The organism is Metabacillus sp. SLBN-84 (genome assembly GCF_053629595.1).
Window position 1 is genome coordinate 3444423 of record NZ_JBRJIP010000001.1, and the last position, 230686, is coordinate 3675108.

197 protein-coding genes, 17 tRNA genes, 3 rRNA genes, 5 pseudogenes and 2 riboswitches (2 of these 224 only partly in view) are annotated in these 230686 nt (G+C 44.5%); of the genes and pseudogenes, 66 read left to right on the forward strand and 156 right to left on the reverse strand.

Going from position 1 to position 230686, the window contains the following annotated elements:
• Nucleotides 1-105, reverse strand: the 5' end (the start) of a protein-coding gene (locus RKD52_RS17475; RefSeq protein WP_454100709.1) for a Type 1 glutamine amidotransferase-like domain-containing protein. It extends 558 nt beyond the left edge of the window; only the first 105 of its 663 coding nucleotides appear in the window; the start codon lies at nt 103-105; its stop codon lies off the left edge, out of view.
• 379 nt (nt 106-484) lie between these two features.
• Here RKD52_RS17475 and RKD52_RS17480 point away from each other — a divergent pair, with 379 nt between their 5' ends.
• A complete protein-coding gene (locus tag RKD52_RS17480; RefSeq protein WP_454100710.1) occupies nt 485-1681 on the forward strand; it encodes an IS110 family transposase in 1197 nt (398 codons plus the stop codon).
• A 299-nt stretch (nt 1682-1980) separates the two neighbouring features.
• Here the strand turns inward: RKD52_RS17480 and RKD52_RS17485 are convergent, their stop codons facing one another.
• The 9 genes and pseudogenes from RKD52_RS17485 to RKD52_RS17525 all read right to left on the reverse strand — a co-directional run bounded on the left by RKD52_RS17485 (nt 1981) and on the right by RKD52_RS17525 (nt 11598).
• The gene (locus tag RKD52_RS17485) at nt 1981-2469 is read right to left on the reverse strand and encodes a hypothetical protein (protein WP_454100711.1); all 489 of its coding nucleotides are present in this window, start codon (nt 2467-2469) and stop codon (nt 1981-1983) included.
• 320 nt (nt 2470-2789) lie between these two features.
• The gene (locus RKD52_RS17490) at nt 2790-4286 is read right to left on the reverse strand and encodes a coproporphyrinogen III oxidase (RefSeq protein ID WP_454100712.1); all 1497 of its coding nucleotides are present in this window, start codon (nt 4284-4286) and stop codon (nt 2790-2792) included.
• Nucleotides 4287-4440: 154 nt separating this feature from the next.
• Nucleotides 4441-5170, reverse strand: a pseudogene (locus tag RKD52_RS17495) (Cof-type HAD-IIB family hydrolase).
• Nucleotides 5171-5244: 74 nt separating this feature from the next.
• Nucleotides 5245-5724 (reverse strand): hypothetical protein, encoded by a 480-nt coding sequence (locus RKD52_RS17500; RefSeq protein WP_454100713.1) that lies wholly within the window; start codon nt 5722-5724, stop codon nt 5245-5247.
• 157 nt (nt 5725-5881) lie between these two features.
• Nucleotides 5882-6805, reverse strand: a complete 924-nt coding sequence (locus RKD52_RS17505; protein ID WP_454100714.1) for an FkbM family methyltransferase — start codon at nt 6803-6805, stop codon at nt 5882-5884.
• 136 nt (nt 6806-6941) lie between these two features.
• Nucleotides 6942-7484, reverse strand: coding sequence for a CPBP family intramembrane glutamic endopeptidase (locus RKD52_RS17510; RefSeq protein WP_454100715.1), 543 nt, complete (start codon nt 7482-7484; stop codon nt 6942-6944).
• Between the two features lie 600 nt (nt 7485-8084).
• Nucleotides 8085-8951 carry a Cof-type HAD-IIB family hydrolase gene (locus tag RKD52_RS17515; RefSeq protein ID WP_454100716.1) on the reverse strand — a complete coding sequence of 289 codons (867 nt, stop codon included), beginning with the start codon at nt 8949-8951 and terminating at the stop codon, nt 8085-8087.
• Between the two features lie 1067 nt (nt 8952-10018).
• Entirely contained in the window at nt 10019-10372 is a 354-nt protein-coding gene (locus RKD52_RS17520) for a YlbF family regulator (RefSeq protein ID WP_029283627.1), read from the reverse strand.
• A gap of 89 nt (nt 10373-10461) precedes the next feature.
• On the reverse strand, nt 10462-11598 hold the full coding sequence (locus tag RKD52_RS17525; RefSeq protein WP_454100717.1) for a DUF445 domain-containing protein: 1137 nt from the start codon (nt 11596-11598) through the stop codon (nt 10462-10464).
• Between the two features lie 119 nt (nt 11599-11717).
• Between RKD52_RS17525 and RKD52_RS17530 the strand changes: the two genes are divergently transcribed.
• The 7 genes from RKD52_RS17530 (at nt 11718) to RKD52_RS17560 (ending at nt 18154) form a co-directional block, all read left to right on the forward strand.
• Entirely contained in the window at nt 11718-13103 is a 1386-nt protein-coding gene (locus RKD52_RS17530; protein ID WP_454100718.1) for a YheC/YheD family endospore coat-associated protein, read from the forward strand.
• Nucleotides 13100-14455 (forward strand): YheC/YheD family endospore coat-associated protein, encoded by a 1356-nt coding sequence (locus RKD52_RS17535; protein WP_454100719.1) that lies wholly within the window; start codon nt 13100-13102, stop codon nt 14453-14455. Before RKD52_RS17530 ends, RKD52_RS17535 begins: the two co-directional genes overlap by 4 nt.
• Complete coding sequence (locus tag RKD52_RS17540) at nt 14452-15501, forward strand: YheC/YheD family protein (RefSeq protein ID WP_454100720.1); 1050 nt, start codon at nt 14452-14454, stop codon at nt 15499-15501. The genes RKD52_RS17535 and RKD52_RS17540 overlap by 4 nt, the downstream gene beginning before the upstream one ends.
• 22 nt (nt 15502-15523) lie before the next feature.
• Nucleotides 15524-15736, forward strand: a complete 213-nt coding sequence (locus tag RKD52_RS17545) for a YheE family protein (protein ID WP_029283618.1) — start codon at nt 15524-15526, stop codon at nt 15734-15736.
• A gap of 44 nt (nt 15737-15780) precedes the next feature.
• Nucleotides 15781-15960 carry a hypothetical protein gene (locus tag RKD52_RS17550; protein WP_454100721.1) on the forward strand — a complete coding sequence of 60 codons (180 nt, stop codon included), beginning with the start codon at nt 15781-15783 and terminating at the stop codon, nt 15958-15960.
• Between the two features lie 72 nt (nt 15961-16032).
• Nucleotides 16033-16917 carry a PucR family transcriptional regulator gene (locus RKD52_RS17555; RefSeq protein WP_454100722.1) on the forward strand — a complete coding sequence of 295 codons (885 nt, stop codon included), beginning with the start codon at nt 16033-16035 and terminating at the stop codon, nt 16915-16917.
• Nucleotides 16918-17041: 124 nt separating this feature from the next.
• Entirely contained in the window at nt 17042-18154 is a 1113-nt protein-coding gene (locus RKD52_RS17560; RefSeq protein ID WP_454100723.1) for an ABC transporter ATP-binding protein, read from the forward strand.
• 210 nt (nt 18155-18364) lie between these two features.
• Here the strand turns inward: RKD52_RS17560 and RKD52_RS17565 are convergent, their stop codons facing one another.
• Nucleotides 18365-18613, reverse strand: a complete 249-nt coding sequence (locus RKD52_RS17565) for a hypothetical protein (protein WP_454100724.1) — start codon at nt 18611-18613, stop codon at nt 18365-18367.
• 257 nt (nt 18614-18870) lie between these two features.
• Here RKD52_RS17565 and RKD52_RS17570 point away from each other — a divergent pair, with 257 nt between their 5' ends.
• Complete coding sequence (locus tag RKD52_RS17570; RefSeq protein WP_029283608.1) at nt 18871-19077, forward strand: alpha/beta-type small acid-soluble spore protein; 207 nt, start codon at nt 18871-18873, stop codon at nt 19075-19077.
• Nucleotides 19078-19431: 354 nt separating this feature from the next.
• Nucleotides 19432-19569 (forward strand): hypothetical protein, encoded by a 138-nt coding sequence (locus RKD52_RS17575; protein WP_369735389.1) that lies wholly within the window; start codon nt 19432-19434, stop codon nt 19567-19569.
• 18 nt (nt 19570-19587) lie between these two features.
• Here the strand turns inward: RKD52_RS17575 and RKD52_RS17580 are convergent, their stop codons facing one another.
• From RKD52_RS17580 to RKD52_RS17590, 3 genes are read right to left on the reverse strand one after another with little or no spacing between them, the layout of a single operon-like run.
• The gene (locus RKD52_RS17580; RefSeq protein ID WP_454100725.1) at nt 19588-20325 is read right to left on the reverse strand and encodes an amino acid ABC transporter ATP-binding protein; all 738 of its coding nucleotides are present in this window, start codon (nt 20323-20325) and stop codon (nt 19588-19590) included.
• A 15-nt stretch (nt 20326-20340) separates the two neighbouring features.
• The gene (locus tag RKD52_RS17585) at nt 20341-21042 is read right to left on the reverse strand and encodes an amino acid ABC transporter permease (protein ID WP_454101259.1); all 702 of its coding nucleotides are present in this window, start codon (nt 21040-21042) and stop codon (nt 20341-20343) included.
• Complete coding sequence (locus RKD52_RS17590) at nt 21029-21841, reverse strand: transporter substrate-binding domain-containing protein (RefSeq protein WP_454100726.1); 813 nt, start codon at nt 21839-21841, stop codon at nt 21029-21031. The genes RKD52_RS17585 and RKD52_RS17590 overlap by 14 nt, the downstream gene beginning before the upstream one ends.
• A gap of 183 nt (nt 21842-22024) precedes the next feature.
• Here RKD52_RS17590 and RKD52_RS17595 point away from each other — a divergent pair, with 183 nt between their 5' ends.
• A complete protein-coding gene (locus RKD52_RS17595; protein ID WP_454100727.1) occupies nt 22025-22636 on the forward strand; it encodes an NAD(P)-dependent oxidoreductase in 612 nt (203 codons plus the stop codon).
• A gap of 48 nt (nt 22637-22684) precedes the next feature.
• Here the strand turns inward: RKD52_RS17595 and RKD52_RS17600 are convergent, their stop codons facing one another.
• Together RKD52_RS17600 and RKD52_RS17605 are read right to left on the reverse strand one after the other, a co-directional pair.
• Nucleotides 22685-24703, reverse strand: a complete 2019-nt coding sequence (locus RKD52_RS17600; protein WP_454100728.1) for an ABC transporter ATP-binding protein — start codon at nt 24701-24703, stop codon at nt 22685-22687.
• Nucleotides 24700-26457 carry an ABC transporter ATP-binding protein gene (locus RKD52_RS17605; protein ID WP_454100729.1) on the reverse strand — a complete coding sequence of 586 codons (1758 nt, stop codon included), beginning with the start codon at nt 26455-26457 and terminating at the stop codon, nt 24700-24702. The genes RKD52_RS17600 and RKD52_RS17605 overlap by 4 nt, the downstream gene beginning before the upstream one ends.
• A 507-nt stretch (nt 26458-26964) precedes the next feature.
• On the opposite strand from RKD52_RS17605, the gene RKD52_RS17610 reads away from it, so the two are divergent.
• Together RKD52_RS17610 and RKD52_RS17615 are read left to right on the forward strand one after the other, a co-directional pair.
• Nucleotides 26965-27279 carry a hypothetical protein gene (locus RKD52_RS17610; protein ID WP_454100730.1) on the forward strand — a complete coding sequence of 105 codons (315 nt, stop codon included), beginning with the start codon at nt 26965-26967 and terminating at the stop codon, nt 27277-27279.
• A 171-nt stretch (nt 27280-27450) separates the two neighbouring features.
• On the forward strand, nt 27451-27606 hold the full coding sequence (locus tag RKD52_RS17615; RefSeq protein WP_168713779.1) for a hypothetical protein: 156 nt from the start codon (nt 27451-27453) through the stop codon (nt 27604-27606).
• A gap of 423 nt (nt 27607-28029) precedes the next feature.
• Here the strand turns inward: RKD52_RS17615 and RKD52_RS17620 are convergent, their stop codons facing one another.
• A complete protein-coding gene (locus RKD52_RS17620) occupies nt 28030-30354 on the reverse strand; it encodes a PBP1A family penicillin-binding protein (protein ID WP_454100731.1) in 2325 nt (774 codons plus the stop codon).
• Nucleotides 30355-30542: 188 nt separating this feature from the next.
• Between RKD52_RS17620 and RKD52_RS17625 the strand changes: the two genes are divergently transcribed.
• Both RKD52_RS17625 and nhaC read left to right on the forward strand, forming a co-directional pair.
• The gene (locus RKD52_RS17625) at nt 30543-31058 is read left to right on the forward strand and encodes a universal stress protein (RefSeq protein ID WP_454100732.1); all 516 of its coding nucleotides are present in this window, start codon (nt 30543-30545) and stop codon (nt 31056-31058) included.
• Nucleotides 31059-31273: 215 nt separating this feature from the next.
• Nucleotides 31274-32650, forward strand: coding sequence for a Na+/H+ antiporter NhaC (gene nhaC / locus RKD52_RS17630; RefSeq protein ID WP_454100733.1), 1377 nt, complete (start codon nt 31274-31276; stop codon nt 32648-32650).
• 34 nt (nt 32651-32684) lie between these two features.
• Here the strand turns inward: nhaC and dat are convergent.
• Nucleotides 32685-33543 (reverse strand): annotated as a pseudogene (gene dat, locus RKD52_RS17635) (D-amino-acid transaminase).
• 567 nt (nt 33544-34110) lie between these two features.
• A riboswitch (cobalamin riboswitch) is annotated at nt 34111-34293 on the forward strand.
• Between the two features lie 191 nt (nt 34294-34484).
• Between dat and RKD52_RS17640 the strand changes: the two are divergent.
• The 5 genes from RKD52_RS17640 (at nt 34485) to RKD52_RS17660 (ending at nt 45576) form a co-directional block, all read left to right on the forward strand.
• Complete coding sequence (locus tag RKD52_RS17640; RefSeq protein ID WP_454100734.1) at nt 34485-36755, forward strand: ribonucleoside-diphosphate reductase subunit alpha; 2271 nt, start codon at nt 34485-34487, stop codon at nt 36753-36755.
• A gap of 17 nt (nt 36756-36772) precedes the next feature.
• Entirely contained in the window at nt 36773-37816 is a 1044-nt protein-coding gene (locus tag RKD52_RS17645) for a ribonucleotide-diphosphate reductase subunit beta (RefSeq protein ID WP_454100735.1), read from the forward strand.
• Between the two features lie 181 nt (nt 37817-37997).
• Entirely contained in the window at nt 37998-38561 is a 564-nt protein-coding gene (locus RKD52_RS17650; RefSeq protein ID WP_454100736.1) for an RNA polymerase sigma factor, read from the forward strand.
• A complete protein-coding gene (locus RKD52_RS17655; RefSeq protein ID WP_454100737.1) occupies nt 38554-39315 on the forward strand; it encodes an anti-sigma factor in 762 nt (253 codons plus the stop codon). Before RKD52_RS17650 ends, RKD52_RS17655 begins: the two co-directional genes overlap by 8 nt.
• A 210-nt stretch (nt 39316-39525) precedes the next feature.
• The gene (locus RKD52_RS17660) at nt 39526-45576 is read left to right on the forward strand and encodes a lamin tail domain-containing protein (RefSeq protein ID WP_454100738.1); all 6051 of its coding nucleotides are present in this window, start codon (nt 39526-39528) and stop codon (nt 45574-45576) included.
• Between the two features lie 69 nt (nt 45577-45645).
• Here the strand turns inward: RKD52_RS17660 and RKD52_RS17665 are convergent, their stop codons facing one another.
• The 5 genes from RKD52_RS17665 to RKD52_RS17685 form a co-directional block, all read right to left on the reverse strand.
• Nucleotides 45646-45831 (reverse strand): hypothetical protein, encoded by a 186-nt coding sequence (locus tag RKD52_RS17665; RefSeq protein WP_029567283.1) that lies wholly within the window; start codon nt 45829-45831, stop codon nt 45646-45648.
• Nucleotides 45832-45933: 102 nt separating this feature from the next.
• Nucleotides 45934-46044, reverse strand: a complete 111-nt coding sequence (locus RKD52_RS17670; protein WP_087946378.1) for a YhdX family protein — start codon at nt 46042-46044, stop codon at nt 45934-45936.
• 264 nt (nt 46045-46308) lie between these two features.
• The gene (locus RKD52_RS17675; RefSeq protein WP_454100739.1) at nt 46309-47196 is read right to left on the reverse strand and encodes a YitT family protein; all 888 of its coding nucleotides are present in this window, start codon (nt 47194-47196) and stop codon (nt 46309-46311) included.
• 337 nt (nt 47197-47533) lie between these two features.
• Nucleotides 47534-48343: a pyrroline-5-carboxylate reductase gene (gene proC, locus RKD52_RS17680; protein WP_454100740.1), complete on the reverse strand. Its 810-nt coding sequence runs from the start codon at nt 48341-48343 to the stop codon at nt 47534-47536.
• Between the two features lie 66 nt (nt 48344-48409).
• Nucleotides 48410-49498 carry a mechanosensitive ion channel family protein gene (locus RKD52_RS17685; RefSeq protein ID WP_454100741.1) on the reverse strand — a complete coding sequence of 363 codons (1089 nt, stop codon included), beginning with the start codon at nt 49496-49498 and terminating at the stop codon, nt 48410-48412.
• A gap of 222 nt (nt 49499-49720) precedes the next feature.
• Here RKD52_RS17685 and RKD52_RS17690 point away from each other — a divergent pair, with 222 nt between their 5' ends.
• On the forward strand, nt 49721-50290 hold the full coding sequence (locus RKD52_RS17690) for a thioredoxin family protein (protein ID WP_454100742.1): 570 nt from the start codon (nt 49721-49723) through the stop codon (nt 50288-50290).
• A 28-nt stretch (nt 50291-50318) separates the two neighbouring features.
• Here the strand turns inward: RKD52_RS17690 and RKD52_RS17695 are convergent, their stop codons facing one another.
• From RKD52_RS17695 to RKD52_RS17715, 5 genes are all read right to left on the reverse strand, one after another.
• The gene (locus RKD52_RS17695) at nt 50319-50774 is read right to left on the reverse strand and encodes an OsmC family protein (RefSeq protein WP_454100743.1); all 456 of its coding nucleotides are present in this window, start codon (nt 50772-50774) and stop codon (nt 50319-50321) included.
• A gap of 80 nt (nt 50775-50854) precedes the next feature.
• The gene (locus RKD52_RS17700) at nt 50855-51928 is read right to left on the reverse strand and encodes a copper resistance D family protein (RefSeq protein ID WP_454100744.1); all 1074 of its coding nucleotides are present in this window, start codon (nt 51926-51928) and stop codon (nt 50855-50857) included.
• A gap of 6 nt (nt 51929-51934) precedes the next feature.
• Nucleotides 51935-52486 carry a copper resistance CopC family protein gene (locus tag RKD52_RS17705; protein ID WP_454100745.1) on the reverse strand — a complete coding sequence of 184 codons (552 nt, stop codon included), beginning with the start codon at nt 52484-52486 and terminating at the stop codon, nt 51935-51937.
• A 347-nt stretch (nt 52487-52833) separates the two neighbouring features.
• A complete protein-coding gene (locus RKD52_RS17710; RefSeq protein ID WP_369735419.1) occupies nt 52834-53451 on the reverse strand; it encodes a DedA family protein in 618 nt (205 codons plus the stop codon).
• Nucleotides 53452-53520: 69 nt separating this feature from the next.
• Nucleotides 53521-54990 (reverse strand): potassium/proton antiporter, encoded by a 1470-nt coding sequence (locus RKD52_RS17715; RefSeq protein ID WP_454100746.1) that lies wholly within the window; start codon nt 54988-54990, stop codon nt 53521-53523.
• A gap of 299 nt (nt 54991-55289) precedes the next feature.
• On the opposite strand from RKD52_RS17715, the gene RKD52_RS17720 reads away from it, so the two are divergent.
• The 6 genes from RKD52_RS17720 to RKD52_RS17745 all read left to right on the forward strand — a co-directional run bounded on the left by RKD52_RS17720 (nt 55290) and on the right by RKD52_RS17745 (nt 60505).
• Nucleotides 55290-55931: a cobalamin B12-binding domain-containing protein gene (locus tag RKD52_RS17720; protein ID WP_454100747.1), complete on the forward strand. Its 642-nt coding sequence runs from the start codon at nt 55290-55292 to the stop codon at nt 55929-55931.
• Nucleotides 55924-56667 (forward strand): STAS domain-containing protein, encoded by a 744-nt coding sequence (locus RKD52_RS17725; protein ID WP_454100748.1) that lies wholly within the window; start codon nt 55924-55926, stop codon nt 56665-56667. Before RKD52_RS17720 ends, RKD52_RS17725 begins: the two co-directional genes overlap by 8 nt.
• Before the next feature lie 87 nt (nt 56668-56754).
• On the forward strand, nt 56755-57126 hold the full coding sequence (locus tag RKD52_RS17730; protein ID WP_454100749.1) for a DnaJ family domain-containing protein: 372 nt from the start codon (nt 56755-56757) through the stop codon (nt 57124-57126).
• 99 nt (nt 57127-57225) lie between these two features.
• Nucleotides 57226-58350 (forward strand): AI-2E family transporter, encoded by a 1125-nt coding sequence (locus RKD52_RS17735; RefSeq protein WP_369735427.1) that lies wholly within the window; start codon nt 57226-57228, stop codon nt 58348-58350.
• Nucleotides 58351-58411: 61 nt separating this feature from the next.
• Complete coding sequence (locus RKD52_RS17740; RefSeq protein ID WP_454100750.1) at nt 58412-59377, forward strand: cation diffusion facilitator family transporter; 966 nt, start codon at nt 58412-58414, stop codon at nt 59375-59377.
• Nucleotides 59378-59641: 264 nt separating this feature from the next.
• Nucleotides 59642-60505: a DUF6612 family protein gene (locus RKD52_RS17745; RefSeq protein WP_454100751.1), complete on the forward strand. Its 864-nt coding sequence runs from the start codon at nt 59642-59644 to the stop codon at nt 60503-60505.
• 100 nt (nt 60506-60605) lie between these two features.
• Here the strand turns inward: RKD52_RS17745 and chrA are convergent, their stop codons facing one another.
• The 5 genes from chrA to RKD52_RS17770 form a co-directional block, all read right to left on the reverse strand.
• Nucleotides 60606-61778 (reverse strand): chromate efflux transporter, encoded by a 1173-nt coding sequence (chrA, locus tag RKD52_RS17750; RefSeq protein WP_454100752.1) that lies wholly within the window; start codon nt 61776-61778, stop codon nt 60606-60608.
• Nucleotides 61778-62080 (reverse strand): PadR family transcriptional regulator, encoded by a 303-nt coding sequence (locus RKD52_RS17755; RefSeq protein WP_454100753.1) that lies wholly within the window; start codon nt 62078-62080, stop codon nt 61778-61780. Before RKD52_RS17755 ends, chrA begins: the two co-directional genes overlap by 1 nt.
• A 125-nt stretch (nt 62081-62205) precedes the next feature.
• Nucleotides 62206-62646, reverse strand: a complete 441-nt coding sequence (locus tag RKD52_RS17760) for a FixH family protein (RefSeq protein ID WP_454100754.1) — start codon at nt 62644-62646, stop codon at nt 62206-62208.
• Nucleotides 62647-62727: 81 nt separating this feature from the next.
• Nucleotides 62728-63945, reverse strand: coding sequence for an amidohydrolase (locus tag RKD52_RS17765; RefSeq protein ID WP_454100755.1), 1218 nt, complete (start codon nt 63943-63945; stop codon nt 62728-62730).
• Between the two features lie 2 nt (nt 63946-63947).
• Nucleotides 63948-64841 (reverse strand): LysR family transcriptional regulator, encoded by an 894-nt coding sequence (locus RKD52_RS17770; RefSeq protein ID WP_454100756.1) that lies wholly within the window; start codon nt 64839-64841, stop codon nt 63948-63950.
• Nucleotides 64842-65039: 198 nt separating this feature from the next.
• On the opposite strand from RKD52_RS17770, the gene RKD52_RS17775 reads away from it, so the two are divergent.
• Complete coding sequence (locus tag RKD52_RS17775) at nt 65040-66311, forward strand: uracil/xanthine transporter (protein ID WP_454100757.1); 1272 nt, start codon at nt 65040-65042, stop codon at nt 66309-66311.
• 19 nt (nt 66312-66330) lie between these two features.
• Here RKD52_RS17775 and RKD52_RS17780 read toward each other — a convergent pair whose 3' ends face one another.
• Both RKD52_RS17780 and RKD52_RS17785 read right to left on the reverse strand, forming a co-directional pair.
• Nucleotides 66331-66690, reverse strand: coding sequence for a hypothetical protein (locus RKD52_RS17780; RefSeq protein ID WP_454100758.1), 360 nt, complete (start codon nt 66688-66690; stop codon nt 66331-66333).
• Nucleotides 66691-67196: 506 nt separating this feature from the next.
• Entirely contained in the window at nt 67197-68009 is an 813-nt protein-coding gene (locus RKD52_RS17785) for a YihY/virulence factor BrkB family protein (RefSeq protein WP_369735439.1), read from the reverse strand.
• Between the two features lie 117 nt (nt 68010-68126).
• Between RKD52_RS17785 and RKD52_RS17790 the strand changes: the two genes are divergently transcribed.
• On the forward strand, nt 68127-68777 hold the full coding sequence (locus RKD52_RS17790) for a phosphatase PAP2 family protein (protein ID WP_369735441.1): 651 nt from the start codon (nt 68127-68129) through the stop codon (nt 68775-68777).
• Between the two features lie 49 nt (nt 68778-68826).
• Here the strand turns inward: RKD52_RS17790 and RKD52_RS17795 are convergent, their stop codons facing one another.
• From RKD52_RS17795 to RKD52_RS17805, 3 genes are all read right to left on the reverse strand, one after another.
• Nucleotides 68827-69420, reverse strand: a complete 594-nt coding sequence (locus RKD52_RS17795) for a GNAT family N-acetyltransferase (RefSeq protein WP_454100759.1) — start codon at nt 69418-69420, stop codon at nt 68827-68829.
• Nucleotides 69421-69526: 106 nt separating this feature from the next.
• Complete coding sequence (locus RKD52_RS17800; protein ID WP_411334554.1) at nt 69527-70807, reverse strand: Glu/Leu/Phe/Val family dehydrogenase; 1281 nt, start codon at nt 70805-70807, stop codon at nt 69527-69529.
• A 31-nt stretch (nt 70808-70838) separates the two neighbouring features.
• Complete coding sequence (locus tag RKD52_RS17805) at nt 70839-72041, reverse strand: ornithine--oxo-acid transaminase (protein WP_454100760.1); 1203 nt, start codon at nt 72039-72041, stop codon at nt 70839-70841.
• 348 nt (nt 72042-72389) lie between these two features.
• On the opposite strand from RKD52_RS17805, the gene RKD52_RS17810 reads away from it, so the two are divergent.
• Entirely contained in the window at nt 72390-73787 is a 1398-nt protein-coding gene (locus RKD52_RS17810; protein WP_454100761.1) for a sigma-54 interaction domain-containing protein, read from the forward strand.
• Between the two features lie 325 nt (nt 73788-74112).
• Here the strand turns inward: RKD52_RS17810 and blaI are convergent, their stop codons facing one another.
• Together blaI and RKD52_RS17820 are read right to left on the reverse strand one after the other, a co-directional pair.
• Nucleotides 74113-74496: a penicillinase repressor BlaI gene (gene blaI / locus RKD52_RS17815; protein WP_454100762.1), complete on the reverse strand. Its 384-nt coding sequence runs from the start codon at nt 74494-74496 to the stop codon at nt 74113-74115.
• A complete protein-coding gene (locus RKD52_RS17820; RefSeq protein WP_454100763.1) occupies nt 74477-76282 on the reverse strand; it encodes a BlaR1 family beta-lactam sensor/signal transducer in 1806 nt (601 codons plus the stop codon). The genes blaI and RKD52_RS17820 overlap by 20 nt, the downstream gene beginning before the upstream one ends.
• A 311-nt stretch (nt 76283-76593) precedes the next feature.
• Between RKD52_RS17820 and bla the strand changes: the two genes are divergently transcribed.
• Nucleotides 76594-77526, forward strand: a complete 933-nt coding sequence (gene bla / locus RKD52_RS17825) for a class A beta-lactamase (RefSeq protein WP_454100764.1) — start codon at nt 76594-76596, stop codon at nt 77524-77526.
• Nucleotides 77527-77597: 71 nt separating this feature from the next.
• Here bla and RKD52_RS17830 read toward each other — a convergent pair whose 3' ends face one another.
• From RKD52_RS17830 to RKD52_RS17865, 8 genes are all read right to left on the reverse strand, one after another.
• Complete coding sequence (locus RKD52_RS17830) at nt 77598-78632, reverse strand: PTS sugar transporter subunit IIC (protein WP_369735452.1); 1035 nt, start codon at nt 78630-78632, stop codon at nt 77598-77600.
• 189 nt (nt 78633-78821) lie between these two features.
• Nucleotides 78822-78925: riboswitch (purine riboswitch) on the reverse strand.
• Nucleotides 78926-78986: 61 nt separating this feature from the next.
• On the reverse strand, nt 78987-79844 hold the full coding sequence (locus tag RKD52_RS17835) for a LysR family transcriptional regulator (RefSeq protein ID WP_454100765.1): 858 nt from the start codon (nt 79842-79844) through the stop codon (nt 78987-78989).
• Between the two features lie 120 nt (nt 79845-79964).
• Nucleotides 79965-80252 (reverse strand): putative quinol monooxygenase, encoded by a 288-nt coding sequence (locus RKD52_RS17840; RefSeq protein WP_029567261.1) that lies wholly within the window; start codon nt 80250-80252, stop codon nt 79965-79967.
• A gap of 21 nt (nt 80253-80273) precedes the next feature.
• Complete coding sequence (locus tag RKD52_RS17845; RefSeq protein WP_454101260.1) at nt 80274-81254, reverse strand: zinc-binding dehydrogenase; 981 nt, start codon at nt 81252-81254, stop codon at nt 80274-80276.
• Nucleotides 81255-81396: 142 nt separating this feature from the next.
• Complete coding sequence (locus tag RKD52_RS17850; protein ID WP_454100766.1) at nt 81397-82062, reverse strand: type 1 glutamine amidotransferase domain-containing protein; 666 nt, start codon at nt 82060-82062, stop codon at nt 81397-81399.
• A 487-nt stretch (nt 82063-82549) separates the two neighbouring features.
• On the reverse strand, nt 82550-85075 hold the full coding sequence (locus tag RKD52_RS17855; RefSeq protein ID WP_454100767.1) for a cyanophycinase: 2526 nt from the start codon (nt 85073-85075) through the stop codon (nt 82550-82552).
• 56 nt (nt 85076-85131) lie between these two features.
• Complete coding sequence (gene iadA / locus RKD52_RS17860; RefSeq protein WP_454100768.1) at nt 85132-86307, reverse strand: beta-aspartyl-peptidase; 1176 nt, start codon at nt 86305-86307, stop codon at nt 85132-85134.
• Nucleotides 86308-86342: 35 nt separating this feature from the next.
• On the reverse strand, nt 86343-87770 hold the full coding sequence (locus tag RKD52_RS17865) for a YfcC family protein (RefSeq protein ID WP_454100769.1): 1428 nt from the start codon (nt 87768-87770) through the stop codon (nt 86343-86345).
• 277 nt (nt 87771-88047) lie between these two features.
• Between RKD52_RS17865 and RKD52_RS17870 the strand changes: the two genes are divergently transcribed.
• Nucleotides 88048-90054 (forward strand): sigma 54-interacting transcriptional regulator, encoded by a 2007-nt coding sequence (locus RKD52_RS17870; protein WP_454100770.1) that lies wholly within the window; start codon nt 88048-88050, stop codon nt 90052-90054.
• A 48-nt stretch (nt 90055-90102) separates the two neighbouring features.
• Here RKD52_RS17870 and RKD52_RS17875 read toward each other — a convergent pair whose 3' ends face one another.
• Nucleotides 90103-90783 (reverse strand): zinc metallopeptidase, encoded by a 681-nt coding sequence (locus RKD52_RS17875; RefSeq protein ID WP_454100771.1) that lies wholly within the window; start codon nt 90781-90783, stop codon nt 90103-90105.
• Nucleotides 90784-90915: 132 nt separating this feature from the next.
• Between RKD52_RS17875 and RKD52_RS17880 the strand changes: the two genes are divergently transcribed.
• Nucleotides 90916-91323: a YkvA family protein gene (locus RKD52_RS17880; RefSeq protein WP_454100772.1), complete on the forward strand. Its 408-nt coding sequence runs from the start codon at nt 90916-90918 to the stop codon at nt 91321-91323.
• A 245-nt stretch (nt 91324-91568) separates the two neighbouring features.
• Here RKD52_RS17880 and RKD52_RS17885 read toward each other — a convergent pair whose 3' ends face one another.
• From RKD52_RS17885 to RKD52_RS17905, 5 genes are all read right to left on the reverse strand, one after another.
• Nucleotides 91569-91892, reverse strand: coding sequence for a YnfA family protein (locus RKD52_RS17885; RefSeq protein WP_454100773.1), 324 nt, complete (start codon nt 91890-91892; stop codon nt 91569-91571).
• A gap of 18 nt (nt 91893-91910) precedes the next feature.
• A complete protein-coding gene (locus RKD52_RS17890; protein WP_454100774.1) occupies nt 91911-93131 on the reverse strand; it encodes a PucR family transcriptional regulator in 1221 nt (406 codons plus the stop codon).
• 120 nt (nt 93132-93251) lie between these two features.
• Nucleotides 93252-94706 carry a sodium/proline symporter PutP gene (putP, locus tag RKD52_RS17895; RefSeq protein ID WP_454101261.1) on the reverse strand — a complete coding sequence of 485 codons (1455 nt, stop codon included), beginning with the start codon at nt 94704-94706 and terminating at the stop codon, nt 93252-93254.
• 182 nt (nt 94707-94888) lie between these two features.
• Nucleotides 94889-96430 (reverse strand): L-glutamate gamma-semialdehyde dehydrogenase, encoded by a 1542-nt coding sequence (gene pruA / locus RKD52_RS17900; RefSeq protein ID WP_454100775.1) that lies wholly within the window; start codon nt 96428-96430, stop codon nt 94889-94891.
• Nucleotides 96431-96458: 28 nt separating this feature from the next.
• A complete protein-coding gene (locus RKD52_RS17905; RefSeq protein WP_029283482.1) occupies nt 96459-97376 on the reverse strand; it encodes a proline dehydrogenase family protein in 918 nt (305 codons plus the stop codon).
• 361 nt (nt 97377-97737) lie between these two features.
• Between RKD52_RS17905 and RKD52_RS17910 the strand changes: the two genes are divergently transcribed.
• Together RKD52_RS17910 and RKD52_RS17915 are read left to right on the forward strand one after the other, a co-directional pair.
• Nucleotides 97738-99210 (forward strand): SulP family inorganic anion transporter, encoded by a 1473-nt coding sequence (locus tag RKD52_RS17910; RefSeq protein ID WP_454100776.1) that lies wholly within the window; start codon nt 97738-97740, stop codon nt 99208-99210.
• Nucleotides 99211-99775: 565 nt separating this feature from the next.
• Entirely contained in the window at nt 99776-101083 is a 1308-nt protein-coding gene (locus RKD52_RS17915) for an MFS transporter (protein WP_454100777.1), read from the forward strand.
• Between the two features lie 21 nt (nt 101084-101104).
• On the opposite strand, the gene RKD52_RS17920 is transcribed toward RKD52_RS17915, so the two are convergent.
• The 5 genes from RKD52_RS17920 to RKD52_RS17940 all read right to left on the reverse strand — a co-directional run bounded on the left by RKD52_RS17920 (nt 101105) and on the right by RKD52_RS17940 (nt 105763).
• Entirely contained in the window at nt 101105-102751 is a 1647-nt protein-coding gene (locus RKD52_RS17920; protein ID WP_454100778.1) for a ribonuclease J, read from the reverse strand.
• Nucleotides 102752-103064: 313 nt separating this feature from the next.
• A complete protein-coding gene (locus tag RKD52_RS17925) occupies nt 103065-103220 on the reverse strand; it encodes a lmo0937 family membrane protein (RefSeq protein WP_139015520.1) in 156 nt (51 codons plus the stop codon).
• Between the two features lie 69 nt (nt 103221-103289).
• Nucleotides 103290-103766 carry a FixH family protein gene (locus RKD52_RS17930; protein WP_454100779.1) on the reverse strand — a complete coding sequence of 159 codons (477 nt, stop codon included), beginning with the start codon at nt 103764-103766 and terminating at the stop codon, nt 103290-103292.
• Nucleotides 103767-103770: 4 nt separating this feature from the next.
• Nucleotides 103771-105180 carry a PepSY-associated TM helix domain-containing protein gene (locus RKD52_RS17935; RefSeq protein ID WP_454100780.1) on the reverse strand — a complete coding sequence of 470 codons (1410 nt, stop codon included), beginning with the start codon at nt 105178-105180 and terminating at the stop codon, nt 103771-103773.
• A gap of 19 nt (nt 105181-105199) precedes the next feature.
• Nucleotides 105200-105763 carry an SCO family protein gene (locus RKD52_RS17940; RefSeq protein ID WP_454100781.1) on the reverse strand — a complete coding sequence of 188 codons (564 nt, stop codon included), beginning with the start codon at nt 105761-105763 and terminating at the stop codon, nt 105200-105202.
• Between the two features lie 309 nt (nt 105764-106072).
• Between RKD52_RS17940 and RKD52_RS17945 the strand changes: the two genes are divergently transcribed.
• The 4 genes from RKD52_RS17945 to RKD52_RS17960 all read left to right on the forward strand — a co-directional run bounded on the left by RKD52_RS17945 (nt 106073) and on the right by RKD52_RS17960 (nt 109523).
• The gene (locus tag RKD52_RS17945; protein ID WP_454100782.1) at nt 106073-107353 is read left to right on the forward strand and encodes a right-handed parallel beta-helix repeat-containing protein; all 1281 of its coding nucleotides are present in this window, start codon (nt 106073-106075) and stop codon (nt 107351-107353) included.
• Entirely contained in the window at nt 107350-107922 is a 573-nt protein-coding gene (locus RKD52_RS17950; RefSeq protein ID WP_454100783.1) for a nitrous oxide reductase accessory protein NosL, read from the forward strand. Before RKD52_RS17945 ends, RKD52_RS17950 begins: the two co-directional genes overlap by 4 nt.
• Nucleotides 107923-107997: 75 nt before the next feature.
• On the forward strand, nt 107998-108810 hold the full coding sequence (locus RKD52_RS17955) for an ABC transporter permease (protein ID WP_454100784.1): 813 nt from the start codon (nt 107998-108000) through the stop codon (nt 108808-108810).
• Nucleotides 108811-108812: 2 nt separating this feature from the next.
• A complete protein-coding gene (locus RKD52_RS17960) occupies nt 108813-109523 on the forward strand; it encodes an ABC transporter ATP-binding protein (protein WP_454100785.1) in 711 nt (236 codons plus the stop codon).
• 16 nt (nt 109524-109539) lie between these two features.
• On the opposite strand, the gene RKD52_RS17965 is transcribed toward RKD52_RS17960, so the two are convergent.
• Complete coding sequence (locus RKD52_RS17965) at nt 109540-110955, reverse strand: sensor histidine kinase (protein ID WP_454100786.1); 1416 nt, start codon at nt 110953-110955, stop codon at nt 109540-109542.
• On the reverse strand, nt 110956-111630 hold the full coding sequence (locus RKD52_RS17970) for a response regulator transcription factor (protein WP_454100787.1): 675 nt from the start codon (nt 111628-111630) through the stop codon (nt 110956-110958).
• Nucleotides 111631-112041: 411 nt separating this feature from the next.
• Here RKD52_RS17970 and crcB (RKD52_RS17975) point away from each other — a divergent pair, with 411 nt between their 5' ends.
• The 3 genes from crcB (RKD52_RS17975) to RKD52_RS17985 are packed head-to-tail and all read left to right on the forward strand — an operon-like array spanning nt 112042 to nt 113911.
• Complete coding sequence (gene crcB, locus RKD52_RS17975; RefSeq protein WP_454100788.1) at nt 112042-112437, forward strand: fluoride efflux transporter CrcB; 396 nt, start codon at nt 112042-112044, stop codon at nt 112435-112437.
• Nucleotides 112434-112787, forward strand: coding sequence for a fluoride efflux transporter CrcB (crcB, locus tag RKD52_RS17980; protein ID WP_454100789.1), 354 nt, complete (start codon nt 112434-112436; stop codon nt 112785-112787). The genes crcB (RKD52_RS17975) and crcB (RKD52_RS17980) overlap by 4 nt, the downstream gene beginning before the upstream one ends.
• A gap of 38 nt (nt 112788-112825) precedes the next feature.
• On the forward strand, nt 112826-113911 hold the full coding sequence (locus RKD52_RS17985) for a M42 family metallopeptidase (protein ID WP_454100790.1): 1086 nt from the start codon (nt 112826-112828) through the stop codon (nt 113909-113911).
• Between the two features lie 23 nt (nt 113912-113934).
• On the opposite strand, the gene RKD52_RS17990 is transcribed toward RKD52_RS17985, so the two are convergent.
• The 10 genes from RKD52_RS17990 to hmpA form a co-directional block, all read right to left on the reverse strand.
• A complete protein-coding gene (locus RKD52_RS17990; protein ID WP_454100791.1) occupies nt 113935-114420 on the reverse strand; it encodes an N-acetyltransferase family protein in 486 nt (161 codons plus the stop codon).
• Nucleotides 114421-114472: 52 nt separating this feature from the next.
• Entirely contained in the window at nt 114473-114901 is a 429-nt protein-coding gene (locus RKD52_RS17995; protein ID WP_454100792.1) for a protein-tyrosine phosphatase family protein, read from the reverse strand.
• Nucleotides 114902-114932: 31 nt separating this feature from the next.
• The gene (gene arsC, locus RKD52_RS18000; protein WP_342826493.1) at nt 114933-115352 is read right to left on the reverse strand and encodes an arsenate reductase (thioredoxin); all 420 of its coding nucleotides are present in this window, start codon (nt 115350-115352) and stop codon (nt 114933-114935) included.
• A 36-nt stretch (nt 115353-115388) separates the two neighbouring features.
• Nucleotides 115389-116684: an arsenic transporter gene (locus RKD52_RS18005; RefSeq protein ID WP_454100793.1), complete on the reverse strand. Its 1296-nt coding sequence runs from the start codon at nt 116682-116684 to the stop codon at nt 115389-115391.
• A 15-nt stretch (nt 116685-116699) separates the two neighbouring features.
• The gene (locus RKD52_RS18010) at nt 116700-117047 is read right to left on the reverse strand and encodes an ArsR/SmtB family transcription factor (RefSeq protein WP_454100794.1); all 348 of its coding nucleotides are present in this window, start codon (nt 117045-117047) and stop codon (nt 116700-116702) included.
• A 146-nt stretch (nt 117048-117193) separates the two neighbouring features.
• A complete protein-coding gene (locus RKD52_RS18015; RefSeq protein ID WP_454100795.1) occupies nt 117194-118537 on the reverse strand; it encodes an FAD-dependent oxidoreductase in 1344 nt (447 codons plus the stop codon).
• Between the two features lie 63 nt (nt 118538-118600).
• Nucleotides 118601-119050, reverse strand: coding sequence for a MarR family winged helix-turn-helix transcriptional regulator (locus RKD52_RS18020; RefSeq protein ID WP_454100796.1), 450 nt, complete (start codon nt 119048-119050; stop codon nt 118601-118603).
• A gap of 111 nt (nt 119051-119161) precedes the next feature.
• A complete protein-coding gene (locus RKD52_RS18025; protein ID WP_454100797.1) occupies nt 119162-120571 on the reverse strand; it encodes a SpoVR family protein in 1410 nt (469 codons plus the stop codon).
• A 592-nt stretch (nt 120572-121163) separates the two neighbouring features.
• A complete protein-coding gene (locus RKD52_RS18030) occupies nt 121164-122366 on the reverse strand; it encodes an MFS transporter (RefSeq protein WP_454100798.1) in 1203 nt (400 codons plus the stop codon).
• Between the two features lie 212 nt (nt 122367-122578).
• On the reverse strand, nt 122579-123790 hold the full coding sequence (gene hmpA / locus RKD52_RS18035; protein ID WP_454100799.1) for an NO-inducible flavohemoprotein: 1212 nt from the start codon (nt 123788-123790) through the stop codon (nt 122579-122581).
• Between the two features lie 185 nt (nt 123791-123975).
• Here hmpA and RKD52_RS18040 point away from each other — a divergent pair, with 185 nt between their 5' ends.
• The 3 genes from RKD52_RS18040 (at nt 123976) to RKD52_RS18050 (ending at nt 126410) form a co-directional block, all read left to right on the forward strand.
• A complete protein-coding gene (locus RKD52_RS18040) occupies nt 123976-124410 on the forward strand; it encodes an Rrf2 family transcriptional regulator (RefSeq protein ID WP_454100800.1) in 435 nt (144 codons plus the stop codon).
• Nucleotides 124411-124525: 115 nt separating this feature from the next.
• On the forward strand, nt 124526-125146 hold the full coding sequence (locus RKD52_RS18045) for an alpha/beta hydrolase (RefSeq protein ID WP_454100801.1): 621 nt from the start codon (nt 124526-124528) through the stop codon (nt 125144-125146).
• Between the two features lie 325 nt (nt 125147-125471).
• Nucleotides 125472-126410: an alpha/beta hydrolase gene (locus RKD52_RS18050; RefSeq protein WP_454101262.1), complete on the forward strand. Its 939-nt coding sequence runs from the start codon at nt 125472-125474 to the stop codon at nt 126408-126410.
• 191 nt (nt 126411-126601) lie between these two features.
• Here the strand turns inward: RKD52_RS18050 and RKD52_RS18055 are convergent, their stop codons facing one another.
• The 9 genes from RKD52_RS18055 to RKD52_RS18095 all read right to left on the reverse strand — a co-directional run bounded on the left by RKD52_RS18055 (nt 126602) and on the right by RKD52_RS18095 (nt 136653).
• Nucleotides 126602-127060, reverse strand: a complete 459-nt coding sequence (locus RKD52_RS18055; RefSeq protein WP_369735501.1) for an arsenate reductase/protein-tyrosine-phosphatase family protein — start codon at nt 127058-127060, stop codon at nt 126602-126604.
• A gap of 123 nt (nt 127061-127183) precedes the next feature.
• Complete coding sequence (locus RKD52_RS18060; protein ID WP_454100802.1) at nt 127184-128320, reverse strand: ADP-ribosylglycohydrolase family protein; 1137 nt, start codon at nt 128318-128320, stop codon at nt 127184-127186.
• 15 nt (nt 128321-128335) lie between these two features.
• The gene (locus RKD52_RS18065) at nt 128336-130441 is read right to left on the reverse strand and encodes an ADP-ribosylglycohydrolase family protein (RefSeq protein ID WP_454100803.1); all 2106 of its coding nucleotides are present in this window, start codon (nt 130439-130441) and stop codon (nt 128336-128338) included.
• Between the two features lie 387 nt (nt 130442-130828).
• Nucleotides 130829-132286 carry an extracellular solute-binding protein gene (locus RKD52_RS18070; RefSeq protein WP_454100804.1) on the reverse strand — a complete coding sequence of 486 codons (1458 nt, stop codon included), beginning with the start codon at nt 132284-132286 and terminating at the stop codon, nt 130829-130831.
• A gap of 25 nt (nt 132287-132311) precedes the next feature.
• Nucleotides 132312-133190, reverse strand: coding sequence for a carbohydrate ABC transporter permease (locus RKD52_RS18075; protein WP_454100805.1), 879 nt, complete (start codon nt 133188-133190; stop codon nt 132312-132314).
• Nucleotides 133191-133192: 2 nt separating this feature from the next.
• Complete coding sequence (locus tag RKD52_RS18080) at nt 133193-134092, reverse strand: ABC transporter permease (protein WP_454100806.1); 900 nt, start codon at nt 134090-134092, stop codon at nt 133193-133195.
• Nucleotides 134085-134981: a ribokinase gene (gene rbsK, locus RKD52_RS18085; protein ID WP_454100807.1), complete on the reverse strand. Its 897-nt coding sequence runs from the start codon at nt 134979-134981 to the stop codon at nt 134085-134087. The genes RKD52_RS18080 and rbsK overlap by 8 nt, the downstream gene beginning before the upstream one ends.
• Nucleotides 134982-134992: 11 nt before the next feature.
• Nucleotides 134993-135304: a DUF4387 domain-containing protein gene (locus RKD52_RS18090; protein WP_203289614.1), complete on the reverse strand. Its 312-nt coding sequence runs from the start codon at nt 135302-135304 to the stop codon at nt 134993-134995.
• Complete coding sequence (locus RKD52_RS18095; RefSeq protein WP_454100808.1) at nt 135301-136653, reverse strand: acyclic terpene utilization AtuA family protein; 1353 nt, start codon at nt 136651-136653, stop codon at nt 135301-135303. Before RKD52_RS18095 ends, RKD52_RS18090 begins: the two co-directional genes overlap by 4 nt.
• A gap of 204 nt (nt 136654-136857) precedes the next feature.
• Here RKD52_RS18095 and RKD52_RS18100 point away from each other — a divergent pair, with 204 nt between their 5' ends.
• Together RKD52_RS18100 and RKD52_RS18105 are read left to right on the forward strand one after the other, a co-directional pair.
• Nucleotides 136858-137511 carry a M23 family metallopeptidase gene (locus RKD52_RS18100; protein ID WP_454100809.1) on the forward strand — a complete coding sequence of 218 codons (654 nt, stop codon included), beginning with the start codon at nt 136858-136860 and terminating at the stop codon, nt 137509-137511.
• Between the two features lie 205 nt (nt 137512-137716).
• On the forward strand, nt 137717-137968 hold the full coding sequence (locus tag RKD52_RS18105) for a YhdB family protein (protein ID WP_029567235.1): 252 nt from the start codon (nt 137717-137719) through the stop codon (nt 137966-137968).
• A 670-nt stretch (nt 137969-138638) separates the two neighbouring features.
• On the opposite strand, the gene RKD52_RS18110 is transcribed toward RKD52_RS18105, so the two are convergent.
• From RKD52_RS18110 to RKD52_RS18155, 10 genes are all read right to left on the reverse strand, one after another.
• Nucleotides 138639-139166: an NADPH-dependent FMN reductase gene (locus RKD52_RS18110; protein WP_454100810.1), complete on the reverse strand. Its 528-nt coding sequence runs from the start codon at nt 139164-139166 to the stop codon at nt 138639-138641.
• A 16-nt stretch (nt 139167-139182) separates the two neighbouring features.
• Complete coding sequence (locus RKD52_RS18115; RefSeq protein ID WP_454100811.1) at nt 139183-139821, reverse strand: response regulator; 639 nt, start codon at nt 139819-139821, stop codon at nt 139183-139185.
• 13 nt (nt 139822-139834) lie between these two features.
• Nucleotides 139835-140956: a GAF domain-containing sensor histidine kinase gene (locus tag RKD52_RS18120; RefSeq protein WP_454100812.1), complete on the reverse strand. Its 1122-nt coding sequence runs from the start codon at nt 140954-140956 to the stop codon at nt 139835-139837.
• Between the two features lie 1461 nt (nt 140957-142417).
• Nucleotides 142418-144148, reverse strand: a complete 1731-nt coding sequence (locus RKD52_RS18125) for a phospho-sugar mutase (RefSeq protein ID WP_454100813.1) — start codon at nt 144146-144148, stop codon at nt 142418-142420.
• A 231-nt stretch (nt 144149-144379) separates the two neighbouring features.
• Entirely contained in the window at nt 144380-146050 is a 1671-nt protein-coding gene (locus RKD52_RS18130) for a glycerol-3-phosphate dehydrogenase/oxidase (protein ID WP_454100814.1), read from the reverse strand.
• Nucleotides 146051-146197: 147 nt separating this feature from the next.
• Nucleotides 146198-147688 (reverse strand): glycerol kinase GlpK, encoded by a 1491-nt coding sequence (gene glpK, locus RKD52_RS18135; protein WP_454100815.1) that lies wholly within the window; start codon nt 147686-147688, stop codon nt 146198-146200.
• 24 nt (nt 147689-147712) lie between these two features.
• The gene (locus RKD52_RS18140) at nt 147713-148528 is read right to left on the reverse strand and encodes an MIP/aquaporin family protein (protein ID WP_454100816.1); all 816 of its coding nucleotides are present in this window, start codon (nt 148526-148528) and stop codon (nt 147713-147715) included.
• Between the two features lie 160 nt (nt 148529-148688).
• Nucleotides 148689-149252 (reverse strand): glycerol-3-phosphate responsive antiterminator, encoded by a 564-nt coding sequence (locus RKD52_RS18145; protein WP_454100817.1) that lies wholly within the window; start codon nt 149250-149252, stop codon nt 148689-148691.
• A gap of 658 nt (nt 149253-149910) precedes the next feature.
• A complete protein-coding gene (locus tag RKD52_RS18150) occupies nt 149911-151416 on the reverse strand; it encodes a GNAT family N-acetyltransferase (RefSeq protein WP_369735585.1) in 1506 nt (501 codons plus the stop codon).
• 101 nt (nt 151417-151517) lie between these two features.
• Nucleotides 151518-152180 carry an HAD family hydrolase gene (locus RKD52_RS18155; RefSeq protein ID WP_454100818.1) on the reverse strand — a complete coding sequence of 221 codons (663 nt, stop codon included), beginning with the start codon at nt 152178-152180 and terminating at the stop codon, nt 151518-151520.
• Nucleotides 152181-152682: 502 nt separating this feature from the next.
• On the opposite strand from RKD52_RS18155, the gene RKD52_RS18160 reads away from it, so the two are divergent.
• Together RKD52_RS18160 and RKD52_RS18165 are read left to right on the forward strand one after the other, a co-directional pair.
• Nucleotides 152683-153120 carry a disulfide oxidoreductase gene (locus tag RKD52_RS18160; protein WP_454100819.1) on the forward strand — a complete coding sequence of 146 codons (438 nt, stop codon included), beginning with the start codon at nt 152683-152685 and terminating at the stop codon, nt 153118-153120.
• A 1-nt stretch (nt 153121) separates the two neighbouring features.
• Nucleotides 153122-153586, forward strand: coding sequence for a thioredoxin family protein (locus RKD52_RS18165; protein ID WP_369735526.1), 465 nt, complete (start codon nt 153122-153124; stop codon nt 153584-153586).
• Nucleotides 153587-153632: 46 nt separating this feature from the next.
• On the opposite strand, the gene RKD52_RS18170 is transcribed toward RKD52_RS18165, so the two are convergent.
• Complete coding sequence (locus tag RKD52_RS18170; protein ID WP_454101263.1) at nt 153633-154025, reverse strand: DUF5365 family protein; 393 nt, start codon at nt 154023-154025, stop codon at nt 153633-153635.
• A gap of 165 nt (nt 154026-154190) precedes the next feature.
• On the opposite strand from RKD52_RS18170, the gene RKD52_RS18175 reads away from it, so the two are divergent.
• Nucleotides 154191-155102, forward strand: a complete 912-nt coding sequence (locus RKD52_RS18175) for an RluA family pseudouridine synthase (RefSeq protein WP_454100820.1) — start codon at nt 154191-154193, stop codon at nt 155100-155102.
• 42 nt (nt 155103-155144) lie between these two features.
• Here the strand turns inward: RKD52_RS18175 and RKD52_RS18180 are convergent, their stop codons facing one another.
• The 3 genes from RKD52_RS18180 to RKD52_RS18190 all read right to left on the reverse strand — a co-directional run bounded on the left by RKD52_RS18180 (nt 155145) and on the right by RKD52_RS18190 (nt 157477).
• Nucleotides 155145-155567, reverse strand: a complete 423-nt coding sequence (locus RKD52_RS18180; protein WP_454100821.1) for a GNAT family N-acetyltransferase — start codon at nt 155565-155567, stop codon at nt 155145-155147.
• Between the two features lie 17 nt (nt 155568-155584).
• Nucleotides 155585-156172: a class D sortase gene (locus tag RKD52_RS18185; RefSeq protein ID WP_454100822.1), complete on the reverse strand. Its 588-nt coding sequence runs from the start codon at nt 156170-156172 to the stop codon at nt 155585-155587.
• 474 nt (nt 156173-156646) lie between these two features.
• On the reverse strand, nt 156647-157477 hold the full coding sequence (locus RKD52_RS18190; protein ID WP_454100823.1) for an aldo/keto reductase: 831 nt from the start codon (nt 157475-157477) through the stop codon (nt 156647-156649).
• A 143-nt stretch (nt 157478-157620) separates the two neighbouring features.
• On the opposite strand from RKD52_RS18190, the gene RKD52_RS18195 reads away from it, so the two are divergent.
• Nucleotides 157621-158460 (forward strand): EcsC family protein, encoded by an 840-nt coding sequence (locus tag RKD52_RS18195; RefSeq protein ID WP_454100824.1) that lies wholly within the window; start codon nt 157621-157623, stop codon nt 158458-158460.
• A 20-nt stretch (nt 158461-158480) separates the two neighbouring features.
• Here the strand turns inward: RKD52_RS18195 and RKD52_RS18200 are convergent, their stop codons facing one another.
• Complete coding sequence (locus RKD52_RS18200; RefSeq protein ID WP_029567225.1) at nt 158481-158879, reverse strand: DoxX family protein; 399 nt, start codon at nt 158877-158879, stop codon at nt 158481-158483.
• 469 nt (nt 158880-159348) lie between these two features.
• On the opposite strand from RKD52_RS18200, the gene RKD52_RS18205 reads away from it, so the two are divergent.
• Together RKD52_RS18205 and RKD52_RS18210 are read left to right on the forward strand one after the other, a co-directional pair.
• Nucleotides 159349-161886, forward strand: coding sequence for a glycoside hydrolase family 31 protein (locus tag RKD52_RS18205; protein WP_454100825.1), 2538 nt, complete (start codon nt 159349-159351; stop codon nt 161884-161886).
• Nucleotides 161887-161944: 58 nt separating this feature from the next.
• Nucleotides 161945-163711, forward strand: a complete 1767-nt coding sequence (locus RKD52_RS18210; RefSeq protein WP_454100826.1) for a glycoside hydrolase family 66 protein — start codon at nt 161945-161947, stop codon at nt 163709-163711.
• Between the two features lie 377 nt (nt 163712-164088).
• On the opposite strand, the gene RKD52_RS18215 is transcribed toward RKD52_RS18210, so the two are convergent.
• The 3 genes from RKD52_RS18215 to RKD52_RS18225 all read right to left on the reverse strand — a co-directional run bounded on the left by RKD52_RS18215 (nt 164089) and on the right by RKD52_RS18225 (nt 168521).
• Nucleotides 164089-166011 carry a S8 family serine peptidase gene (locus RKD52_RS18215; protein ID WP_454100827.1) on the reverse strand — a complete coding sequence of 641 codons (1923 nt, stop codon included), beginning with the start codon at nt 166009-166011 and terminating at the stop codon, nt 164089-164091.
• A gap of 353 nt (nt 166012-166364) precedes the next feature.
• A complete protein-coding gene (locus RKD52_RS18220; RefSeq protein ID WP_369735539.1) occupies nt 166365-166955 on the reverse strand; it encodes an NAD(P)H-dependent oxidoreductase in 591 nt (196 codons plus the stop codon).
• A 57-nt stretch (nt 166956-167012) separates the two neighbouring features.
• Complete coding sequence (locus RKD52_RS18225) at nt 167013-168521, reverse strand: methyl-accepting chemotaxis protein (RefSeq protein ID WP_454100828.1); 1509 nt, start codon at nt 168519-168521, stop codon at nt 167013-167015.
• A gap of 122 nt (nt 168522-168643) precedes the next feature.
• On the opposite strand from RKD52_RS18225, the gene RKD52_RS18230 reads away from it, so the two are divergent.
• Together RKD52_RS18230 and RKD52_RS18235 are read left to right on the forward strand one after the other, a co-directional pair.
• Nucleotides 168644-169885 carry a M14 family metallopeptidase gene (locus RKD52_RS18230; protein WP_454100829.1) on the forward strand — a complete coding sequence of 414 codons (1242 nt, stop codon included), beginning with the start codon at nt 168644-168646 and terminating at the stop codon, nt 169883-169885.
• A complete protein-coding gene (locus RKD52_RS18235; RefSeq protein ID WP_454100830.1) occupies nt 169882-170649 on the forward strand; it encodes an alpha/beta hydrolase in 768 nt (255 codons plus the stop codon). Before RKD52_RS18230 ends, RKD52_RS18235 begins: the two co-directional genes overlap by 4 nt.
• A 153-nt stretch (nt 170650-170802) precedes the next feature.
• Here the strand turns inward: RKD52_RS18235 and RKD52_RS18240 are convergent, their stop codons facing one another.
• From RKD52_RS18240 to RKD52_RS18260, 5 genes are all read right to left on the reverse strand, one after another.
• Nucleotides 170803-171357, reverse strand: a complete 555-nt coding sequence (locus tag RKD52_RS18240; RefSeq protein WP_454100831.1) for a nitroreductase family protein — start codon at nt 171355-171357, stop codon at nt 170803-170805.
• Nucleotides 171358-171502: 145 nt separating this feature from the next.
• Nucleotides 171503-172501 (reverse strand): anion permease, encoded by a 999-nt coding sequence (locus RKD52_RS18245; RefSeq protein ID WP_454100832.1) that lies wholly within the window; start codon nt 172499-172501, stop codon nt 171503-171505.
• A gap of 11 nt (nt 172502-172512) precedes the next feature.
• A complete protein-coding gene (locus tag RKD52_RS18250; protein ID WP_454100833.1) occupies nt 172513-173133 on the reverse strand; it encodes a DUF47 domain-containing protein in 621 nt (206 codons plus the stop codon).
• Nucleotides 173134-173333: 200 nt separating this feature from the next.
• Complete coding sequence (locus RKD52_RS18255; RefSeq protein ID WP_454100834.1) at nt 173334-174596, reverse strand: dicarboxylate/amino acid:cation symporter; 1263 nt, start codon at nt 174594-174596, stop codon at nt 173334-173336.
• Nucleotides 174597-175332: 736 nt separating this feature from the next.
• Complete coding sequence (locus RKD52_RS18260; RefSeq protein ID WP_454100835.1) at nt 175333-176364, reverse strand: DctP family TRAP transporter solute-binding subunit; 1032 nt, start codon at nt 176362-176364, stop codon at nt 175333-175335.
• Nucleotides 176365-176466: 102 nt separating this feature from the next.
• On the opposite strand from RKD52_RS18260, the gene RKD52_RS18265 reads away from it, so the two are divergent.
• Both RKD52_RS18265 and RKD52_RS18270 read left to right on the forward strand, forming a co-directional pair.
• On the forward strand, nt 176467-178044 hold the full coding sequence (locus RKD52_RS18265) for an ATP-binding protein (RefSeq protein WP_454100836.1): 1578 nt from the start codon (nt 176467-176469) through the stop codon (nt 178042-178044).
• Nucleotides 178045-178731, forward strand: a complete 687-nt coding sequence (locus RKD52_RS18270; RefSeq protein ID WP_454100837.1) for a response regulator — start codon at nt 178045-178047, stop codon at nt 178729-178731.
• Between the two features lie 1531 nt (nt 178732-180262).
• Here the strand turns inward: RKD52_RS18270 and RKD52_RS18275 are convergent.
• From RKD52_RS18275 to RKD52_RS18300, 6 genes are all read right to left on the reverse strand, one after another.
• Complete coding sequence (locus RKD52_RS18275) at nt 180263-180985, reverse strand: ThuA domain-containing protein (RefSeq protein WP_454100838.1); 723 nt, start codon at nt 180983-180985, stop codon at nt 180263-180265.
• An 81-nt stretch (nt 180986-181066) separates the two neighbouring features.
• Nucleotides 181067-181888, reverse strand: a complete 822-nt coding sequence (locus RKD52_RS18280) for a carbohydrate ABC transporter permease (RefSeq protein WP_454100839.1) — start codon at nt 181886-181888, stop codon at nt 181067-181069.
• Nucleotides 181885-182751 carry a carbohydrate ABC transporter permease gene (locus RKD52_RS18285; protein ID WP_454100840.1) on the reverse strand — a complete coding sequence of 289 codons (867 nt, stop codon included), beginning with the start codon at nt 182749-182751 and terminating at the stop codon, nt 181885-181887. The genes RKD52_RS18280 and RKD52_RS18285 overlap by 4 nt, the downstream gene beginning before the upstream one ends.
• Before the next feature lie 42 nt (nt 182752-182793).
• The gene (locus RKD52_RS18290) at nt 182794-184026 is read right to left on the reverse strand and encodes an ABC transporter substrate-binding protein (protein WP_454100841.1); all 1233 of its coding nucleotides are present in this window, start codon (nt 184024-184026) and stop codon (nt 182794-182796) included.
• Nucleotides 184027-184128: 102 nt separating this feature from the next.
• Nucleotides 184129-185139: a LacI family DNA-binding transcriptional regulator gene (locus RKD52_RS18295; protein WP_454100842.1), complete on the reverse strand. Its 1011-nt coding sequence runs from the start codon at nt 185137-185139 to the stop codon at nt 184129-184131.
• Between the two features lie 121 nt (nt 185140-185260).
• Entirely contained in the window at nt 185261-186088 is an 828-nt protein-coding gene (locus tag RKD52_RS18300; RefSeq protein ID WP_454100843.1) for an alpha/beta fold hydrolase, read from the reverse strand.
• A gap of 159 nt (nt 186089-186247) precedes the next feature.
• Between RKD52_RS18300 and RKD52_RS18305 the strand changes: the two genes are divergently transcribed.
• A complete protein-coding gene (locus tag RKD52_RS18305) occupies nt 186248-186697 on the forward strand; it encodes a hypothetical protein (RefSeq protein WP_454100844.1) in 450 nt (149 codons plus the stop codon).
• Between the two features lie 483 nt (nt 186698-187180).
• On the opposite strand, the gene speE is transcribed toward RKD52_RS18305, so the two are convergent.
• From speE to RKD52_RS18325, 4 genes and pseudogenes are all read right to left on the reverse strand, one after another.
• A complete protein-coding gene (gene speE / locus RKD52_RS18310) occupies nt 187181-188014 on the reverse strand; it encodes a polyamine aminopropyltransferase (protein WP_454100845.1) in 834 nt (277 codons plus the stop codon).
• Nucleotides 188015-188030: 16 nt separating this feature from the next.
• Complete coding sequence (locus tag RKD52_RS18315) at nt 188031-188345, reverse strand: DMT family transporter (RefSeq protein WP_454101264.1); 315 nt, start codon at nt 188343-188345, stop codon at nt 188031-188033.
• Between the two features lie 6 nt (nt 188346-188351).
• Nucleotides 188352-188684: pseudogene (locus tag RKD52_RS18320) on the reverse strand (DMT family transporter); the annotation flags it as partial.
• 18 nt (nt 188685-188702) lie between these two features.
• Nucleotides 188703-189266, reverse strand: a complete 564-nt coding sequence (locus tag RKD52_RS18325) for a TetR/AcrR family transcriptional regulator (protein ID WP_454100846.1) — start codon at nt 189264-189266, stop codon at nt 188703-188705.
• A 239-nt stretch (nt 189267-189505) separates the two neighbouring features.
• Here RKD52_RS18325 and RKD52_RS18330 point away from each other — a divergent pair, with 239 nt between their 5' ends.
• On the forward strand, nt 189506-190273 hold the full coding sequence (locus RKD52_RS18330) for a carotenoid biosynthesis protein (protein WP_454100847.1): 768 nt from the start codon (nt 189506-189508) through the stop codon (nt 190271-190273).
• Between the two features lie 451 nt (nt 190274-190724).
• On the opposite strand, the gene RKD52_RS18335 is transcribed toward RKD52_RS18330, so the two are convergent.
• Nucleotides 190725-191153, reverse strand: coding sequence for a carboxymuconolactone decarboxylase family protein (locus RKD52_RS18335; RefSeq protein ID WP_454100848.1), 429 nt, complete (start codon nt 191151-191153; stop codon nt 190725-190727).
• A 120-nt stretch (nt 191154-191273) separates the two neighbouring features.
• Here RKD52_RS18335 and RKD52_RS18340 point away from each other — a divergent pair.
• Nucleotides 191274-191731 (forward strand): annotated as a pseudogene (locus RKD52_RS18340) (Lrp/AsnC family transcriptional regulator).
• A gap of 106 nt (nt 191732-191837) precedes the next feature.
• On the opposite strand, the gene RKD52_RS18345 reads toward RKD52_RS18340, so the two are convergent.
• From RKD52_RS18345 to RKD52_RS18365, 5 genes are all read right to left on the reverse strand, one after another.
• Nucleotides 191838-192263 carry a ferritin-like domain-containing protein gene (locus RKD52_RS18345; protein WP_454100849.1) on the reverse strand — a complete coding sequence of 142 codons (426 nt, stop codon included), beginning with the start codon at nt 192261-192263 and terminating at the stop codon, nt 191838-191840.
• 65 nt (nt 192264-192328) lie between these two features.
• A complete protein-coding gene (locus tag RKD52_RS18350; protein ID WP_454100850.1) occupies nt 192329-192541 on the reverse strand; it encodes a hypothetical protein in 213 nt (70 codons plus the stop codon).
• On the reverse strand, nt 192534-193655 hold the full coding sequence (locus RKD52_RS18355) for a GerAB/ArcD/ProY family transporter (RefSeq protein WP_454100851.1): 1122 nt from the start codon (nt 193653-193655) through the stop codon (nt 192534-192536). Before RKD52_RS18355 ends, RKD52_RS18350 begins: the two co-directional genes overlap by 8 nt.
• Before the next feature lie 12 nt (nt 193656-193667).
• Entirely contained in the window at nt 193668-194849 is a 1182-nt protein-coding gene (locus tag RKD52_RS18360; RefSeq protein ID WP_454100852.1) for a Ger(x)C family spore germination protein, read from the reverse strand.
• Nucleotides 194846-196252, reverse strand: coding sequence for a spore germination protein (locus RKD52_RS18365; RefSeq protein ID WP_454100853.1), 1407 nt, complete (start codon nt 196250-196252; stop codon nt 194846-194848). Before RKD52_RS18365 ends, RKD52_RS18360 begins: the two co-directional genes overlap by 4 nt.
• A gap of 156 nt (nt 196253-196408) precedes the next feature.
• On the opposite strand from RKD52_RS18365, the gene RKD52_RS18370 reads away from it, so the two are divergent.
• The 4 genes from RKD52_RS18370 (at nt 196409) to RKD52_RS18385 (ending at nt 199793) form a co-directional block, all read left to right on the forward strand.
• Nucleotides 196409-196585, forward strand: a complete 177-nt coding sequence (locus tag RKD52_RS18370; protein ID WP_454100854.1) for a hypothetical protein — start codon at nt 196409-196411, stop codon at nt 196583-196585.
• Nucleotides 196586-196608: 23 nt separating this feature from the next.
• The gene (locus RKD52_RS18375) at nt 196609-197364 is read left to right on the forward strand and encodes a response regulator transcription factor (RefSeq protein ID WP_369736164.1); all 756 of its coding nucleotides are present in this window, start codon (nt 196609-196611) and stop codon (nt 197362-197364) included.
• The gene (locus tag RKD52_RS18380; protein WP_454100855.1) at nt 197361-199121 is read left to right on the forward strand and encodes a sensor histidine kinase; all 1761 of its coding nucleotides are present in this window, start codon (nt 197361-197363) and stop codon (nt 199119-199121) included. The genes RKD52_RS18375 and RKD52_RS18380 overlap by 4 nt, the downstream gene beginning before the upstream one ends.
• 108 nt (nt 199122-199229) lie before the next feature.
• Nucleotides 199230-199793 carry a DUF4256 domain-containing protein gene (locus RKD52_RS18385; protein WP_454100856.1) on the forward strand — a complete coding sequence of 188 codons (564 nt, stop codon included), beginning with the start codon at nt 199230-199232 and terminating at the stop codon, nt 199791-199793.
• Nucleotides 199794-200743: 950 nt separating this feature from the next.
• Here the strand turns inward: RKD52_RS18385 and RKD52_RS18390 are convergent.
• From RKD52_RS18390 to queG, 8 genes and pseudogenes are all read right to left on the reverse strand, one after another.
• Complete coding sequence (locus RKD52_RS18390) at nt 200744-202132, reverse strand: M48 family metallopeptidase (protein WP_454100857.1); 1389 nt, start codon at nt 202130-202132, stop codon at nt 200744-200746.
• A 142-nt stretch (nt 202133-202274) separates the two neighbouring features.
• The gene (locus tag RKD52_RS18395) at nt 202275-202769 is read right to left on the reverse strand and encodes a fasciclin domain-containing protein (protein WP_454100858.1); all 495 of its coding nucleotides are present in this window, start codon (nt 202767-202769) and stop codon (nt 202275-202277) included.
• 132 nt (nt 202770-202901) lie between these two features.
• Nucleotides 202902-204074, reverse strand: a complete 1173-nt coding sequence (gene yhbH, locus RKD52_RS18400) for a sporulation protein YhbH (protein ID WP_454100859.1) — start codon at nt 204072-204074, stop codon at nt 202902-202904.
• A 344-nt stretch (nt 204075-204418) separates the two neighbouring features.
• Nucleotides 204419-204580, reverse strand: coding sequence for a hypothetical protein (locus RKD52_RS18405; RefSeq protein WP_158001677.1), 162 nt, complete (start codon nt 204578-204580; stop codon nt 204419-204421).
• A gap of 119 nt (nt 204581-204699) precedes the next feature.
• A complete protein-coding gene (locus RKD52_RS18410) occupies nt 204700-206595 on the reverse strand; it encodes a PrkA family serine protein kinase (protein WP_454100860.1) in 1896 nt (631 codons plus the stop codon).
• Between the two features lie 407 nt (nt 206596-207002).
• The gene (gene trmL / locus RKD52_RS18415) at nt 207003-207488 is read right to left on the reverse strand and encodes a tRNA (uridine(34)/cytosine(34)/5-carboxymethylaminomethyluridine(34)-2'-O)-methyltransferase TrmL (RefSeq protein ID WP_029567193.1); all 486 of its coding nucleotides are present in this window, start codon (nt 207486-207488) and stop codon (nt 207003-207005) included.
• A gap of 46 nt (nt 207489-207534) precedes the next feature.
• Nucleotides 207535-208431: an amidase domain-containing protein gene (locus tag RKD52_RS18420; RefSeq protein WP_454100861.1), complete on the reverse strand. Its 897-nt coding sequence runs from the start codon at nt 208429-208431 to the stop codon at nt 207535-207537.
• 65 nt (nt 208432-208496) lie between these two features.
• Nucleotides 208497-209631 (reverse strand): annotated as a pseudogene (queG, locus tag RKD52_RS18425) (tRNA epoxyqueuosine(34) reductase QueG).
• 78 nt (nt 209632-209709) lie between these two features.
• Here queG and RKD52_RS18430 point away from each other — a divergent pair.
• Nucleotides 209710-210375 (forward strand): B3/B4 domain-containing protein, encoded by a 666-nt coding sequence (locus RKD52_RS18430; protein WP_454101265.1) that lies wholly within the window; start codon nt 209710-209712, stop codon nt 210373-210375.
• 88 nt (nt 210376-210463) lie between these two features.
• Here the strand turns inward: RKD52_RS18430 and RKD52_RS18435 are convergent.
• The 29 genes from RKD52_RS18435 to RKD52_RS18575 form a co-directional block, all read right to left on the reverse strand.
• Nucleotides 210464-210537 (reverse strand) — tRNA-Gly (locus RKD52_RS18435).
• Nucleotides 210538-210658: 121 nt separating this feature from the next.
• Nucleotides 210659-212206 carry a response regulator transcription factor gene (locus RKD52_RS18440; RefSeq protein WP_454100862.1) on the reverse strand — a complete coding sequence of 516 codons (1548 nt, stop codon included), beginning with the start codon at nt 212204-212206 and terminating at the stop codon, nt 210659-210661.
• The gene (locus RKD52_RS18445; RefSeq protein WP_454100863.1) at nt 212187-213995 is read right to left on the reverse strand and encodes a cache domain-containing sensor histidine kinase; all 1809 of its coding nucleotides are present in this window, start codon (nt 213993-213995) and stop codon (nt 212187-212189) included. Before RKD52_RS18445 ends, RKD52_RS18440 begins: the two co-directional genes overlap by 20 nt.
• A gap of 156 nt (nt 213996-214151) precedes the next feature.
• A complete protein-coding gene (locus RKD52_RS18450) occupies nt 214152-215435 on the reverse strand; it encodes an ABC transporter substrate-binding protein (protein ID WP_454100864.1) in 1284 nt (427 codons plus the stop codon).
• Between the two features lie 80 nt (nt 215436-215515).
• Nucleotides 215516-216343, reverse strand: coding sequence for a carbohydrate ABC transporter permease (locus tag RKD52_RS18455; protein ID WP_454100865.1), 828 nt, complete (start codon nt 216341-216343; stop codon nt 215516-215518).
• Complete coding sequence (locus tag RKD52_RS18460) at nt 216343-217239, reverse strand: carbohydrate ABC transporter permease (protein ID WP_454101266.1); 897 nt, start codon at nt 217237-217239, stop codon at nt 216343-216345. The genes RKD52_RS18455 and RKD52_RS18460 overlap by 1 nt, the downstream gene beginning before the upstream one ends.
• 342 nt (nt 217240-217581) lie before the next feature.
• On the reverse strand, nt 217582-218397 hold the full coding sequence (locus RKD52_RS18465; protein WP_454100866.1) for a cupin domain-containing protein: 816 nt from the start codon (nt 218395-218397) through the stop codon (nt 217582-217584).
• Nucleotides 218398-218876: 479 nt separating this feature from the next.
• Complete coding sequence (locus tag RKD52_RS18470) at nt 218877-221216, reverse strand: AAA family ATPase (RefSeq protein WP_454100867.1); 2340 nt, start codon at nt 221214-221216, stop codon at nt 218877-218879.
• Between the two features lie 276 nt (nt 221217-221492).
• Nucleotides 221493-221573: transfer RNA gene (locus tag RKD52_RS18475), tRNA-Leu, on the reverse strand.
• Nucleotides 221574-221607: 34 nt separating this feature from the next.
• Nucleotides 221608-221693, reverse strand: a tRNA-Leu gene (locus RKD52_RS18480).
• A 21-nt stretch (nt 221694-221714) separates the two neighbouring features.
• Nucleotides 221715-221788: transfer RNA gene (locus tag RKD52_RS18485), tRNA-Cys, on the reverse strand.
• Between the two features lie 9 nt (nt 221789-221797).
• A tRNA-Gly gene (locus RKD52_RS18490) sits at nt 221798-221872 on the reverse strand.
• Between the two features lie 58 nt (nt 221873-221930).
• Nucleotides 221931-222005, reverse strand: a tRNA-Gln gene (locus RKD52_RS18495).
• Nucleotides 222006-222038: 33 nt separating this feature from the next.
• Nucleotides 222039-222111: transfer RNA gene (locus tag RKD52_RS18500), tRNA-His, on the reverse strand.
• A 27-nt stretch (nt 222112-222138) separates the two neighbouring features.
• Nucleotides 222139-222212 (reverse strand) — tRNA-Trp (locus tag RKD52_RS18505).
• Between the two features lie 17 nt (nt 222213-222229).
• Nucleotides 222230-222314: transfer RNA gene (locus RKD52_RS18510), tRNA-Tyr, on the reverse strand.
• Between the two features lie 9 nt (nt 222315-222323).
• Nucleotides 222324-222399: transfer RNA gene (locus tag RKD52_RS18515), tRNA-Thr, on the reverse strand.
• Between the two features lie 13 nt (nt 222400-222412).
• Nucleotides 222413-222488: transfer RNA gene (locus RKD52_RS18520), tRNA-Phe, on the reverse strand.
• A 10-nt stretch (nt 222489-222498) separates the two neighbouring features.
• Nucleotides 222499-222574: transfer RNA gene (locus tag RKD52_RS18525), tRNA-Asp, on the reverse strand.
• Between the two features lie 3 nt (nt 222575-222577).
• Nucleotides 222578-222654, reverse strand: a tRNA-Met gene (locus tag RKD52_RS18530).
• 81 nt (nt 222655-222735) lie between these two features.
• A tRNA-Val gene (locus RKD52_RS18535) sits at nt 222736-222811 on the reverse strand.
• 15 nt (nt 222812-222826) lie between these two features.
• A tRNA-Glu gene (locus RKD52_RS18540) sits at nt 222827-222901 on the reverse strand.
• Between the two features lie 9 nt (nt 222902-222910).
• Nucleotides 222911-223000, reverse strand: a tRNA-Ser gene (locus tag RKD52_RS18545).
• 4 nt (nt 223001-223004) lie between these two features.
• Nucleotides 223005-223079: transfer RNA gene (locus tag RKD52_RS18550), tRNA-Asn, on the reverse strand.
• 16 nt (nt 223080-223095) lie between these two features.
• A 5S ribosomal RNA gene (gene rrf / locus RKD52_RS18555) occupies nt 223096-223211 on the reverse strand.
• Between the two features lie 127 nt (nt 223212-223338).
• Nucleotides 223339-226269 (reverse strand): 23S ribosomal RNA (locus RKD52_RS18560).
• 203 nt (nt 226270-226472) lie between these two features.
• Nucleotides 226473-228010, reverse strand: a 16S ribosomal RNA gene (locus RKD52_RS18565).
• The 16S, 23S and 5S rRNA genes sit together here with 16 tRNA genes alongside, the layout of an rRNA operon.
• Before the next feature lie 244 nt (nt 228011-228254).
• Entirely contained in the window at nt 228255-229127 is an 873-nt protein-coding gene (locus RKD52_RS18570) for a nucleotidyltransferase-like protein (protein WP_454100868.1), read from the reverse strand.
• Between the two features lie 471 nt (nt 229128-229598).
• Nucleotides 229599-230456 carry an alpha/beta fold hydrolase gene (locus tag RKD52_RS18575; RefSeq protein WP_454100869.1) on the reverse strand — a complete coding sequence of 286 codons (858 nt, stop codon included), beginning with the start codon at nt 230454-230456 and terminating at the stop codon, nt 229599-229601.
• A gap of 194 nt (nt 230457-230650) precedes the next feature.
• Here RKD52_RS18575 and RKD52_RS18580 point away from each other — a divergent pair, with 194 nt between their 5' ends.
• Nucleotides 230651-230686 carry the 5' portion of a CGNR zinc finger domain-containing protein gene (locus tag RKD52_RS18580; RefSeq protein WP_454100870.1) on the forward strand. Its footprint extends 549 nt past the window's final position, so only the first 36 of its 585 coding nucleotides appear in the window; its start codon is at nt 230651-230653; the stop codon falls past the right edge of the window.

The following is a 230686-nucleotide window of genomic DNA, read 5'->3' on the forward strand; positions in this document are numbered from 1 at the left end:
AATCATAGCAAGCGAGTTTCTATCAGTTATATCTGCCTGTAACACACTGCCCAGATTCTCTGGAAAAGAATCGTTAAACCAACCTAAATAATAATGAGTTTTCATAAATACCCCCATAGCAAAGTGTAAATCCACCATTTATTCCTTGCGTCATCATTCCATTTTCTTGTCACAAAAAAAGCTCTCAATATGACTCCATTATTGAATACAAGTTAAACAACCTCTTCAGCTAACCTGCCCTTCGTATTATAAGGTCAATCAGTTAATTCTGGTTGGCCTATTTCTTTTAGGTTATGTTTAAGTAGCCGGGGGAGGACGTTCCTGCCCTTGGGACTAGATCCCGTCCGTTATACTGTCCACCCCCTACTTACAGAAACATGTTTGAGGCTGGTTGGGACCAAGATCCCGTATAACAAGCGAAGCTATGAAACTGTAAGATAGACAGGGGCTACCGGTAAATTTATACAGAGGAGATGTGATAAAAATGAATCCAGTCATTGGCCTGGATGTCGCTAAAGGAGAAAGCCAAGTACAAGCATTCCTAGAAAAGAAAATGCCTTTCAGAAAATCATTTAAGTTTAAGCATAATAATGAAGGCTTAGGTATGTTTAATGCTTTTTATGAGGATGTTAAGCATACAGCAGAAGCAGATCCTGTTGTAATCTTTGAGTCTACTGGACATTATCATGAGCCTATCCTTCAATTCCTAGAGGAAAGAAGGATAACATACTATCTTATTAATCCAGTAGTTTCTTACGAAACAAAAAAGACAGGGCTTCGAAAAGTAAAGACAGATCCACATGATGCTAAACATTTATGTGAGATTTATTATAAAGAGGATCTAGAGAGCTTTCAAAGGAAGAGCGTTAGAACAATGAATTTAAGAAACTTATCACGGCAACATGAGTCTTTAACAAAAAATCATGTTCAATTAAAACTACAGTTCCAAACCATTCTTGACCAAGTGTTCCCTGAATATAAGAGTGTTTTTGGAAATGTATATTCACCCGTGTCACTAAAAACATTACTTCTATATCCGACTTCCAAGGATGTATTACAAGTGAAAACAGAAGAGTTGGCTAGTGATATATATAATCTAGGAGCGAAAAGATCGTACTCTTGGTGTATGGGTAAGGCAGAAAAACTAAAAGAAGCAGCAATTAACAATCCATTCAAAGAAACCTTGTATAAAAGCCATTTAGTCAGTATGAATATGTATATGAATTTACTTCTTCAGCAAAAAAAGTATCTGCTAATCCTAGAGGAAGAAATTGATCAGCTTGCACAGGAGTTTGAAGAGTATACAATCATTCGTTCCATTCCCGGTATCGGAATGAAAATCACAGCTACTCTGATTTCAGAAATTGGAGAAATAGATCAATTCAGCAATCCTAAAAAACTAGTTGCCTATGCAGGCATAGACCCGAGGATATTCCAATCTGGGAAGTTTAAAGCGTCTATTAACCGAATTACGAAAAGAGGATCTACGCGGCTTAGACAAGCCTTATATACAGCCGTCCAATGCGGAATAACGAGAAATCGAAACGCAAAATTAAAAGAGTTTTATGATAAAAAAAGAAGTGAGGGCAAGCCTCACAAAGTAGCAATAATAGCCTGTGCCAACAAGCTCTTACACTGGATTTATGCAATCCTCACACACAAAGAGACATTTAAAGCATAAACAAATTAAAATTACATTTTTTACCATAACTTCAAACTGATATTTGAAGTTTCTTTGTCATGCCTAAAATTATTATAACACGGTGAATAAAACTAATTTAGTCAAAATGTATTGACTTATATTAGCTGGTATAACGGAATAACTGATATTTCCATTTTATCACAATTGTCCAATATCCTGTTTTAATTATATAAGTGAAAAAGCACACCATTTGAACTGTTAAATGGTGTGCGGATTACATGGCGATTTTCTGTTTAGCATCTCTGGACCGAACCCGTTAAAAACACACGGGGCTTTCTTTAATACTCTTCCTCAAGCGTAACATCATGTTTTTCAGCAAGTGCCTCGAGGTCTGCGGTGTATTCTCTGAGCATTTTCCGTGCAGCTGCAAGTTTTTCGTTTGCTTCAATGATTTTGCCGCGATCCTGCTGTTCAAGGCCCGCGATGATCAGGATAAATCCTGCATGCTGAATGTTGGCTGCTTCAATATAGTGCTCATGAAGCTCTTTCAGCTCTTTTGATTCAATTTCTACTTCTTCAAGGTCGGCAATGAAGGAATTGTAAACAGGTGATACTTCATCCACCATCACGGAATACATGACATCATCACTTGTGTAATTGTCTCCTGACACACTGTCATAGGCTGTAATGGCAGCCACTTCTTTTTCGGTGACCTCAGGAAGCACATCATTTACATACGCCAGCAATTCTTCCTGAACAGGATCAGCTGAACAGCCGGCAAGCAGAAACGCAAAAAACAGCAGACATCCGCCCAATCGTTTAATCATCTCCTGCCTCCTCTCACTCCTTAAAGCTATTCAGGCAGGAGATGTCTGATGTTAGGAGGATGAGCAGAAAATTTTTGGGATACTGTACCTTTTTTAGTCGGAGAAGCTAATAACCGTTCCCTTTCGCTCCGAAAACTTGCTTTCCGCGGGGAGTGCCTGAAGCTTCCTCGCTGCGCTTGCGGGATCTTCAGTGCCCTCTTCATCCCGCAGGAGTCAAGTTTTCTCCGCTTCAGTCCACTTTTGTTATACCTTCTTGAAGCATCATAAAACAGCTATCCTATCATCAAAATGAAAAAAGCTCCCCCTAAAAAGGGAAAGCTTTACGCCTGAAACATTTCTTCAAGAAGCCTGATTTTTTCTTCTGTATAATGCTTGAAGCTGTCATTGTATGACTTCGGGTCTTTCGGATTTGCAAATTGCGTGATTTTTCCTGTTTCAGGGTGGATGAATTTGCTCGCAGCACCGCAGCCGATTCCGATAATGGTCTGCTGTTCTTCCATGATCATGATGTTGTAGATGCTGTCCTGGCCTTCGAGCGCATATCCGACGTTTTCGAGGTTGCCCAGGATATTTTTCTGGCGGTACAAGTAATATGGCGTATAGCCGTGAGCATCTGTCCACTGCACAGCGCGGTTCATCATTTCTTCGATTTCTCCGCGGTCTGCCACTTTATACCTTTGTTTGTTGCGCGTCATTTCTGATGCCCGTTTAAACGAAAGCGTGTGAACCGTCAGTGATTCGGGCATCAGCTTTTCTGTTTCTGAAAGAGTATAATCAAATTCCTCCACTCCTTCACCCGGAAGTCCGATAATCAGATCCATGTTGATATTGTCCATGCCCATTTTTCTTGCTAAATGGAACTTATCGATGGTTTCCTGAACTGTATGATGGCGGCCGATCGCTTTCAGCGTTTCATCAATGTAGGACTGGGGATTGATGCTGATGCGGCTGATCTTCCATTTGTTCAGCACATCCAGCTTTTGTTCTGTAATCGTATCCGGACGGCCTGCTTCAACGGTCAATTCCCGTATGTTTTCGACACCGGGGAATGCCGCGTACATTTCTTCATAGAGCATGTCCATTTCTTCTGCGGTAATACTTGTCGGAGTGCCGCCTCCGTAATAAACCGTCGTTATTTTAATGCCTTTTTCTTTCAGCCATCTGCCCATTTCGCGGATCTCGTAGTGCAGTCCGCCAAGGAAGGAATCAACAGAACCCTGTCTGCCGTTGATGGCGTAGGCAGGAAACGTACAGTAGGCACATTTCGTCGGGCAGAACGGAATGCCGATGTAGATGCTGACTTCCCTGGATAAGTCGTAGAGATCGGGAACAACACTCAGCTGTCTGTCGACAATCCTCTGCATGAGCGCGATCTTTTCATCCGATATTAAATACTCTTCTTTCAGCATACGGTGTGCTTCTTCTTTGGACATGCCTTCGCGCAGCTTTTTGTGAAGCAGCTTCGTCGGCCTGATCCCAGTCAGAATTCCCCATTGCTGAATGATTCCTGTGTAATCCTGAAGAAGATTCAGATGCACAAAAACGAGGGTATGCTTGATTTGTTTAAAAATTTCTTTTTCCGTAAGCTGTCCGGATAATTCTTTTTCATGCCGGGCTTCCCCGTTGTATCCGTTTTGGCCGGAAAGCACGCCTTTTACAGAAACGCTTCCGTCTTTCTGTTCCACTTCGTAGGCAATCCGGATATCGGCTTCTTCTTTTTTAAAGAACAGCTCGGTTTCTTCATAAAACAAGTTAGATATTAACTGCAGCGGCCGGTGAAGACGTTCATCTTCTATGCCATTTATATAAAAACGCAAGACTCTCACCTTATCTTTAATGGATTCAAAACTTCTTTTAGTGTACAAAACATGGAGCGTGCGGTCAATTTTATTAACAAAAGCGCAAGCGCCTTGAGCAGATCCGATCCTTAATAAAGAAAAAACAGACGGCCGCTAAACCGTCTGTTCATTTTTAAAGCACATATTTTTTAATCGCTTCAGCGACTCCGTCTTCATCATTCGACAGTGTTACCCAGTCGGCAGCCTCTTTGACAGTATCCTGTGCATTGCCCATGGCGATAACCGAGTCCTGCTTCTTTAATCATGGCCATGTCATTCATGCTGTCTCCGCACGCCATGACATTTTTCATTGTGATGCCGAGAAGGCCGCACACTTTTTCAATGCCGCGCGCTTTGTTGACGCCCATCGTGTTGACCTCGAGATTTGTCAGGCTTGAATTGGTGATCTCAAACTCTCCTCTGTCCTGAAGCTCTTTCAGGATGGTCTCGCGGGCTTTGTCGTCTTCAATCTCAAAGCCGAACTTCAGCCATTGATAGGCAGTCAGATCTTCCGGCATCTCATTAAAGAAAACCCGCTCTGTGCTTGTTGCCCAGTATCCGGTTTTGTGTGTTTTGGAAAGATCATACATCCAAGTGATTGCGTCGTTTTCCACAATGCTTCTGTGAACAAGTTCACCGTGCTCATCCCAGATTTCGCTTCCGTTTACAGTAACAAGGTATGATTTCAGACTCAGAGATTTAGCAAGGTCTCTTAGTGTCGCCATGCTTCTTCCTGTGCTGATCACGACGTGCAGCCCTTTTTCTTCTGCCGCTTTTATAGCGCTGCGGTTCGCTTCTGAAATTTCTTTTTTCTCATTCAGAAGGGTGCCGTCCATGTCCAGTGCAATTAATTTTATATCCATTTTGTGAATCCTCCTATACCTTTTCAGCTCACTACATAATATCATGTCCATGAGGATTCACCAAAAGAATGGTCCTATACGCCGGCAGATTCCATGACATAGTATTCTTTAAACGAGTAGCTGAACAGCTGGCGCTTGATCCTTCCTTTGTCACCGATCAGCCTGTACCAGCTTTGGCCCACATAAAGATGATTGGATAATAGAATTTCAAGCACATAGGCGATTCTGCTGTCTGCTTCTTCGCTCTCGATTTTCAATTTGCTTGAAAAAGCGAGAACAAAGTACGGTTTCTCAGAATCGAGCTCAAGCACCTGCAAATGATAATGATCGCCATGCTTACTGTTAAACTCCTCCAATACCTTCTCAAGACCGGCTTTTATGTCTATTTCGAATTTAGCAGCTTCATTCCAGTTTTCAATAAGCGCATCATAGAGCGACAGGGTCAGGATATAATGAGACGGATAGTCGGAAGGAGTGAATTCCTGCTTAGCATTTTGATCTTCCAGCGGCACAATAATAAACTTTTCATAGTTTGAAAAGAAATCCCCTTTCATCTCTTTCCCTTCTTTCTTTAGTTAGTCATTCAAAACGATGTAATTGACCGAGAGACTCAAGCTTTAAAAAAATAAAAATAATGGTACTTTATTATTTCTAAACATAACGCGAAATCCCTTCTCAAAAAATGAAAAGAGCTGTATGCAGCCCCCTCTTTCAAACAAGGGAATCTGCCAGCTCTTCATTGGTTGCAAGCAATAGATCTGTATGAACATACCGGGAATCAAACATGCTGTACAAGTCATCGATTGTGAGATTTTTCATTTTTACTAAAGTATCGTTATCCTGATAGACGTAGATTGTAAAATACCGGTTCAAATATGTGAAAAACTCCTTCACGTCCACTCCTGATTTTCCAAAGTATTCACTGTTGAACTCAATAAACCCGAGAACACACCGGCTTTGTTCAAAAAGACGCTTCATTCCTTTCAGAACAAACGCTTCGTACCCTTCCACGTCAATTTTGAAGAGAACCGTCTGGTCCTTCAAGTCATTTTTAAACAGCGAATCAACTGTGATGGCCTTTACTGAGACCTGGTCAATCATACTGTGGGACGGTTTATAAGAAGCAGAAGAAGTTCCAGACCAGTGGTTATCAACGAAAAATTCCTTTTCCTCCCCGTCTTTATCAGATGCAAACGCATGAATGATCCTGATCTGCGCTGAATTAGGATGCGCATCCCTTGATTTTTGGATATATGTAAGCAAATTGCGGTTTGCTTCTATCCCGTAAATCTTGGCATGCTTTGGATAAGGAACAGAAAAGATGCATTCTCCGTAGTTGACGCCAATGTCTATGACGGTATCCGGCTGCAGGATTCTTACGGCGTTTTCCCAGAAAGACAGAAGTCTTTTTTGCGTGACGCCGCCGCTGATCAGCAGGGCCCTCCCTCGGTTTTCCTTTGCGTCAACGTACAGGACGTTCGACGAGGGCATCACGACTTTGTCAGGAAGCTTCCTGATATCAAGTGTTTTGTATTTCAGCAGGATCCCTGCATCAATCAGCCCTTTCCAGAGCTTCGGGTAATGCTCCCACATTTTCATCAGAAACGGCTTGCGGACTGCTGCTTTGTTTATCATGATGAGCCTCCTTTTTCAGCATTCTTACGTATTTCTTATTAATCTATAAAAATCCTTTTAAAAGGGATACAGATTAACATAGAATTTACAAATGCTTTTTGAAAAATAAAAAAGATCCTTATAAAAGGACCTTTCACTATTTATGCGTATTTTTTGATGACGGCAAAACATTCGCTGATGCAACTGAAATGACATGGTTCCGTAAAATTGAATTGCTTTCTGTCGGCCTCACCTTATTTTCTTTCGTCAAAACATTTATATTTTTGCTGATATAGAAAACCAGCATGACCGCAGAAACCACCAGAATGACTAAATTAGGCACCATCTTAGTATGTAAATCATCAACAGTCAGGATCATCGTGAATTCAGGTGAATCAGGTGAAAAAATAGATAAAGCCATTAAGGTTGAGTTATTCAGGATATGAGCCGCCACAGGAACGAGAATATTGTCTGTTTTAAGGTAGAGCAGCGTGACGATAAACCCGAACATGACTCCCCCGATTATGTCAGAATGAAAGAGGCCGAACAGTACATTTGTTATCACAGCACTTGCCAATAGATTTGTTTTCTCGGCTAAACGCTTTAAAAGCAACCCTCTGAATATAAACTCCTCAGCAATCGGGCCTGCCAGACAAATATTTATCCCCAGCAATAGATAATAAAAGGTGTTCGAGGGCACCGGAACCTCCTCACTTAACATCTCTTCTACCATATTTGGAAAGATAAAAGACATTGTGTAATTTGTTAACCAATATGCCCCTAGAGAAAAAACAATCAAAAGAAAGACCAATCCCGGAATAAGCGGTAATTGCTTCTTTAACCCTCTCATGTAAAAGACAGCAGAAAGGCTGTACTTCTGTTTTTTGAATTGAAAAGTAAACCATAGAAGCGGAAAAACACCTAATAACCCATAAGAAAAAATAACGTAAAATAAGGAATCATCTTCTTTAGGCACACCCAGGATCAAACAATATCCTGTTAATAGAAGGATGCAGAACACAAGTCCTGAAAGTAAGAAGGAACGGATTTTCATGGAGTTGAACATAACAGTACCTTTCATAACATGCTTTTTTTCCAAACTTTGTCTTTCATATCATAACACAAATGGAAAAACCTGTTGTCCCCTTATAACCAATATGTTCAAGAAATCCTTTTTCCCGCAGAAAAAGAACCCGTGAATGCATGTATTCACGGGTTCTTTGCATATTTTTATATGAAATTTAAGTGATGCTTCCAAAATATCTGGCCAAAACTGAGTATGATTCTTTATTCCCCGGCACTAGCGGTCCACCTTCAGTTTATCCAAAAATTCAATGCGGTGCTGTTTTCTGAAATGTTCTTTGACCATGTAGGCAACTCCCTGGTCATCGTTGCTTCTTGTTATCCAGTCCGCTGCTTTTTTAACGGCATGAGGAGCATTTCCCATTGCCACGCCCAAACCTGCGAGCTCAATCATGTTCATATCGTCCTCTGCATCACCGATTGCAACCATTTCCTCCTGTGCAATGCCGAGATGCTGGCCGATCAGCCTTAAACCATTTTCCTTTGAAACTCCTTTTGCTGTTATCTCAAGCATGGAAGGGTTCTTCACTCTTACTGTAATACCTTCAAACGCATTGGCAAGAAGATTCTCTGCCTCAAGGCATGACTCTGCCTCAGAGAAATAAACATCAAGCTTAGGTGCAGCGAGCGGTTCATCTCTTAAATTTTCCCCAAGCGATTCGACGAATTGAACAGGATAAAAAAGCGGATCTTTTGGACTCAGCAGCGTTTTCCCCAAAATAGAAGAAGATACCTTTTTCCGGTTGCCAAGCGAAAACCGTTCGTGCACGATGCGCACGTTGCAGTCGAACGTTTCCAGCACCTGAACGAGGTTAAATGTCTTTTCCTCTGAGATCCTGTTTTCATACAGCGATCTGTCCACTTTATCAGAAACAAACGCACCGCTGTGAGTGACCAGCAAATTATTTATCTTCAGTGCCTTTGCAAGTTTTTTTGCCATCTGAAAATGACGGCTTGTCACGAGAGTCACATAAACTCCCTTGTTTTGCACATATTGGACCGCTTCCCTTGTTGAAGGTTCAAGACGGCCGTTTGAACGGAGCAGGGTTCCGTCAATATTTAATGCCAGTAGTCGGTAGATCACAGTGAATCCCCCTTCAGCTGATGTCTGATTTCTAATATAGGAATATGTCCTTTTGAACTGAAATAGAACGATAGAAAAGCAGATATGCCTTAACAGAAAAGGAAAGAGCCATGTAATTGAACAAACGCAAACAGCTCTGAAGCATGTGCCTCAGAGCTGTTCTATAAGTTAAAACCCCGATATTTGATTTTCTCCCATTGTTTCAGGTCCTGTTACCCGCAGGATCTGAACGCAAAACGGCACTGACGGTCATCCCCATAACCGCAGACCAAAGAATAGGTATAATAAAAACGCTTACATTTATTATTACAAGTTTTTTCCGTTTTGACAAGAGCTTTTCGCGAAAAAATGTAAGCGGTTAAATAATTCTTTTATTTCGAAAAGTCGAATTTTAAAGCGTCGATGGGGGATGGCAGCATTATTACGGAATGGCGCTACTAATGAGGGTCCTTTTCCGACAAAAGTGGCAGTTCTCCGGGGAGTGGCGCCACTTATGGGGATCCTTCTCAGGCATAAGTGGCAGCACTCAGGGGAATGGCGCCACTTATGAGGGTCCTTCTCCGGCATAAGTGGCAGCACTACAGCGAATGACACCACTATTGGGTATCCTTCTCCGTTAAAAGTGGCAGCACTACAGCGAATGACGCCACTATTGGGTATCCTTCTCCGTTAAAAGTGGCAGCACTACAGCGAATGACGCCAATATTGGGTATCCTTCTCCGTTAAAAGTTGCAGCACTACAGCGAGTGATGCCACTAACCAGGATCCCTCTCCAAAAAAAGTGGCAGCACTACAGCGAGTGATGCCACTAACCAGGATCCCTCTCCAAAAAAAGTGGCAGCACTACAGCGAGTGATGCCACTAACCAGGATCCCTCTCCAAAAAAAGTGGCAGCACTACAAGGATTGGCGCCACTAACGAGGATCTGATTGATAAAATATCACATGCTCAACATTAAAAAGGGTAGCTCCTCTTAGAAAGGTCCTTTCACGTAAAAAAAACCGAACTAATTATAGCTAGTTCGGTTTTTCCAATGACTTATATACGTAAGTCACATCTTCTTTTTATTACTGCTCAAGACTCCCATAAAGCTCTTCAAGCGGCTTCATGATGATTTTGTTGAGTTCTGCAATTGTCATGCTCATGCGCTGTTCTGCTTCCATGAGCTTAGAGATTTTGTCGTGCTGCTGAACGAGAGCAACGGATTTTTGCGCCTGTTCAATTTCATCCTGTGTGATTTCCTGGCCGGACATTTGCTTTTGCTGAAGGTTCAGCTGAACGTCTCTGAAGCTTTCAAACAGCGTGCGTGCCGAGCTGTCTGAGTTCACTTCATCATAAAGGTTTTTTAATGTTTTAAAATCATCGCTTTCGCGAAGTGCTTTCTCAAGGCTGTAGCCTAAATCATATACATTTGCAGACATAATTGTCCTCCTAACATCTTTTCGCCTTTTACGCAGGCTCCTACCACTATAACAGACTATTCCCGGAATTTCATTTCGTGCCCATTCCGCTAGTTCATCAGCAGGACGATTATCCCCTGAAGTGCCCCGATGAGACCTCCAAGCAGTGCGCCCAGATACGTGATCATCGTAAATTCGCGTCTTGAGATGCCAAGCACCATTTCTTCAAGCCGTGAAACTGAAAAAGATTGAACCTGTTCTTTGACAATATCGTGAAGGTGCATCTGTCCAAGCATGTGATCCAGGTTGTTATGCAGATAATCAACGGCTTTTGCCGTCATTTTTGGAATCAGGTCCTCCTGTATCCATTCAGAGTAAGGCATTAAATACTGTGAAACCGGTGCGTTCAGCCGCTCTTTGATGCCGATTTCTTTGAGGATGGCTTCTTGTGCTGCATCAGCAAGATCTTCGAGCCTGAATTTTTCCGCAGCTTCGCCAACATTCAGATTCTGTATGTTTGCCCATTCTTTTTCGAGGACAGATGTAATCAGCCGCTTTGTTTCCCCGTTGCGGAGAAATTTTAGAACTTCCGGCTGCACTTTGTCAAATACACTTGTGTTTCCGAGGAACATCTGGACCATGCCGCCGAGCATGCCCCTTTCTGCCAGAAAATCATCAATCATCCGTCGCAGGCGCTGTTTTCCTTCATCGCTCTGGAAATAGTCACTGCCTTTTTTCAGGATAAAATCTGCGGCCTGCGGAATAGACTGCTGAATTTTCTCAAGAAGTGTTTCCGGGAGAGCTTCTTTGATGGAAAGATCTTTATAATGAGCTGTTTTTTCTGCTATTTTTTTACCCAGCAAATCCTTAAGCCATCTTTCTGCCTTGTCATCCAGGTCCTTTATGCCAAAATCTGCTGCAAACTCCGTCACGGTTTTGCTGCTTGAAATCAGCTTTTCCGCTTCTTTGGCTGTCCATAATGTCAGTGTCTGATGAAACTCTTCATTGGCAAGCTTCCGCTTGATGCCGTCCGGAGTGAGGAGGTGCCCCACAACCATTTTCCCCATTTGATCTGCCAGTTCATCACGCCGTTTAGGAATCAGACCCGGAGTAAACGGAACCTTTTTCCCGAATAGATACTTTGCTTCATGCGGCTTAAATAGCATTTTGATGGCGAGATGATTTGTTACCCCGCCGATCGCCGCTCCAATCACGACCATGAATACGATTGTCATTAATGCTGTCATCTTCATCTACCTTCCAAAATCTCACCGTTTGAGTAATTTTTCATAAGATGCTTCTATCAGCTTCTGCCTATAGGAATATTATAGAGCTTGTTAGAAAAGTGAGCAAATGAGGGTTCTGTATGGTGACCGAAAAAATTCAGATTAAGGCCGCACGCAAGGAACTGCCGGGCAGATGCATTTATATCAGCCGGTCTTTACGCGAAGCGCTGAACATTCCTGCCGGCGCAAGAGTCCGGGTGATGTGCGGGAGGAATAGTCTTTTTGCACAGTTCGTAAGTATAAGGGAAGAACATTCCCTCGTCTCCATCCATCCGGAACTTTTGAATGAACTTGCCCTGCCGATGCACCCATTTGCCGTCAGCATGACGTATGACCGGAGAGTGAAAACCGTCAAGCTTGGACCTGTAATTGCGGTGCTGACAGAATGTGAAAAAGCAGGACTGCCTCAGTCACTTGGAAAAATGGATGGCTTTTGCAGGGAGCTTGCTTCCTGCAGCCTTGAGAAAGGTGTCCTTTTTTATGTGTTTGATCTTTCAGGCTTTGAAAAATCCGAAATGCGAGGGTATACGCTTTTTCAGGACAAATGGCTGGAAAGCACAGTTCCTTTCCCCGATGCTGTTCACAACCGCCTTCACTCCCGCGCGCTTGAGCAGTCAGAAGCTTTTATGGAGATGTCTTCTCATTTCATCCGGGAAAGAATTCCTTATTTCAATGACCGGTTTTTAAACAAATGGGAAGTCCATCAGATTCTAAGTCAGGCCGGAGCACTCGCGCCGCATCTGCCAAGAACAGAACTGCTTGCTTCAAAGGGGATCTTTGAGATGATGGTGAGGCTCTTCCCCGTCGTTTTTTTAAAGCCTGCAAGCGGCAGCCTGGGCAGAAGGATCTTCCGGATTTCACAGACGGATGACGGCTATGAGCTTGATTATTCGACCTTCTCAGGCCACCTGCTCAGGCATTACGTATCGGCAGATGAGCTTTTCAGGAGCCTTTATCCGAGAATAAAAGAGGAAGCTTTTATCATTCAGGAAGGCATAAGCCTGTTGACCTTTCAGGACAGACCGCTTGATTTCAGGATTCTGTGCCATAAACGGAACATGGCGGAGTGGGCTGTGACTTCGGCGGTTGCCCGTGTTTCTGCTGAAAATCAATTCGTGGCCAACCTTGCAAGGGGCGGGTCACAGCATCCAATTAAACGAATACTTGAAGAGTCATTTGCTGCAGAAGACGCATTTCACATCCGCAAGCTGTTAAATGAACTGTCCATTGAAATGTCAAAAGCACTCAGCATGTATGCGGGCGGGCTGTTCGGTGAATTCGGCATTGATCTTGCCGTGGATTTGGCAGGTCGTCCCTGGATTATTGAAGTGAACACGAAACCTTCTAAACATCAGGATGACAGGACGGCAGCCGGTCCGAGACCGTCGGCCCGCGCCATTATTGATTACTCCCTTTTCCTTTGCCAAACCGGGAGAGAAAAAGATGAATCCGGAGGTGTTTTATGAGTTACCCGATCAGCCTGAGCTTTACTGACTCCTTGATGCTGACCCTCCCGTCTTCTTTCAAACATGAAGCAGCAGGCGAAATCAGCCAGGTCGTTTTTGGTTCTTCCGTACGCGGCTGCACGGTTGATTTTCATGATAAACATGAAATCAGACTGTCAAAGGATTTGTTTGATCACCTTCATCTTCCCCTTCAGAAAACACAGGTTTTTGTACACGGTGAATCTGTTTATTTTGGACCTCTTGTCGGTATTTTCACAGCTGGTTTTACGGATTCCATCCTGAGGCCCATTGGAAGCCGGTCTCTTCTGTTTGCGAAATTTCTGACTGCTCAAAGGGCTGCAGGCGTGGCAGCGTATGTTTTTGGCAGTCACTCCATTGACTGGCTTTCGGGTACAGTCAGCGCCTGTGTCTTTGATGACGATGGATGGAGGCGGACAACGCTTCCTCTGCCAAATGTGGTGTATGACCGGCTGCCGAACAGGCAGATTGAAGACCACCAGGCCATACAGGAGATCAAAAGACGTTTGAGTGTAGAATATGGGATTCCCTGGTTTAATCCCGGTTTTTTTGACAAATGGAACATCCATCAGCTCCTGCTTGCGAGTCCTGAGGCATCAGCCTATTTGCCTGAAACTTTGCAAGGTGCGGACGTGTCAGACATTCACACTATGCTTGTCCGCTGCGGCAGTGTTTTTTTAAAGCCGAAAAACGGCAGTCTCGGCCGCGGCATCTTTCAGCTTATTTATGAACCGGAAAAAAAGGAGTACTACAGCAGGTACCGCTCCGGCACTGACAGGAACATTTTGAGGAAGTACCAGTCTCTTGATGCCTTTTTTACCCATTCCTTCGGTGACCGGAATCCTGACGAGTATGTCATCCAGCAGAGCATAAAATTGCTGAAGGCAGACAAGCAGAAATTGGACTTTCGTGTCCACACCAACAAAGACGGCAGCGGCCGTTTTCAAGTAACAGCCATCGCAGCCAAAGTAGCAGGCAGAGGAAGTGCCACAACTCATCTTGAAAACGGAGGGGCAGTCAAGACGCTCCATGAGCTTTTCCAGACTGAGGCTGAACGGAACTATGCCTTTCGGTCACTTAAGAAAGCGGCACTTCTTTTAAGTGAGGAGATTGACAAAGGCACCATCGGCCACATAGGAGAAATCGGTTTTGACCTTGGCATCGATACTGACGGTGCGGTCTGGCTGTTTGAAGCAAATTCAAAGCCCGGAAGATCAATCTTTTCACATCCTGACCTCAGAGAAGCAGACAGGATGTCAACTGAGCTGTCGCTTCAATACGCGAAGTATTTGACGAGGAAGGCGATCGTCGAGCCGGAGACTTTATTTACATGACAGCGCGGCGGCCGCTTGTCGGTATTCTTGCAGGAGAAGGAATAGACGGTGCGGTCTTTCATGGAGACGGCACCTTTTTCAAAAGCCTGCAGTATGAAGTGCAAAAAGCCGGGGAATTATGCTGTGTGGTGACATTGAGCTCTTTTCATGAATCTGGAGTCAGCGGCTTTGTCTACAGCCGCAGGCATCAGCAATGGGCAAAAGTCGAGCTGCCTTTGCCGCTTGTCATCTACAACAGGCTGCCGGACCGTGCAGCAGAGGAGACGACTGGATATCGTCTGTTTATGACACGGATGAAAGCTGAAAAAATTCCGTTCTTTAACCCGTTTTTTTTCAATAAATGGGATGTCTATTGTCTTTTGAAGCAGAAACTGAATACATCCCTCCCGCGCACACACAAAGTGACGTCTCATAATGACATTCTGATGTTTATGAACGACTGTCCGTCCGCCTACTTAAAGCCGGTGGACAGCAGCCATGGCCAGGGGATTTTTCGGATCCGCAAAGAATCAGCCGGGTTCAAGCTCACGTCAGCTGACGGATCTGACACCTGCTATAAGGATTTAAGGACTGCCTGCGGTCCCTTTTTAAATGGGTATCTGATTCAGGAAGTAGCCCATACAGACACCGTCCTGGGCAGAAAATACGATTTAAGGGCACTGGTTCATTTAAGCCGCTGGGAGTTTACGATAACCGGCATTGGCGTTCGTGCTGCAGGCGGCCCAGCCCATCCGACAACGCATGTGAAATATGGAGGAACTCTCCTTCCATTTGAATCTGTCAGGGAAAAGGCTGATCTGGATCACTTGCAGGCCATCTTGAGCACAGCGGGATACGAGCTTTCCAGAAGCTTCGGGCTGATCGGGGAATTTTCTGCAGATATCGGTCTGACAGAGAAAGGTCCGGTCATCTTTGAACTGAACAGCAAACCGATGTCCTTTGATGAAGCTTCTATTCAGAAAAAACGGCTGAGCCGGCTTCTTTCTCTCTTTTTTGAACTCAGTAAAGGAACCGCTTTCCAATCTCCCCGACTTCCATTAAGATAAATGTACAAGGGGGCGATGGCTGATGATTACACACTTCCAATGGAAGCCTCTTTTCAAACAGGCAAATTTGCCTGGATGGAGGGTTTCTTTTTATTTTAAAGGCATCCGTTATGATGCGGTCTATCATAAAAACGGCGAAATTGAATGGGAAAAGGCTTCACCCGCAGCAGAAGATGAAGAGGCGATAAGGTCTCAGATTCATGAACTCATGCTCTTTCATGTCTATGACGGTTAATTTCCGCTTCCCCTCCGCACAATAGGGAAAAAGGAGGCGAAGCCATGAAAGAGGAACTGAAAGATACGGAGTATGAGGGCCGGGACAAAGCCTATCTGGATATCGACCGGATGATCAACGAAGGTTTGTCAGGAGGTTCTGTCCACAGCAGATATCACTCCGCAAATATTGAAGAAGCCCGCGACCTCGAACAGGAGGAGCCGCCGGCAAAAAGAGAGAGCTAGGCTATCGCCTGCTCTCTCTTTTTTATATAATAAGGACAGAACCCTTTAACCGGCAGAGAAAGGAGACAGCCTATGATTGAAAAATTAGCAGCCCATTATAAAGATGCCTTTTCTCTTGCCTTTTCGCATGAAAAGAAAGGCTACAAGTGGTATAAAACAGATGAAGGACAGGTTTTCGGCATATTAAGCGAAGCTGTAACTGAAGAAGAAGAAAATCTGCTTGCAACTCTTTATACACCCTATGCCCCTGGTCTTGGTGAGCACAGCGAGCGCTCCCTCAAGTGGCTTCACTATTTGTACGGGGACGGCGGACCCCCTTTTACCCCCTCTGCAGATGCAGTCAGATGCTATTATTTTTTCAGCAGGCAGCCTGTTTCTGACAGGCAGAGCTTTGAAGAAGCGATGCAGGGATCGATTCCATCTTCTGTTATTCTTTGGATCAGCCAGCACAAGGGCATCATCTTTGAAGATCATCCCGAGCCCGTTATTGATAAAGAAAGCATCGACCAGTGGATTGATTCGTTCACAAGTGACTTTTTCATCGAGCTTTACGTCTGCATCGGACAGCTTAACAAACTGGATGCCGGGGTAAAAGAGAGAATTCGAACTGAACAGACAGGCTTTGAAGAGATTTGTCAGTCCTTCAGGATCAAACAATGCATCACCTTCTCAGAAGCTCTTCCCGTTTTCTTTTTAAACGGCAGTGTATCTGACCAGCTCTTCTCGGAATTCCTGACAGAATCACTGACAGACACAGAGCTTGTCCAGACACTCAAGGTGTACTTTGAATGCAACCTGAATGTCTCGCTTACTGCAAAAAAACTGTACATGCACAGAAACAGCGTGCAGTACCGGATTGATAAGTTCATTGAAAAAACAGGGCTTGATGTGAAGCATTTTCATGAAGCAGCAGCAGTTTCCCTCATGATGAAGTACATCGAACAAATGGCTGATTGACTCTCTGTACACGTTGCACGAAAACCCTTACATTTTTTTGTGCAACCTGTCCATAGGCTTATCCTCTGAAATGGCTTACACTGAATCTATAAATAAAACGCTTTCACTTCAGAGGAGGATTCACATGGCTGAGCTTAAATTAGACCACATTTACAAAGTATATGACAACAAAGTAACAGCGGTTGAAGATTTCAACCTTCATATTCAGGATAAAGAATTTATCGTATTCGTAGGTCCGTCAGGCTGCGGTAAATCAACAACTCTTCGCATGATTGCAGGACTTGAAGAAATTTCAAACGGAGACTTCTCAATCGACGGAAAACGCATGAACGATGTTGCTCCTAAAGACCGCGACATCGCAATGGTATTCCAGAACTACGCGCTATACCCGCATATGTCTGTATACGACAACATGGCATTCGGACTGAAACTCCGTAAATTCCCTAAAGACGAGATCGACCGCCGAGTTAAAGATGCTTCCCGCATTCTTGGCCTTGATCAGTACTTAGACCGCAAACCAAAAGCACTTTCAGGCGGTCAGCGCCAGCGTGTTGCACTTGGACGCGCAATCGTCCGCGACGCTAAAGTATTCTTAATGGATGAGCCGCTTTCAAACCTTGATGCTAAACTGCGCGTTCAAATGCGTGCTGAAATTTCAAAGCTTCACCACCGTCTGCAAACGACTACAATCTATGTAACGCATGACCAGACAGAAGCCATGACAATGGCAACACGTCTTGTCGTCATGAAAGACGGCATCATCCAGCAGGTCGGAGCTCCTAAAGAAGTATATGAAAAGCCTGAGAACCTCTTCGTTGGAGGATTCATCGGATCACCTTCCATGAACTTCTTTACAGGCCAGCTGACTGACGGAAAGTTTGCAATCGGCACTCAATCAATCGCTGTTCCAGAAGGAAAAATGAAATACCTCCGCGAACAGGGCTATGTAGGAAAAGAACTGATCATGGGTGTGCGTCCTGAGGATATTCACGATGAGCCGGTCTTCATCGATTCATCTGCAGGATCAAAAATCCAGGCTAAAATTGAAGTTTCTGAGCTTATGGGTGCAGAAACAATGCTTTATTCAAAAATTGACGGACAGGACTTCATCGCACGCGTTGATTCACGCACAGATGTAGCACCTGACCAAATCATTGAGCTTGCGCTTGATATGAACAAAGCTCACTTCTTCGATAAAGATTCAGAAGCGCGCATTCGTCCTGCGAGCGAGAAATAAGAAAAGCGGAAGCGTCCGTTTAGCTCAGATAGACAGAAAAGAAATCCCCCAAAAAGTCCGGTTTTGACTTATTGGGGGATTTTGTTCTGGCAGAAGAGTTGGAAGGTGGAGCTATACATCGAAGCGCTAAACTTACTTATTTTTGAGAAATAAGAAAAGCGGAAACGCAAAAACTGCCTGAGACAGCTCAGGCAGTTTTTTTATGCAAACTTATTCCTGAATCTCCCTTACCTCTTCATGTAAACAGTTCATACATGAAAACAAATGCACACAGCGGTGTGCTTCAAGTGATTCCCGCACTCCGTCAAACAGCTTCATTGTATCAATCTCCATATACGCACTGTATTCATCAAGGTAATCTGTCATTTTCCCATGATCAATCATAACAGTCTGGCAGTTTGGACAGCTTGCAGCGCCTGCTTCATCGCTGAATCCATTGCATAGCGGACACATATTCATTCTGATCACCTGCGGACGAGTTTTTTTCTATCTTCCCTTACTTTCTTCTACTTTATGTAACATGCAATTTTCCATAATATTTACCATTTCAGGTTCGTGCATAATACCGCTCATTCTACCCATAATACCTAGTAACAGCAACGAACAACCCGCTGCCAACTCACATAGTGGGTTAGCCGAGACGGCCATGAACCTCATGCACTGGTGCAACTCCAGAGAACCCAAAAAAACTATACTACATCAAGGAGTGTTATTACATGGCACAATCACGCAGCAATTCTTCAAACCAACTAGTTGTACCTGGTGCACAACAAGCAATCGATCAAATGAAGTACGAAATCGCTTCTGAGTTCGGAGTTAACCTTGGACCAGAAACAACAGCTCGTGCTAACGGTTCTGTTGGCGGCGAAATCACTAAGCGTTTAGTTTCTTACGCTCAATCTAACATGGGCGGCAAATTCTAATAACACAACTGCATAACATGGCTTAAAGGACCCCCGGCATTCTGCTGGGGTCTTCTTTGTTAATTTTGAAGGTTTACCCGTTCCCTTTCGCTCCAGTCACTTGCTTTCCGCGGGGAGTGCCTGGAGCCTCCTCGCTGCGCTTGCGGGGTCTCCAGCGCCCTCTTCATCCCGCAGGAGTCAATTGCCTTCCGCTGCAGTCCACTAAATTTCTGATTGTATTTACTCAAAGCAGAGCTGTTCATAAAAAGAACCTTCATCATTCTCCCTATAATCCAAAGTAGTTTCTTCCCGCTAGTATCAAACAAGTTCCTGCTTCCATATATATAGAGAAAACGTCCATGAGGAGAATGCTCCATGCTCGAAGCGATTGATTGGAAAGCGGTGACTTTCGTTTGTGTAAGTCTTGCGCATGAGATGGTTGTCCATCTTAACATGCCCCGGGTGTATTATTTTGAACAGGAAAAAAAAGAGCTGATAAAGCAGGCAAAATAAAAAGAGCAGGCTTTCCGCCTACTCTTCAAGCTTTCTGAGGAATTTTTTCGTCCGTTCTTCTTTTGGCGAGTTGAACAAGGCTTCCGGTGTGCCCTGTTCGACAATGACTCCCCCGTCCATGAAGATCACTTCATCAGCTGCTTCTTTTGCAAATCTCATTTCATGCGTTACGACAACCATTGTCATTCCATCAGTTGCGAGATCCTTCATTACTTTCAGTACTTCACCTACTAATTCCGGATCAAGCGCAGAGGTTGGTTCATCAAACAGCATAACCTTAGGTTCCATCGCAAGAGCTCTTGCAATGCCTACACGCTGCTGCTGGCCGCCTGAGAGCTGAAACGGATAGAAATCCATTTTGTCTCCCAGGCCGACTTTCTCAAGCAGGACCTTCGCTTTGTTTCTCGCTGTTTCTTTGTCTGTTTTCTTAACAATCACTGGCCCTTCAATGACATTTTCCAGGGCTGTTTTATGAGGAAACAGATTATAGTTTTGAAAAACCATTCCTGTATTGCTTCTGAATTGTGTAATGGTTTTCTTAGGGACAGGCTTAGTAAAATCAAGTGTTTGCTGATCAAGCGTAATCCTGCCTTTATTCGGCATCTCAAGCACGTTCAAACACCGCAAAAACGTTGTTTTGCCCGAACCTGAAGGACCGATGACAACGACTACTTTCCCTTTTGGAATATCAAGATTGATTCCTTTTAAAACGTCCAGTTCACCAAAGCTTTTGTGCAGCTCTTTAATTGAGATCATGCGTATTCTCCTTTCTTATTTTGCAACATAGCGGTCCAGCTTTCCTTCAATCTGCTGCTGAACGACAGAAAGGATAAAACAGATGATCCAGTACAAGAGTCCTGCCATGGAGTACATCAGCAGAAATTCGTAATTCGTTGAAGCAATTTCCTGAGCCTTTCTGAACATCTCTGTTACAAGAATTAATGAGGCAAGTGACGTGTCTTTCACCAGACTGATGAACGTATTTGAAAGCGGCGGTATCGACACCCTCGCTGCCTGCGGCAGAACGATGCGTTTCAGTGTCTGGGAATAGCTCATTCCAATTGAGTATCCCGCCTCCCACTGGCCTTTCGGTGTTGACAGAATCGCCGCTCTCATGATTTCAGAAGCATAGGCCCCGACATTCAGAGAAAAACCGATAATTGCTGAAATGAACGGGCTGATTGTCACCCCGATACTCGGCAGGCCGTAAAAGATAATGAACAGCTGGACAAGCAGCGGCGTGCCTCTGATAATGGAGACATAAAACCGTGCGATCCACTGCAGAGGCTTAACCGTTGAAATTCTCGCAAGAGCTGTCAGGACGGCTAAAATCAGTCCGATTGCAAACGTGATAAGCGTAAGCGGCAGGGTATAATACAAAGCTCCCTTCACCAAAGGGAGAAGGGAACTTTGTGCAATATTGGCCAAACGTTCTAAACGTTCAGGATCTGCAAAAATGTTATTCAGATACATCTTCGCCAAACCATTTCTCTGAAATCTTCTTGTACGTGCCGTCTTCTTTCATTTCAGCAAGTGCTTTATTGACCTCATCCACTAATTTTCCGCTGTCTTTACGGAACATCAGACCGCTTTGTGCAGCATCCTTGCTTTCATCCACGATTTGAATCGGTGCGTTTTTGCGCTGATTCTGGAAATCGAGAACAGAAAGCTTATCATTGATGGTTGCATCAACACGTTTGGAATTAATTAAATCGATTGCCTGTGTAAACCCTTCAACACCTACAAGCTCAGCTCCGTTTTCTTTCGCAATTTCACCGTAGTTGCTTGTAAGGGATTGAGCCGCTTTTTTGCCTTCAAGATCTTTAAATGACTTAATGTCTTTGTTGTCTTTATGAGTCACAAGTACAGCTGCAGATGAAATGTACGGATCAGAGAATGCATACTTCTCTTCGCGTTCCGGTTTAATGCCGACCTGGTTTGCAATCATGTCAAAACGCTTGGCATCAAGGCCTGCAAACATGGCATCCCACTGTGTTTCTTTAAACTCGGCTTTCACGCCAAGGCGTTTAGCAACCTCCTGTGCAATTTCCACATCGAAGCCTGTCAGTTTGTTGCTGTCATCATGAAACGTAAACGGCGGGTATGTACCCTCTGTTCCAATCACAAGCACGCCTTCTTCTTTTACTTTATCGTAAAGTCCGGCGTCACCAGCCTGCTCTCCTCCGTTCTTTTTATCGCCGCCTGTTCCGCAGGCAGCTAAAATCAGTGCTGAGACTGATAAAAGTGCAATTAAGCTGAATAATTTCTTCATCGTTAAACCCCCAGTAACCTTATCGGATTTTATATTCATTACGTTAGAATATTACTCGGATTGCATATGGCTGTCAATCTATTTGTTTCCGCTTTTTTAGTGTAACCAGTTCTTGCCTGCGTATGTTTTTATTCTGAGGGTATTTTAAAGTACACTAAAAGAAAAGAACTGGAGACTGATACGATGAACATTGCTTTATTCGGAGGAACCGGAAGAGTCGGCAGAGCTTTCTTAAAAACAGCTTTAGAAGAAATCCACCATGTGAGGATGCTTGCTCGTGATCCGCAGCAAGTGGAGGCTCATGTACAGGTCATTGCGGGAAATGCGAGAGAGCTTTCAAGCATTGAAAAAACGTTGACCGGCTGTGACGCAGTAGTAAGCTGTCTTGGCACTGACGGCAATGATACTCTGACAGTTGCTGTGCCTCTGATCATTTCAGCTATGAAAAAAGAAGGCATAAACAGGATTATTACAATTGGAACAGCAGGGATTTTGCAGGCAAGAACGGCACCTGATCTGTACAGATTTCAGTCAGGCGAATCCCGCAGAACCCTCACCCGCGCAGCTAACGAACATTTAAATGCCTATTTGTCCCTGAAAGAATCGGGGCTGGACTGGACTGTCGTGTGCCCGACCTATTTGCCGGATGGGGAATTGACAAAAACATTTAGAATGGAAGAAGATTTTCTGCCTGAGGAAGGAAAACAAATTTCTGCAGAAGATACGGGATATTTTGCCTATAAAGTGCTTGCGGAAGATCTTTATGTGAAAAAACGCGTTGGAATTGCTTACTGACAACATGAAACAACTTAAAAAGAGCGCCCGATGAGGACGCTCTTCTTTTTAACCTGCAAGGGAATTTTGTTTTCCCTGCTGCAGTTCATACATTTGATAATACTTGCCTTTTTGTTTCATAAGCTCTTCATGGCTGCCCCGCTCGGCAATCTCGCCGCGGTCGAGCACAAGAATCTGGTCTGCATTCTTAATCGTTGAAAGCCTGTGGGCAATGATAAAGGTTGTTCTTCCTTTTTTCAGTACCTCAAGCGCTTCCTGGATGACCGCCTCTGTTTCGGTATCTATACTCGCTGTTGCTTCGTCGAGAATCAGGATGGCGGGATCAAATGCAAGTGCTCTGGCAAATGAAATGAGCTGCCTTTGTCCGGATGAAAGCGTGCTTCCTTTTTCAATTACCGGTTCATCGAATCCAAGCGGCAAATGTTTCAGGAGTTTGTCAGCACCTACATCAGTTAGTGCCTTTTCAACTTGCTCACGTGAAATCGCAGGGTTGTTCAGACTGACATTCGCGGCAATGGTTCCGGTAAACAGGAACGGGTCCTGAAGCACAATCCCCATATGCTCCCGCACTGTCTGGCGCGGCATCGACATGATGTCTTTTCCGTCTATCATGATTTTCCCTTCCTTGGAGTCGTAAAAGCGGAAGAGAAGATTCATTATCGAACTTTTTCCTGAACCGGTATGGCCGACAAGCGCAACCGTCTCGCCCTGTTTTGCCTGGAAGTCAATATTCTTCAGGACATATTCGCCTTCCTTATAGCCAAACGAGACATTCTCAAACGTAACATCGCCCTTGTAGCGCGGCTCTTTCTTTTCGCTGACATCGATCCCTTTTTCATCAAGCAATGTAAAGACTCTCTCTGCTGAGACGCGTGCTGTTTCAAGCTGGGCAAACTGATTGACAATGCCTGTAATCGGCTGGAAAAGCCGGTTAAGATAATCAACAAACGCATAGAGAACTCCGATTGATACCATGGAACCGACACCGATCGAGGCGCCCCCAAAATACCAGATCAGTGCAACAAAGGCACAGTTTCTCATAAATCCAACCATGTTGTGCGAAAGTAGAGAGTTCAGGCTCAAAAGCTTGTTTTGATAATGAAAATGCGAATCATTCATCTCTTCAAATTCAGCTCTAGTTTCTTCCTGTCTCCGGAAAGCCTGGATGATCGTCATCCCTTGGATGGATTCATTGATCATTCCGTTAATGTCACTGACGAGCGATCTGATCTTATGGTTGTAATCTGATGCATACTTTCTGTATACCACACTCCATACTGCAAGAATCGGAAGGATGACCATACAGATCAAGGCAAGTTTCACATCAAGCAGGAATAACGCAACAAAGATTCCTGTAATATAAATCGCACTTGTAAAGAACGTCGACAGAACCGCAACGAACAGCTCTCTGATCGCCTCTGTATCATTTGTAATCCTAGCGACGACTTTCCCTGCAGGGAGGTTGTCAAAATAGACAACCGGCAGTCTTTGAATATGGGCAAAAACATCCTGGCGCATTTTCTGGATAATCCTGTTGGATGTAACCTGCAGAAAATAACGCTGTCCGTAATGAAAGAAAGAGGCAAAAACAAGCAGGCCGAAATAAATAAAAATTAACGTCAGCAGCCCCCCGATTTCAGGTTCATAAAAAGCAAACAGCTCTTTAGAAGACAGCTTCGTTCCCTGATATGACTCGGACTGCTCTCCCTTTGCAATGGTGACTGTATTTCCGTCAGCATTGCGCTCTCCGTCAAACTGAAGCTCACCTGGGATAAAATAATAATCCCGCTGCACTTGGAGGATGTGCACTTCTTTCCCTTTTTCCTCACCGGGCTCAAAATAATCTTCCCGTTTGTAAAAGGAGCCATTATAGGCAGTCGTCTGCTCCCCTTTTTCTGTTTCATACCATGTTTTTTCGATGCCGAGAATATGGTCATCAATCATTTTCTTGGCGATGAAAGGACCGGTCAGCTCTGCGCCTACGGCAACCGTAAGCATCAGGAGAGCTGCAATCAGCGTTTTTTTATAAAGGGCTGCATAGCGGAATAATCGTTTTCCTGTGCTCATGCTCCCACCCCGCCTTCGTTTTCAGCTTCAATTTGCTGGCGTTCAAATTGCTCCTTGTACCAGCCATTTTTTGCAAGCAGCGATTCGTGCCTGCCTTCCTCGATGATTTTCCCTTCATCAAGGACGATAATCCAGTCTGCATGTTCAACCGCAGACAGGCGGTGCGTTGTAATAAAGGTTGTTTTTCCGGCACGCTCACTGCGGATATTCGAGATAATGGCCGTTTCCGTTTTTGCATCTACGGCTGAAAGCGAATCATCCAGAATTAGAATTTCAGGATCTATCAGAAGAGCACGTGCAATGGAAATCCGCTGCTTTTGGCCTCCTGACAATGCGACTCCCTTTTCTCCGACGAGCGTGTTCAAACCCTCTGGAAGCATCTCAAGATCTTTTCTGAAAAACGCAAGATCAATGGCCTTATTCAGTTCTTCATCTGATCCGTCTTTTTTCCCGAAGAGAATATTTTCTCTTACCGTTCTTGAAAAAAGGACATGATCCTGCGGGACATACCCGATAAACCGCTGCAGCGTTTCAAGTGGGATTTTTTCAATCGGAACACCGGATATCAAAATCTCTCCGCTTCCTGCAGGATATTGTCTCAAAAGCTGTTTGACAATTGTTGTTTTTCCGCTGCCGGTTTTGCCGACAATCCCGATTGTTTCTCCCCGCTTGACCGAGAAGCTGACGGCGTTTAAATTCCCCACGTTTGAAGATGGGTACCTGAATGTGACATTTTTGAATTCAATGGATTTAGGCGAACTTACCTGCACCTGCTGATCGGCATTTTTCACATCCGGCTCATAGGAAAGAGTATCATTGATTCTGTCCAGCGAGGCATTGCCGCGCTGCATAATATTAATCAGCTCGCCAATCGCAAACATCGGCCAGATCATCATGCCAAGGTAAACGTTGAAGGAAACAAGTTCACCAAGGGTAATTTCATTATGGAAAACGAGATACGCTCCGTATCCGAGACCAATTAAGTAGCTGATGCCGACAAGCAGCTTAATCGTCGGTTCAAACAAGGCATCAATTTTGGCTACATGAACATTCTTTTTGTAAACATCATCAGTCAGTTCGTTGAATCTGTTCACGTCAGCCTGTTCCTGAACATACGCGCGGATTACCCTGACTCCAGATACTGATTCCAGCACCTGATCGTTCATATCCCCAAATGCATCTTGAGCAGCCGTGAACCGCGTATGAATCTTCTTCCCGTAAATCCCCATGGCGATTGCCATGATCGGCAGCGGAAGAATGGCTGCAAAGGTCAGCTTCCAGCTGATGAGTATCCCCATTGTTAAAAGGATCGTCAGCATGAACATGCTTGAATCAACCAGTGTCAGGATCCCAAAGCCGGCAGTAGTCGATATCGCTTTTAAATCGTTTGTTGCACGGGCCATTAAGTCACCCGTTCTGTTTTTTTCATAAAAACGCGGTGTCATGACCAAAAACTGGCCCATCAGCTTGGATCTCAAAATTCTCTCAGCGAGATGTGCTCCGCCAAATAAACTGTACATCCAGAAGTATGATAAAAAATAGACAAGTACACCAAGACCGATAAATAATACAATGTACTCCACAAGCAAATCGCTAGTAAAATTCCCTGTCTGAATATCATCAATCGCGTTCCCGAGCAGCTTTGGAGGAATAATCTCCAGAACATTTACAACGAGCAGCAGAATAATCGCTGCTGTATAACGCTTCCAGTATTTCTTAAAAAACCATCCTAATTTCCCTAAAACTGCAAACATGCTTTCATCTCCCTTAAAACTTCCTTTTAACTATCTAGCCGCTTTCCGGATCGCCTTTCTTCACGCGTTTTTCAGCTTTGCTTACCCAAACATTCATTTCATTTCCTCCTTCTTTTGTTTTAAAAATATAAAAAAGGCACATCTCTGTTTAGAGATCTGCCTTTTTACACAAACATAAAAAGGCACATGAGTATACAGTGCAGCATACCCCGTGCCTTTTGCTTACAAGTATTTAGAGCAAAAACTCTAAATAGCCGGAAGGCAAGGCGGGGCTGCATAAAAACGGTTTTTGCGATCGAACTGACGTGCAATGAACTTTTTCATGTTGTACCCCTCCTTTACCATTTTTTTGATTTTATTCCTAAAATAGATTACCATTCGTTTCATTATTTTGTCAATTAAGATTTTTCGCTATTTTTCTCATTTTTATAAAGACAGGTTTCAACATCTTAAAAACAAGGTAAAGAACACTATCAAACGACATAGGAAAATCAAAGGAGGAACATGATGAGCCAGTTAGTATCCACAAGTCTTTGTACTCAGAATCCATTCAGAATGGACCAGCTGATCAGTTTGAATCAGCTTGCCAAAAATTATAGCGGGAAGGTGTATTTCATAGCTGGAAGACGAAGCATTGTGGATGTTTCAAAACTTCCTTCTTTGATAACGTTCTCTCTTATGATGTCAAGCTCAAAGCAGATAAAAGTGTTAATTGACGGTGAAAATCCAGGCGAGCTTCTTGCTGAAATGGATGACATCTGTTCAACAGAATCACGCTTTACATCAAGCTTTCTGAATACAGCTGAAAAAGTAAAGGTATAAAGCTCCAGGGTTTTTACAAAAGATAATGTCAGGACACCCTGTTTTCAATCCACCACAGAAAAGGAGACCGCTGCTATGATCAGAACTATTTTAATCGTAATTGGAGCAATCGTCGTAATCGGCTGGCTGCTTAACGTTATCCTATAAAAACCAATAAGGGAGAGGAACCTTATGTCTGAGCACAAACAAGTAAATGTTGAACGAAAAGAAGAGCACAAGACAAATAACAGCCTTCTTGGCGCCACTTTTATCAAATACACAGCATATCTTGTTATTTTCTTCGGAATTATATGGTTTTTAATTACTTATATTATGCCAATGTTTTAGGATAGAGAGTTTTAAAACCGCGTTCTTAAATGAATGCGGTTTTTTGTTGTGTTTTGTTTTGTGTTGGTGGTGATGGGAGCTGGTGCCATCAAGCTTCTGATTTCCGATGTTGATGGTTCTATTCTGCTTGTTTGGAACCACCAAACTTCTGCTTACCCTTTTTGATGGTTCTATTCCACCCGTTCGGAACCATCAAGCTCCTGCTTTCCCGTTTTGATGATCCTATTCCACCCGTTCGGAACCATCAAGCTCCTGCTTTCCCGTTTTGATGGTCCTATTCCACCCGTTTGGATCCACCAATCTTCAGGTTCATGCTTTTGATAGTCCTATTCCCCCGCCCAAAAAACTCCCGATCGCAAGCCAGCCATTCCACCCGAAATCCGCATAAAAAACCGAACAGGAGTCTCCCTGTTCGGTCTAAAATTAACCGCCCCCGCTGTCTGCCGGAGGTGCAGCAGGCTCTTCAGGCTCTGCTGGCGGTTCCTCAGGTTCTGCCGGCTCAGCTGGCTCAGCTGGCTCTGCCGGTTCCTCAGCTGGCGGCTCGGCTGGCTTTTCTTCTTCTTTTTTCTTCTCTTCTTCTTTTCTTCGTTCCTCTTCTTTTCGTGCTTCCTCTTCTGCTTTCCGCGCCTCTTCTTCTGCTCGTTTAGCTTCTTCTGCTGCTTTTTTTGCTTCCTCATCCTGACGCTTTTTCTCGTCTGCTTTTCTCTTTTCTTCATCGGCTTTTGCTTTTTCTTCCTGCTTCAGCCGTTCCTGTTCTTCTTTTCTTGCTTGGGCATCTTGTTCTGCCTTTTTGTCAGCTTCTTTTTTTCCTTCTTCAGACCGTTTCTTTTCCTTTTCCTCTTCGCCTGTCTCTTTTTTCTTCACGGGCTTCTTTTCGTCATTCTTAACCTGCGCAAGTTTAAAGTCTTCAGGCTTTTCGTTTTTCAGTGCTGCATCCATTATGACTTTATAGAGCGGTGCAGCTGTTGCACTGCTGGACGTATTCAGGTAATGATTTTCATCTGTCTGATCGTAGCCGAGCCACAGCGCACCGACTACGTTCGGTGTATATCCGACAACCCACTGGTCCTTTGTCCCGTCGATGCCGTCAATGCCAAGCTGGGTGGAACCTGTTTTCGCCGCAAGCTCATGCTTTTCGAGCCCGGCTTTTTTTCCTGTTCCTTCTTTGACAACCCCAAGCATCATGTGTGTCATCGTTTGAGCTACTTCTTTTGTCGTTACTTCTGTTTCTTTCTTTTTCCATTCCGCAATGGTGTTGCCCTGCACATCAACAATTTTCGTGATCGCATGAGCTTCTACGCGCGTGCCGTCATTTGGAAAAGCGGAATAGGCTTCTGCCATGTTAAGGGGTGCAACACCTTCATCAAGTCCTCCGAGTGCAAGACTCAGGTTGCGGTCATTCTCTGTAATCGGCAGGCCGAAACGCTCTGTCGCATCTACACCTTTTGCAACGCCAATCTCATTTAACGTCCAGACGGCTGGCACATTATGGGATTTCACCAGAGCTTCATACATCGTAACCTCACCGTGATAGGAACCATCAAAGTTCTCTGGCTTATAACCGTCAATGTCAAGAGGCTTATCCTCAAGCTTGGAGTTTACAGTCATCCCGTTTTCAAGAGCCGGCGTATAAACCGAAATCGGCTTCATCGTTGAACCGGGCTGCCTCTTCAGCTGTGTAGCCCTGTTGAATTGCCTGAATGAGTGTTCTCCGCGGCCGCCGATCAGCGCCTGGACTCCTCCTGTTTTAGGGTTAAGGAGAACCGCACCGCTTTGCACGAGCTGATCTCCGCCCAAGTCAGGGAAATTCGCATCGTCTTTAAAAACATTCTCGATCGATGACTGCATATCCTGGCGCAGTTCTGTATGAATCTCAAACCCGCCGGCAAGAATTTCATTTTGCGTTAATCCGTATTTTTTGATCGCTTCTTCAATGACGTGATCCACGTAGGAAGGATAGCGGCCTTTATATTGATCCAGTTCTTTTCTTTCAAGAACGACTTTTTCATTTTTCGCTTCGTTCATTTCTGCTTCAGTAATTACTTTTTCTTCTTTCATCAGTTTCAGAACAACGTCTCTCCGGTCAAGAGACTTTTCCATATTCTTGACTGGTGAATAATTTGTCGGGGCTTTAATCAGGCCGACCAGAATTGCTGATTCGTTAAGGGTCAGGTCTGCAGGCTCTTTTCCAAAATATACTTTTGAAGCCCGCTTAAGTCCCCAGGCACCCTCTCCGAAATAAACTTTGTTTACGTAAAGTTCCAGTATTTCTTCTTTTGAATATTCGTCTTCAATCTTCTGAGAAATAAAATACTCATCAAATTTCCGTTTAAATGTCTGATCGTGAGTAAGCAGGGTATTTTTGGCAAGCTGCTGTGTCAGCGTGCTTCCTCCCTCTACAACTCCTCCCGCCAGCACATTCTTGAATGCAGCACGGACAATTCCGATATAATCGATCCCATTATGCTTGTAGAAATTCTGGTCCTCTGTTGCCTGAAGCGCCTCATAAAAGTGTTCGGGCACATCTTCATACTTGACCCATTCCTGTTTGGAGCTTGAGATCTTGCTTGCGATTTCTCCGTTCTGATCATAAATAATTGTCGGGGCGTTTGCTCGTTCTTCCAATTTGCTCACATCCTGCGATGCAATAACTGAGTTGTGCACCATAAAGACAAGGATGACTGAAAGCAGCACGAAGATGAGCAGTTTCATGAACACACCCTTAATTGAAAATAGTGACTTAAACATGAATAACCCCCTGATATAGAAAAATAAATCCTATCTCTTATTACCCCAATTACAACAGGTGTACGCCTATTTATGAAAAAATGTGTCCGCCATAGCTAAATTTCTGACAGATGAACGTTTTCCCAAGGAAATATCAGGGTATTTACATAGAAACAAAATCATCTGCCAAAAGAAAGGAATGAATGAACTTGGATACATTTCACCACATTGTTGTAGCTTATGACGGACAGGATGAAAGTTCAGCAGCTCTTGTTAAAGGAATTCAGCTGAGCAAGCAGCTTGGCACTCGATTAACAGTTGTTCACGTCTATCAGGCAGAGCACGCCATGAATACAGGAGGCGTAAGGCCCGCTATTCCGAGTGCTCCTGCAAACGGTTACCTGACTGATAACCTTCAGAACTATCCGGTGGCCCCTGATGCGGCACGGCAGTTTGATGATCAGCCGAAGAATGAATACTTCGACCATTCTGATGAAGTCACGTCGAGGATCCGAATGAAGCTTGATGAGAACCAGGCAGCTGGAGACGTTGAGATTCTGTCAGGCTCTCCTGCAGATGCCATCCTTGCATTTGCTGATGAACATGCAGCCGATCTCATCATTATGGGCAACAGTGATTCAGGCGGCCTTAAAAAACTGCTTTTCGGCGGTGTTAGCGATAAAGTGCATCATCAGTCGAACATTTCAGTGCTGATTGCAAAATAAATGTGATAACGGGTGCTTTTTAGAGCATCCGTTTTTTTTAAGTGCTACTCAAAAACCCCTGAGACAAACAAAGTTTCAGGGGTTTTTTTCGTTCCTTGCAGACTCCAGTTCCTTTTACTTTTATCACCAGTTGACATAGATCAATAGACTGATATAATACTTTTATGCACAAAAGCATAAAAGCGTTTAAGTATAAAAGGAAGGAATTTCAATTTATGAGTCAATCAAAATCACTTTCATTCACTGGTTCAGTGATTCTATTTTTATCGATGATCGGCATTATTTTCATCAGTTTATTTTACTTAAAAACAGAACCGCATCTTCCGCTGATGCTTTGCCTTGTTTTTCTCAGCGGCGCTGCAGTCCTATATAAGTACTCTTGGAAGGATATTGAGGACGGAATTGTAAAAGGCATTCAATCCGGTGTTCAGCCGATCATTATTCTGGCTCTTATCGGAATCCTTATTGGAGCCTGGATGTTCAGCGGTACGATACCGACTGTTATGATGGCTGCTTTGTCCATCATAGATCCGGCGTACCTTCTGATTTTGACTCTTGTATGCTGCACCATTATTTCAAGCCTTGTGGGCAGCAGTTTCACAACTGTCAGCACAGTCGGAGTTGCTCTTATGGGAGTGGCGATTGCTGCAGGAGTTCCTGTTGAATGGGCTGCAGGGGCTGTTATTTGCGGAGCATGCTTTGGGGATAAAATGTCGCCGATGTCAGATACGACGAACTTTGCCTCCGGTGTTGCCGAAGTCAATATTTTTACACATATCCGCCATATGTCAAAGACAACAATTCCAGCTTATGCGATAACAGCTGTTCTTTTCTGGTATATGGGAACAACACTTGCAGCTGACGCAGCGACACTAGATAACATCAAAGAAATTATGACGATCATGAAGGAGCACGTAACGATCAGTCCATGGACTTTGATCTCTCCTCTGATTGTGATTGGTCTTGCCATTTCCAGGGTTCCTGTTATTCCTGCTCTTGCTGCAGGCATTGCAACTGCCGGCATCACAGGTCTCCTCATTCAGGACGGGACAAATCTTTCCGGTTTCTTAGCTGTTCTGCAAAATGGAACAGCGTTTGATATTCAGCAGGAAACCGTCCAGCAAATGCTGAACCGCGGCGGGCTTCAATCTATGATGTGGTCCATTTCGCTGATCATGATCGCATTTGCTCTTGGCGGATTGATGGATAAAATGCAGCTGATTCAGACTCTTTTAAACGGATTGATTGAGAGAATTAAAGTCAAAGGTCAGCTGATCCTTGCAACCATTTCTTCTTCAATCGGAGTTAATCTCGTAACGGGAGAGCAGTATTTGTCCATACTCATTCCCGGTCAGTCGTTTAAACCGGCCTATGAAAAACTGAACGTTGAAAAGAAATATTTATCAAGATCCCTTGAAGATGCCGGAACTCTGATAAATCCCCTTATTCCCTGGGGAGTGAGCGGAGCCTTTTTCGCGCAGACACTCGGCGTGGACGTCATTGCGTACCTGCCATTTGCGTTCTTTCTCTATCTGTCTCCATTGTTTTCTGTCCTTTTTGGATTCCTGCCTGCTAAGAAATACACAGTCTAGCAGAAAATCCCGCCTGACCCAGGCGGGATTTTTATTATTTCTCGACCACTTTCGTTTCTTTTGCAATCAGTTCATCAAACAGCTTCTGAAGTTTTCTTGTGACAGGGCCGGGAATTCCTTCCCCAACCTTCCCTTCATCAACCTTTATCACAGGAATTACTTCACTGGTCGTAGATGTGATAAAAGCTTCATCAAGAGAGGCAAGACCTTCTGTGCTCAGTCTTTCTTCCAGAAACTCAATTCCGTTCTGTCTGCAAAGCTCCTCTACTTTCATTCTCGTAACACCATTCAGAATCAGGTTATTCGCAGGATGAGTAAACACACTTCCGTTTTTCACTCCGTAGAAATTGGAGGAAGACCCTTCCGTAATCATGCCGCTCCGGTGCAGCAGAGCCTCATAAAGCCCCGCGGTCATGCGCCTCCTGCTTGGCAAGGACATTTCCGAGAAGATTCAAGCTTTTGATATCGCATCTGAGCCAGCGCACGTCTTCAAGCAGACAAAGAGAAATCCCTTCCTCCTGCTCTTTTGCGGGTTTTGAGCAAGGAATTGGATAGGCTGTTAATTCAGGAACCGTATTCTTGCCCGGAAACAGATGTTTTCTTGCGGCAGCCCCTCTGGTTACCTGCATATAGACACCGCCGTCTTCTGTCTTATTCAGGCGGAGAAGTTCCTCAAGCTGGTCTGTCAGCTCCTTTATCGTATATGGAAGGTCGATTTTGATTTCTTTTGCGCTTCGAATGAACCGCTCCATATGCTCCTTCATCGCAAAATATGCTCCATCATACACCCTGATGACCTCATAGACCCCGTCACCGAACTGATGGCCCCTGTCTTCAAGATCAATTGAAACTTCATCACGCTTTTTATATTCACCGTTAACAAGTATGTACATGATAAATCTCCTTTTTATAAGTTTAGTCTGATTTTGCATAGGTGCCTTTTTACTAAATCTGATAATGTGAATCCATTTTCACAAAGTTTAATAAGTTTTGATACCAGTGGATTGGAGCGGAAGGCACTTGACTCCTGTCCAGCTGCAGCGCCCAACTCCTCTGTCAGAACGGAACCGTCGCCAAAGGCAAAAAGCGCCTTTACCGCCGTTTCCTTATCTGACTCCCGGAGATAAACGGGCGCTTCCACTTTTCTAGGGGATGAAGAGGGCACGGAAGATCCCGCAAGCGCAGCGAGGAAGCTTCCGGCGCTCCCCGCGGAAAGCAAGTGACTGCAGCGTAAAGGAACGGGTTTCCCCCTAAAAGTAATTTGTTTTTAAACAACGCAGTGCAACCTGCCCTTAAACCTATGGTATGATGAAACACGCTGAACTGTAAAATGGTTTTCTATTTTTCTTTCGACATTTTCATAGATTTCAGTTGAAATTTCACCCCGTGTCATTTATGATGAGAATATCAAATAACACAACATATTGATTATTCACTTAAATTAATATACTACATATTGAAATTAACAGCGAATCAAGGTGCCAACATGTTGGCTTAAAAGGGAATCCGGTGCAAATCCGGAACTGTCCCCGCAACTGTAAGTGTGACGAACTGGGAATACCACTGTACGAGAGAAATGTATGGGAAGGACTCAGCGCAGAGTGATCACAAGTCAGGAGACCTGCCTTAGATTTGCACAAGTTTCGAATTCTTCGGGGACTGAGGAGATGAAACGATGGCCAGTAACAGGGATGCGTGCACCCTCTTATTCTATCGTTTGATCCGCTCATGTTCTCATGGGCGGTTTTTTTGATTTTTCGCAGTATTTTTTCTGAAAGATCATTGACCGTTATATTACGCGGAAAATCTGAACTATAAATGAGGAGGATGTCTTATGGCAACCAAAATGACCACCTTAATCGTAAATGAGCTGACAAACGAAAAAGCCCCGTTCTCACAGGAGCGGCTGACTGACTTTATTTCTGAAACCGGAAAAGATTTTAAAGAGCTTGACCTCCATACATACACCGAAAGAGCTGTTCAAAGCATGGAAGGCCGCACTGTCTGTTCTGCCTCTCAGGTGACCAACCTGCTTATTCTCGAAGGCCTCTCAAATATCAGTGAGCTGCAGCCGGAATGGACCTATTTCTGTGCCCGGATTTATCTTAAAAAGCTTTATAAAGAAGCTGCATTCAACAGGAAATCAGGGGGCGGCACCTTCCTGTCACTGATCAAAACCCTTACGGCAAAAGGCATCTACAGCAGACATCTTCTTGATTCTTATTCCGAAGAAGAAATTGAGCAGCTTTCGCAAGTCATCGACCATGACAAAGACAAGCTTTTTACATATATCGGGCTGCGGACGCTCTCTGACCGGTATCTTGCGAGAGATTATGACAAGTCGGTTTATGAGCTTCCCCAGGAGCGGTACCTCGTCATCGCCATGACGCTGATGGCAAAGGAAGAAACGGAACACCGCCTTCAGCTTGTAAAAGAAGCCTACTGGGCACTCAGCAATTTGTATATGACCGTTGCGACTCCAACTTTGTCAAACGCAGGAAAGCCTGTCGGACAGCTGTCCAGCTGTTTTATTGATACAGTTGATGACAGCCTGCAGGGCATCTTTGACAGCAATACAGACATTGCCAATCTCTCAAAATCTGGCGGCGGCATTGGAGTTTATCTCGGGAAGATCCGCAGCCGCGGGAGTGATATTAAAGGCTTTAAAGGAGTGTCATCCGGTGTCATCCCGTGGATGAAGCAGCTGAACAATACGGCGGTAAGCGTTGATCAGCTCGGGCAAAGAAAAGGCGCGATTGCCGTTTACCTTGACGTCTGGCACAAGGATATCTATTCATTCCTTGATTCCAAGCTGAACAATGGTGATGAGCGTTTACGAACGCATGACCTCTTCACCGGCGTATGCCTCCCGGACCTTTTCATGGAACAGGCTGAAAACCGCGGGGAGTGGCATTTGTTCGACCCTCATGAAGTACGGAAAGTCATGGGTTACTCGCTGGAAGATTACTATGATGAGAGAGTTGGCTCAGGTTCGTTCCGCGAAAAATATTGGGAATGCGCCAATCATCCGGAGCTCTCAAAAACAACTGTTCCTGCGATTGACATTATGAAGGGCATTATGAAAAGCCAGCTTGAGTCAGGAACCCCCTTTATGTTTTACCGGGATGAAGTGAACCGGAAAAACCCCAATGCGCATAAAGGAATGGTTTACTGCAGCAATCTCTGTACAGAAATCACTCAAAACCAAAGCCCGACAACCATGGATGAACAGTACACAGAGGACGGCAAAATCATTACCGTTAAAACACCGGGAGATTTTGTTGTGTGCAACCTCTCTTCCATCAACCTTGCCCGGGCTGTGACAGATGATGTGCTGGAGCGGCTGATCACAATCCAGGTCAGAATGCTCGATAATGTCATTGATTTAAATGATATTCCCGTACTTCAGGCCAAGCTCACAAACAAAAAGTACCGCGCAGTCGGCCTCGGAACCTTTGGATGGCACCACCTTCTTGCGCTCAAGCGCCTGCGCTGGGAAGACGAAGAAGCCGTTCAGTTTGCAGATGAACTCTATGAAAAAATAGCCTTTTACACCATTCAGGCAAGCATGAGGCTTGCAGAGGAAAAAGGCGCCTATCCTGTCTTTGAAGGCTCAGACTGGCATACTGGCGACTACTTTAAGAACAGAAACTATACACCTGACTCTATGCCATGGGATGAGCTTTCAGAAAAGATCAAAGAAAACGGCATTCGAAACGGCTATTTAATGGCCGTTGCCCCGAATGCTTCAACATCCATTCTTGCGGGAAGCACGGCAAGCATCGATCCGATTTTTCAAAAAATGTACTCCGAAGAGAAAAAGGACTACAAAATTCCCGTTACTGCACCTGACTTAAATGCAGAAACCACCTGGTTTTATAAATCAGCCTATTTGATTGACCAGATGTGGAGCATTAAACAGAACGCAGCCAGACAAAAGCACATTGATCAGTCTGTCTCATTTAACTTTTACGTCCGCAACACCATTAAAGCAAAAGAGCTGCTGGACCTGCATCTGACCGCATGGAAAGCGGGTCTTAAAACCACTTACTATGTCCGGTCAACATCAAGCGAAATAGAAGACTGCGAATCCTGCGCAAGCTGATAAAGGAGAGATGGCATATGACACACTCATTGAACGCGCGTCCGATCATGGACGCTTCTGCGCCGAATCGTTCAACTTCCATCATTAACGGGAGGAGCTCAAACGTTTTAAACTGGGACGACGTATCTTATCCCTGGGCCTATGCAAAATATAAAAAAATGCTCTCTAATTTCTGGACGCCGTTTGAGATCAATATGTCAGGGGACATTAAACAGTTTCCAGAGCTTTCCGGTGACGAACAGGAGGCATTTTTGAAGATCATCGGCCTTCTGGCTCTTCTTGACAGCATCCAGACGGACTACGCAGGAAAAGTAGCTGAGTATATAACAGACTCAAGCATAAACGCCCTGATGATTATGCTCGCACAGCAGGAAGTCATCCACAATCATTCCTACTCATATGTTTTGTCTAGCATTGTTCCAAAGCATGTTCAGGATGAAGTTTTCGAATACTGGCGCAGCGAACCTACGCTGCGGAAGAGAAATGAATTTGTAACAAGCGGCTATCAGGCTTTTGCGGAAGAAGCGAATGTGCTGAATCTGCTGAAATCCATTGTATATGACGTTATTCTTGAAGGACTCTTTTTCTACTCAGGATTCGCGTATTTCTATAACCTCGCACGCAATCAAAAAATGGTCGCCACATCCACGATGATTAACTATATTAATCGGGATGAGCAAATTCATGTGGATCTGTTCGTGAAAATCTTCAAGGAAATTCTCCGCGAATATCCGGAATATGATACAGCTGAGCTGGCAGCATTCGTTCAGGAAACCTTTAAAGAAGCAGCCTCCCTTGAAATCGAGTGGGGACGCACCATTATCGGAAACAAAATAGACGGCATCCATATGCAGGATGTGGAAGATTATATTAAGTTTTATGCAAACGTAAGATGCAATCAGCTGGGCTTTGAGCGTCCGTTTGAAGCAAACCGGACAAACCCGCTGAAATGGATCAAGGCCTATGAGGAAGTTGACCTTGGGAAATCCGATTTTTTCGAGCAAAAATCAAGACAGTATACGAAAGTCAATTCGATTGACAACGGGTTTGATGATTTGTAAATCACTTATGAAGAAAAGCGCCTTAGCGGCGTTTTTTTTTTTGAGAAATCAGTGATACAAATTCAATTTTTTTCCGTTAGCTTTACAGCAGGAAAAACCATCTCCCGCTTTCCAATTTGCGACAAAAAATGATATTCTTTAATTTAGATGAATGTCTGATTAAATTAGAGGAGATTAGGAGATGACAGTAAACGACGACGCTAAGTTGTACGAAAGGATTCTGAGGAAAGACAAAGATGCTCTTGAAGCTATGTACGACCGCTATGAAAAGCTGCTTTACTCTTTTGCTTTCCGCATTACTCATGATCATACTCTCGCTGAAGAAGTCCTTCAGGATGTCTTTATGAAGCTGTGGCACGGAAACCGTGTTTATGACAGCACAAAAGGAAAATTCACTTCCTGGCTTTTGACTGTCACAAGAAATCAGGCAATAGACCTGATTCGCAAACATAAAAAGGCCGACACCGTCGAAATATTAGAAAAGGACGCTGTTTCCACTCCGGAACAGTCAGTAGAACATGAAGTTGAATGGATGGAAAAAGGCGAGATTTTAAGAGAAGCTGTATCCAGACTGAAAAAGGACCAGCAGCAGATGATAGAACTTTTCTATTTTAAAGGATTTACCCAGCAGAAGATCTCGGATGTGTACCAGATTCCGCTTGGAACTGTTAAAGGACGAATCAGGCTTGCGCTGAAACACCTGAGGAGCATGCTTGAAAATGAAGGGAGGGTTATGGATGAGTAGCCAAATGTGTGAGAAGCTGTACGATTATTTTAGTGAAAGTTTACCACCGGAAGAAAAAGCCGAGTTTGAAGCTCATTTGGAGTCATGTCCTGATTGCAGAGAAGAACTTCAGGAATTGACCTCTCTGACCGAAGACCTCCCTTATCTCTCTGTGCCGGTGCAGCCTCCACAGGAAATGAAACAGAGGATTCTCGGAAATGTGTTTGAATCTGATTCTGCTGCTGTTGATGAAAATAAAAATGACCGGAACAAGATGGTAAACTTCCCGGTTCAAATCAAGTCTGAAAAACGGCCAAATCGATTTGTCCTCCCGTCTGTCGCAGCTCTGCTGTTTGCATCATTGCTCGGAAATGCTTATTTTTTCACTCAGATGGAAAATGAGTCTCCGGAAGAAAAAGCCATAAGTATCGATGATCTGCAAAAACAGGTTGCACTTGCACCGGTTGATGATCAGCTGAGCGAAACGACGGCAATGGCAGCATTGATGAAAAAAGATTCCAAAGAAATGGTCTTCCTTCAGGCCGAGCAGCTGAAGCAGCTCGATGAAGGCGAAGTCTATCAAGTATGGCTGATTGAAAATGACAAGCCGGTTGCGGCAGGTTCATTCGTTCCAGATTCATCCGGACATGGTGCCGTCATGTACGAAATGAATCTGGAAGGCGGATTCAACTGGGATACGATAGCCGTAACGATTGAACCTAAAGCAGGAAATAAGGCTCCTGAAGGCGCTGTTGTTCTGGCGTCACAGCTATAGTCCCCCAGAGAGTACGGTACTACCGTACCCTCTTTTTTTTGTTATGAAACCTCTTTTTGAGCCGTATTGCTCCCCTCCCTCAACAAAAAATGACAGAATTGAGCAAAAACCCCCTTAATTTACATTATTTTTACATAAAATTCACGAAACCCCTACATCTTCCAGCTAGAATTGAATTTGTGTAAAAAAATTGTAAAAAAGGAGATTTTCATGTCACGCCAAAAAAGACGTTCCTGTTTTATTTATCCCTTAATCCTTATGATGCTTGTCTCAAATCTGCTTGCCGCTTTTCCTCCGGCAAATGTGTCTGCTGAGGTAAATGCAGTTCCATCAGGGGCAGAAACGGCTGTTCCTGCCGAAGAAACGGAGTCTGAAAAAGAGGAAAAAGAGGCTCTGCCTGCAGAAGCTGAAGCAATTCCTGTCGCCCCTGACAGCCAGCCGGAAATGCCGGCTGAGCAAGACACTCAGCAGGCACCGCCCGCAGCTCAAACTCCGGGTCAGGTAAAGGAGACGGAGCCAGCGACTGAACAAAAACCTGTTCAATCAAAAAAAGCAGAAGCTGAACAAGAGCCTGCTGAATCAAATGAACCAAAACCTGAACAGGAGCCTTCCGATGGACCAAAACCTGAGCAGGAAGCTTCTGAAAAAGAGCAAAAAACACCGCCTGAAGCAGCCATTGAGACAGAAAATAAGAGCAGTGTGCCGATGAACGGCTCTCCCCTGCTTATTACAGAAATAATGGCCGACAACGCCGGTGCTGATGAATTTGAATACATAGAAGTATACAATCCGACGGATAAGCCTGTCATCTTAGATCATTACACCATTTCTCTCCGCTATACGGACGGAAGCAGCACGGATAAACCGGCTCTTTTCAGTCCTTACACTCTTGGTTCAGGGAAGACAGCCGTACTCTGGCTGAACCTGGCAGATAAATCCCTTGAAGACTTTAATCAAAAATACAGCGTCCAATTAACTACTGAGCAGGTTGTTGAATTTACGGGCACACCTAACTTTGCAAATGGCGGAAACCGCGGCTTTGCGATAACGGGTCCAAATGGAGATGCCGCAACAGCTTCCTATCTCGCAGAAGATATCAGCAGCGGCAAGTCCGTACATTACACATTCCCTGAATCCGGCACGGAAATGAAGAAGCTTGAAAAAAAAGCAGATCCCACACCGGGAATCATTCTGAACACACAGGCACCGGCGGAAGCTGTCCCGACACCTGAAAATCAGGAGCCTTCTGCTGTTCACGAGCCATTAACATCCATTTCTGAAGGCAGCACTCCTTCTCTCACTGCAGTTATTACAGATGACACTGCCGACATCAGAGCAAACCTTTATTACAAAACAGACGGTGATTTCAAAAAAGCGCCAATGGCTTCTGAGGGGAATACGTACAGTGCCTCCATTCCAAAAGAAGAGCTGACCGGCGAGAGTTTCTTCTATTACATTGAAATCACCGATCCAAACAACCGGGTGCTGCTGAACAACAGCGGTGCAAACTACAAGGTGACCATTGACCGGCCGGAAGCCCCCCCGGCAGAACCTGATAACCCGGAAGATTTCGACAGTTACCCGCACCTCCTGATTACTGAGATTTCACCGAATTCAGCAGGACCTGGAACTGACTACTATGAATATTTCGAAATCTACAACAACACAGACAAGACTCAGTCGCTTTCTGATTATTCGTTTGCATACCGGTATACGGATACAGGCAGCGAAGTGTCTTTTAAGATTCCTGAGGATCTGACGGTTAATCCGCAGGAAACGCTGGTCCTTTGGTTTAATAATGGAAATCTGACAGCCGGGGATTTCAATAAACAGTTCGGAACAGCTCTTGAATCATCCAGCCTTGCGTTCTTTAAAGATGCATTCCCAGGCTTCGCTAACGGAGGCAATAGAGCCATCTCGATTAAAGACCGCACAGGAGCTGAAGTTATCTCCGCAGCTTATTTGGCCAATGAAACCGATAATAACGGTAAAACAGTTAAGTACCAGTACCCGAAAACAGGAACGGAGATGGGCAAGCTTCAAACTCTTGCTGATCCTGATCCGGGAGCCATATCCGCAGAACAGGTCCCTTCTTCTCCTGCGAAAGCTCCTGAAGAAAATAATGATTCTGTTAAGCCTGAAATCACGCATACTCCTGTAACGACAGCAGAAGGCTTTAAAGAGATTGCGATTGAAGCTGACATTACAGATGATAAAGCTGTCCCTTTTGCAACACTGTTCTACAAATCAGAAAATGACAGTACGTTCCTGTCTGTTCCGATGAACCCTGATGAAGCAAAACCTGAACAGTACAAAGCAGTGATAGCAGGTACTGACGTCCATTCAGATTTAATCTATTACATTGAGGCCTCTGATGGCATCAACACTGCTGCTACAGAAGAACAAACGATTGCCGTAGATCTTCCTGAAGTGGATACGGAAAAGCTCCCTTATTTCCTTGTTACGGAAGTCGTTCCTGATTCGTCCAATGTCGGTTCAGGTGACGGGTATGAGTTTGTTGAAATCTACAATAATACGAACCAGACTGTTAATTTTAAAGACTATAAGATTAATTATCGTTACGGCATGGAGGCATCTACCGATGTTGTCTGGCCTTCGGTACCTGAAGATCTTTTGATTCCTTCCGGTGAAACACTTGTTTTCTGGATCATCAATGATCAAAACAAAAACAGCACAGTAGCCGACTTTAATAAGAATTACGGCACAGACCTTGAAGAAAACAAAGATATTGTCCGTATTTTCAGTGGTGGCATGGCAAACGGAAGTACAAGGGGCCTTGTCGTTTCAACCAACACAAACAAAGAAGTTTCGGTGGCCTACTATAATGAGCAAACCGGAATTGACGATACCGCAGCAGATAAAGGAATTTTCTACAAATATCCTTCTGACGGATCGACCGTTCAGGTGAAGGTCAGCGCAGGCGTGAAGGCTGCAGCGCCGGGTTCTGTTGAAGCCTACCAGATTCCAAAAAAACCGGTTACTCAAAAAGAGGACAACAGTCCGCCAACTGTAAAAGACCTTACTGATCTGACAGAAATAGATCAAAAAGAAGATATTCATATTCTTGCAGAAGCAAAGGATAACAACTCTTTAACATCGGTCCGGCTGTTCTACAAAACCGATCAGCAATCTGACTACCAGAGCGTCATTCTGAAGGAAGATTATGATGATATGCTCTATCACCATACGATTTACTCACCGGACCTGATTGGAAGAAAATCAGTCGAATATTATTTTACTGTCTCAGACGGAATGAATGAAACAGTCAGCAGCAAAAAGACAATTGCCATTACAAGTGATTTTGATGATGCCGATCTTCGGTTGAATCTTGAAGATGGACAAATTCTAAGCGGAGAAAAAATCATAAAAGCTACAGCAAAAGACGGAAATCCGAATCAGATTTCCATTAAAATTGACGGCAAAGAGGCAGAGGAAACCTACCGTTCAATTGAGCGCACCGCCTATTTCGCATTTGAAGCGAACGGCCTCAACACGTATTTCCAGAACGCTGTTACGATGGGCGAGGACATCCTTTATTTAATGGACAAGGATTGGTTGACCGACTGGAAAACGTATACCGTTCCGGTTGATCCCGAGCGAATACAGACAGGCGAAAATATTCTCACAGTCCGTTCAGGAAATAAAGCGTCACCATTTGATCTTGAATCAGAGGAAAACCGTGATGATTATACAATCCGGAACGTTAGACTTGTTTTATCCGACGGCACTGTCCTTAGACCGGACAATTTCCCAGATGAAAAGAAAGTTATGACCATGAATGATGCTCACCCGTTTGAAGATTTTTCTTTCCAGCTTGCAGATGAACTTGCAGCAAGCAAAACCTATAAATGGGATACAAAAGCTTCGTTTGACGGAGACCATGTCATATCTGTCCAGCATTTAAATCATGCCGTGACAGCAAATGTTAAGGTGGACAATACGGCTCCGGTTATCACTCCTTCTATTGAAGAAGGCAAAGAATATAAGGGTTCATTTGAAATCAATGCGGGGATCGAGGATTCAATAGCAGGCATCGCTTCTTCAGAGGCATGGCTTGATGGTGCAAAAATTGATCTTCCGTACAGCACCGCCTCCGGGAAGATGAAGCCCGGTGACCATCAATTAACAGTTAAAGCAGCAGATAAAGCAGGAAATCACGCTGAAAAAGTCATCACATTTAAAACGGCAAACGAAAATCCTGAAAAAATTGAACTGATTGGACCGGCAGACGGTGCAAAAGGACTTCCTGCAGGCGATCCGAAGCTTCAGGTAAAGGTGACGGATCCTTCAAACGACAGCATGAACGTCTCCTTCTTTAAAGGATATCAATACACCCCGTCTGACAGCAGTGTTAAATCATTCAAACATGCAGCAGATACAGAACCGCCCAAGCAGCAAGCACCTGCAGGTGAACAGGCATTTACGTCTGAAGATATTCAGCTGACGTCAGAAAAAGACGGCACCTATCTCACGACAGATTCAAGCACGCAGTTCCCTTATCACAGGTTTGATGTAACCGTTGATCCGGCTGTGGATGACAGTGACCGCATTGAGCTCAAGTGGGACGGAAATTCATTAGAAGGCAGAAAAGTTTCCATGTATGCCTGGAGCCATAAGCAAAAGGACTGGTCCCTTGTAGATGTTGAAATTGCAGGGACAGAGGACTTCGAGCTTACCGGAAGCGTGCAAGCAGGAGAATTTGTAAAAGGCTCAAAAATCAACGTTCTTGTTCAGGACGAAATTCCAAAAAGTCCGGAAGAGTATGATTACACATTTGCCTGGATGTCCGACACGCAGTATTATTCGGAAAGCTACCCGCATATTTACCAGCGCCAGACAGAATGGATTGCACAGAAACAGGAAGAATTAAAGATTAAGTATGTTTTCCACACCGGAGATCTCGTCAATATCTCTACGGATGAGAAACAGTGGGAAATTGCCGATACATCAATGAAGGTGCTTGACGATCAAAACATCCCGTACGGTGTACTGGCCGGTAACCACGATGTTGATCAGGTATCAAACGACTATACCGATTACTATCGTTATTTTGGAGAGGACCGCTTTCAATCAAAAGATTATTACGGCGAATCTTATCTTAACAACCGCGGTCACTACGATTTAATTTCAGCCGGAGGCAATGATTACATCATGGTTTATCTTGGCTGGGGAGTAACAGATGAAGGGATAGCCTGGATGAATGATGTTCTTTCCGCCTACCCTGATCGAAAGGCCATCTTAAGCTTCCATGAGTATTTACTGTCAACCGGCACACGCCACCCATTGGGAGAAAAATTGTATAATGAAGTCGTCGTTCCAAATAAAAACGTATTTGCTGTACTGAGCGGCCATTATCATGCCGCGAAAACGTATGTTGATCAAATTGACGATAACGGTGACGGCACGCCTGACCGTACGGTTACTCAAATGCTTGCTGATTATCAGGCAGGCCCTGAAGGCGGGCAGGGATATATGAGGCTCCTTCATTTTGATCAGGACAACAACAGGATCCTTGTCAATACGTATTCACCTTATTTAGATGACTATAACTATTACGATACGGATGAATTCCCTGAAATGGATGAGTTTGAGATCAGTCTTGACCTTGCTCCTGTAGAGAAGAGAATTGCCACCGATTCCTTTGCAGTAAATGTTTATACAGATGAGACAATCGGCTCAGATGAGAACATAGAAAGCGGCTCGATTGCAGAAACAATCTGGACAGGCCTTGAAACCGGCCAAACCTATTTCTGGTACGCATCAGCCGAAGATTCGTTTACAGGAAGTACAGTTTCCGACATCTGGTCCTTCACAAAAGGAGAGAAAGTAACGGTTCCTGATGAAGAAGACCCTCCTGCTGACGGCGGCGGAGACACAGGTAATCCTCCTGCTGACGGCGGAGAAGATTCAGGCAATCCCCCTGCTGATGGTGAAGGAGATACAGGTAATCCTCCTGCAGGCGGCGGTAATCCGGGAGAAGATAGCGGCAATAACGGCCCTGGTGCTTCCCCTGGTAAAAACGGACAGCCTAAGGGATCTGAAAATCCCCGGGATCCAAACAAAGAGGATTCGGCACCTGATCATGACCGTGCACATGGGGACAGCGATGATGCAGCTAAAGGCAGCCATTTGCCTTCTACTGCTACAGAAATGTATAACCTGTTTGCTGCAGGAGGCTTATTCATCCTCGCCGGAGCATCAGTTTTGCTTTACCAAAGAAGAAAAAGAAGCATCTCTTAAACTAGCTGAACAGCAGCATGCACGAACAGGAAAAGGAGACGATCCCGCCGGATCGCCTCCTTTTCTTATTTACATTCCGAAATAATCTGTATCCCGGTTATAGGTATGCATCTGCTGTTCAGCTCTCATTGCTTCAGCTTTAGGGTCGGAGTGATAAACATTCAGCTTTCGTCTTCGCTTAGATCGCAGGTCACTGATCCATCCTATTAGAACAAGCACGAGAAATCCGGCAAGAAGCCAGGCCCAGAGCGGCATTGCTCATCCCCCGTTTCCATTTTCAGGTATGCTCTAACTATATTCTGGATGATCTGCCTTTTCAAGAGACAAATGTATCAAGGACTCACATGGCAGCAGGATTTACGGCTTTACAGCTTCTTCTTCCGCTTTCTCAATTAAAGTTGCTTCGTACATTTCCTCATCAGTCTGCACTTTAATACTCTCTTCCACACGAATTCTTCCTTTACCCATTTTATCTCCTCCTTTATTGATATCATAATTAATCTGAAAATTTAGTAAATAATGATTTCGCCCTATTTATTTGACGAATTTTTGAAGTCTGTGTAAGTGGATAAGAAAGTTCATCCTACTTTATCTGCAAAGTTTCGACTTTTAGCTTTCTAGAATCCACTCAGACGTACATTTTGACGAATTGCCTAAAAAAAGGACTAATGGCTTATGCGGGAAATGTCTTATTCCATCATTTGATGATGTTTTTTTCCGGATTGTGTCATGCTAGTGAATGCTTCTCTTTTTAAACCTGCCGCCTCTGACTTCGGTTATGTTTGCTACTGCCAGAAATGCAGAAGGATCCAGCTCTTCCACAATCAGTTTCAGCTTAGCTTCTTCAAGTCTTGTAATCACGCAGAAAATGACTTTCTTGCCTTCACCCGTATATGCGCCTTCTCCGTTTAAGTAAGTGACTCCCCGCCCAAGCCTGGCAAGAATAGCCTGACCGACCTCATCCGGATTTTCACTGATGATCCAGGCAGATTTTGATTCATCAAGCCCCTGAACGACGACATCAATCGTTTTATATGCTATAAAATAAGCAATCAGCGAATACATGGCCCGGTCCCACCCGAATACAAATCCTGCACTTCCCAAGATAAACAGGTTGAAAAACATAATCAGTTCCCCTACAGAAAAAGGAGACTGCTTGTTAAAGAGAATAGCCAGAATTTCCGTACCGTCAAGCGAGCCGCCGTATCTGATGACAAGCCCGACGCCAATACCGAGAATAATCCCTCCAAAAACAGACGCGAGAAGCAAATCTTCGGTTAAAACAGGAACAGGATGCAATAGAGCAGTTGCAAAACTCAGCACGACGACACCAAACAGAGTAGAAAGAGCAAATGTTTTTCCAATCTGATTATAGCCGATGAACAGGAAAGGGACATTGAGGAAAAAAAGAAAAAGACTCAGCTTCAAATTTGTCAGGTGAGACAGAATAATCGAGATTCCCACAATTCCGCCGTCAATGATGCGATTTGGAACGAGGAAAATCTCAAGACCGACAGCCATTAGGACCGCACCCGAACAAATGAGCACCATCCGCTTTCCAATCTCTGCTTTTGGCAGCTTTTTATGCTGTTTGATCAAGGAAACTTGATGGGGCTCCATTTATCCTCCTCCTTTTAGTCACTCTTTTTCTTGTGGATTTATATATTAAATATAAGTACAGAATGAACGCGGCATGACTATTGAGCAAAAAAAAAACCACCCTTAATCCGGGTGATTGCTGCAAATCTCTGTGATAAAATGAAAATAAAGAAAATTCGGACGGTGATGCGGATGAAACTGGTCAACATATGTTTGAAATGCAATGGAAAAGGAAAAATCAGATCCAAACTGCCTTTTTTCAAGAAAACCTGCACTCTCTGCAATGGGACGGGCAAGCGTCAGACGACAATAAAAGAATCTAAGCGCGCCTGACCGTCCTCATCCTCTTTTCATTTTTCTATTGATTCTCCTGCCACTTGCCCAATGCTTTTCGATTGGTGGCGATAACTGCCTCCTTGATCAGACGGCTGTATCCGCCCTCTACAAGAACGTTTATTCCTTCCGCTGTAGCTCCCCCTGGTGTTGTCACTTGTTCTCTCAGTTCCTTCGGCGCTTTTTTCAGCTTCAGCATGGCAGAGGAACCGGCCATCATTTGAGAGACAAGCTTTGTTGCATGTTCATGTGAAATTCCGTACGTCTCTGCCTGTTCGATCAAGCTCTCCGCAAATGCATACAGAAATGCAGGGGCACTTCCTGTAATGGCCGTTAACTGATGAACCTGTTCCTCTGTGCACACCTCTGATTCACCTATCGCATCCAGTACATCCTTCAGCATCAATTTATGATGTTCTAAAGCAGCCTGACCATAGGCAGCAAGTGACATCGACTCGCCGATTTCAGAAGCTGTATTTGGCATGATCCATGCTGCAGGTACATGCTGGCCGAGATGTTCTTCCAGAAAGGACGGGCCGATACCGGCTGCAATCGTCACAACAAATTGCCCCTTTAAAATCGGTTTAAGCTCCTTCAAAAATTCAGGGTGAGCTTCAGGAGGCATAGCCAGCAGAATCATGTCCGCTTTTTCAGCATCACTGCTCCAGTTGAACGAAGGCCTGATGCCGTACTTGTTCTCAAGATACAGAAGCTTTTCTCTGTTTCTATGATTCGATACATAAATATCCTCGATGTTCGGGGATTTTACGAGCCCGGAAATGATGGATTCTGCCATCCGGCCTGCACCGATAAAAAGAATCGTCTGTTTTTTCAAAGCGTTCTTCCTCTCTTTATATCATGTAATCAGTGTACCAGAAAAACCGGTGCATCCGCACCGGCTTTAGCTGTACTGCTTTTCTTTTTCTTTAACTTCCTGTTTGGCTCCTTCAACGTAAATGGTCCGGCTCGGAAATGCGAAATCGACGCCTTCCTCTTCCAGGATTGCCATGATTTTAAAGTTGATGTCCTGCTTCACGCTTAAATGGTCGGCATAAGCAGTTGTTTTCGTAAAGAAATTAAGGAAAATATTGAGGCTGCTGTCGCCAAAAGCGTTAAAAACAACGTTGATTGTTTCATCATGAACGCCGTCATGCTCTGTAAGCATATGCTCAATTTTTTTCACGCACGTCTTAAGCTGTTTCTGCGTTGTATCATAAGTGACCCCAAGTGTGAACTGAATCTGCCTTTTCCCCATCTTCGTCCAGTTTGTAATCGGCTCATTGGCAAGTGTAGAGTTTGGAACCGTCACAAGGGCCTGAGCGAATGTCCGGATTTTTGTGCTCCTGAAGGATATGTCTTCTACAACTCCTTCTACACTTGGTGTTTTGATCCAGTCACCAAGGGTAAACGGCTTCTCTGTGATAATAATAATGCCTCCGAAAAAGTTGCCGATCGTTTCTTTGGCAGCTAGGGCAAAAGCAAGTCCTCCAAGACCGAGTCCGGCGACAAACCCGTTAACATCATAATTAAATTCCTGGGCAATGATGCTGAAAGTAAGAGCCAGAATGACAAATCTCATGACTTTGGATAAAAATGGCCCAAGAATATCATCCATCTCAAGCTCAAACCGTTTGTTTACTTTATCAAAAAGCAGAGATGATGATGCTGTCAGGTTATACAGTCCCCACGCCAGTGTGAGAACAATGGAAGACCGGTAAAACTGGCTGAGTATGTCCCTTTGATTGTCCAGAAAAGGAGAATACAGAATCGCCAAATACAATCCGATCAGAATAAAAAACATCCGCAGCGGTTTATCATAGGCGACCAGTACATTTCTGAACAGATCTGTCGGCGTTTTGCTGCTGAATTTAAGAATCATCTTAAACACATATTTCGTAAACAGCTTGCGCAGGACCATGAACAGAACGAAGATCCCTATACTGACGGCGATCTCAATCAGGCTTTCAGTTGAGGTATATTTTTCAAGCAATATGTTTCTCTCCCTTATGTTTGTATCCCTTATGTTTTTCACAAAATACTATTATACTAAACTCTTCGAGATCCTCATGGTCTTTTAGTCCCTATTTGAAGAGACATTTTTCTTAAGCTTCCATTCCGTATTTATCAATCCGTCCGGGTCAGAACAACTTTCTGGATTTTTCCCTAAGATTCTGATACCGTTATCATAAAAAACCAGAGAGAGGTACATTCAATGTCACTAAACACTTGGTTTGCAAAAGGGTTAACTGCACAGGAATACATGGAGCAAATGAATGTCAACAAGGAAGAAATGACGATTATTCATGAGGGGTTTTCGCTGGATGAAGATGACATCTCCATTCTCGAAAGCATGAGAACCCAGTCTCTTCGCGTCATTGTCCTGACAGAAGACTGGTGCGGAGATGCCATGCTCAACAACCCGATTCTTTTGAAAATTGCTGAAGAGGCAGGGATGGACGTGCGTTTTCTGCTTCGCGACTCCAACCTTGACTTAATGGACCAGTACTTAACAAACGGAACATCCCGTGCCATTCCAATCTTCATCTTTATCGACCGGGACGGAAATGAAAAAGCGGTCTGGGGTCCGCGCGCCCCGAAAATCCAGCAGCTTGTTGACTCACTCAGAAAACATCTTCCTGAAAAAGATCACCCTGATTTCAAAGAAAAGCAGTCAGAGATGATCAAAAAACTGACTGCCGCTTATAAAGAAGACGAATCGCTGTGGAAAGAAGTTTCATACAGCATCATTACAACGCTCAAAAAACGAAGATTGCATGTATAAGCAATCTGAATAAACAGCAAAGCAGCCGTTACTCAGCGGCTGCTTTCTTGATTTCTGCCTGAAGTTCAATTTCCACATTCCCTTTAACCGCACGGCTGATCATGCACGAACTTTCAGCACGTTCAGCAAGTTTCTTCGCAAGCTCTATATCCTTTTCCGATGCTGCGGCTTTTAGCGTGATAACAGGACGATGCACGATTCGTTTATAGGTGATTACCCCGTTTACCACTTCAACAATCCCCTCAGATTCCATCGTTAAATCCTCTTTTTCAAGGCGGCTGCGCCCCATCATGGCCGCAAGCGTAATAATGTAGCACGTTGCTGCAGCGCCGAGGAGCATTTCATCAGGATTTGTTCCAACACCCGGCCCATCCATTTCAGGCGGTATGGAAACTTTTGTTTTCAGCTGTCCGCTCTCGATTTCCCCAACGTCATTTCTGAGTCCGGGCCAATGGGCTTTTAGATAAAAAGAATGTTCAGCCATATAGATCCCTCCAAAAATAATGTTCATCTCACCATTAAAGTATAGCTTCAGCAAACATGAATGTCAGAAATTGTGCTCAGTCAGGAAACCGACACACCGGACATCAGTCCCAAATAGGCTGAGACAATGAAAAGCAAAGCAAGAACAACGGCTGCATAAGCGTTTCTTTTTTTCATAAAACTTAAACCAATCATTCCAAGAAAAAGGCCTGCCAAAAATAATAGAAGGATGCCATCTATTGAAAAATCAAGGCTAAGCGTTACCTGAGGCTCTATGGCAAAGCCCTTGATCCACTCAAACAGGGGAGCAGCTCCTTCTGAACGCAGCGTCACGTTCACGTCGTGAGGCGGAGCCTGTGTTCCAAGAAAGCCTGTCAGAAAAAAAACAGTTCCAACTATCAAACTCTCTGCTCTGACCCACGCGAACGTTCCCCTTTCGCCTGCCTTCCTTCCGATAAAGCCATTTAAAAAAGCAAATACCAGCAGGGGGATAATCGCCAGATGCTTTAGCAGAATCACTTGGCCATACGACAGCGGCCATGCCTGCACATAATCCCGCAAATCAACCATCATGTTCATAACAAACAGACCCGCTGCGGTCAGGACCGCGAAACAGGCAACCGCAAAAGGCGTAAACCACTTAAGAAAGGCCGGCCAGTTTACAGGATGAACGGTAAACCAGGCTACATGAAGCAAAACACCCGCCCATAGAGCCACAGCAAGAAAATGAATACTGTGCGAAGCCATGCCCATCCAAAACGATAATGACGCAGCATGGCTTGCATAGCCAAGTGCAAAGATCATAAACAGCAGCAGCATGCCCTGAATGAATTTTGGACCATCCATATAAAGAACGAGCCATAAGACAATCGCAGCAGCCGCTGTGAGCATCCAGGATTGTCCAATCTGGAAATCCATCAGCACGGACTGCACGGTCTGGCTGATTCCTGCCGCTTGATAAAAGCTCAGGATCACCTTTAAAACAGGCAGAAATGTAAGCCCGATGATCAGAACAACAGACAGCAGCAAGAACCTCTTAGACACAACCATTTCAGGTTTTTTTGAGGCCGGTACAAGCTGCAGAACCACATGGCCAATTAAAAAGGAGAAAAGAATATAGGTTATTCCTTCTCCGATGGGTATCAGGATATTCACAGCTCTTTACCGTTTTTTTCTCATGAGAGAAATGATGAAAATAACGGCCAGAACGCCAATTGCCGCAAGGGCTATTGTCATAACCGGAGAGCCTTCCTCCGAAGCTTCTGCACTTCCGGTCTGTTCATCAGCCGGCTGTTCCTCTTGAGCTACTTCGGATTTCCCGCTGTCTTCAGGTTCTTCTTCCGTTTGCGGAGCTTCTTCTGCAGCCTCCTGCTGAACATTGAAAGCAAGCGTTCCTTCCATTTCATGTCCGTCTTCGCCGATAATTTTCCACTCAGCTGTGTAAGCTCCGTTTTCAAGCTCACTTTGAGGCGTGCCGATAAGCTTTTCCCCTTCTGCTTTGACCTCAACAGGCACCTCAGATCCATCTTTCACAAGCTTCATTGAACTTAGGGGTTCTATCTTTGTATCAAAGGTCAATTCGATTGTTTTCAATGGTTCTGTAACAGTTGAACCTTCTTCAGGAAGAGAAGAAGTCATATGTGTGTGCGCCATGACGGCATTAGGAAAAATCAGCAAAACGGCCATTGCCGCTATACTTATCCATTTTTTCATCTCGATCAATTCCTTTCACTTATATCATCCACTGTATCTTATCACGGTATACCGGCGGGACATCCGCCTAATTTCAACAGTTTTCTAAACTTCTGTCAGCACTGATTACATTGATAACGTGTTTTTTATGAGTTTGGATGCTTGTTTACACAAACAAAAAAACCCGGATATGTTTTACCTTCCGAGTTTTACTGAATGGACTTTCAGCTGATTTAAATCATTTTCTAAGAGAGTGCGGTTTTCTTCCCTTTCAATCTGATCACAAGCAAGAATCGCACGCTCCATATACTCGCTGTATCTAATGCCGTTTTCTTATGAAAAACATCCATTGTCTCAGCACTCATTCTCTAACCCCCGTGTTGCTGTGATTTTATTCTTTTTCTTTGAACATAGCGCAGCAGGATCATTCCTGCAAATAGTGCGCAGCCTGATGCTATAAAAGCCGGGCCAAAGCGGTTTAACAGGGCATTAACTGTTTCAGCCGAGTCTCCAAACTGGTTGCCGAGCCAAAAAAAAGCGAGAGCCCATATAAAAGCAGATCCGTATGCAAGCAGCGCAAATTTCCAGAACTTCACTTTGTTCATCCCCGCAAGAACGGGACCTAAATGACGCAGAAGCGGAAAAAAATAAGTGATTCCAAGCGTGTATTCTCCGTATCTTGAGAAACGAAGCTGAAATCGTTCAAACCGCCTCTTTGCCCTTTCTTTTCTGACAAGAATGGAAAGAGCAAGCCCGCCAAAACTTTTCCCAATTAAAAACCAGCATGTAAGGGCCGTCATAATGCCCAAATAAGATGTGAAAAAAGCAGGAACCGGATGCAGGATTCCGTGTGAAGATGCAAATCCCCCCATCATGATGATGACTTCGTTAGGAAGGGGAATAAAGAAGGTCCCCGCTGACAGCATGACGTAAAGGGCAACATATCCGTATTCCTCCATAAAAATAAGAAGCTCAGAACTCTCCATGTTTTTCACTGCCCTTTCGTTTAAGTGAGCCTGATTATTCTAAAGTAATGAAATTCCGAGTTCTGAATCCTACTCAGAAATCTCTGCCGCTTCATGGATTTCCCCTTGAAAAATCGCTTTGATTTTTTCGCGGTTCTTTTTAGAAACAAGAATATACAGCGTATCACCGGAGAAAATATTCGTTTCCCCCCGCGGCGTATGAAGTTTTTCATTCCTGATGACAGCTGTTATAAGCGCATCATTCGGAAGCTCAATGTCTTTGAGTTCTTTTCCTGAGACAGCAGCGCCTTCTCCGACTTCCAGTTCAACCATTTCATTGTTCGTCCTCCCGATTGAAATCAGCTCAAGCGAATGAGGCACGGAAATTTTCTTGCTTTCCGACAGTTTTAATTTGTTTGCAAGAGGCGTCAGGGTTGCCCCTTGAAGCAGTGCAGATGTCAGAACGACGAAAAAGACGACGTTAAAGATCAGCTGGCTGTTTTCAAGCCCCGCGAGCATCGGATAGGTTGCAAGGACAATCGGAACGGCTCCTCTCAGCCCTGCCCATGAAATAAACAGTTTTTCTTTCACTGTAAACTTGGAAGCAATCATGCTGAGGAACACTCCTGCCGGACGCGCGACGATCATCAGGATAATGGACAGCAGCAGTCCTTCCCAGATGATATCAACAAGCTGATTCGGGAATACAAGCAAACCGAGTAAAATAAACATTAGAATCTGCATCATCCAGGCGAAGCCTTCGTTAAAACGGATGATCGAATGACGGAATGTAAGATCCGAGTTTCCGACAATAACCGCCATCACGTATACCGCAAGCAGTCCGCTTGCATGTGCGGCCGTAGTAAGGCCGTAAGTAAGAATTGCCATGGCAAGTGACAGAACCGGATAAAGACCGGAAGAATCGAGATTGATTTTGTTTATGACCCAAACAGCCAGTTTACCAAACAGCAGGCCTGCCGCGAGCCCAAAACCCATCTCCCAGAAGAAGCGCAGGATAAGACCGAAGAATCCCGTTTCAGGCTGGCCGATTAAATGGATAATGGTAACGGTTAAAAAGACGGCCATTGGATCGTTTGTTCCTGATTCTGCTTCAAGTGTCGAAGTCAGTCTTTTCTTTATGTTTTTATTGCCGAGCACGGCAAAAACAGCTGCTGCATCCGTAGATCCGACGATTGCACCGAACAGAAGCCCTTCAAGCCATGTCAGATCCAGAACATATTTAGCGAATACCCCTATGATAATGGTTGTAACAAAAACGCCGATTGTCGCAAGCATAGAAGATGGAACGATGATCTTGCGTACATCCATCCATTTAGTCTGAAGACCTCCGTCAAAAATAATGATAATGAGGGCAATCACGCCAAAAAGCTGGGCAAGCTTTGCATTGTCGAAGTAAATATAATGGCTCAGCACCATCCCGACAGCAATAAAGAAGACAAGCGAAGGCAATCCAAGCCGCGAGGAAAACTTAGCGGTCATAACTCCGATTGTCAGGAGAACAGCGAATATGAGAATGATGTTATCTACAGAAAATGTCAATATGGCCTCACCTCTGGATTCAGATTTATATTAAAGAATATTTAAATGAAGATGTCAGCCTGGGGCTGGTATAAAGGAATTGCGGAAAGACCGGTTTTGAAGGTCCAAAATAGGGGAATAAGTCTATTTTATCGTATTTCTGCCTGTACAGTCTAATAATTGAACCGGGAAATGGGTTTCTTTTCAAAGCTGCTGGATGCTTCTTCCTCTTATAAAGCATCCCCGATATGGTAAGATAGTTTTCAGATGGCAGAAATCGGGTCATAACACATTTAATTGATGGATTCTGAGGTGACAGAATGAATATAGATACTGCTGCTTTTACAAGGTTGCTGCTTGAGGGCAATCAAAACAGCGCATGGAACATCTTAAAAAAAAGCCATGATGGCGGTGCACATCCTCTGGCGGTTATGCAGAAGCTATTAACTCCTTCTATGGCAAAGATTGGTTTGCTGTGGGAAGAAGATGAGATTTCTGTAGCTGATGAACATCTTGCAACCACAACCTGCGACTTTATTCTGTCGCGGTACAGAGAATACAGTTTAAAGCAAATACCGAAAACCGAAAAAAAAGCCATGTTTCTTTGCCTGGAAGATGAACTTCATCACCTGGGGCTGAAGATGGTTTCTATTTTGTTTGAATGGCACGGTTATCAGACGAGGCTGTTTGGAGCGAGCCTGCCGCTGGAATACGCTCTTGAATACGCAGCAGACTGGAAGCCTGATGTAGTCGGCCTTTCTTTTTCTCTCCGTAAAAACTCTGAACGTCTGTCACATTATATAGATGAAATAGAAAAACTTGATCACTCTCCTCAAGTGATTGTGGGAGGCAGACTGGTTACAGCGTCTGACTTTAAGCACTGCTGTTCAGAGAACACACAGCTTTTCTCGGGCTTATCGGACGCAAATGACTGGCTGCTGAAGGAAGACAGCCATGCTTGACGGCAAACATCTTCCGCTTCCTTTCTATAAATTAGATAAAAATTTCCGCATCATTGAACGTTCTTTGGCAGCAGGCAAGCTGTTTGAAGAGCAGGAAAGCTTTCTTGATCTGGCTGATGAGGACAGCAGGAGAAAAGCCGAGAAAGTGTTATCTTCCGGAAAAAGCGAAACAGAGCTTGTACTCAGAACCTATCAATCTCCTCTTGCTTTGTTCAAATTGAATATGAATACAGATGATGATTTTCTGTATCTTATCCTTACAGAGCAGAATTCAAAAATGGAGACGCTCGTTCAGCAGGTCGAGCTTCACCGCAGAAGACTTGCGGAAACAGACCTGCAGCTGCTGGCAAAAAAAGAAGAGGCAGAGGACGCTTACAGGAAAATCATTGAGCTTTCGTGTCCATTCATTATGCTCACGAAAAAGACCGCCCTTCTTCCACTCTACGGGGAATTGACGGAAGAGCTGATTTCAGCTAACGCCGGAAGACTTTTAAATCTGCTTCAGGAAACCTGCGCAGAACAGATCCTGATTGATTTTCATGGTGTCGGATTCATCGCTGAAACCGGCATGAAGGCTCTGGCAGATCTCGTGAAGGAATTCACCCTGATGGGGGCTTCCACCTGCTTTGCAAGCCTAAATCCGGTTCAGGCAAAACAGGTTTACCGTTGTCATACGTCACTGGATGTCACATATGTAAACAGCCTTAGTTCCGCCCTTGAAACCTATCTCTTATGATGGGTTTTTCTTTTTATCTCTCTTCACAGCAAGGATTTTGCGTGATGATACAGAAGTTCTCCTTAAACGCAAATACAGGAGGCTGCGATGAAAAAAGAACCTTACAAGAATGAGAACAGAGATTTGATGAGCTCGATTTATGATGAATTTGAGAAAAAAGGCGGTGCTGCAAAACTGCCGGGAATGGGAAAACCCCTGCCAAAAAGTGCTCTCGAAGGGGATATTTTCTCCAAAATCGTCAAAAATGCTAACTATCTGCCCGCATGGCTGCAGCGTCAAAAAGAAATCAAACAGCAAATTGAGATTGTTATGAAACTTAAAGATGAAAAACTGCGTATTAAAGAAGTTGAGCGGATCAATCAGGACATCATCAAATATAACCGTATGTGTCCGCCTGCTCTTCAAAAAAATCAGCTTTCAGCAGGCCAGCTTGAGAGCCAGTACAAACAGTGGGAATAATCACTTGGTTTCATTCAGTCCCTTCTCGGGAAAAGCTGATTATGGCAAATTGCCGAAGCTCACGAAAGTGAGAAATATTTTAGAAAGTGGTGCATCTATTTGCCGAAAGACAAAATCTTTAAAATCGGATACGGCATTATTATTTTTCTGACAATCATTCTTTTATCAACGAAAGTGGATTTCATCTTCAGACCTCTTGAAATCATTTTCACGACTCTATTCTTCCCTTTTCTTGTTTCGGGCATCATTTTTTATCTGCTCCGGCCCATTGTAAGATTTCTCGGGAGAAAAGGAGTTCCAAATACCATTTCCATCATTATTATTTACTTGCTTGTGATTGGACTTGGCACACTCGCTGTTTTCCTGATCGGTCCGCCGATTCAGCAGCAGTTTCAGCAGCTGATCAACAACTTCCCGCAAATCGTTCAGACTCTGCAGGACAACCTTCTTGCACTGAGGGAAAACAAATGGTTTGCCCGCTTTGAACAGAATGACATTATGACGTTTGAAAAAATGACGGCTTCTGTAACAGATTATTTTCAGTCAAATGTCAGCAATATCGGCAGCAGAATCACTGGGTTTATCGGCATTCTGACAAGCATAGCGACGATTTTTGTGACCGTTCCGTTTATCGTCTTCTATCTGTTGAAAGACGGGGACCATGCACCGAAACAAGTGCTGCGCTTTCTTCCATATACAAAAGCTGAAGAAGCAAAGCTGATCTTGAAGGACATGGATCATGCCCTCAGCTCCTATATTCAGGGGCAGGCTCTTGTCAGCCTTGTCGTCGGGGTCATGATGTATATTGGCTACCTGATTATCGGGCTTGATTATTCCATTCTCCTTGCTCTGTTTGCGATGCTGACTAACGTTATTCCTTTCCTCGGACCATTTATTGCGGTCATTCCGGCTGTGATTGTAGGCTTTTTGGACTCACCGTTTATGGTTATACAGGTTCTGATCGTGGTCATTATCGTCCAGCAGATTGACGGCAACGTAACATCCCCGCTGATTATGGGCAAAAGACTGGATATTCACCCGTTGACCATTATCCTGCTGCTGATTGTCGCAGGAAGCATGGGCGGCCTGCTGGGCATGCTTCTCGCCGTTCCGACTTATGCCATTTTAAAAGTCATAGTCAGTCATTCATACAGACTGTATCTGCTCAGAAAAGAAAAGAAGGATCCGCTCCGCAATTCATCAATTGACATCGAAACGGAGTAATTTTTCCGCATTTGCAAGATAGTAATAGGAAATGACCAAATAAAAACGGGCAGGTGGAACTATGTCGTTTTTTCAACTACTGAAAAAGGGAAACAAATCATCAGGGATTGCCGCTCTTGGAAATACGGCTTTGACCATTATTAAAGGGATTGCCGCCTTCATAAGCGGCAATGGAACGATGTTTGCAACAACTCTGCATTCAGCGGCAGACGCAATCAATCAGGGCTTCGTTTTTATCGGGAGCGCGCTTGCAGAAAAGGCTCCGACGAAGCGTTTTCCAACAGGCTTCGGCCGGGTGGTGAACCTTTTTGTACTCATAGCGGTAATCGTCATTTCCATAATGGCTTATGAAACGCTTCATAAAGGATGGGAACTGATCCAGCATCCGAAAGAGACCACAAACATTTTGCTGAATGCCGGAATTCTGGTGATTGCCGTTATTGTTGACGGGCTCATACTCATTAAAGCCATGAAAGAAATTGCACACGAAACAAGAACAGAAGGAAAAGGACTTGGGCTTGCCTCGAACGCATTCAAAAATGTGAGCCTTGCCTCTCCCCCGACCCGGCTTGTTTTTTATGAGGATATTATCGCAACGTTCGGTGCGCTTCTTGCTCTTGTATCCATTGTTGTTTCTTATTTCACCGGCCTCTATGTGCTTGACGGGATCGGCACACTGCTGATTGGAATCCTGCTTATTGTCATCGCAGTTAAAATCGGATATGAGAATACAATCGGCCTGATCGGGGTTGCTGCACCGAAAGATGTGGAAGACCGGATTGCCGAATTAATCCTGACTGACCCGGACGTTGATGATATTAGAAACCTCCGCATACTCCAGGAAGGCCGGAAATATCATGTTGAAAGCTACCTGGAGCTGAAACCGGGATTATCCCTTGCTGTAGCTGATGATATTAAAATCAGGGTCCGGGACCTGCTCTATACAGATCCGGACGTTGCCGATGTTGTACTGGGCATTTTTGAATCTGACGGAATTAAGACGTGGGGAGACGAACCTACCGTTTAAGTAATTAAGCTAAATACAATCCGAGCTGGGCTAACCAGTTCGGATTTTTTTATGGATAGGAAGGCCTTTTCGGCAAGGGAACCCCTAATGTGTTCTATTCCTGCTATTTTCCTATTTAAGGGTTTTAAACTGGACAACAAAGGGAAAAGTTCAAATGTTTTCCAATAGTGTCAGGGGGTTAAAAAAAGTGAAACTTTAAGTGATGTCAAACGTTTAAAAGTATGTACAACTTGATAGACCAAATCGGAGAGGAGCTTGTTTATTTTGAAAAAGTGGAGTTTATTGATCGGTTTACTGTTTACACTCGTTTTGGCCGGATGCGGACAGAGCGCAGCAACAAATGAGGAGAAAGAAGACAAACAAGCAGAGAAAGCAGAAGCTGAAACGACCGAAACAGCAGATAAAGAGAAAGAAGCTACAGCTGAAGAAGTCCTTGCATCGGCTTCCGAGAAATCAGCTGACCTTAAAAACTTCGCCATGGACGGAACAATGGATATGATCGTCACTTCAAGTGAAGGAAAAATGGAAACAACGGCCGACATGCAGACAAAAACGAATATCGAGCCGCTCGTCATGCAGCAGACGATGAATATGTCGGCTGAAGGACAGACAACTTCCATTGAAATGTATATGGATGACCAGTACATATACATGAACGACCCTGTTTCCGGAGGATGGATCAAAATGAGCCAGGCAGGACCGGGCATGGGAGAAATGATGAACCAGGCAAAAACAATGACGCCTGCAGACCAGATTAAGCAAATGGAAGCAATGGCAGACGACATACAGCTTGAAGAAACAGACACTGAGTATATCCTGAGCGTAAAAGGAAACGGCGAGAAACTGATGAGCCTGACTGGAAACATGATGGGTTCTGATCCGAACATGCAGGCTGTTATGGACCAAATGGACATTGAACAAATTGATTATACGTATACACTTGATAAAGAAACCTACTATCCGAAAGCCCTGGATATGGTTATCAAAATGTTCGTTACAGAAAACAACGAAGAAGTAGAGCTGCAGCAGTCCATCTCCACAAAGTTTTCAGAAATGAATGAGCTTGAAGGCTTCAGCATCCCAAAAGAAGTTCTTGATCAAGCTGTGGAAGTTCAGCCTGGAGGTTAAATGCGAATCATCCGGAATTTATTCCGGGTGATTTTTTTTGCTTTTTTTATATCCAACAGAAAAAAGACCCTCAAAAGAAGGTCTTTTCATCATTCATCTGCTATCCAATCATCCCAAGCACAATCCCGCCGGCAGCAGCCAGAAGTACGACAAGCCATGGAGGCAGTTTAAAGTAAACAAGCAGAGCGAATGCTGCCAGGGCAAGTGCAAAGTCTCCTGTCGATTTAATCGCACTTGTCCAGACCGGATCGTAGAGTGCAGCAAGGAGGATACCGACTACAGCGGCATTTACTCCCATCAGTGCTGCCTGCACGCTGCTTTTCTCCCTGAGAAAATTCCAAAACGGAAGCATGCCGACAACCAATAGGAATGAAGGCAGGAACATGGCAGCTGTCGCAACAAGAGCTCCTGTTACACCGTTCATGGACGCCCCGAGATAACTCGCAAACGTAAACAGCGGTCCTGGAACCGCCTGGGCGGCCCCGTACCCGGCAAGGAAGGTTTCCTCAGAAATCCAGCCCGGAGGAACAACCTCTCTCTCGATCATCGGAAGAACGACATGCCCTCCGCCGAAGACGATCGATCCGACACGGTAAAACGTATCAAACATTGCCATCCAAATAGACGGGAAGACCTGGCGGAGCAGCGGAAGTCCGATCAGCAGTCCCGCGAAAAGAATCCAGGCTGCAGCTCCTGTCTTTTTACTGATGGAAATAGCAAGTTTATCAGCCTTTGGAACGTCCTGATTCCGGTACATGATGTAACCGGTCACTCCGGCAATGATGATGATGGCAATTTGTCCGATTGCTGTCGGGAAAAACAGGGCGCAGACTGCAGCAATCACAGCGATGGCAATTCTCGGCCGGTCAGGGGCAAGATTCTTCCCCATCCCCATAATCGCCTGTGCAACAACCGCAACTGCAACAATCTTCAGACCCGTGATCCACCCGGCATCTTCAGCCTGAAAACCGGTAACAAAGTAGGCAAACAGGATAAGGGCAATCACAGAAGGCATCGTGAATCCAAACCAGGAGATGAAGCCACCGACCAATCCTCCTCTGACAATTCCTATGGATATGCCCACCTGGCTGCTCGCAGGTCCGGGCAGGAACTGGCAGAGCGCCACAAGATCTGCATAGCTGCGTTCGTCAAGCCACTTCCTCTTTTTCACATATTCATCTCTGAAATAACCCAGATGGGCCACTGGCCCGCCAAATGAAGTGAGGCCAAGCCTCGTTGACACCAGCAGAATTTCAATCCAAGTTTTAAGCATCAATACTCCTCCCTTAACACTTCTTTTGCAAGCTCTCTAAGCATTTTCTTAGCATCTTCCAGTGCTTGCTCTCCTTCTTTTGTGATGCTGTAGTATTTGCGGATCCGGCCATTTTCTTTCCGGTCTTCCCTCGTTAAGCAGCCTGCCTTCTCAAGATTGTGCAAGTACGGATAGAGTGTTCCGGGGCCGATTTCATATCCGTGGCTTCTAAGCTCCTCTATCATAAAAGAACCGTAGACCGGCTCTATTTTCGCATGGTACAGGATGTGAATTTTAATGGCGCCTAAAATAAATTCACGCACGAATGACCATCACCTTTCCTGATATCGAATACCGATATCGTTAATCAATATTGTAACAAAGATTTATTAATTTCATGTGAAGATTTCATCATTTATAAAACAAAAAAAGCCTCCGCTGGAAGCTTTTAGTGATGAGAATGTTCTTCGTTTGATTCTTCTTCCTTATTTGTGAGTTCACCTTTGCCGACAACAAATTCTTTTTTGGGCATCACATGCAAGTCACGTGCCGTGACATGTGTCTGAACAAAGTAGCTGCCTTCTTCACTGAACGATTTCTGAACTTCATAAATGCCGTCACCTGTGTGCTCCGCTCTGATCATTTCACTTTCTTCCTTGCTGTCTGCTTTCCAGATTTCAAACTGCACCTCGGAAGCATCTTCCACAGCCTGATCTCCTTGAGAGACAGTGACAGATAGGGTTTCTTCCTTGTTCAGGCTGATCGTTTCGGGAACGCTGATTTCAGCATGTACCATCAGTGAACCTTCTGCCGCGTTTTCTCCTTTTGAACAGGCAAAAAGAACAAACACAGCCGATACCATTAAAATCCCCGCTGCAATACGTTTCATCTTCCATTCATCTCCTATGAAAAAATAAAGCCCCTATTATTGTAACCGCTTCAATGGACAAGCACAACTCGGCCATTGTGGTTATTCTGCTTCATATACAGCCTTTCCTCCATAGAACACGGCCTTTCTCTTTGTTCTTCTCGCAATGGCTTCCGCAGAGCAGGATGCTTCTGTTAAAAGAAAATCCGCACGGTCTCCCGGTTTTGGCCAAAGCTGCTCACCTTCTTTTGACAGCGGAGTTATTCCCTTTGTGATATAGCCCAGCGACTGACTCAAGGCAAGTTCATCCTTCCACCGGTTTACCTGGGAAAGCACGTTAGCCTTCTCAAGCATATCCCCTGTCCCAAACGGATCCCAGTGGTCGGTAATGCTGTCATTGCCCAGATAAACGTCCACTCCTTCAGCCTTCATTAAAGCAAGCGGCATCTTAAAATCAAGGGGTACGGTTGAAGCAAGACTGACACCACGTTCTGCAAATCTGAGTGCAAGCTCCCGTGCTTCGCCTTCTGACAGTGCAGCAAGTCCAAATGCGTGGCTGATTGTCACAGGCTTTTTGAATTTTGCATCTTCAAGCATAGTTAATAGTCGTTTGATCGTATAAATGCCAAGGTGTCCTCTGTCATGCAAATGCAGATCGATTCCTGCCCCAAATTCCACAGCAATCTCGATCATCGCAGAGAGTGACTTTTCAATATCTTCATCTACCGTCGCAGGATCGACTCCCCCGACAAACTGTGCTCCATTTCTCATCGCTTCTTTTACAAGTTCAACGCTGCTGCTCCTGAGCAAACCATGCTGGGGAAAAGCTACGATTTCGCCTTCAAGCTTGTTCTCAAAGCTCTTAAATGCCTGCTGGATCAGCTCAATATGCTTCACACCGATAACCTGATCAACATTGCAGTGTGTTCTTACAAACCCTGTCCCGTTCATCAGCTGGAGCTCAAGCAGCTTTTCTGCGCGTTCCTGCACTGAGGGCAGCTGCTCGAGAAGAAGCGTTTGCTCCTCTTCTATTCTCGTAAAAATCGATTTCGCCTTAGTCGGGGCCTTCCATCTTCCTCCGTAATAAGTCTTGTCCAAATGGATATGCATTTCCGCAAACGAAGGAAGTGCCAATGCGCTTTCTGCATCGAACAACTCATAATCTTCCAATTTTCCTGAACCGGCAGGCACAATCTCTTCTATTCTCCCACCAGCAAGAATGAAATCAACCATTTCTGTTTCTGTAGCGGTTACATCTCCCAATTCATTAAAACCATAGCCCTTTTCAACAAGCACATTCTTTACAAGCGTTTTCTTCACGATTACCCCTCCGTCTGTCCCTTTTTCTTTTCTTGCAGATGATCAATAAAGTTCTGTGCCGTTTTCGGCAGGTAGTGATTTTTCAAATATATAAGTCCGGATTCCCCTAACCCCTCTGTCTCTTCAAGCAGATAAATGTGAAGGCCTGAAGGCGGTTTTAATTTGATGACCGTCTCCGGGACAATCGTTGCCCCGAAACCTGCTGAGACCAGATCAAAGAGAATGGTGACATCCGAGCATTCACATATGACGTCAGGATCAAGGTCCCTTGATGTAAAAACAGATAAAATCTTGCTGTAAAGACCGAGCCCTTCTGTACTTGGGATAATGAGAGGCACATTTACAGTTTCCTCTGCTTTAACCGTTCTTTGATCAGGATTAAGCGGACTTGAAGAGACAAAGTAAAACGGTTCAGGTTCAAGATGAATGACGTGATAATCATTCAGATCGAGAGGCAGTCTGACGATGGCAAGATCCAGGACTTTTTCCTTTAACAGCCTGCAAAGCTGGGCGGAATCATTCTGCTGAATTTTATAGGTCACATCAGGATATTTCTTTTGAAAATGCTTTAATAAACCGGGCAGCTTATCGTTTGAAAGGGTGTTCACCCCGATGGACAGCTTCCCCTTTTTCCCTGTCCCAGTTTCTTTCACCTCAAAAAGGGCCTCTTCCATTGCATCTGTTACTTTTAATGCATGCTGGTAAAGCTTTTCCCCGGCATCTGTCAGCTCAAGTGATTTCCCTTTGCGCTCAGCAAGAATAAGTCCAAGCTCTGTCTCCATCTGCTTCAGCTGCTGGCTGAGGGGCGGCTGGGCCATTTTCAGTCTGTTTGCAGCTGCTGTGATCTGGCCTTCTTCAGCAATTGCAATGAAATAATTCAATTGTCTGATATCCATATGCAACCCTCCTTATTACCATACTTTTTTAATATACTTTATTGATTATATAAATATTTTTCATATACATGACTGTATGATAGCATAAATTGAATGGATGAAGATGGATGTTTTTTAAAAATCTAATTACGGTTCCCACTTTAAAATGATGTTTGATAGATTAGATACTGAAGTATGTCAGAGAGGATCGATTGAAACATGAACAACTCTAAATTCACGACACCGCTTGCCTCCGTGCAGTGGCTGTTCTTTATTTTTGCAAATACGATTGTGGTGCCGATTTCAGTAGGAACTGCTTTTGATCTGACCCCGGACCAGATTGCCGTCACTCTCAGAAGCTCCCTGATTTTTACGGGTATTGCCTGCTTTCTTCAGGGGTGGATCGGCCACAGATACCCGATTATGGAAGGCCATTCAGGGATTATTTGGGGTCTGATACTTAACCTCGGCATGTCTGCGTCCTCACTTGGGATGAGTTTTACCCAAATTGGAGGGGGCATTGCTTCAGGCATTTTGCTCGCGGGCATTGTCACAATCATCCTTGCTGCTTTTAATTTGACTGCAGTGGTACAGAAGATCTTCACGCCAATGGTTGCGAGCGTCTATTTATTCCTGCTTGCCTTTCAACTGATTCTTACCTTTTTTAAAGGGATGATGAAAATAGAAGATGACGGAACCTTAAACGTGGCTGTGAGCTTATTTTCCATCCTGCTCGTTCTTTTTGTCAGCCTCCTTAAAATAAAAGGAAATGCCTTTCTCGGAAACTTTTCCATTCTGCTTGGAATTGCGGTCGGCTGGATTCTCTATTTGATCCTCTTCCCAGGCGAAACTGCAGCAGAATCCGTTTCTCCTGAAGGGTCCATTTTCTTCCCTCTTGGCCTTCCTAACCTGGAATGGGGAATTGTCCTAATTGCCTTTCTTGGGGGGATGATGAATCTGAGCAATACGATCGCTTCCATCCAGGCGGCTGCGAAGCTTTATCAGAACGAACCTGAACCTGCGTCCTTCAGAAGGTCCTTTTTCCTTACAGGCTCTTATTCCGTTGGCGCTTCACTGCTTGGCCTTGTTTCGTATGCGCCATTCACCTCTACCATCGGTTTTTTGGAGAGCACTCAAATACTTCGGCGCAAACCGTTTCTGATCGGCGGAGCAATGATCACGATTATGGGAATCTTTCCGCCTCTTGTATCCATTCTGGTCACTCTCCCGATCACTGTAGGCAACGCCGTCCTGTTTGTCGCCTATCTCCAGCTCTTTGGCACTGCGCTAAAAAGCATACAGGGCAAGGCATTTGATTCAAAAACCATCTTCCGGATCGCAGCCCCGCTTCTGATCGGCGTCAGCATCATGAACACAGATCCTGCCGTCTTCCGGGACCTATCCGTCTACATCTCCCCGCTGCTTTCAAACGGACTGATGATGGGGATATTGCTGTCGATATTGTTGGAGGCGTTTGTTGATTGGGAATAAGAAAAGCGGAGCCGACTGTTCAGGCCTGACAGGCAGAAAAGAAATCACCCGAAAAGTCTGGGTTTGACTTTTTGGGGGATTTTGTTCTGACGGAAGGACTAGGAGGCGGAGCTGGACAATGCGAAAAGCGGAATTGCTCGTTTAGCTCCGGGAGCCAGATAAGAAATTGACCAGAAAGGCCGGGTTTGCCTTTTTGGGCAATTTTGTTCTGGCAGAGGAGTTGAGCGATGGAGCTGGACAATGCGAAAAGTGGAATCAGCCGTTTAGCTCCGACAGGCAGAAAAGAAATCACCCGAAAAGTCCGGGTTTGACTTTTTGGGGGATTTTGTTTTGGTACTATCCGCCATTCCAATTCCCGGTTTTCAGAGGTACGATTCACTCTTACATACCCTCCCAAATCGTTTCTCAGTTTCCGAGGGTACGATTCACGCTTTTGCTTACCCTCCCAAATCGTTTCTCGGTTTCCGAGGGTATGATTCACGCTTTTGCTTACCCTCCCAGATCGTTTCTCGGTTTCCGAGGGTACGATTCGTGCTTTTGCATACCCTCCCAAATCGTTTCTCGGTTTCCGAGGGTACGATTCGTGCCTTTGCTTACCCTCCCAAATCGTTTCTCGGTTTCCGAGGGTACGATTCACGCTTTTGCTTACCCTCCCAAATCGTTTCTCGGTTTCCGAGGGTATGATTCACGCTTTTGCTTACCCTCCCAAATCGTTTCTCGGTTTCCGAGGGTATGATTCACGCTTTTGCTTACCCTCCCAGATCGTTTTTGACCTGAAAATACCGTACGTTTGACTACTTTCTTACGCTGTCAACATGCCGGATACAAAATAGCAAACACAAAAAACTCCAATCCCAATCGATTGGAGTTTTTTTTCAGTCTCTCTTAAACACACTTTTTCCCATTCTTCTCACAGGCTTTAATTGCATTGATTTCTCCTCCGATCAGGATGGCAAAGCCTGATAAATACAGCCACATGATCAGCACGATGACGCCCCCGATACTTCCGTATGTAGCATTATAATTCCCGAACTGCGAAACATAAAAGGCAAATCCGAGAGAAATCACTTGCCAGATGACAGTGGCGACGATGGCTCCGAAGTACACACTTTTCAATGTCATATCCTCATTAGGTGCAAGATAGTAGAGAACCATCAGCACCGCACACATCATGAAAAATGAAATAATGAATCTCAGGACGTTTAAGAAAATCTCATTTTCGCTCACGACAGAAAAGTAGTTGCCGACAAATTCTATAATGGCACTTCCGAAGATCGGGAGGACAAGTGTCAGCGCAAACGTCAGGACAAGTCCCACCGTCATAATGATGGCCTGGAGGCGGATTTTCCAGAACGGCCTCGTTTCCTCGACAATAAACGCTTTGTTCAGTGAACGGATTAAGGCGTTGGTAGCATTAGAAGCAGACCAGAGGGCCGCTAGAAGTCCGAATGAAAGCAGGCCCCCGTTTGGCTCATTTATCAGACCGGTCAAGTGGTCCGTCAGCATGGATCCCGCCTCAGCCGGGGCATATTGCTTAATAACGTCCACGATTGTCGCTGTCTCAATCTGCAGGTATGGAAGCAATGCTACAAGAAAAATCAGCAGCGGAAATAATGAGAGCAGGAAGAAATGGGACAGGACGGCTGCCTGATCCCCAGTTTCATGCAGCTGAATGCGTTTTATCAGTTCTTTTATCATTGTGCAGCACCTCCAATTGTAGTATTCTATTTTCCTAAAATCCTGCAATTGAAACCACATGTTTGCTTGCTTGTGAAACGTGGTATTCCTACAATTAAACGCATAAGGAGCATGTTCATGAAAAACGAAGCACAAGAGCGCCTGTCCAAATCATTCATTATGTACTCCATCCTTCTCATCGGCGCATGCTGTTTTGTCTTTATCGAATTTGCCGATGAAGTCATAGAAATGGAACTTAAATCCTTTGATACTCCTATCATTCAATACATACACGGCCTTCGGACTCCTTGGTTCGGCGAAATCATGTCCGCCATAACCTCCCTAGGATCTGTAACAGGCATTATGATCGGCATGTCCATTGCCCTGATCTTTCTTTTGATTGCCAGGCAATGGTGGGAAGGTCTGTTTCTGATCGTATCAGTATCCGGCTCGTCTCTTCTGAATTATTACTTGAAATGGCTGTTTAAAAGAGACCGCCCGACTTTTAACCCGCTTTTAGAGGAGAGCGGGTACAGTTTTCCAAGCGGCCATTCCATGGTTTCCTTTTCCTTTATCGGCATCTTAGCCTACCTGCTGACGACCATGGTCAGAAAAAAAAGCGTGAAAGTCCTGATCCTGGTCCTGTCGATGCTTCTCATTCTATTAATAGGCTTCAGCCGCATCTATTTGGGTGTTCATTATCCAAGCGATGTGATCGCAGGATTTGCAGCAGGCTGCGCCTGGCTTGTGATTTGTATCGCAGCATTAAAATACAAGCTTCAGCGATAACAAAAACAGGGACTCCCTTCATTGGGTAGTCCCTGTTTTTGTTAAATAATCAGTCTGCGGTTTTGACATAAATCAAATGATCCGTCCACTCACCGTTTTCGTATATAAAACCTTTTCGCGTGCATTCGTATGCCATGCCTGCACTTTGGGCCAGTTTGATTGAAGCCGTATTATCGAGGTTGATGTGGGCTTCGATGCGGTGGAATTTCAACTGGTGAAAAGCCATGGAAAGAGCTTCTTTAACCGCTTCGCTGCCGTATCCCTTTTTCCAATGCTGATTATGCATGGTATACCCGATCCGTCCCCACTGAAAATCATCTCTTGCCAAGGTTGAAAAATCAACCGTGCCTATGTTTCTGCCGTCCGATTTCCTGAAAATATCAAAAACATGAGCGGTATCCGAAAGTGCGAGCCTTTGATACTTGTCTACAAGCTGATGAAACCACTCCCGTGTGCATTCACTCATATCTATTTTCCCGCTGTCGTGCCGGTTTAGTGATGGATGACGTGCTTCAAATTCATTCAGCCAATTCTCATAATCGTCTTTTTGCAATGGTCTTATGATTAATCTTTCTGTTTCTGAAGCGATTTGAAATCCTTCCTCTGTCTCTTTCAATGCTGCAGCCCCCCTGCAAAGACTCATTCTGTGCTTTCCATTATTTCTCTATTTAAGTTTATCACAGGCTTCCGCATTAGTTTTACAAAAAAAACACAAACCCCACCAGGATTTGTGTTCTTTATTCTGGTTTTTATATCCATCCTCTGAACCGGGATGCTTCAGCCATTTTCCGGCTGCCGATCATGTAGGCGGCAAGTCTCATGTCAACTCTGTGAATGAGTGCAGTCTGAAACGTGTTTTCAAACGAATCGACCATGACCTTCTGCAGACGTTCTGCGACTTCTTCCTCGGTCCAGTAGTAGCCCTGGTTGTTCTGCACCCATTCGAAGTAGGAAACGGTTACCCCTCCCGCACTTGCCAGGACGTCCGGAACGAGCAGGACTCCGCGCTGTGTGAGGATTTTGGTAGCTTCGATCGTCGTTGGCCCGTTTGCTGCTTCTACGACGATGGATGCTTTAATCTTACTGGCGTTTTCAGCCGTGATCTGGTTTGAGATAGCTGCCGGCACAAGGATGTCGCAGTCGAGTTCAAGCAGCTCTTTGTTTGTGATCGTATCTGTAAACAGAGTTGTGACCGTGCCAAAGCTGTCGCGGCGGTCAAGCAGGTAGTCAATATCAAGCCCGTTTGCGTCATGCAGCGCTCCGTAGGCATCAGATATACCGATGACTTTTGCCCCTGCATCATGCATGAATTTGGCGAGGAAACTGCCTGCGTTTCCAAAGCCCTGAATGACTACGCGGGCACCGGCAAGGCTGATGCCTTTTTTCTTTGCCGCTTCTTCGATGCAGATTGTCACTCCCCTTGCTGTTGCCGTTTCTCTTCCGTGGGAACCGCCAAGGACAAGCGGTTTGCCTGTTATAAAACCCGGTGAATCAAACTCGCGCAGTCTGCTGTATTCATCCATCATCCACGCCATGATCTGGGAGTTTGTAAACACATCCGGGGCTGGGATATCTTTTGTAGGACCTACAATCTGGCTGACGGCACGGACATATCCGCGGCTCAGTCTTTCAAGCTCCTTTAATGACATTTCTCTCGGGTCGCAGATAATGCCGCCTTTTCCGCCGCCGTACGGCAGGTTGACTATGCCGCATTTTAAGCTCATCCAGATGGAAAGGGCTTTTACTTCATCTTCATTTACTTCCGGATGAAAGCGCACGCCGCCCTTTGTCGGACCGACGGCATCGTTGTGCTGGGAACGGTAGCCTGTAAACACTTTGACCGAGCCGTCGTCCATCTGAATCGGTATGCGGACAGTGAGCATTCTCACAGGCTCCTTCAGCAGCTCATAAAATTCTTCTGAGTAGCCTAATTTTCCCAAAGCCTCTTTGATGATTGTCTGCGTCGACTGAAATAAATTCAAGCTTTCTTTTTCTTTATCTGCCTGTTGTACGTCCTTAATAATCCCCATGATTCCACCCCATTGATATGATAATAGCTTTTTATTTAGATAGTACTCTTGTAATTCTTTCAATTGCCCACTGGAGATCATCTTCTGAAATCACAAGCGGAGGTGCAAAGCGAATAACCGTCTCATGCGTCTCTTTGCAGAGCAGGCCTTCTTCTTTTAATTTTTCGCAATACGGACGCGCCGGTACAGTCAGTTCCACCCCAATAAATAAACCTCTACCGCGGACTTCCTTAATGAGAGGATTTTGTATTTCTGCAAGCTTCTCTTTAAAATAAGCTCCCAGTCTCAGTGAACGCTCTGACAGCTTCTCCTCTTCCAGCACCTCAAGAGCAGCCACCGAAACAGCACATGCCAGCGGATTTCCTCCAAACGTGGAACCGTGTGATCCCGGGTTGAAAACACCGAGTATGTTCTTATTTGCGGCCACACATGAAATCGGGAATACCCCGCCACCAAGTGCTTTGCCCAAAATGTACATATCAGGAGCAACATCTTCCCAGTCACATGCAAATGTTTTTCCCGAACGGCCAAGACCTGACTGGATTTCATCGGCAATAAACAGGACGTTTTGTTCCTGACAAAGCATGGATGCCTGCTTCAGGAATCCATCAGGCGGAATGACAATCCCTGCTTCTCCCTGAATCGGTTCAATCAAGAATGCTGCCGTATTAGGCGTAATCGCTGCTTTCAATGCCTCAAGATCTCCGTAAGGAATCAATTTGATGCCAGGCAGCATTGGACCAAAGCCGCGCTTGTATTCTTCTTCTGATGACAGGGATACAGCGGACATTGTACGGCCGTGAAAATTTCCGATGCATGCGATGATCTCAGCACGGTTTTCTTCTACGCCTTTCACGTCATATGCCCATCTGCGTGCAGCTTTGATTGCTGTTTCTACTGCTTCTGCTCCCGTATTCATCGGCAGAACCATCTCTTTTCCCGTCAGCTTTGCCGTCATTTCATAAAAAGGCCCAAGCTGGTCGTTGTGAAAAGCACGGGATGTCAGGGTGATTTTATCCGCCTGATCTTTCAGGGCTTTAATAATTTTTGGATGCCTGTGACCCTGATTCACAGCAGAGTAAGCACTCAGCATATCCATGTACTCATTGCCTTCAGGATCCTTAACCCATACCCCACACGCTTCCGAAATAACGATCGGCAGCGGATGGTAATTGTTTGCTCCAAACTTGGATGTCTGCTGGATCAGTTCCTGTGATTTTGTCAAAGTTGTCATCTTGTTTCCTCCTTCATACTTTCATTACACATGTAGATGCAAGTTTTGTGCCAACTTAGAAAAGCGGAGCCGACTGTTTAGGCCTGACAGGCAGAAAAGAAATCACCGGAAAAGTCCGGGTTTGACTTTTTCGGGGATTTTGTTCTGACGGAAGGACTAGGAGGCGGAGCTAGACAATATGAAAAGTATAAAACTAAATTTTGCAATTAGTATTGAAAGACGAGAGAAAACGGCTTTTGAATGCAAACTTTTTTTGCATTGCCAATATTCTTTGCATTCAAAACGCAAAATATTTTTGCGCATCATAGAGAATGAGAGTAAAATAGAAGAAAAAACTGGAGCACAATCATGGATAAAAACAAGGAATACATGCAGCTTTTCATGGAAGCCATCATCGATGAAATAGATGTCGGGCTCCATGTGATAGACAAAAACGGCACCACCATTCTCTACAACAAAAAAATGTCCCAGCTTGAATCCATGGACAGCAAAGACGTCATGCACAAAAACCTTCTTGATGTGTTTATGTTTTCGAAGGAAGGAAGCACACTTGTGCAGGCGCTCCAAAACGGCACGGAAACAAAGAACAGCAAGCAGACTTATTTCAATAACAGGGGCAAGGAAATTACAACGGTCAATAACACCTTTCCAATAAAAAATGGCCATAAAATTATTGGCGCGGTCGAAATTGCCAAAGACATGACCAAGATCGAAAGTCTGATGAAGAACACGATGAAAGGAAGAAGCAAAACATCTTATACGTTTGACAGCATCATCGGGGAAGGTTCAGCTATAAAAGATGTGATTGAGGGGGCAAAACGGGCGACACGGACAACCTCCTCTGTTCTGATTGTCGGCGAAACCGGCACAGGGAAAGAGCTGTTCGCTCAAAGCATACATAACGGAAGCAGCCGTTCTGCCGCCCCGTTTATTTCCCAGAACTGCGCCGCTCTTCCGGACAATTTGATCGAAAGCCTGCTATTCGGCACAAAAAAAGGCGCTTTTTCGGGTGCAGTTGATCATCCGGGTTTGTTTGAACAGGCAGAAGGCGGCACGCTGCTGCTTGATGAAATCAACTCATTGAATCCAAACCTACAGTCCAAGCTGCTTCGGGCTTTGCAGGAGAGAACGATCAGAAGAATCGGGGATACGAAAGACACGCCGATTGATGTGAGGATCATCGCAACCATCAACGAAGATCCTATTGAAGCCATCACAAAAGATCGGATCCGTAAGGACCTTTATTACCGATTAAGCGTTGTCACTGTTTTTGTTCCGCCTCTGAGAGACAGAACAGAAGATATTCCTCTGCTGATCCAGCGCTTTATCAGGAAATATAATGAGCTGTTCCAAATGGAGGTTAGGCGCGTTGATCAGGAGGTCATGGACATGCTGATCACGTATGACTGGCCCGGCAATGTAAGAGAGCTGCAGCACATGATTGAAGGCGCAATGAATGTGATGGCAGATGAAGAGACAATCCGCTTCAGCCACCTTCCCATGCACTTTCGCTCCAGATCATTTGCGAGGACACCTGCCTCTGTGCCGCCCCTTGAGGTTGAGGTACACCGAGAGGAAGAGACAGAATCCATACAGCTGAAAGAGTATTTGGAGCGGACAGAAGCAAGCTATATCCGTTCTATGCTGAAAAAAAACCGCGGCAACATCACAAAAGCCGCATCAGATGCCGGGCTGAGCCGCCAGAGCCTGCAGTACAGGATGAAGAAGCTTGGTATACACGCATAAAAAAACTTTCGGGTGATCTTGAGGGTTACGTTTCGAAATGCAAAATAGAAAGGACTTGCACACCATCGCCAGCTAAGATGGTGTGCTTCTTGTACTGCGATCCAAGAACAAAAGCGCAAGCGCCAAGGCCCGCTCCGATAGGCAGATAAGAATCCGGCGGAAAAGTCCGGGTTTGACTTTTTTGACGGATTTGTTCTGACAGAGGATCTAGGCGCTTACGCTTGCCGATGATAACTTTGTTATGTTATCCACAGCCCATTATTCTTTATAATTTTCTAAACAACAAAAAAGCGATTTGGAAAAATTCCAAATCGACTGTTTTATCCTATTCCTTTTCAGGTTTCTTATTTAGAATAAAGCGAAGTTCATTAATATCATCATCAGATAGTGTATCTTCCTGAATGAATTGGACAAGCATGGATTTCAGGGTGCCTCCATAGATGCGGTTGATAAATGATTCAGTTTCGGCACGCTGGCACTCTTCCTGTGTATAAAGCGGATAAAAGGTGTAGATTCTTAGATTTTTATTGACGCCCACTACATCTTTTTGAACCAGTCGATCGAGAAGAGTGCGTATCGTTTTCGGCTTCCAGTCGGTATTCTCCTGTAAGGAGGATATGATGTCACTCGCTGTTTGAGGGGCTTTTTCCCAAAGCACGTTCATGATTTCCCATTCTGATTCTGAAATACTAGGTATGTTTTTCTCCATATTTCACCCCTCCATTTCCTTTATAGATTCCTAAATCCCGTAAGATTGATAATGTAATTTCTGACGCCTTGCTTCCTGATGAATCAACATTGTTTTGTATATTGGCAGCAAAGAAATAAGTATTGTTCTTCGTCTCTACATAACCGATAAACCAGCCATTGATGTTTTTTCCATTCACTGTTCCTGTACCTGTTTTTCCCGATAGGCGTGCATCTTCATTCTTTTCTATGAGCAGTGCATCTTTAACAGTTTGGATATGCATTTGCTCATATCCAAATTGGTTGTGATAAAAGGATTGCAGAAGTTGGACTTGTTCGACTGGAGAAATTTTCAATGAGGATTCGAGCCAAAATTCATCTAATCCCCCAGATACATCTGAGTTTCCATAATTTATTTCTTTCAGATTGGATTGTATAATTTCAAATCCTGTTCTGCGATCTGCTTCTTGGAAATACCAGCTTACAGATTTTTGCAGAGCAGATGAGACATCCTGATCCTCATTCCAAGCGTCATAGGGCTGCTTTGTCCCGTCCCATACAAGAGTGGATTCTTCAGGTGAAATCACATTTGATTCTAGTGCGAATAAGGCACTGTAGATCTTGTATGTGGAATCAGGTGATACCCGCAGCGTACTTTTCTCTTCATTATAAATGCGATATTGCTTTGCATTCTCATCATATAAAACAAAGCTTCCTTCATACCCTTGAAAGAATTGATGTAAATCCTCATACACTGCTCCGTCATTATTAAAATAGTATCGGTCGTTTTCCGTCGCAAATGCAGAAACGAAAGGTAACTGGAGTGTCAGAATGATGCTGGCCAACACATAAATAAAGATGCTTTTTCTTATTGGTTTTCCTGCGGAATGCTTATAGGCAGAAATGTGTTCAATCCGTTTTTTGATGTGAACCTTCGAACCGTTTAATTGCGTCACTAACTGCAGCTTGCTTGACCGCTTTGAAAGAGCCAGAAAATTAATGATTGTATGTCCATAATCACTAAAAGAATGATCATCCAGCAACTGTAAAACAGATGCATCACATGCAATTTCCCGATCGAATCTCATTTTTCTAAAAGCAAGCCAGATAAGGGGATTAAACCAATAAATAATTTGATAGAACAATATCACGTAATTTGTCAGCAAATCCTTGTTTTTATAGTGACTCAGTTCATGAAGAAAGATATACTCGTAATTTTTCAAGCTTAGCCAGTGTTCATGCTGAGAAGGTAAGACAATAAATGTCTGAAATAGTCCGAATATCATTGGCGATTGGACTCTTTTCGAACGAACAATCTTTATTGATTTTTTAATCTGCAGTCGTTTCTTGCATTCTTCGAAAAGCACGAGAACTTCGTGATTGGCAAACGCAGAAGAATCCTTCTTTATCCTGCTAAGTTCGATCAATCCGCGAACCATCGTAAAGGCAACTATAAGCACCCCCGAAACCCATAAACCCGCCACACTCATAGTAAGCAAAGACAGGTCCGGCCGGTTGACAGATTCAGAAAAATCTTGAATAAGGTTCAGACTCTGCATCGTTCCATTTTTTTCTGTATCAGAGCTGGGTGCCTTAGTCTGATATGTATCCCCACTGCTAAAGAGAGAACTAAAATTATACAAATCTGCCGGTATGAATGGAAGTACTAAAGACAATAAAAGAAACATCCACAAATGATAGGTCCATTTTGCTGGTAATTGTCTTCTGAACCATATCCGGATAAGCAGAATAACCATGACGGAAAATGAAGACACCAGCAGACCTATTATAAACAAAGGTAAAGACATGTCTTTCAATACCACCTCTCATGACTATAAATTTTTTAAAAAAGGAAAATAGGATATTTATAGTGGCTTGATGGCAAAAAAATAAAGTATTGACTTCGTTTGATTACACATGTAATACTATACTACAGATGTAGTCGGACTACAAATGTAATCATTTTAAAAGTCCTTGTATGAGAATAAACATTCAATTCGTACATTAGGAGGTCTTCATTCTGCATCAAGAACAAAAGATAGGGTGCAAGAGTTAAAGAGGCGGTTGCTATCAGAGAAGCATACATAATAAATACTTTTTAGAAAGAGGTTGAATGTTAATGAAATCATTAAGCAATATTTATCGCAATTCATCTTTCAAAAAAATAGTGCCTGTTCTATTCCTTTCATGTGCAACGCTTATAGGTTGTTCAAACAATAATGTGCATACCGATATATCTAAACCCAAGGAACAAGAAAATGCCACTAATCATGATTTTGCTGAGCTTGAAGAAAAATTTGATGCCAAACTTGGTGTCTTTGCCCTGGATACTGGTACAAACCGGACAGTAACCTATCATCCAGATGAGCGTTTTGCTTATGCATCCACTCATAAGGCTCTGGCTGTAGGAGCCCTTTTACAACAGAAATCAATAGAAGACCTTAATCAAAGAATTACTTATACACGCGAGGATCTTGTTAATTATAATCCGATTACAGAAAAGTATATTGATACGGGGATGACTCTTAAGGAGCTTGCTGATGCTTCTCTTCGATACAGTGACAATACTGCCGGGAACCTTATACTCGAACAATTGGGCGGACCGGCCGGATTTAAGAAAGCACTGGAGGATATTGGAGATAACACGACAAGCCCTGAGCGTATGGAGCCAGATTTAAATGAAGTTAATCCTGGTGAAACCCATGATACGAGTACACCAAGAGCACTTGCTGCCAGTCTTCAGGCTTTTATATTGGGAGATGCACTTCCAACTGAGAAACGTGAACTTTTAATAGATTGGATGAAGAGAAACACTACTGGGGATGCGTTAATTCGTGCTGGAGTGCCGGAAGGATGGGCAGTGGCTGATAAAACTGGATCAGGATCATACGGAACGCGCAACGACATTGCGATCATTTGGCCACCAAAAGGAGATCCTATTGTGCTTGCTGTACTTTCAAGCCGTGATAAAAAAGATGCTGACTATAACGACAAGCTTATTGCTGAGGCAACAGAGATAGTAATGAATGACCTTAAAGTCAAAAATAAATAGATAAAAAAGAGGAACTCCATTTACAGCTGGAGTTCCTCTTTTTATTGTACTGAGTGGAACATGTATTGTTCTTATGCAGCCTCTTTTATGCTGCTTTTTCTAATCTCTGAAACAGTTTTGATTTTGAAATTTTTAAACACGATAGAGCCGATGAGCCCTGTAATTCCGCCGGCTACGGCACATAGTGCAGCTGCGATTGTAACGGTCATAGGATCATTGAAGCCGTACATAACAGCAAGGCCTGCAATCGGTGTGGCTGTTCCAGTCGCATCATTGACAAGACCGAAAAGTGAAACAACAACCCCTGCAGCGGCCCCGCCGAAGAAGTTCGTGACGTAAACAGGCACAGGATTCGCGGTAATAATGTCCGCCTGTGTAAGAGGCTCTATGGCAACGGCAATCGTTGTCCGTCTGTCGCCGAATTTCAGGCGGCTGAAAAGGACATAGTTCATAAAGGATGACCCGAAGACTGCAAGTGCACCGATTGCCATTGGCAGACCTGTTAATCCAAGCATGGCAGTAAGAGCCATTGAGCTTAGCGGCGCAGTGGCAACCACTGTAATGACTCCGCCAAGGATAATTCCCATCAGAACCGGATTGCTGTTGGCCGTTTCGGTAATAATGCCGCCAATGTTCAGAAGCGTCGCATCAACTACAGGGGTCAGACCGTTTCCGATGAAGCGGACAAGCGGCGCCGCCACAATGATCGTAACGAGCAAATCCAATCCTGCAGGCGTTTTTTTCTCAATCCATTTCACCAAAAACGCCACAACGTAGCCCGCAAAAAATCCCGGCAGCAAACCGAGTCCCGCACAGGATACACCAAGCATCAGGGCATAAACCGGCGATACCCCGAGCGCAAGTGCGACAAGAGCTGCAGCTGCAACTCCTCCCATACTGCCTGCGGCATCTCCCACTTCTCCGAGAAATTCAATTTTCAGGAGATCTCCCCCTACAAATCGCTGAAAGGCTTCAACCAAAAAGGCCGCCACAGCAGCGTTTGCCAGAGCCCCCATCGCTTTCATGCCCTTTGGAGCTTTATAGCTGAATAATGAAAATAAACCAAGTACGACTAATAAGAGCACTGTTCCTTTTACTAAATCCATCTGTCTCTCTCCCCCGGCTGAAAAAGAGCCCTGTTGCTCTTTCACGTAATCTGTATTCATTTCAATTAAAAAGCCCCTATTTTCCCACACCATCAGCCGCTAGACAGAAAGCATGGCAAAATAAGAGCATGGAAAGGACACGGTCAATCTGAAAGACTTCAGACTGATGCATCCGTATGAACTCATTTTTTGCTGTACACACTTTCTTGTAGTCTGGCATTTTATCGGCTGCCAGGTAGAAACGTTCAGACCCTCTTACCTGAAATTATACAAGAATAAAAAATTTTGAATAATACGTAAAAGTATAACTCATAATGGCCCTTCTAACAACAGCCTGAAAAAGTTCAGAATTGTCTAATTTCCCAGCACCTTCAGTACCTCACCGAGATATGGATTGTCTTTGTTTTCAACTTTATAAGCGGCAAAAATGGTATTCTCCACTTTGCGTTCGGGAAACAGGATCTTTATTTTTCCTGCATGGAGGGAGTCCTTTATCAAATATTCCGGCAGAACACTGATCCCCATTCCCAGTTCAACTGCTTCAAGAATGGTTCGTAAATCAGGAAAAACGCAGTGAGGCTGAACTTCCGGCCGCTTTCCGAAGTGCACTCTGAAAAACCTCCTGATAATCGGGAGTTCAAGTCCATAACTGAGCCATTTCTGGCGTTTCATCCAGTCTTCAGTTGCCTCCGCTTCAGGATAACCCGCAGGAGCAACAAGAACAAAATGCTCGTCCTCTATTTTTTCATAATCAATTCCCGCTACCTGAACCTTCTGAGTCGTTAAAATGAGATCCGTTTCATCTTTTTGCAGAGCATCCAGGAGAGCCGGAGCCACATCAAAGTGAACCGACATCCGGATGTCCATCTCAGACAGCTTTGCTAAAGCTGCTTTTGTGAAATACTCTGTTGGCGATCCTATCCGAATCAGCGGCGCTGAAGATGCAGATGCTGAGGCATACCGGATCGACAGCGTCATTTTTTCAAGGTTCTCAATCAGCGGCACAAGCTTTGTGTAAAGTTCCTTCCCCTTCTCTGTCGGAATCATCTTCCGCGGAGCCCGCGTGAACAGCGGTTCGCCGACTTCGGCTTCAAGTGCTGCAAGGTGCTGGCTCATCGCAGGCTGAGTAAGAATGCGGGCTTTTGCAGCTCCGGAAACAGATCTGTGCTGGTAGATGCTGATAAAGCTCCGGTACCATTCAAAATCAATCATTTCAAGCTCTCTCCCTTTAGTTCTGTTATAAAAATTTTTATCGTTATCGCTATGAAGTATTCTTTTATTATAAAAAAAGGACACCGACGGACTAAGCGGTCGGTGTCTGGCTGCCGTTTGTTACAGTTTTCTCAGTTTGAGCACTTGCCGGCTTTCCATTAAATCTGCCGTATTTTTTCTGTAGGCCTGATAATGTGCCGAATCAATGTGCTGCTGTAGGGCCTCCGCATCTTTCCACGTTTCGTAAAAGACAAATACACGTTCATCTTCAGCAGATTCGTGAAGCGTGTATTCCATGCACCCTTCTTCAGCACGCGACGGGGCAAGCACGTTTTGAAGCTCTGCTCTCAGTTCGCCTTCTTTACCTTCTTTGGCTTTTAATATCGCTGTGATTGTAATTGGCTGCATAAATGGAATTTCCCCTTTGCCTTATTTTATTTTTGCAACAATTTTCCCTTTTACATGACGGTTAGAAAGTTCTTCAAGGGTTTGCGGAACCTCCTGAAGCGTTATGACTCTCTCAAGCAATGGTGAAACTTTTTTCTCTTCGACCATTTTCAGAAGCTCATCACCCATTTTTGCAAGATCTCGCTCTGAGATCACATCATTGTGATGATGAATTGCATTCAAAGCAATTTCATGGAAGGAGATGACCTTTGTAAAAGGTTTCACACGGGAGTAATCAGGTGCTCCTGCAATGTGGGCGATGTGACCGTTATAGGCAATCAAATCAAGTGAAGCAGTAGCATTGTCTCTTCCGACTGTATCAAGAACAGCGTCAACTCCCCGGCCGTCTGTCAGCTCCATTACTTTTGCTTTTACATCTTCTTTTGTGTAATCAATGACATGATCTGCTCCGAGTGAAAGCACATAGTCATGATTGCGTTCGGATGCTGTTGTAATGACTGTTTTGCCCGCAGCTTTTGCAAGCTGAATGCCAAAGCCGCCGACTCCGCCTGCTCCACCGTGAATCAAAATTGTCTCGATCGCATTCATCGGAAGCTTGCGGAACAGCGCCTGATACGCCGTGTATCCAGCTGTTGGAAGAGCTGCCGCTTCTTCAAACGTGATGCTGTCCGGTATGCGTGAAATCGTATGAGCCGTTGTCACGCCATACTCTGCATAGGCCCCTTTTTTATTGAAATCTCCGTGATACACAACGCGGTCTCCCTTTTTCCATTGTGTGACACCTTCGCCAACCTCATGGATTGTTCCTGCTGCATCAAGGCCGAGAATGTGTGGGAATGTCCAGTTTGGGTTGCCGTTCGTTCCTGTTTTATAGTCGACAGGATTCAGGCCTGCTGCATGAATTTCAACTACAACCTCGCCCTTTTTTGGTACAGGTTTTTCTGTTTCTTCAATCTTCATGTTTTTCCATTCGTTTTTGCCGTTAAGCAGTAATGCTTTCATCATTTCTGACTCTCCTTATGTGTTAGTTCATCAATTAGTCTTTCCTGTGTTTTAAAAAAGTTCTTCTCTTTTTGCGGCAAGAAGAAACGAGACATAATAGAAGAAAACCTGTAAACCGCAGTTTACAGGCTTCCGCCGTGAATTAGCTCAATTGTTTAACGACTTCTTTTGCTACGCTGATTGTAGACTGCGGGTTTTGTCCCGTAATAAGACGGCCGTCAGCTTGAAGATGGTCTGTCCAGTTCTCAGCTGCCACAAATTTTGCTCCAAGCTCGCGCATGCGTGTTTCAAGAAGGAACGGCATGAAACGGTCAAGTGTTGTGGCTCTTTCTTCTTCATCTGTAAAAGCTGTAACAGCTTTTCCTGCAACAAGCGGCGTGCCGTCTGAAAGTTTAACTCCGACAAGACCTGCTGGACCGTGGCACACGGCAGCTACAATTTTGTCTGCTTCATACAGGTCACGGATCAATTCCTGAAGCTTCACGTTATCCGGAAGATCAAACATCGTTCCATGTCCGCCCGGAAGGAAAATCGCATCAAAAGCAGATGCATCTTTTACGTCTTCAAGCTTTACTGTATGTTCAAGGTATTGAGCTGTGTCAAGGATTTCCTGCGGAGTTTCCCCGCCTTCTAAGCTGCGTGCATCAACCGGCGCTTTTCCGCCAAGGGGACTTGCGACTGTGATGTCAAAGCCGGCTTTTTTAAATTCAACGTAAGCTTCTCCGAATTCAGAGAGCCAAAGGCCAGTTGCGTGATCCTCGTTCATTTTGTCAGCCGTTGTCACGACCATTAGTATATGTTTACTCATAATATGTTACCTCCTGAGTTTGTTGGTTTGTTTAACAATTCCTAGTTTAGCTCGATGTTATCTATAATACAAATTAGAAATTTTTTGCTTATGTATAAATATATTTATCATTAGGACCCATTGCTTTCCGCTGCAGGCTGTTTTATGTTCAATACAGATTTCAAATCGTACCCGTTCCTTTCCGCTCCAGGAACTTGCTTTCCGCGGGGAGTGCCTGAAGCTTCCTCGCTGCGCTTGCGGGATCTTCAGTGCCCTCTTCATCCCTTAGAAAAGCGGAAGCGCCCGTTTTGCTCCGGCAGTCAGATAAGAAATCACCCGAAAAGTCCGGGTTTGACTTTTTGAGTGATTTTGTTCTGGCAGAGGAGCCTGAGCGCTGCAGCTGGACAAGGAGTCAAGTTCCTTCCGATGCAATCCACTGGAGTTTAGGTATTGTATGTTAGTTTTAAGCATCAAAAAAACCAAGCCATAACCGGCTTGGTCTAAAAGGTTATTTTACTTTTACAGAAACTGGCTGGATATCAAGTGCAGCATTTACGAATGAATAATCATCTTTGCCGCCGTCTTTGTAGCCCCAGAATCCGTCGGTTTTTTCTGTTTTTCTGAATGTGAGTTCAACGCCTTTTCCCTGGTTGAAGGCATAGCTTTTCACTTCTTTTTCTCCGAAGTTGTCAACAAGGTTGTAGGAAATGTACTTGCTGAGTGTGCCGTGCGGAGTCAGTACGCCTGAGTGAGGGGCTGCCTGATAATCTCCGTACTCATATCCGGTTGTGCTGACTTTGTGTTCGCTGATGCTGAATGCCTTCGTTTTAAGATCGACAGCGTCGCCTTCTGCAAGTGAGGACAACTGAATATTTTTGTATTGGCTTTGAGCGGCCGGGTTCGTCTGGACTTCTGACAGATCAACCACTGTAACCCCTGCACGGCCGACTACTTCTATTTTCTTCTCGGCATTGCGGACAACCATGGCTGTATCTTCATCAATTCCGTAAGAGAGCTGATTGCGGTCACCTTTTTCGTAAGCTGTTGCGATCAGTCTTCCAAGACGGGCTTTGTTGTCGAAATGCTGGTCAATGATGCCATATTGGAAGAAGCCAAGTCCGCGCTCGAGATAGCCCGGTCCGCCTTCCTGCTGCTGCATGCCGTCATAGGTGTCAGTGAACCCTTTTGCAAGAGTGTCAAGACTTCCTCCGCCTGCGAGCATAACATCACTCATGATGGCTGCCCCGGCACTTGTTCCTCCAAGGACGGCCCCTTCTTTATAGATGTCCCAGATGGCCGACAGCGCTTTTGATTCAGACTGATCAGTGTTGAAAAGAGCTTTCGTGATTTTCGTCTGATCTCCCCCGACGAACCAGATGGCGTCTAGTTCTTTTATTCTGGAGACTGCTTCATCTGAATTCTTCATCGCTTCCCATTCAGCTGCATCATTCTGAGGAGTGTCCTTGTAATTTGAAACAGTCACAGGCAGGATTTGAATGTTTTCTTCTTTTACTCCGTATCGAATCAGATCCTTTTTAAACGTATTACTTGAACTTAACGACCCGCTTGCTGCCGGAACAATACCAAATTTGGCATCCGTTTTCCCGTTTGCCAGGTCGATGAACGATTTGTAAACCGATTCGTTGGTTGATCCAAGAGCGCCGCCTGCAATGACCAGATTTCCTTTGATGTCACCGCGGTCCTGTTTACTCGGAACCGTAAAGTCAGAAGGTTTATAGTCTTTAAACGCCTTGTCATCCTTCGTAAATGAAACACTCACCGGCGAGACATCCATTTTGACCTTCACAATTGAATAGTCATCCTTCTGCCCGTCCTGATAGCCCCAGTAGCCGTTTGTTGCAGCTGTTTTACTGAAGGTCAAGGCAAATCCCTGCCCTTTGCTGTCGTAGAGATAGCTCTTGACTGCATCTGCTGATTCGTTGTCTGCAAGCGAATAGGAAAGGTATGGCTTAAGCCTTCCGTATGATGTTAAAACACCTGTTGCATCAAGCGGCTGGAATGAATAGTATTCATATCCTTTTGTCCCCTCTTTGTCCTCTCTGAAAGAAAAAGCTTTCGTTTTCAGGTCAATTTTATCTCCCGGAGATAAAAAGCTGACCTCAACGCCGTTCACAGGGTGCAGGTCTTTGGCGGCAGGCTTTGATTTGCTTGTATCAATAACCGTTACGCCCCCGCGTCCTGCGATTTCGGCTGTTTTTGTCCGATTATCGACAATCAGTGCCGTATCTTCATCAATTCCATATGAATAATTCTTTTTCTTTTGTTTTTCATACTTAACGGCTGTTGCGGCAAGTCGTCCAAGTCTTGCGCGCTCATCAAAGTGCTGGTCTACAATCCCGTGCTTAAAAAATCCAAGTCCCCGTTCAATATAGACAGGCGCGTACTCTTTGTCAGGATCACTCTGATCCTTTGTTGTAAATTCGCCCTTCAGTCCCCCGAGGCTGTCTCCGCCTGTGATCATGACATCACTCATGATGGCGGCTCCTGCGCTTGTCCCGCCTATGACAGCCCCTTTTTCATAAATATCCCAGATGGCTTCAAGTGCCCGCGTCCGCTTTCCCTTGCCCTGAAAAAGCGTTTCAGTTATCTTAAGCTGATCGCCGCCGACAAACCAGACAGCCGACAGACCGTTAATTTTCGCAGCCATTTCTTTCTTATTTGCATTGCGTTTCCACCATTTTTCATTGTAGTCCGTGTCGCTGAAGTCATGATTTGAGATTGGGAGAATTTCAACATTTTCTGGGTCTACACCGTATTTCACAAGATCTGCTTTAAACTCATTCGATGATTTTAATTTCCCGCTCGCTGCTGGTATAATTCCGATTTTAGCATTCCCGGCGCCTCCAGCACGGTCAATAAAAGCATCATAAACCGCTTTGTTGCTGCTTCCAAGAGATCCCCCCGCAATCACAAGACTTCCTTTTATTTCTTCCTTGCCCGCGGCATTAGCCGGAATGCTGAAGCTTGACGCCAGAAGACAGGCCGCTGCAAGCATGCTGATACGTTTCTTCACACCAATTCCCCCTCTTAATGTTGGATGCTTGTCTGTATACGCAGGCTGATTTTCATTTATTGTTCAAAAGTGCCCTTAACAAGCGGGACGCCTTCTTCAACCATTACTCTTCCTTTCGCAATGACCGTGTCGATCGCAAGCGATTCTTTTTCAAGCAGCACAAGATCTGCATCATGCTGTTCGCGGATTTCCCCTTTTTTCTTAAGCTTCAGGATCCTGGCCGGGTTTGAGGTAATCACCTGCAGTGCCGTCTCAAGTTCAACTCCTTCATCAAGAACAGCCGATCGCACCTCATGATAGAGGGAAGAAACTTTTCCGACTTGAAGTCCGGCGAAATCCCCGTTTTCATCAAAGTAAGGAAGACTTGCCTGTCCATCTGATGAAAATGTGATTTGTGTGACAGGCACTCCTTTTTCAAGCATCAGTCTGAGACCGCGGCTACACTTTACTTCCCCTTCTTCGAGGAATTGGGGAATCGTGCTCGTTGTGAAATCCACATATCCGCCAATCTCTGCATACCTGATGCCTTCTTCAAACAATTCTTCGTTCCGGTTAATATGAGTCGGGTGGAAATGATGAATCGGGATATCCGTTTTTTCGGCGATTTCAAAAAGCAGGTCGAGTTTGCGTTCGCTGTCGCCGACATGGATTTCAAGGACGCCTGCTTTACCTGTGATCAGACCGCCGTTCCTTGCGGCGGCAGCAATTTTGGATAGCTCTTCAAACGTCGGTTCTGATGAACGGTGATCGGAAATCGCAATCTCTCCTACCCCGATCATTTTATCGATAAAAATAAGATCCTCTTCAATTTTTCCGGTCAGCGTTTTGACGGGAGTCTGGTAGGACCCAGTGTGCAGATAAGCCGTGATGCCTTCTTCATCCAAGGCATGAGCTTTTGCAAGCAGACTTTCAATTTTTCTTGTCGTCCCGTCTGTACCAAGCACTCCTACAACCGTTGTAACGCCTGCTTTCGTGGCATCGGTCAAGTTCAGCTCGGGGGTGCGGGTTTTAAACCCGCCTTCTCCCCCTCCGCCAATAAGGTGAACGTGTGAATCGATGAACCCCGGAACAAGAAGTTTCCCCGTTCCGTCAATGACATGAACAGACAGTGCTGAAAGATCAAGATCAATCCTGTCTTTGATGTAGCCAATTTTGTCCGCAGTAAGAAGAACATCCTTCCTGCCTAAATAATGCGGCGCGTAAACTTCTGTATTTTTTATAAGTGTAAGCAAGTGTAAACCTCCTGTTTATCTGGGATGATCCGTCTTTAAAACGGTCCGTAGTCCATTAAATGAGCAATCACAACGGCTGCAAGGCCAATCAGATATTGAATGAAAACAAGCGGGAGCACCCATTTTGCCCACTTTGTCCAAGGAATGCCCGCAATCGCAAGTCCGGCCATCAATGTGCCTGCTGTCGGGAAAATAATATTGCCGATTCCATCTGCAAATGAGAAGGAGAGAACAGCTGTCTGACGGGTAATATCAAGCAAATCGGCAAGCGGCGTCATGATCGGCATCGTCAGCATCGCATGTCCGCTGCCTGAAGCAAGGATAAAATGGATGAGAGCCTGGAAATTGTACATTCCGATCACGCTCCAGAAAGCAGGAATGTTCTTAAGCGTATCAGATACTCCAAAGAGCATAGGGTCAATGATATGTCCTTCGTTCAAAACAACCAGTGTCGCTCTTGACACCCCAATAATTAATGCGCCTCCAATCAAAAGCGAAGACCCTTCGACAAAGGATTTTGCCATTTGATCTGCAGAAAGTCTGCCCAATATTCCGATAAGGATGGTTAAAACAACGAACAGAGCAGCAATCTCGGTAATATACCACTGAAATTTAATGACTCCAAAAGCAAGTACGACATAGTTTAGAAGGAATGCCGCCAAAATCAGCTTGTGCTTTGTTTGAAGCCTTTCTTTTGAATGAAGCAGCACATCCGCTTCCTCTTTTGTATATTTTCCGAAGAACCCTTTTGACGGATCCTTTTTCACTTTCATCGCGTGACGGTAAACGAAAATGACGGAAACCGCATAGACGATCACGAATAATACAAGTCTGTATCCCATGCCTGAGAACATCGGAAGCTCAGCTATTCCCTGAGCGACGCCCACTGTAAATGGATTCATTACAGCTGTAGTAAAACCGGCAGCTGCTCCGAGAATAACGATTGCCGTCCCCGTAAGCACGTCAAATCCCAAAGCAAGAGCAAGCGGAATGAGCAGCGGAATATAAGCAAGCGTCTCCTCAGCCATCCCCATCAGCGATCCGCCGACTGCGAAAAACAGCATCATGACCGGAATCAAGAGCTTCTCCCTTGAAGCCAGCCTTTTTGCAAGCGTGGTAATGAGCAAATTTATCGTGCCAGTAGCCGTTAATACTCCAAAAAATCCGCCAATGATCAGAACGAAGAAAATAATGTTTGCCGCTTCAACCATTCCTGTATGAAGGGCCTTTACCATGCCGAACGGACTGACCGGCGTATTTTCAGCTGACGTAAAGGTATCCGGATCAATCTCTGTTCTTCCGTCAACCTCTACCCTGGCGTAGTCTCCTGCTGGTAATACATAGGTTAATAGAGTTGCAACAACCAATACACCCAGGAGGAGGGCAAATACATTGATCTTTCTTTCCTTTTTTGGTTTCACTTCTTTTCCCTTTGGTTCGTAAGCTTTTTCTGCTAGAGCCATAATCGTTTTCTCCCCTTTTTCTTTTGATGCGTTTGATAAGGTAAATGCAATATTTGTGCCAAGATGCAAAAAAGAAGAGAAAATGCTGGTATCACCCGAACTCAATGCTTGTCATATGTAAGTATCATGCAAAATGATAGTTTCTTCAAGGGCTCATATTCACTTTACTGCATAAAGAGTTATTATCTAAAATTTCTAATAACCCTCTCTTTTTTGGCCTTTAATTGGTGATTTATTATGATATGATAAAACCAATAGAACCAAAAGGAGCGAATGTATGAAACAATCCCTTATTCTCCTGACAGGCGGTACAAAAACAAAGAAAACGCTTCACCATCAGCTTGTTCAGCTTTTGGGCGATGACCTTTCTATAAGGAGCTATGCTGCTGATGAAGGTCTCCCTTCGAATCTGAAAGCTGATATTATCCTTTTTTCCTCTGAATCCCTCAAAGACGAATTGAACCACATAAAGAATATAGATGCAGAAAAAGTTATAATCGGCAAACGCACCGTTCATCATGACTATCTCGACAAGCTTCTTTCCATTCCGGAAGGTTCAAGCGTCCTTGTCGTCAACGATGAGTACAATGTCACAATGGAACTGATTCAGTCGCTTTATCAGCTGGGGATCAGCCATGTCCGGTTTCTCCCGTTTAAAAAGAATCAGACCTATCACGAGAAAATCGATGCAGCCGTTTCACCTGGCGAAATCGAACTTGTCCCCCCTTACATACCGCTTATTCTCGACATTGGTGTGCGGCTGTTTGATATGACCACGATTTTAAAAATAGCGGATTACTGCAATCTGCCTGAAAATGCAGCTCTCCACATTTCAGAAAGGTACATCCGCAGCATGATTGAGCTGCAGCAAAAGCTGATGGCTGCGCAAAAGCAGACAAAAGCGATTTATCAGCATCTCGAGAACGTGGTCAACACGGTGGATGACGGCATTCTCGCCATGAATGAAAAAATGGAAATAACGGTTTTTAATGAAAAACTTGAAGCGCTGTTTCAAGTAAGGGGATCAGATATCATCAACCTCCCGATTCAAACAGCAGCCCTGCAGGAAGACGTGGTTTCATTTATACAGAACGGTATCGAAGAAAGCCGCCTTTTCAGCATTCACGGGGTAGATGTTGCTGTTTATCGCTATTCAATGGCTTTAGAACAAACAACTGTCGCTGTCTTTAAAAGCGTCCGGCAGGCATCGGAAATTGAAAAAACGGCCCAGCGTAAACTGCGCGAGAAAGGATTTTTTGCCAAATACAGCTTTGATGACATCATTTGTGAAAATGCCGGAATGATAAACCTCAAGCAGATCGCGAAAAAACTGGCTCTTTCCGAACACCCGATTTTAATCCAGGGAGAATCAGGAACAGGCAAAGAATTATTTGCACACGCCATTCATCAGCATTCCATGAGAAAAAACGGACCTTTTCTGCCTGTCAACTGCAGTGCTCTTTCAGAAAGCCTGCTTGAGAGCGAGCTTTTCGGTTATGAGGAAGGGACATTTACGGGTGCTCAGCGAGGGGGGAAAAAAGGATTGTTTGAGCTAGCTGATAACGGAACCATTTTTCTCGATGAAATCGGCGACATCAGTCTCTCCATGCAATCCCGGCTGCTGCGAGTGCTTCAGGAAAAGGAAATCCGCAGAATCGGCGGAACGAAAATCATACCCATTAATGTCAGAATCATCTCGGCCACAAATAAACGGATTGAAAAGCAAATGAAAGAGCAGACATTCCGCAATGACCTGTTCCACAGGCTGAATGTCCTTAACCTCTCCATTCCGTCACTGAAGGAAAGAAAAGAGGATATCCCTCTTCTCATTCACCACTTCATCACAAAAAACGGCAAGTGGCTCAAGGTCGAGCCTTCATTAATGAATTTGCTTGCATCAGCAGAATGGGACGGCAACATAAGAGAACTTAAAAATACGGTTGATTATATGATTACAGTTGCCGATGGCTCTGTTTTAACAAAACATGACCTTCCTCATTCGTTTTCAGCAGACATTCCGCAAGCAGCAAGCAGCGAACAGTCAGAGCATGACGCCATCCTGTTGATTGTGAGAGAATGCAACCTGGCAGGAAAAGCAGCAAGCAGAGATTTGATCTCGGAAAAAACAAAAGAATGGATCATGCCCCTTACCCCTCAGCAAGTGCGCAGACGGCTTGACGACCTGGAGGAAAAAGGATGGATCCAAAAACGGAAAGGACGCGGCGGGACGAAAATTACGGAGGCGGGGATAAGGTATTTGGAGAGAACAGCTGTCGTGAAATAAAGGTCAGAATATAAAAGCCGGACCTCTTTTACAAGGTCCGGCATCTGTCTATTCTCTGTTTTGTGTAAAAATCAATATAAATTTCAGCAGCTCAAGCAGAGAGATGAGTGCGGCTGCTACATATGTCAGGGCGGCTGCTCCAAGCACTTTGTTCACTCCGCGCTCTTCTTCATTCCGGATGATGCCTTCTGCAATCATAAAATCCTTCGCTCTGTTGCTTGCATTAAATTCGACAGGCAGCGTTATAAGCTGAAAGGCGACAGCTGCCGAGAAGAAAATAATGCCGAGTCCGATCAGATTCATTGAACCGAGCAAAAATCCTCCAATCAGCAGAAAAGGCGCCACCCCGGAGGACAGGCTTACAACCGGAAACATTTTATGTCTTAACGTCAGGGCCCCGTATGCTTCTTTATGCTGAACGGCGTGCCCCACTTCATGTGCCGCAACCGAAATGGCGGCAATCGAATGACCCGCATAGACAGGCTCGGAAAGGCGAACCGCTTTTTTCGTCGGATCATAATGATCGGAAAGAGTTCCTTTGACCGGTTCTACGGGTACATGATGGAGACCGTGATGATCAAGAATCCTCCGTGCAACCTCCATGCCGGTAAGTCCCGATGATGCCTGAACTTTTGACCATTTATTAAAATTGCTTTTCACCTTGGCCTGCGCCCACAGGGCAAGCCCGAACGCGGCAAAAATGAGAATATCCATCGGATGAAAAAACATATAGCGCCTCCTGAGTAAAGTTCTTACTGTTATATTTCCTCAAGCATCTGTTAATAAACAGCGAAGTGCTATCATGATGTGCCCATCTTGTAGTAAAATAATGGCATACCACATGGAAACGAAGGTGAAAGCATGACCATCAAGCAGGAAAATGAAACTCTTGAGGAACTGCAGAAAGCGGAAAAACATTATTCCGACTCAAAGTTCTGGAATAAATTAAAAAAATTCGGCATAAAAGCCGGATCATCTGTCGTGTACGCCGTCCTTTTGCTGTACTATACCCTTCAGAAGCCTGAAGTGCCTGCCAAAACAAAAGCCATCATTATTGGTGCTTTAGGCTACTTCATTCTGCCGCTTGACCTTATACCGGACCTTGCCGCCGGCGTGGGCTACACCGATGACCTCGGAGCTCTGGGCCTGGCACTCCTTCAGGTGGCAATGTATATTGATGATGATATAAAAAGCCAAGCGAAAGAAAAGCTGACTGAATGGTTCGGACCTTCTGTCGACACCGCTGCCATTGACGAGAAAATCAAATAAGTGCGATAAAAAAACGTCTGTTCCGCTTCGGAACAGACGTTTTTATGGTGAAAAAGAACTTTTACGAACTCTGCAGCAGGACTGCGAACCAATTTTAAGGTCCAACAAGCCAATTGGGCCGGCTAACAAGCCAAACACCCCGTCTAACAATCCAATTCGGTTCGCTAACAATCCAAATTTCCGGTCTAACAGTCCAAAACACACCGCTAACAATCCAATCATCAAAAACGCCTGAAAGTAACCTCTCAATCCCTCGGCGCAAACAGCATAACGGAAACTCCGACAAGGCAGATGCCTGCGCCGACCCAATCATAGAGATCTGGCGTCTTCCGGTCAACTCCCCATCCCCAAAGAACTGAGAGAATGATGAAAATCCCTCCGTAAGCAGCGTAGACCCGTCCGAACGAAGGGAACGTCTGCATCGCTGCAATGATTCCATAGACAGCAAGCGACACGCCGCCGAATATTCCCCAGTAAACAGGTTTTCCTTCGCGCAGCCAAAGCCAGATCAAGTAGCCGCCTCCAATTTCTAAAAGACCTGCAATCAGGAATAATAGAATCGAATACATCAAAAAAGTCCTCCCCGTCTAAATCTCTTTTTTCAAAAGCTGCAGATCAATATACAGCTGAATCCGCGTATAAAAATCATCAAAATCGATCGAAGTCAGCTCCTGAATTTGATTTATCCGGTATTTGAGTGTATTTGTGTGAACAAACAGCTGTTCAGCGGTTGGTTTCAGTTTGCAGTTATTAAGCAGATAAATTTCAAGCGTATGAATCAGCTTCGTCTGGCTTTCCTCATCTTTTTTCCTCAGTATCTGGAGGCTTGTATTGTTGTAGCCGGTAATACTGTGGTGCTTTGAAATGGTCTCCAAGTATCTGAAAATGCCGAGCTTGCTGTATGTAAACGGCAGCTTTTCGGATGAACCGATAAACTTGGCAGCGTTAATCACTTCAAGAGCCTCAAAGTAAGATTTTCTTAGCTGCAGGATGGAGGAATACGAATTGCCGATGCCGGCATATATCTTATAGCCGCCAAGCTGGGAAATGACCGTCGACGTCAGTTCTGCTGCACTTGCCGAGAGCTGATCGGATACTTTTGCATTGCTTCCGATAATGACGACCACCTTCAGCTGATCGGTAAAGACGTGTGCAAAATGATTCAGTGCATTGGCAAACAGCCTGACCGTTTCCGTCAGTTCCTCCAGCTGCTCCTCCTCACTTTGGGAGACCGTGAAGATTGTGACAATAAACGTTTCCGGAATCATGATGCTGTGATTTGCCGCTTCCCACCTGATCTGATTTTCCGTTTGAAACGCCTGCCCGATGATCTTTTTGTAGAACTCGTTTTTTTCTTCGTTTTCTCTCAGGTTAATCTGATTTTTTTGATAGAGAAGCTTCCCGATGTGACGGGACACTTCATGAAGAAAATCGAGATCCTCCTCTGACATAGGCTCTGTCTCCTGAACCCATATATAGCCAAAAACCTGTTCTTTATAAATAGCGCTTACAACGACACGCTGATTAAGGCCGATTTCCGCAATCTGTTTCACTCTGAAAGGATGGGGAATGGTCTTCAGCTGTTCCACAATTCCTTCATCCATAAACTTTTCTAAAATAGGAATGGGCCAGTGTTTCGTGAAAATGGTCTGCTGATTCGCCTGATCAAACTGATCGATGTAATACGAACTGTAGGACAAAAGAGAGAATTGGTCATTTTCAATCACAACCGGCTTTTTCAAATAGGTGCTGACCATATCCGTAATATCATTAATGTTTGTAATGGTCTGGATCTTCTCAAGGATCATGCAGATCGGCCCCCCGATTCTTTAGGTAAATTGATGAACCTAATTATATACCTTTTGATCAGAAGAATGGAATAGCCGAAAAAAACAGGAAGTCCGCATAGAGGGACTTCCTGCTGGATATTACTGCTTCAACACTCGTTCAAATTCATCAAATTGCTCCCCTGCTTCTTTAGGAGGCTTTGGTGTGATCAGACTGACTGCAACAATGGCAATCAAGCTTGCGGCAAAGCCCGGAATCATTTCATAAAGCATGTCTGACAATCCGGCCATTGACCAGATGATGACAGTTGCTGCGCCGACAACCATCCCGGCGAGGGCACCCCACTTCGTCATGCGCTTCCAGAAAAGGCTCAGGAGGATCAGCGGTCCAAATGAAGAACCAAAGCCTGCCCATGCATACCCGACAAGTCCAAGAATCGTATCATTTTGCTCCCATGAAAGAAACAGGGCGATGACAGAGATGAGAAGGACGGACATTCTTCCTAAAAAGACAAGCTCTTTATCTGATGCCGAACGCCTGAAGAAGGTTTTATACATATCCTCCGTAAGCGAGCTTGCTGTTACAAGCAGCTGCGAAGAAATCGTGCTCATGATGGCAGCGAGAATCGCCGAGATTAAAAATCCGGTGATAAAAGGATGAAACAACACTTCTCCAAGGACAATGAAAACGGTCTCTGGATCCTCGAGCTTTGTGCCCTCTCCCGCAAAATAAGTGATGCCGAAAAATCCGGTAAGCATCGCGCCGATACTGGAAAAAATCATCCATCCCATTCCAATAGCGCGCGCCTTTTTAATTTCTTTCACAGAGCTGATCGCCATAAAGCGGACGATAATATGAGGCTGGCCGAAATAGCCGAGTCCCCACGCAAAGAGTGAAACGATGCCAAGGAAGCTTGTACCTTTAAAGATATCAAGCAAAGCCGGATTAATTGTTTTCGGCGTTTCAAAAGCAGGCCCGAACCCTCCTACATGAATCACCGTGACAATCGGAACCAGGATAAGTGCAACAAACATAATAATTCCCTGAACAAAATCAGTCCAGCTTACTGCAAGGAATCCTCCAAACAGCGTATAGGCGACAACAACGCCCGTTAAAACCCAAAGGCCTGTGTGATAATCAAGCCCAAACGTGCTTTCAAACAGCACTCCACCGGAAACCATCCCTGAAGATACGTAAAAGGTAAAGAATATTAAGATAACTAAAGCCGAAATTAATCGTAAAATCCGGGATCCGTCTGCAAACCTGTTCTCAAGGAAGGACGGAATGGTGATGGAATTATTCGCAATTTCCGTATATGTTCTTAAGCGCGGTGCAACATACAGCCAGTTTGCATAAGCTCCAAGCGTCAACCCGATGACAATCCATATGGAACTTAAGCCCGTCGCATACATTGCCCCCGGAAGACCCATCAAAAGCCATCCGCTCATATCGGCAGCTCCAGCGCTGAGAGCCGTAACAGCAGGTCCGAGACCGCGGTCCCCAAGCATGTAGTCGTTTAAATTCGAAGTACGTTTATAGGCAAAATACCCGATCAGCAGCATACCTGCCATGTAAATGCCTATCGATGTAAGCAGTGCATAGTCTATCATAAAAGTACCCCTCTCCCGCCAAAAATCTCTCTATTTTATAGAGGCTGCTTCCTTTTTTAATGCAGCTTCCTGCATCTTCATGCGAAATCAGCCTTTAAAAAGAGGAAGCAACTTGGTTGGTCACTTCCTCCTTCTTTTTATCCCTTTTGTTTACCCTGGGTCTGAAATCAGAACGTTTCAGACGTTGTTTTTGCCTGCATGTGAAGCTGAAGGTAATCTGGTCCGCCCGCTTTAGAGTCAGTGCCGGACATATTAAATCCGCCGAATGGCTGGTAGCCGACAATGGCGCCTGTGCAGCCGCGGTTGAAGTAAAGGTTTCCTACATGGAAATCTTCGCGTGCTTTTTCCATGTTTTCACGGTTTTTCGTGATAACAGCACCAGTCAGGCCGTATTCTGTGTTGTTGGCAATTTCAATCGCCTCATCAAAGTCTTTTGCTTTAGCAAATGCAACGACCGGTCCGAAGATTTCTTCCTGCATTAAGCGCGCTTTAGGATCTACGTCAGCAACGATTGTCGGCTGAACGAAGAAGCCTTTTGAGCTGTCGCCTTCGCCTCCTGCAAGAATGCGGCCCTCTTCTTTGCCGATTTCAACGTAGCTCATAATTTTGTCAAAAGCAGCCTGATCAATCACAGGACCCATGAAGTGGTTTTCAGTCGGATTGCCTACTGTCAGCTCTTTCGTCAGTTCAACCGCACGGTTCAATACTTGGTCGTATACATCTTCAACGATGACCGCACGCGAGCATGCAGAACACTTTTGTCCCGAGAAGCCAAATGCTGATTTCACGATGGATTGAGCAGCAAGCTCAAGGTCTGCCTCTTTGTCTACTACAATTGTATCTTTACCGCCCATTTCAGCGATTACACGCTTAAGCCAAATCTGGCCGTCATTCAGCTGTGAAGCACGGTTGAAGATGCGAAGGCCTACATCGCGTGAGCCGGTAAATGAGATGAAGCGAGTTTTCGGATGGTCAACCAGATAGTCGCCAACCTCTGCTCCGCTTCCAGGAACAAAGTTCAGAACGCCTGCAGGAAGACCCGCTTCAAGCATAACCTCAACGAATTTAGCTGCAACGACCGGAGTTGTTGAAGCCGGTTTTAATAGAATCGTATTTCCTGTTACGATTGCAGCAACAGCCGTTCCTGCCATGATCGCAAATGGGAAGTTCCATGGAGAGATGATGATGCCAACTCCAAGCGGAATGTAGTCATAGCGGTTGTATTCTCCTGGACGGCTTTCAACAGGCACTCCGTCTTTTAGCTTCAGCATTTGACGAGCGTAAAACTCAAGGAAATCGATCGCTTCAGCTGTGTCCGCATCTGATTCATTCCAAGGCTTGCCCGCTTCCTTTGTTAAAAGAGCCGAAAACTCATGCTTGCGGCGGCGGATGATGGCCGCTGCTTTGAAAAGAACGTCAGCGCGGATTTCAGGTTTTACTTTTTTCCAGCTTTCAAATGCTGCAGATGCTTCCTGCATAGCCTTTTCAGCAAGCTCACGGTTTGCTTTTGAAACGCGTCCGACTACCTGAGCTTTGTCAGCCGGGTTGTAAGACGTGATTTTGTCTTCAGTCGTTACCTTTTCTGCCCCAATATAAAGCGGATAATCCTGGCCAAGGTAGCCTTCTACCTGCTCAAGCGCCTCAAGGTATGCTTTCTTGTTTTCTTCGTTTGAAAAATCAGTAAATGGTTCGTGTTTGTATGGAATCATGCAGATCCTCTCCCTTTAATAAAATTGGTTAGCTTTTGACCATACCTTTAAATGCAAATGCGATATTTGAAGGTCTTTCGGCAAGTCTTCTCATGAAGTAGCCATACCAGTCAAGACCGTATGGAACATAAACGCGCATCTTGTAGCCCTGTTTCACAAGGTCAAGCTGCGTTTTGCTTCTCATGCCGTAGAGCATTTGAAACTCAAATTGCGAATTAGGAATATGATGCTTTTTGGCAAGCATTTTCGTATATTCGATGATTTGATCGTCATGGGATGCTATAGCTGTATAGTTGCCGTTAAGCAGGCTTTGTTCAATCAGCTTTTTGTAGTTTTCATCTACATCTTTCTTTTCAGGAAACGCTACTTCCGGTGATTCTTTATATGCGCCTTTTACAAGGCGGAGAAACGGCTGATAGTCAGCCAGGTCGCTTAAATCTCTTTCTGTGCGGTACAGGTATGCCTGCAGCACCGTGCTGATACAGCTGTATTTCGCTTTAAACTCTTTAAAGATATCAAGAGTTGCCTGGCAGCGAACTTCATCCTCCATGTCAATGGTGACCATGACGCCGTGTCTTTCTGCCGTGTCCAGAATCTTTGTCATGTTTTCAATAACAAGCTTCCGGTCGATATCAAGACCGAGCGATGTCATTTTCAGTGACACCTGAGAATCAAGCTTCTCTCTGCTGATCATTTCAATGGTTTCGATGCATTCTGCCGTCCGCTCGCGTGTAACGGCCTCTGAATCTACAAATTCGCCAAGATGATCAACTGTTACAGATAATCCGCTGTCATTCAGCTGTCTGATGAACTTTATGGAACTTTTAAAATCAGTTCCACCGATAATCTTGCCGGCTGCAAAACTGCCTCCGCGCTTTTTAGCTATATTGTTAAGTAAATGGTTCTTTGATAAGAAGAGGAAAAAGTCTCTTGTAATCGCTTCCACTTTACATGCACCCCCTCATAAAAGTTGTTCTACTCCCTCATCTTACGTCCTGTCGACAATTTTCACAACGTTCTAAAAAAACAATATTCAAGCGCTTTATTTGTTGGTTTTAGACAAATACAGGCCAAAATCCGGTATTTTCTGGATATAGATGAAACCATTTCAACAAACGGTTCACCATTTTTGCCATCCTAGACCAAACTGATGAAAAATGAAGAAATTTAAAGCAAATACCTCTTGTTGGCGTTTACATGACATTACCTCTTTTATGGGTACGATGATATAATTTTCAGGTTACTAACGGACCCGGCTTTCATGAGAGTTGAAAGCCATAAATAATTAAAAAGAGGTGTTTTTAGATTTGAACGTACAAACAATTAAACAGGAGTGGTTCGGCAACATACGCGGAGATATTCTGTCCGGCATTGTTGTTGCTCTGGCGCTTATTCCAGAGGCCATTGCCTTTTCCATTATTGCAGGAGTAGATCCCATGGTCGGACTCTACGCTTCATTTTGTATTGCGGTGGTTATTTCATTTGTCGGGGGAAGGCCCGGCATGATTTCGGCTGCAACCGGGGCGATGGCGCTTTTGATGGTGACGCTCGTTGCTGAACATGGTCTTCAGTATCTTCTTGCCGCTACTGTTCTCACAGGCATCATTCAGTATGTCATGGGTGCACTTAAACTCGGAAGGGCGATGCGGTTTATTCCGAGATCTGTAATGGTCGGCTTTGTTAACTCTTTGGCTATTCTCATTTTTATGGCTCAGCTTCCACATTTTGCGGGAGAATCCTGGATCATGTATGCGATGGTAGCAGGAGCACTGGCCATTATTTATATTCTGCCTAGATTCACAACTGCCGTGCCGTCTCCGCTCGTTGCCATTGTTGTCATCTCGGTCATTGCGGTTATGACGGGTGCCGGTGTGCGCACAGTCGGTGATATGGGTGAATTGGCGCAGGAACTGCCAATGTTTTTAATCCCCCAAATACCATTAACATTCGAAACACTGCAGATCATCCTTCCTTATTCCTTTGCGCTTGCTCTTGTAGGTTTATTGGAATCCCTGCTGACAGCTCAAATTGTCGATGATATGACAGATACGGAAAGTGATAAAAATAAAGAAGCCAAAGGACAGGGCATCGCTAACATTGTGAATGGATTTTTCGGCGGTATGGCAGGCTGTGCCATGATCGGCCAGTCCGTCATTAATGTGAAGTCAGGGGGAAGAGGCAGGCTTTCAACGTTTGTCGCAGGTGTCTTCCTGATGGTTCTTATTGTTTTACTGAACGATCTGCTCGTTCAAATCCCAATGGCAGCCCTTGTCGGGGTTATGATTATGGTGTCAATCGGGACGTTCGACTGGTCCTCGCTCACAAAGCTTCATGTCATGCCGAAGTCAGATGCGGCAGTCATGGTTGTCACAGTCGTGACGGTCGTCGCTACACATGACCTATCCAAAGGTGTGCTGGCCGGAGTTGTTTTAAGCGCTCTTTTCTTTGCCGCTAAAATATCTAAGGTGCACGTCGAATCGTTTACAGATAAGCGGACAATGGCGAAAACATACAAAGTGCACGGGCAAGTTTTCTTTGCTTCCGTCCAGAACCTTGTAGCTGCTTTTGATTTTAAAGAAGAAGCCCGCACCATTTATCTTGATTTAAGCAGCGCCCACCTCTGGGATGATTCGGCTGCAGGAGCGATTGATAAAATTATCATGAAATACAGACAGCACGGCAAGGAAGTTATCATAACCGGTCTAAACGACGACAGCAGCAGTCTTTTAGAAAAACTTGCCCTCTACGATAAACCGAATGCCAAAGCAGCTAATCACTAAAATACAAGAAGTCTGGTCCAGAAATAAATCAGGGTGAATTTGAGTAAAAACTACTCAAATTCACCCTTTTTCTTTGATGCTTTTGATTTGTTGCACTAGTCTCCTGCCCGTATACTCGAATATCATAAGACACTTCCGCTTTCGTACGCTATTATTGGTTCGCCTTGCTCGAATAGCATAAGATACTCGCCTTTTCGTACGCTATTATCCGCTCACCTTGCTCGAATAGCATAAGATACTCGCCTTTTCGTACGCTATTATCCGCTCGCCTTGCTCGAATAGCATAAGATACTCGCCTTTTCGTATGCTATTATCCGCTCACCTTGCTCGAATAGCATAAGATATTCTCGTTTTCGTACGTTATAATCAGCTCACCTTGCTCGAATAGCATATGATACTCGCCTTTTCGTCCCCTATTATCCGTTCACCTTGCTCGAATAGCATAAGATACTCTCATTATCCACAACTAGGTATGTCTCCCCGTCTTTTTTGTTTACATAGCATGATGCTGCCTAAATGAGGAAACCTATACCATGGATTTCTTTTCGAAAGGCAGGTGTGATAGGTGAGTAATGAAACAGAAATAGCCCGGCCCGCCGGAAAAAATACAAGGTGGACAATATCCGCTCTTCTAAGCACGTTCATTATATTGAATTACTTTGACAGGGTTGCCCTTGCTGCCGCTGCTCCTGAACTTCAGAAAGCCTTTTCGCTGAGCGCCTTTGAAATGGGACTTGTTTTTACGGTGTATAACTATGCCTACACCCTTATGCAGCTTCCGATCGGCAGTATGCTCGACAGATGGGGAGTCAGCTGGGTAACAAGGACAGGCATGGTCATCTGGACGTTTTTGACAATCAGCCTTGTCTTTATTCAAGGTACTCTGCTTTTATATATCATCCGTTTTTTCACAGGCATCACCAGCGCGTCTGCCTTTCCTGCCGCCGCAAAAGCTACAGCCAGCTGGTTTCCTTTTCATGAGAGAGGACTTGCCAATGCCCTGTTTGATTCTTCTGCCAAGCTTTCAAATGTAATCGGCGGGCCTCTTGTAGCGATTTTGATTACCCTTTATGACTGGAAAACAGCTTTTTTGGCAATTGGGGCCATTAACGTGCTGTTTACCTTTGTCTTCTGGAAGTATTACGACGAGCCGGACACTCACAAGAGCATATCCAAAGAAGAAATCAACTACATTCATATGTATGAAGATTCCGCAGACCTTCCTTCTTACAAAGCGGCACTCGTGCTTAAGACGTTTTTTACAAAAAGAAAGGCCTGGGGGCTGATGATCGGTTTTACCGGGTACGGTTATACCTTCAACCTGCTGCTTCTGTGGCTGCCGACGTTTTTTAAGGAGCAGTTTCAGCTGGATTTGCTGTCTTCCGCTCTTTACACAGCCATTCCGTGGCTGATTGCCGCGCTCTCTGGTATACTGGCTGGCGGGTGGCTTGTCGACAGCATGATTAAGAAAGGATATCCTCCTGACAGAGTATATAAAAACGTGATCGTGTCGGGTCTCCTAATTGGCCTATTTTTCATCGGATCCATCTTTACATCAAGCCCCGTCCTGTCGATGATTTTTATTTCCATCGGCCTTGCGGGCATATCTGCAACAGCTCCAATCGGCTGGACCATTGCAGCAAAGCTTGCACCGCCCGGCACAACAGCCATCCTGAGTTCAATGGTCAATTTTGCGAACAACCTTTTCGGCGGGATCATAGCGACATTTTTGACCGGATACATAGTTGACGCAACAGGGTCATTTGATCTTGCTTTCATCATTGCGGCAGCCGTGCTCGTCATTGGCTTGATTTTTTATACCGTCGTGCTCGGCGATATTGAACAGATTTCTGTTAAAAGCAAAAAGCTCTGAAACATGTCAGAGCTTTTTTCATTATCCCCTTGTCACATCAATGACTTTCGTCACGACAATTGGGGACCTCTTCAATTTTTTGTAGATGAAATCAGAAATAGCTGAACTTAATTTCCGTTCAATATCATCTGTTGGATGCTGATCAACAAGAGCTGCTGCCCTCGTTTCAATTTCTCCCATAAAGCTGCTTGATTCTCTTAAATAGACAAAGCCTCTCGAAATGATCTGCGGCTTGCGGATGATTTCCTCTCCTTCTTTGAAAAGAAGAATCGATAAGATTCCGCTGTCTGCCAGCTGTTTCCGTTCGCCAAGCAGAGAGGTTCCGACATCACCGATTCCGTGGCCGTCCACATAAACAGACCGCGCCGGCACTCTGCCTGCCTGGTAAGCTTTCTCTTTTGACACATTGAGAACCTGTCCATTGTCGAGAATAAAGATGTTTTCTTCCGGCACAAAGCAGTCCAAGGCAAGTGTCTGATGCATTTTCTGCATGCGGTACTCCCCGTGGATCGGCACAAGGAATTTCGGTTTCAGAAGCTTAAGCATCAGCTTCAGCTCTTCCTGGCCGCCATGTCCTGATGTATGAATGTCATAAAGCTTGTTATCAATGACATCCGCTCCCGCTTTCATCAGTTTGTTGACGATGCGGTTCACGCTGAGGACATTCCCCGGAATTGGAGAAGATGAGAAGATAATCGTGTCACCTTCTTCAATATGGATATGGCGGTGCTTTCCTTCTGCAATTCGTGAAAGGGCAGCAAAGGGCTCTCCCTGGCTTCCCGTACAAAGAATGGTCAGCTCGCTGTTTTTGTAGGCACTGATTTCGTTCGGATCAATGAACGTTCCTTTCGGAGCATCAATATATCCGAGCTCAAGGCCGATGCCGATCGCTCTTTCCATGCTTCTCCCTGTGTAGGCAACCTTTCTTCCGCATGCGACAGATGCCTGAATCACCTGCTGAAGACGGAACACGTTTGATGCAAACAGAGCGACGATAATTCGTCCCGACTGCTTTCTGACAACGTTCAAAATATTCTGGCCGATTTTCTTCTCAGAAACAGAGAACCCCGGAATTTCGCTGTTGGTGCTGTCAGATAAAAGACAGAGAACCCCGTCCTGCCCGACTTTTGCAATCTTAGACAAGTCCTGCTCCGGACCAGCCGGAGTTAAATCAAATTTAAAGTCACCCGTATGAACCACGTTCCCCTGCGGTGTGTGAATCACAACTCCGAATGAATCAGGGATACTGTGCGTCGTCCGGAAAAAGGACACATTCAATTCACCAAGTTCAATCAAGCTGTCTTCCGTAATGTCGTGCAGTTCTGCTTCTCTCAGCAGCCCATGTTCTTCGAGCTTGTTCCGGATAAAGCCCATAGCCAGTCCCCCGGCATAGACCGGCACATTTAATTTTTTCAACAAAAACGGCACTCCGCCGATATGATCTTCATGTCCATGAGTAATGAACAGGCCTTTTACTCTTCCGGCATTCTTCACAAGATACGAGTAATCGGGAATGATGTAATCAACGCCCCTTAATTCTTCATCCGGAAACTTAACACCAGCATCAACAATGACGATTTCTCCGCCATACTCAACCACATACATGTTCTTTCCGATTTCGCCCATCCCGCCAAGCGGTATGATTTTTACGTTTTTTTCTTTAGTCATGTTTAGTCTCCCAGCAAGCTGATTGCTTATCTTAGTATCGTTTCTTCACATAGTGAACTATCTTTCCATTGTATCACAACATTACGAACAAAAGCGCAAGCGCCTTGGTCAGATCCGATAGACAGATAAGAATCCGGCAGAAAAAATTCCGGGTCCCGCCTTTTTGCCGGATTTGTTCTGACAGAGGATCTAGGCGCTTCCGCTTGCCGAAGATAACTTTGCAACATCATCAACAGTCTTAAAATTTTTTCGAATTTATAGAGCATAAAAAAAAGACCGAAGTCAGCTTTCGCTTCCCTTCGGTCTCTCGCACTTATCCCCGTGCCCTGCCTTTTCTTTTCATAAAGAAGTTGTACAAAAACACAATCAAGGCAAGAACTAAAAGGATGTGGATAATTCCTCCTGCAACCTTGAAAACAAGCCCGAGAATCCAAAATAAGATTAAAAGTCCAATAATCGTCCATAACATAGCGGGTTCCTACTTTCTTTTCATATTAAAGTGTAGTTTCCCTCAACTCTGCGAATTTAAACAATACTCTCAGTGGTGACCATGCCCCTCTGAATGGCCGGCATTAGTGCCATTCTCGGTTTCTTCTGCAGCAGCTTCTAGCTCTTCTTTCGACACATCTCCAACTGTAAATTGCTTTTTAGGCATGACATGCATGCTGCGGGCAGTAACATGTGTCTGTATATAATAAACACCTTTTTCTTTAATGGTGTTTTGTGCCGTGTAAAGACCGTTTTTAGTATGAGACGCCTTCACTTTAACTCCTTTTTCCTTTTCGTTCGCTTTCCAGATTTCAAACAGGACCTCATCAGCATCCTCTACAGCTTTGCCGCCTTGGGACAATTCTGCTTCAAAAGTCAGCTGCTCGTTCAAAGAAACATCCTCAGGCAGCTTTATATTGACCTCTACTAGTTTCATTTGCTGTTCTTTTGCTTTGTCTGTATTAGCTGCACATCCTACAAGGATAAAAAAACAGGTTAAGATGATCAACACAATATTCGGTTTCATGATTTCACCCTATCCACGCTTTAAGCGGTTTGATTTTTCTCAAAACGAATCGGTCCAGTAAGTAAACAGCAATGATTGAAATTCCAACAAGCGGCATGATGACTCCAAGGATCAACATCATAATGAGCACTCCGCGTGCAGTGTTTTTGTGTTTTGTTTGTGCAGGTGCGCCCGCTCTGCTTTTTGGTTTTCTTTTTCGCCAGAGAATAAACGAGCTGACAATGAGTCCGATCAGACCAAGACAGACGATCAGCCCTCCTATCTGGTTTGCCTTTCCGAATAATGTTCCTTCATGCAAAGAGATTCCGTATGAAATGAGCTTAGCCATGATCCCGTAGTCATCAAACCTCACATCACTTAGAACTGCTCCGCTGTATTGATCGATGTGGAGCGTTGCATCCGTACTTGGATTAGGATGAGAAGCAGACACTGTATAGACGCCCTTTTCTCCCTGAGGCATGGAAATTGTGTACGGCTTGGCTACGTTTTGTTCTTCAGAAAGAAACTGCACATCCTCAAGTGAAATTGGAAGCGCCTGAACATTTGATGCAGGAACCGGAATGTTCTCTGCTGCCCATGAAACGTCCTCCGCTACATCTTTTGTCAACGCGGACTCCGGCTTCTCCCCCCAGCTGTACGCGAACGGCGGAGCCCCTGTATTTGTTGCTGTCGCCAGTTTACTGATCTGTCCGCCCATCACACCTGACCACGGAAGACCTGTAGCAATCAGGACGAAAATAGCAACCGAAAACCAAAACGCCGGTACTGCATGCATATCACGCCAGAACGTTCGGCTGTTTTTAGTAAATCGCGGCAGGACCGTTCCCCAAATTGACGCTTTATTTCTCGGAAACCAGATATACAGACCTGTTAATAAAAGAATGACGGCCCAGCATGCTGCAAGCTCAACAAGCCTGTTTGCAGCAGTGCCTCCGACAAGCAATTCACTGTGAATCTTCTTAAAGATTTCGGTGAATTTCTCTTTGGCTTTTAAGCTTCCCTGAACTTCACCCGAATACGGATTGATATAAACAGAACTCATCTGTCCATTTTGCATGACACCAATTTCTGCCGTCCGGGCAGGATCATCATAAAACTTTATGGAAGTCACTGCACTTTCCGGAAGCTCTTTTTTCACTTCTGAGACTAACGCTGAAGGAGATTGTGACTCTGTACCCGTTTCTTCAGCAAAATACAGATCTTTGTAAAGGAAGTTTTCTATTTCCGGCTTAAAAAGATACACCCCTCCGCTAAAAGCAAGAATGATTAAAAATGGCGCAAAAAAAATGCCCGCATAAAAATGCCATCTCCATACAGCCTGATAGAGAGAGGACCTTGCTTTCTTTTTATTTGTTTCGCTTTTTTCATGCAGACGTTCTTCTATTATCTCGTGTTTTCTCGCTTGACTGTTCATCTTCTTCTTTCTCCTCAGCCTATAATTGTTTTTTCACATCAGAAATGAGTTCCTGAAACTGTTTTCCTTGCGTAAAGCTGTAATCATCTACAATTTCACCATGGCGGTTAACCAGGTAAAAGTTGGTTCCATGTATGACCTGATCAGATGACTCCGGCTTTTGAACCAGACTCTGAAATTCTTCTCTGGCGAATGTTTCAATCTCCTTTTGTGAATAACCCGTCAGCATGTTCCAGTTCGATTCATCCTTAGAAAACTTTTGCATGAACTTTTTCAGCTTTTCAGGTGTATCCACATCAGGATCAACGCTAATGGAAACAAGCTGGACATGAAGATTTTCCTCTTTCAGCTGCTTTTGCAGCGCTGCCATTGCAGCTGTCATTGGCGGACAGACTGTTTCGCAGCTAGTAAAAATAAAATCTGCGATCCAGACCTCACCCTTGAGCTGTTCTGTGCCAAAGTTTTCTCCATTTTGATTCTTAAACGTAAATGATTCCATCTGATACTCTTTGTCCTTGCCTAATCCACATCCCGAAACAACAAGAAGAGTCATGAAGATGAACAAAACTATTGTCTTTTTCATGCTGCACCCCGATTCTTTCTCCACTAGTGATGATGTTTGATGAGTTTTAGCCTACAGGATGATTGTGAAATTCGTGTGAGGAAAACAAACATTTTCCAAAAAGATTCAATTTTATTCAGAAATAGTCCATGGAAGTTTGGGGTCATTGCAACAGGTTCATACTCTTAAATGAGGACACATTATGATGATTTTGTGTCCAAATCTGCAACTTCACGATTGCTTCACATCTTGATGCTATATTCTTATTGGTTTCAATACAGCCTTCAATTGTCATTTGAAGAGCCTATCGTTTGTGAGGATGTCAGTAGAATGAAAAACTACTTTGGTATTTGTTCTTTTTGCTTGCTGATGGTCATATCTGCCCAAAGTGCGCATGCAGAAAAGAAAAACGACCTGCAGACAATCATTGACCAGGCTGCACCTGGCGAAAAAATCCATTTGAAAGGAGGTACCTATAGCGGTCCTGCTGTCATCTCAAAACCTATAGAAATTATAGGCAGCGATAAATCAGTGATTAAGTCCTCAGAAAACTCAGAAGAAGAGGTTATCACCTTGAAAAGCAGCGGCATTTCAATTGAAAACGTTGAAATTATCCAGGATGGTTACGACCATCCGGCATTGGCAGCAACAGGTGATAACCTGAAAATAAACAATGTAGCCATCCGGACCAATTCCATTGGTATGAACCTGGATAACGTGCATAACTCTCGCTTTTCTGATATCTCCATTAAGGGAAACGGTGAAGAAAACGGCATCTTCTTATTAAATTCGACCAAGAATGAGATTACTCAATCGAAGATTAACAATGTTCTGGACGGTATTTACATAGAAGACAGCAGCACCAATTCGTTCAGAGGAAATACGATTCTTGAATCAAGGTACGGATTTCATTTAATGTTTTCTAAAAACCTTTCCATTGAAGGAAATGAATCCCGGAATAACTTTATCGGGGCCATGATTATGGAAAGCGAAAATACTTCTTTTAAAAACAATCTCATCTCAGATAACTCCCAAAACGTAAATTCCTATGGCTTTTTGATGTACAACACACAGAAGTCCAAAATCGTGAACAATCAATTTGATCATAACCGCATCGGCATAAAACTGGAGCAGTCCAGTGAAATTGAAGTCAAAGACAATACCATTCAGTCCAATTTCATTGGCATTCAGTTTCAGAACTCATTCTCAAACCATGTCTCTCTGAACACGTTTGAGGGAAATGTCAATGATGCACATGCCATCGACAGCCATGACAACATACTAAAGGAAAATTACTGGGATCAGGCCTGGAAAGTTGACCTTGCCCCAACTGGGAAAAGTGCCATTCCCTATAAGGTCGATCCTTTCTTTTTAGGATTGGCCGAAGAAGTCCCTGAGTATCAGCTCTTCTTCCAGTCGCCTGGAATGAATCTGCTTCAAAAGATGCTGAAAAGCCCTGACTCTCTCCTGCTGGCAGACAGGGAACCGCTGATGGCACCGCCAGCCAGTCAAAGCGCACCCGAATCCGGAAGAAGAGTGTGGATGATTAGTCTTTTCATGATTATCACAAGCTCGCTGCTGACCTATATATTAAGGAGGAATTTTACATGAAATACGGAAAAATGATGACCATGCTTATGCTTACAGGAGTGATCCTGCTTCTTGGGGCCTGTTCTCAGGAAGTAAAGCCGCGGGCAATTAACGAAGAGACGGACGTTTGCGAAGTCTGCAATATGGCCGTTATGGACAACCAGTTTGCCACACAGGCCATCCTTGAAAACAAGAAAGTTTTAACGTTTGATGACATCGGCTGCATGTTCACCTGGAAGAATGAGAGTATGGAAAAAATAAAAGCCACCTTTGTCAGAGATTACAATACAGAGGACTGGATTGAATCAGAAAAAGCATTTTACGTTTACGAAAAAAGCATAAAAACGCCAATGGCTTACAATGTCATTTCTTTTGCCGAAGAAAAAGATGCAAAAACGTTTACTGAAAAAAATGGCGGAGAGCTTTTATCTTATGAAGATCTCTCTAATCACAAATGGGAAATGAATAAAGAAATGATGGATATGGAAGGCATGGAGCCTCATTCTCACTCAGAGGACGGTATGCACGGAGGTGAAGGATCTGAGGAGCATAGCCATGAAGAAGAAAGCAGCGAGGAGCACAGTCATTAAGAACGGCTTGCTGTCCCCTGCAGTAGAAATGATCACTTACACAATTAAGGCTTTGCAGAACGGGGGAGTTTTTCCATGTGGACCATATGGCAATCAGAAGTATTAGTGACTTTAAGACAGCGTTCCTACTATGCATTCGTTCTTTTATGGATGACGATTTTATCGTTCCTGTTTCTATTGCAGAGCAGTTCGGCTTCATTTTCGGGCTACACCAATATAACAGGAACGATTATGAATCTTCTTTTGTATATCATTCCGCTGTTTATGCTTGTAAATGGTTCCTTTTCAATCGCAAATGAAATGGAAAATGGACAGTACCGTCTGCTGTCGTCCTATCCATTATCAATTGTCAGTTACTTAATTGGGAAATTTTTAGGTCAATTCACTTCACAATGGCTTATTTTCACTTTAAGTTTCGGAGTGAGCAGCTTAATAGGCCTTCTGGCCGGAATTTCTTTTTCAGCTAAATGGCTTATCGCCCTGTATGTATTTGCATGCGCCCTGATCTTTTTCTTTTTGCTCATTGGCCTTGTCATTGGAACGTTTACAACCGGCAGATGGCAGGCCCTGTCGATTTCCGTTTTCATTTGGTTCTTGCTGATCATGCTGTGGCCTTCTGCTCTGATTGGCGTGCTGAACCTTCTGCCTTATTCAATGATAAGCTTTTTCTTGAAAAGCACGCTGTTTGTTAATCCTGCAGAACTAATCCGTTTTATTTTTGTTGTCAAGCTTGACGGAGGTTCCGTTTTCGGGCAGAGCTACGATAAGATGGTGTCGTTTTATGAGCATTGGATTACTTGGGCAGTTCTGATTTACTACACTTTCATCTTTTCCTTTCTTTGCATTCTGCTTGCAGATTTCAGGCTCAACAGAAGGAGGAGGGCATAGCGATGCTTCAGGTTTCAGATCTTTCAAAAACATATAAAAAGAAAGCAGCCCTGCTGCCCCTGTCATTTCAGGCTTCGCCCGGAGAATGCATCGCATTGTGCGGCGGGAACGGAGCAGGAAAAAGCACACTGCTTGATATGATTGCCGGTTTATCCGCTCCATCAGCCGGTACCATTATGCTTGATGACCATGCACTTCATAAAAACCGTAAAGACTATTTGCAGGAGCTTACCTACATGCCGGATGATTTTCTGGCACAAAACTACCTGAAGGTGGAGGAATTTCTGCAGTTTTATGGAGCCCTGCGAAAAGCGCCGGCAAAAAAAATCTCTGATGTTCTTATTGAAATTGGCCTGATGGATAAGAGACAAACTCTCGTAAAAGAACTTTCCAAAGGGATGCGCCAGCGTCTTATTTTCGGTCAGGCACTGCTTGGAGGCGGAAAAGTTCTGGTGATGGATGAGCCGACAAATGGTCTGGATCCATACTGGATTGACCGATTCATAGATACCGTCAAACGCTTAAAAAAAGAAGGACATATTATCCTGTTTTCAACTCACATGATGGATGTGGCTGCCGAGCTTTCAGACAGAATTTTTTTCCTTGACGAAGGTGCAGTCATTCAGGAACTTCATAACACTAATGAAAACACCGAGGATTTCACACTCACCCTGCTAAGGCTTCACCGGAAACTTGGCCAGAAAACCATTTGAAAAGGAGATGCCGCTCTCATTCGGCATCTCCTTCTATTATGATTGGCATCGTAATATTCACAGTTGTTCCATTCCCGCTTCCGCTCTCAATCGTCATTTCCCCGCCGTGAAGACGGACAATTTCCTTTACAATCGACAAACCCAGACCTGTCCCTCCGGTGCTTCTGCTTCGTGCTTTGTCTGTCCTGAAAAAGCGCGTGCCGATTGAAGGCAGATCGGCTGCAGGTATTTCATTTCCCCGATTGTTCACCGTAAAGACCAGCTGACGTTCAGACTCTTTCAATGACAAGGTAATCATTTCATTTTCGTCTGAATACTTGATGGCATTATCAAGAATATTGTAAAAAACCTGCTGCAGCCGGTTTGGATCACCGGATACAATCAATTCTTCATGAACCTCAAGCTCCATTTTCAGCGCTTTTTCTTTAATCCTTATATCGAACAATGCAAGCGTATCAAACAATAGCTGGGCAATGGCAATAGGCTCTGTATTCAGCGTATACATATTTTCCTGAAGGTGATCGAGATCAATTAAGTCATGGATCAGTTTTTTAATGCGGTTTGTCTCTTTTTCGATCGTCATCAGATAATGATCCGCTTCTTCTTCAGACTGATACATCCGTCCCTTCAGCGCCTGACTGTATCCCCCGATATAGGTGAGAGGAGTTCGAAGTTCGTGGACAACATTCGCCAAAAATTCTTTTTTTCTCGCATCCTGTTCTTCGAGCGATCGACTCATTGTATTAAAAGCATGGGCAAGTTGCCCCATCTCATCCGTTTGGGGAGTATGAAGCCTTTTTGAATAGTTTCCTTTAGAAACTTCCCTTGAAAACTCTTCAAACTCAGTCAGCGGTCTGAACAGGGAACGCCTGATCTGATTGACCACAAGAAACAGCAGCATAAAAAACATAATTCCGACAAGCAGCAGAATAGGAAGGCTGCCCTGAAATACCTCATGCAGCTGCGCAAGCGGCACATAGATATAAATAAAGCCGATTAATTCATTCTCGCCGGTAATAGGGAAAACAGCCCCAATGATCTCTCTGTCGAACTCTTTGACAAACCCGTCTTTAACAACATATTCTCCTTCTTCAAGCTTTCTTCTGTCACTTTCAGATAAAAGCTCTTCATAATTAACCTTGTACGGAAAATAGGTTTTGAGCTCCTTTATATCTTCCAGTACAATGACCTCGTATTCAGAAACAACGTTGTACCAGTGAATCTTCTCGATAATATCCTCACTCAGCGTTCCGTAGTGATAATGAGCGGCTGTCCGCTCCCCCTGATAGATTACGGAATCTTTTACGCTGTTAAAATAAAGCTCTTTGTATAAAAAATGCAAAAAGAAAAAGGAAAAAAGGATACTGAATAAGATACAGACACCAATCAGCAGCAGAACCTTTTGACTTAAATTCAGTCTCTTTATCAACACCTACACCTCAAACTTGTAGCCGATTCCCCAGACAGTCTGGATGAGATTTGCATGTTCCTTCAGCTTCAGGCGGATCGTTTTAATATGGGTATCCACCGTCCTGCCTGTCCCTGCATGATTCGGTCCCCAAATCGAATCCAAAAGCTGCTCTCTTGTAAAAACGCTTCCCTTATTTCTTGCCATGAGGCTCAGAATCTCGAACTCTTTGAGCGTGACGGACATCGGCTTATTTTGAAGAAGAACCTTGTAGGCTGACAAATCCAGCACGAGAGGACCGGCAATAACCCGGTTTCCCTGGAGATTTTTTTGTCCGGACCTTCTCAAGACAGATTCCACTCTTGCCAAAAGCTCCCCTGGATGAAACGGCTTCACAATATAATCATCACCGCCAAGTTTAAGCCCCTGAATCTTGTCCCACTCCTCACCCTTTGCCGATAAGAAGATCAGCGGAACCTCGTACAGTTTTTTCATCTCTGCTGCAAACGAAAAACCGTCCATGTAAGGCATCATAACGTCTGCAATCAATAAATCCGGCAGCTCATATTTTAATTGATTTAAAGCATCAATCCCATCGGCAGCTTCAAGCACCTCGTAGCCTTCCTGTACTAAAAATGTCTTAATCAGATTTCTCATAGGCGCCTCGTCGTCTATGACCAGAACTCTCACACCATTCAAGGCAATCCCTTCTCTCTTTTATAGTAAAATTGGTTACCTGTATTCTATGATACCATTGTGAAGTTTTTATGAAGTTTGGGATTATCATCCATTACTGCGCCCTGTATATTTGCTGCTGCGTTTTATAGGGAACCATTTTTGCTTTTTGATACCCTGTATTCCCGGAGTGCCAATTAATAGGGTAGCATTTTCGCATTTATGTACCCCATATTCCCGCACCGCCAAGTAATAGGGAACCATTTTCGCTTTTTAATGCCCTATATTCCGGCAGTGACGATTTATAGAGTATCATTTTTCCACGTAAGGAATGAACAACTTGTAAAGAATCAGGACGAATTTTAAAATAAGGAGTATCACATCAGCTGTATTTCACCCGCGAAAGTTTATAAAGAAGGTAAGGGGACTACTACAATGAATTATCTGCTTATAGGCGCAGGGGGAGTTGCCGGCAGCCTCCTCAGATACGGGCTCGGACTGCTTACTCATACCTGGTACAGCGGGGGCTTCCCGCTCGGCACGCTTCTTGCCAATCTGATCGGCTGCTTTGTTCTGGGATGGTTTACAAACAGCATCGTCAAACTGAAAGTCTTTCATCCCCATATTCTCGCGGGTCTTGGCACCGGACTTGTCGGCTCTTTTACTACCTTTTCCACCTTCAGCGTTGAAACGGTGCTGCTGATGAAAGACGGCATGTTTGCGCTGGCCTTTTTATATGTGCTGCTCAGCCTTTTCGGGGGGCTGTCCCTCGCGTGGTACGGATACTCCCTGGGGCGCTCTTTTAAAAGGAAAGGAGAGTCCGTGCTATGAACCTGCTATTGATTGCTGCAGGAGGATGTCTCGGTGCTATAGCCCGCTTTCTTTTAAGCTCCTGGATGAACAGCAAAAGCAAAACAGGTTTTCCAATCGGCACATTGACTGTGAATCTTGCCGGCTCCTTTCTCCTCGGCCTGATGACAGGATACGGGCTGTCAGAAGAATTGTATTCTCTCTTCGGCATCGGATTTATGGGAGCTTTCACGACATTTTCAACGTTCAAGCTCGAGAACATCCAGCTCAGAGAAAAAGAAAAACACCGTCTTCTCATTGCCTACCTTTTCATCAGCTATACAGGAGGACTTTTATCAGCCTTTGCCGGCATCATGATTGGTATGAGCTAATGGCAAGAAAGGCATCCTACCTACTGGAGGGATGTACAATGGATAAAGATCTTCAGCTGTTAAAAGAGTTGACTGATCCCGAAGGTCCTTCGGGATTCGAAGCGAGAGTTCACAAGGTCCTTGAAGAAAAAATCAAGGCATTCACCCCTGATTTAGTCAAAGACAAACTGGGGAGCATCACAGGGGTTACCGGCAAAAAAGGGCCCAAGATTCTGATTGCCGGGCATATGGATGAAGTCGGGCTCATGGTAAAAGCCATAACCAAGGACGGGTTCCTGAAATTTCAGACACTCGGGGGCTGGTGGGGCCATGTCATGCTTGCACAGCGCGTAAAAGTCATGACAAAAAAAGGGGACCTGACAGGAGTCATCGGTTCAAAAGCGCCGCATGTTCTGACGATTGAAGAACGGAAAAACGTCCTTGAGACCAAAAATATGTTTATTGATATTGGCGCCTCAAGCAAAGAAGAAGCGGAAAGCTTTGGCGTTCAGGTCGGCGATCCCATTTCGACAATCTGCCCATTCGAAGTGTTTCCAAACCAAAAGCTCCTGCTTGCCCGCAACTGGGATAACCGCGCCGGGTGTTATGTGGCGCTTAAAACCCTTGAAAAAGCGGCTGCGGACAAAAAGCATCCAAATATTTTGTATGCCGGGGCCACCGTCCAGGAAGAAGTAGGGCTCAGAGGGGCTCAAACACTCGCCAATACAGTAAAGCCTGATATCTCGTTTGCTCTTGATGTTGGTGTCTCAGGAGACACACCAGGAATGAAAGATGAAGGGCATACAGAGCTTGGAAAAGGACCGCTGATCGGCTTTTTCGATGCCAGCATGATTCCCCATCTGAAGCTCAGAAACTTTGTAACAGACATTGCAGGTAAAAATGGCATTCCTTATCAAGTCGATATTATGCCGGGAGGGGGAACCGACGGCGGGAAGTTCCATCTCGGATATGAGGGTGTTCCTACTGTGGTTGTAAGTGTTCCAGCGAGATATATTCACAGCCACGTATCCGTCGTTCACAGAGATGACCTCGACCATGCCGCTGAACTGCTTTATCAGGTCATTAAACAGCTGGATGAAAAAACGGTCAGACAGCTGACTGAAATCGATGGAAATCTGCATTAAAAAAGAGAGCCGAGGCTCTCTTTTTACAATTTGCCGCTCCTTCTTTCCAAAAACACCACATCTCTCCAAACGCCATTCATCTTTCCGATTTTCTCCCTTACACCGATTCTTCTGAATCCCGCTTTTTCATGAAGCTTTAAACTTGAAGTATTTTCCGGGAAAATTCCTGCCTGCAGGGTCCAGAATCCTTCCTGTTCACTGAGATCTATGATTGAACGCAGCAGAGCTGTTCCAATCCCCTTTCCTTTATGAGCACCAGTTATATAGATGCTCACATCTGCCACCCCTGCATAAACGCATCTTCCGGATACAGGACTCAATGCCGCCCATCCCAAAACAACTCCGCCATGCTCAGCAACAAGTCGGCATTCTTTAGTGTGGCTGCTATCCCAGTCCTCCCAAGATGGAGCATTCGTTTCAAAAGTGGCGTTACCGGTCGCAATACCTTCAAGATAAATTTCTTTCACCTGATTCCAGTGAAGATCGGCTAACTTTAATATCTCGTACATGAAACTCCCCCCTTCATACAAAAAAGGCCTCATCTCTGAGACCTATTCTGCTTTATGCATTTGGATACAGTCTTTTTAACGTTTCTTTCATTTCAGGCTTAACCTGGATTTTCGGGCGGATTTCTTTCGCTTTTTGCTCTGCTTCTTCAATAGTGGAAGCCATGTTTAGTGAAAGGAGTGTACCAATTGCCACGGTGCCGGTGCGGTTGCTGCCGCCCCCGCAATGAAAGTAAATCTTTTTCCCGTCATGAAAAGCACTGACAACCTGATCAATTGAACTTTTTACTGATTTATCCTGTTGTTCTTGGTTGTCTGTAATAGGGCTGTGAATTCGATTATATCCGCTATCTGGATTATCCGAATCTGACCTCAAGTCAAAAACAATATCTGTCTTTTCGTTTTCAGCAGCTGCAGGTGCGTCCGCAGCGCCTCCTATATAAATACGGTTTTTAATTAGCTCATGATAGTTTTTGGGTTGCATTCCCAAACACCTGCTTTCAATTATTCACCAGTTATTCACCAGTCTTCGCAAAACGCTCGATGCGCTCACTGATCTCATCACGTACACGCTGGAAGAATGCCCATTTCTCTTCGTCTGTGCCTTCTGCTTTAGCAGGGTCGTCAAATCCCCAGTGAACACGTTTAATGTGAGGAGGCGTTACAGGGCAGTGGTCAGCCGCATGCCCGCATAGAGTAACAACTAGATCTGCATTGTTAAGGATTTCAGGATCGATGACATCAGAAGTTTGATTTGAAATATCGACTCCTGCTTCTTTCATCGCTTTTACAGCGTTAGGGTTAAGTCCGTGTGCTTCAAGCCCTGCGCTTTTTACGATCCAGTCCTCACCAAGATGCTTTTTTGCCCAGCCTTCAGCCATTTGGCTTCTGCATGAATTTCCAGTACATAAGAAGTAGATTGTTTTTTTAGACATAGGTGCAGTCTCCTTTTAAATGAGTATTCGTATTTTTTATATAATCAGCAGCCATAAATAGAGGCCGACAAGTGTGATAAACAAGGTTGGAATGGTTAAAATGATTCCTGTTTTAAAATAGGTGCCCCAGGATATTTTGACGCCCTTTAAGCTCAATACATGGAGCCATAAAAGGGTTGCAAGGGAACCGATCGGAGTAATTTTAGGTCCTAAATCAGAACCGATCACATTGGCATAGATTAACGCTTCTCTCAGGGTGCCTGATGTATTTGTATCAGCGATGGCAAGTGCATCAATCATGACCGTCGGCATATTGTTCATGACAGAAGACAGGATGGCTGCAATAAAGCCCATTGAGATGGTTGCGGCAAACAGACCCTGATCAGCCGCCGCCTGAATGACATCAGCCAGAACGGCTGTTAATCCTGCATTCCGAAGGCCGTACACAACGACATACATCCCAATTGAGAAGAATACAATCGCCCACGGAGCTCCCTTTAATACCTTTTTCGTATGCACAGCCGGGCTTCTTCTGGCCATTACCAGGAAGAAAACAGCGACAACACCGGCAACAAAGGATACAGGAATATGAAGGAATTCACTGATAAAATATCCAATCAGCAGTACTCCGAGTACGAACCAGGAAAGACGGAACATTTTCTCGTCTTTAATGGCAGCTTTAGGTGTTTTCAAATCGGCCAGATCATAATTTGCCGGTATGCTTTTGCGGAAGTACAAGTACAGGACAAGAATACTAGCTCCTAAAGCAAAGAAGTTCGGAACAATCATTCTTGAAGCATATTCGATAAATCCGATATCAAAGTAATCTGCAGACACGATGTTCACCAGGTTGCTGACAACTAGCGGCAGTGACGTCGTATCTGCGATAAATCCGCTCGCCATGATGAACGGAAATACCATTTTTTCATTAAAATTCAAATTACGCACCATTGCCAGAACAATAGGTGTCAAGATAAGTGCTGCGCCGTCGTTAGCAAAAAACGCCGCCACAAGCGCACCTAAAATGGATACATAAATAAACATCCGGAGGCCGTTCCCCCGCGCTGCTCTTGCCATATGAAGAGCAGACCATTCAAAAAATCCAATCTCATCTAAAATCAGAGAGATGATAATAATTGCGATAAATGCCAAAGTTGCATTCCAGACAATCGATGTAACGTCAATAACGTCACCAAAATCAACTACTCCAACCAACAATGCAGCTAAAGCTCCTCCGCAGGCTGACCACCCTATGGAAAGACCTTTCGGCTGCCAGATCACCAAGATGAGAGTTAAAAGAAAAATACTGGAAGCTAAAAGTACTGAAGTCAATCTTTCTTCCCCTCTCTATTCACAGGTAATACGCAATCCCTGTGTTTCTAATTCTGTTATTAACTTATTTTGCTCAGGCAGATGTTCAAGTAAACCTTTTACAAAAGGATATACTTCGCTCTCCTTATTTATGGAATAGAAGATCCATTGCCCTTTCCGATTTTCCTTTACTAAACCTGCATCCCGAAGCTTTCTTACATGCTGGCTGATTGCCGGCTGGCTTGTCTTAAAAATAGCTGTGAATTCGCAGACACAGCAGTCATTTCTCTCAAGCAGCTTCATCATTGTCAGACGTGTTTTGTCTCCGAGAAGCTTCAGTATGTGAGAAACTCGTTCAATATCAAGCGTTGAAGTTACTTCCAACTTACCAACACCTCCATGTCGAAAATCATTATATAATAAAATACTTATATAATAAATAGCTTATATGTAAAAAGTTTGTGAATGTATGATTTCCATTCTAATTAAAGTAAGCTTGGATTTAAGTCCAAGCTCCATCAGGTTTCAATTTAAGAACAGCAGGATTCTGTCTTGCTGTTTTTTGAAAAATTCACACTGCACACCCCTGTTTCAGGAAGATCAAGTTCCACTTTTTCTGCTGCAGCATAGTCCCTGCACAGGTGTGCAACTACTGAGCGAACCTGTTCATATCCTGTTGCCATTAAAAAGGTTGGAGCACGCCCATAGCTTTTTGCACCGACCATATAAAAATTCTTCTCCGGCTGGCGCAATTCCTTTTCACCGTGCGGTCGGACGGTTCCGCAGCTGTGCACGTTAGGATCGATTAACGGGGATAAAGCAGATACGCTTTCTGTTGCAGAATCAATGGATGTCCTTAGCTCGCTTATGATACTGAGGTCCGGCCTGCTTCCTGCACTGACTATAATTTCGTCAAAACCTGAAAGCTGTTTTGTTTCTCCAGATTGAGTTCCGATGATGTCAATTCCATTAACCGACTTTTTCATAGATTGGATGAAAAACGGTGTTTGGACTTCTATCACTCCGGCATCGACAAGCTGATGAACCCTGCTTCCCAATGCCCCCCTTGCAGCAAGCGCGTCCTTCTCTTCTCCCCCGTATGCATCTTCCGCTTTCTGCTTTCTCATTACCCAGACAATGTCCATTTCAGGATGCGTTTCCTTAAGTTCTGCCAGTTCAAGCAGCGCATTAACTGCAGAGTGCCCTCCGCCGATAACAGCTGTCCGCTTCTTTGCATAACGCTCCTTTTCTTTTCCTGCAATATCAGGGATTCCGTAATAGATTTGACCGCTCAATTCTTTCTCTCCGCTTTGCCAGATGCCGCTTGAAACAGCAGGATTGGGATTTCCCCATGTTCCTGTAGCATCAATCACTGCCTTTGCTTCAAAAACTTGAAGATTTCCTTCCTTTTCTGCATAAATGACAAACGGAACGCTATCCCTGCCCGCGGTTTTCATCTTATCGATCTCTTTTTTCCCGACGGATAAGACTTTTGTTTTTGTATGGAGAAAAGGTTTTATTTCAGAAAGGTTCGACAGTGGCGACAGATAGTGATCAACAAGCTCTTTTCCAAAAGGCAGTGTATCCAGTTCAGGCTCCTGCCAGTTATGCTTCTTGAGCAGTGCGGCCGCCGCTTTATCGATGTTATAGCGCCATGGGGAAAATAAGCGCACATGCCCCCAGGACAATACATTTGCCCCCGCCTCCCCTGCTTCCAGCAGGAAAAAGGATTCTCCCCGTTTGGCCAGATGTGCAGCAGCTGCAAGGCCGACGGGTCCTCCTCCTATGATTGCAACGGGCAATTTCTTCTCCTTGGTAATTGGCGCTTTTTCCGGGGTATTGCAGCATGTGTTCACTTTTACATCAAGTTTCATTTAAAACCCTCCTGAACTTTTTTCGCAAAAAACTTGCATAATGCAAATATTAAACTAAAGAAATCACCCCATAGGAGTGGTGCAGCATACGCTGGACTTTGCCATTGCTTCATTCAAAAGCTTAATCGAGCGGATAACCGTTTCTTTTTCAAACTCATTCATATGTGAAAAAACCTCGTTCAAATAGGCATTCATCTGCTGATCAATCGTTGCTGCAACATACTTGCCCTCTGTTGTCAGTGACAAGATATGAACTCTGCGGTCATCCGGATGAGGGGTTTTTTTCAGCAAATTCAGCCTTACCAATGACTGGACCTGCCTGCTGAAGGTTGTGATATCCGTGCCAAGCACTTCGGCAGCTTCCTGCATAGACGGTCGGTTCATCTTATCAACTTCATAAAGGATATGGCTTTGTATTAAAGAAATCTCAGTTCCTCCTGCTGTACAGCAATTCTTGTTAAGCAGCCCGAAACGGCGGGTCATGATTTGAAACAATTCACGTGTGTTTTCCATTTTTTTCTCACCTCATACTTTATTTATACACTCATTATTTGTAAAATGCAAGTATTTTCTTAAAAAAGACTGGCCTGCATGACGCTTAGTCTTTTCAGCCAGTCCCTGCACTTATAGATATTTCCTGTGAATCGCCTTTCCGTCATACGTGAACAGTACCGGCTTTCCTTCAAGCACGGATTCCATATGAACCGCGCGGCCCCAAAGCTGGTGAATGTACGGCAGCACTTTTTCCAGGTATTTCAGATCAAGCTCAATGTCTTCAAACCAATGCTTCAAGTACAGCTCATTGTTTTTGAGGTAATCGCCGTCATTAACCGTAATATACGGGAATCCTCCGTTTACTCTCATATTGATCAGCTGATCGCGGACATGCTCCCATTCTTTGTCGACAACCTTGTAATCTCTCCCCTGCTTCTGGAAAAGATACATATCTTCACGGGTAACAAGATCCTTCGTTAAATAGTTCCGGATAAACGAAAGATCTGATTCGACCTCGCGCACCTCAAACATTTTCTCGCGGCCGGAGTTCGGTTCTGCTCCGCGTCTGATCATTTCCTTTGTCGGATTATTGTACCGTTCCTCAATATCCTCAAAGATTTTGAGACCGAGGTAATAAGGGTTGATTCCTGTCTTTGACGGCTGGACAACGCCCGCGTTGAGCTTGGCATACTCGATGGATTCTTCTGTGGAAAGGTCAAGCTCTCTCAAGATCCGCTGATGCCAAAAGGATGCCCAGCCCTCGTTCATAATCTTCGTTTCAAGCTGCGGCCAGAAATAAAGCATTTCTTCACGCATCATCGTCAAAATATCACGCTGCCAGTCTTCGAGGTCACGGCTGTACTCCTCAATAAAGAGAAGAATATCTTTCTCAGGTGCCGGCGGGAATTTTTTCTTTTTCTTGGCCCGCTCAGGGTTAGGTTTGTCCTTTTGATCCAGCCCCCAAAGATCATCATAAGGTGATGCTTTTTTCACATCCTCTTCCTCTATATCCTCCATCGTCCAGGACAGCTTTGGACGCATAAGCGAAGGATCAATGTGCTCCTGAATCGCAAGCACCGCATCAAGAAATTCTTCAACCTCGGCTCTGCCATGCTCAATTTCATACTGCTTGATTCTGTCGGCCGTAGCAGCCATGCTCTCAACCATATCCCGCTTTGTGTTTTGAAAACGGCTGTTGTTTTTGAAAAAATCGCAGTGGGCCAGAACGTGCGCCACGATCAGTTTATTTTGGATGAGCGAATTCGTATCCAGCAAAAACGCATAGCAGGGATCCGAGTTGATGACAAGCTCGTAAATCTTGCTCAGTCCCAGATCATAGTGAAGTTTCATCTTGAAAAACTGCTTGCCAAAGCTCCAATGTGAAAAACGGGTCGGCATTCCATAAGCGCCAAATGTATAAATAATATCAGCAGGACAAATTTCGTACCGCATCGGATAATAATCGAGCCCAAATCCATCCGCAATTTCCGTAATCTCCGCAATCGCATATTCCAGTGATTTCCGGTAGGCTTCGTTCACACGTTTTCCCCCTATCTCGTCTTTAAGACAATGTATGAGCGGGAAGGGAAAAACATGAACAGACATTGCGTTCGGGTCCTTTTTCTTAGGGTGAATTGTGCAAGGCTGCGCCATGATTTTAGGGTACACTATGGCGTTTGTTTACCCTCCGAAACTGTTTTTCATTCTGGCAGGGTACGATTCGCTCACTTGCTTACCCTCCGAAACTGTTTTTCATTCTGGCTGGGTACGATTCGCTTGTTTGCTTACCCTCCAAAACTGTTTTTCAATCTGGCAGGGTACGATTCGCCTCTTTGCTTACCCTCCAAAACTGTTTTTCAATCTGGGAGGGTACGATTCGCTGCTTTTCTTACCCTCTAAAACTGTTTTTCGTTCTGACGGGGTACGATTCACAGCTTTGCTTACCCTCCAAAACTGTTTTTCATTCTGGCAGGGTACGATTCGCTCACTTGCTTACCCTCCAAAACTGTTTTTCGATCTGGCAGGGTACGGTTCACAACTATCCTCCAGTTCCGACCAGGGAACGAAAGCACGATTGCAAAAAAGAGCCAACAAAAAAAACATGAACCCCGTCAGGATTCATGTTTTCTCATTAGTGTTCAGTTTTAACAACCATTTCCTTCTTCAATGACCGCTTCTGCCAGATCATTGTCATCACCAGTGTGACAACGAGGAAGACTAGTCCGAGAACAAATGGATACAGAATCTGGACATCATACAGCATGCCTGCAATCGTCGGTCCAAGCACGTTTCCAATGCTCATGTAGGCGTTGTTCATGCCCATTGCAAAGCCCTGTTCGTTTCCGGCCATTTTGGAAATCAGGGTGTTGAGCACGGGGCGCAGGATTGAAGTTGCCAGGAAAATAAGCAGCGTAATTCCAAAGAACAGGACATAGCTCGTTGCAAACAGTGAAAGCAGGAATCCTGCAGCTGCAACCGCAAGGAAGATATTGAGTACCATTCCCTCACCGAAGCGTCTGACAACACGGTCTACAACAAACAGCTGGACAATGACACTGATAATCCCGGTTGATGTAATCATCAGCGCAATCTCCTGCGGAGTCGCGCCAAACTGATTGTCCACAAACAGGCCAAGCACCGATTCGTACGCCATGAGGCCAAAGCTCATGACAAGCGTAATGATAAGGGGCACAAAGTAAGGCATTTTAACAGAGCGCATCATTTTTCGCGCCATGGATTCATTGTCCTGAGGCATCATCGCAGCTGTCGTCATTTTTGATTCACTGTCTTCAAGCAGCACAATCGAGAAAATAACGGCTCCCAAAGATACAATGGCTGAGATCAGGAACGGCATTTTCAGCCCGAAATCTGCAAGAAATCCTCCGATGCCGGGTCCGATGACAATCCCAAGAGACATCGCGGCAGAAACAAAGCTGTTCCCTTTTGCACGCTGGTCCATCGTCGTGATGTCCGCCACATAGGCAAAAATGGCAGGAACAAGCAGAGCCGCACCAACTCCGCCGATGACACGGGAAGCGTAGAGCCACCAGATCGAATCAACGGCATAAAAAACAAACATCGATAATGTCAGTCCTACTAACCCGTAAATAATCATTTTTCTTCTTCCGTACTGATCTGCCCATTTCCCTGCTATCGGGGAAAAAATGAGCTGAGCGCCGGCAAAGATCGCAATCATCAAACCTGCGGCCGTGCCGCCCTGATTGATTGATTCAAGATACGCAGGCAGGATCGGAATTATAATCCCAAAGCTGCCGATCGCAATAAACATGTTGACCATCAAAATAAACATTTTCTTTTTTTGTTCTGCAGACAAAATGACAGCCCCGCTTTCTATAGTTAACGAATGTTGTAAGCTTTATTTCAGCAAATACTTAACTATGTTAAATTGTTTGCTGCCCCATTGTCAATGGAAAGCACCCCCGCCTCGTACTGTTTTGCATCACAGAAAAAACCGGGAGAAAGTCTTGTTGACTTTCTCCCGGTTTACTATCAACATTTTTTTGTCATTTTAAACAATTGATGAATTCAGGAGACTGTTTCAGGAAGACTCTTCATATCAACAGCAGGCCCGAAAAACTCAGAGTGAATCTGGTCTTCTTTTATGCCAAGCTCAGCAAGCATGTCGATGACGCACTTCATAAATCCGACCGGACCGCAAACATAGAAATCTCCATTTTTCGTTTGAAGCATTTGCTCCAGATCCTTCTTCTCGATCTGTCCTTCTTTAAAAAAATTCTGCTCTGTGCAGTCTTCGTTCAGCGGATTACTGTAAATCGTATAGACCCTGCTGTTTGGCATATTCGAGCAGAGAGCAGCCACTGCAGATTTAAATGCATGTGTTCCGCTGTTCTGGGTGGCGTGAATAAAGGTCATCCCACGGTCACGCTGCTTTGCAGCAAGCGACGCAAGCATGCTCATGAAAGGTGTTACGCCGACTCCGCCGCTGATTAGTGTAACAGGCGTTTCGGCTGCTTCATTGAGAGTAAAATCACCAGCCGGAGCGCTGATTTCAAGCGTAGCTCCGACATTCATTTGACTGTGTAGGTAGTTTGATACTTTTCCTGATTCCAGTCCCTTTTCTTCGCGCTTGACCGAGATTCTGAGATAAGGCATTTCAGGTCCCCCTGAAAGACTGTACTGCCTGTTCATCGTATACGTTTCTCCAGGTATTTTGACTCTTACTGTACTATATTGACCCGGTTTAAATTGTGGTTTTATCTCCTTGTTTTCAAGGTAGAAAGATGTAACCGCATCGCTTTCTTTTTCGATCCGTGCAACGGTAAAGGGCTGGAAGCCTTCCCATACAGCATGGCTGTAGAGATTTTTTTCCGCATTGATAAAGACGCCGGCAATCACGCCGTATGCTTCACCCCATGCTTCAAGAATTTCAGGTGTGGCTGCATCTCCCAAAACTTCTTTTATCGCCCCGAGCAAATATTCCCCTACAATTGGGTAATGTTCTTCTTTTACGCCAAGACTGCGGTGCTTGTGGGCAATCTGTTCAACCGCAGGCAAAATCATGTGCAGCTGGTGAATATGCAGAGCCGCTGCATAAACGGTGTTTGCAAGAGCCGTCTGCTGCCTGCCCTTTCTTTGATTCGCATGGTTAAAGATATTCAATAGTTCCGGATAATCTCTGAATAAATTGCTGTAAAAACGTGTTGTAATGTCTACCCCTTTTACCTTTAAAACAGGCACAGTAGATTGAATAATTTCAATGGTTTTTTGAGTAAGCATTAGAGATGCTCCCCTTTTCAATTAAAGTAGTATTTAAAATACATCTTTATCGTACTCCCGCTTCCCATTTAAAGCAATATCTGAAATACATCTTTAACGGATCTGTCACAAATGAGCCTTTCTTTTATTAAAGGGCAGACTGTTGTGGTAAGATAAACGTACTTCTTGCAGTGGGGCGATGAAACATGAGGCTTACCAACTATACAGATTACTCTCTGAGGGTGCTGATTTATCTTGCCTCTAAAGAAAAGGGAGAACTGTCCAATATAAAAGAAATCGCTGACGCATATCACATTTCAAAAAATCATTTGATGAAGGTCACATACGAGCTTGGCAAAATGAAGGTGATTGAGACAGTCAGAGGACGCGGCGGCGGAATCCGGCTGGCATTAAGTCCTGAAGAAATCAACATTGGCGCGATTGTCAGGCAGACAGAGGATGACTTTAACCTTGTGGAATGCTTTGATCCTGAGCGCAATATGTGTGCCATATCACCCGCATGCAAGCTGAAGGGTGTCCTGCATAAAGCTTTAAAAGCATACCTTGAAGTTCTTGACGGCTATACACTAGCTGACCTTGTTGTAAATAAATCGATGCTTTCACAATTGCTGAAGCAATGAAAACTGCCTATTGGCGGTTTTTTCTTTTGTCCAAAAATAGTTCCCATTTTGTTACATAATAATTGAAAAGCAAATATACTGGTATTATCTGCATGATTTCAGAGGAGGAATGCTTTTGAAAACCAAACAAATTTTGCTGCTTATTCTATTTGCTGTCATCATGATCGCCTTTCCGTCTGCACCTGAAGCATCCGTCAGCGGAAGTAAGACCGTTGTTGAAACCATTTCCTCAAAAGCACTCAAAAAGGATGACCGCCCGCATCACCACAAACTCACCTACAAACTTTATTTGCCCGAAGGATACGATAAAAAACGGAAAGCCGGCTATCCTGTTGTGTACCTCCTGCACGGCAGCGGAGGAAATGAACACAGCTGGGATGATTTCTTTGGAACTTTGGACCGGATGATTGCGAAAAAAGAAATTGAACCTGTCATCGCCGTCGTGCCTTCTTCGGGCAATTCTTACTGGGTAAATTCAAAAAAGTACGGAAATTATGAGAGCGCTGTTATAGAAGATCTCATTCCCCATATCGATAAAAAATACAATACAGCAGGCAGCCGCAGCGGAAGGTTTCTCTCAGGCTATTCCATGGGCGGATACGGTGCTCTCCGGTACTCACTCATGTATCCTGATTTATTTTTCCGGAGCCACACTTCTGAGCCCCGCCATTCAAAACAGCGACCCGCCTGCAACATCAGGAGCTGTTACACGAGGAAGCTTTGGAGAGCCTTTTGACCTTTCCAAATGGCACGAACTGAATTATCCTGCAGCAATTGAGCATTATGCCGGCCAGCCCTACAGAGTCCCGATGTACATCGTTTCAGGAGATGACGACTGGAATCATCTGAGCGAAAAAGAGGACCTTCCTCCTGATGCTTATAAGTACAATGTGGAGGTTCAGGCTGTGCAGCTTTATCAGGAGCTTCACAGAAAAAACCTGTTCGGCCTTGATTTTCCAAAGTGGGAGGATGTTCCATCAAGCCCCGCCGAGCTCAGAATTGTAAACGGCGGGCATGGGCTGGATGTGTGGCTGAAAGGGTTTGAAGAAGGCCTTAAGTACATGTTCGGCAAGCCGGAAGGCACTGAATTCTCGCCTGTCTACAGTCCGGATGATTATGTAAGCTCAAAAAAAGGGGCCGTTCAGACCCGCACGTTTCATTCTGACAGCTTATCAAAAGATCTCTCCTATGTAGTGTACACGCCTGAAGAATACGGCAGGGATCCTTCTAAACACTATCCCGTCCTCTACCTCCTTCACGGGTCATATGGAAATGAAAAAAGCTGGGATTCATTCTGGCCGATTTTAGACAAAATGATTGAAGAGAAAAAGATTGAACCCGTTATTGCGGCAGCTCCGGTAACAGGAAACAGCTACTGGGTAGATTCGGAAAAATACGGCGCTGTGGAAACAGCCGTTACTCAGGACCTGCTGCCGGAAATGGACGCAAAGTTTCGGACCATTGCTGACCGGAGCGGACGCGGGCTTGTCGGCTATTCCATGGGCGGATATGGAGCCCTGCGCTATTCACTTGTGTACCCCAATCTGTTTGGAGCTGCTGCCCTGCTGAGTCCGGCCATTCAGTCAGGAGAAGCGCCGCGAACGTCCGGGGCAGTTGAACGCGGCTCATTTGGAGAGCCCTTTAACCGGGAACGCTGGGAGCAGCTGAATTATCCCCGGGCGCTCGAAACTTACGGAAACCAGCCGCACGAAGTACCTCTTTTTATTATCGCGGGAGATGATGACTGGAACCATGTAAGCGAAAAAGAAGACCTTCCACCGGACGCCTGGAGATACAACATGGAAGTCCAGGCCGTCACGTCCTATGAACGGATTCACAGATCCAATGTTTTTAACAGACCTTTTGAAAAGTGGAGCCCTGTACCCGGAAGCCCGGCAGAACTTAGAATCGTAAACGGAGGGCACGGCATGTCCGTTTGGGCAGCAGGCTTTGAGCAGGGACTGATGTATATGTTTGAGAACGGTTTGTCAGGACGCTGAATATCGTTCAACGTCAAAAGAACTGCGACCATCAGGCGCAGTTCTTTTTTCAGTATATAGAATAATGGAACAAGCCAGAGAAAAGAGTGGAGATTGTGAGAGACAAAGTCTTTTAAAATGGAGATATCCATGAAAGAGGCAGCGGAAAAATGGGTTATGTACGCTTGGCATCCGCCAAGCTTTTTTTACTTTTACACAGCAGAAACCGTATGGTCGGCCTGTTTGCCTTCCATTGATTCATAAAGCTTTTTTACCCTCATTGCGATATCGTCGCAAAGCTCCTGGTAGTGGGCAAATTCCTCCTCTTCATTTTCAAAAGCGTAAAGCGAAAGATTTGGAAGGTTCCATGAAAGCACATTCTCCTTTGCTCCGTCCACCGGAGGCGTTTTTTCCTGCTTATAATCAAACATTTGGACAACAATATCCGCTTTATTTAACAGGCCAAGGTCAATTTTCTCAGAGTCAGAGTCTTCCATGGATACGTTCACTTCTTTCATTGCTTTCACACAGACAGGGTCGACTTGAGTTTTGGCAAGGCCGGCACTTTTAATTTGCCATTTACCGGAGAACAATTTCTTTGCCCAGGCTTCTGCTATTAAGCTCCTGCATGAGTTGAAATAGGACAGAAAGTAAATGGTAGGTTGTCTCATCGCTGTACCTCTTTCTATGAGTTTGTATTATTCTTTACCCGCTCTTAACAAGAATTACACGCTTATTTACAACCATTTACTGTTAATCTGAAGGAATTTTGGAAAATACGTAAGATATTCGGTTCACCGGCCGATTCGGGAAAACCGTTTTTGGTGGCTTGCCAGGTCACTTTTCAAAATAGGAGTCAACGTCTTAAAGGCTTTATGGGCTAGCTGTTTGAAGGAACGCTTATTGACGGCATCAAGTTCTTCCTTGAGTTCTTCCGGTATAGACGCCCCTCCGCAAAGTGCTCCAGCAATGGCTCCTCCCATGCTTGCGATGGAATCAGCGTCATGCCCGTAATTCACACCGCCAATGATGGTTTTCATCGTGTCGCCGCCTGCAATGGAAAAAAGAGCAAGAGCAACAGGCAGCTCTTCAATAGAATGTATCCGGCTTGGAATGTTCGCATTTCCTTTCCCCTGTTTTTTCCGGTCTGAAAAGGATTTTACGGTATCAAAGGGTTCCATCGCTGCCCGAAGATCGTCTCGTGCTGATAAAACATCAAGGTGTCCTGCTGCCGCGTCAAGAACGGCTTCTATCGCAAGCTTTGTTCCATCTTTAGCAAGTTCTCTTGCAGCAGAGAGAATGCTCTGCACGCTTGCATCCATGCTCATCGCTTCAGCAACGGCCGCTGCCATGACTCCCGCAGCTTCCCTGCCGTAGCTTGTCTGATGGGCCCCTGCAAGGTCAATCGCTTCCCGGTAGGCACGCTCCGGATCACCTGCATTCATGATGCCGACCGGACTCATATACATCGCCGCCCCGCAGTTTACCATGTTGCCTTGACCCGCTTCACGAGGATCCACGTTTGCAAGCCTGTGTCTCAGGAATAAATACTGCTCCGGGTAATAAAGACGGGTAATGACAGGTGCCTCTTTTTTCAGCTCAGGAATGTAGACCTTGTGCTCTGCAATTTCTTCTACTAGAGATTCAGCAATATCATAGGCATTGAGATGCCGCTGCTTTTTTTCGTATACCCTGAGAAGCGCTTCTACCATCAGCGTATCATCCGAGATGTGGCCATTGCCCTTTTCAAGTGGCCGCATGTTGCCGGGCTCCCTCCAGGCATTGCTTGCAGGCTCCCGGAAGGTAGTCACAACTCCGAATTTCTCTCTGATAACCGCTGGAACCAGCCCTTCAGTAGGCGATCCCATCGCATCGCCGACAGCCCCGCCGTAAATGACGCCTTCGATTTTATCAAGCAGCTTTTCCTTCATATCCTTTCCCTCCCTCTACAGCTCTTTACACGCAACATTTGAAAGCAGCGCCTCGCCTTTTCCAAGCACAGAAAAACCGAACATGCCGGATGCAAAGCGGCTGTCTTCCGCAGAAAATATCTTTTCGTCATTAATGGAAAAGCAAATCTGACTGCCGGTGCATGTCACTTCAAATCTGTATGTTTCGGTATGGCTCCAGTCAAAAGGAACTTCCACCAATTTCTTCACTCCAAAATCAACAAGATGCAGGGACACCTTGTTTTGGCCGTCAAACCCCGCCCTGTAATGGCGGTATACGCCTTCCGCCCTGGCAATCATCATGTGACAGCCGCCGCTAACCGGTTCCACGTCTGCTGAAACCGTATAATCCCGTGCATGATAATTCCCCGTAAACGACGAACATTCTTCATCAGACGTGCATTTCATTTTGCCGTTCTCAAGTAGTGCTTTGCCTTTATGATGGGCAAAAGGCGTAACCGACTGGAACTCAGTTGCCTGTTTGCTGAAATCAATCGTGTAATAAGCTTTTCCGCTGACTTCGAATTCATCAAGATAGAGTTTTCCGAATGCCCGTTCCAGCAGATGTGAAGGGCTTTCTATCATAAAGCCGGCTTCATCAATGACCGCACCGTGTGTATCTGGAACGATAAAGGAAATCTCATTCCAGACCCCATTGACGAGTTGGACAGACTGCAGCTTTAGATTCTCTTCCGTGAACGTATTTCTGACATATGGTGTCAAAACGATGTCTTCCCCCTGCCATTTATCTGAAAACACCTTCATGCTGATGGTCTGGCCGCTGCATATTTTAGGAGAAAAAGCCGGTTTGTATTTTTCGTCGTTAAACTCTTTTCTGCTGTGGAACGGCTTGTAAAATACTTTACCAGCCTCTCCTTCAATCATCCGGTCAATGAAGATCTCAAGTGAACCCTTTGTCGTGAAGCCCTTGTCAGGACAGTGCCTGAGAAAAAGCTTAAACGGAAAATCCGTTTGAAAACCGTGTGTCGATCCCGGAAGGACAAAGTCGAAATAGAGATTTTCTTTTTTATAGCTTTTGACAAGCGGGTCTGGTGGTTCTTCTCCAGCCACTCTGCAGCCAAGAAGCGCAAGCTCTTTTGCGAAAGTAGGGATGTCCATCAAGTTCAAATAGCCCGAGACACTGGACAGAACGATAAAGTCGTTGATTGGTTTTCGGTAATGATCAGCTATGCTGCGGATTCCATAGAGCACGCCTGCAATGGTTCCGATTTTACCGGCATTGCAGTCTGTATCCCACCCGCACATGGTGGCGATCTCAATGGTTCTTTCAAAGGAACCCTCACCGTAGAGCATGGCAAGGATGCACACTCCAGCATTGGGGATAATATGGCACACTCCGGGGTATTTGTCATAGCCCCAGTTCACCTCAAGAAAATCTCTGCATGCCCGGAAATCACCCGGATGCTCCCAGTGAAAATCCAGCACTTCACCTGCGAGTTTAGCGTACGTGCTGTCCTGCGGAATGGTTTTTAAGGCCCTTGCGATCACTTCCTGAATGTCCGAAGCATCGAAGGCCGCCGCAATGCAGGCCGCGATGAACCTGGCCCCGTAAATGCCGTTTTTATCATGTGATACACTCGCGGCTTTTGCTGCATAATCGGCTGCTTTTTCCGGATTTCCGGGGAAAAGCAGTCCCCACGTATCCACAAAAATCTGCCCGCCGATCTGTTCGGCAAGCGTAAGGCCGTTTTTTTCTGCTGAACCGGAATACGGAGGCTGAATGCCTTTTTCAAGATTCAGATACGCCGTATGCTCCGTGCTGATTCCTTCACCGCCCCACCAGAACATTCCGATGCCGTGGCGCGTATAATTCAGCCATGCACGACCCACGTCTTCAGCCGTCATTTCCCGGTCTTTCGCGTCATCGTAAAGAGCCCTTATGAAAAAAGCCGGCCCGTTCGCATCATCGTCCGCCGAAAAAACGTTATAGTCTTTTAAATAGCCGTTTATCTCACCGTACACATCATGTATCCGTTCATATGTCCATTCAAGCGGCTCAACCGGCGCTCCGAGCCTGATCCCTGCATTCATGCCGAGAAAGCCTGCATACACCCGCTCCAGATAATCTTTAGGAATCAACATGCATTCCCCTCTCCCCTTTTTCTGTACAAGCTGTTCTTTCTACCATACGTATGGGGAGGGGCAATCATTCTTACTTTTTTGCAGGAAAAAGTTTGATAGAGAAGAATTGTGCAGGGAGCTTTTTGAACGTGCTCCTAAATAAAGGCCTAAAAAAAGAGACTCTGCGAAGAATCTCCCTTTAATCACATAATTAACACTGTTTTTACATTCATACCCGTTCCCTATCGCTCCAGTCACTTGCTTTCCGCGGGGAGTGCCGGAAGCTTCCTCGCTGCGCTTGCGGGATCTTCCGTGCCCTCTTTATCCCGCAGGAGTCAAGTGCCTTCCGCTTCAGTACACTGGAGTTATCCGGATCTTTACTAAATTAGCAGCGAATATAAAAGAGACCTATTTCAATTGTTTATTCGCATATTCCGTAATTTCTTTGCCACCGGCAGCCTCCCACTCTTTTACAAACGCATCGAAGTCTTCTAGTGGGCGTTTGCCTGTAATGATGTCTGTGGAGTATTCTTTATAGAGGTTTTCCATGGCATCCCAGTTTGCAATGTACTCTTCCGGTAAAATGAACAGGTTATCCTCCTGATAGAAATCGTTGACAAGCTTCAGTGAAGCTTCGGCTTCTTTGCTTAGGAGCGGCTTTTTCAGCGGCATGTCAGGCGTGAATTCTGACGGCTCCCAGAATCTTGCAAACCACTGCTCGTAATAGGTGTCCGTCAGTTCAATTTCTCCGCCATCTGTGCTGTAATGCTCCCCTTCAAAGCCGAGGCGGTCAATCATTTGACCTTTCGGGCCTGCAAGATAATCAAGAATTTTAAAAGCCAGTTCTTTTTTCTCTGATTGGGAAGAAATCGCAACGCCCCGGGCTTCTTTTGTCACATCTGCAGCCCCAAAGCCCTGGCCTTTCCCTTTAGCAGGCGGAAGAACTTTCACTGCCGCTTCGTTTCCGTTCGTCTGCATCATTTTCCCGTTGTATATATCGATGACTTTACCTGCCGTACCAGTAATAACCCCTGCTTCACCATCATAAAATGCCTTTTCTTTCGTATCCCATTCTTTTGTTAAATATTCAGGGTCCAATAGACCTTCTTTGTAGAGTTTCTGATAAAAAGCAAGCTTCTCTTTTTCCTCAGCTGATACTTTGTGATACACAAAGCTTCCATCTTTTTTCAGCCAGGAGGAAGTGAGGCCGAAGGACATATTGAAAATGGCATTCAGCTCTTCAATATCACCCGCCGCGGTAAATGCGTATGAAGGCTTTCCTTCTCCTCCAGGAGGACTCGTTTTCAGTTCTTTGAAAAACGCATAATAATTGTCGATCGTCGGATCCGCCATCAGTGCTTTGGATGAAGCCATTTTGTCAAACCAGTCCCCCCTGATCACCGGCGTTTTTTGGGACAGCGGCTTGATCCAGAGCAAATACGGGTAGTTTTCAAGACGTTTCTCATTCCATGGTTCGAGTTTATCCTTAATGTACTTCGATTTTTCAATATGCGGCGTCAGATCTTCAAGCAGATCCTGATCAGCTATCTGCTGGTCTCCGCCCTGAAAATAAATCATATCCGGTATGTCCCCGCTCATAAGGAGCAGGTTTAATTTTTCAGCGTAGTTGCCCTGCGGCATCTCAACAAGCTCAAATTTCACATCGAGCTTCTCATCTTCTTTCAATCCTTTTTCCAGCGCCTCAAAATACTTAACAGAAGCGGGATTTGACGGGTTTTCATCCTTCATGACAATCCGGATTGTCGTTGAACCGTCTTCATTTTTCTCAGAGGTTTCCGTTTTCTCAGAGCATCCTGCAGCCGTGATAAGCAAAGTTGCAAGGAGTATTAGCAGCCATTTTCTCATCTTCATTCCCCTTTTCAATTTTTAATTAATCTTTCACTCCGCCCTCAAGCGCACCTTTTGCATAAAATTTGAGGATGAAGGGATACATGATCAAAAGCGGCACAATGGCAAGGATGATGGTGCCTGCCTGAAGCGACGCGAAATCAAGGCTTGCCACACTTTTGTATTCAAGCAGGGTCTGCACGCCGACGAGCGAAGCATTGTCCCGTTCCACAACAAACTGCCTGAGTACGAGCTGCAGCGGCCACTTCCCCGGGTCCGTCAAATAAATCGAAGCCCGGAAAAACTCATTCCAGTGAAAAACGGCGTAAAAAAGACCAAGTGTCGCCAGTGCCGGCTTAGACAGCGGCAGCATAATTCTGAAGAAAATATTGATATGCCCGGCCCCGTCCATTCTGGCGGCCTCAAGAATACTTTCAGGCACATCCTCGAAAAATCTCATCATAATAAACAAATAGTAAACATTTATCGCCTTATAAAGAATCAGCGAAAGGTAAGAATCCAGCAGCCCCAGGTCTTTCACCACAAGGTACTCAGGAATAAGACCGGGCTCAAACACCATGATGACGATCAGCAGCACCATAAACAGTCTTCTTCCAACCAGCCTCTTCCTTGTCAGAACATAAGCTGAAAGCGCTGTCAAAAGAAGGTTCAGCAGCGTTCCGGCAGCCGTAATAAAAAGAGAGTTAAACAAGCTCTTCACAATCAGCGGGTTTGAAAGGAGAATCTCATAGTTTACGAGAGAAAAGCCTTTCGGAAGCAGCGAAAGTCCAGTCATTTTATGGGCGTTTTCCGGTGCTGTCAGCGAGAGGGCCAAAAGGTTCAGGATCGGCACAATCATCGTCAGCGTCACAAGAAACAAGCCTGTATACAAAATCACGACCGGCCATTTCTTCGTTTTCATTCTCACCACACTCCCTTTCCGGTCAGGCGTTTGGCGAGAAAATGTGTTCCAAAGATCAGCACAACACCAATTGCTCCTTTGAAAAGGCTGGCGGCCGTCGCATATGCATACTGACCGTTCAGAATTCCGATCCGGTATACATATGTATCCAAAATATCTACAACACTTATAACTGAGTCATTCATAAAGTTAAATACCTGATCAAAGCCTGCATTCATAAAGAATCCGAGGTTTAAGATGAATACGGTAATGACCGTGCTTTTCATTTCAGGGAGCGTAATATACCTCATCTGCTGCAGTCCGGAGGCCCCGTCCATCTTTGCCGCTTCATAAAGAGAAGGGCTGATTTTCATAATTGCAGCCAGATAAATAATGGAATCCCATCCCGCGCTTCTCCACATTTCGGAAAATACAAGGACCCAGCGGATCTGATCTTTGCTTGTCATATAATCAAGCGAAGGCAGCTGGAAAATATTCCGAATGATATTCACTCCTCCGTCCACCGGATTCAGCAGGCTGATCCAGATGCCTGCAATGACAACCCATGAAAGAAAGTGAGGAAGATAGACAACAGACTGAACATACTTCCGGTAAGAGGCGTGCCTGATTTCATTAATAAGCAGCGACAGAATAATGGGAATCGGAAAAACAAAAATGATTTTCATCGTGCTGATGATGATGGTATTTTTCAGCACAGTGAAAAACGCGGGCGAATCAAATAACACATAAAAATGCTTCAAGCCGACCCACACATTGTCACCGATAATCCGGTAATCCTGAAAGGCGAGCTTCATCCCGATCAGCGGCACAATATGGAAAATACCGAAATATATAAGCGCAGGAAAAAACATTACGTATAAAACCCAGTCCCGCTTAATAAAGGCAAGCTTTTCCCTACTCATTGCTTCTGCCCCTGCTTCTGAATGCCTCCAGTTCTTTTTCCGTCGGCATGCCGCTTTGTGCCCCGTGTTTTTCCACACTCAAGCCTGCTGCAGCTGCGGCAAACTGTACAGCTTCTTTTAACACCAGTCCTTTCGCTGAAGCCGCTGCGAACGCGCCGGCAAATGTATCTCCTGCACCTGTGGAATCAACCGGATTTACTTTTACGGCAGGTATATGAACCGGCTTTTCGCCGTCATGATAGACGACTCCCTGCTCTCCTTTTGTAATAAGCAGCTTATTGGGATATTTCCTTAATGCTTCTTCCTCCGGCATGTTGAAAAGAATGGCGGCTTCGTGCTCGTTTGGCAGAATGCAGGATGTGTGATCAATCAGTGATTTCGGAATGGGAACAGCCGGAGCGGGATTCAGAATGACCGTCTTTCCATATCCGCTGAGTATTTCAGCCGCATACTCTATCGACTCCAGCGGAATTTCCATTGAAAGAAGGATCACATCCGCTTCAAGGATGACCTCCATTTTCTCCTCAAGATAGCTTCTGTCTGTTTTGCTGTTTGCACCCGGTATCACAATAATCCGGTTTTGGCCCAGGCAGCTCTCAATCATGGCGCAGCCTGTAGGAGAATCCTTCCGCTTAGCCACATGGCTGGCATCAACATGATTTATATCAAGCTCTGCAAGCAGGGACCTCCCGTGATCGTCGTCTCCAACAGTGCCAAACATCATGACCTGCGCTCCAAGTCTGCCTGCTGCCGTTGCCTGGTTCGCTCCCTTGCCTCCGGGAAACATGCTGAAGTCCTTGCCGAATACGGTTTCTCCCATCTTTGGCGACACTTCCGTAACAGCTACTAAATCCATATTCAAACTTCCGATAACAGCAATTTTCTTCATCTTTCAATCTCCTAATCTATTTCTAGGTTCATAAGCGGCGCATGCTGCTGGGCACCGTATACATCGCGGTCACAAACCGCCCCCGATGAAGTGTTTCTGTAAAACGTCACTTTAAACCCAAGTGCCTGATCATAAAAAACAATGCTCTTCAGCTGCTCCTTTTTCAGGAGGTAAAGCCCGCAAATTGTTTCTTTATTAATTTTCCCGGTCTTCTTCACATGATCGTAGGTCACTCTGTCGCTGAATAAAACATCCAGTGTAATCTCAAACGGCCCTGAGTTTTTGCTTCTGAGGATTTTTGCATACTCTCCAAGTGATGTCATAAAACCTCCAGCCGAAAAGGCAGCTCTTTTTCAAGTTTCATAAGATGATAGACGGAAAACTCATAAACAGGTCCAAAATCAATATCACTCGGGGCAAAAGGAAAAGCCAGGTTTCCTGCAGTTGACTTCCTGCCCTCATAGCCAAAATGCAAAAATGTAGAGCGAAGTGACGCGCAAATGCTGCTCGCCATCTCCTGGGTAACAGCGGTCACTTCAAATAGAATGCCAAGCTCATGTCCTGAAAAAACAGCCCGTTCATTTTCACCCAGTACAGCATTTTTGCCGTAGTTGTAAAACTGGATCTGATAGGAGTCAGCAGGTATTTCCTTGTAGTGGCTTAAGACATCCTGTTTTACAGCCTCTTCTACTTCATCGATTTTTTCAATCAGCAGCGGATCGCGGACACCGGCAATCACAAAGGTTCTGTATGCCGTCTTCCGTGCGCCTTCTAATTTTATCCAGTATTCATTTGAAGGGATGTACCTGCTTCCTGATACTTCTACAATGCCGCTTCCCCCATCATGAAATGTGCACCCGGATAAATCCAGCATAAAACCGGGACCGTGCAGGAGGTATGGGTGGTCTTTTTCATAAAAGGTATGAGCTGCCACGCTTGCTGCTGTGCATGTTCTGGACGGATTCAGCGCCTGAACCGTGAAAGAATCTTTTTTTATCGTGCCTAAAATGCAGTCTTTCGTAGTTCCCGGTTCTGCACACAGTGCCCCGCATTCAAGGATTTTTCCAAGGTGATACGAAAGGCCGGGATCTTTTCCAAAAAAGATGCCGGCTGCTGCGTAGACGGATGGATCAAACGCCCTTCCGCAAACAATAATGTCACATCCCTGCTCAAGTGCCCGGACTATAGGTTCATGGCCCATTTGAGCAACAATAGCACTCGTTTCACTGAGCGTTTTCTCTGTTAGATCGGGAACATTCGGACTCATTTTTTTTATACGATTAGCTTCAAAGGCTTCGAAGACAGATTGGTGCTGAATATCAGCCCAAATGACGGCGATTTTCTGCTCAGCGGCTATCTCGTTTATAATTTCATGAACAATCTCAAGCGTCCACTCAACGTGGGGTTTTGCACCTGCACCGCCTGCAGAACCGATGATCAGCGGAATCTTATGATCAACCGCTGCAGCAATCAGCAGCTGCATATCTCTTTTCGCAGCACGCCTTGAAACAATGCCAACTCCCGCGCCAAGCTTATGCGGACCGGCATCTGTTGAACCTGCATCCACTGCAATCACGTGCGGTTTTAAATTCAGTCCATTCAAAAAACTCTCATGCGGAAAACCGTACCCGAGCATGCCGCATGGCGACAGAATTCGTATCTCCCTTTCCATTTCATCCCCCCTTGTCCATCTATTAGGTACTTTCAATATATGTAGACTTCTTCATTGTATGAGTGATACCTGCTTTTGGCGGAAGGAATGCACAGCCCTTATGACTCAGGAAAATACTCCCTTTTTTTACAAATTGTAAAATTCCGGTGTACTTCAGGCGGAATATTCTTTATATTAGGAACCATCATACAAAGGAGGAAAAAAATGAAAAAAATTGTATTCAGTGTCGCAGCCCTCGTCTTCTTGCTCGTGCTCTCGGTCCCTTCATTTGCCTCGGCGGCTCAAAAATTAATTCAGCCTGTTAACAACGCCTATATCACTGCAGGATATTTAAATGCGAAGTATGAACAGCGGTTTGGATTCAAACACTATGGATGGGACCTGACTTCTTCATCAGGCAGCCGGGCTGTATGGGCAAGCGGCAGCGGAACAGTTCTTGCGACAGGCTATGACAACATACTCGGCAATACTGTTATCGTGAAATATCCCGATGCTTATATTCATTCAACAGGCAAGACCAGAGATTTAGTTTTCAGGTATAACCACCTGGATTCAATCGCTGTCTCTAAAGGAGCACGTGTAACGAAAGATTCCAGATTGGGCAACTACGGGAACACCGGAAAGTATTCTACCGGGGCCCACCTGCATTTTGAAATCGACACAGACACGGTTTACTATCAGTACTCTCCAACCCTTGGCTCCAGTTCAAATATCATAAAAGCGGGCACCGCCGGAACTGTCCTGTCACCGCGGAGTGTCCTGTACACAAAAGTGTCTGATCCTGATAACCAAAGTATTTGGATTGTCGGTGACGGCTACCAGTCATCATCTGAAGATGACCTGCCATTTATCAACTGACTGTGACTTTAATTGGAACTTGCGGCCATCCCGGCTGCAAGTTCTTATACACTTATCTTTTCCTGAACAGAATCATTTCACTCACCCGCTCTTTATCCCGGGAAAACACTCCCACCCACTGCCTTCGCCCCCTCCAACTTTTACACAGAAAAAAGCCCCCCTAACCACATACACTATTCATATCTCCTTCAAAGGAGGAATGAATGTGGAGACAGTCGACTACGACAAAGCCTTATACTACACGCACCGCTCGCAGTGGGACAACCTGCTGATCCTGATGGTGCGCACAAAAGATGACCTGCTCTCAAAAAGAATCGAGCAGTTCCTGCACGCCTACAACTTTGAAAACAACTACGCAGAAGTCGAAAAGAAACTCTACTCGCTCCTGCGCTATATAGACCACGCCGTCGAAACCGGCCACGAGCACGAAGAGGCGGAATATGCTTATTTGACATAGAAAAGCGGAATCAGCCGTTTAGCTCCGGGAGCCAGATAAGAAATCATTGGAAAAGTCCGGGTTTGACTTTTTCGGTGATTTTGTTCTGACGGAAGGGCTGGGAGGCGGAGCTGGACAGTGAGAAAAGCGGAATCGCCCGGTTAGCTCCGAAGGACAGAAAAGGATCCGACGAAAAAAGCCGGGTTTGCTTTTTACAGCGGAGCCGTTCTGGCCGAGGAGTTGGGCGATGGAGCTGGACAACGAGAAAAGCGGAAGCGCTCGTTTAGCTCCGGGAGTCAGATAAGGAAACAGTGGTAAAGGCGCTTTTTGCCTTTGCCGATGGTTCCGTTCTGACAGAGGAGTTGAGCGATGGAGCTGGACAACGAGAAAAGCGGAAGCGCTCGTTTAGCTCCGGGAGTCAGATAAGGAAACAGCGGTAAAGGCGCTTTTTGCCTTTGCCGATGGTTCCGTTCTGACAGAGGAGTTGGCTGATGGAGCTGGACACCAGAAGAGCGGAGCCGACCGTTTAAGTCGGCTAACAATCGAAATTCTGTGCCTAACAATCCAAACAGCACATCTAACAAGCGAAATACCCTGTCTAACAATCCGAATCAGGCGTCTAACCGTCCAACGCATGATTCAAGCTCAGAAGTCAAACAAAAACAGGAGCGGGATTACATCCCTCTCCTGATTATTTTTGTTTCTGCACATAAAATTCTACATACATTTTTAATTCTTCAATCAGCTGATTGACAAGGACGTCAGAGTCTTCAAGCAGCTTTCTGTTTTCGTAGTCAAAGCAAATCGGATCAAGGACAAGCTGCTTTGGAATGGCGTTTGCATACACGCCCCTCATGACAGTTCTCATGTTGTTCAATGCGTTGATACCGCCCTTTCCGCCCCCTGCAACAGCAATGAGTCCGACTGGTTTGCGGGCAAATTGTCCGCTGCCAAGAAAATCAAGCGCGTTTTTTAAAGCGCCGCTCATCCCGCTGTGGTATTCAGGAGATAATAGAACGATTCCGTCAGCCGCCTTAACTTTCGCTTTTAGTTCCTGTACTGCTTCAATGGTTTCCTGCTCTTCTTCTCCGTTAAAAAGCGGGAGATTCAGCACGCTTAAATCAATCAGCTCTGCTCCTGATTTTTCTGCGACTGCAGCAGCAGCAAGCCGTGTTCTTCCTTTTTTTCTCGGACTTCCGTTAATAACAAGCAATTTCATTTTCATCTTCCTTTCTTTAGTCCAATCCGTTTTTCACTGCATAGAGCGCAGCCTGCGTCCGGTCTGCAAGCTCAAGCTTAGAAAGTATATTGGATACATGTGTTTTGACTGTTTTTTCTGTAATGTAGAGAGCTGATGCTATTTCTTTGTTGCTTTTGCCTTTTGCAATCTCCTTTAATACATCATTTTCCCGATTGGTAAGCGGTGTCAATGGCTTTTGCTCTTTTTGATTCGTTTGCATCAAGTGGGACATGACGTGGGATGTGACTTTTGGATGAAGCTTGCTTTCCCCGTTAAGCACTTCCCTGATCGTATGGACCAGTTCATCTGGTTCGACATCCTTCAGCTGATAGCCCGATGCACCGGCCTGAATAGCGGGAATGACATGGTCCTGATCGGCATAGCTCGTTAAGATAATAACTTTGATCTCCTGGTTGAACGTGCGGATTTCCTTCGTTGCCTCCACGCCGTCCATAACCGGCATGGAGAGATCCATTAAAATGACATCCGGGTTTAAGGATCGGACAAGCTCCACGGCTTCCTTCCCGTTTTCGGCTTCTCCCACAATATCAATGTCTTTTTGTGTTTTAAGAAAAAAATGCAATCCTCTGCGGACGACTTTGTGATCATCTGCTATCAGCAGGCGTATTCCCATTGCCCGTATCCCCCTAAATTGGTAGTCTGATTTCTATTTCGGTTCCTTTTCCGATTTCCGTCCGCACTGCAAAAGATCCTTTCAGCTTATGAGCCCTGTCCTTCATACCCTGAAGACCGAGGGAAGGCAGCAGCAGTTTTTCATGATAGGAAAAACCTGCTCCCTGATCTTTTATGGTCATGGTTACTTCATTTTTGCATCTGAAAATGGAAATGGACGCCTCTTTGACTCCCGAATGTTTTTTACAGTTGTTTAAGGCTTCCTGGCCGATTCGCCACAGCTCTTCTTCTGTGCAGCAAGGCAGAGTCTGGACCCCTTGAATATCTGCATCAAGCTTCAAGCCTAGCACCTTAGCGTAATTCATAAGAGCGGATGCAATGCCGTTTTCAAGTCCCTGAGGTCTGAGCTGCCAGATCAGCGCTCTCATTTCTGCCAGAGCCTCCTGCGAAAGATCCCCTACATATGTAAGCATCTCCTGCATCTGCTCTTCCTCAGTCATTTCTTTTGCCCCTCTGGCCGTCAGCATGATGGAAAAAAGCAGCTGATTAACGGAATCGTGCAGATCCTGCGCAAGTCTGTTCCGCTCTGCAATCAATGCCAGGCGCTGTTCATTCTCAACAAGCTTCATCCGTTTCATGGCTGTTCCAATCTGAAGGGCAACAGCCTCAAGGAGGGCCAGTTCTTCTGATGAAAAATGCGTTTTATTTGGAGAAGCGACGTTTAAAAGTCCGATCTTTTCCTCACCTGTGCGAAGAGGAACAGTCGCATGATGGGTAATGCCGTTTGTATCCCCCCACTCAAATTCCTCCGCATCCTCGAGGCGTTTGCAGTTGATAATATTGGCCGCTTTATTCAGCCTGCCGTCATAAAATTTATCAATGCACCAGCAGTCGCCCTCGCACATCGCCTTTTTCCCGCATGCTTCAAGAGCTTGCGGAAGACAATGATAAGCCGCCAGCCTGTATTGCTTGTCACTGTCTATCAGAAAAATCCAGCCAGTCGCAAGACCTGTCACATCTAAAAGCTTGCCGAGCACATCATCCAGCATCTGAATAAGGTCGTTTGATTGATTAAGCGTCTCAGCAATCGTTTTCAAAGCCTGCAGCTCAAAAATCCTTTTTTCATCTATAGCCATTTTCTCACCCTCATCTGCGTTGTCTATAGAACCAGTATATCAATCTTTTCCCATCTGCTCCCTTGTAAATGTGACTGATTTTGAGTACGACTTTAGATGTAGATCGGAAAAGCGGAAGCGGCCGTTTAGCTCCGGGAGTCAGATAAGGATTCGGCAGAAAAGGCGCTTTTTGCCTTTACTGCCGAATCCGTTCTGGCAGAGGAGTTGGCCGATGGAGCTAGACACCACGAAAAGCGGAGTCGACTGTTCAGGCCTGGCAGTCGGATAAGAAATCACCGGAAAAGTCCGGGTTTGACTTTTTTGGTGATTTTGTTCCGACTGAGGACCTGGGAGGCGGAGCTGGACAATGCGAAAAGCGAAGCCGACTGTTCAGGCCTGGCAGTCAGATAAGGAATCACCGGAAAAGTCCGCTTTTGACTTTTTCGGTGATTTTGTTCTGACTGAGGACCTGGGAGGCGGAGCTGGACAATGCGAAAGCGGAAGCGGCCGTTTAGCTCAGGAAAATACCTCAACCGGATTTGTACCCTCAAAACTTGAAAATCAAAGATTGAGGGTACTTATAAGCTGGATTCGTACCCTCAAAACTTGAAAATCAAAAATTGAGGGCACTTGTAAGACAGATAAGTACCCTCAAAACCCAAAGATCAAAAATTGAGGGCACTTGTAAGACGGATTCGTACCCCCAAAACTTAAAAATCAAAAATTGAGGGCACTTATAAGACAGATAAGTACCCTCAAAACCCAAAAATCAAAAATTGAGGGCACTTATAAGCTGGATTTGTACCCTCAAAACTTGAAAATCAAAGATTGAGGGTACTTATAAGCTGGATTCGTACCCTCAAAACTTGAAAATCAAAAATTGAGGGTACTTATAAGACGGATTCGTACCCCCAAAACTTAAAAATCAAAAATTGATGGCACTTATAAGACAGATAAGTACCCTCAAAACCCAAAAATCAAAAATTGAGGGCACTTATAAGCTGGATTTGTACCCTCAAAACTTGAAAATCAAAGATTGAGGGTACTTATAAGCTGGATTCGTACCCTCAAAACTTGAAAATTAAAAATTGAGGGCACTTGTAAGACGGATTCGTACCCTCAAACCTAAGAAATCCAAAATTGAGGGCACTTATAACACGGATAAGTACCCTCAAAACCCAAAAATCAAAAATTGTGGGCACTTATAAGCCGGATTCGTACCCTCAAACCTCAGAAATCCAAAATTGAGGGCACTTATAAGCCGGATTCGTACCCTCAAACCTCAGAAATCCAAAATTGAGGGTACTCAAATGTCGAATTCGTACCCTCAAACCTCAGAAATCCAAAAATTGAGGGTACTCAAATGCCGGATTCGCACCCTCAAACCTTGAATATCAAAAATTGATGGTACTTATAAAACGAATTCACACCTAAGAATCCGCAAAAAAAGCCGAAAAGGATAATTCCTTTTCAGCTTTCTGCTTAAATCAATGCATGTACTATTTTCATCAGATCTGAAGATATTTCTTCAAGCTTTTGCTCGCTTTCTGACAGGGTTTTTCCTTTTACACCGAAATAGAATTTCGCTTTAGGCTCTGTGCCTGATGGGCGGAGACAGAACCATGAGCCGTCTTCAAGGTAGTATTTCAGGACGTTTGAAGATGGGAGCGTGATTTCTTCTGTTTCGGCAGATGAAATGTTCAACCGGGTTCCCGCTTTGTAATCTTCAACAACCGTTACCTTCAAGCCTGCAAGTGTTTCAGGCGGAGTGCTGCGGAAGGATGCAAGAATTCTCTGGATCTGCTCTGCTCCGTCTTTTCCCTTGAGGGTTAAAGACTCAAGGCCTTCGCGGTAGTAGCCGTACTGTTCAAAAAGATCAAGCAGGCCTTCGTACAGCGTTTTGCCCTGTTTTTTGTAGTAGGCAGCAACTTCTACTCCGAGGATGGCAGCCTGAACGGCATCTTTGTCGCGTGCAAAATCACCGATCAGATAGCCGTAGCTCTCCTCGTATCCGAACTGGAATGAGTATTGACCTGTTCTTTCATATTCGTTGATTTTTTCTCCGATAAATTTAAATCCTGTAAGCGTGTCAATTGTATCGAGACCGAATGACTCAGCAACGGCACGGCCAATTTCAGAGGTTACAATGGTCTTCAGCACAACGCCGTTTTCAGGAAGAGTGCCTTTTTCTTTTTTCTGGGAAAGAAGGTAGTGAAGCAGGATGGCGCCTGTCTGGTTTCCTGTCAGAACGACGTATTCACCGTCGAGATTCTTAACGGCTAGGCCGAGGCGGTCTGCATCAGGATCCGTTGCTATTAATAGGTCAGCGTCGTTTTTCTGCCCATACTGAATCGCATATTCAAATGCTGCATGCTCTTCCGGGTTTGGCGATTTTACTGTGCTGAAGTTTGGATCTGGCTGTTCCTGTTCGGCAACGACTGTTACATTCTCATAGCCCAGCGCTTTGAGTCCGCGGCGAACAGGCTTGTTTGCTGTTCCGTGAAGCGGAGTGAAAACGATTTTTAAGTCTGTTTCTTTTGACAGATCAGGGTTTACCGAAATGGTCACGAGCTTATCTGTATAGGCAGCATCGATTTCTTCCCCGATCATTTTGATGAGGCCGGCTTCTTTCAGTTCAGCTTCATCCTTTACCTCGATGCTCAGTTCATCTTCAATTGAGTTGACCTTCGCAATGACTTCATCTGCGGCAGCAGGCGGCAGCTGTCCGCCGTCTTCGCCGTATACTTTATAGCCGTTATATTCAGGAGGATTGTGGCTTGCTGTTACTACGATGCCGGAAAACGCATTCAAATAGCGGACAGCAAATGAAAGTTCAGGTGTCGGACGCAGCTCTTCAAAAACATACGTTTGAATGCCGTGGCTTGCAAGAGTCTTTGCTGCCTCCATGGCAAACTCGGGTGATTTGTGGCGTGAATCGTAGGCAATCGCCACTCCGCGCTTTTTGGCTTCTTCACCGAAAGATTCGATATAAAGAGCAAGTCCTTCTGAAGCTTTGCGGACCGTATAGACATTCATGCGGTTTGTGCCTGGACCAATTTCTCCGCGCATTCCGCCCGTCCCAAACTCCAAGTTTTTATAAAAGCAATCCTCGCGCGCCTTGTCGTCGCTCTCCAAACCGGATAAAAGCAGTCTTAATTCTGAATCTAAATCTGTTTTGCTGTTCCAGCGCTGATAGCTTTTTTCAAAACTCATAACGTACCTCCAGTAATTTTATTTATATGTAACTCTTTCTTCATGTTTCAGACAAATCCTGCCTGATTTCGTATGTAAAAAATAGAAATACGTCGATTTCTCCGCTTATTTTAACACATCTTGAGCCTGTCTGACTTTTTATTTCTGTAAAAAAATTTCAATTTCAATATAGTTAAATTTAAGGAAAGCATAAAGAAAAACTGCAGCCGTACCGGGCTGCAGCTTCAACTGTTAATTCGCTTTTCTTACTTCATCAGGTACGACTGCATCATGAATTTGCTTTTCAAGAATGCTTGTGTGAGTTTGTTTTTGCTCAGGAGTCCACTTCAGTTTATCAGCCATGTAATTAATGACAGCATCTTTGTATTGCTTCGCCCAGTTTATGTCGAAATACACAGCACCTGTTCGTCTCACAAAGAAGTCTGAAGGAGTCGCCGTCATTTCCTCTGACATGCTGTAATCAATTTCAGCAAGGACGTAAACCGGGAGTCCGTATTGATCAGCCTCAGATTTTAATGCTTCCACTCTTTCGAAAAGCGCATCTGCATTTGATCCGTATCTTCTTGAAAGATGCTTTGCCTGCATTTCAGTCAGGCCAAGGGACATTCCCTGCTGCGTTTTTGTTTTAACAAACGTTTCAAGGCTTCCAGAACCTCCAACGTGCCCTCCAGAGATAGGCATATTACGCGTTTTGCACGGACCGAAATCTTTCATTCCTGCTGCTTTGAAATCCTTCACAATCATATCGATGATGTGCTCTGCCATTTTTCTGTAGCCTGTCAGCTTGCCGCCGGCGATCGTCATGAGACCTGTTTCAGACGTCCAGATTTCATCTTTTCTGGAGATCTCAGACGGATCTTTTCCATCTTCATGGATAAGAGGACGGATACCGGCCCAGCTTGATTCGGCATCTTCTGCTTTAATATTCAGATCAGGGAACATGTAGTTGATTGACTCAATAACATAGTCCCTGTCCTTCACTGTCATGCGCGGGTTTTTAGGATCTTCTTTGTAAACAGTATCTGTAGTGCCGACATACGTTTTGCCGTCACGCGGGATGGCAAAAACCATGCGCTTATCCGGCGTATCAAAATAGATGGCCTGCTTAAGCGGGAACTTGCTCTGGTCAAACACGAGATGAATTCCTTTTGTCATCTGCAGGGATTTGCCTGTTTTTGATTTGTCCATCTCTCTCAATGTATCAACCCACGGACCTGCAGCATTGATGACTCTTTTTGCGTAGACATCATATTGTTTCCCTGAAATCGTATCAACTAAATGAACGCCTACTACTTTTCCTTTTTCGTAAATGAAGCCTTCCACTTTTGCATAGTTGACGGCATCTGCGCCAAATCGCGCCGCTTCTTTAATCACTTCAATCGTCAGTCTAGCGTCATCTGTGCGGTATTCAACGTAGTACCCTCCGCCTTTAAGCCCGTCTTTTTTAACTAATGGCTCTTTAGCAAGAGTATCTTTCGCACTCAGCATTTTTCTTCTTTCGCCGCGTTTGACGGCTGCAAGGAAATCGTACACGCGCAACCCGATGGAGGTTGAGAACGGTCCGAATGTTCCACCTTTGTGCATCGGAAGAAGCATCCACTCAGGCGTTGTGACATGCGGTCCATTTTCGTATACTATGGCTCTTTCTTTTCCCACATCAGCAACCATTTTCACTTCAAACTGCTTTAAGTAGCGCAGTCCTCCATGCACGAGCTTAGTTGATCTGCTTGATGTTCCTGCTGCAAAGTCCTGCATTTCTGCAAGGGCAATTTTCATTCCTCTGGAAGCCGCGTCGAGCGCAATTCCTGAACCTGTTATACCGCCGCCGATTACAAATACATCATATGTTTCCTGTGTCATTTTATTTAAAAGATCGTGTCGTTTATCGCTTGAAAAAGTCATAGTTAGTACCTCCTATTATTTTCCAGAAGGGGATAAAAAAGAGACCACAACAAGCTGGTGCAGCATGACATGCATGCGCCAGTGTTGTGGCCTCTCCAAATCTCCAACCGTTCTATTAACTTAATATTAGTATATCACAGCTTCTATTTATTTAAAAGCCTGAGCTGCATTTACTGCTTTTTTCCAGCCGCTGTAAAGCTCATCGCGCTTTTCATCTTCCATTTCTGGTTCGAATTGCTTATCAAGCTTCCATTGCTTTTCAATATTCGACTTGTCTTCCCAGAAGCCGACTGCAAGTCCTGCAAGATAGGCAGCGCCAAGAGCTGTCGTTTCATTTACTTCCGGACGCTCTACAGGCACTCCAAGCATATTGCTCTGGAAATCCATCAGGAAGTTATTTTTCACCGCACCGCCGTCTACGCGGAGTGTCTTAAGGGAAATGCCTGAATCAGCTTCCATCGCAGTCAGAACGTCTTTTGTCTGATAAGCGAGGGATTCCAGTGTAGCGCGGACAAAGTGCTCTTTAGACGTGCCGCGCGTTAGGCCGAAGACAGCACCTCTCACGTCACTGTCCCAATAAGGAGTTCCAAGGCCCACAAATGCAGGAACGACATAAACACCCTCTGTAGACTCAACGCGTTCTGCGTATGCCTCGCTGTCCTTTGCGTCTTTAAACATGCGGAGACCGTCGCGCAGCCACTGAATAGCCGATCCTGCAACGAAAATGCTTCCTTCAAGGGCATACTCCACTTTTCCGTCAACGCCCCATGCGATTGTCGTCAGCAGGCCATTTTCAGAGCGAATAGCTTTTTCCCCAGTGTTCATGAGCATAAAGCAGCCAGTTCCGTACGTATTTTTAGCCATTCCTTCTTCAAAACATGCCTGTCCGAATAAGGCAGACTGCTGATCTCCTGCAGCACCTGCAATCGGTACAGAGTGTCCGAAGAAATGATATTCGATCGTGTTGGCATATACTTCTGAAGACGGTTTCACTTCAGGCAGCATAGATTTCGGCACAGTCAGGTACTCAAGCAGCTCGTCGTCCCACTTTAGTTCATGAATGTTGTACATGAGTGTGCGGGAAGCGTTTGAATAATCCGTCACGTGCGCTTTTCCGCCTGAAAGCTTCCAAATCAGCCACGTATCAATGGTACCGAACAAGAGGTCGCCATTTTCAGCTTTTTCTCTTGCTCCTTCCACGTTGTCAAGGATCCATTTCACTTTTGTTCCAGAGAAGTAGGCATCGATTAGTAATCCTGTTTTTTCTCTGAATGTATCATTGTAGCCTTTTTGCTTCAGTTCCTCGCAGATCCCTGCAGTCTGGCGGGATTGCCACACAATTGCGTTATAGACAGGCTGTGATGTGTTTTTATCCCAGACAACTGCCGTTTCACGCTGGTTGGTAATTCCGATCCCTGCAATCTGCTCAGGCTTCACATTTGTTTCGCTCAGGCATGTTGCAATAACAGCCAAAATTGATCCCCAGATTTCGTTCGCGTTGTGCTCAACCCAGCCCGGCTTAGGAAAATACTGCTTAAATTCCTTTTGAGCAATGTGAACGATTTCGCCTTGTTTGTTAAATAAAATAGCTCTTGAACTTGTTGTTCCCTGATCTAAAGATAAGATGTATTTTTCCATGATACATTTTCCCCCTCAAAAGTTTTAATAAACGGCTGAACGCTGCGCGGATTGTTTTTTCGTCATCGCATAAACAACGCAAAGCATGAAAACTAAAGCTGCCGCTACATACCAGAATGCAGTACTCATAGTACCCTTAAAAACGTAATTGTAAAAGACTGCGGCAAATGAACCTCCTGCAAGCGGCGCAACAACCGGTATCCATGCATATTTCCAGTTCGAGCTCCCTTTTCCTGCTATCGGAAGAACAAAATGTGCAAGTCTTGGTCCAAGGTCACGCGCCGGATTGATGGCATAGCCTGTTGTGCCTCCAAGCGACAGCCCGATGGCAACAACCAAAAATCCAACAATCAGCGGATTTAAGCCTTCTGTAAAAGTATTCGCTCCGATGGCAAGCAATGTAAGGACAAAAATAAATGTTCCAAGCGCTTCACTGATAAAGTTCGCAAAATAATTCGGAATGGCAGGGCTTGTTGAAAAAACACTGAGCTTCGCACCTGGATCTTCTGTTTCCTTCCAGTGCGGCAAGTATTGCAAGTAGACAAGCACTGCCCCAACGAATGCTCCAAGCAACTGTGCAACGATGTATGATGGCACCTGGCTCCATTCAAATGATCCTGAAAAGGCAAGTGCAAATGTCACTGCCGGATTTAAATGCGCGCCGCTTATTTCGCCAACGGCATATACGGCCATTGCTACACCAAATCCCCAGCCCATCGTGATGACGATCCAGCCTGACTGGTGGGCGAATGATTTTTTAAGACTGACCCCGGCGCAGACACCGCCTCCAAATACAATTAAGATCATTGTACCGATAACTTCTCCCCAAAAAGCAGTCATTTATAATTCCTCCAATTCTTTAAATGCGGCGGGAAAGAAAAAAATCCACAGCAAATACCTCTACAATAATGTAAAGTACTGCTGTGGATCTCCGTTTCTCCGTCACATTTATTAACTTGCCCTTATGGTACATGCTAATGAAAGCGGTGTCAACAGAAATTTATGAGAGCTTTTGATAATTTTTCCATAAATCCATTTCAGATGAAGTCACTGCCGTGGCCCCTGCCTGCAACGCCTGATGGACCTCTTCTGACGTTTTCACAAAGCCTCCTGCAAAAATCGGAATGCCTGTTTTCTCCTTAATCTCTGCAATCAACCCGGGAACAAGACCCGGAAGAACCTCAATATAGTCCGGCTTTGTCCTTGCAATCAGCTCCAGGCTTTTTTCAAGCGCACTTGAATCGAGCAAAAACAGCCGCTGAATCGCATAAATCCCGCGCTGCTTTGCTTTCGCAATCACATTCGACCTTGTCGAAATCAACCCGGCAGGCTTAACCTCCTGGCAGATAAACTCCGCAGCATACTCATCATGCTTCAGCCCCTGAATCAAATCTATGTGAATCAGCATTTTTTTGTTTGAAGAATTGGCAAGACGGACAATATTCCGCACCTGTCCAAGGTGTGTATCAAGAAGCACGCCGAATGTATAAGGACTGTCGAGAAACCGTTCAAACTGCTTCATATTGCGAATTGCAGGCAGAATCTGCTGACCTTCAAAACTCATAGATTGCCCTCCTTCCATTTTTTAGTTGTTTTTATGAATAATGGCATATAAGGAATGTACTATATACGGGGTGACAACTCAAGGGGGGTTGAGTGAAACACAATCTCATTTCACTTTTGAATGGTAAGTGTTCTAAAGACCCGATTAGAACACTTTGTCTCAGCTTTGACATCTGGTAAGTGTTCTAAAGACCCGATTAGAACACCTTGTCTTAACTCTCTCATCTGGTAAGTGTTCTTAAGTTCCGATTAGAACACTTTGTCCATGCTCCGGCATCTGGAAAGTGCTCTTAAGTTCCGATTAGAACACTTTGTCTCAGCTTTGACATCTGGTAAGTGTTCTAAAGACCCGATTAGAACACTTTGTCTTTGCTCACGCAGCTGCAAAGTGTTCTTAAGTTCCGATTAGAACAATTTGTCTCAGCTTTGACATCTGGAAAGTGTTCTAAAGACCCGATTAGAACACTTTGTCTTTGCTCACGTAGCTGCAAAGTGTTCTTAAATTCCGATTAGAACACTTTGTCCATGCTCCGGCATCTGGAAAGTGTTCTTAAAATCCGATTAGAACACTTTGTCTCAGCTTTGACATCTGGAAAGTGTTCTAACAGCCTTCCATAAAAAAAGAGACAAAGAAAATCTCTGTCTCCATTAGTTCCAAATCAGTTTTTCTTATAACGGATTCCGTACACGTCATGTCTGCGGTCTTTGAGCTGTCTGACTGTGCCGGACTGGCGCTGTCTGCGGAGGATCTCGAGGTCAACATCTCCGATTACGACCATTTCAATATTCGGGTTGCACTCCCCAACGATTCCGTCTCTTGCAAACTCAAAGTCAGAAGGCGCGAAAATCGCTGACTGCGCGTACTGAATATCCATATTTTCCGTCTGCGGCAGGTTTCCTACTGTTCCGGAAATCACCGTGTAAATCTGGTTTTCAACCGCACGTGCCTGTGAGCAGTAGCGGACCCGGAGATATCCCTGGCGATCTTCTGTACAGAAAGGCGTAAAGATAATTTTTGCTCCTTTATCTGCAGCAATCCGCGCAAGCTCAGGAAACTCGATATCATAGCAGATTTGAATGGCAATTTTTCCGCAGTCGGTATCGAATACTTTAATGTCGTCGCCCCTGCTGATGCCCCACCATTTGCGCTCATTCGGCGTAATGTGGATTTTGTATTGTTTTTCAATGGTGCCGTCTCTTCTGAAAAGATAGGCCACGTTGAAAATTTTCCCGTTGTCTTCTTCAACGAAATGGGATCCGCCGATAATATTCACGTTATACTTTACAGCAAGCTCTGTAAACAGGCTGATGTATTCCTCTGTATATTCCGTTACTCTTCGGATTGCCCTGCTCGGTGATTTTTCATCCAGGAACGACATCAGCTGGGTTGTAAGCAGCTCGGGGAATACCGCAAAATCTGCGGAAGCATCTGATGCAACGTCTGTGTAATACTCAACCTGTGTCGCAAATTCTTCAAACGAATTGATTTGCTTCATCTGATACTGCACAACGCAGATGCGAACCGGAAAAGCCGTTTTGTAATAGCGCTTTGAAGTTGGCAAATAGTCAACGTTGTTCCACTCCATCAGCGTGGCGTATTTGCCTGAAGCCCTGTCATCAGGCAGATAGTTCGGGTTGATCCTCATCAGCGTAAAGCCATTCAGCAGCTGAAAAGAAAGAACAGGATCATAAATTTTATGCTGTTTCACTTCCTGCACATACTGCCTTGGCGAAAGCTCTTTTTCATATTTATGATAGTTCGGGATTCTTCCCCCGATAATAATGCTCTTCAGGTTCAGTCTTCTCGCAAGATCTTTTCTTGCTTCATAAAGTCTGTGGCCTATTTTCATCCGGCGGTAATCCGGATGCACCATGACCTCGATGCCGTACATATTGTATCCGTCCGGATTGTGGTTGGTGATGTAGCCGTTGTCTGTAATATCATCCCATGTGTGTCTGTCGTCATATTCATCAAAGTTGATGATCAGACTTGAACAGGATCCGATGATTTTGCCTTCAAATTCAGCACAGAACTGCCCTTCGGGAAAATGTTCAAGATGGCTTTCAAGATGCTCTCTTTCCCATGGAACCATCCCTGGGAAACAAAGCGCCTGCATCGCCAGGATTTCATCTATGTCTTTGTCTTCAATATTTCTGATAATCATCTTTTTCTCAAATTTCGATAAGTCAATTGTATCTGTCACAAAAATCGCTCCTTTATTTCTTACCAGCAATTTATTCCCGCTAGAGACCGGTTTAAAACATGTTAACGATTTGATTCAATTTTTCTGATCACTTCTGCAAGCTCCATCTCTGCCATCGATTCCAGCCTGTGGTCGACCTCCCCAAATTCCATATGGGCCGTCACGCTGTTTGGAACAATGGTGCAGAACATTCCTGCACGTTTTGCTGCAAGTGCCCCGTTTGCTGAGTCTTCAAAAGCCAAGCATTCTTCAGGCTTCAGGCCAAGGCATTCTGCCGCTTTTATGTAAAGGGCCGGGTCAGGCTTTACTTTTTCCACATCATCAGAGGTGCGGATGCACTCAAAATAATCAAATAAGTTCAGAGACTTAAGATAGCCGGAAACCCACTGATAACTGGAACTTGAAGCTAAACCGATTTTCAGTCCAAGGTCCTGTGCAGCAAGCAAGTAGGCTTCAACACCGGGCCGCGGACCTTCCGCTTCCATTCTCTTGGCGAATTTTTCTTTCCGCAGGCTGATCAGGTCTTCATGCACCACCGTTTTCCCAATCTGCTCCTCCAAATACTTATAAGGGTTAAAATCTGAGGATGTTCCAATGACTTTTCCCCACACCTGCATCGGAAGCTCGCTCCCATGCTCCTGAAAAATTTCCTGGAGCACTTCATACTCGTGCGTTTCTGTATCCAATATCAGTCCGTCAAAATCGAAAACGATTGCTTTGATCATTGTGTGCCCCTCCTATCGAGTAGTATGTTCATTATATAACGGATTTTAAAAAGAAAGAAAATGGGGAGTGTTTGAGGAGTATTGCATTTCTATCTGAAAAGTGTTGTGCTTATGACCTTTCGTACGGATATCTTCATGCTGAAAGGTCATATCTTAGGCGCTTATGACCCTTAACACGGGTTCCTTCGTTCTGAAAGGTCATATCACGGGCGCTTACGACCTTTCGTACGGATTTTTCATGCTGAAAGGTCATATCATGGGCGCTTATGACCTTTCAAACTGGCTCCTTCATTCTAAAAGGTCATATCATAGGCATTTATGACCTTTCATAAAACTTCTTTCCTGTTGATAGGTTATATCCCGAGTTAAAAGGACCCAATCCAAGAGTTCCTTCAACTCCTGAAACCCCATTCCCGCCCTCTCCCAAGGCGCTTTCATTTTACAAGAACGGGCCCGGCAACTATAATATGTCGTGTAACCTTAATGATGGAGAGGCGATAGTGTGTCTGAACGAGAGAAAAAGTACATAGAAAATGCTTTGTTTACCGCCTGGGGAGCGTCCTTTATTTCGATGCTTGGCAGCTTATATTTTTCGGAGGTTCTCGATTTTGTTCCGTGCAATCTCTGCTGGTATCAGCGGATCCTCATGTATCCACTGGTTGTAATCCTTGGTATTGCCGTCATTAAAAAAGATTATCAGATTGCCTTTTACACGATGATTTTATCAGGCATAGGCGGAGCAATCTCCATTTACCACTACGCCGTCCAGAAAATTGATTTTGTCGGTGAGAACTCAGCCGCATGCGGAATCGTCCCATGCACGGGCGAGTACATTAACTGGCTTGGATTCATTACGATCCCGTTTCTCGCATTAATCGGATTTTCAATTATTTTTGCAGCAAGCTTTACAATACACAGAAAATGGAAAGCAGGTCGATAATATGAAAAAGATCTTGATATTTGCAGGGATTTTCTTAGTCATTTTCGGAGGCTTGGCCTTTGTAACAACCTATCAGCAGTCGGAAAAATCGGAAGGCAATCCATACGGCAAGGATGAGCTGAACTCCGCAACGGTTGATCAGCTTGACGATCCTAACTATCAAAACATCATTCTTCCTGAAGAAGTAGATGAAAAAATGGACAAAAAAGAAGATTTCATCGTTTATTATTTCAGCCCAACCTGCTCACACTGCAAGCGGACAACTCCTGAACTTATGCCTGCAGCTGAAGAAGCAGGTGTTGAAATCGGACAGTTCAATCTTCTTGAATTCGAAGACGGCTGGCAAAAATACGGCATTGAATCAACGCCTACGCTAGTTAAATACGAAAACGGAAAAGAAGTTGACCGTGTGGTCGGATATAATGATGGGGCTTTCTTTAAAGACCTGTTCAGCGAATGGAAATAAACGACCAACGCAAAAGGGGACACATCCGTGTCCCCTTTTTCATTGCTTAAACAATCCACTTATTCGCCGGCTTTCCGTACTTGCTCACTTCATCCGCCTTCTCCTTTGAAGCCAGAAAATGATCAAATGTCAGCGGAAATTTGTAGCCATACTTTTTTAAAATAGTAATATTGCGGTTATACAATTTTCGCTGATCTTCCCCCTGCTGATCATCCAGGTGATCCAGCAGCGCCGTCAGCGCCTGAAGACTCGACATGATTTGAAAGGCTTCTTTCAGCGTTCCGTTATAGTCGAGGTCATCTGAATGGGGTTTCAGAACAGAAAGCTCATCAAGCTGATCGATCGTTTCATCTGAAAAATACCGCGGAAAAATGTCTTCGTACATCGTTTGAATCAGCTCTTCAATATAATGCTCCTGTTCCTCAGTTGATGCAAACACAATCCTCAAATCTATTCACCTCTTTGCTGCTCACTCTTTGTCTTACTTCAACTTTAACATAGCTCCAAACCGCTAAGCAGAGGTAAGTGTTTCCGTTTATAGCTTGGACATCCAAATAGATGGTCTAGTATACTTGAAGAACTACTCACAGTTGGGGGACAAAGAATGAAACGCAAAGGCGAATGGCTGATATTACCTGTAAAGGAAGAGTGGGCAGGAATGTCACTTCAGCAAATGTTAAAGGAAAAACTTCATGTTCCAAAAGGACTTGCCCATAGCTTTAGAATGAATAAAGAAGTTAAATTAAATGACAATGACCCGGACTGGACGCAGCCGCTGAAAGAAAATGACTCACTGATGATCCGGGTTTTTCAGGATGAAACATGTGACACGGAGCCTGAATACATGGAGCTTGACTTTCTATATGAAGACGATCATTTCCTAATTGTAAACAAGCCGGCCGGAATGGACACACACCCGAATGAACCGTCTCAAACGGGAACTCTTGCAAACGGTGTTGCTTCCCATTTTCAGATGAACGGCATAGCGCGGAAAATCAGGCATATTCATAGACTCGACCGCGATACATCAGGTGCCGTCGTTTTTGCGAAACATGCCTTGTCGCATGCCGTGCTTGACCGGCTGCTTGAAGAACGGAAAGTAAAGAGAACCTATACGGCCGTGGTTCAAGGCGAAGTGAAACAGAAAAAAGGCAGTATCGATCATCCAATCGGAAAAGACCGGCACCACCCGTCCCGCAGGAGAGTTTCAACGGGCGGGCAGTCCGCTCTCACTCATTTTAAACGTGAAGGATATAACCCGAAATATGATGCGTCTCTGCTTAAGCTCCAGCTTGATACAGGCAGAACACACCAGATTCGTGTTCATGTCAGTTACTTAGCCTTTCCGATTGCAGGAGATGTCCTGTACGGCGGCAATCAAAATCTTATCCGCAGGCAGGCGCTTCATGCATCGGAAATATCCGTCGTCCATCCATTTACAGGTGAAGAGATTGATGTTTCTGCTCCGTTTCCTGAGGATATGAGAGATCTCCTAGTACGGCTGGAGTTTCTTTAAAAACATGAAAAATGCTCCGGATACCGTATCCGGAGCATTTTTTTACAGCTTCTTATTAAAAACGTGACTTACTCTGTCAAAGCCCATCTTTTCTTCATAAAACCGGTGTGCGTCCTTCCGCTGATTGCCTGAACTCAGTGAAATCATGCCGCAGCCGGATTCTTTCGCAAGCTCTTCTACATGGTGCAGGAGTTTTTCCCCGTACCCCTTGGATCTTGAAGCTCCGTCCGTCACAAGGTCATAGACATAAATGTGCTTTTCATTGTAGAAATTCGTCAGCTCAATAATGCCTGCCAGTCCTTTTATCTGATGTTCATCATAAAGAGCAAGCAGCCTGTAGCCCTGCTTTTGCATAGGCTCAAGCAGCCCCAAGTAATCCTCTTCACTCAGGTTGACCCTCAGCTGTGACATGACAGGATAGGCTTCTTTAAATTCTCCATCTGTTTTCAGTTCTCTAATGATCAAGCTGTATCTCTCCGATCTCATTCCGCTTTTTCAGCATAAATAATATACCTCTCCGGTGCGCTTCCCACGAAACTGAATGGATAGCACGTTGTCAGGATCAGTTCTTCTTTATCATTTTGAAGAGTGATCACACTGAGGTCATCGGCATCCACGATTTTTGTAGATTTGATTCGGTATTCAAATTCTCCGTAAGGCATGGCTACGATAAGAGAGTCACCTATTTTCAGTTCCCCCGCTTTTCTGAAGACCGTGTCTCTGTGTCCGGAAAGAACAATTTGTCCGTTCTCATTCGGGTAATAGCTGCCTTTGTAGTGTCCGACTCCCTTGGCCAGGTCGTCCGGGTCTGTCCCTTCCACGATTGGCAGCTCCGCATCAAGCCGGCCGATTTTAAGAATGCCGACAGCATCGCCTGTTTCAGCCTCGTACCGTTTTTCCTGAGTCGGCATTTCCGTTTTGGAGCTTGCAGAGGCTTTGATGATGGCTTCTGCATCCGCAAGAGACTGATTTGTTTTCAGGTGGGTTTCTGCAATTTGGAAGCCCCCGTAGCCTGTCAAACAAAGTCCGGCAGCAATTAATAGAATTGGAAAAAATGATAATTTTTTCATATAGCCGGCACGTCTCCTTTTACTGTTTCATCCATTTTGATTATATCAAATTTGAAAAATTTGGACATGGCTTTTCTCAATTTTTACAAGATAGCGCCATAAAAAAGGGTGCTTTTGAATAAAGTTTGTTTTTGCATCACCCGTTCCTTTCCGCTCCAGTCACTTGCTTTCCGCGGGGAGTGCCTGAAGCTTCCTCGCTGCGCTTGCGGGATCTTCAGTGCCCTCTTCATCCCTTAGAAAAGCGGAAGCGCCCGTTTTGCTCCGGCAGTCAGATAAGAAATCACCCGAAAAGTCCGGGTTTGACTTTTTGGGGGATTTTGTTCTGACAGAGGAGTTGGGCGCTGCAGCTGGACAAGGAGTCAAGTGCCTTCCGCTGCAATCCACTGGAGTTTACCGAAATTACACGAAACCTTATTTACGAAAAAAGCATAAAAAAAAGGCTGTTCATAAAGAACAGCCTTTTTCTGCATATGATTAAAAATCAAAATTATCCGGATCCGGGCCTACACGCTCGTCGCGGTTTAAGCCGTCGATGCGTTCCATCTCTTCTTGTGTCAGTTCGAAATCAAAGATGGCAGCATTGTCGTAAATGCGGTGTTCTTTCACTGATTTTGGAATGGTCACTACGCCATTCTGAAGATCCCAGCGCAAGATAACCTGAGCGACTGACTTTCCATGTTTTTCAGCAATTTCTGTCAGTGTAGCATCGTCAAGCAGTTTACCCTGCATAAGCGGTGACCACGCTTCAAGCTGAATGCTGTTTTCTTTGCAGAATGCATGAAGCTCTTTTTGAGTCAGGCGCGGATGGTATTCAACCTGGTTTACCATAGGTACGATTTCAGCGTCTTCCATAATATCTTTAAGATGGTGAACCTGGAAGTTGCTTACGCCGATTGCTTTTACTTTTCCTTCTTTGTAAAGCGTTTCAAGAGCTTTCCATGTTTCTTTGTACTTGCCTTTAACCGGCCAGTGAACAAGGTAAAGATCAAGATACTCAAGACCAAGCTTTTTCATGCTTTCGTCAAATGCTTTAAGGGTAGAATCATAGCCCTGATCAGCATTCCATACTTTAGTCGTGATGAAAAGCTCTTCGCGCGCAACGCCACTTTCTTTGATTGCTTGTCCTACGCCCTCTTCATTTCCGTAAATAGCAGCGGTATCGATGCTTTTATAGCCTGCTTCGATTGCCCATTTAACAGAGTTTACAACCTCATTTCCGTCTTCCACTTTAAAGACGCCAAGGCCAAACCAGGGCATTTTCACTCCGTTATGTAAAGTTGTTGTATCCTGCAGATTTTTTGCCATTGTTGTATCCCCTTTCTGAAACTCAGAATAACCCTATTATCTGATAAACTTCGGCAAAATCCAAAAAATATGCTTCATTTTTTCTTTTTCCTGCTCCCTTTTGCTAAAATGAAGAAAAAGCAAGGGAAAGGGCGCGGTGAACGGTGGAAACAAAGGAGCAGCTTCTTGCACGTTTAAAAGAAATTGAGGAATGGGAAGACGATCAGAAAGGTCTGTTTTTCTGGGAGAAAATCGGCCGGATTCCTTTTAAGATTCTTGATAAATTGACGCCTGCATTTATTCAAAAGAAAATCGGCGTTCTTCTTGATGAGCTTGGAAGCTTCATCCAGGGCGGCGGAAAATACTTAACTCAGAAGAACGGAATGCTGAAAAAGGTGCAGCAGCTCGTTCCTGACAAAACGATTGAAACAATTGATGACCTGAAAACCGTTCCCTTGAATGTCATGAACATTGTAAGCGGCGACCTTAAAACAAACAGGGGAAATGTCGCGACGGTTCAGGGAGCGACGACCGGGTTTGGCGGAGTTTTCACTCTTGCAGTGGACATCCCTGTCATCCTTGGTCTTTCACTGAAAACCCTGCAGGAAATCGCGGTCATTTACGGCTATGATCCTGATGAAAAAGAGGAGCGCATTTTTATCGTAAAATGCCTGCAGTTTGCCTCTGCTGATGTGGTTGGAAAAGAAGCGATTCTAAACGAACTATCAGGCTATTACGGACGCAGCGCAAAGCCCGCGGACATGCTTTCAAAACTGCAGGGCTGGCGGGAGGTTGTCTACACGTACCGTGACCATTTCGGCCTGAAAAAACTTCTCCAGATGGTCCCTGTTGCCGGGATGCTTTTCGGCGCCTATACAAACCGTTCAATGATCAAAGACATTGCTGAAGCAGGCATTATGCTTTATCAAAAAAGAAGAATTCTTGAAAGACTAGAAACAGACTCACCACTCGTTATAGAAAATGAAAAAGGAACTCAAATTTGAGTTCCTTTTTTCATGCCGTATTAAAAGAAAAGGGCATCCAGAGAATAAGCACCTGCACCTGTAAGGGCAACTCCAACAGCCACGGCAAGCAGGGTCAGGTTCAGCTCATAGCCGTTGTTTGAAGCCCAGAAGCCATTAGGCGCGTGAACTTTGAAGATCGCAACAAGCATCGTTCCTGCCAGCGCAGCACCTGCAAGTGGTGTAAACAAGCCGGCTGCAAAGAGAGCTCCGCCCGCAAATTCTGCAAGTCCCGCAAGCAGCGCCATAGCAACTCCGGGTTTAATTCCGATCGATTCAAAAAATCCCCCTGTTCCCTTCAGTCCGTGTCCCCCGAAAGAGCCGAACAGTTTTTGTGCCCCGTGGGCCATAAATGATAATCCGACAACAAGACGAATCAGTAAAAGTCCTAAATCTAACATGCTAATCATCCTTCACAAATTATTTTTAATTCGAGATATATAGCTAAAAAATTTACCCTCTTTACCATATATGCGGGCTGAAGGTGAATATTACTTTTAATTAAAATATCTTGAATTCAAAGTAATTATATGACCGATTTGTAAAACTGTCAATCGGTTTTGTAAATTTCCTGAGGATTATTCTTTTGCAAAATCTTTATGTAAACGCCCTATGTGTCATTTGTTACACATTGTGAGCGTTATGTCCTGTATTCTGTAACATATGAAAATCATCTGGACGTATCGATTCATTTTCACTTTTTTATGTTACCCTTTTCACAAAGTTTCAATATCGCTTTCATTCCAGCAGCAGCAACATGCCTGGGCACATCGACACTCTCAGATTCCAAATTTTATGGGGGTTGCCTGTCTATACATGTTTTCTCTATAGTTTTCTTGTGCCAACACACAAAAATTTCAAAGAGGTGACATGATGCAACAATCGAAAAATATGAAGCGTACTGTAATTGCTTCTGCACTTGCAGTAGTCATGGCTTTTTCAGGCCTTGCACCAAGCGCATCAGCCGTAACTCAGCCGGAAGCTGATACGAAGCTGAACAAAGAAAATCTTCAGAAGCTTGCTGTTAAAGGCATGAAGCGCCTGAACAACGGTGTAAAGCTTGATCTTGGAACAAACGATGCATACATACGTATCCTTGATGAAGATCTTGCAAAGGTAACCGTCCTTGAAAAAGGCGAAAAAGAAAAAGAAACTCCGGCCATCTCCAAGAGAGACTGGAAAACCCCGAGATTCACTGTAAAAGACAAGAAAGATCACTACGAACTTCGAACAAAAGAACTTATTATTCATATTAAAAAATCTCAATTCGGCGTTAAATTCATGGATGAAAAAGGAAATGTCATCAATGAAGACTACATGAACAACGGTTCGGCCGGCTATGAAAACGGAAAGCCGTACGTGATGAAGAAAACAAATCCTGACGAGAACTTCTACGGATTCGGTGAACAGTCAGGCCTTGAAGTCAATAAACGCGGCAAAAGCATCGGAATGTGGAACACAGATGCCTACGCCTATAACAAAGATACAAAATACTTATACACGACGATTCCTTTCTTTATCGGCTTGAAAAATGAACGTGCATACGGAATTCTTTTTGATAACTCCCACCGTTCTTATTTTGAAATGGCCTCTGAATCTGATGACTACTACTACTTCTATGCTAATGGCGGAGACTTGAGCTATTACTTCATGAACGGTCCGGAAATCTCAGACGTTCTTGACCGCTACACAGAACTGACAGGAAAAATGGACGTTCCTGCAGAATGGTCCCTCGGCCTTCACCAAAGTAAATGGGGCTACACAGCGGACGAAATTCTGAATGTGGCCAAAACATACCGCGAGAAAGAAATTCCGCTTGATACGATGCACTTTGACATCGATTATATGGATGGATACCGTGTCTTCACGTGGAGCGAAGAGTACAAACAGGCTCTGAAGACACTAAAAACAATGCCTGGATTTAAAGCGATCGCCATCAACGACCCGGCAGTTAAACAAGACGAAAATTATCAAATGTACCAGGAAGGCACAAAAAATGATTTCTGGGCAAAGAATGCTGACGGCACTCCGTTCATCGGACCTGTATGGCCTGGTGACTCCGCATTCCCTGACTTCTCCAAAGAAGAAGTACGCGAATGGTGGGCAGGCAAGCACAACATTCTGTTTGACCAGGGAATTGACGGCATCTGGAATGACATGAACGAACCTGCCGTATTCCTTGATGATGAAAGACACAATCATACAATGCCTCTTGATTCTTACTTCGGTTATGATGACAACAAAATCATTCATACCGAATATCATAACCTTTATGGACACGACGAAGCAGACGCTACATACCGTGCGTGGGAAAAATACAAGCCAAACACCCGTCCATTCGTTTTAACACGTGACATGTTCGCAGGATCACAGCGCTATGCCGCTCTTTGGACTGGCGACAATGTAAGTAACTGGGAACACCTTGAAATGTCTCTTCCTATGAACATGAATATCGGGATGTCCGGTGTTTCTTTTGTCGGAAATGACATCGGCGGATTTGCGCAGCGTCCTGATGCAGAGCTGTTCGCACGCTGGATTGAGGTTGGAGCATTCCTTCCATTCTCACGCATTCATTACGATAGTGATGCAAAAGCAGCAGTGAAGCAAGGACAGGAGCCTTGGGCTTTCGGACCTGAAGTTGAAGGCATCAGCAAGAAATACATTGAAATGCGCTATAAGCTTCTTCCTTATCTGTACAACGCATTCCAGGATTCTGCAGAATCAGGATCACCTGTTCAGCAGCCGCTTGTTTATCAGTTCCAGGAAGATGAAAACACATATGACATCAGCGATCAGTTCATGTTCGGAAACTCTCTGATGCTTGCGCCTGTCGTGAAGCAAGGCCAGACAAGCCGTGACGTTTACCTTCCGGAAAATGAAACATGGGTTGATTACTGGACTGGAAAAGAATACAAAGGCGGCCAGACGATCAGCGTGTCTGCTCCTCTTGAGCACCTTCCGATCTTTGTGAAGAAAAACTCGATTATTCCAAACCGCGATGTACAGCAGTACACAGACGAAAAGCCGCTTACGGACCTGATTCTTGATACGTACCTGACTGATGAAGCAGAGTACAGCTTCTATGAGGATGACGGCGAAACACTTGACCACGAAAACGGCGAGTACAACGAAACGAACCTGAAAGTGGAAAAACGCGGAAAAGACATCGTCTTCAAGCAGGAGAAACTTGTTGAAAACTATGATTCCAAGCTTGAGAAATACACATTGAAGCTGAATAACGCGGCTAAACCTAAAGAAGTAAAATCAGGCTTTGCGAAATACAAAGCAGCTGCGAGCATGGATGAAATGACAAAAACATCCCGTTCTTACTTCTATGATGCAAAAGCCAAAAAGCTCTATGTAAATATCCCGGTTGATGAAAACAGGGATGTAAGAATCAAGCAATAAATTCAAAAGGGGACCGGCTGTTTATTAGCCGGTCTCCTTTTCTATTAAGGGTGAAAACATGAGAAAAAAATTTCTTTTGCTGTTGTCTCTCCTTTGCTGTCTTTTGGCAATTTTCCTCTATAAGAATAACCATAGTACTCCGGTTCTCGATAAGAAGGAAACTGCAGACATCACTGACATTCACACAGATAAAGCAAGATACGAACCCGGAGAGCCTGTCAGATTTGAGGCATCACTTGCAGAACGCTCCGGCAGAAGCCTTTCCATTACCTATATGAAACTGAATGAGAAAATCAAAACCCAAACCGTAAATGCTGATAACGGAAAAGCCGTCTGGTCCTGGCAGCCTCCCGGGGATGATTTTAAAGGCTACCTCGTGAAGGTGCAGTCCGAAAAAGACGCTAAAACCATTGCAGTTGACGTTTCAAGCAGCTGGTCTGTTTTCCCACGCTACGGCTTTTTATCCAAATTTGGCGATGTCAGTGAAAAAGAAGCCGCTTCTGTGCTGAAAAAACTGAACCGGCATCATATAAACGGCATCCAGTTTTACGACTGGCATTATGAACATCAACAGCCGCTGAAGATGACACAAAACGGACCTTCTTCTGAATGGAAGGATATCGCCGGAAGAAGCATTCAGCTGGATACTGTAAAAAACTATATTGAGAGGGCTCATGAATACGGAATGAATGCCATGGCCTACAATCTGCTTTACGGAGCATTTAGAGGAGCAGAAGAAGACGGGGTCAAAAAGGAATGGATGCTGTTTAAGGATCCGCATCAAAAGGAACCTGATTTTCACCCTCTTCCTGATGACTGGAAAAGTGATGTCATCCTTGCAAACTCCAATGACCGCAGCTGGCAGGATTATCTGATCGGCAGGCAGAAGCAAGTCTATCAGGCTCTTGATTTTGACGGCTGGCACATCGACCAGCTCGGGGACCGCGGAGCAGTGTATGATTCTAAAGGGAAATCTGTTAATCTCGCAGACGGCTTTGATGAATTTATCCATTACGCCAAATCACAATCACCTGATAAAAAAATGGTGATGAATGCCGTCAATCAGTACGGCCAGGAGAATATATCGTCGGCTCCGGCAGACTTTTTGTACACAGAAGTCTGGGATCCTTACAAAAACTATGGTGATCTGAAGAAGATCATTGATGACAACAGAACCATGTCAGACAGCAGAATGAACACCGTCCTTGCCGCCTACATGAACTATGACCTTTCAGATACAAGAGGCACATTCAATCCGTCCGGCATCTTTTTGACAAACAGCGTCATTTTCTCAAGCGGCGGAGCCCATCTGGAGCTTGGCGAGCATATGCTGTCCAAAGAATATTTTCCCCACAATCAGCTTAAAAGTGATGATGAACTGTCAGACGGCCTGATTCGCTATTATGATTTTCTGACAGCTTACCAGAATCTTCTGCGGAGCAGAGATTTAAAAGAAACGAAAACGGAATTGGAGAGCCGTTCTGATGTAAAAATCTCCGCCATGCCGGAAAAAGGAGCAGTCTGGTCGTTTGCCAAACAAAACAGGCATCAGAAAGTGCTCCATTTCATTAACTTTTTAGAGGCGGACTCCATGGAATGGCGAGATACGTCTGGCACGCAGCCTGAACCTGAGCTTCGTAAAAACGTGTCCATACGTTTATCTGAACCTCGGAAGATAAAAAGCATCTGGATGGCAAGTCCTGACACGAAAGAAGGAATGCCCCGGGCTGTTTCGTTCACCCAAAAGGGCAACAATGTCATCATGACCCTGCCTTCGCTGAAATATTGGAGTATGGCTGTCATTGAGTATGATAAGAGTATGTAATCATAAAATAAAAGATAGTCGAATTCTGCGTTAAATGGCTGCCTGATGGTGTTATCACTTACATACAGGCGTTTTTCTTATGCTATCTGAACCCGGCACCGCACCGAATTTATGCTGCTAACTCATGTTTGGAACACTTTCGGCGGGGACATGCACCGAGTTTATGCTGCTAACTCATGTTTGGAACACTTTTGGCGAGGACAAGCACCGAGTTTATGCTGCTAATACCATACGCAATGGCGGGAAACCACTCGCTGCAGAAGCCAGGCCTGCCAGCAGGTTATAAAACTTTTAACCTTAACTAACAAAATAAAAAAGGGTGAATTTGCTTAGTACTCAAATTCACCCTTTTCATATCCCAGCATCGTATTTAATTCTTATTGAACAACAGCAAAAGAGAAATCCTGTGTTCCCGTCGGCACGTTGTATGCCTGAACTTCAATGGTATACGTTCCTGCTTCAGCACTTGGAAGAATTACTGTTTCCACGTTGTTTCTTCCATCCCACTCACTGTTATACGGAGACGTAAAGTCGTTTCCTGTATATGTTTTTCCGCTCGGAGATTTGATGACAAGATCCAAATCATTCACAAGGGAAACCGAAGCAGAAGGGTTACCAGGGTAATCCGTCCACGCAAGAGCGATTCTAAGCGGTTTTCCGCTGACTGCATTAAAGCTGTATGCGGCTTTTTCACTTGTTCTCAGCGCTTTTGTTTCATTAACAAAGGCAGCCTGTGCAGACTTGTCCATCGTTACCCGGCCCCAGCCCTGATTTCCGTTAGGATAGCCAAGACCGGTGTCCTGTGCACCCGCGATAAGGGAAGCCTTAATTAAAGACGGCTTCGGGGTGATGCCTTTGTTTTTAATAAAATGCTCGCGGAGAAGAGCTGCATTTCCCGCAACGAGCGGTGTCGCCATAGACGTTCCGCCCATGTAGGCATACTTGCTGTTATACGTTGCCCAGAAGTTTCCATCCGGCGCAAGTGAAGAGCGCGTCGAAAGAATGAACGTTCCAGGTGCCACGATGTCTGGCTTTACACGTCCGTCAGAAGTCAGGCCTCTTGATGAGAACGCGGCAATGTGGTTAATGTTGTCCGCATACGTTCCGAATGAAGGACGGTTATTTTCTGAAGCACCTACCGTAATCGCATTTTTAGCTGTTCCCGGCGTACTCAGCGTTTTCGCGTTGGGACCTTCATTCCCCGCCGCAAAAAGCACGGTCATATCGTCATTATTGTAGACATACTCATCCACCTGCTTTGATTCAAGCGTATACGCCCCGTTTACAGGAGCTCCCCATGAATTCGTATGAATGCGCGCACCTGCACTGTAGGCCTGTGAAAACAGCGTGTTCAAGTTGCTCGGCAGTCCTCCAAGCCCGCCGCTTGCATCCATAATAGATTGAAAGACCAGACTTGCCTTTGGTGCCATCCCTTTAAACTGTGCATCTCCAAGAACAGATCCTGCAACGTGTGTTCCGTGACCGTCCGGATCACTTGAATTGTTCGTTCTGCCGAGGGCATACAAAGCTTTGATTTTCCCGCCCTGGAATGCTTCGTGCATCGATGCATCATTTCGTCCTGTATCAAGACCGGTATCCGCAACGGCAACTGTCTGGCCTGCACCTGACAAACCGTATGTGCTGCTTGCAGTTGTTGTTTTCATAATTCCTGCGGCGACATCATTGTGAAGCTGAAAAGTATTCGACTTGCCCACAAACAGGGTATCTTCCCGGCTGGCAAGCTCAATGATCTCATTCAGCGTTCTTTTTGCAAATTTCTTCTTATTTTTAGCTGTATCCTTCAGCTCAACGTCAAGGAGCTTTCCAAATCCCTCTTCAACGAGGGCAGGATCCAATTTATATAATGGGAGATAAGCGGTAACCGATGAAATTTCCTGCTTTTTCTTTAAAGCCTTTACTGCGCTCTTCTCTGCTTTTACAACAAATGCAAAATCCGGCACGTATTCCATGATTTCGGCGCCCGCATCCGTAATAGCCGCACGGTTTGCCTCTGTCACAGGTCCATTAAGCTGAACCACATACAGCGAATTCTTTGCACCTGCCGCCTCGAGCTTCTTCAAAACGCTCTTTGGAAGCTTGTTTGCATAGCTGTCCATCTTGAACATTGCTTTGCCGCCTGTCCGGTACTCACTGCTGTACGATGATACCTGACTTGCTTTTAGTTCCTGCAGCTGCCCGTTCATTTGTGCAGCAGACGCATTTCCGTCCGGGGTGAATACAAGACTTCCCGCCAAACAAACCGATACTGCCAAAGCCGTCATTTTTACACTCTTCGCCAACTCACTCAGCTCCTCAACAATCCTATTCTAGAAGAATTTTCTTGCTCTTCTATTCTCTACTAATCTATCACATGAAAGCAGAACTGTTTATTGGGAAAAAGACCTCTATATTTAAAAATAATAGAAGTATATTGCAAAGGTTTTCACAACATGGAAATCCTACTGCAGAACCTGTTGCGGGAGACAGGACTGAGACTTTGGACAGAAAAAGAGGTTCTCTTTACGCTGCTAAACTGGACGAAAGATTTAGGCTCATGACGAATTTTGGGTTTTTAAGAGGAAAATGCCTGCGGGGGAAAATTTTTTTTTGCCGTGTATACGAAAAAAAAGACCTCTCATATGAGAGGTCTTCCCTATTGCTGCTGTCCCACCATTTCAACAACTTCCTTCACTTCATTCAGCATGACTTTTCTCGTTTCTTCATCGATGTATTCGACACTGTACAAGAACTTATGGGCCAGGACCTCGATACCGCAGAAATTCATAATCCCGATATCAAATGCTGCCTGGATAGCCATGGTGATTTGCGGCGGCTTCAGTACTTTTTCCGGAAGTCCGGTTGTCTGAAAAATGAGGGCCTGTTTGCCCTTAAGCAGTCCTACCGGCCCTTCATCTGAATATCTGAATGCAAAGCCGTTCGTAAACACTCTGTCAAAATAGCCTTTCATGATCGCCGGCATTCCGGACCACCATGTAGGATAAACAAAGACAAGAAAATCAGCCCATGTTATATCTTTCTGTTCAGCCTGTACGTCGGCAGGAATCTTATCCTGATAAAAGTGAGAATAGCTGTTTTCAGTTAAGATAGGATTAAAATTCATACGGTACAAATCCCGTTTGCGCACATTATACTGTTTGTCTTTGAATTCCTGTTCGGCAGCGTCGCAAATAGCCGCATTGTAGCTTTCCGGATTTGGATGCGCGAGAATAATCAATACATTCATTTTTTTCTCCTGAATTCCTTTTTTACTAGTATTTACAGAGAATAAAAAAGTATGAATTTAACCTGCGCTTTTTTCTTCTGCTGCGGTATAAAGCATTGCCGCTTTTTCATCAACCACTTCAGCAAATGAGGCAATCTCCTGAAGAGATGCACTCATCTGTTCCATGACAGATGCCACTTCAGAAATTCTGTCTTCGTTTCCGCTGTACTGTGCCCTGAGCTGGCTGATTCCGGTCTTCACACTGTTGCCTTTGAGCTGAAGTTCCTCAATAGCATTTACCAATTCATGAAGATGCTGATTGTTTCCTTCTTGAAGGGAAATCATTCTGTCAAAGTCATCTGCTGCATTTAAAATTGATATAACACTGCTCTTAACAATGGATTCAGTATGATGAAGGCCTCCGATGACATGATCTTTTGCAGCGAGTATTTCCTGAAGAATGGTTTGAATCATGACCGATGAGTTTGATGATTGTTCAGCAAGCTTGCGGACTTCACTTGCCACCACTGCAAAACCTTTGCCATGTTCTCCGGCACGCGCGGCTTCAATCGCTGCATTTAGAGCAAGCAAATTCGTCTGGTCTGCAATCGCCTGAATGTGTTCCATCACAGATTCCACTTCATTCGTCTTTCGGGCAAGGATTTGAACATTATCCATTGACATTGAGGAAGAATGTTTAATTTGATCGATTGATTCTACCGTTTTTTTCAAATTCGCTTTGTTTGATTCAATCATTTCCATCGCATCATCTACATTGCTGTCCAGCTGCTTTGTGAAAATCAGCGAATGCTCAAGCCGTTCATACATGCTGGTGACTTCCGACACAGCTCCGTCCATTGTTTTATACAAATACTGTGAGTCCTGGTGTATGGCTTGAATGGACTGGTTCACCTCGATGACACCGCTGTTGGAATCTGAAACGGTTTGATTCAAGTGGGAAACATGCTCTGAAAGCTGCCCTGCAGACTCCTGAACGGAATCCAGCAGTCCATTAAGCTGAACCTTTAAAGCTTCACTTTCATTCAGCATCACCGAAAACCTTTTTGTACCGTTTATAAGAAGAATCCCAATAAGGATAAATTGGATTCCATAGTAAACAGCAGTAAGCACCGACCGGTTTAAACTGGTTTCAATGATCAGCTTATCAGCAAGCCACAAGTGGGAAAATTGGGCGCCAATCAGGAGCGGTATCAGCGCTGTGAATGTTCTTTTCATCAGCCGGTAATCAGCATACAGTCCCGCAATTCCAAGCGGTATCAGCCAGACGAACGGCACGTTTACCCACGAATCAGTATGCAGGACAAAGGCAAATACGATCATGCTGCCGATCGATAAAGCTTTAAACCGGGCTTTCTTTTTAGAAAACTTGTAATAAATAACAGGTATTAAAAACAGAGTAAAGAAAAGCTGGTAAGCTATATTTATTGCCCTCAGTTCCGGAAATCCGTACATAGCTATCTGAAAAACATTGTTCAGCGCCAGAACAATGGCTGCAGCCGCAAACACTTTTATCAGAGTAGCATTCACATTTTCTTCGTTGCTTTTCTTCAATGATAGTACATCCATCTTTTTCCTCCTCCTGGTCTCTCTTCCTTATATTTCGTCATAATTTTCCAAACTTCTACTCTTTCAGAAAATTTTCCAATATAATGATAGAGAGAAAAAAGAAACACGGAGGAATAGGTACGATGCTAAAAAAGGGAATCATCATTCTTACAGCAGCAGCCGTTTTACTCGTTTTCATTTATCCGAAAGCGGTTCAGTCACTTAATCAGCGGGAAAGTCACTCACTGGAAGGAACCTTTCCAGAGTCGTATGATGAATCCAGGCAGACTTTTTTATCATACGAGAACGTCCTGAAACCTAAATGGACGAATGTCCGGCACGAATCCTTCAGCCTGAATGAAAAAGAAACAATAGATTCAATCAAGGCGGATGCAACAGAAGAAAAAGAAAATCTTATTGTGCTCACCGGAGGCGTGCACGGAATCGAAGGCTATGCCGGGAGCGCGATGCAGTCCATTTTTGTCAGCGAGATTGCAGGAAAATTAGATGAAAAGACAACCGGCCTGCATATCGTTCATGCCGTAAATCCGTGGGGAATGAAAAATGAACGCCGCTATAATGAACACAACGTGGATTTGAACAGGAATTTTGTCTATGACTGGAACAGCTTTGACCTCAGTCAGAACAAAGATTATGAGGAGCTGAACGACTTTTTTGAAAGCGAAACGAAGGTCGGCCACATGCTGCTGCATGATGCAGGCTTTTATTCCAGGCTTGCAGTGCGGGCAGTGACGAGTGGAACGTCTGCAATCGAACAGGCGCTTCTGACAGGCCAGTATGCATATCCCAAAGGAGTCTATTACGGCGGTACGAAAGACGAGCCATCTACAGCCTATATGAAAGGCGCATTTGCAGATATTTTGAAAAGCGGCTACAAAAAGATCATTCACATTGATCTTCATACAGGATACGGTCCCCGCTATCAAATGAGCATTTTCAGCTCATCAAAAGAAACCATGACAGAAAAAGAAGCAGAGAAGGCATTCAATTATCCTCTCGTTTTCACTCCGGATTCAGAAGATTACTATGTGACAAACGGTGACATGACAGAGTATTTTTACACATTAAAAGAAGACCTTGCCCCAGAAAAAGAGCTCTATTCCACTACGTTTGAATTCGGCACTCTTGGGGATGGCACTGTTGCTTCCATTCAGTCTCTTAAACGGACAATCGAAGAAAACCAGCTGTATTTTAATCAGGCGGGCAGCAAAAAGTCAGAAGAAATTATACATAATCGCTACCTGGAACTGTTTTATCCGTCTGAAGAAAAGTGGCGGAAAAAAGCAGCTGCCGATTTTAAAGATGCTGTAAATGGCGTTTTAGCCTATAAGAACATCCTTCGTGAAGAGGAGATAGAAAAATGATCGAAACATTTAAAGTAACCATTTCAGCCTTTGATCTAAAGCGACAAGTCACTGTTTTTCTGCCTGAATCTTACAGCGAAGGCAGCGATTCCTATCCAGTCCTCTACATGCACGACGGACAGAACCTGTTTGAAGACAGCAAAGCAAGCTTTGGAGTAAGCTGGGGTTTAAAAGAGCACCTTGAAGAAACAGGCAAGAATCTTATCGTTGTTGGCATTGACTGCAATCATGAGGGATATGGCCGTTTTGATGAGTACGGACCATGGGTGAATCATACCCTTGCAAAAGATCTGATCGGGGAACCGGGTGAGCTTGGCGGAAAAGGAGAAGCTTACATTGATTTCATCGTAAGTGAGCTTAAGCCTTTCATAGACGGCAAATACCGGACACAGCCGGATGAAACGGCAATGGCCGGAAGCTCAATGGGCGGTCTCATTTCAACATATGCCGCCTGCAAGTATCCTCACATTTTCAGAAGAATTGCCTCAGTCTCTTCTGCTTACTGGTTTAACCAGGCCGAGCTTGAAAAGCTGATTAAAGAAAGCGACCTCTCTTCCATTGAGCGCTTTTATATGGATGTCGGCACGAAAGAGGGCACGGCTTCTGTCCGCTGGCAGGATTACATTGATTCAAGCGACAGCGTCTATGCGCTGCTGAAAGAAAGGATTGAGAACTGCCGTTACGACATTGTACAGGACGCTGAGCATAATGAAGCGGCCTGGAGAAAACGGGTGCCTGACATTCTCGATTATCTGTACACGTAAAAAATAGGGCTGGGATAAACCGAACTGCATAACATCCTGGTAACAGGTTACAAAGGCTTCCGGTTCTTTAAAAATTTCTGCCATCGACTTAGAAAATAGAAAAGGGTGAATTTGACTAGATCCTCAAATTCACCCTTTTCTTCTTTCAGTTTATTAGAATGATGTCCATTTTTCAGATACGCAGGTCCTTTTTCGTTCTTTCACATGCTGGACCGGATCAAAATAGCCAAGCTGGAGGATACCAACAACTTTCTCGCCATTTTGAACCCCTATTGCACGTCGGAATCTAGGGTCATACATATGGTTCGGCGTTTTCCAGACCATGCCGAGTTCATTTTCCCACCCCAGGAGCTGCAGATTTTGTATCAGTGTACAAACGGCTGCAAAATCCTCTTCCCAGATTTTCTGGCGCGGGTCTTCCGGCATAACTGCTATCAAAAAGGCAGGCACATCCATTAAGTTCCCTCTCATTTTTTCCTGATTCTTGGCATCCAGGCAGGAAAGAACAGCCTCAATGAAAAAAGTTTTTCTCTCTCCGCTTACAAAAATAAATCTCCACGGTTCTCTGAGACCGTGGGTCGGTGCCCAGACAGCATCATTTAATAGAGATATAACGGTTTCTTCTTCCACTTCTTTTGGAAGGTAATTTGTTTTTATGGACGTTCTTTCACGGATTATTGAGGAAACAGAAGAGCGACTCTTAATCATAGTACAGCCTCCAATTGATAATGATTTTCACTATCACGACTATATCACTGCCCGTTCCGTGAGTCAATCAGCTATGAAAACACATGATGCAGGTATTTGCTGATGAAACAAAAAATATCCTCCGGAAAACCGGAGGATACGATTATTAGAAGAATAAATTCAAAATATAATAAGAAATTGCTGCAAGTGTTGCCGAGATCGGCAAAGTAATGAACCAAGTAATGATCATTGTTTTGGCCGTTCCCCATTTTACGCCTTTCAGTCTGTGTGCAGAACCTACACCCAGAATGGAAGATGAGATAACGTGAGTTGTACTTACAGGCAAATGTATGATGGAAGCACCAAAGATAACGGCAGCACCTGTAAGGTCAGCTGCAACTCCGTTAACTGGACGGATTTTCATAATTTTACCGCCAACGGTTTTAATGATTTTCCATCCGCCGACGCTTGTACCAAGACCCATTGCAAGTGCACAGGAGAACTGAACCCACCACTGGATATCAGTCGTGCTCTGCAGATTTCCTGCAATAAGGGCCATAGTGATAATACCCATTGCCTTTTGGGCATCGTTCGTTCCGTGCGTATAGGACTGCAGCGCTGCTGTTGCCACTTGGATTGCACGGAAGTTGCGGTTTGTTTTCGTCAGGTTGTTGTTTTTAAAAACGACTTTAAAAATGCTGTAAACGATATAACCGACGACAAATGCAAGAATCGGAGACAGGATCAGGGCCTGAAGGATTTTCAGGAACCCGGTATAGTTCAGGGAGCTGAAACCCGCTGCTGCAATAGCAGCACCTGCAATTGAACCGATAATCGCATGCGACGAACTGCTTGGAATTCCGTAATACCATGTGATTAGGTTCCAAGTGATGGCCGCAATTAATGCTGCCAGAATAACGACCGAACCATTTTGAAGCGTAAATGGATCAACGATGTCTTTCGTAATTGTTTTCGCGACACCTGTAAAAGTCATCGCACCGACGAAGTTCATGACAGATGCCAGAATAATCGCCTGTCTTGGCTTCAGTGCTTTCGTCGAAACTGACGTTGCGATTGCATTTGCCGTATCATGAAATCCGTTAATAAAGTCAAACGCCAGGGCAAAAATAACGATAAGTATGGTTAGAATCAGAATTGTATCCATATAATCGCCTCTTACGCGTTTTTCATGATGATAGTTTCAAGTGTGTTGGCTACACCCTGGCAGCTATCAGCAATCTCTTCTAAAGTTTCATAAATCTCTTTATGCTGAATAATTTTAATTGGATCTTTTTCTGTTGCAAATAAGTTTTTAACAGCTGTGCGCAGGTAGTTATCACAGTTTGATTCAAGTTCTTTCAATTTAATCGCATGTGTGCGGATATCAATCAGCTTTTTATTTGAAAGCAGATCAATCGCTTTTGCAATTTCAATTGTACACTCATTGATTGTGTCAACAAACTTAACCATATACTCTGTAGGCTGTGTGACAGAATACATTTCGAAAAGAGCTGCTGAATGCTCGATGCCATCCAAAACATCGTCCATGATCATGGCAAGCTGAAGAATGTCTTCACGCTCAATTGGTGTAATGAAAGCTTTATTAAGCTCCATAATAATGGTGTGTACATATGAATCACCTTTTGATTCATACTCTTTAATTGTGTCCGAGAACACTTTCAGGTCGTTGCCGTTTTTGATTTTGTAATCATAAAAGTATTGACCTGTCTCTTTTAAGTTCTCAGATATTTGACTTAACATTTCAGAAAACTTATCTTTTCTTCTTTTGATAGCCATTTCTTTTTCCTCCAAGGAGCCGTATTAGTTGTTTTCTCTCTATTTTTTACAACTTAGAAAGTATATATCTTTATGTCGAATCAGAAAAGACTTTGTCGTTAATTTTAACAATTTCTTTACAAACAATTAATATTAGCAAAGTATTCATATGTTATGTTTTTTTGATGCGCAAAAAAAAAAGCGGAACAAGTCCGCTTTTTTTACTTGGCAATAGAGATTGGAGCTGAATCAGAGTGATCTTTTGGAGGATGGAACTCATTCTCCATTTTAGAAACAGCTACTGTCGCTACACCGTTGCCAATTAGATTTGTAATCGCACGCGCTTCAGACATAAAACGGTCGACACCAAGCAGCAGCGCCATTCCTTCAACAGGAATCATCGGGAAAGCTGCGAGTGTTGCTGCAAGTGTGATAAATCCTGAACCTGTTACTCCTGCAGCGCCCTTAGACGTGAGCATCAAAATACCAAGAAGGGTCAGCTGCTGCCAGATGCTCAAGTCAATTCCATATGCCTGGGCAATGAACATCGCTGCCATTGAGAGATAAATGGAAGTTCCGTCAAGGTTGAAGGAGTATCCTGTAGGGATAACAAGACCGACAACCGATTTTGAACAGCCGTACTTTTCCATCTTCTCCATCATTTTCGGCAGGGCTGATTCTGATGAAGATGTACCGAGAACAAGAAGAATTTCTTCCTTAATAAATGCGATAAACTTAAAGATGCTGAAACCGTAGTATTTTGCAATGGCTCCGAGCACCAGGATAATAAAGAAGAACATCGTGATGTAAACGGACCCCATCAGCTTCCCGAGAGCAACAAGCGAACCGATGCCAAACTGGCCGATTGTATACGCCATCGCTCCGAAAGCTGCAAACGGAGAAACCTTCATAATCATGTTGACGACGCCGAAGAAAATGTCTGTCAGCCTCTCAAAAAGCTGTACAACCGGCTTGGCCTTTTCACCAACAGCCGCCATCGATACTCCGAACAGAACCGCGAAGAATAAAATAGGAAGAAGCTCTCCCTCCGCCATGGCGCCTACAACGTTCTCCGGAATAATTCCTACAACAAAATCAACAAAACCGTGACTCGTCTCTTCCGCCTGCTCCGTATACTGGGAAACATCCCCGCCTTCAACCGCGTCCGTATTAAAACCTTCACCCGGCTTTACAATTCCGACGACGATAATCCCGATCGCAAGCGCAAAAGTTGTTACAATCTCAAAGTACAAAAGAGCCTTTCCGCCGATTCGTCCGACCTTCTTCAAATCCCCCATGCTGCCGATTCCGATGACCACTGTAAAGAAAATAATCGGTGCAATCACCATCTTGATCATCTTAATAAACACATCAGCCAGAACCTTCAGCTCAATCCCAAAAGCCGGAAACAAAAACCCAACAGCAATCCCCAAAACAATCCCGATCACAACCTGAACCGTCAAATTCTTGAAATTAACCTTCACCTGCACCCACCCCTTAACCTTTGTTAGCGCTTACAATATAATCCTTATAATAACTGAACATTTCCACAACAAAAGCTTTAGAACGTAAAGTTCGTTTTGGTCTTTGTGGTCACCAGAAAAGCGGAATCGCTCGTTTAGCTCCGGGAGTCAGATAAGGAAACAGCGGTAAAGGCGCTTTTTGCCTTTGCCGATGGTTCCGTTCTGACAGAGGAGTTGAGCGATGGAGCTGGAATGCGGAAAAGCGGAGCCGACTGTTCAGGCCTGACAGGCAGAAAAGAAATCACCGGAAAAGGCCGGGTTTGCCTTTTTCGGGGATTTTGTTCTGACGGAAGGACTAGGACAAGAAAAGCGGAATCGCTCGTTTAGCTCCGGGAGTCAGATAAGGAAACAGCGGTAAAGGCGCTTTTTGCCTTTGCCGATGGTTCCGTTCTGACAGAGGAGTTGAGCGATGGAGCTGGACAATACGAAATGCGGAATCGCTCGTTTAGATCTGTGGTCCTACACGCCTTTGACGGCACTGAAAATCCGGTTTGAAACCATCAAGCAATCAATCTGACACTTTTGATGACACTATTAACTTAGTTCAGAACCATCAAACCTCAATCACAACACATTGATGACACCATTAACTCGCTTTAGAACCATCAAACCTTCAACCCCAACCCTTTGATGGCACTATTAACTCGGCTTCAAATACAAAATAAAGACGCCCCCTGTTAGGACGTCCATATCTTCTTTATTTTCCAGCCTTCCGTATATCCTCTATCCACTCATCTCCATAGCGTTCAATATAAGATTGATAGAGTGGCTCGAACACCTTTTCCCACTCTTTTCTTTCATCCGGGCTGAGTTCATGAATGCCGAGCTTTGAGTTTTCCCTCATTCTCCGGAGCTGGGATTCATTCATTTCTTTTGATTCTGATAGCATCCATTTTGTTGTGTCCTTCATGGCTTTTTCTATTTGAATCTGAAGCTCAGGATCGAGACTGTTCCAAAATTCTTTGTTCATGAGAACGGAATACCCGAGGTACCCGTGATTGGAAAGGGTCATATTTTTCTGGAGGCGGTAAAAGCCTTTGGAATAAATATTTGAGATTGTGTTTTCCTGTCCGTCAAATTCGTTTCCTTCAAGTGCGATGTAGACATCATTAAATGAGGCCGCCTTTGGGATTCCGCCGAGGAGTTCAAACTGTTTTGCAATCGTATCGCTCGGCATAATTCTGAAACGCTGTCCGGCAAAATCCTCCGGCTGAATCAGTGTCCCGCTGCTGCTTGTCATCTGTTTGAAGCCGTTCCCCCATAGCGCAAGGCCTTTCATGTTCTCCTCTTCGAGCCTGCTAAGGAGACGTTCCCCAATTTCTCCTGTGTAAACCGCTTCTACATGCTCTTCGCTCCTGAAAAGAAAAGGAAGATCAAGCACCTGCCACTCAGGGATAACCTCGGTCATTTTTGAGTAGGAAGGCGCAATCATCTGAACATCTCCCCTTTTCAAAGCGGCAAGCTCCTGTTCGTCTGAATACATGATTTCATTTGGGAAAATCTCTACCTTGATTTTCCCGTCCGTCCGTTTGGCAATGAGTTCTGCAAATTTTTCCGCTGCAAGTCCTTTTGGCGTATTTTCAGCCACAACGTGACTGAACTTGATCACAATCTGGTCGCTCAGCCCCTTCTGTTCGTCATCTTCCTGCAGTGCTTCCATGGAGTCATGGGAAAACAAGGCAATCAAAATCAGCACAGTAAGCACACTTGCACTAATAAACCATTTCATTTTTTTCACCATTTCAGTCATTTAGTAGATTCATTGTATCACGAGTTTTTTACTCATGTTAAAATAAAAGATATTTTACTGTTCTGAAAATGAGGAGCCGCTATGAAACGCATATCAATTCTATGGAAAATTACAGGGCTGATTTTCTTTATCCTCGGGTTTTCTCTTTTTCTCGCAGGCATCGTGCTGATTGGAAATTACATCAGCGGAAAGGAAGAGGAACTGAAGGCCCGTTCGTTTGTCACGGCCCAGACGATTGCCGAGCTTCCTGAAGTAAAAGAAGCTCTTGAACAGGATGACGGCGGCTTGAATGAAGTGATCGACCGCTTAAGGGTCATCAACAACGCCAACTATATTGTCGTGATGAATATGGACCGAATAAGACTGACGCATCCCGTACACGAGAGGATCGGCACCGTTTCTGAAGGGGCGGACGAAGGACCCGCTTTCGCCGAGCATTCCTATACGTCAAAAGCAAAGGGCGAAATCGGAACCGTGATGAGGGCATTTGTTCCTGTCATGAATGATGCGCACGAGCAGATCGGCGTCGTACTGGCTGGCTACAAAGTGCCGTCGTTCACCGAAGTACTTGAAAACCTGGCGTTTGAAATTGCGATCACCTCAGGGCTTTCTCTTCTCTTTGGAGGCTGGGGCGCCTGGATTCTTGCCAGGCAGATCAAAAGGCAGATGTTTAAGCTTGAGCCGCATGAGATTGCGAGGCTGCTTGTTGAACGGACGGAAACCTTCAACGCGATGCATGAAGGCGTCATTGCCATTGATACAGATGAAAACATCACTATCTTTAACAAGAAAGCAAGGAGCATGATGCGAATCGAAGGAGACGTTACAGGCAGATCCATCCGTGATGTGATACCGGACACCGCACTGCCCGAAATCCTTGAGCTTGATCACGGCATCTACAGCAAGGAGCTGAACGTCCATAACCTGAACATTCTGAGCAACCGTGTGCCAATTAAAGTAAACGGAGAAACGATTGGCGCTGTCGCCATTTTTCAGGACCGTACAGAAGTGAAAAAGATGGCAGAAGAACTGACAGGCGTACGGGCATTTGTAAACGCTTTACGAGTTCAGAATCATGAATACAACAATAAACTTCATACGATTGCAGGCTTAATCCAGCTCGGCAATTATGAAAAGGCGCTGCAGTTTGTTTTTCAAACGACTGAAGAACAGGACGAACTGATTCAGTTCCTGAACAGGAACATAAAAGATGAAAGCATCGCGGGTCTGTTGCTGAGCAAAATCCGCCGCGGAAAAGAACTTGGCATTGCGGTAGAAATTGACCGAAGCAGCAGATTTGAACTTTTCCCTCCCCGAATCGACCATCACGATCTTGTTCTTATTATCGGAAACCTGATCGAAAATGCTTTTGACTCCTTTCAGCACGGAGAGTGTTCCAAGCCGCGAATCTTTGTCAGCCTGGAACAAGTTTCAGGGCAGTTGATCCTTATTGTAGAGGACAATGGAAGCGGAATTCGTGAACAGGATCTTCCTTTTATTTTTGATCAGGGCTTTTCAACAAAAGGAGGAAATGAGCGCGGCATTGGACTCTATATGGTCCGGCAGCTTATTCACCAGGCAAACGGCAGCATTCAGGCAGAATCAGAAGAAGGTGCGGGAACAAGCTTTACTGTCACTTTTCAGATGGAGGAGATGTAAGTGGATCAAGTGAACGTTCTGCTGATTGAAGATGATTTAATGGTTCAGGAAGTGAACCGTGAATTTTTAAACCGGATAAAAGGATTTAAAGTGGTTGGCATGGCCTCAAATGGAGCGGAAGGACTGGATCTTGTCAGGGAGCTTTCCCCTGACCTTGTGCTGATTGATATGTACATGCCGAAGATGAACGGGCTTGACACAATCAAAGCCATACGGGAAGAAGGTCACGCAGCTGACATTATTGCCATTACGGCTGCAAGTGATATGGAGACAGTCCGTCAGGTTCTTCAGCACGGCGCTGCCGACTACCTGATGAAGCCATTTAAGTTCGAACGGCTCAAAGAAGCGCTCGACCGTTATTTGCAGTACCGGAAGATGATCAATGAAAAAGTGCAGCTGACCCAGAAGGAGCTTGATGCGATCCGCTTTCAGCGGGATGAGCCGAAAGCGGCGCAGGACCTTCCAAAAGGGCTTCATGAAGTTACCCTTCAAAAAATACTCGGCTTTCTATACGGGCAAAAGGAACCTGTATCTGCAGAAGATGTCGCCGCACATGTCGGTACCGCGAGAGTAACAGCAAGACGGTATCTGGAGCACCTGGAAAAAGAGGGCGTCCTCTCTCTTGATATTCAGTATGGCGGAGTCGGACGGCCTGTTAATAAGTATGTGGTTTTGGGGAAGATGTAGGCGGGGAGTTGCTCCCTGCGTCTTTATTAAAAATTAGATTGGTAAGTTTTTATTATATTTAGCAGCTTTCTTTATTCTTTCGATTTCCACTTTTGAAAGTTTTTTTCGCCCTGTTAAATAGTTGAAGACAGAACGCGCTGGAACAGGCTTATCTACAATGCCTTGATCTTCTTTAAGTTTAGAATTGTAAACAGAACCTTCACTGAAAGCTTTTAGTGACTCTTTAAGAAACGTATTCTTTTTTTCTCACTCATTAAAAAGTACATCCTCTATTTCCTTTTTGTTAAGGTCAATTTTTCTTTTTGATCTTTCCATTCTACAGTCACTATTCCGTCGGGAAGACTATTAATAACAAAAAAGTCAGCGCTGGAAACAAACGAGTCACAATTTCCATTCCCCATCCAAAGAGTCTAATCATTATATTTACGAACGGAGATGTAAGAAAGTTTCATTCTTTACAGTAAAATGGATATTTTTTGTTCGTGGTGCTTATGGTCTTTTTTTGGAATTCCCTCCAAAACTGAGAGGCTGGCCACCAAAAAGGACTTTATTGAACAGCAACGTTTTACAATTGGTGTGACATTAACACGCCATTTAGTTACCAGTACTACAGCACAGTAAAAAAAGTACTCCAGCATTAATTGGAGTTATCTTTCTTATTCCATTAAAGCCCCCGATTGCTAAATAGCAATTATTCATATTCAATGCAACAATCGCGTCTGTTTTCTAATAATGGATAAAACTTGAGACAATATAATAGAAATAAACTATATAACTGATAGCGACCAAGAATATTTAACAAATGTTTATAATTGTTGTGTGACCTACTTTTTTAAACCGGTGGTAAATGAGAGTAAGTATACACAGTAATATTAATTGAAGTACTAATGTTACATAAAAGTACATATGTAGAGACGATTTAGTTCCAACGTATATACCTGTACCCACCAATAACAAACCAAATAATGAGATTCTAGCAGTAATCTTATTCATTCTACTGCTATTAAATTCCGCTATCTGAGCTAGAAGTAATGCTATTCCTAACACGATAAAACTGATTAAAATATGAAGTAAAAATACCAACAAAATTTGCTTCCCCTATCTTCTCTAAAGTTTAACCCACTCTTCCATTAAACTGCCCTTTAACGGAATAACTAATATTTCCATTTTAACACAATCCTACTTCGTACTGCTTTAATTAGTTAAATGAAAAAACATCACTTTGATAGTTAAAATGTGTGAGAATTACTATTCGATTTTCATTTTTCACTTCTAAAGCAAACCCGTTAGAACAAAACTTGTTTGTTAGATTTCTTTAAAGTACATGTAAGAATAAGAAGAACTTAACAGTACTCTTGCGAATAGCGCCACATATAGTGGAGCCATCACGCAAAAAGTGGCAGCACTCCGAGTAGCTATTATTGCCTTTTGCACAAAAAAATCCGAACCTATTCCAGTCCGGATTTTTCTTGTGCTATCTCACTTTTTCCCCAGTCTCATTTAAGATAATGGAGCAGAAAGTCTATTCTTTTTACGCCTTAACCGTAATCTTCTCAAGCGGCTTCGCATTTCCGTAAACCGGGTAGTCGCGTTTCACAGGTGCGGCCCACTTTGCTGCGTTTACAAGCACTTTTTGTACTTCTTTGTTGTGGTAAGTCGGGTATGTTTCATGTCCCGGACGGAAGTAGAAGATTTTGCCGTTTCCTCTTTGGTATGTGCAGCCTGAACGGAAGACTTCTCCGCCTTCAAACCAGCTGACAAATACCAGTTGATCCGGTGCCGGAATGTCGAAGTGCTCGCCGTACATTTCTTCTTTTTCGATTTCGATGTACTCGCCGATGCCTTCTGCAATCGGATGAGATGGATCAACGACCCACAGGCGCTCTTTGTCATCTGCTTCGCGCCATTTCAGGTCGCACGATGTACCCATAAGCTTTTTGAAGATTTTTGAGAAGTGGCCTGAGTGAAGAACGACAAGCCCCATTCCTTCTAAAACACGCTTTTGTACGCGCTCAACGATTTCATCTGATACTTCATCGTGTGCAAGATGTCCCCACCAGAAAAGAACGTCCGTGCTGTTCAATACGTCTTCTGTTAATCCGTGCTCAGCCTCATCAAGAGTAGCCGTTGAAGCGTCGTAACCGTTTTCTTTCATGAACCCGGCAATGGCTCCGTGAATGCCTTCCGGATAGATGTCTGCTACAACCGGATTTTTCTGTTCGTGTCTGTTTTCGTTCCAAACTGTGATTTTCATAGTAGTAATCTCCTTATTTTTTGAGTAGTTAATTAAATCTTTCTTTTTCCAATATACAATAATTTCACTTAATAGAGAAAATTATTTTATAGATCCTTTCATGACTCCGCTTATAATCCATTTTTGTGCAAACACATAAACGATGATCATCGGGACCAGAGCCAGAAGGTAGGATGCAAATGCGAGATTATAATCTGTGCTGAACTGCGACTGGAATATATACTGTACAAGTGGCAGTGTCGCCATGTCGCTGTCGCTCAGGACGACTAGCGGCAGCAGGAAGTCATTCCATGCGCCAAGGCACGTCAGGATTGCAACCGTAGCATTCATTGGCGCAAGCAGAGGGAAAATGACTTTCCAGAACACGCCCCAAGTTGACGCACCGTCCACAATGGCAGCCTCTTCAAGCTCCTTTGGAATCGACCTGATATAGCCTACATAAATAAAGATGTTAAACGATAGATTGTAGACAATGTACAGAATCACAAGTCCAATCAGATTATCCATATTCCACAAGGCAGTCTGCCTTACAATCGGCAGCATGATAATTGGAAAAGGGATAAACATCGCGCTGACAAAATAGTAAAACGTAAATTTATAAAACTTCTTATGCATATTGCGTGCGATCGCATAGGCGACCATGGAGTTTGTAAGAACCGTGAAAATCACGACAAGCACAGTGACAAACACGCTGTTTTTCAATGCATTGAAGAAATTCGTCATTTCAATCGCCTGGGCAAAGTTGGCAAGCGACCAGTTCTGCGGCAGAGCAAGCAGATTGCCGGCAAGCTCCTGCGGGGTTTTAAACGCAATCGTAACCGTCAGATACAGCGGAAACAGGATAAACACGGCACCGAGTATCAATAGGATGGTCACTGGCCAGTTGGTTTTCTTGCTGATCATCCGTTCCCCACCTCTCTTTTTTCAAGAATCTTAAGCTGGAAGATGGAAAAGACGACAATGACGATAAAGTAGATCACGGCATTGGCCGACTGATACGCAAACTCCCCGCCCTGGAATCCGCCTCTGTAAATCAGGAGAGAAATCGATTCCGTCGACTGACCCGGACCTCCGCCCGTAAGCGCGATGATCTGGTCAAACACCATCAGGAAGCCTTTCATGGAAAGGATCATATTGATGGTGAAAAATGGCGCAATCAGCGGGAATGTTATCTTCCAGAACTTCGTCCACATTCCAGCACCATCGATGCTTGCAGCTTCATACAGGTCTTCTGTAATCGTAACAAGTCCTGCAAGATAAAGAATCGTATTAAATGCAATGGCCTGCCAGACCGCTACAATGACAATCCCTATCCAGGCAAGGTTCGGATCGCCAAGAATGTTTTTGGACAGTGCTTCCATTCCGAGTACTCCTGCGATATCAGGAAGAAAGTGTGTAAAAATAAAATTGAAGATAAATCCGACAATCAGAATGCTGAGGATGTAAGGCATAAAATACACGGCTCTCAGCGTCTTGCGGAACTTAATTTTTGCATTCAGCCCCATCGCGATCAGAAGACTGAAGAAATTGACAAGAATCGTTGAGATGATCGCAAACTGAAACGTGAAGCCGTATGCGTGAAGCGCCCGTTCATCTTTAAAGACGTTCAAATAGTTTTTCAGGCCGACAAAATTCCATTCCCCGTAGCCTCTCCAGTCGGTGAAGCTGTAGAAGATGCCCTGCAGCGCAGGATACGTGTGAAAAATAAAGAACAGGAGAACGGCCGGTAAAGTCATGATCATAAACACTTTTTCTTTGTTGCCCATCTTGCTTTTCATCTCCAATCCTTTAGGATTCGGGACCCGCTTTTAGCGGTCCTCAACCTTCTCCCATTCTCTGTCCATCTTTTTCAGGAATGCGTCTTTCTTTTTGCTGATTAAAAATTCCTGAAGAATGTTTTCTGCTCCCATTCCGGCAGGATAGTAATGGTCCTGGAAGCTTGTGATTTTGTCCTGCTCAAAGTTTTCTTTGATTCCTTCAAACACGGGGTCTTCCTGATAGACACCTTCAATGGCTGAAAAGGCCTTCTGTTCATCGATGTATTTCTTCGCTGTTTCTTTTTCCAGCATAAACTGCAGGAACTGCTCTGCTTCTTTCTTGTGCTCACTGTCTTTGCTCACAGAAAGCAGGACGTCAACTCCGGAAATCAGCTTGTTTTTCTCGGGATCGTTCGTTACCGGCATCGGGAAGACGCCAAGCTCCATCTCCGGATTTGCTTTTAAAATCTCCGGGATGGCCCAGTTTCCCTGGATGTACATGACGCCCTCGCCATTTGCGAATGCGTTGTTTCCATCACCGTAAGCTGTACCGAAGTTATCATCGTGGCCGTATTCGGTAAGAGTCAGCAGTTTATCGGCCACTTCGTCATAGCTTTTGACAAAAGACGTTTTCCCTGAGCTTTTTTGCTGGGCAAATTCTTCACCCGCCAGCACTCCACCCAGTGAGTTAAGGGAGATCATGCCCGTCCACGCATCTTTAAGCGTAAAATAGATTGGAACCTCTCCTGCTTCCTTTGATTTTTCAAGAACGGAGATAAATTCATCCCATGTCTTTGGAACTTCAAGGCCAAGCTCTTCAAATTTTTGTTTGTTATAGATGACCGTGTTTGCATTGGTCGCATACGGAAGTCCGTACACACCGTCTTTTTCAGGTCCGACAAGCCTGTTGATCATCTCAAGGTAGGAAGGCTGAACCGAATCGACCAGGTCAGAATCACTGAAATCCTCAAGCACACCTGCTCGCCCAAGCTCCCCGTAAGTTGCGTTCCCAGCAATCAGCATCACATCCGGAATATCGTTTTTGATCAGCTTTGTGCGCAGGACGGTTTCTGCCTCAGGAGGAGAATCAAATTTAACGTTGATATCCGGATTTTCTGATTCGAATTCTTCAATCAGGCCCTTATATGTATTGATGTTCTCTGACTTATTTGAAAAGAGGGTGAGCGTCGTTTTTCCGTCCTCGCTCTCACCTGGTGAACATCCTGCAAGGATAGATGCGCTGAGCGCCATGCCCGCTGCAAAAATCGTCCATTTCTTTTTCATTCCTATCGCCTCCCCGTTATAACTAATTTGAGTAAACGTTTACTCAATCTTCTAAAAAAAGAAACGTAAACGTTTACGTAAAGTGTAAAAAAGAGAAGAAAGCTAGCTCCTCAATTTCAACACGCTGTTTCTCTCAGCAATTGAATGCGGCATGATCCGGCTTTCAATCATTTCATCGCCATCCATCAAATCAAAAATCATTTGAGCCGCTTTTTCCCCCATTTCATAAAATGGCTGGGCAACCGACGTAAGAGGCGGAATCGTCATATCTGCGATCTTCAGGTTGTCATAGCCGATAATGGAAAGATCGTCCGGAACCCGTATGCCAAGCCGGTAGGCGGAAGAAATCGCCCCCACCGCGATATCGTCGCTCGCTGCAAAAACAGCTGTTACATCAGGAAGCTGCTTCTTCAGCAGTTTCAGCCCTTCTGTTCCGTCTGAGAACGTAAACCCTCTCATTCGTGCAATAAAGCTGTCATCAGCGGGAAGCTCGTAATCGCTCATGGCATCCAGGTAACCTTTAATCCTCGGCTTCCCTGCAATCAGGTCCTGATCGTTGCCGCTGATCATTCCGATCCGTTTATGGCCTTGTTTAATCAAGTACTGCACAGCCGCATAGGCCGCACGCCTGTCATCCACTTTCACATACGGCACGGGATATGCCCGCGATTCTGTAGAGAGGAGCACGAGCGGAATATTCATCTTCTGAATAAACTCGTAGTATTCTTCTTTTAAAATTTCACTTGTAAAAATAATGCCGTCTACGCGTTTCTCATTCAGCAGGTGCAGATATTTCATCGTTTTTAAGCCGTTTGATTCCGTGTGGCAGACAATCACACTCGATCCAAGCTCATGTGCAGTCTTCTCAATGCCGGCCAGCAGCTCTGTAGCAAGCATGCTTGAGAGCGCGGGAAAAAGAACGCCGATGGTTGAGGTTTTTTTGTTGATCAGCCCTCTTGCAATCGCATTTGGATGATAATCAAGCTCCTCAATGGCTTTCAGGACTTTTTTCTTAGTCTGTTCGGAATAGCCCTTCTGATTGTTGAGAATTCTGGATACGGTTGCAATTGAGACATTTGCCTTCTTTGCAACATCCTTTATGGTGTAAGCCATTTCCCACCTTCTCTCCCGCTCTGGCGTATGAGTAAACGTTTTCGTAAAATGATCGTACCACCAAATGAAAGCATTTTCAATACTTTTTTGACCAAATAAATAAGAGCCCCCGAAAGGACTCTTATTGCTCCCATAAAAACTGGCCGACTTCCGCGTCTACCTGTTTGTTTTCATGGAGGCCATTATGAGTGGCTTTTTTTGAAACGACAACATGCTCGCGGTACTGGCTCTTTGAAAGATAATCGCCGAAGGCTGTAGCACTTTGAACAGAGACAAGTCCGTCGCCATCTTCTTTTTCACTGATTTTTCCTGCCAGTGAATAAACCTTAGTGCGGGGATCGAAGGCATTTTCCTCTGCATAGAGCTCCTGCAGGGCTTTGGAATCTGCAATCAGATCGTGTTCTTTCTCGTGGTACCGTTTTTCAAACACTTGCCTTTCTATGCCTTTAAACGGCGTTCCAATGGTCACAAGCTTTTCAACTTTCGGAAATTCTTTTTCCTGCTTTGTTTCCTGAATATAATTGACTGAAACAAGGCCTCCCATAGAATGAGCGACAATGTTGACCTTGTCATAGCCGTATTCTTCCTTCAGCAGCTTCATGATGTTCCCGAGCTCAACACTCGTATTTTCAAAATCGGCGTCGTTATCCTCGAAGTACACCTGTATCATAGGGCGTTCAGCTTTTGTGATGTTCAGTGGTGTACATGCCGCAGTCCCTTTTTTGGATGTGCAGATATGTGTTTTTTCGCCCCATTCATAGTCTGACTGAAAGCGGTCCAGCATGCCTTCAAATGAATTAATGGTTCCTCTGTATCCGTGTATAAAGACGGTGGGCGTCTGTTCTTCGCTTGCCCGGGTCGGCTCGTCCGGACCCAGCGCCTGAATGATCAGGATTGTTGAAAGAATGGCTGCTGCTGCGAATAAAGCGATATTTTTTTTTGAAGTCATAAAAAGTCCTTTCTTAACCTTGCTGTAAGATTAAAATATACCCCAGGCTTCATGCGCATAAACTGGAAGGTTCATCCTGACGCCAACCACTATCTTTTGCTTCTTTCGCCTGTTTTAGGCGATAATAAAAGAAAGATTTAAAAGAGGAAGGTATTTGCTATGAAAAAACGGACTGCAGCTTTGCTGATTATGGCTTTTATGATTTTGTCTGCCTGCAACCGCCCGCAGATGAATAATGAAGAATACAGCATGCAGAGCATTTATAATGGAACATGGGTCGACAGAGTAAAAGTAAAGGATGAGGGGAATTTTCTGATTGTGAACTTCCCTGAAGATGAAGGCCAGCTTGCTGAACTGACTCTCGGTTTAAAATCGAAGGACCGCAAAATTCTCAAGGAGCACAAAACAAAAACGACCATCCGCGGCAATGGCGATGGCCCGTTTACGATTGAAGATCCTGCTCTGGACAAACCTGTCGAAGGGACCATTTCCCTCCGCGGCGACGAAATCGTCGTCAGCATCAGCGGCCTGAATGAAAAACAGGAAAAAGAACTTGGCCTTCATAATGGCACAAGACTTTACAGTAAAGTTGAGTATGAGCTGAAATAAAAAATCCGGCTGAATGTCTAACGGGGTCGGTTGAGTGGTGCAACCTGCAAACTAACACGAGCAACACATCAATCATCATCAATTACCCGTTCCTTTCCGCTCCAGTCACTTGCTTTCCGCGGGGAGTGCCTGAAGCTTCCTCGCTGCGCTTGCGGGATCTTCAGTGCCCTCTTCATCCCGTAGAAAAGCGGAAGCGCTCGTTTTGCTCCGGCAGTCAGATAAGAAATCACCCGAAAAGTCCGGGTTTGACTTTGTGGGGGATTTTGTTCTGACAGAGGAGCCTGAGCGCTGCAGCTGGACAAGGAGTCAAGTGCCTTCCGCTTCAATCCACTGGTGCTGTAATGTTCAGCAAACAAGCACCATCAATCCCCACATTTACCAAACTCAGCAAAAGTAAACTTTGCTTTAATAAAAATGCAGGTTAAATTCATATACAATTTAACCTGCTAATTTAGCATTATGAACTTTCCCTCAACTGAAACTCTATTCAGAATCAATAAGCTGTTTCACAAACATAGGCAGAACAAAACTGGCATGATGAAGCTCCGGAGTATAATACTTCGTATCTATATCCCTGATCCTTTCCACTGACACTTCCAAGGGATCATATTTTTTGGATCCCAGTGTAAATGTCCACATGCCGCTTGGATATGTCGGGATGTTACATGTGTAAAGGCGAGTGATGGGAAATACTTCGCCGGCATCCTTCATGACATTTTTGATCAAGTCCGATTTGAACCAGGGGTTGTCTGTCTGAGCCACAAACATTCCATCGTTTTTCAGCGCCTTGGCGATACCTGCATAAAATCCTTTTGTGAATAATCCTGCCGCCGGTCCAACCGGCTCAGTGGAATCGACCAATATGACATCATAGACGTTTTCACTCTTGATGATGTGCTCGAAGCCGTCCCCAATCAGCAATTTTGCCCTGGAATCCCCGTAGCTTGAAGAAATCGATGGAAGATGTTTTTTGGAGTATTCCACGACCTTGCCATCAATCTCTACTTGCATGACACTCTCAACACCTGGATGCTTTAAGACCTCTCTAATTGTACCGCCATCTCCTCCTCCTACAACCAGCACTTTTTTTGGAGAAGGGTGGGTGTTTAATGGGACATGCACAATCATCTCATGATAGACGAATTCGTCTTTTTCTGACGTCATCACCATTCTATCCAGTAAAAGCATGTTACCGAACTCTTCTGTTTCAAGCATATCCAGCTGCTGAAAATCCGTTTGCTCACTCTCAAGCGTCCGGCGCACTTTTCCTGTAATTCCAAAAGACTTCGTTTGTTTCTCTGTAAACCATAATGACATTCTCTACAACTCCCATTTAACTAATTAACTTCAACCCGATGGCCGCGCTCAACACCATGGCCATGAAAACAATCCTCAGCACGCTCTTTGATTCTCCGTAGAATAGTATTCCGACCAATCCGGACCCCACGGTGCCGATTCCGGTCCAGATCGCGTAGGCAGTACCCATAGGAAGAGTCTGCATCGATAAACTTAAAAACATGAAGCTGCATGCCAGTCCGACAACAAAGACAAGATATGAAAAGACACTTTTTTTCTTATTGATTAAATTTAATCCTGTCACACCGATGACTTCAAAAATCCCGGCAACAATAAGAAAGATCCATCCCATTACGCCTCCCTGTTCCTGGCTATTTCCTGTCACAAGCTTCAGCCCTACAACCCCGATTAGAAGAACAAGTATCAAAAGCACTTTTGCCATTTGAAAAGGCACATCAAAGAAGGCCATTTCTGCAATGACAGTACCGGTTGTTCCAAGCCCGGCGAATACAGCGTAGGCGGTCCCTACCGGAAGGGACATTTGAGTCGCTTTAATCAGAAAACCGAATGACAGTACGATTGCTGCGATTGTTGCAGTCCATGTAAGAACATCTGATGAATGTTTCAATCCGATAACCCAGCCTACCTCAAAAAGGGAACCGAGCAAAACGAATGACCATGCTTTGTTCATGATTACCACTCCTTTTCATTAATAAATACCTCGCCAAAATACTTCCAGCGAATGCTCCAAACGTTTTTCAAGACGTTCAGAGCGTCCGTACAGCAATTCAACCAGGAGCCCGTCCAGGATTGTCAGATAAGTAACTGCAGCTTTTTCACATGTTATCTCTCCTTGAAAGGGTCCATACTTTTCAAAAAGCTGATAAAAAAGAGACTCTAATCCCGTGATATATCTCTCAGTGCCCTCTTTTACTGACTCTTCCAGCTCAACAGGCGGAAAAAACGACGTCCTCAAAAAGAACTTCATATTTGAATTTTCCCCATAACGATTAAGATAATTTGAAAGGAATTGATTCAGCCTGTCCCTGATTGAGCTTTCACTGCCCATCAAATATTTTTCAATAAAGTCCAATTCTTTTTGGACTGAATCGTAAAATGTTTGGATGAAAAGATCTTCCTTGCTTTTGAAATGCGAATAGATAGATTGTTTTTTAATGCCCGCTTTTTCTGCTATAGCAGCGAGAGAAGCTCCTTGATACCCATGAAGGGCAAATTGCTTTAGGGCAATTTCTTTTAATTGTTCAGACTTCACTCACATCGCTCCCTTACGAACGTTCGTAAGTTTATTTTAGTCAGTTTATTCATAAATGTCAAAGGTAGGCATTCTCTCCTCGATAAAGGTACACACAAAGGCGTTTATGAACGTTTCGTTTTACACGCTTACAGAGAACACATTTGGCCGGTGATAAATTTGACAGTTTGACGATTCATTTGACATGCTGAATAGTAAGAAAAGGGAAAATAGAAAAAGAAATGATTGGGGGTTGAAGGATGAAAGACAATCAAGTGAGGATGAATGGGATGTTCGTATTTCAGAAATATTTGTGGTATTTCTTTAGCGTTTGGTTTTTCATCGGGCTGATTCTAGTCGGCTTTTCGATTTTACCGCCTTGGCTTGAATGGGCAAATACGGTCTTCTTATTTGCTTCTGGTTTGTATGCTTCCTGCTATTTATGGAACGTGCTGCCGAAAGGGCGGTTCATTATTCCGTTTATTTTCTTTGGATCCATAGCCATTGAATCACTGGGTACTCATACCGGACTTATATTCGGTGAATACACGTATGAGGCGGATTTTGGACTGATGTTTTTGGGTGTCCCCATTACGATGGGGCCAGCGTGGCTGTCAGTCATTGGTGCCAGTCTGGCATTTTCTAAATTATTCTCGTTTCCTCACCGGACCATTATACTGGTTCCTCTTTTCGCGGTATGGCTGGACTTAGCCATCGATCCGGTCGCTGCCAACGTTAAGTCCTATTGGATTTGGGCTGAAGGTGGTTTGTATTATGATATTCCCTCCCAGAATTTCCTGGGATGGTATCTGACTGCACTTTTATTTGCAGCTGTCATATCAAGGTTCGAGGAGAAAGCTACAATAGTGGAATTAGAGAGAAATAATCAGTACTTGTTCCTAATGCTGCATATCCTTTTTAGTTTTACAGCGTTTATTTCCGGACTGTACGGCGTTTTGGCTGTTGGCCTATCGTCAAGCATATGCTATCTTTTCTTAAGAAAACGGCGCATAGGCATGCGTGGGTAAAAGCTGTAGAAAAGTTTTTAAGGCTGTGTGCATCTTATAAATGCTTGAACCCTTTTCATCTATAATTACTTGATGCGGCGCAGGCTTAGTTCCTTTTTCACTATCTTAAAGGCCTTGAAGCTCATTTTTGCTCTTACTTTTATATATGCTAAATAAGAAATTCCCAGGCCCAGAGCTGATTCTGCCTGTCTGTCCGTGAAAATAAATCTGATTATGTAAGAGGGGGCGAGCATCTTTGATTATGCCCCCCCAATGGTCTATTTTTTAATGAATGCCGCACTACCACTCATGCTTCTTTTAGACTGATTTTATTGCTGAAGCAAGCATAAGTTTATCCCTTGCTCATCAAAGACGAAGGAATGGTTTAAATAAAATATTTTGTATCATTTGTATAATATAAGCGATTTGACTATGTCATAGAAAGCTTCTCTCCATGCACTTCGAAAACCCTTCATCCCTGGATTCTCTCCAAATCAGCCTCTAATGCTAAAACTGAACCAAAATACTGTGAAGCGGCAGTAAACGAAATAAAGGCGCAAAGCTCACTAATTTCCGGGTGAGAAAGATGTTCTGTCAAAATTGCAAAAGCTGCATCAGAAACATCTCCTTTTTGTTTCACAAACACTTCCGCAAAACCAACTGCAACAGATATTTTTTCATTAAATAAATGGGGTTCGGGTTTCCCTTTTGCTTTACAATACATACAGCCAGTATTCTGAGCTAAAGTTCTCCTTACTTGCTCTTTTAGCTGAGGAGAAAGTCTCCCTCTTTCTTCTAACACTTCGCCAAGTTTCGTCCATTCATCCATTACCTCTTTGTTGTGTCCTAAAAGCTTTTGAAAAGGGGTCTTTCCAAATGCTGATTCAACAATTCTTGCCATACTCAACTCCTCCTTGTATATTAATCTTATCTAAATTATTTTTCTAACAACATTAAATATGAAACGAGTTCTCCGCAATAAAATTAATTTTCTAAATAAATCGGAGGTTTTTCTTTAAATATGAAAATCGATTCAATAGATCGCAAAATAATAGATGAATTAAGTAAAAATAGTCGCTTATCGATGAGTGAACTTGGAAGAAGAATTAATTTATCATCTCCTTCTGTAACAGAACGTGTAAGACAAATGGAGTCATTTGGAATAATAAAAAAGTATACGGTAGAAGTGGATTATGAGAAATTAGGCCTTCCTATACGATGTTTCATTGAAGCAACGGTGAAAAATGGAGACTATCATTCTTTCAGGAAGTATATTGAGGGTCTGCCGAATGTGGAATTTTTTGTTATCGGATCGCCGGAAACGCCTGTTATATCATGAAGTTACAATTTGACACTTTTGCTAAAGCAGAAGAATTTATCGAGGCTGTAAGTCCTTATGTGACTACTGTAACCCATTTCATTTTTTCACAGATTCAGACAGAAATAAAATTCGATTCAAACGAAATAAACGGGCAGTAGTCTTAACCAGTTTTCAGCCCATTCTTTTTAAATGTTACCTTTTAAAATCGTTTTAAATCTTTTAATAACAAAAAACAGCAGGTGTAAAATTACCCTGCTGCTTTTTTTATTTATTCTGCACAAGAAAATAGAGAAACCAGACAGCATGATTCTGCTCATCTAAAGCGGCCCGTTTGAATGCTTCTTTAATATATGGAGTGCTGCCGCTGTCTGAGATTGTCAGGTAAAAATCGACTGTTTCCTGTTCATCTTTAATCCCAGCGGTCAGTCCTGAAAGGTAATCTGCCGGGCATTCTTCCGTCTGTTTCGGACTGTACGGCTGTCCTGTCAGACTTTGATAGATGCCTGCAAAGGTCTGATAGTGTTTTGCCTCATCCTGCCTGATTTCCTGAATTGTCTTTTTCTCTTCAGGTGATTTTGCCTGGATGGCAAGCTTCTCATAGCACTGGATGGCATTGTATTCTCCTTCAAGCGCTTTAGCGATATTTTTGATTTCATCTTGATTCTGCCTGTAATAATCGTAGTAATACATAACTCCCTCTCCCCCTTAGAAGGTCACTGTTCATAATATATTTTTCAGATGGGGGATTATGCCTGTCAAAGATCGTTCGGCACTTTGTAGAGGTAGATGCCGATGATGGCCGCCCAGAGGGAGAGTGAAAAATAATCATCAAGCTTCAATGTCCCAAAGTAAAATTTGGCCTCTTTTAAAAAATCAGTCAGGTCTATACCCTGCAGCAGATCCAGTCCAATGGCCATTCCGAATAATCCGCAGAAGCTGAGCACGCCGAAAATGATTGTTTTAACCACTTTTGCCACCTGCCGCCTGGCGCTTTGCAAGGAAATCCTTTATCAAAAGAGAGGCAAGCAGCAAGACCGGAAGTCCAATCTGAAACGGGAGATGAAGGTAATATGGCACGACCCTGATTCCCTCCTCTATGTGCTCGATATAATCCGGCGCAATCAGCACGGAAAGGAGGATGACGAAAATCCCGAATGTCAGCGATATTTGCTTCATCGTCAGTGAGGGCATCGTCTCCTCGGCAATTCTCGTTGCTCCGTAAAAGAAGATATATACCTTCATGAAGCCTGTGACGATCATCAGGATGACGACGAACGAATCCAGTCTCTCGATGAAATCGGAAATGCTGACAAGCGATACGGATGTAAGGATTGGAAACATCGATCTTTCAACCATCTCAGGCCCAAGAATGGCTACATGCAGAAACGCTGTCGTAGTTAAAACGAATGTCACAAGGAGAAGGGATACAAACGTCATTTTGACCGCCTTCTGTTTTTTGTCGAGAAGCGGATAAATCATTAAGAAAACAACCATTTCTCCGTACGGAAATGTTAAAACAGTCGGAAACGCTGCATGCCAGACAGGCATCCATCCGTTTCCTAGCACAGGCTTTACATAGTCAAGATGCACAAGCTGCGATAGAACTTCAAAGAGGATAATCACGACAAACGGCGCCCAAATGAGGACGAACAAAATGATGTTGAGTTTAGCCACTACTTGAAACGACTTTAAGGAAAAGTAAATGACGCACAGGATCATAAAACTGTTGATCACAATCATGGATGTATCATTATAAGCGGAAATGATCAGGAGCTCCCCGAAATCTCTGAGAACCCTTGCGGATATGTACAGAAAATAAATCATATAGGCAAAACTGAAAACGATGCCCGCATATTTCCCAAAGCCCTTTTTCAGCTGGTTTGACAAGGTCAGTTCGGGATTTTTTTTCATAAGGACCAGGTAAAGGACAATGACCGGTATGGACAAAGTAAAGCCAAGAAGAATCGCAATCCACGCATCCTGCTTGGCTCCCTTCGCAGCATCAAGCAAGATGGCGCTTCCGATTTCAAATATAAAAATGGTAACGAGCAGCTGATTGGCTGTAATCGAAGGCCTTTGCATAGTATCGATCCTTTAGTTTGAATTTGTAATGTTGCCTGTACGCTTAATTTCCGCTTCTGCTTTCACACGGACTTCCGCCCCGGAGAAAAGTTCTGACCAGGAATGCTTTACACGCTTCCATTGATCCGGTTTGCTTCTGTATAGCACATCGTTGAACCCGTATATGTCTGTCTCCTGTTCCTGAGCCTCTTTTACCGCAGCCTCGATTTCTTCCTTCAATTTTTTCTCAAATTCTTTTTCATAGCCTGATATGATTTGTTTTTTAGTCATCTCCTTATTCGGGCAGCCCAGACCGTCAATCTCTCCCTCGGCTTTGATGGAGATGTTCAGTTTTGCCTTCCCTTTTTCAACCGCTGTTTCTTTCTTCGTTTTTGCATAGATGACTTTAATGGCGGTTTGGTTTTCTTCATCACAAGGAAGCATCACAAACGTATGCTGAATCCGGTTCTCAAAAAACAGGACACTGCGCTTATGCTCATCTTCCAACCAATACAGAAATTTGCCGCCGTGGTCAAAAACGGCAAGTCCTGACACAAGACTCGATTTAGGTGCTGCCTGCTCCAGATTTTCCTTAGTTGACGTTTTTTCGGTATAGTGAGGAGAGATGACGCCGCTGATGATCGGAAACGAAGCTTCGCTGTCTTTTTTCACGAGAAAATCTTTGATGGTGACCGTCATCGTATTTCCAAAGCCTTCTTCGTTCATTTTAAGCTTCCCCTTTATGGAATAAGCAGGAAGCTTGTTGATCATGGTCAGTGAATTCAGGATGTGGAAAGCGGATTCTTGTTTGGCGACAACAATTGGAACGTTTTCGCGGATCTCCGTTTCACGTTCAAGGATATCAAGTACCGGAAAAATCCCTCTTTCTGCAAGATCCTGTCCTACTACAATCAGGGCCATATGTGTATAAAAGGCTGTCCGGGATACTTGTCTTGCCGCATTCTCGAGTGCTTCAATAAAAGTTGGCCCGACACCTGTGTAGTTAACAATCGGAATGGAAGAAGTGCCGCTCGTTGCCCCCGTTATTGAAATAATTTCGCTGGGATCAGCAATCTGCAGGGTCACCTGATACCCTGTGTCCTCGTGCACATCCACTCCCAATGATAGAATGAGGGCAAGCTCATTCAGTTCCCGCTGGGTTCCGCAGCTTGTCAGCAGCAACAGACAGCAGAACAAGATCATCACCTTTTTCATAGAACATTCTTCCCGACTTTTTTGGATGATTGGTAGGTAAAATACGGCTTATCGAGTGATTTCAAGCTCATCAAATGCCCAAAGAGGACCATCATGGCAAGAAGCAGGCCGTAGAATCCGAGAAAATAAGAAACAAACATAAAGATAAAACGCAGCAGCCTTGCGGTAGTAGCCAGGCTGTAATTTGGCGTTGTAAAGCTTGAAATGGCCGTAATTGATACAACAATGACAACCGCAGTAGACACAAGACCCGCTTCAACAGCTGTCTGGCCGATAACAAGCGCGCCGACAATTGATACCGCCTGGCCAATGGCTCTTGGCATCCGGATCCCTGCCTCCCGCAAAATCTCAAAGGTGGTTTCCATGAAGAGCGCTTCAATCAAAGATGGAAATGGAATTCCCTCTCTCTGTGCATAAAGGCTAAGCAGCAGGCTGTTTGGAATCAGGGCCTGATGGTGGGTAACGAGACCAATATAAAAAGACGGTGCAAACAGGGACAGGAAAAAAGCGAAGTAGCGAAGGCCCTGCATAATTTTATCGATGTTGAACTGCTGAAAATAATCTTCTGTCGTTTGGAAAAAGCTTCTGAATTCGACTGGACAGTATAAAACAAACGGCGTTCCGTCCACGAATATTGCAATTCTCCCCTCCATAAGATTTGTGACTATTTCATCCGGCCTCTCTGTGTGGCTGATGACAGGAAAGGGAGTAATCTGCTTGTTCTGAATCATCTTTTCAATATACGCAGACTCAATAATAATATTGGGATCTTTCATCTCCAGTTTTTCTTTTAGAGACTTCAACGCTTTTTGATCCACTTTATCCTTTAAATACATCAGCTCCACATTCGTATGGGAGTACTTCCCTTCTTCAAGCTTTTCAAGGGACAGCTCTGCACTTTTAAGCCGTTTTCTGATTAAGGATGTATTCACCCGGATCTCTTCTATAAAACTGTCTTTCGGCCCCCGGATAACCGTTTGGGAGGTAGGTTCGGAAATTTCCCGCTTATCCCCTCCTGCAGTTGCCGCCGTTAAACCGAGTGCAATTTGATCAAACAGCAGGACTGTGTTTCCGCTCAGAAGCTCCTGCATGATGTTCTCCCACTTCGTTTCGATATTGATGGAATCAATGGCAAGAATCGACTCCTTCAGTTCTTTCACAAATTCAGCCGATGCGTACTTTTGTTTCGCAGCAAGCGAATCAATCAGCGGCTTCAGCATAAATTCATACACTTTAAGATCATCGGAAATGCCCTCGATCCTGAGCATGACCCCGCTGATGCCGGAATGCTGGAACGATTGAATTCTGTGGATGATCAAGTCAGCGTTGATTTTGGCAAATGACTCGATATAATCCATGTTTTCTTTTAAAACGCTCGAAATGGACCCTTCTTTTATGGTCATGTAACCACCGCATTTTTTTCGTTAGTATGTGTTTTTTCGACTAAGTTATGTATGTATATCCTGTTTTTAACAATTAAGAGAACTTTAAGGTTTTCATAACGAGAGAGAAAGCTTGGAGTGCTAGACTGTATGAAAATGGATGAGGAGCTGGATATCTTGAAGAAAATTTTGTGGTGGGTATCGACTGCAGCTTGTCTGCTTTTGATTTCAAGACATGTTGGATTGTCATTTGTAAACGAATATTACTGGTGGGTTGCCTCCGTCTTTATCGCAGCACTCCTGGGACAGTTCCTTTTCTCGGCTGCTGAAAAAAGAAAAACGCCTGCCAAATAATTTTTCTTAACAAACACCCGGTAATGCATTATGGTAATGAGAGAAAGAAAGGGGGACATGCGTTGTTTCAGAACTGCAAAATATTATTGGTGGACGATGAAGAAGCAATACTAAAGCTCGTCCGGACCGTTATGCAAAAAGAAGGATTTTCACATATAGATGAATGCCTGTCAGGCGCAGCTGCCCTTCAGGCCGTTGAAACAAAGGAATATGATTTGATTGTACTTGATATCATGCTGCCTGATATCAGCGGATTTGATTTATGCCCGCTCATCAAACAGAAAACGAACACGCCGATTGTGTTCCTCAGCGCAAAGAGCAGTGACCTTGATAAACTTTCCGGCTTTGCCTACGGCGCAGATGATTACATTACAAAACCGTTCAATCCTCTTGAGGTTGCAGCCCGCGCTAAAGCTCTTTTAAAACGTACAATGCCGCAGACCGCAAAGAAAACAGCTATTGAGGAAATCTATGAATATGACCGCTTCACAGTCAATGTGTCATCGGCAGAACTGTTCGTAGACCAAAAGCCTGTTGACTGTTCCGCCCAGCTTTTTCAGCTGCTGATTTTTTTCTGCAAGCACCCCAACCGGGTTTTTACAAAGCATCAGCTCTATGAAAATGTCTGGAACGAGCATTATATGGTCGATGACAATACCGTCATGGTGCATATTCGCAAGCTCCGTGAGAAAATCGAAAAAAATCCAAGCCAGCCCTCCTACATAAAAACAATCCGGGGACTTGGCTATAAATTTGTTGATGATGGGCGAAGACAATGAATTTAAAAGGAAAGCTGACCCGTTTTTTTATTTTTCATATGATTGTATGGTTTCTTATGTTTATGACCCTTGTCGGAATTTCATTGGCGGTTTTGATCACGCAGGATTTTAAAAACATGCTTGAAAAAGATGTAAAACGGATGGACCCCCTGTACATCGGGGATATCTTTGAAACATCAGAAAATGACATTGCTCTTGACGACTCTGCCAAAAACGCCATTAAAAACCAGAACGGCTGGCTGCAGGTCATCAATGAAAAAGGCAAGGTTGTTTACTCGTATTTAACACCCGAGAACGTGCCGGCATCCTATTCTTTGAAGAACTTCTTTGATGACATTGACAAAGCATTTCATTATGACCAGACCTACTGGGTACTTAACCAGGAGAAAGAATCGTACATTGTTCTTTACGGCAAACACTCCGCAAATGCACACCTGATGACAAAGCTTGTGGAAGGCGGCATCCCTGCAGATGGAAAACCTGATCTCGCAGAAGAAGTGCGCACCCTGTTTTCAAGCAAAAAAGCATGGCTCGCCGTCTATGATTCACAGTCCAATCTGATTTATTCCTATAATGACAAAGGCAAGAAGCTTCCTCGCTATTTTGAAGTGATGGCCAATAAAAAAGAACCGTGGAACCACAAGACGTCCTATTCAACCTATGCCGATCCTTCAACCGGATTCAAATACATTATCGGTTCGCCGAATAAAGAATATTTCCCGGATGAGCAGTACGACAATTCTCTTATGACTTCACTTCTGAAGTGGATGGTTGTCTTTATTCTTATTACGGCTGTTTTGTTTTTCCTGATTTCCTTCTGGTATTCAAATAAACTGGGCAAACCGCTCCTTCATATCATTCTCTGGCTTGAAAACCTGGCGACCGGCAAATACGCCGAGCCTCTGACCAAACAGGGCATCCGGGCAAGCTCCAAGCAAAACGGAAAGCTTAGGAAATCATTTAAAATCTATCATGACATTATTTACTCACTGAACGTCCTGACCTCTAATCTCATACAGAAAGACAAAGACAGAGCGATGATGGATGAAAAGAGAGAAGACTGGATTACCGGCCTTTCCCATGATTTAAAAACACCGCTGAGCTCGCTCTACGGATATGCGTATATGCTGGAATCACAGCAATATGACTGGTCAAAAGAGGAAGTCCGGGAGTTTGCTGGCATTATGAAAGACAAAGCAAGCTACATGACATCCCTGATTGAAGATTTTAATCTGACGTACAGACTGAAAAACAATGCCCTGCCTCTTGAAATCAAAGAACAGGAAATGAATGAGACGATCAGAAGATCCATCGTGCATTTCCTGAACGATCCGATGTATCAGGACCGCGAGATCGATTACCGTTCCTCAGAAGAAGAGATTTTTTACCCGATCGACAAACGGTGGTTTCACCGCATTATTGAAAACCTTGCCGCCAATGCCTTTAAACATAATCCTCCCTCAACAGAAGTGGAAATCTCCCTGAAAAAAGGAGACGATTCCTTCTCCATCTTGATAAAAGATACAGGAGTCGGGATGGATGAGGCCACCCGGAACAATTTGTTTGACCGCTATTTCAGGGGAACCAACACAGAAGAATCCACCAAAGGCACAGGCCTCGGCCTTGCCATTGCCAAACAGCTCGTCCACGCACACAACGGCACAATCAGCGTTTGGAGCGAAACTGGCAAAGGGACTGTGATTCATCTTGAATTTCCGCTGTCTCCTGATAAGAAAAAAGAGGAGCAGGACTGGTAATATGCTGGCACGCTGTTTTTTAAACGGCGTGTTTTTTTGAATGAAAATTTACTTCTCCTGTCCTTTTGCTGTAAGCTGAAAACAGGAACTCATTAAGGAGGAAACCGTATGGCAGAGACAGTGAATAAGAAATTGTCGCAAGAAGAAGAAAGTACGCTGCTTGACGTTCTTACTGAACGTTTTGAGAAAAACATGAACAGGCATCCCGGTCTGGAGTGGACAGCCGTTCAGACAAAGCTGACTGCAAACCCTGAAAAAATGTGGTCGCTGCATGAAATGGAACGAACAGGCGGAGAGCCCGATGTGATTGGGTTTGATGATGGTGAGTTCCACTTCTGTGACTGCTCAGCTGAAAGTCCAACAGGCCGAAGAAGTCTGTGTTATGACCGCAAAGCCCTTGATGCACGCAAAAAGAACAAACCAGAAAACAGCATCATGGATCTTGCAGCTGCCATGGGTATAGAAGTATTGAACGAAGAGCAGTACCGCAGCCTGCAGGAACTTGGTCCTTTCGACAGAAAAACATCAAGCTGGATCCAGACACCGGCTGCTATTCGCGATCTCGGCGGCGCCTTATTCTGCGATTACCGCTACGGTCATGTTTTCGTGTACCACAACGGGGCAGACTCCTACTATGCTGCGAGAGGATTTCGCGGCTTGCTGAAGGTTTGAGATGATAGAATACATGATCAAGGCCATCTTGCGTGAAGATGGTCTTTTTTTGCGTTTGGATTTTTAAAATGGTGAGGTTCGTTTACGAGTTTTGGAATAGTTTTTGGAGTGGAATGCGGGGAGTAAGTGTTCTATTCCGGGCTTTAGAGCATTTTTCAATGTGGAGTGTGGGGAGTAAATGTTCTTATCCGAGGTTTGCAACACTTTCCGGTGTGAAGTGGTGGGAGTAAGTGTTCTTATCCGAGCTTTGGAGCATTTTTCGGTGTGGAGTGGTGGGAGTAAATGTTCTTATCCGAGCTTTGGAACACTTTCCGGTGTGGAGAGGTGAGAGTAAGTGTTCTATCCCGAGCTTTGGAGCACTTTCCGGTGTGAAGTGGTGGGAGTAAATGTTCTTATCCGAGCTTTGGAGCATTTTTCAATGTGGAGTGTGGGGAGTAAATGTTCTTATCCGAGCTTTGGAGCATTTTTCAATGTGGAGTGTGGGGAGTAAATGTTCTTTTCTTATCCTTCCAAATCGTTTTACGGTTTTAAAGGGTACGATTCAAATTTTTGCTTACCCTCCCAGATCGTTTTATGGTTCCGCAGGGTACGATTCAACCACTTGCTTACCCTCTCAGATCGTTTTACAGTTTCGCAGGGTACGATTCAACCACTTGCTTACCCTCCCAAATCGTTTTACGGTTTCGCAGGGTACGATTCATGCCCTTGCTTACCCTCCCAGATTGTTTTACAGTTTCGCTGGGTACGATTCATGCCCTTGCTTACCCTTCCAAATCGTTTTACAGTTTTGCAGGGTACGATTCAACCACTTGCTTACCCTCCCAGATCGTTTTACGGTTTTGCAGGGTACGATTGCTCTTTATAATTATTATTCCCCGCGCATTTCCCACAAAAAAGAGCACAAATCCTCTGCGATTTGCACTCCAATTTTTCTATATGAATCTAACAGTCTATTGATATAAAAGAGCCGTAATTTCAGTCAAATCGGCATCCTCTGCAATGGACTGGGCGGATTCGTCTTCACTCGTGACATAAAAAGGATCGGCTCCGGCACCAATCAGAAGCTCAACCATGTCTGCATCTTCCTGGTATACTGCCGTGGTCAGCGGTGTTTGTCCGTAGCCGTCTTCCTGATTGATGTCTGCACCTTTTTCAATAAGCAGGTTGGCCAGATCAAGATTTCCAAGTGAGATGATATCCACAGTGGCAATGTCTCCTTCATCTGACATCAGGTCCGGATCTGCTCCGTTTTCAAGAAGCAGGGCAATCATTTCATCATAGCTTTCGGCTTCTTCTTCAAACTCAAGGTCATAGGTTGCATAAACGGCATACATGAGGGCTGTCATGCCGGACTCATCCTGAACATTGACGTCCTCTCCCTGCTCAATCAGTTCCCGAGCCTGGTCATAGTCATTTTCAGAAGCAGCTGCCATCAGCTCGGTTGTCCCCTCGCTGTCAAGAACGAAGTCGCTGAAAAGACTCGTTGTGGAAAGAAAACTGAATAGCATTGCCCCGCCGGCTCCAAGAATGAGGACAAGAGCAAAAGCACCAGCAATACCTGCTTTAAAAAGAGCGGTCGTTTTAAACGATACAGCAGGATTCGTTCCGCCAAATACCTGATTAAGACGGAATATTCTCTTTGGCAGAACAGGATGCGTTGAGATTTTTTCGCTGAACCAGACGAAGAAATGTTTCTCCCTGCTGCTGTCTTCCAGATAGGCTTCTTCATTCACATGTTTGTATAGCTCAGGTCCTGCGGCAAGAATCGTGAGTGCGCGCTTTGAAGCTTCCAAATCCTCTGTACATGCATGTGCCATCGCATCACAAGTATATTCGCAGGCTCTTGAGTATGCACTTCCGAGAAACGGAATCCAATTTCCAAATAACACAAGGAAATTTTTCATCACATGATTTCTTTTAACATGGGCAAGCTCATGCGCAATGACAAAATCAAGCTCCTTTTGTGCACCATTCACATGCAAATCGGCTATTCCAGAGTAGAGAGTCACCATGTTTTTACCGAAGAAACGGGTGGCAAATGCATTCAGCATACCATCTGACTGAACAATAAAAACATCCGGCAGCTTTTTCACCTGCATGACCTCAGCGATTTCCTTCACCCTTGCATGGATTTCGGGAAACTGCTTTTCTGTCACCTTTACACCGTTCCCTCGAATGATGCCTGTATTGATCCAGTGGGCAATCAGAGGAATAAGGATAAAAGGAAGCAGAATCAGGAGTCCTACACCTGTGAAAATAAACAATAAGTACATTGGGATTGTAACTAAAAGCAGCAATATAAAATAAATTTCTTCTTTTCTATGAACGTAGACTGACATGTCTTCCTCCGTTATCTATGTGTTATGGACTATCCTATTTTACCTAGATTTCAAGAATTTGGGAAGATGTTTTTGGAGCCAGTCCAAAATAAAAAGCACTTCTCCAATTAGAAGAAATGCTTTGGCGACTATATGCCTGTCCCTATGGAATCAAAACCGTATCAATGACATGAATAACTCCGTTAGAAGCCTCAATATCCGGTTTTACAACAGTGGAATTGTTCACCTTAACAGGATCGAGAGTAATTGTCACTTCTTTTCCTGAAAGTGTTTTTGCTTTCATTCCGTCTTTCAGATCACTTGAAAGAACCTTTCCGGAGAGAACGTGGTATAGAAGAATATCTTTTAAATCTTCTCTGTTCAATAACTCCTCCGCTGTAATATTCAAGTCCTTCAGAAGCTTTTCGAATGCCTGATCTGTAGGAGCAAATACTGTGTATGGTCCTGCTTCCTTCAGGGTGCTGACCAAACCCGCTTTTTCCAGTGCTGCCGCCAGTATTTTAAAATCTCCTGCTGCTGCCGCTGTATCGACAATGTCTTTCTTGTCTTCCCCGCCTTTTTCAGCTGCAAACGCACCTGTCGAAAACGAAAGGACCATCGTGAGAATCATCAAGATCCCAAACCACTTCTTTTTCATAACCATTCCTCCTTTTAAATAAATACATCTGCCAGCTTACGTCTGTAAGTGCCGCCATGAGTATTATTTTTCACAGTGAGGAATTTATACAAAAATTGGGACAAAAAAAGAAGACGGGTTTCGTCCTCTTTTTTATGCATACATCTGCTCTTCTTCTTTTCTGAAGAATCCTTTCATCGCGTGAAACACATCGGCTTTTTGCTTGAGGATATAGTGGCGGAAACGTTCATCAGAGATATTTTTATAAGCGGACATGAGAGTAGAGTGGCGGTTGTACTGATTGACTTCCCCGTAGCCGAACATATTGGAAACCTTCATCAGGTCACCCACAAGCTTTACGCAGCGGGCGTTGTCGGAAGTCAGATTATCACCGTCTGAAAAGTGGAAAGGGTAAATATTATAGCGGCTTGGCTGGTACTTCTCTTCAATGATCTCAAGTGCTTTCCGGTAGGCAGATGAACAAATGGTCCCTCCGCTTTCCCCTTTAGAAAAGAAATCATCCTCTGAAACAACCTTCGCCTCTGTATGATGGGCGATGAATTCAATGTCCACCTTCTCATACTTCGAGCGGAGAAATCTTGTCATCCAGAAGAAAAAGCTCCTGGCCATATACTTCTCCCAGATTCCCATCGAGCCGCTTGTATCCATCATCGCGATGACAACGGCACGGGATTCGGGCTTTGATACTTCATTCCACGTTTTAAACTTCAGATCCTCCGGGTAAATCGGATGAAACTTCGGTGCGCCGGACATCGCATTCCGTTTATACGCAGAAAGCATGGTTCGTTTCTTATCGATATTCCCCATCAGCCCTGTTCTTCGAATATCATTGAACTCGATATTTTCCACAATAATCTGGTCCATTTCTTTTCTCTTCAAATTAGGCAGCGCAAGTTCGCTGAAAAGAGCCTCTTCAAGCTCCAGCATGCTGACCTCTGCTTCGTAGTAATCTTCGCCCGCCTGGTCTCCTGCTCCCTGGCCTTTGCCCGGACCGTTCGCGTTTTGCGGGGAACCGTCGCGTGCAACAACATCCCCGACCTTGCTTTCCCCGTCCCCCTGGCCGACATGTTTGTTTTTATCATAATTGTATCTGATTTTATATTCATCCAGTGACCTGATCGGAATTTTCACAACATCTTTCCCGTTTGACATCACGATATTTTCTTCTGTAATCAAGTCAGGCAAATTGCTCTTAATCGCTTCCTGAACCTTCTCTTGGTGACGTTTCTGATCATCATGGCCTTTGCGGTGGAGGGACCAATCTTCATTCGAAATGACAAAGTTGCGCCCATTTCCTATACTCATCTTCTACTCTCCCCCTCCAAAAATTATTTTGGAATGATTCTTCACCAAACTGCACCTATATACATACAATAGCTTTGGGTCGATTTCCGGTGTTGTTTAGATTACTCTATCCTATGCTGAAAAAAGAGATAATTGACAAATAATTTAGAAAATTAGGCTTGACCCTGTTAAAAATAGACAAGTCTCATGATGCATAATTATTTACATACACCTTGTCACTATTCAGAACGATCGTCTGCTTCAGGGATTCCGTCTGTATCTTCCTGCATATTTTTGTAAACTGATCGGAATGAGCGAGATAAAAGACAGAAAAAAACTCTCTGGCACAAATGTGTCAGAGAGTTCTATTTGTCTTCTTTGTGCTGAACCGGATCAGGCCTTTTGCCTTCCTTCTCAAGTTCTTTATTTGTTTTCATATGTTCCATAATTTTGGAGTGCTCAACCAGATCCTTCATGTCGCGCACCATTGTGCCGTTTTCTGTTTCCGTCTCAGTCTTCTTTGTCATGAAAACCACCTCCGATGCTTCTAGTTTTCCCGTCAGAGGAAAAGTTGAAACATATTGGCTGCATCCTCTTTTCTCTTTTTAAAGATGAAAAGCCGGACTCCCATGCCCGGCTTTTCCCGTTATCGGTTTAAGAGACTTCCTACATACCGCAGCAGATCATTTGCAGACGTAGAATTGTAGCCATGCTCATCAATCAGTCTCTTAACAACTTCATTGATTTTCTTCAGCTGCTGCTCATCCGGCGTTTTCGAAGATGTTGTAATCTTGACTACATCCTTCAGATCGGCAAACAGCTTTTTCTGGATCGCTTCACGTAGGCGTTCATGTGAATTGTAATCAAATCGTTTTCCTTTACGGGCATAAGCTGAAATCCGGATAAGAATCTCTTCACGGAACGCCTTTTTCGCATTTTCGGAAATGCCGATCTGCTCTTCAATTGAGCGCATGAGCTTGTCGTCCGGATTCATCTCCTCGCCAGTCAGCGGATCGCGGATTTTATTTTTGTTGCAGTAAGCTTCCACGTTGTCGAGGTAGTTATCCATCAATGTTTTGGCAGACTCTTCGTACGAGTAGACGAACGCTTTTTGCACTTCTTTTTTCGCAAGATCATCATACTCTTTTCTCGCAACAGAGATGAAGTTCAAGTACCGCTCTCGGTCTTCATTTGAAATCGATGCGTGCTGATCCAGCCCCTCTTTCAGCGATCTGAGGACATCCAGCGCATTAATCGACGGAATTTCTTTTCGGATAATAGTAGAGGAAATCCGGTTGATGACATACCGCGGATCGATTCCGCTCATCCCTTCATCCACATGCTCCTTCTGCAGCTCTTCCACATCGACTGTGTTGTAGCCTTCCACATTCTCACCGTCATACAGGCGCATTTTCTTCACAAGATCGATATCGCCGCGCTTTGGATCTTTCAATCTTGTTAATATGGTAAACATCGCAGCAACCCGCATCGTATGCGGTGCAATATGAACATTTGAAACATCACTTTCCATAATCATTTTTTCATAGATTCTCTCTTCTTCAGAGACCCTCAGGTTATATGGCACTGGCATGACGATAATCCGTGAATGCAGCGCCTCATTCTTCTTGTTTGAAATAAACGAACGGTACTCCGTTTCATTCGTGTGCGCCACAATCAGCTCATCAGCGGAAATGAGGGCAAATCTTCCCGCTTTAAAATTGCCTTCCTGTGTCAGAGAAAGCAGATGCCAGAGGAATTTCTCGTCACACTTCAGCATCTCCTGGAATTCCATCATTCCGCGGTTGGCTTTGTTCAGCTCCCCGTCAAATCGGTACGCGCGCGGATCAGACTCTGACCCGAATTCCGCAATCGTCGAAAAGTCAATGCTTCCTGTTAAATCAGCAATGTCCTGGGATTTTGGATCAGATGGGCTGAACGTTCCAATTCCCGTCCGTTTGTCTTCAGAGAAAAAGATCCGCTCAATTATCACATCTTCAATCCGTCCGCCGTACTCCTGCTCAAGCCTCATCAGGTTCAAAGGCGAAAGATTCCCTTCGATCCGGATGCCGTATTCGTCAAAGAAGTCTTCTCTCAGATGATGGGGAATTAAATGCAGAGGATCCTCGTGCATCGGGCAGCCTTTAATGGCATAAACAGCACCGCGGTCAGTAAGGGAATACGATTCAAGACCTCTCTTCAGCATCGTCACAAGCGTGGACTTACCGCCGCTGACCGGCCCCATCAGCAGCAGGATCCGCTTGCGGACATCCAGCCGTTTGGCAGCAGGATGGAAGTACTCCTCCACAAGGCGTTCAAGAGAATCTTCAAGCCCAAACAGTTTATGATCAAAGAACTTATAGCGCTTTGACCCGTTTTCTTCCTCTATACCGGCATCTTTGATCATATTGTAAACTCGTGAATGAGCCGATTGTGCAACCCATGGTTTCTCTTTCAGCATCTCTAAATACTCAACGAAGGTTCCTTCCCACTTCAGTCGCTGTTCATCTTCTCTGTACTTTTCAATTTTTTTTAAGATATCCATAAGGACCTCCTCCATCATTGGTGATACTTGAGCGCGATTAATACACTTTATGCGAGGATGTCCCTTAACATTCTATAATTTATTTCGAAAAGCGGAAGCGCCTTGCTCAGCTCCGAAGGTCAGAGAAGGATTTAGGTATTTTTCATCTGACTGCCAGGCCTGCCCAGTCGGCTCCGCTTTTCGTAAAGATATTTCACAAAATCCCCCCATTTTTATTCACATGCCTATAGGGATAAGCTATAATGAAACTATCTATGTAAGGGTCATCATTTACATAAAAGGGAGGAATTGCCGCGATGAAAACAGCATTAGTGCTAGGGGTATGCATTACATTTTTAGTTTCGATATTTACTGCAGGGTACAATGATAAGCCAGGCGTGAAAAAATAATATAAAAAAAACGACCACTCAGGTCGTTTTTTTTAGTAAGCCAGGATAATTCTGCTGTCTCAATGCCTCGTAGATCAATATCGCAGCGGTGTTGGATAAGTTAAGGGAGCGCACGTTGCCGGTCATTGGCAGGCGCAGGCATTTTTCCATGTTGGCTGCAATGAGATCCTTCGGCAGGCCGGTTGTTTCTTTTCCGAACACAAAGAACGTGTCTTTTTCCACGCTGCTGTAGTCGAAGGTTGTATGGGGCTGTTCGCCGAATTTCGAGATAAAGTAGAAATCCCCTTCAGGATAGGCTTCAAATAGTTCGTCGAGAGAATCGTGATACACGACGGTGACGAATTCCCAGTAATCAAGTCCTGCACGCTTCAGCATTTTGTCGTCTGTTGAAAATCCAAGCGGACGGATCAAATGCAGAACGGTGTTGGTTGCCGCGCAGGTGCGTGCGATGTTTCCTGTGTTAGCCGGGATCTCCGGCTGGTAGAGTACGACATGTAAAGCCACTTATTTTCACCTCATCTAAATCTGTTGCCTTTATTATACCACTTCATTATTGTTTCTTTGAGCCTGCATCATCTTCTATATGATAAAATCTGTACGCGATGTTTGGCGTGTAGGCAGTGGAATCTTCATAATCCCAGTAGCGCATTCTGCTGTTGTAAGTATTGGCGTTGACCAGAGGCATGTTTGATTTATCTTTTGCCACGACAATCGTTGTATGGTCAAATCTGCCATCGCCCTGAAAGTCATAGCAAATCACATCGCCGGGCATGAGAGCTTCAGGTTTGTAGACTCTTGATGCGCGCAGCCCTGTTTTCGAATGTCCGAGATGCATCGTAAGGGAATGGGCAACGGTCCAGCTGTAGCTCCAGTTGCTGTTTTGCATCCACCACCCGGCTGAGCGCCCGGGATAGCCGCGCATCGGTGCTCCTCCTGCCCGCAGACATTGAGAGACATAGTTCGTGCAGTTCACATCAAAGTTTTTATACTTCGGATTGTGCGTGTTCCACCATCTCTCTGCATACTGAACCGCAGCGAGCCTGTCATACCGGAACGGAACCCGCTCATCTGACTCGTCTTCCCTGTTTTCATCTGTCTCATCTTCGCGGTTCACTTCAATCTTATCATCGCTGACAATCATGCCATTTTGAAAAATGGCTATCCGGTCTTCGGTTTTTTCTTCCATATAGAACGATTTCCGGTCGTTATGAAAATATTTAAAGTGGCACTTGTACGTCACGTGCATTTCTTCGGCTGTGACGTTCTCAACCTGAAGCACCTGCACATCCGCTCTGCCTTTAAGAAGCTCCACTTCCCGGTCTTTTAGAATCTGCTTTTTTCTAAGCAGCGTTTCACTGTCTTCGATAAGATGAAGATCCCTTGCACTTCTATTGTTGACCAGCATCTCCAATTTGCTCTTTACTGCAGCCGCAAGTTCCTTTTTCATATACGCCTCACCGCCATAAGTGTCATTAGTAAGACTCTATGAAAACCGGGAGGGAAGTATGAACTCTACTGCTGAAGAAGCGCTAGCCCTTTTTCCATTTCCGCTCGCGCCTCTTCGTCCTGTTCTTGCTGAAGAGCTTTCTCCAGATCAGGAAGACTGGTTTTTTCACCGATCACGCCAAGCGCCCAAGCTGCCGTTCCCCGGATCACAGGGCGGGGATCTTTTTGCATCAAGGACGTTAATTCAGGAACAGCCGTTGAATCTTTAAAATGAGCAAGAGCAATGATCGCATTGCGCTGGATCGGTTTTTTCCCGCGCCAGGAGCCTGACACATGACCGAACTTCTCTTTAAACTCGCGGTTGCTCATCGTAAGGAGCGGTTTCAGCTTCGGCTTTGCAATTTCCGGGTCCGGCTCCATTTCGGCGTGCAGATGAAAATCCTTGCCTTTATTCTCCGGACAGACTGTCTGGCACGTATCACAGCCGTACAGTCGGTTTCCAAGCTTTTTGCGGTATCTTTCTTCAAGAAACCCTTTTGTCTGCGTTAAAAAAGCAATGCACTTGGATGAATCAAGCTGGCCGCCCTGAACAAGGGCACCTGTCGGGCATGCATCCACACAAATTGTGCAGCTGCCGCACCGGTCCTCCATCGGTGTATCAGGAGGGATGGCAATATTCGTGATGATTTCTCCAAGGTAGACATACGAACCGAATTCGGGTGTAATAATGGCGCAGTTTTTGCCGCTCCACCCGATTCCCGCTCTCTCGGCGGCCGCACGATCAGACAATTCGCCGGTATCAACCATGGACTTGAGCTCTGCATCCGGCAGCTTCTCAAGGATATAGGCTTCAAGCTTCCTCAGCCTGTCTCTCAGCACATCATGATAATCCTGTCCCCATGATGCCCGGCAGAAAATGCCCCGTCGGTCTTCCTTCGTACTTCTCGGGGCGTCCTTCAGCTTTGAAGGATACGCAAGGGCAATCGATATAATCGATTTTGCTCCGGGCACAAGCAAATCGGGGTTCGTTCTTTTTTCAATATCCGGCTCCTCAAAGCCTGACATATAGCCCTTTTGCTCGTGCACAATAAGACGCTGCTTCAGTTCTTCAAAAACGGTTGGCCTGCGCAAATCCGATTTTATCGATGCCGATGCTTTTGCTGTATGCAATTAAATCTTGTTTCAATTCGGCTGCATTCATGGTCTATCCCTCCTTTCCGTTCGATTGGTCACTTCTTCTATGGTAAAATAATGTCATTAAAATGTGGAGGATAAAATGATGGAAACTTCAATCAGTCCCGAAATCACCCGGGAGGTACCCGGTTTTAAAATCGGCGTGATCTCCTATAAAAACATTGAAGTATCAGAATCGCCGCAAATGCTGAAAGGCAGAATGCGTCTGTTCCAGGAATCAATCTTCTTTGAAATGGAAGATAAAAAAGTCCAGGACCTCGAACCGATTAAAGAGTGGCGGGCCATTTTCAAAAAACTCGGCACAGATCCGGGGCGCTACCGTCCTTCAAGCGAGGCGCTGTACCGGAGAATCCAAAAGCAGCAGTATCTCGAACCGTTTCATTCCGCCGTTGACCTCAATAACTTCTTTTCGCTGCAGCATCAGATTCCGTTTGGCATTTACGATGCAGATGAACTGTCAGGTCCCGTTGAAATCAGGGTTGGGGCAGCAGATGATTCCTATCTTGCCATCAACGGACGGGAAGTAAATATGGCCGGCAAACTTGTATCTGCGGATGAAAACGGACCGTTTGGCAGCCCGTTTGTTGACTCCAGGCGGACGGCAGTCACAGAAAGCACGCGCAATGCCCTGCATCTGATCTATTTAAGGCCAGGCATGGACGTGGAGCAGGCACTCGAGATGTTATCATCTTTAACGAAAATGTTCACGCAAATTCACGGCGGCACAGGAGATTATAAAGTGATACAGTAAATCCCTCTTTTCAGGAGGGATTTTTTTGAACATGAAAAAACGCAATGCTCCGTTTTTCTGACAAACGAAACACTGCGTTGTATATGTATGGAGCGGGTGATGGGAATCGAACCCACGACATCAGCTTGGAAGGCTGAGGTTTTACCATTAAACTACACCCGCAAGAAGAAGCGATAAAAATATCTTAACAAATTCTTAACGATTCTTCAACACAAAATGAATAATTTTGTCGAAAATTGGTGTCAGTCCCGCACCGCGTTAAAGCGGAGCGGGACTGACACCTTTACTTGCCTGCCGTCTGCCTGTATTCGTTCGGTGTCTGGCCTGTGTACTTTTTGAAGACTTTGCTGAAGTACTTTTCGTTCTGGTAGCCGACGCCGTATGCAACTTCATAGATTTTCAGATAAGGATTTTCAAGAAGCGATTTTGCCTTTTCCATGCGGATGCCTGTCAAGTAGTCCGTCAGTGTTGTCTGGTAATCCTGCTTGAATTTTCGGGAGATGTATTCCCTGCTTAAATAGAATTTGTCTGCAATCTCCTGGAGCGTAATATCCTCCTGATAATGCTGCTGAAGATATTCTTCAATTTGCTGCATGTTGTTTTTTTCTTTTTGATACTTTACGGTCGAAAGAATCGTGATCAGCTCTGTAAATTCCTTTGTTTTTTCTTCCTTGAATTTCGCCATGGAAAAAGCGCCGTCTGAATCCCAGTAAGCTTTTCCGGAATAAAAGCCTTCCTTGTGGCTGACTTCATATTCCTTGATCCAGTTGCTTCGCAGGAGCTCAAACTGTTTTTCCCACAGCGTGATCTGCTCAAGGGAAAGATGATGCTGCTGTTCAAGCTTTGCAAATATTTTTACAAGCTGCGCTTCTGTCTGGGGGATACTGCCTGACTGCACCGCCCACTTCAGCTCGTTTGAAAAGTCAAACAGGTGAAGCAGCGGTTTGTCTCCTTTGTCCCTTGGTGCGGCAAGCGTTTTTTTCAGGCGGAGATCATGTGTAAGGAGAACCGCCTCCGCCTCACCAAAGGTTTCATTCAGCTGAAAACCGGTGCTGCCAGCTGCAGCAAGAACGTTCAGCTTAAGCTTCTGTTTGACAAGCCTGATGAATTCTTCCGCCGCAGCAAGCGGATTTTTCTCCTTCCATAGAAGCAGAACAAGTTCATCCTCTTTATTCACGTTTTTAAAGCAGAGCCCGTCCTTCAAGTGCTCGCTGCACAGGCCGGATATAGAGGCCGCAGCAGCTTCCCGGTCTCCCTCACATGCCTTCAGCGAGAGAACAGCGGCCGTTTTTTGAACGCTTGAAAAAAGCACCCCGTATTCTTTCTGTATGTTTTCTTCAGCATCCTTTGAGAGTTCTTTTTTCAGACAAAGCCCTGAAAAAAGCTGATCCCAATAGAGGGGCCTGACTTCATTGATGACACGGCTCTCCTCATCATGGGCAGACTTTGATTTCGCCTGTTCCCGCCATTCATGAACAGCCCGCTCAAGCGTCTCGTTCAGCACATCAGGCTCGATCGGCTTTAAAATATAATCGAAGCTCTTATAGGTGATGGCATGCCTCATGTACTCAAAATCATCATATCCGCTCACGACGATGGTTTTGCTTGCCGTGTTCTCGGCATGCAGCCATTTTAACAGACTGATTCCGTCGCGCCTTGGCATTCTCATATCTGTAAAAATGATTTCAGGATTGTGTTCTTTAATGAGCGCTGCAGCCTCTTCGCCGTCTTCCGCTTCCATAATGAGATCAATCCCGTGCTTTTTCCAGTCAGCAAGCAGCATGAGCCCTTCCCTTACATGCTTTTCATCATCAACTATGATCGCTTTCACCCGTCTCACCCTCCTGCAGGACCGGAAGCCTCATCGTCACCATGAAGCCGCCTTCCTCTTTATTTTCCAGAAAAAGCTTTGCTTTGTGATCATAATAAAGCTTCAGCCGTGAATAGACGTTTTTCAGACCTATATTTGTCCCCGGGCCCTTTTTATTCAGTGCGTCTGCTCGGAAATGCTCATGTATTTCATTCAGCCTCTTCGGCGTGACGCCAATGCCGTTGTCGCTGATTTTCATGACCAGTTCATCATCGTCCCTGAAGCACTTCAGCTCGATGCTTCCAATCCCTTCGCGGATATCAAAGCCATGCTTAAAGTAGTTTTCAATCACGGGCTGCAGAATCATTTTCGGCACAAGAATATCCTGGACATCCTCATCAACCTCCACATGCACCTGCAAATGCTCGCCAAACCGCTCTTTTTGCAGGAATAGAAAGGCATTGGTGTAGGTAATCTCTTTCCTCAGAGGAACAAGATCCTCCTCCATATTCATCCCGTATCTCATGATCTTTGACAGGTGGGTAATCAGGGAATAGATTTGCGGGACGTTATTTTTAAGGGCAACCGTTCCGATCGACTGCAGCGCATTATAAAGGAAATGCGGATTAATCTGAGACTGCAGCACTTTAATTTGGTTTGTCTTATTTTCAAGCTCAAGCTTGTACTCCCTCGTAATCAGCTGATTGATCCGCTCGATCATCTGCTGAAAACGGGAGCCGAGAATCCCGATTTCATCTGATCCGAAGGACTGCGAGGCAATCTTCATGTTCCCTTTTTCAACCTGTTCAATATTCTGAAGCAGAATTCTGATCGGGGACGTCATCTTAAAGGAAACGAACAGAACAGCAAGCACCACAAGCGACAAACCGATCACACCAAAAAGAATATTGATTTTAGCGACACTGTATGCGCTGTCATAAAGGATATGAAACGGCACCCGCTTGACCAGGATCCAGCCTCCGGACGATTCAGAAAGCCTGTCGTACATCATCACTCCGTTAAAAGAATCCTCCTCCCACTCAAACGTGCCTGATGCAGTGTCTGCATTCATCACGCTCTCAATCCACTTTTGATTGGAACCGTCCGGAATCTCGGCGTTTGAACTGTAAATCATCTTCCCCTCTGATGACAGCAGGAAAAACTCCTCTGATTCCCGGTTGTACAGATTCCGGCTCATATCAATGATTGTATCAGGCGAAATGCCGAGAGTGATGTATCCAAGCACATCGCTTCCGGGCACATTCGTAAGCGCCCTGTGCATCATCACGATGTCCCTTCCCCTTCTTGGGCTGTCCTCATGGCTTGCGTACATGGGCTCGATATACAGGTTGTAGGGGCTGCGCTCAGCACTGTTGAAGGCCTCACTTTTTTCATCTTCAATACTCGTTGAAAAGACTACAGTCGAACGCTTAGTAGCAGAAATCACCCTGTCATCTTTGGCAAAAGAAATTTTCACTTCGTTAATCGTATCTCCTGTATAGAGAATGGTCTGCATAATATTTTTCACAACACCGACATTCTGATAGTCATTTTTATCATCGGGCGCTCTGAGGTAGTTAATAAAATCCGGGTTGTTGTAGAGGGAGAGTGTAAGACCGTTCAGCTCATTCAAATAGCTTTCAAGGTTTATTTTCCCCTGGTACAGCAGATTGCTGCTTTCTTTCACAACCTGGTCTTCAAGCGATTCTTTTGTATATAAATACGTAATTAAAATGGAACTGCCGAACGGCACGATGGTCGTAATCATCAGAAGAACAATCAATTTGTTGCGGATGCTTCGTTTCAGCATGGGGTCTGACCTCCAGGGACTAGCTTATTCTATAGTATATAGCCAGTTTAATAGGCTTGAAAGCACTTTTTGGAATCTTCCTTCAAATACCTTGGGGGGATTGCAAATGGATGAAAAAAAGCACACCCATAAGGGCATGCTTTCTCTATCAGTCTATTACTTCAAGTTATCCCATGATGTCTGGAAGCGCTCAAGCATTGTATCATAGTCGATTTTGCCTGCAGCATATTCCTGCATGGCAGCAGCGAATTCTTTATTCGCCCCGTCCGGCCATTTGAACCAAGTCCAAGGGATTGTTTTCTCTTCTTTAGAGTAATCAAGAATTGATGTTCCAAGATCGCCAAGTCCAGCAGGCTCGATGTTATCAAAAGCCGGGATGAATGCGAACTCTTCTGTGATGAAGCGTTTGCCTGTTTCAGATGAAACCATCCAGTTTAAGAATGCTTTCGCTTCTTCAAGGTGCTCTGAATTTTTGTTCAGTACCCAGTTGTTCGGTACGCCGACTGGAAGGCTGTTCGCATTCTCATCATTGCTGATTGGAATTGGAAGGAAGCCCATGTTGATCTCAGGATTGATTTCTGTGATCATGTTCTCTGTCCAGTTACCTTGCTGAAGCATAGCTGTTTCGCCAGAAGCGAAAAGTGTAACCTGTGTATTGTAGTCTGTTGTTAACGGATTGTCGTTTGCATATTTAAGCTCTGTATCAAGAACTTCTTTGAACTGCTTGAACTGCTCGTTATCAGTAAATTTCTCTGAACCGTCATAAAGACCTGCGATAAATTTCTCCGGATCTTCCTGCTGTGCAAATGGAATGTTCAGTAAATGCTGCCCGATTACCCACCACTCGCCGTATCCGGCAGAGAATGGAGTGATCTTTTTAGCTTCAAGCTTTTTAGCAGCTTCTTTCAGCTCATCGATCGTTTTAGGAGGCTCAGTGATGCCTGCTTTTTCAAACAGGTCTTTGTTGTAGACAAAGCCGTATCCTTCAAGGTTGACAGGCATTCCGTAAAGCTTGCCGTCTGCATCTGTCATCGGCACTTTTCCGATAGGAAGAACGTTCTCAACCCATGGCTCGCCTGAAAGATCAGCAAGCTTTTCTTTCCAGAGCTCAAGCTCTTTAAAACCGCCGTTGTTGAAAATATCCGGCTCTTCGCCTGAAGCAAATTTCGCTTTAAGAGCTGCACCGTAGTCGGCACCGCCGCCTACCGTTTCAAGTTTAATCTTAATGTTTGGATTCTCAGCTTCATATTCTTTGATCATTGCCTGCAGCTGGTCAGCAATTTCCACTTTAAACTGGAAGAAGTTAAGCGTTACCACTTCATCGCCTGATTTTGAATCCTTGCCTGAATCTCCGCCTGAAGATGATTCTTTAGACGAACAGCCCGCCATAATGCCGAATACGAAAACGAATGACATACATAATAACAGAAAGCGTTTCATTAATGGATTGACCTCCTTGAATCTTTTTATTTTATATAAATTCCTGCATTCTTAATCTATCGAATGCAGAAACTTTATATCTACTTGATCGAACCTGATGCGATCCCTTTAATAATATGCTTTTGCAGGAACAGGAAGAAAATCACGACCGGCGTAATGCCAAGCACAAGCGCTGCGAGTCCCATATCCCACTGTTTCGTGTACTGGGCAAAGAATGAACTTGCCGCAAGCGGAATCGTGCGCAGCTCCGCATCCTGCAGAACAAGAAGTGGAAGCAGATAATCATTCCAGATCCAAAGCGTATTCAGAATGACAACCGTTACCGTGATCGGCTTCAAGAGAGGAAAAACAATTCTCCAGAACACGCCGAACTCGCTGCAGCCGTCAATCTTAGCTGACTCTTCAATTTCAACAGGCACTGTTTTCACAAACCCGTGATAAAGGAACAGCGAAAGCGGAACACCAAATCCGAAATACATGATAATCAGACCAGGAATGCTGTTTGTCAGACCAAGGATGCCTCCAAGCTTCATCAGCGGAATCATCACCGTCTGGAACGGAATGACCATTGCTGCAACAAACAGAACAAACAGGATTTTGCTGAATCTGCCCGGCGTGCGGACCATTTTCCACGCAGCCATCGAACTGATGATCACTAACCCAATATTACTGAAAACAGTGATGATAAGCGAGTTCCAGAAAGCCCGCGGGAAGTTGATAACCTCCCACACTTTGGCGTAGTTAGAGAACATAAATTCCTTCGGCCATGCCGCAGCATCTATTAAGATAGCTGCAAACGGCTTAACTGAGTTTACTAGAACGAAGTAAAACGGAATCAGGAAGATCAGCGCAATCGCGATTGCTATGATCTCAAGGACAAATGTTTTGCCTGTATACCGGTTGCCCATTACGCCTCAACCTCCCGCTTCTTCGTCATCATTACTTGAACGGTTGTAAAGATGGCAACAACCACAAAGAACAGAATCGACTTCGCCGTACCAAGACCGTAACGGTTATTCTGGAAGGCTTCCTGATAAATATTGATTGCTACAGACTGAGTCGAGTTGAACGGCCCGCCGCCTGTAAGAGAAATATTCAGATCGAAAATCTTAAACGCCATTGAGATTGTAAGGAACAGACAAATCGTAAACGCCGGAAGAATCAGCGGAACAATAATCTTCGTCAATAGCGTCCAAGCAGATGCTCCGTCCATTTTCGCCGCCTCAAGCAGGGAAGTATCCACTCCCTGAAGGGCTGCAATGTAAATGACCATCATGTAGCCGCTCGTCTGCCAGGCAAACACGATGACGATTCCCCAAAACGCTGTCGTCTCATCGCCGAGCCAAGGCATTTTGAAAAACTCAAGACCCGTTAAATTTCCGAGAGAAGCAAAACCCTTTACAAAAATGAACTGCCAGATGAACCCGAGCAATAATCCTCCGATAACATTCGGAAGGAAAAAGACAGTCCGCAGAACATTCTTCGTCTTAAGCGCTGCATTCAGCATCAGTGCAAAAGCAAATCCGATGACATTACTGATAATAACAGCCGCAAACATAAACTTCGTTGTAAAAATGAAAGAATTAAAAAAGGCCGGATCGTTCGTAAAGATCTTCAGATAGTTCTCCAAACCTACCCACTCAACAGCCGAACTGACTCCATTCCATGAAGTGAACGAATAATAAAGCCCCATTATGAACGGCAGTATCTGGATCACTAGGAAGAACAGCAGCGCCGGACCAACAAAGGCGCCATATACAAGCAGGCTCTTCACCTTAAACTTCTTCTTAGGAACGGTCTGCATCTGAGCCTTCGTACTCACTGGCCCCGTTTGAATTTTCGTTTCCAACCGTCTCACCACCCTTAGTTTGTAATCGCTTTCTTTTATTATAATGATAGCGCTTACTAAAAAGGGGATACTGTATTGACGAAGAAGGTGCACTATTTTGACTAGATGTGGGGAGAAAGGCTTGTCCTGTTTTTGTATAACAGTTCAAAGATCATATAAATGCTTAAGAAATGCACGAATACGAGGCATTTTGGGCAGCTGGTGTAATAAATATTTTCAACAAAAAAAAGAACCTGGTGAGCTCCAAGTTCTTCCTCATTGCTGAATTGATACTAATACTCCGGGGTACAGCACTCACTATACGCTTTGGCCCCCTAATTTTTTGCTCTGCTGCAGAAGTTTGGACTCTCCCGTACGCTCCCACTCTTCCACTGTTTCATATGCTTTCTCAGGAGTGTATCCTTTCCCTACAAGCACGCCCATCAAAATAAATTCCTGAAGAATGTGAAGTGCATTGATCCCTCTTTGCACATCCTCAAGCCCTTCCTTCACCAAAAATTCCGTGTGCTTTACCCATTCGTCCGGAGTCTTGCCATCAATCACCGTTTTCCCGCCATTTTTACCGTAGCCTTCTTCAGCAGCCTCCGCAGCCGCTTTCGTTTCATGAACCGTACCAAACGGATGGTTTGGAGGAGCATAGATTGAATAAAGTTTCAGCGGAGACTTTCCAGTATTGGTGACATTGTGCCATGTTCCAGCAGGTATGAAGATCGCTGAATCATCATAGACGTTTCTCACGAAAGGCAATTGGTCCTTGCTCTTGCCCATCTGAACAATCCCCTGTCCCTCTTCAACCCGCAGGAACTGATCAACATCAGGATGCATCTCAAGACCAATATCTTCCCCTGGATTAATGCTCATGAGCGTAAGTTGCAGGTGAGTTCCGGTCCATAACGCCGTCCGGAAAGTATTGTTCTGCAGCGTTGCTTCATTAATATTAATTACAAACGGCTCTGGCCCATAATCCTTTAATGGGAGTCTGTACTCACTCATTTCAGAGGGGTAGCTGCCTGGATAATTCCAATAGGCCGGTTCTCTGTAATAGCTGTTCATCGGTGCATGAACTTGAGGATAATAAGGATTTGGATACCAGTAATTCGGATAATAATACATTCTTCTCCACCCTTTCAGCGCATATGAAAGCATTATATGCAGGGAGGTGGGCGGTGGGTACTTGGGTTATGTTTTATTCCTATTGAGGAAAGATTTTATTCGAATGATCAGCATTCTCAAAGAAATAGAAAAGACGAGCATTTCGCCCGTCCTCTGCTAAGTATAGATGATTCAATTTTAATCCCATTTTAGCGCCTTCGACCCACGTTATTAAAATTTCATATGGTAGTGATACTACTTTTATAGGAGAAACGAAGATTAAATTTGCTTATAGATAACTTTCTTCATAATTAGTTCAAACGATTATAACGGTAAATTCTTAGAGGAATCTATCCTCCTTAATTTATCTACCGTAAAGATAGCTTTTTTTCAAAGCCAACATTTGCTGATGTAGAAATTATTTTGTCACGCTTTAGCCTATATTATCAACAAAATTGATTTCTATGATGTACTTTCTTATGACTTCCAAAAAGCTTTCATTAAAGTTTTTCATAGATTAGTGTTAAAGTTTGATTCAGATAAGTATGCAATTCATCTATTGATAAACTTTCTTCTCGATGAGCTGATTCAATACTCCCATGATGAGGCGGTATGGAAAAATCATTTAACTCTCTAAGTTCTGAAATGACGATATGTTTATCAACTTTGAAATTACATTCAGAAGCATTTAGTAAGTTTATCATGCTTCCTAAACCTTCTTTATTACTTAATGGTCCTATTTTCTTCCCGTTGCTATCAACGTAAACACCTTTCAAATACTTCCTATATCTAAACTTAATACTATCCTCAAGTACAATTCTCACTGAACCTCTAAGTTCATCAACACTATGTCTTAAAGTACCATCTTTACAAAATGATTCTAATATCCGTAATCTTTTAAAATATTGATGTTCCATAAAGTCATCCATATCCTCATGATCCAGATCATCAAGCTTTCCATCATAGGTAATCGTTAACATTTTTGGACTTGCCTTTTCATATAACTTAAATACAAAAGAATCATTATGACTTAATATAAAGGTTTGCTTCGCTTTTTCGCTTTGATTAATAAGTATATTTATAGTTTTGTTTCTCCTAGTTCTATCAAAACTAGACAAAGGATCATCAAATATTATTATTTTTTCATGTATATTTTCATCAAGTTCTAGTTTAGCTAAGAAAAAGGCCAAAGCAAGAGTGCTTCTATCTCCATCACTTAATGCTTTTGAGGCATGTATTTTTTCAGAAGTTTCTTCAAATGAAATTTCTTTACCATTTAATGTTAGTACATAATTAACAGATGGATCTTTACTCCGTCCAACGATTACACTTTTAAGATCCTTGATTTCAAATTTTGTAGAGAATAATCTTAAATACTCATTAATCTTTCTACCGTAAAGTTCAAAGGTTTGTTTCGTGTAATTGTTTAATTGCTGTTGTTTTTCCTTATTTTCTTTATTATATAGCTTTAATTTTTTTTCCTTTTCTAAATAGTTATTACAGTAAGTGAGGACAGGTTCTTTGTATCTTTTTTGGCATTCTGTTAAACGGTCTAACTCATTTTCAATAGTATTTAAATCTGCAGTTTGTTTCTTTAGCATATCGATATCGATATTGCTTAGATTAAACTGATTGTTAATAAATTCAATAAAATAGTTTATTTTATCTAGTTCTTCTTTTAAAGATTCTAGATTCTCCGTATTTACGCGGCATATAGGATTTTTAAGTTTTTCATTTACATCTTCTAAAACAACATTATATAAATCCTCAATTTTCGTCTCAAAATCTATTGTAGTAGCAACATTACTTTTTAAAAGAGGGTTCCAAAACTCAACTAGTGCTTTGTTTCTTGAATAAAATGATTTAATTCTTTCTATTTCAAGTGAGAGGTTATATTCCTTTAATTCGTTTGAAAGCTTTTCACATGAAGCTTTCAAACGATTGTATTCATCGTTAAAGAATTGCTCATAAGATATAAGTAACTGACCTGAATTTTCTATACTCTGAGTACAAAAAGGACAACTTTTTTCATTATCTAGATTTATTGATTCAAATCCTTCTCCAATCCATTTTTCAGGATTTTCTATCCCTTTATTTTGGAGTTTTTTAATATGACTCTTCACAGTTTCTATATATTCTTGGTCAATATTAATCAGATTTTTCTCCAGAACATATTTAATATTTGTAATATCAAAAGGAAAATTCAATTCAGGAACTAACCCAAACTTATTAATTGCTTGTATATCTTTTTGTTTCATCGAGATTTCGAGTTCTTTCTTTTTTATATCTATTTTCTTATCAATATGAATATCTGGTTTTAATTTTAAAAATTCTTTAATGGTATGAATCTTTATATGCTTAACTATTTTTAATTCTAAACTCTGTAACTGTTCCTTGTGTTTTGTAATATCATTTTTTATTACTTTTATTTCTTCTGCTAATTGAACTCCCGATTCTCCAATTACAAATTGGTGCAAGTTTTTTTTGTGCGATATAGAGGTTTCAAAACCTGAATATATATTATTATTAATAAAAAAAGTATCAAAAATTTCAATGGTAGGCATTCTTCTATTCCATTTATTTTTTTTGAATACATGCTCTACTTCTGATAGTAATTTAACTTCCTGATCTTCATTAAAACCAATTGTTTTTCTACTAGTTATAACTTTGGGTTTACCTGTTTCTAAGGACTTTAAGATAGCTGTTAGAGTGGTTTTGCCACTTCCATTATTAGCATAGATAACGTTTAACTTTTCAAAGAAAGAGTTTATTTTCATATCACTGGCACTAAAATTGCTATATCTTCCAACACCTCTGATTTTAATAATCTTTTTAATCAAATAAATCCCCCTCATACGAACTTAATTCTAACCTTAGTCTACCATTAATTGGATTACTCAAGACTATACTTTCATTTAAAATATATATTCTATTGTAAACGACAACTTGGGGAAATTAAGCACCTAATTTATATTCGAAATTGTTAATACGTTACTTTTCCTAGCAATTTCACACGAACTTTCTCGTGCAAATTAGAAAATTTAACCCTTTTAAAATAACAAAAAAAGACTTCCTAACATATAGTTAGAAAGCCTTTAAATTCAATGTTTTTTAGATACCGGTGGTCGGGGTCGAACCGACACTCCAGAGGAACACGATTTTGAGTCGTGCGCGTCTGCCAATTCCGCCACACCGGCAAATTGATCATTTTTCGAACTGGATACTGGTTGATGCCGAGGACCGGAATCGAACCGGTACGGTAGTCACCTACCGCAGGATTTTAAGTCCTGTGCGTCTGCCAGTTCCGCCACCCCGGCTAAGGGTGAGTTCATAAAAATTGGAGGCGACACCCGGATTTGAACCGGGGATAAAGGTTTTGCAGACCTCTGCCTTACCACTTGGCTATGCCGCCTTAAGATTCTGGAGCGGAAGACGGGATTCGAACCCGCGACCCCCACCTTGGCAAGGTGGTGTTCTACCACTGAACTACTTCCGCACTCGCTGTAATTGTATCTTATGCAGCTGGTGCACAAAGATGACTGTTAAAGTGAAAATGGCTGGGCTAGCTGGATTCGAACCAGCGCATGACGGAGTCAAAGTCCGTTGCCTTACCGCTTGGCTATAGCCCAAAACAAAAATAAAAACCCTATTAAGTAAAAAGGGGCGACTGATGGGAATCGAACCCACGAATGCCAGAGCCACAATCTGGTGCGTTAACCACTTCGCCACAGCCGCCATTATACTATATAAGATTAATTAAATTGGCAGGGGTAGTAGGACTCGAACCCACACCGGAGGTTTTGGAGACCTCTGTTCTACCTTTAAACTATACCCCTGTATTCTTTTTTAAAAATGGTGGAGGGGGACGGATTCGAACCGCCGAACCCTGAGGGAGCGGATTTACAGTCCGCCGCGTTTAGCCACTTCGCTACCCCTCCACATTTCAGTGGTGCCGGCAAGAGGACTTGAACCCCCAACCTACTGATTACAAGTCAGTTGCTCTACCAATTGAGCTACACCGGCATATAAGTGTAAATGGTGGCTTGGGACGGAATCGAACCGCCGACACAAGGATTTTCAGTCCTTTGCTCTACCGACTGAGCTACCAAGCCTTTATAAAAATGGCGGTCCCGACCGGGATCGAACCGGCGATCTCCTGCGTGACAGGCAGGCATGTTAACCGCTACACCACGGGACCATTTGGTTGCGGGGACAGGATTTGAACCTGCGACCTTCGGGTTATGAGCCCGACGAGCTACCAGACTGCTCCACCCCGCGATAATAATAAGGTAATCTTTTTCGTCCCGATAAGTTGGTGTTAAACCTGCTTGACCGTTACGCTGCTGCTTTAAATTTTCATGGTGGAGGATGACGGGCTCGAACCGCCGACCCTCTGCTTGTAAGGCAGATGCTCTCCCAGCTGAGCTAATCCTCCGCAGCGAAAATATGTTGGTGACCCGTACGGGATTCGAACCCGTGTTACCGCCGTGAAAGGGCGGTGTCTTAACCGCTTGACCAACGGGCCATAAAGTTGTGGCGGAGAGCAAGGGATTCGAACCCTTGAGACGGGTTACCGCCTACACGATTTCCAATCGTGCTCCTTCGGCCACTCGGACAGCTCTCCAAAATGGCTCCGCAGGTAGGACTCGAACCTACGACCGATCGGTTAACAGCCGATAGCTCTACCACTGAGCTACTGCGGAATAATAATTTTCACCAGCCTGGCAACGTCCTACTCTCACAGGGGGAAACCCCCAACTACCATCGGCGCTAAAGAGCTTAACTTCCGTGTTCGGCATGGGAACGGGTGTGACCTCTTTGCCATCATCACCAGACATAGTGACAAAAATTATTATACTATGAAATCCGAAGATTTCAAGCTTTTTTTGAAAGAAGTTATTCTTTCAAAACTGAATAACGTTTGATAACAAGATTCACGTGCAATTCACGCTTAGTTAGACTGTGGTTAAGTCCTCGAACGATTAGTATCTGTCAGCTCCACACGTCACCGCGCTTCCACCTCAGACCTATCAACCTGATCATCTTTCAGGGTTCTTACTCACAAATGTGATGGGAAATCTCATCTTGAGGGGGGCTTCATGCTTAGATGCTTTCAGCACTTATCCCTTCCGCACATAGCTACCCAGCGATGCCTTTGGCAAGACAACTGGTACACCAGCGGTGCGTCCATCCCGGTCCTCTCGTACTAAGGACAGCTCCTCTCAAATTTCCTGCGCCCACGACGGATAGGGACCGAACTGTCTCACGACGTTCTGAACCCAGCTCGCGTACCGCTTTAATGGGCGAACAGCCCAACCCTTGGGACCGACTACAGCCCCAGGATGCGATGAGCCGACATCGAGGTGCCAAACCTCCCCGTCGATGTGGACTCTTGGGGGAGATAAGCCTGTTATCCCCGGGGTAGCTTTTATCCGTTGAGCGATGGCCCTTCCATGCGGAACCACCGGATCACTAAGCCCGACTTTCGTCCCTGCTCGACTTGTAGGTCTCGCAGTCAAGCTCCCTTGTGCCTTTACACTCTGCGAATGATTTCCAACCATTCTGAGGGAACCTTTGGGCGCCTCCGTTACATTTTAGGAGGCGACCGCCCCAGTCAAACTGCCCGCCTGACACTGTCTCCCAGCCCGGTAAGGGCTGCGGGTTAGAATTTCAATACAGCAAGGGTAGTATCCCACCAATGCCTCCACCGAAGCTGGCGCTCCGGTTTCCAAGGCTCCTACCTATCCTGTACAAGCTGTACCAAAATTCAATATCAGGCTGCAGTAAAGCTCCACGGGGTCTTTCCGTCCTGTCGCGGGTAACCTGCATCTTCACAGGTACTATAATTTCACCGAGTCTCTCGTTGAGACAGTGCCCAGATCGTTACGCCTTTCGTGCGGGTCGGAACTTACCCGACAAGGAATTTCGCTACCTTAGGACCGTTATAGTTACGGCCGCCGTTTACTGGGGCTTCGGTTCAAAGCTTCGCTTGCGCTAACCTCTCCCCTTAACCTTCCAGCACCGGGCAGGCGTCAGCCCCTATACTTCGCCTTGCGGCTTCGCAGAGACCTGTGTTTTTGCTAAACAGTCGCCTGGGCCTATTCACTGCGGCTTTTCAGGGCTATTCACCCTAAAAAGCACCCCTTCTCCCGAAGTTACGGGGTCATTTTGCCGAGTTCCTTAACGAGAGTTCTCTCGCTCACCTTAGGATTCTCTCCTCGCCTACCTGTGTCGGTTTGCGGTACGGGCACCTCTCACCTCGCTAGAGGCTTTTCTTGGCAGTGTGGAATCAGGAACTTCGGTACTAAATTTCCCTCGCCATCACAGCTCAGCCTTATATGGGAAGCGGATTTGCCTACTTCCCGGCCTAACTGCTTGGACGCGCATATCCAGCAGCGCGCTTGCCCTATCCTCCTGCGTCCCCCCATTGCTCAAATGGTGAGGAGGTGGTACAGGAATATCAACCTGTTGTCCATCGCCTACGCCTTTCGGCCTCGGCTTAGGTCCCGACTAACCCTGAGCGGACGAGCCTTCCTCAGGAAACCTTAGGCATTCGGTGGAGGGGATTCTCACCCCTCTTTCGCTACTCATACCGGCATTCTCACTTCTAAGCGCTCCACCAGTCCTTCCGGTCTGGCTTCGACGCCCTTAGAACGCTCTCCTACCACTGTTCGTAAGAACAGTCCGCAGCTTCGGTGATACGTTTAGCCCCGGTACATTTTCGGCGCAGAGTCACTCGACCAGTGAGCTATTACGCACTCTTTAAATGGTGGCTGCTTCTAAGCCAACATCCTGGTTGTCTAAGCAACTCCACATCCTTTTCCACTTAACGTATACTTTGGGACCTTAGCTGGCGGTCTGGGCTGTTTCCCTCTTGACTACGGATCTTATCACTCGCAGTCTGACTCCCGAGGAGCAAGTCTTTGGCATTCGGAGTTTGACTGAATTCGGTAACCCGATGAGGGCCCCTAGTCCAATCAGTGCTCTACCTCCAAGACTCTCATACTCGAGGCTAGCCCTAAAGCTATTTCGGAGAGAACCAGCTATCTCCAAGTTCGATTGGAATTTCTCCGCTACCCACACCTCATCCCCGCACTTTTCAACGTGCGTGGGTTCGGGCCTCCATTCAGTGTTACCTGAACTTCACCCTGGACATGGGTAGATCACCTGGTTTCGGGTCTACGACCACGTACTAATTCGCCCTATTCAGACTCGCTTTCGCTGCGGCTCCGTCTCATCAACTTAACCTTGCACGGGATCGTAACTCGCCGGTTCATTCTACAAAAGGCACGCCATCACCCGTTAACGGGCTCTGACTACTTGTAAGCACACGGTTTCAGGATCTTTTCACTCCCCTTCCGGGGTGCTTTTCACCTTTCCCTCACGGTACTGGTTCACTATCGGTCACTAGGTAGTATTTAGCCTTGGGAGATGGTCCTCCCGGATTCCGACGGGATTTCACGTGTCCCGCCGTACTCAGGATCCACTCTGGAGGGAACGAAGTTTCGACTACAGGGTTTTTACCTTCTATGACAGGCCTTTCCAGGCCGCTTCATCTACCCCGTTCCTTTGTAACTCCGTATAGAGTGTCCTACAACCCCAAGAGGCAAGCCTCTTGGTTTGGGCTGATTCCGTTTCGCTCGCCGCTACTTGGGAAATCGCATTTGCTTTCTCTTCCTCCGGGTACTTAGATGTTTCAGTTCCCCGGGTCTGCCTTCAGTACCCTATGTATTCAGGTAAAGATACTGTTCCATTACGAACAGTGGGTTTCCCCATTCGGAAATCTCTGGATCAAAGCTTACTTACAGCTCCCCAAAGCATATCGGTGTTAGTCCCGTCCTTCATCGGCTCCTAGTGCCAAGGCATCCACCGTGCGCCCTTCATAACTTAACCAAAATTGGTCAATCGTTTGTTTAGACTGTAAAGTCTAAGAAAATCACTATGGTAAGCGTAAATCTCAGTGAATTACTTGTTATCAATTACGTTATCCAGTTTTCAAAGAACAACCGGCAGATCATGAATGATTGCCTTCTTTCATATAGAGAGAATGATCTCTCAAAACTAAACAAAAACCAAAAGCGACCTCATATCCTTAGAAAGGAGGTGATCCAGCCGCACCTTCCGATACGGCTACCTTGTTACGACTTCACCCCAATCATCTACCCCACCTTAGGCGGCTGGCTCCTTACGGTTACCCCACCGACTTCGGGTGTTGCAAACTCTCGTGGTGTGACGGGCGGTGTGTACAAGGCCCGGGAACGTATTCACCGCGGCATGCTGATCCGCGATTACTAGCGATTCCAGCTTCATGCAGGCGAGTTGCAGCCTGCAATCCGAACTGAGAATGGTTTTATGGGATTGGCTAAACCTCGCGGTCTCGCAGCCCTTTGTACCATCCATTGTAGCACGTGTGTAGCCCAGGTCATAAGGGGCATGATGATTTGACGTCATCCCCACCTTCCTCCGGTTTGTCACCGGCAGTCACCTTAGAGTGCCCAACTGAATGCTGGCAACTAAGATCAAGGGTTGCGCTCGTTGCGGGACTTAACCCAACATCTCACGACACGAGCTGACGACAACCATGCACCACCTGTCACTTTGTCCCCCGAAGGGGAACCTTCTATCTCTAGAAGTGGCAAAGGATGTCAAGACCTGGTAAGGTTCTTCGCGTTGCTTCGAATTAAACCACATGCTCCACCGCTTGTGCGGGCCCCCGTCAATTCCTTTGAGTTTCAGTCTTGCGACCGTACTCCCCAGGCGGAGTGCTTAATGCGTTAGCTGCAGCACTAAAGGGCGGAAACCCTCTAACACTTAGCACTCATCGTTTACGGCGTGGACTACCAGGGTATCTAATCCTGTTCGCTCCCCACGCTTTCGCGCCTCAGCGTCAGTTACAGACCAGAGAGTCGCCTTCGCCACTGGTGTTCCTCCACATCTCTACGCATTTCACCGCTACACGTGGAATTCCACTCTCCTCTTCTGCACTCAAGTTTCCCAGTTTCCAATGACCCTCCCCGGTTGAGCCGGGGGCTTTCACATCAGACTTAAGAAACCGCCTGCGCGCGCTTTACGCCCAATAATTCCGGACAACGCTTGCCACCTACGTATTACCGCGGCTGCTGGCACGTAGTTAGCCGTGGCTTTCTGGTCAGGTACCGTCAAGGCGCCGGCAGTTACTCCGGCACTTGTTCTTCCCTGACAACAGAGTTTTACGATCCGAAAACCTTCATCACTCACGCGGCGTTGCTCCGTCAGACTTTCGTCCATTGCGGAAGATTCCCTACTGCTGCCTCCCGTAGGAGTCTGGGCCGTGTCTCAGTCCCAGTGTGGCCGATCACCCTCTCAGGTCGGCTACGCATCGTTGCCTTGGTGAGCCATTACCTCACCAACTAGCTAATGCGCCGCGGGCCCATCTGTAAGTGACAGCCGAAACCGTCTTTGAATGTCAAACCATGCGGTTTGACATAGTATCCGGTATTAGCTCCGGTTTCCCGGAGTTATCCCAGTCTTACAGGCAGGTTGCCCACGTGTTACTCACCCGTCCGCCGCTGATCTCCGAAGAGATCCGCTCGACTTGCATGTATTAGGCACGCCGCCAGCGTTCGTCCTGAGCCAGGATCAAACTCTCCGAAGAAAATTTGTGACTCATAAATGTTGCTGACTTAAAAAATTTAAAACATTTGGTACGCTTTTGGTTTTGTTTAGTTTTCAAAGATCATTTTCGCTCTTGGAGCGACCTTCTTAATATATCATTTCGTTAACTCAGTGTCAACAACTTTTTTAAGAAGTTTTTTAATGAGAAGTCGCTGTCTGCGCCGTCAAAAGTGAACTTGCTTCAGCAGCGACGCTTATTAATATATCACCGTAAAATATCAAAGTCAATACTTTTTTGTAACAGAATATCCGCGATGGAAAATTCTTTGTCCCTTCGTTTCAATCTTCACGACTTCAACGAATTCTTTATCAACAAGAAACTCAAGCAGAACACTTAAATCAACGGAATAATACCGCGCTTCCGGATGCTCCATCAGATCGGCATACTGCCATACATCTTTCTCTGAAAGAATGCCAAGAAGATGCCCCGCTCCGATTTCAGACTTGGAATGGATCAGAAAATCACTCGCCAAAAACAGCAGCTCAAGTCTTTTTTCAAGAGATTCTTCACTTTCAACGAGTTCTTTGTAGAGCTTGTACACCTGCGGCTCCATTTGACGGACCTGGTTCCATACCGTTACTTCAGGATAAAATCCGCGGTCGATGACTTCAAGTCTTGCAAGATGATGAAGAGCATGGACGATATGATTGTAGGCATCAAGAAACTGCCTTGATTCGAAGAAGACTTTTCCTTCAAGGTATCTTCTGATCAGCTTGCCGTATTCAAGGCCGATTTTCAGCCTGCGCTCTGAGAACGGGAATACTTTCAGGCGGTCTACAAGCTCGCCTAAATATTCATTGCGGTCAAATAACACTTTTCCGTTCAGGATCCAGTCGACCATTCTGCGGTTTGTTCCAAGCAGGATCCACTCCTGCACCTGCTTATCTGAAACAATCGTAAGAGAAGCCTTTTGTCCGTCAAATTCATAGTGTTTAATAAAAACAGGCTGCTTCGCTTCTTTTACGATGACAAGCAGCGCGACATCCAAATTATCAGTAAGCGGTGATGTCTGGTTTCTTTTTTCAATCATGACGATTGCAAGCGTATCCGGATGGCTCGCTCTTTCTTGATAAATAGGACGGAGAAGATTTTCCATTGGTATTCCCCCATTATATTTATGACTATATATCACAATTCTACAAAGGCGAAAAAACTCCTTTTGCATTCAGCACTTCAAAATTATAAGGGAAGGAAGAAAGAGAATCTATCGTTTTCTGATATTTTCTCATCCAAATGGTGTTTCAAATCCAATATGGGTGACCTTGGCAGCGCCACGATTACTAGTCTGGCAGAAAAAACAAAAACAAAGTCTTCATCAATTTGAGACTCCCGCTACTCTAATTACGCTGATGTGCTTAGATGTTGCGTAAGAAAAAGCTTAATCTTCCTAAATTGGGAGATAAGCTTTTTCTGCTTTGTTAAAAAATGTACTTAAATATCATAAGACTCTTCACAAACAAAAGGAGTCTTGCAAATCAAATTGGTTTGCAAGGCTCCTTTTGTTTTTAAATTTCTTTTTCAATAACTTTAGCTAAGTGTGAAATGAATTGTTCCCACTCTTTTGTCATTAAAGACGGGCTTGCAGGAACTGTTTAATTAAACTAGCGCTTGTTTTTAAATCTTCTTCTAATGGGAAATGGCCAGTATTCAATAAATGCACTTCACAATCATCAAGATCCCTCTGAAATGCCAAAGCTCCTTCAGGGCCGAAAAACATGTCATTTTTACCCCATATAGCGAGTGTAGGCGGCTGGTATGTTCTGAAGAATTCATGCCAGTTTGAATACTGTTTTACGTTGTTTCTATAGTCGTATTGCAAAGCAAGCTGTATCTCGTCATTTCCGGGACGATCCAAAACAAACTGATCCATATTCCAAGCGTCCGGACTAATATGTTCAGGGTTACGAGTACCGTTTGTATATTGAAATTTTGTAAAGTCTGCAGATAAAAGGAATCTAATGTTATTCTCATTGTCCTTATTAGGATTTTCCCAGTATGTGCGCACAGGATCCCAAGCTGACATTAAACCCTCCTCATAAGCATTTCCGTTTTGGGTTACTATGGCCTGAATACGCTCAGGGTGTTCGCATGCCAGCCTGAACCCTACTGGAGCACCATAATCATGTACGTAAATACTAAATTTCTCTAAGTTTAATTGCTCGACAAACTCATTAATGAGAAGGGCATAGTTACTAAATGTGTATTCGAATTCATTTATTTCTGGCTGATCGCTATTCCCAAAACCCGGATAATCTGGTGCCACAACATGAAATTCCTCCATTAATTCCGGTATTAAATTTCTATACATATGCGAAGAGGAAGGAAAACCATGAAGCAGCAAAATTGTTGGATTTTCCTTTTGACCAGCTTCTCGATAGAAGATATCTACGCCCTTGATACTAATAGTTTTGTGATTCACCAACATATTACCACCTCATAAATTAGTATTTTTAACTCCTAAAAAGGCCAATCGAATTTAGTTCAAACTATTGACGAACTTTGAAATCCGAATATGTAACCACTAAAAATAATTTTAGAAGTTATAACTTAAATTACATCACACTTTATAACTTGTCAAATTATTTTTAGTGGTTATAATTATATTGAGGTGAAAATATAATGGATAAATCAATAATCACTTTAGGTGGGGCTTTA

Coding starts and splice junctions, on each gene's coding strand:
- RKD52_RS17480 (WP_454100710.1), top strand. CDS start 485: ATGAATCCAGTCATTGGCCTGGATGTCGCTAAAGGAGAAAGCCAAGTA.
- RKD52_RS17485 (WP_454100711.1), bottom strand. CDS start 2,469: ATGATTAAACGATTGGGCGGATGTCTGCTGTTTTTTGCGTTTCTGCTT.
- RKD52_RS17500 (WP_454100713.1), bottom strand. CDS start 5,724: ATGAAAGGGGATTTCTTTTCAAACTATGAAAAGTTTATTATTGTGCCG.
- RKD52_RS17505 (WP_454100714.1), bottom strand. CDS start 6,805: ATGATAAACAAAGCAGCAGTCCGCAAGCCGTTTCTGATGAAAATGTGG.
- RKD52_RS17520 (WP_029283627.1), bottom strand. CDS start 10,372: ATGTCTGCAAATGTATATGATTTAGGCTACAGCCTTGAGAAAGCACTT.
- RKD52_RS17525 (WP_454100717.1), bottom strand. CDS start 11,598: ATGACAGCATTAATGACAATCGTATTCATGGTCGTGATTGGAGCGGCG.
- RKD52_RS17530 (WP_454100718.1), top strand. CDS start 11,718: ATGGTGACCGAAAAAATTCAGATTAAGGCCGCACGCAAGGAACTGCCG.
- RKD52_RS17535 (WP_454100719.1), top strand. CDS start 13,100: ATGAGTTACCCGATCAGCCTGAGCTTTACTGACTCCTTGATGCTGACC.
- RKD52_RS17540 (WP_454100720.1), top strand. CDS start 14,452: ATGACAGCGCGGCGGCCGCTTGTCGGTATTCTTGCAGGAGAAGGAATA.
- RKD52_RS17545 (WP_029283618.1), top strand. CDS start 15,524: ATGATTACACACTTCCAATGGAAGCCTCTTTTCAAACAGGCAAATTTG.
- RKD52_RS17550 (WP_454100721.1), top strand. CDS start 15,781: ATGAAAGAGGAACTGAAAGATACGGAGTATGAGGGCCGGGACAAAGCC.
- RKD52_RS17555 (WP_454100722.1), top strand. CDS start 16,033: ATGATTGAAAAATTAGCAGCCCATTATAAAGATGCCTTTTCTCTTGCC.
- RKD52_RS17560 (WP_454100723.1), top strand. CDS start 17,042: ATGGCTGAGCTTAAATTAGACCACATTTACAAAGTATATGACAACAAA.
- RKD52_RS17565 (WP_454100724.1), bottom strand. CDS start 18,613: ATGAATATGTGTCCGCTATGCAATGGATTCAGCGATGAAGCAGGCGCT.
- RKD52_RS17570 (WP_029283608.1), top strand. CDS start 18,871: ATGGCACAATCACGCAGCAATTCTTCAAACCAACTAGTTGTACCTGGT.
- RKD52_RS17575 (WP_369735389.1), top strand. CDS start 19,432: ATGCTCGAAGCGATTGATTGGAAAGCGGTGACTTTCGTTTGTGTAAGT.
- RKD52_RS17580 (WP_454100725.1), bottom strand. CDS start 20,325: ATGATCTCAATTAAAGAGCTGCACAAAAGCTTTGGTGAACTGGACGTT.
- RKD52_RS17585 (WP_454101259.1), bottom strand. CDS start 21,042: ATGTATCTGAATAACATTTTTGCAGATCCTGAACGTTTAGAACGTTTG.
- RKD52_RS17590 (WP_454100726.1), bottom strand. CDS start 21,841: ATGAAGAAATTATTCAGCTTAATTGCACTTTTATCAGTCTCAGCACTG.
- RKD52_RS17595 (WP_454100727.1), top strand. CDS start 22,025: ATGAACATTGCTTTATTCGGAGGAACCGGAAGAGTCGGCAGAGCTTTC.
- RKD52_RS17600 (WP_454100728.1), bottom strand. CDS start 24,703: ATGAGCACAGGAAAACGATTATTCCGCTATGCAGCCCTTTATAAAAAA.
- RKD52_RS17605 (WP_454100729.1), bottom strand. CDS start 26,457: ATGTTTGCAGTTTTAGGGAAATTAGGATGGTTTTTTAAGAAATACTGG.
- RKD52_RS17610 (WP_454100730.1), top strand. CDS start 26,965: ATGAGCCAGTTAGTATCCACAAGTCTTTGTACTCAGAATCCATTCAGA.
- RKD52_RS17615 (WP_168713779.1), top strand. CDS start 27,451: ATGTCTGAGCACAAACAAGTAAATGTTGAACGAAAAGAAGAGCACAAG.
- RKD52_RS17620 (WP_454100731.1), bottom strand. CDS start 30,354: ATGTTTAAGTCACTATTTTCAATTAAGGGTGTGTTCATGAAACTGCTC.
- nhaC (WP_454100733.1), top strand. CDS start 31,274: ATGAGTCAATCAAAATCACTTTCATTCACTGGTTCAGTGATTCTATTT.
- RKD52_RS17640 (WP_454100734.1), top strand. CDS start 34,485: ATGGCAACCAAAATGACCACCTTAATCGTAAATGAGCTGACAAACGAA.
- RKD52_RS17645 (WP_454100735.1), top strand. CDS start 36,773: ATGACACACTCATTGAACGCGCGTCCGATCATGGACGCTTCTGCGCCG.
- RKD52_RS17650 (WP_454100736.1), top strand. CDS start 37,998: ATGACAGTAAACGACGACGCTAAGTTGTACGAAAGGATTCTGAGGAAA.
- RKD52_RS17655 (WP_454100737.1), top strand. CDS start 38,554: ATGAGTAGCCAAATGTGTGAGAAGCTGTACGATTATTTTAGTGAAAGT.
- RKD52_RS17660 (WP_454100738.1), top strand. CDS start 39,526: ATGTCACGCCAAAAAAGACGTTCCTGTTTTATTTATCCCTTAATCCTT.
- RKD52_RS17665 (WP_029567283.1), bottom strand. CDS start 45,831: ATGCCGCTCTGGGCCTGGCTTCTTGCCGGATTTCTCGTGCTTGTTCTA.
- RKD52_RS17670 (WP_087946378.1), bottom strand. CDS start 46,044: ATGGGTAAAGGAAGAATTCGTGTGGAAGAGAGTATTAAAGTGCAGACT.
- RKD52_RS17675 (WP_454100739.1), bottom strand. CDS start 47,196: ATGGAGCCCCATCAAGTTTCCTTGATCAAACAGCATAAAAAGCTGCCA.
- RKD52_RS17690 (WP_454100742.1), top strand. CDS start 49,721: ATGTCACTAAACACTTGGTTTGCAAAAGGGTTAACTGCACAGGAATAC.
- RKD52_RS17695 (WP_454100743.1), bottom strand. CDS start 50,774: ATGGCTGAACATTCTTTTTATCTAAAAGCCCATTGGCCCGGACTCAGA.
- RKD52_RS17705 (WP_454100745.1), bottom strand. CDS start 52,486: ATGAAAAAATGGATAAGTATAGCGGCAATGGCCGTTTTGCTGATTTTT.
- RKD52_RS17710 (WP_369735419.1), bottom strand. CDS start 53,451: ATGGAGAGTTCTGAGCTTCTTATTTTTATGGAGGAATACGGATATGTT.
- RKD52_RS17720 (WP_454100747.1), top strand. CDS start 55,290: ATGAATATAGATACTGCTGCTTTTACAAGGTTGCTGCTTGAGGGCAAT.
- RKD52_RS17725 (WP_454100748.1), top strand. CDS start 55,924: ATGCTTGACGGCAAACATCTTCCGCTTCCTTTCTATAAATTAGATAAA.
- RKD52_RS17730 (WP_454100749.1), top strand. CDS start 56,755: ATGAAAAAAGAACCTTACAAGAATGAGAACAGAGATTTGATGAGCTCG.
- RKD52_RS17740 (WP_454100750.1), top strand. CDS start 58,412: ATGTCGTTTTTTCAACTACTGAAAAAGGGAAACAAATCATCAGGGATT.
- chrA (WP_454100752.1), bottom strand. CDS start 61,778: ATGCTTAAAACTTGGATTGAAATTCTGCTGGTGTCAACGAGGCTTGGC.
- RKD52_RS17760 (WP_454100754.1), bottom strand. CDS start 62,646: ATGAAACGTATTGCAGCGGGGATTTTAATGGTATCGGCTGTGTTTGTT.
- RKD52_RS17770 (WP_454100756.1), bottom strand. CDS start 64,841: ATGGATATCAGACAATTGAATTATTTCATTGCAATTGCTGAAGAAGGC.
- RKD52_RS17775 (WP_454100757.1), top strand. CDS start 65,040: ATGAACAACTCTAAATTCACGACACCGCTTGCCTCCGTGCAGTGGCTG.
- RKD52_RS17785 (WP_369735439.1), bottom strand. CDS start 68,009: ATGATAAAAGAACTGATAAAACGCATTCAGCTGCATGAAACTGGGGAT.
- RKD52_RS17790 (WP_369735441.1), top strand. CDS start 68,127: ATGAAAAACGAAGCACAAGAGCGCCTGTCCAAATCATTCATTATGTAC.
- RKD52_RS17795 (WP_454100759.1), bottom strand. CDS start 69,420: ATGAGTCTTTGCAGGGGGGCTGCAGCATTGAAAGAGACAGAGGAAGGA.
- RKD52_RS17800 (WP_411334554.1), bottom strand. CDS start 70,807: ATGGGGATTATTAAGGACGTACAACAGGCAGATAAAGAAAAAGAAAGC.
- RKD52_RS17805 (WP_454100760.1), bottom strand. CDS start 72,041: ATGACAACTTTGACAAAATCACAGGAACTGATCCAGCAGACATCCAAG.
- RKD52_RS17810 (WP_454100761.1), top strand. CDS start 72,390: ATGGATAAAAACAAGGAATACATGCAGCTTTTCATGGAAGCCATCATC.
- blaI (WP_454100762.1), bottom strand. CDS start 74,496: ATGGAGAAAAACATACCTAGTATTTCAGAATCAGAATGGGAAATCATG.
- RKD52_RS17820 (WP_454100763.1), bottom strand. CDS start 76,282: ATGTCTTTACCTTTGTTTATAATAGGTCTGCTGGTGTCTTCATTTTCC.
- bla (WP_454100764.1), top strand. CDS start 76,594: ATGAAATCATTAAGCAATATTTATCGCAATTCATCTTTCAAAAAAATA.
- RKD52_RS17830 (WP_369735452.1), bottom strand. CDS start 78,632: ATGGATTTAGTAAAAGGAACAGTGCTCTTATTAGTCGTACTTGGTTTA.
- RKD52_RS17835 (WP_454100765.1), bottom strand. CDS start 79,844: ATGATTGATTTTGAATGGTACCGGAGCTTTATCAGCATCTACCAGCAC.
- RKD52_RS17840 (WP_029567261.1), bottom strand. CDS start 80,252: ATGCAGCCAATTACAATCACAGCGATATTAAAAGCCAAAGAAGGTAAA.
- RKD52_RS17845 (WP_454101260.1), bottom strand. CDS start 81,254: ATGAAAGCATTACTGCTTAACGGCAAAAACGAATGGAAAAACATGAAG.
- RKD52_RS17850 (WP_454100766.1), bottom strand. CDS start 82,062: ATGAGTAAACATATACTAATGGTCGTGACAACGGCTGACAAAATGAAC.
- RKD52_RS17865 (WP_454100769.1), bottom strand. CDS start 87,770: ATGGCTCTAGCAGAAAAAGCTTACGAACCAAAGGGAAAAGAAGTGAAA.
- RKD52_RS17870 (WP_454100770.1), top strand. CDS start 88,048: ATGAAACAATCCCTTATTCTCCTGACAGGCGGTACAAAAACAAAGAAA.
- RKD52_RS17875 (WP_454100771.1), bottom strand. CDS start 90,783: ATGTTTTTTCATCCGATGGATATTCTCATTTTTGCCGCGTTCGGGCTT.
- RKD52_RS17880 (WP_454100772.1), top strand. CDS start 90,916: ATGACCATCAAGCAGGAAAATGAAACTCTTGAGGAACTGCAGAAAGCG.
- RKD52_RS17885 (WP_454100773.1), bottom strand. CDS start 91,892: ATGTATTCGATTCTATTATTCCTGATTGCAGGTCTTTTAGAAATTGGA.
- RKD52_RS17890 (WP_454100774.1), bottom strand. CDS start 93,131: ATGATCCTTGAGAAGATCCAGACCATTACAAACATTAATGATATTACG.
- pruA (WP_454100775.1), bottom strand. CDS start 96,430: ATGATTCCATACAAACACGAACCATTTACTGATTTTTCAAACGAAGAA.
- RKD52_RS17920 (WP_454100778.1), bottom strand. CDS start 102,751: ATGACTAAAGAAAAAAACGTAAAAATCATACCGCTTGGCGGGATGGGC.
- RKD52_RS17925 (WP_139015520.1), bottom strand. CDS start 103,220: ATGTTATGGACGATTATTGGACTTTTAATCTTATTTTGGATTCTCGGG.
- RKD52_RS17930 (WP_454100779.1), bottom strand. CDS start 103,766: ATGAAACCGAATATTGTGTTGATCATCTTAACCTGTTTTTTTATCCTT.
- RKD52_RS17935 (WP_454100780.1), bottom strand. CDS start 105,180: ATGAACAGTCAAGCGAGAAAACACGAGATAATAGAAGAACGTCTGCAT.
- RKD52_RS17940 (WP_454100781.1), bottom strand. CDS start 105,763: ATGAAAAAGACAATAGTTTTGTTCATCTTCATGACTCTTCTTGTTGTT.
- RKD52_RS17945 (WP_454100782.1), top strand. CDS start 106,073: ATGAAAAACTACTTTGGTATTTGTTCTTTTTGCTTGCTGATGGTCATA.
- RKD52_RS17950 (WP_454100783.1), top strand. CDS start 107,350: ATGAAATACGGAAAAATGATGACCATGCTTATGCTTACAGGAGTGATC.
- RKD52_RS17955 (WP_454100784.1), top strand. CDS start 107,998: ATGTGGACCATATGGCAATCAGAAGTATTAGTGACTTTAAGACAGCGT.
- RKD52_RS17960 (WP_454100785.1), top strand. CDS start 108,813: ATGCTTCAGGTTTCAGATCTTTCAAAAACATATAAAAAGAAAGCAGCC.
- crcB (WP_454100788.1), top strand. CDS start 112,042: ATGAATTATCTGCTTATAGGCGCAGGGGGAGTTGCCGGCAGCCTCCTC.
- crcB (WP_454100789.1), top strand. CDS start 112,434: ATGAACCTGCTATTGATTGCTGCAGGAGGATGTCTCGGTGCTATAGCC.
- RKD52_RS17985 (WP_454100790.1), top strand. CDS start 112,826: ATGGATAAAGATCTTCAGCTGTTAAAAGAGTTGACTGATCCCGAAGGT.
- RKD52_RS17990 (WP_454100791.1), bottom strand. CDS start 114,420: ATGTACGAGATATTAAAGTTAGCCGATCTTCACTGGAATCAGGTGAAA.
- RKD52_RS17995 (WP_454100792.1), bottom strand. CDS start 114,901: ATGCAACCCAAAAACTATCATGAGCTAATTAAAAACCGTATTTATATA.
- arsC (WP_342826493.1), bottom strand. CDS start 115,352: ATGTCTAAAAAAACAATCTACTTCTTATGTACTGGAAATTCATGCAGA.
- RKD52_RS18015 (WP_454100795.1), bottom strand. CDS start 118,537: ATGAAACTTGATGTAAAAGTGAACACATGCTGCAATACCCCGGAAAAA.
- RKD52_RS18020 (WP_454100796.1), bottom strand. CDS start 119,050: ATGGAAAACACACGTGAATTGTTTCAAATCATGACCCGCCGTTTCGGG.
- hmpA (WP_454100799.1), bottom strand. CDS start 123,790: ATGCTTACTCAAAAAACCATTGAAATTATTCAATCTACTGTGCCTGTT.
- RKD52_RS18040 (WP_454100800.1), top strand. CDS start 123,976: ATGAGGCTTACCAACTATACAGATTACTCTCTGAGGGTGCTGATTTAT.
- RKD52_RS18050 (WP_454101262.1), top strand. CDS start 125,472: ATGTTCGGCAAGCCGGAAGGCACTGAATTCTCGCCTGTCTACAGTCCG.
- RKD52_RS18055 (WP_369735501.1), bottom strand. CDS start 127,060: ATGAGACAACCTACCATTTACTTTCTGTCCTATTTCAACTCATGCAGG.
- RKD52_RS18060 (WP_454100802.1), bottom strand. CDS start 128,320: ATGAAGGAAAAGCTGCTTGATAAAATCGAAGGCGTCATTTACGGCGGG.
- RKD52_RS18065 (WP_454100803.1), bottom strand. CDS start 130,441: ATGTTGATTCCTAAAGATTATCTGGAGCGGGTGTATGCAGGCTTTCTC.
- RKD52_RS18070 (WP_454100804.1), bottom strand. CDS start 132,286: ATGAGAAAATGGCTGCTAATACTCCTTGCAACTTTGCTTATCACGGCT.
- RKD52_RS18075 (WP_454100805.1), bottom strand. CDS start 133,190: ATGAAAACGAAGAAATGGCCGGTCGTGATTTTGTATACAGGCTTGTTT.
- RKD52_RS18080 (WP_454100806.1), bottom strand. CDS start 134,092: ATGAGTAGGGAAAAGCTTGCCTTTATTAAGCGGGACTGGGTTTTATAC.
- rbsK (WP_454100807.1), bottom strand. CDS start 134,981: ATGAAGAAAATTGCTGTTATCGGAAGTTTGAATATGGATTTAGTAGCT.
- RKD52_RS18090 (WP_203289614.1), bottom strand. CDS start 135,304: ATGACATCACTTGGAGAGTATGCAAAAATCCTCAGAAGCAAAAACTCA.
- RKD52_RS18095 (WP_454100808.1), bottom strand. CDS start 136,653: ATGGAAAGGGAGATACGAATTCTGTCGCCATGCGGCATGCTCGGGTAC.
- RKD52_RS18100 (WP_454100809.1), top strand. CDS start 136,858: ATGAAAAAAATTGTATTCAGTGTCGCAGCCCTCGTCTTCTTGCTCGTG.
- RKD52_RS18110 (WP_454100810.1), bottom strand. CDS start 139,166: ATGAAATTGCTTGTTATTAACGGAAGTCCGAGAAAAAAAGGAAGAACA.
- RKD52_RS18115 (WP_454100811.1), bottom strand. CDS start 139,821: ATGGGAATACGCCTGCTGATAGCAGATGATCACAAAGTCGTCCGCAGA.
- RKD52_RS18120 (WP_454100812.1), bottom strand. CDS start 140,956: ATGGCTATAGATGAAAAAAGGATTTTTGAGCTGCAGGCTTTGAAAACG.
- RKD52_RS18125 (WP_454100813.1), bottom strand. CDS start 144,148: ATGAGTTTTGAAAAAAGCTATCAGCGCTGGAACAGCAAAACAGATTTA.
- RKD52_RS18130 (WP_454100814.1), bottom strand. CDS start 146,050: ATGACTTTTTCAAGCGATAAACGACACGATCTTTTAAATAAAATGACA.
- glpK (WP_454100815.1), bottom strand. CDS start 147,688: ATGGAAAAATACATCTTATCTTTAGATCAGGGAACAACAAGTTCAAGA.
- RKD52_RS18140 (WP_454100816.1), bottom strand. CDS start 148,528: ATGACTGCTTTTTGGGGAGAAGTTATCGGTACAATGATCTTAATTGTA.
- RKD52_RS18145 (WP_454100817.1), bottom strand. CDS start 149,252: ATGAGTTTTGAAGGTCAGCAGATTCTGCCTGCAATTCGCAATATGAAG.
- RKD52_RS18150 (WP_369735585.1), bottom strand. CDS start 151,416: ATGATTATCAGAAATATTGAAGACAAAGACATAGATGAAATCCTGGCG.
- RKD52_RS18155 (WP_454100818.1), bottom strand. CDS start 152,180: ATGATCAAAGCAATCGTTTTCGATTTTGACGGACTGATATTGGATACA.
- RKD52_RS18165 (WP_369735526.1), top strand. CDS start 153,122: ATGAAAAAGATCTTGATATTTGCAGGGATTTTCTTAGTCATTTTCGGA.
- RKD52_RS18175 (WP_454100820.1), top strand. CDS start 154,191: ATGAAACGCAAAGGCGAATGGCTGATATTACCTGTAAAGGAAGAGTGG.
- RKD52_RS18185 (WP_454100822.1), bottom strand. CDS start 156,172: ATGAAAAAATTATCATTTTTTCCAATTCTATTAATTGCTGCCGGACTT.
- RKD52_RS18190 (WP_454100823.1), bottom strand. CDS start 157,477: ATGGCAAAAAATCTGCAGGATACAACAACTTTACATAACGGAGTGAAA.
- RKD52_RS18200 (WP_029567225.1), bottom strand. CDS start 158,879: ATGTTAGATTTAGGACTTTTACTGATTCGTCTTGTTGTCGGATTATCA.
- RKD52_RS18205 (WP_454100825.1), top strand. CDS start 159,349: ATGATGCAACAATCGAAAAATATGAAGCGTACTGTAATTGCTTCTGCA.
- RKD52_RS18210 (WP_454100826.1), top strand. CDS start 161,945: ATGAGAAAAAAATTTCTTTTGCTGTTGTCTCTCCTTTGCTGTCTTTTG.
- RKD52_RS18220 (WP_369735539.1), bottom strand. CDS start 166,955: ATGAATGTATTGATTATTCTCGCGCATCCAAATCCGGAAAGCTACAAT.
- RKD52_RS18225 (WP_454100828.1), bottom strand. CDS start 168,521: ATGGATGTACTATCATTGAAGAAAAGCAACGAAGAAAATGTGAATGCT.
- RKD52_RS18230 (WP_454100829.1), top strand. CDS start 168,644: ATGCTAAAAAAGGGAATCATCATTCTTACAGCAGCAGCCGTTTTACTC.
- RKD52_RS18235 (WP_454100830.1), top strand. CDS start 169,882: ATGATCGAAACATTTAAAGTAACCATTTCAGCCTTTGATCTAAAGCGA.
- RKD52_RS18240 (WP_454100831.1), bottom strand. CDS start 171,357: ATGATTAAGAGTCGCTCTTCTGTTTCCTCAATAATCCGTGAAAGAACG.
- RKD52_RS18245 (WP_454100832.1), bottom strand. CDS start 172,501: ATGGATACAATTCTGATTCTAACCATACTTATCGTTATTTTTGCCCTG.
- RKD52_RS18250 (WP_454100833.1), bottom strand. CDS start 173,133: ATGGCTATCAAAAGAAGAAAAGATAAGTTTTCTGAAATGTTAAGTCAA.
- RKD52_RS18260 (WP_454100835.1), bottom strand. CDS start 176,364: ATGAAATGGTTTATTAGTGCAAGTGTGCTTACTGTGCTGATTTTGATT.
- RKD52_RS18265 (WP_454100836.1), top strand. CDS start 176,467: ATGAAACGCATATCAATTCTATGGAAAATTACAGGGCTGATTTTCTTT.
- RKD52_RS18275 (WP_454100838.1), bottom strand. CDS start 180,985: ATGAAAATCACAGTTTGGAACGAAAACAGACACGAACAGAAAAATCCG.
- RKD52_RS18280 (WP_454100839.1), bottom strand. CDS start 181,888: ATGATCAGCAAGAAAACCAACTGGCCAGTGACCATCCTATTGATACTC.
- RKD52_RS18285 (WP_454100840.1), bottom strand. CDS start 182,751: ATGGGCAACAAAGAAAAAGTGTTTATGATCATGACTTTACCGGCCGTT.
- RKD52_RS18290 (WP_454100841.1), bottom strand. CDS start 184,026: ATGAAAAAGAAATGGACGATTTTTGCAGCGGGCATGGCGCTCAGCGCA.
- RKD52_RS18295 (WP_454100842.1), bottom strand. CDS start 185,139: ATGGCTTACACCATAAAGGATGTTGCAAAGAAGGCAAATGTCTCAATT.
- RKD52_RS18300 (WP_454100843.1), bottom strand. CDS start 186,088: ATGACTTCAAAAAAAAATATCGCTTTATTCGCAGCAGCAGCCATTCTT.
- RKD52_RS18305 (WP_454100844.1), top strand. CDS start 186,248: ATGAAAAAACGGACTGCAGCTTTGCTGATTATGGCTTTTATGATTTTG.
- speE (WP_454100845.1), bottom strand. CDS start 188,014: ATGTCATTATGGTTTACAGAGAAACAAACGAAGTCTTTTGGAATTACA.
- RKD52_RS18315 (WP_454101264.1), bottom strand. CDS start 188,345: ATGGGATGGATCTTTCTTATTGTTGCCGGGATTTTTGAAGTCATCGGT.
- RKD52_RS18330 (WP_454100847.1), top strand. CDS start 189,506: ATGAAAGACAATCAAGTGAGGATGAATGGGATGTTCGTATTTCAGAAA.
- RKD52_RS18335 (WP_454100848.1), bottom strand. CDS start 191,153: ATGGCAAGAATTGTTGAATCAGCATTTGGAAAGACCCCTTTTCAAAAG.
- RKD52_RS18345 (WP_454100849.1), bottom strand. CDS start 192,263: ATGTATTACTACGATTATTACAGGCAGAATCAAGATGAAATCAAAAAT.
- RKD52_RS18355 (WP_454100851.1), bottom strand. CDS start 193,655: ATGCAAAGGCCTTCGATTACAGCCAATCAGCTGCTCGTTACCATTTTT.
- RKD52_RS18360 (WP_454100852.1), bottom strand. CDS start 194,849: ATGAAAAAGGTGATGATCTTGTTCTGCTGTCTGTTGCTGCTGACAAGC.
- RKD52_RS18365 (WP_454100853.1), bottom strand. CDS start 196,252: ATGACCATAAAAGAAGGGTCCATTTCGAGCGTTTTAAAAGAAAACATG.
- RKD52_RS18375 (WP_369736164.1), top strand. CDS start 196,609: ATGCATTATGGTAATGAGAGAAAGAAAGGGGGACATGCGTTGTTTCAG.
- RKD52_RS18380 (WP_454100855.1), top strand. CDS start 197,361: ATGAATTTAAAAGGAAAGCTGACCCGTTTTTTTATTTTTCATATGATT.
- RKD52_RS18385 (WP_454100856.1), top strand. CDS start 199,230: ATGGCAGAGACAGTGAATAAGAAATTGTCGCAAGAAGAAGAAAGTACG.
- RKD52_RS18390 (WP_454100857.1), bottom strand. CDS start 202,132: ATGTCAGTCTACGTTCATAGAAAAGAAGAAATTTATTTTATATTGCTG.
- RKD52_RS18395 (WP_454100858.1), bottom strand. CDS start 202,769: ATGAAAAAGAAGTGGTTTGGGATCTTGATGATTCTCACGATGGTCCTT.
- yhbH (WP_454100859.1), bottom strand. CDS start 204,074: ATGAGTATAGGAAATGGGCGCAACTTTGTCATTTCGAATGAAGATTGG.
- RKD52_RS18405 (WP_158001677.1), bottom strand. CDS start 204,580: ATGACAAAGAAGACTGAGACGGAAACAGAAAACGGCACAATGGTGCGC.
- RKD52_RS18410 (WP_454100860.1), bottom strand. CDS start 206,595: ATGGATATCTTAAAAAAAATTGAAAAGTACAGAGAAGATGAACAGCGA.
- RKD52_RS18420 (WP_454100861.1), bottom strand. CDS start 208,431: ATGAAAAAGGAACTTGCGGCTGCAGTAAAGAGCAAATTGGAGATGCTG.
- RKD52_RS18430 (WP_454101265.1), top strand. CDS start 209,710: ATGGAAACTTCAATCAGTCCCGAAATCACCCGGGAGGTACCCGGTTTT.
- RKD52_RS18445 (WP_454100863.1), bottom strand. CDS start 213,995: ATGCTGAAACGAAGCATCCGCAACAAATTGATTGTTCTTCTGATGATT.
- RKD52_RS18450 (WP_454100864.1), bottom strand. CDS start 215,435: ATGAAACGCTTTCTGTTATTATGTATGTCATTCGTTTTCGTATTCGGC.
- RKD52_RS18455 (WP_454100865.1), bottom strand. CDS start 216,343: ATGGGCAACCGGTATACAGGCAAAACATTTGTCCTTGAGATCATAGCA.
- RKD52_RS18460 (WP_454101266.1), bottom strand. CDS start 217,239: ATGCAGACCGTTCCTAAGAAGAAGTTTAAGGTGAAGAGCCTGCTTGTA.
- RKD52_RS18465 (WP_454100866.1), bottom strand. CDS start 218,397: ATGTATTATTATCCGAATTACTGGTATCCAAATCCTTATTATCCTCAA.
- RKD52_RS18570 (WP_454100868.1), bottom strand. CDS start 229,127: ATGGAAAATCTTCTCCGTCCTATTTATCAAGAAAGAGCGAGCCATCCG.
- RKD52_RS18575 (WP_454100869.1), bottom strand. CDS start 230,456: ATGTTGGTGAATCACAAAACTATTAGTATCAAGGGCGTAGATATCTTC.